This window comes from Paenibacillus alkalitolerans, from assembly GCF_016482785.1.
Classification (GTDB): Bacteria; Bacillota; Bacilli; order Paenibacillales; family YIM-B00363; genus Paenibacillus_AE; species Paenibacillus_AE alkalitolerans.
Map to the genome: position 1 here is coordinate 57,672 of NZ_JAEMXM010000006.1, position 230,686 is coordinate 288,357.

At 49.1% G+C, this 230,686-nt stretch carries 222 protein-coding genes, 8 pseudogenes, 1 riboswitch and 1 other annotated feature (2 of these 232 only partly in view); of the genes and pseudogenes, 46 read left to right on the forward strand and 184 right to left on the reverse strand.

The window, feature by feature from the left end; all coding sequences use genetic code 11:
• The 14 genes from JET16_RS30825 to JET16_RS11840 form a co-directional block, all read right to left on the reverse strand.
• Positions 1-1,269, reverse strand: partial view of a GH32 C-terminal domain-containing protein gene (locus JET16_RS30825; RefSeq protein ID WP_325176677.1) — the start only. It extends 4,698 nt beyond the left edge of the window; the window shows 1,269 of its 5,967 coding nt (coding positions 1-1,269); the start codon lies at positions 1,267-1,269; the stop codon falls past the left edge of the window.
• Between the two features lie 280 nt (positions 1,270-1,549).
• A complete protein-coding gene (locus JET16_RS11780) occupies positions 1,550-2,389 on the reverse strand; it encodes a PRD domain-containing protein (protein WP_199616126.1) in 840 nt (279 codons plus the stop codon).
• Positions 2,390-2,402: 13 nt separating this feature from the next.
• Positions 2,403-2,912: a PTS sugar transporter subunit IIA gene (locus JET16_RS11785; RefSeq protein WP_199616128.1), complete on the reverse strand. Its 510-nt coding sequence runs from the start codon at positions 2,910-2,912 to the stop codon at positions 2,403-2,405.
• The gene (locus JET16_RS11790; protein ID WP_325176686.1) at positions 2,905-4,314 is read right to left on the reverse strand and encodes a PTS transporter subunit EIIC; all 1,410 of its coding nucleotides are present in this window, start codon (positions 4,312-4,314) and stop codon (positions 2,905-2,907) included. Before JET16_RS11790 ends, JET16_RS11785 begins: the two co-directional genes overlap by 8 nt.
• Before the next feature lie 145 nt (positions 4,315-4,459).
• Positions 4,460-5,779, reverse strand: a complete 1,320-nt coding sequence (locus JET16_RS11795) for a glycoside hydrolase family 68 protein (protein ID WP_199616132.1) — start codon at positions 5,777-5,779, stop codon at positions 4,460-4,462.
• A gap of 44 nt (positions 5,780-5,823) precedes the next feature.
• A complete protein-coding gene (locus JET16_RS11800) occupies positions 5,824-7,176 on the reverse strand; it encodes a glycoside hydrolase family 68 protein (protein ID WP_199616134.1) in 1,353 nt (450 codons plus the stop codon).
• A 752-nt stretch (positions 7,177-7,928) separates the two neighbouring features.
• The gene (locus JET16_RS11805; RefSeq protein ID WP_199616136.1) at positions 7,929-8,432 is read right to left on the reverse strand and encodes a GyrI-like domain-containing protein; all 504 of its coding nucleotides are present in this window, start codon (positions 8,430-8,432) and stop codon (positions 7,929-7,931) included.
• Between the two features lie 42 nt (positions 8,433-8,474).
• Positions 8,475-9,254, reverse strand: a complete 780-nt coding sequence (locus JET16_RS11810) for an RNA polymerase sigma factor (RefSeq protein ID WP_199616138.1) — start codon at positions 9,252-9,254, stop codon at positions 8,475-8,477.
• Positions 9,255-9,321: 67 nt separating this feature from the next.
• The gene (locus tag JET16_RS31100; RefSeq protein WP_407673136.1) at positions 9,322-9,636 is read right to left on the reverse strand and encodes a GyrI-like domain-containing protein; all 315 of its coding nucleotides are present in this window, start codon (positions 9,634-9,636) and stop codon (positions 9,322-9,324) included.
• Between the two features lie 425 nt (positions 9,637-10,061).
• Positions 10,062-10,613 (reverse strand): hypothetical protein, encoded by a 552-nt coding sequence (locus JET16_RS11820; protein ID WP_199616140.1) that lies wholly within the window; start codon positions 10,611-10,613, stop codon positions 10,062-10,064.
• 549 nt (positions 10,614-11,162) lie between these two features.
• Positions 11,163-13,568: an excinuclease ABC subunit UvrA gene (locus JET16_RS11825; protein ID WP_199616141.1), complete on the reverse strand. Its 2,406-nt coding sequence runs from the start codon at positions 13,566-13,568 to the stop codon at positions 11,163-11,165.
• 338 nt (positions 13,569-13,906) lie between these two features.
• On the reverse strand, positions 13,907-14,365 hold the full coding sequence (locus tag JET16_RS11830) for a GyrI-like domain-containing protein (protein WP_199616142.1): 459 nt from the start codon (positions 14,363-14,365) through the stop codon (positions 13,907-13,909).
• A 175-nt stretch (positions 14,366-14,540) separates the two neighbouring features.
• Positions 14,541-17,033, reverse strand: coding sequence for a LamG domain-containing protein (locus tag JET16_RS11835; protein WP_199616143.1), 2,493 nt, complete (start codon positions 17,031-17,033; stop codon positions 14,541-14,543).
• Between the two features lie 25 nt (positions 17,034-17,058).
• A complete protein-coding gene (locus JET16_RS11840) occupies positions 17,059-18,807 on the reverse strand; it encodes an RNA polymerase sigma factor (protein WP_199616144.1) in 1,749 nt (582 codons plus the stop codon).
• 877 nt (positions 18,808-19,684) lie between these two features.
• Between JET16_RS11840 and JET16_RS31110 the strand changes: the two genes are divergently transcribed.
• Entirely contained in the window at positions 19,685-20,011 is a 327-nt protein-coding gene (locus JET16_RS31110; RefSeq protein ID WP_407673130.1) for a cyclic-phosphate processing receiver domain-containing protein, read from the forward strand.
• A gap of 388 nt (positions 20,012-20,399) precedes the next feature.
• On the opposite strand, the gene JET16_RS11845 is transcribed toward JET16_RS31110, so the two are convergent.
• Together JET16_RS11845 and JET16_RS11850 are read right to left on the reverse strand one after the other, a co-directional pair.
• On the reverse strand, positions 20,400-21,491 hold the full coding sequence (locus JET16_RS11845) for a threonine aldolase family protein (RefSeq protein ID WP_199616146.1): 1,092 nt from the start codon (positions 21,489-21,491) through the stop codon (positions 20,400-20,402).
• A gap of 343 nt (positions 21,492-21,834) precedes the next feature.
• A complete protein-coding gene (locus JET16_RS11850) occupies positions 21,835-22,329 on the reverse strand; it encodes a MarR family winged helix-turn-helix transcriptional regulator (RefSeq protein ID WP_199616147.1) in 495 nt (164 codons plus the stop codon).
• Positions 22,330-22,561: 232 nt separating this feature from the next.
• Here JET16_RS11850 and JET16_RS11855 point away from each other — a divergent pair, with 232 nt between their 5' ends.
• A complete protein-coding gene (locus JET16_RS11855) occupies positions 22,562-23,761 on the forward strand; it encodes an FAD-dependent oxidoreductase (protein WP_199616149.1) in 1,200 nt (399 codons plus the stop codon).
• 40 nt (positions 23,762-23,801) lie between these two features.
• On the opposite strand, the gene JET16_RS11860 is transcribed toward JET16_RS11855, so the two are convergent.
• From JET16_RS11860 to JET16_RS11975, 24 genes are all read right to left on the reverse strand, one after another.
• The gene (locus JET16_RS11860) at positions 23,802-24,581 is read right to left on the reverse strand and encodes a helix-turn-helix transcriptional regulator (RefSeq protein ID WP_199616458.1); all 780 of its coding nucleotides are present in this window, start codon (positions 24,579-24,581) and stop codon (positions 23,802-23,804) included.
• Positions 24,582-24,586: 5 nt separating this feature from the next.
• A complete protein-coding gene (locus JET16_RS11865) occupies positions 24,587-25,183 on the reverse strand; it encodes a LysE family translocator (RefSeq protein WP_199616151.1) in 597 nt (198 codons plus the stop codon).
• Between the two features lie 270 nt (positions 25,184-25,453).
• Complete coding sequence (locus tag JET16_RS11870) at positions 25,454-25,882, reverse strand: class I SAM-dependent methyltransferase (protein ID WP_199616153.1); 429 nt, start codon at positions 25,880-25,882, stop codon at positions 25,454-25,456.
• A 146-nt stretch (positions 25,883-26,028) separates the two neighbouring features.
• Entirely contained in the window at positions 26,029-26,742 is a 714-nt protein-coding gene (locus tag JET16_RS11875) for an SDR family NAD(P)-dependent oxidoreductase (protein ID WP_199616155.1), read from the reverse strand.
• A gap of 193 nt (positions 26,743-26,935) precedes the next feature.
• On the reverse strand, positions 26,936-27,193 hold the full coding sequence (locus tag JET16_RS11880; protein ID WP_199616157.1) for a hypothetical protein: 258 nt from the start codon (positions 27,191-27,193) through the stop codon (positions 26,936-26,938).
• Positions 27,190-27,783, reverse strand: coding sequence for a DJ-1/PfpI family protein (locus JET16_RS11885; RefSeq protein WP_199616159.1), 594 nt, complete (start codon positions 27,781-27,783; stop codon positions 27,190-27,192). Before JET16_RS11885 ends, JET16_RS11880 begins: the two co-directional genes overlap by 4 nt.
• Before the next feature lie 57 nt (positions 27,784-27,840).
• Positions 27,841-27,919: riboswitch (ZMP/ZTP riboswitch) on the reverse strand.
• 281 nt (positions 27,920-28,200) lie between these two features.
• Positions 28,201-29,205: a LacI family DNA-binding transcriptional regulator gene (locus JET16_RS11890; protein WP_199616161.1), complete on the reverse strand. Its 1,005-nt coding sequence runs from the start codon at positions 29,203-29,205 to the stop codon at positions 28,201-28,203.
• A gap of 93 nt (positions 29,206-29,298) precedes the next feature.
• Positions 29,299-30,108, reverse strand: coding sequence for a 5-deoxy-glucuronate isomerase (gene iolB, locus JET16_RS11895; protein WP_199616163.1), 810 nt, complete (start codon positions 30,106-30,108; stop codon positions 29,299-29,301).
• Between the two features lie 18 nt (positions 30,109-30,126).
• Complete coding sequence (iolG, locus tag JET16_RS11900) at positions 30,127-31,170, reverse strand: inositol 2-dehydrogenase (RefSeq protein WP_199616165.1); 1,044 nt, start codon at positions 31,168-31,170, stop codon at positions 30,127-30,129.
• A gap of 12 nt (positions 31,171-31,182) precedes the next feature.
• Positions 31,183-32,046 carry a class II fructose-1,6-bisphosphate aldolase gene (gene fba, locus JET16_RS11905; protein WP_199616167.1) on the reverse strand — a complete coding sequence of 288 codons (864 nt, stop codon included), beginning with the start codon at positions 32,044-32,046 and terminating at the stop codon, positions 31,183-31,185.
• 40 nt (positions 32,047-32,086) lie between these two features.
• Positions 32,087-33,532 (reverse strand): CoA-acylating methylmalonate-semialdehyde dehydrogenase, encoded by a 1,446-nt coding sequence (locus JET16_RS11910; protein ID WP_199616169.1) that lies wholly within the window; start codon positions 33,530-33,532, stop codon positions 32,087-32,089.
• 36 nt (positions 33,533-33,568) lie between these two features.
• On the reverse strand, positions 33,569-34,582 hold the full coding sequence (iolC, locus tag JET16_RS11915; RefSeq protein ID WP_199616170.1) for a 5-dehydro-2-deoxygluconokinase: 1,014 nt from the start codon (positions 34,580-34,582) through the stop codon (positions 33,569-33,571).
• A 3-nt stretch (positions 34,583-34,585) separates the two neighbouring features.
• The gene (iolE, locus tag JET16_RS11920; protein ID WP_199616172.1) at positions 34,586-35,497 is read right to left on the reverse strand and encodes a myo-inosose-2 dehydratase; all 912 of its coding nucleotides are present in this window, start codon (positions 35,495-35,497) and stop codon (positions 34,586-34,588) included.
• Between the two features lie 29 nt (positions 35,498-35,526).
• Entirely contained in the window at positions 35,527-37,392 is a 1,866-nt protein-coding gene (gene iolD / locus JET16_RS11925; protein WP_199616174.1) for a 3D-(3,5/4)-trihydroxycyclohexane-1,2-dione acylhydrolase (decyclizing), read from the reverse strand.
• Positions 37,393-37,614: 222 nt separating this feature from the next.
• Complete coding sequence (locus JET16_RS11930; RefSeq protein ID WP_199616176.1) at positions 37,615-38,445, reverse strand: sugar phosphate isomerase/epimerase family protein; 831 nt, start codon at positions 38,443-38,445, stop codon at positions 37,615-37,617.
• 60 nt (positions 38,446-38,505) lie between these two features.
• Positions 38,506-39,504, reverse strand: coding sequence for a LacI family DNA-binding transcriptional regulator (locus tag JET16_RS11935; protein WP_199616179.1), 999 nt, complete (start codon positions 39,502-39,504; stop codon positions 38,506-38,508).
• 64 nt (positions 39,505-39,568) lie between these two features.
• Complete coding sequence (gene iolG, locus JET16_RS11940; protein ID WP_199616181.1) at positions 39,569-40,597, reverse strand: inositol 2-dehydrogenase; 1,029 nt, start codon at positions 40,595-40,597, stop codon at positions 39,569-39,571.
• A 29-nt stretch (positions 40,598-40,626) separates the two neighbouring features.
• The gene (locus JET16_RS11945) at positions 40,627-42,117 is read right to left on the reverse strand and encodes a sugar ABC transporter ATP-binding protein (RefSeq protein WP_199616183.1); all 1,491 of its coding nucleotides are present in this window, start codon (positions 42,115-42,117) and stop codon (positions 40,627-40,629) included.
• A 28-nt stretch (positions 42,118-42,145) separates the two neighbouring features.
• A complete protein-coding gene (locus JET16_RS11950) occupies positions 42,146-43,135 on the reverse strand; it encodes an ABC transporter permease subunit (RefSeq protein WP_325176678.1) in 990 nt (329 codons plus the stop codon).
• Between the two features lie 39 nt (positions 43,136-43,174).
• Positions 43,175-44,167: a sugar ABC transporter substrate-binding protein gene (locus JET16_RS11955; RefSeq protein WP_199616185.1), complete on the reverse strand. Its 993-nt coding sequence runs from the start codon at positions 44,165-44,167 to the stop codon at positions 43,175-43,177.
• A gap of 438 nt (positions 44,168-44,605) precedes the next feature.
• Positions 44,606-45,445 (reverse strand): sugar phosphate isomerase/epimerase family protein, encoded by an 840-nt coding sequence (locus JET16_RS11960; protein ID WP_199616187.1) that lies wholly within the window; start codon positions 45,443-45,445, stop codon positions 44,606-44,608.
• Positions 45,446-45,485: 40 nt separating this feature from the next.
• The gene (locus JET16_RS11965; protein WP_199616189.1) at positions 45,486-46,298 is read right to left on the reverse strand and encodes an AraC family transcriptional regulator; all 813 of its coding nucleotides are present in this window, start codon (positions 46,296-46,298) and stop codon (positions 45,486-45,488) included.
• A gap of 48 nt (positions 46,299-46,346) precedes the next feature.
• Positions 46,347-46,667 (reverse strand): MocE family 2Fe-2S type ferredoxin, encoded by a 321-nt coding sequence (locus tag JET16_RS11970; RefSeq protein ID WP_199616191.1) that lies wholly within the window; start codon positions 46,665-46,667, stop codon positions 46,347-46,349.
• Between the two features lie 87 nt (positions 46,668-46,754).
• Entirely contained in the window at positions 46,755-47,858 is a 1,104-nt protein-coding gene (locus JET16_RS11975) for a fatty acid desaturase family protein (RefSeq protein WP_199616193.1), read from the reverse strand.
• Between the two features lie 263 nt (positions 47,859-48,121).
• On the opposite strand from JET16_RS11975, the gene JET16_RS11980 reads away from it, so the two are divergent.
• Genes JET16_RS11980 through JET16_RS11990 form a run of 3 tightly spaced genes read left to right on the forward strand, consistent with a single transcriptional unit; the run spans position 48,122 to position 49,627 of the window.
• Positions 48,122-48,265, forward strand: coding sequence for a helix-turn-helix transcriptional regulator (locus JET16_RS11980; RefSeq protein WP_199616195.1), 144 nt, complete (start codon positions 48,122-48,124; stop codon positions 48,263-48,265).
• 5 nt (positions 48,266-48,270) lie between these two features.
• Positions 48,271-49,257: a VOC family protein gene (locus JET16_RS11985; protein ID WP_199616197.1), complete on the forward strand. Its 987-nt coding sequence runs from the start codon at positions 48,271-48,273 to the stop codon at positions 49,255-49,257.
• A 13-nt stretch (positions 49,258-49,270) separates the two neighbouring features.
• Positions 49,271-49,627 carry a VOC family protein gene (locus JET16_RS11990; protein WP_199616199.1) on the forward strand — a complete coding sequence of 119 codons (357 nt, stop codon included), beginning with the start codon at positions 49,271-49,273 and terminating at the stop codon, positions 49,625-49,627.
• A gap of 409 nt (positions 49,628-50,036) precedes the next feature.
• Here the strand turns inward: JET16_RS11990 and JET16_RS11995 are convergent, their stop codons facing one another.
• Positions 50,037-51,026 (reverse strand): sigma-70 family RNA polymerase sigma factor, encoded by a 990-nt coding sequence (locus JET16_RS11995; RefSeq protein WP_199616201.1) that lies wholly within the window; start codon positions 51,024-51,026, stop codon positions 50,037-50,039.
• A gap of 165 nt (positions 51,027-51,191) precedes the next feature.
• On the opposite strand from JET16_RS11995, the gene JET16_RS12000 reads away from it, so the two are divergent.
• Complete coding sequence (locus JET16_RS12000) at positions 51,192-51,866, forward strand: class I SAM-dependent methyltransferase (RefSeq protein WP_199616203.1); 675 nt, start codon at positions 51,192-51,194, stop codon at positions 51,864-51,866.
• Positions 51,867-51,945: 79 nt separating this feature from the next.
• Positions 51,946-52,704, forward strand: coding sequence for a metallophosphoesterase family protein (locus JET16_RS12005; protein WP_199616205.1), 759 nt, complete (start codon positions 51,946-51,948; stop codon positions 52,702-52,704).
• 65 nt (positions 52,705-52,769) lie between these two features.
• Here JET16_RS12005 and JET16_RS12010 read toward each other — a convergent pair whose 3' ends face one another.
• Complete coding sequence (locus JET16_RS12010) at positions 52,770-53,558, reverse strand: ABC transporter ATP-binding protein (protein WP_199616207.1); 789 nt, start codon at positions 53,556-53,558, stop codon at positions 52,770-52,772.
• 17 nt (positions 53,559-53,575) lie between these two features.
• Positions 53,576-55,111 (reverse strand): 2-isopropylmalate synthase, encoded by a 1,536-nt coding sequence (locus tag JET16_RS12015; protein ID WP_199616209.1) that lies wholly within the window; start codon positions 55,109-55,111, stop codon positions 53,576-53,578.
• 137 nt (positions 55,112-55,248) lie between these two features.
• Here JET16_RS12015 and JET16_RS12020 point away from each other — a divergent pair, with 137 nt between their 5' ends.
• Positions 55,249-56,058, forward strand: a complete 810-nt coding sequence (locus JET16_RS12020) for a helix-turn-helix domain-containing protein (RefSeq protein ID WP_199616211.1) — start codon at positions 55,249-55,251, stop codon at positions 56,056-56,058.
• Positions 56,059-56,240: 182 nt separating this feature from the next.
• Here the strand turns inward: JET16_RS12020 and ant(6) are convergent.
• Both ant(6) and JET16_RS12030 read right to left on the reverse strand, forming a co-directional pair.
• Positions 56,241-57,093, reverse strand: a pseudogene (gene ant(6) / locus JET16_RS12025) (aminoglycoside 6-adenylyltransferase).
• Between the two features lie 38 nt (positions 57,094-57,131).
• Positions 57,132-58,196, reverse strand: a complete 1,065-nt coding sequence (locus JET16_RS12030; RefSeq protein ID WP_199616213.1) for a DUF4037 domain-containing protein — start codon at positions 58,194-58,196, stop codon at positions 57,132-57,134.
• Positions 58,197-58,360: 164 nt separating this feature from the next.
• On the opposite strand from JET16_RS12030, the gene JET16_RS12035 reads away from it, so the two are divergent.
• The gene (locus JET16_RS12035; protein WP_199616215.1) at positions 58,361-58,735 is read left to right on the forward strand and encodes a MerR family transcriptional regulator; all 375 of its coding nucleotides are present in this window, start codon (positions 58,361-58,363) and stop codon (positions 58,733-58,735) included.
• Positions 58,736-58,778: 43 nt separating this feature from the next.
• Here the strand turns inward: JET16_RS12035 and JET16_RS12040 are convergent, their stop codons facing one another.
• From JET16_RS12040 to JET16_RS31115, 4 genes and pseudogenes are all read right to left on the reverse strand, one after another.
• A complete protein-coding gene (locus tag JET16_RS12040) occupies positions 58,779-59,711 on the reverse strand; it encodes an NAD(P)-dependent oxidoreductase (protein WP_325176679.1) in 933 nt (310 codons plus the stop codon).
• A gap of 143 nt (positions 59,712-59,854) precedes the next feature.
• The gene (locus JET16_RS12045; protein WP_199616216.1) at positions 59,855-60,520 is read right to left on the reverse strand and encodes a VOC family protein; all 666 of its coding nucleotides are present in this window, start codon (positions 60,518-60,520) and stop codon (positions 59,855-59,857) included.
• 93 nt (positions 60,521-60,613) lie between these two features.
• Positions 60,614-61,522 (reverse strand): sigma-70 family RNA polymerase sigma factor, encoded by a 909-nt coding sequence (locus JET16_RS12050; protein WP_199616217.1) that lies wholly within the window; start codon positions 61,520-61,522, stop codon positions 60,614-60,616.
• A 151-nt stretch (positions 61,523-61,673) separates the two neighbouring features.
• Positions 61,674-61,889: pseudogene (locus JET16_RS31115) on the reverse strand (class I SAM-dependent methyltransferase); the annotation flags it as partial.
• Positions 61,890-62,105: 216 nt separating this feature from the next.
• On the opposite strand from JET16_RS31115, the gene JET16_RS12060 reads away from it, so the two are divergent.
• On the forward strand, positions 62,106-63,815 hold the full coding sequence (locus JET16_RS12060; RefSeq protein WP_199616219.1) for a cellulase family glycosylhydrolase: 1,710 nt from the start codon (positions 62,106-62,108) through the stop codon (positions 63,813-63,815).
• Positions 63,816-63,859: 44 nt separating this feature from the next.
• Here the strand turns inward: JET16_RS12060 and JET16_RS12065 are convergent, their stop codons facing one another.
• The gene (locus JET16_RS12065; RefSeq protein ID WP_199616220.1) at positions 63,860-65,497 is read right to left on the reverse strand and encodes a glycosyl hydrolase; all 1,638 of its coding nucleotides are present in this window, start codon (positions 65,495-65,497) and stop codon (positions 63,860-63,862) included.
• A 614-nt stretch (positions 65,498-66,111) separates the two neighbouring features.
• On the opposite strand from JET16_RS12065, the gene JET16_RS12070 reads away from it, so the two are divergent.
• Positions 66,112-66,789, forward strand: a complete 678-nt coding sequence (locus tag JET16_RS12070; protein ID WP_199616222.1) for a DUF559 domain-containing protein — start codon at positions 66,112-66,114, stop codon at positions 66,787-66,789.
• 270 nt (positions 66,790-67,059) lie between these two features.
• On the opposite strand, the gene JET16_RS12075 is transcribed toward JET16_RS12070, so the two are convergent.
• The 6 genes from JET16_RS12075 to JET16_RS12100 form a co-directional block, all read right to left on the reverse strand.
• On the reverse strand, positions 67,060-67,257 hold the full coding sequence (locus JET16_RS12075) for a toxin-antitoxin system HicB family antitoxin (RefSeq protein ID WP_199616224.1): 198 nt from the start codon (positions 67,255-67,257) through the stop codon (positions 67,060-67,062).
• A 15-nt stretch (positions 67,258-67,272) separates the two neighbouring features.
• Positions 67,273-68,121, reverse strand: coding sequence for an SPFH domain-containing protein (locus tag JET16_RS12080; protein WP_199616226.1), 849 nt, complete (start codon positions 68,119-68,121; stop codon positions 67,273-67,275).
• Positions 68,122-68,385: 264 nt separating this feature from the next.
• Positions 68,386-70,398, reverse strand: coding sequence for a ribosomal protection-like ABC-F family protein (gene abc-f / locus JET16_RS12085; protein ID WP_199616228.1), 2,013 nt, complete (start codon positions 70,396-70,398; stop codon positions 68,386-68,388).
• 674 nt (positions 70,399-71,072) lie between these two features.
• On the reverse strand, positions 71,073-71,495 hold the full coding sequence (locus JET16_RS12090; protein WP_199616230.1) for a DUF4395 domain-containing protein: 423 nt from the start codon (positions 71,493-71,495) through the stop codon (positions 71,073-71,075).
• Between the two features lie 130 nt (positions 71,496-71,625).
• Positions 71,626-71,937, reverse strand: coding sequence for a (2Fe-2S) ferredoxin domain-containing protein (locus tag JET16_RS12095; RefSeq protein WP_407673132.1), 312 nt, complete (start codon positions 71,935-71,937; stop codon positions 71,626-71,628).
• Positions 71,922-72,908: a CobW family GTP-binding protein gene (locus tag JET16_RS12100; RefSeq protein WP_199616232.1), complete on the reverse strand. Its 987-nt coding sequence runs from the start codon at positions 72,906-72,908 to the stop codon at positions 71,922-71,924. The genes JET16_RS12095 and JET16_RS12100 overlap by 16 nt, the downstream gene beginning before the upstream one ends.
• A gap of 180 nt (positions 72,909-73,088) precedes the next feature.
• Between JET16_RS12100 and JET16_RS12105 the strand changes: the two genes are divergently transcribed.
• Positions 73,089-73,427 (forward strand): L,D-transpeptidase, encoded by a 339-nt coding sequence (locus JET16_RS12105; RefSeq protein WP_199616234.1) that lies wholly within the window; start codon positions 73,089-73,091, stop codon positions 73,425-73,427.
• A gap of 352 nt (positions 73,428-73,779) precedes the next feature.
• Here JET16_RS12105 and JET16_RS12110 read toward each other — a convergent pair whose 3' ends face one another.
• From JET16_RS12110 to JET16_RS12130, 5 genes are all read right to left on the reverse strand, one after another.
• A complete protein-coding gene (locus tag JET16_RS12110; protein WP_199616235.1) occupies positions 73,780-75,249 on the reverse strand; it encodes a S8 family serine peptidase in 1,470 nt (489 codons plus the stop codon).
• A 235-nt stretch (positions 75,250-75,484) separates the two neighbouring features.
• A complete protein-coding gene (locus JET16_RS12115; protein WP_199616236.1) occupies positions 75,485-77,713 on the reverse strand; it encodes a HelD family protein in 2,229 nt (742 codons plus the stop codon).
• A 70-nt stretch (positions 77,714-77,783) separates the two neighbouring features.
• Positions 77,784-78,992, reverse strand: coding sequence for an acyltransferase (locus JET16_RS12120; protein ID WP_199616237.1), 1,209 nt, complete (start codon positions 78,990-78,992; stop codon positions 77,784-77,786).
• A gap of 109 nt (positions 78,993-79,101) precedes the next feature.
• Positions 79,102-80,358, reverse strand: coding sequence for an ATP-binding protein (locus JET16_RS12125; RefSeq protein ID WP_199616238.1), 1,257 nt, complete (start codon positions 80,356-80,358; stop codon positions 79,102-79,104).
• 165 nt (positions 80,359-80,523) lie between these two features.
• Entirely contained in the window at positions 80,524-81,507 is a 984-nt protein-coding gene (locus tag JET16_RS12130) for a Gfo/Idh/MocA family protein (protein WP_199616239.1), read from the reverse strand.
• Between the two features lie 122 nt (positions 81,508-81,629).
• Here JET16_RS12130 and JET16_RS12135 point away from each other — a divergent pair, with 122 nt between their 5' ends.
• The 3 genes from JET16_RS12135 to kamA all read left to right on the forward strand — a co-directional run bounded on the left by JET16_RS12135 (position 81,630) and on the right by kamA (position 84,861).
• Positions 81,630-81,911, forward strand: coding sequence for a hypothetical protein (locus tag JET16_RS12135; RefSeq protein ID WP_199616240.1), 282 nt, complete (start codon positions 81,630-81,632; stop codon positions 81,909-81,911).
• A gap of 29 nt (positions 81,912-81,940) precedes the next feature.
• The gene (locus JET16_RS12140; RefSeq protein ID WP_199616243.1) at positions 81,941-83,389 is read left to right on the forward strand and encodes a sigma-54 interaction domain-containing protein; all 1,449 of its coding nucleotides are present in this window, start codon (positions 81,941-81,943) and stop codon (positions 83,387-83,389) included.
• 77 nt (positions 83,390-83,466) lie between these two features.
• On the forward strand, positions 83,467-84,861 hold the full coding sequence (gene kamA / locus JET16_RS12145) for a lysine 2,3-aminomutase (RefSeq protein ID WP_199616244.1): 1,395 nt from the start codon (positions 83,467-83,469) through the stop codon (positions 84,859-84,861).
• 56 nt (positions 84,862-84,917) lie between these two features.
• Here the strand turns inward: kamA and JET16_RS12150 are convergent, their stop codons facing one another.
• Positions 84,918-85,556, reverse strand: a complete 639-nt coding sequence (locus tag JET16_RS12150; RefSeq protein WP_199616245.1) for a DUF1643 domain-containing protein — start codon at positions 85,554-85,556, stop codon at positions 84,918-84,920.
• A 136-nt stretch (positions 85,557-85,692) separates the two neighbouring features.
• Between JET16_RS12150 and JET16_RS12155 the strand changes: the two genes are divergently transcribed.
• Positions 85,693-85,890 carry a hypothetical protein gene (locus JET16_RS12155; protein WP_199616246.1) on the forward strand — a complete coding sequence of 66 codons (198 nt, stop codon included), beginning with the start codon at positions 85,693-85,695 and terminating at the stop codon, positions 85,888-85,890.
• 39 nt (positions 85,891-85,929) lie between these two features.
• Here the strand turns inward: JET16_RS12155 and JET16_RS12160 are convergent, their stop codons facing one another.
• The 3 genes from JET16_RS12160 to JET16_RS12170 form a co-directional block, all read right to left on the reverse strand.
• Positions 85,930-86,889: a ketopantoate reductase family protein gene (locus tag JET16_RS12160; protein WP_199616247.1), complete on the reverse strand. Its 960-nt coding sequence runs from the start codon at positions 86,887-86,889 to the stop codon at positions 85,930-85,932.
• Positions 86,890-86,982: 93 nt separating this feature from the next.
• The gene (locus JET16_RS12165) at positions 86,983-87,741 is read right to left on the reverse strand and encodes a VOC family protein (RefSeq protein ID WP_199616248.1); all 759 of its coding nucleotides are present in this window, start codon (positions 87,739-87,741) and stop codon (positions 86,983-86,985) included.
• An 86-nt stretch (positions 87,742-87,827) separates the two neighbouring features.
• Entirely contained in the window at positions 87,828-89,366 is a 1,539-nt protein-coding gene (locus JET16_RS12170; protein WP_199616249.1) for an RNA polymerase sigma factor, read from the reverse strand.
• A 253-nt stretch (positions 89,367-89,619) separates the two neighbouring features.
• Here JET16_RS12170 and JET16_RS12175 point away from each other — a divergent pair, with 253 nt between their 5' ends.
• On the forward strand, positions 89,620-89,799 hold the full coding sequence (locus JET16_RS12175; protein WP_199616251.1) for an SGNH/GDSL hydrolase family protein: 180 nt from the start codon (positions 89,620-89,622) through the stop codon (positions 89,797-89,799).
• A 22-nt stretch (positions 89,800-89,821) separates the two neighbouring features.
• A complete protein-coding gene (locus tag JET16_RS12180; RefSeq protein WP_199616253.1) occupies positions 89,822-90,511 on the forward strand; it encodes an SIMPL domain-containing protein in 690 nt (229 codons plus the stop codon).
• Positions 90,512-90,893: 382 nt separating this feature from the next.
• On the opposite strand, the gene JET16_RS12185 is transcribed toward JET16_RS12180, so the two are convergent.
• The 7 genes from JET16_RS12185 to JET16_RS12215 form a co-directional block, all read right to left on the reverse strand.
• Entirely contained in the window at positions 90,894-91,787 is an 894-nt protein-coding gene (locus JET16_RS12185) for a VOC family protein (RefSeq protein WP_199616254.1), read from the reverse strand.
• A gap of 4 nt (positions 91,788-91,791) precedes the next feature.
• On the reverse strand, positions 91,792-92,220 hold the full coding sequence (locus JET16_RS12190; protein WP_199616256.1) for a VOC family protein: 429 nt from the start codon (positions 92,218-92,220) through the stop codon (positions 91,792-91,794).
• A gap of 75 nt (positions 92,221-92,295) precedes the next feature.
• Positions 92,296-93,003 carry an RNA polymerase sigma factor gene (locus tag JET16_RS12195; protein ID WP_199616258.1) on the reverse strand — a complete coding sequence of 236 codons (708 nt, stop codon included), beginning with the start codon at positions 93,001-93,003 and terminating at the stop codon, positions 92,296-92,298.
• A 139-nt stretch (positions 93,004-93,142) separates the two neighbouring features.
• Positions 93,143-94,051 (reverse strand): amidoligase family protein, encoded by a 909-nt coding sequence (locus JET16_RS12200; RefSeq protein ID WP_199616260.1) that lies wholly within the window; start codon positions 94,049-94,051, stop codon positions 93,143-93,145.
• Between the two features lie 266 nt (positions 94,052-94,317).
• Positions 94,318-94,902, reverse strand: a complete 585-nt coding sequence (locus JET16_RS12205) for an RNA polymerase sigma factor (RefSeq protein WP_199616262.1) — start codon at positions 94,900-94,902, stop codon at positions 94,318-94,320.
• A complete protein-coding gene (locus JET16_RS12210; RefSeq protein WP_199616263.1) occupies positions 94,899-95,591 on the reverse strand; it encodes a hypothetical protein in 693 nt (230 codons plus the stop codon). Before JET16_RS12210 ends, JET16_RS12205 begins: the two co-directional genes overlap by 4 nt.
• Positions 95,592-95,993: 402 nt before the next feature.
• Positions 95,994-96,587: a DUF1349 domain-containing protein gene (locus JET16_RS12215; protein WP_199616264.1), complete on the reverse strand. Its 594-nt coding sequence runs from the start codon at positions 96,585-96,587 to the stop codon at positions 95,994-95,996.
• 94 nt (positions 96,588-96,681) lie between these two features.
• Here JET16_RS12215 and JET16_RS12220 point away from each other — a divergent pair, with 94 nt between their 5' ends.
• Positions 96,682-97,308, forward strand: coding sequence for a LysE family translocator (locus JET16_RS12220; protein WP_199616265.1), 627 nt, complete (start codon positions 96,682-96,684; stop codon positions 97,306-97,308).
• Between the two features lie 371 nt (positions 97,309-97,679).
• Here the strand turns inward: JET16_RS12220 and JET16_RS12225 are convergent, their stop codons facing one another.
• The 4 genes from JET16_RS12225 to JET16_RS12240 form a co-directional block, all read right to left on the reverse strand.
• On the reverse strand, positions 97,680-98,147 hold the full coding sequence (locus JET16_RS12225) for a Dabb family protein (RefSeq protein ID WP_199616266.1): 468 nt from the start codon (positions 98,145-98,147) through the stop codon (positions 97,680-97,682).
• Positions 98,148-98,323: 176 nt separating this feature from the next.
• A complete protein-coding gene (asd, locus tag JET16_RS12230) occupies positions 98,324-99,394 on the reverse strand; it encodes an aspartate-semialdehyde dehydrogenase (protein ID WP_199616267.1) in 1,071 nt (356 codons plus the stop codon).
• A 68-nt stretch (positions 99,395-99,462) separates the two neighbouring features.
• Entirely contained in the window at positions 99,463-100,122 is a 660-nt protein-coding gene (locus tag JET16_RS12235) for a SanA/YdcF family protein (protein WP_325176680.1), read from the reverse strand.
• A 26-nt stretch (positions 100,123-100,148) separates the two neighbouring features.
• The gene (locus tag JET16_RS12240; RefSeq protein ID WP_199616268.1) at positions 100,149-100,712 is read right to left on the reverse strand and encodes a GNAT family N-acetyltransferase; all 564 of its coding nucleotides are present in this window, start codon (positions 100,710-100,712) and stop codon (positions 100,149-100,151) included.
• A 123-nt stretch (positions 100,713-100,835) separates the two neighbouring features.
• Between JET16_RS12240 and JET16_RS12245 the strand changes: the two genes are divergently transcribed.
• Positions 100,836-101,300 carry a methyltransferase domain-containing protein gene (locus JET16_RS12245; protein WP_199616270.1) on the forward strand — a complete coding sequence of 155 codons (465 nt, stop codon included), beginning with the start codon at positions 100,836-100,838 and terminating at the stop codon, positions 101,298-101,300.
• Between the two features lie 61 nt (positions 101,301-101,361).
• Here JET16_RS12245 and JET16_RS12250 read toward each other — a convergent pair whose 3' ends face one another.
• The 4 genes from JET16_RS12250 to JET16_RS12265 form a co-directional block, all read right to left on the reverse strand.
• Positions 101,362-101,901, reverse strand: coding sequence for an RsfA family transcriptional regulator (locus JET16_RS12250; protein WP_199616271.1), 540 nt, complete (start codon positions 101,899-101,901; stop codon positions 101,362-101,364).
• Between the two features lie 110 nt (positions 101,902-102,011).
• Positions 102,012-102,938, reverse strand: a complete 927-nt coding sequence (locus JET16_RS12255) for a vanadium-dependent haloperoxidase (protein WP_199616272.1) — start codon at positions 102,936-102,938, stop codon at positions 102,012-102,014.
• A gap of 427 nt (positions 102,939-103,365) precedes the next feature.
• Complete coding sequence (locus tag JET16_RS12260; RefSeq protein ID WP_199616273.1) at positions 103,366-103,566, reverse strand: hypothetical protein; 201 nt, start codon at positions 103,564-103,566, stop codon at positions 103,366-103,368.
• Between the two features lie 156 nt (positions 103,567-103,722).
• Entirely contained in the window at positions 103,723-105,000 is a 1,278-nt protein-coding gene (locus JET16_RS12265) for an adenylosuccinate synthase (RefSeq protein ID WP_199616274.1), read from the reverse strand.
• 112 nt (positions 105,001-105,112) lie between these two features.
• Here JET16_RS12265 and JET16_RS12270 point away from each other — a divergent pair, with 112 nt between their 5' ends.
• Positions 105,113-105,991 carry a LysR family transcriptional regulator gene (locus JET16_RS12270; protein WP_199616275.1) on the forward strand — a complete coding sequence of 293 codons (879 nt, stop codon included), beginning with the start codon at positions 105,113-105,115 and terminating at the stop codon, positions 105,989-105,991.
• A 299-nt stretch (positions 105,992-106,290) separates the two neighbouring features.
• On the opposite strand, the gene JET16_RS12275 is transcribed toward JET16_RS12270, so the two are convergent.
• Positions 106,291-106,521, reverse strand: coding sequence for a hypothetical protein (locus tag JET16_RS12275; RefSeq protein WP_199616276.1), 231 nt, complete (start codon positions 106,519-106,521; stop codon positions 106,291-106,293).
• Positions 106,522-106,679: 158 nt separating this feature from the next.
• Positions 106,680-107,552 carry a LysR family transcriptional regulator gene (locus JET16_RS12280; protein ID WP_199616277.1) on the reverse strand — a complete coding sequence of 291 codons (873 nt, stop codon included), beginning with the start codon at positions 107,550-107,552 and terminating at the stop codon, positions 106,680-106,682.
• 123 nt (positions 107,553-107,675) lie between these two features.
• On the opposite strand from JET16_RS12280, the gene dapA reads away from it, so the two are divergent.
• Positions 107,676-108,560 carry a 4-hydroxy-tetrahydrodipicolinate synthase gene (dapA, locus tag JET16_RS12285; protein ID WP_199616278.1) on the forward strand — a complete coding sequence of 295 codons (885 nt, stop codon included), beginning with the start codon at positions 107,676-107,678 and terminating at the stop codon, positions 108,558-108,560.
• On the opposite strand, the gene JET16_RS12290 is transcribed toward dapA, so the two are convergent.
• The 4 genes from JET16_RS12290 to JET16_RS12305 all read right to left on the reverse strand — a co-directional run bounded on the left by JET16_RS12290 (position 108,537) and on the right by JET16_RS12305 (position 110,493).
• Complete coding sequence (locus JET16_RS12290) at positions 108,537-108,875, reverse strand: DUF1284 domain-containing protein (protein ID WP_199616280.1); 339 nt, start codon at positions 108,873-108,875, stop codon at positions 108,537-108,539. The two genes, dapA and JET16_RS12290, sit on opposite strands and share 24 nt — an antisense overlap.
• A 16-nt stretch (positions 108,876-108,891) precedes the next feature.
• A complete protein-coding gene (locus JET16_RS12295; protein ID WP_199616282.1) occupies positions 108,892-109,314 on the reverse strand; it encodes a DUF1284 domain-containing protein in 423 nt (140 codons plus the stop codon).
• A gap of 187 nt (positions 109,315-109,501) precedes the next feature.
• Positions 109,502-109,963, reverse strand: coding sequence for a RidA family protein (locus JET16_RS12300; protein ID WP_199616284.1), 462 nt, complete (start codon positions 109,961-109,963; stop codon positions 109,502-109,504).
• Positions 109,948-110,493, reverse strand: coding sequence for a DinB family protein (locus JET16_RS12305; protein ID WP_199616286.1), 546 nt, complete (start codon positions 110,491-110,493; stop codon positions 109,948-109,950). Before JET16_RS12305 ends, JET16_RS12300 begins: the two co-directional genes overlap by 16 nt.
• 255 nt (positions 110,494-110,748) lie before the next feature.
• On the opposite strand from JET16_RS12305, the gene JET16_RS12310 reads away from it, so the two are divergent.
• Together JET16_RS12310 and JET16_RS12315 are read left to right on the forward strand one after the other, a co-directional pair.
• A complete protein-coding gene (locus JET16_RS12310; protein ID WP_199616288.1) occupies positions 110,749-112,122 on the forward strand; it encodes a UDP-N-acetylmuramoyl-tripeptide--D-alanyl-D-alanine ligase in 1,374 nt (457 codons plus the stop codon).
• A gap of 119 nt (positions 112,123-112,241) precedes the next feature.
• The gene (locus tag JET16_RS12315) at positions 112,242-113,111 is read left to right on the forward strand and encodes a cupredoxin domain-containing protein (RefSeq protein ID WP_199616290.1); all 870 of its coding nucleotides are present in this window, start codon (positions 112,242-112,244) and stop codon (positions 113,109-113,111) included.
• Between the two features lie 335 nt (positions 113,112-113,446).
• Here the strand turns inward: JET16_RS12315 and gudD are convergent.
• The 12 genes and pseudogenes from gudD to JET16_RS12375 all read right to left on the reverse strand — a co-directional run.
• Positions 113,447-113,800 (reverse strand): annotated as a pseudogene (gene gudD / locus JET16_RS12320) (glucarate dehydratase); the annotation flags it as partial.
• A gap of 91 nt (positions 113,801-113,891) precedes the next feature.
• Positions 113,892-114,143 (reverse strand): FCD domain-containing protein, encoded by a 252-nt coding sequence (locus JET16_RS12325; RefSeq protein WP_325176687.1) that lies wholly within the window; start codon positions 114,141-114,143, stop codon positions 113,892-113,894.
• An 89-nt stretch (positions 114,144-114,232) separates the two neighbouring features.
• The gene (locus JET16_RS12330) at positions 114,233-114,739 is read right to left on the reverse strand and encodes a hypothetical protein (RefSeq protein WP_199616294.1); all 507 of its coding nucleotides are present in this window, start codon (positions 114,737-114,739) and stop codon (positions 114,233-114,235) included.
• A 107-nt stretch (positions 114,740-114,846) separates the two neighbouring features.
• Positions 114,847-116,178, reverse strand: coding sequence for a WD40/YVTN/BNR-like repeat-containing protein (locus JET16_RS12335; protein ID WP_199616295.1), 1,332 nt, complete (start codon positions 116,176-116,178; stop codon positions 114,847-114,849).
• A gap of 60 nt (positions 116,179-116,238) precedes the next feature.
• Positions 116,239-116,517 (reverse strand): RNA polymerase sigma factor, encoded by a 279-nt coding sequence (locus tag JET16_RS12340; RefSeq protein WP_199616296.1) that lies wholly within the window; start codon positions 116,515-116,517, stop codon positions 116,239-116,241.
• Positions 116,517-116,939: a VOC family protein gene (locus JET16_RS12345; protein ID WP_199616297.1), complete on the reverse strand. Its 423-nt coding sequence runs from the start codon at positions 116,937-116,939 to the stop codon at positions 116,517-116,519. Before JET16_RS12345 ends, JET16_RS12340 begins: the two co-directional genes overlap by 1 nt.
• A gap of 175 nt (positions 116,940-117,114) precedes the next feature.
• Entirely contained in the window at positions 117,115-118,533 is a 1,419-nt protein-coding gene (locus tag JET16_RS12350; protein WP_199616298.1) for an aldehyde dehydrogenase family protein, read from the reverse strand.
• On the reverse strand, positions 118,530-119,900 hold the full coding sequence (gene gabT / locus JET16_RS12355; protein WP_199616299.1) for a 4-aminobutyrate--2-oxoglutarate transaminase: 1,371 nt from the start codon (positions 119,898-119,900) through the stop codon (positions 118,530-118,532). Before gabT ends, JET16_RS12350 begins: the two co-directional genes overlap by 4 nt.
• Before the next feature lie 7 nt (positions 119,901-119,907).
• Positions 119,908-121,164 (reverse strand): peptidase, encoded by a 1,257-nt coding sequence (locus JET16_RS12360; protein ID WP_267908685.1) that lies wholly within the window; start codon positions 121,162-121,164, stop codon positions 119,908-119,910.
• A 65-nt stretch (positions 121,165-121,229) separates the two neighbouring features.
• Positions 121,230-121,892 carry a 3-oxoacid CoA-transferase subunit B gene (locus JET16_RS12365; protein ID WP_199616300.1) on the reverse strand — a complete coding sequence of 221 codons (663 nt, stop codon included), beginning with the start codon at positions 121,890-121,892 and terminating at the stop codon, positions 121,230-121,232.
• Positions 121,859-122,554 carry a CoA transferase subunit A gene (locus JET16_RS12370; protein ID WP_199616301.1) on the reverse strand — a complete coding sequence of 232 codons (696 nt, stop codon included), beginning with the start codon at positions 122,552-122,554 and terminating at the stop codon, positions 121,859-121,861. The genes JET16_RS12365 and JET16_RS12370 overlap by 34 nt, the downstream gene beginning before the upstream one ends.
• Positions 122,529-123,898, reverse strand: a pseudogene (locus JET16_RS12375) (aspartate aminotransferase family protein). Before JET16_RS12375 ends, JET16_RS12370 begins: the two are co-directional and overlap by 26 nt.
• 248 nt (positions 123,899-124,146) lie before the next feature.
• Between JET16_RS12375 and ablB the strand changes: the two are divergent.
• Positions 124,147-125,001, forward strand: coding sequence for a putative beta-lysine N-acetyltransferase (gene ablB / locus JET16_RS12380; protein WP_199616303.1), 855 nt, complete (start codon positions 124,147-124,149; stop codon positions 124,999-125,001).
• A gap of 3 nt (positions 125,002-125,004) precedes the next feature.
• Here ablB and rpoN read toward each other — a convergent pair whose 3' ends face one another.
• Positions 125,005-126,312: an RNA polymerase factor sigma-54 gene (rpoN, locus tag JET16_RS12385; protein ID WP_199616304.1), complete on the reverse strand. Its 1,308-nt coding sequence runs from the start codon at positions 126,310-126,312 to the stop codon at positions 125,005-125,007.
• Between the two features lie 555 nt (positions 126,313-126,867).
• Positions 126,868-127,200 carry a hypothetical protein gene (locus JET16_RS12390; RefSeq protein WP_199616305.1) on the reverse strand — a complete coding sequence of 111 codons (333 nt, stop codon included), beginning with the start codon at positions 127,198-127,200 and terminating at the stop codon, positions 126,868-126,870.
• A gap of 581 nt (positions 127,201-127,781) precedes the next feature.
• Here JET16_RS12390 and JET16_RS12395 point away from each other — a divergent pair.
• Positions 127,782-128,387, forward strand: coding sequence for a chlorite dismutase family protein (locus JET16_RS12395; RefSeq protein WP_199616306.1), 606 nt, complete (start codon positions 127,782-127,784; stop codon positions 128,385-128,387).
• 569 nt (positions 128,388-128,956) lie between these two features.
• Here JET16_RS12395 and JET16_RS12400 read toward each other — a convergent pair.
• From JET16_RS12400 to JET16_RS12440, 10 genes and pseudogenes are all read right to left on the reverse strand, one after another.
• Positions 128,957-129,550, reverse strand: a complete 594-nt coding sequence (locus JET16_RS12400; protein WP_199616307.1) for a YdeI/OmpD-associated family protein — start codon at positions 129,548-129,550, stop codon at positions 128,957-128,959.
• A 34-nt stretch (positions 129,551-129,584) separates the two neighbouring features.
• Positions 129,585-129,953 (reverse strand): DoxX family protein, encoded by a 369-nt coding sequence (locus tag JET16_RS12405; protein WP_199616308.1) that lies wholly within the window; start codon positions 129,951-129,953, stop codon positions 129,585-129,587.
• Between the two features lie 25 nt (positions 129,954-129,978).
• Positions 129,979-130,087 (reverse strand): annotated as a pseudogene (locus JET16_RS30105) (transcriptional regulator); the annotation flags it as partial.
• 106 nt (positions 130,088-130,193) lie between these two features.
• Entirely contained in the window at positions 130,194-130,613 is a 420-nt protein-coding gene (locus JET16_RS12410; protein ID WP_199616310.1) for an SRPBCC family protein, read from the reverse strand.
• The gene (locus JET16_RS12415; RefSeq protein WP_199616312.1) at positions 130,610-130,939 is read right to left on the reverse strand and encodes an ArsR/SmtB family transcription factor; all 330 of its coding nucleotides are present in this window, start codon (positions 130,937-130,939) and stop codon (positions 130,610-130,612) included. The genes JET16_RS12410 and JET16_RS12415 overlap by 4 nt, the downstream gene beginning before the upstream one ends.
• A gap of 80 nt (positions 130,940-131,019) precedes the next feature.
• Complete coding sequence (locus tag JET16_RS12420; RefSeq protein ID WP_199616314.1) at positions 131,020-131,244, reverse strand: DoxX family protein; 225 nt, start codon at positions 131,242-131,244, stop codon at positions 131,020-131,022.
• A gap of 1,022 nt (positions 131,245-132,266) precedes the next feature.
• Positions 132,267-133,835: a glycoside hydrolase family 43 protein gene (locus JET16_RS12425; protein WP_199616315.1), complete on the reverse strand. Its 1,569-nt coding sequence runs from the start codon at positions 133,833-133,835 to the stop codon at positions 132,267-132,269.
• 214 nt (positions 133,836-134,049) lie between these two features.
• A complete protein-coding gene (locus JET16_RS12430) occupies positions 134,050-134,673 on the reverse strand; it encodes a GyrI-like domain-containing protein (RefSeq protein WP_233531451.1) in 624 nt (207 codons plus the stop codon).
• 608 nt (positions 134,674-135,281) lie between these two features.
• Positions 135,282-135,536 (reverse strand): hypothetical protein, encoded by a 255-nt coding sequence (locus tag JET16_RS12435; protein ID WP_199616316.1) that lies wholly within the window; start codon positions 135,534-135,536, stop codon positions 135,282-135,284.
• Positions 135,526-136,281: an MBL fold metallo-hydrolase gene (locus JET16_RS12440; RefSeq protein ID WP_199616317.1), complete on the reverse strand. Its 756-nt coding sequence runs from the start codon at positions 136,279-136,281 to the stop codon at positions 135,526-135,528. Before JET16_RS12440 ends, JET16_RS12435 begins: the two co-directional genes overlap by 11 nt.
• A 123-nt stretch (positions 136,282-136,404) precedes the next feature.
• On the opposite strand from JET16_RS12440, the gene JET16_RS12445 reads away from it, so the two are divergent.
• On the forward strand, positions 136,405-136,818 hold the full coding sequence (locus tag JET16_RS12445; RefSeq protein WP_199616318.1) for an Lrp/AsnC family transcriptional regulator: 414 nt from the start codon (positions 136,405-136,407) through the stop codon (positions 136,816-136,818).
• A gap of 88 nt (positions 136,819-136,906) precedes the next feature.
• On the opposite strand, the gene JET16_RS12450 is transcribed toward JET16_RS12445, so the two are convergent.
• The 5 genes from JET16_RS12450 to JET16_RS12470 form a co-directional block, all read right to left on the reverse strand.
• Entirely contained in the window at positions 136,907-137,050 is a 144-nt protein-coding gene (locus JET16_RS12450) for a hypothetical protein (RefSeq protein ID WP_199616319.1), read from the reverse strand.
• A 107-nt stretch (positions 137,051-137,157) separates the two neighbouring features.
• Positions 137,158-137,751: a phosphotransferase gene (locus JET16_RS12455; protein WP_233531456.1), complete on the reverse strand. Its 594-nt coding sequence runs from the start codon at positions 137,749-137,751 to the stop codon at positions 137,158-137,160.
• Positions 137,752-138,155: 404 nt separating this feature from the next.
• On the reverse strand, positions 138,156-138,704 hold the full coding sequence (locus JET16_RS12460) for a GNAT family N-acetyltransferase (protein WP_199616320.1): 549 nt from the start codon (positions 138,702-138,704) through the stop codon (positions 138,156-138,158).
• A 23-nt stretch (positions 138,705-138,727) separates the two neighbouring features.
• On the reverse strand, positions 138,728-139,537 hold the full coding sequence (locus JET16_RS12465; RefSeq protein ID WP_199616322.1) for a GNAT family N-acetyltransferase: 810 nt from the start codon (positions 139,535-139,537) through the stop codon (positions 138,728-138,730).
• 46 nt (positions 139,538-139,583) lie between these two features.
• Positions 139,584-139,821: a binding site (T-box leader), on the reverse strand.
• A 133-nt stretch (positions 139,822-139,954) separates the two neighbouring features.
• Entirely contained in the window at positions 139,955-140,875 is a 921-nt protein-coding gene (locus JET16_RS12470) for an AraC family transcriptional regulator (RefSeq protein WP_199616324.1), read from the reverse strand.
• Between the two features lie 259 nt (positions 140,876-141,134).
• Here JET16_RS12470 and JET16_RS12475 point away from each other — a divergent pair, with 259 nt between their 5' ends.
• Both JET16_RS12475 and JET16_RS12480 read left to right on the forward strand, forming a co-directional pair.
• Positions 141,135-141,389, forward strand: coding sequence for an Atu4866 domain-containing protein (locus tag JET16_RS12475; RefSeq protein ID WP_199616469.1), 255 nt, complete (start codon positions 141,135-141,137; stop codon positions 141,387-141,389).
• Between the two features lie 65 nt (positions 141,390-141,454).
• Positions 141,455-142,192, forward strand: coding sequence for an SDR family oxidoreductase (locus tag JET16_RS12480; RefSeq protein WP_199616325.1), 738 nt, complete (start codon positions 141,455-141,457; stop codon positions 142,190-142,192).
• A gap of 265 nt (positions 142,193-142,457) precedes the next feature.
• On the opposite strand, the gene JET16_RS12485 is transcribed toward JET16_RS12480, so the two are convergent.
• From JET16_RS12485 to JET16_RS12615, 27 genes are all read right to left on the reverse strand, one after another.
• Positions 142,458-142,997 carry a VOC family protein gene (locus JET16_RS12485; RefSeq protein ID WP_199616326.1) on the reverse strand — a complete coding sequence of 180 codons (540 nt, stop codon included), beginning with the start codon at positions 142,995-142,997 and terminating at the stop codon, positions 142,458-142,460.
• A gap of 906 nt (positions 142,998-143,903) precedes the next feature.
• Positions 143,904-144,506, reverse strand: coding sequence for an MFS transporter (locus tag JET16_RS12490; protein ID WP_199616327.1), 603 nt, complete (start codon positions 144,504-144,506; stop codon positions 143,904-143,906).
• A complete protein-coding gene (locus JET16_RS12495; RefSeq protein ID WP_199616328.1) occupies positions 144,458-145,474 on the reverse strand; it encodes a sugar phosphate isomerase/epimerase family protein in 1,017 nt (338 codons plus the stop codon). The genes JET16_RS12490 and JET16_RS12495 overlap by 49 nt, the downstream gene beginning before the upstream one ends.
• Before the next feature lie 16 nt (positions 145,475-145,490).
• Positions 145,491-146,684, reverse strand: coding sequence for an alpha-D-ribose 1-methylphosphonate 5-triphosphate diphosphatase (locus tag JET16_RS12500; RefSeq protein WP_199616329.1), 1,194 nt, complete (start codon positions 146,682-146,684; stop codon positions 145,491-145,493).
• A 23-nt stretch (positions 146,685-146,707) separates the two neighbouring features.
• Complete coding sequence (locus tag JET16_RS12505; protein ID WP_199616330.1) at positions 146,708-147,421, reverse strand: phosphonate C-P lyase system protein PhnL; 714 nt, start codon at positions 147,419-147,421, stop codon at positions 146,708-146,710.
• A gap of 45 nt (positions 147,422-147,466) precedes the next feature.
• Positions 147,467-148,312 (reverse strand): ATP-binding cassette domain-containing protein, encoded by an 846-nt coding sequence (locus JET16_RS12510; RefSeq protein ID WP_199616332.1) that lies wholly within the window; start codon positions 148,310-148,312, stop codon positions 147,467-147,469.
• Positions 148,309-149,181, reverse strand: a complete 873-nt coding sequence (locus tag JET16_RS12515; protein WP_199616334.1) for an alpha-D-ribose 1-methylphosphonate 5-phosphate C-P-lyase PhnJ — start codon at positions 149,179-149,181, stop codon at positions 148,309-148,311. Before JET16_RS12515 ends, JET16_RS12510 begins: the two co-directional genes overlap by 4 nt.
• Positions 149,144-150,331 (reverse strand): carbon-phosphorus lyase complex subunit PhnI, encoded by a 1,188-nt coding sequence (locus tag JET16_RS12520; protein ID WP_199616335.1) that lies wholly within the window; start codon positions 150,329-150,331, stop codon positions 149,144-149,146. The genes JET16_RS12515 and JET16_RS12520 overlap by 38 nt, the downstream gene beginning before the upstream one ends.
• The gene (gene phnH, locus JET16_RS12525) at positions 150,331-150,939 is read right to left on the reverse strand and encodes a phosphonate C-P lyase system protein PhnH (RefSeq protein WP_199616336.1); all 609 of its coding nucleotides are present in this window, start codon (positions 150,937-150,939) and stop codon (positions 150,331-150,333) included. Before phnH ends, JET16_RS12520 begins: the two co-directional genes overlap by 1 nt.
• Positions 150,923-151,363: a phosphonate C-P lyase system protein PhnG gene (gene phnG, locus JET16_RS12530; RefSeq protein WP_199616337.1), complete on the reverse strand. Its 441-nt coding sequence runs from the start codon at positions 151,361-151,363 to the stop codon at positions 150,923-150,925. Before phnG ends, phnH begins: the two co-directional genes overlap by 17 nt.
• A gap of 2 nt (positions 151,364-151,365) precedes the next feature.
• A complete protein-coding gene (gene phnE, locus JET16_RS12535; protein ID WP_199616338.1) occupies positions 151,366-152,220 on the reverse strand; it encodes a phosphonate ABC transporter, permease protein PhnE in 855 nt (284 codons plus the stop codon).
• On the reverse strand, positions 152,217-153,044 hold the full coding sequence (gene phnE, locus JET16_RS12540) for a phosphonate ABC transporter, permease protein PhnE (RefSeq protein WP_233531458.1): 828 nt from the start codon (positions 153,042-153,044) through the stop codon (positions 152,217-152,219). The genes phnE (JET16_RS12535) and phnE (JET16_RS12540) overlap by 4 nt, the downstream gene beginning before the upstream one ends.
• A complete protein-coding gene (phnC, locus tag JET16_RS12545; protein WP_199616339.1) occupies positions 153,041-153,784 on the reverse strand; it encodes a phosphonate ABC transporter ATP-binding protein in 744 nt (247 codons plus the stop codon). The genes phnE (JET16_RS12540) and phnC overlap by 4 nt, the downstream gene beginning before the upstream one ends.
• A gap of 39 nt (positions 153,785-153,823) precedes the next feature.
• The gene (gene phnD, locus JET16_RS12550; RefSeq protein WP_233531460.1) at positions 153,824-154,777 is read right to left on the reverse strand and encodes a phosphonate ABC transporter substrate-binding protein; all 954 of its coding nucleotides are present in this window, start codon (positions 154,775-154,777) and stop codon (positions 153,824-153,826) included.
• A gap of 36 nt (positions 154,778-154,813) precedes the next feature.
• Positions 154,814-155,548, reverse strand: coding sequence for a phosphonate metabolism transcriptional regulator PhnF (gene phnF, locus JET16_RS12555; protein WP_199616341.1), 735 nt, complete (start codon positions 155,546-155,548; stop codon positions 154,814-154,816).
• A 431-nt stretch (positions 155,549-155,979) separates the two neighbouring features.
• The gene (locus JET16_RS12560) at positions 155,980-156,912 is read right to left on the reverse strand and encodes an aromatic acid exporter family protein (protein ID WP_199616343.1); all 933 of its coding nucleotides are present in this window, start codon (positions 156,910-156,912) and stop codon (positions 155,980-155,982) included.
• A 476-nt stretch (positions 156,913-157,388) separates the two neighbouring features.
• On the reverse strand, positions 157,389-158,243 hold the full coding sequence (locus tag JET16_RS12565; protein WP_199616345.1) for a sugar phosphate isomerase/epimerase family protein: 855 nt from the start codon (positions 158,241-158,243) through the stop codon (positions 157,389-157,391).
• Positions 158,243-159,928, reverse strand: a complete 1,686-nt coding sequence (locus JET16_RS12570; RefSeq protein WP_199616348.1) for an extracellular solute-binding protein — start codon at positions 159,926-159,928, stop codon at positions 158,243-158,245. Before JET16_RS12570 ends, JET16_RS12565 begins: the two co-directional genes overlap by 1 nt.
• 16 nt (positions 159,929-159,944) lie before the next feature.
• On the reverse strand, positions 159,945-160,802 hold the full coding sequence (locus tag JET16_RS12575; protein WP_199616475.1) for a carbohydrate ABC transporter permease: 858 nt from the start codon (positions 160,800-160,802) through the stop codon (positions 159,945-159,947).
• 43 nt (positions 160,803-160,845) lie between these two features.
• Positions 160,846-161,730: an ABC transporter permease gene (locus tag JET16_RS12580; protein ID WP_199616350.1), complete on the reverse strand. Its 885-nt coding sequence runs from the start codon at positions 161,728-161,730 to the stop codon at positions 160,846-160,848.
• Positions 161,731-161,944: 214 nt separating this feature from the next.
• Positions 161,945-164,107: a helix-turn-helix domain-containing protein gene (locus JET16_RS12585; RefSeq protein WP_199616352.1), complete on the reverse strand. Its 2,163-nt coding sequence runs from the start codon at positions 164,105-164,107 to the stop codon at positions 161,945-161,947.
• A gap of 149 nt (positions 164,108-164,256) precedes the next feature.
• Positions 164,257-165,654 carry a threonine synthase gene (thrC, locus tag JET16_RS12590; protein ID WP_199616354.1) on the reverse strand — a complete coding sequence of 466 codons (1,398 nt, stop codon included), beginning with the start codon at positions 165,652-165,654 and terminating at the stop codon, positions 164,257-164,259.
• 105 nt (positions 165,655-165,759) lie between these two features.
• The gene (gene htpG / locus JET16_RS12595; RefSeq protein WP_199616356.1) at positions 165,760-167,580 is read right to left on the reverse strand and encodes a molecular chaperone HtpG; all 1,821 of its coding nucleotides are present in this window, start codon (positions 167,578-167,580) and stop codon (positions 165,760-165,762) included.
• A 507-nt stretch (positions 167,581-168,087) separates the two neighbouring features.
• Positions 168,088-168,462 (reverse strand): alginate lyase family protein, encoded by a 375-nt coding sequence (locus tag JET16_RS12600; protein ID WP_199616358.1) that lies wholly within the window; start codon positions 168,460-168,462, stop codon positions 168,088-168,090.
• Positions 168,422-169,012 carry an alginate lyase family protein gene (locus tag JET16_RS12605; protein WP_199616360.1) on the reverse strand — a complete coding sequence of 197 codons (591 nt, stop codon included), beginning with the start codon at positions 169,010-169,012 and terminating at the stop codon, positions 168,422-168,424. The genes JET16_RS12600 and JET16_RS12605 overlap by 41 nt, the downstream gene beginning before the upstream one ends.
• A gap of 138 nt (positions 169,013-169,150) precedes the next feature.
• A complete protein-coding gene (locus JET16_RS12610; protein ID WP_199616362.1) occupies positions 169,151-170,260 on the reverse strand; it encodes a glycoside hydrolase family 95 protein in 1,110 nt (369 codons plus the stop codon).
• Positions 170,261-170,274: 14 nt separating this feature from the next.
• On the reverse strand, positions 170,275-171,384 hold the full coding sequence (locus tag JET16_RS12615) for a glycoside hydrolase family 88 protein (protein WP_233531462.1): 1,110 nt from the start codon (positions 171,382-171,384) through the stop codon (positions 170,275-170,277).
• Between the two features lie 133 nt (positions 171,385-171,517).
• Here JET16_RS12615 and JET16_RS12620 point away from each other — a divergent pair, with 133 nt between their 5' ends.
• The gene (locus JET16_RS12620) at positions 171,518-172,399 is read left to right on the forward strand and encodes an AraC family transcriptional regulator (RefSeq protein ID WP_199616365.1); all 882 of its coding nucleotides are present in this window, start codon (positions 171,518-171,520) and stop codon (positions 172,397-172,399) included.
• Between the two features lie 26 nt (positions 172,400-172,425).
• Here JET16_RS12620 and JET16_RS12625 read toward each other — a convergent pair whose 3' ends face one another.
• Positions 172,426-173,034 carry a biotin transporter BioY gene (locus JET16_RS12625; RefSeq protein ID WP_199616366.1) on the reverse strand — a complete coding sequence of 203 codons (609 nt, stop codon included), beginning with the start codon at positions 173,032-173,034 and terminating at the stop codon, positions 172,426-172,428.
• A 116-nt stretch (positions 173,035-173,150) separates the two neighbouring features.
• Between JET16_RS12625 and JET16_RS12630 the strand changes: the two genes are divergently transcribed.
• Both JET16_RS12630 and JET16_RS12635 read left to right on the forward strand, forming a co-directional pair.
• A complete protein-coding gene (locus JET16_RS12630; protein WP_199616367.1) occupies positions 173,151-173,966 on the forward strand; it encodes an energy-coupling factor ABC transporter ATP-binding protein in 816 nt (271 codons plus the stop codon).
• A complete protein-coding gene (locus JET16_RS12635) occupies positions 173,956-175,635 on the forward strand; it encodes an ATP-binding cassette domain-containing protein (RefSeq protein ID WP_199616368.1) in 1,680 nt (559 codons plus the stop codon). The genes JET16_RS12630 and JET16_RS12635 overlap by 11 nt, the downstream gene beginning before the upstream one ends.
• A 53-nt stretch (positions 175,636-175,688) precedes the next feature.
• On the opposite strand, the gene JET16_RS12640 is transcribed toward JET16_RS12635, so the two are convergent.
• A complete protein-coding gene (locus JET16_RS12640; protein ID WP_199616369.1) occupies positions 175,689-176,213 on the reverse strand; it encodes a GNAT family N-acetyltransferase in 525 nt (174 codons plus the stop codon).
• Positions 176,214-176,305: 92 nt separating this feature from the next.
• Positions 176,306-176,602: a GNAT family N-acetyltransferase gene (locus JET16_RS12645; protein ID WP_199616370.1), complete on the reverse strand. Its 297-nt coding sequence runs from the start codon at positions 176,600-176,602 to the stop codon at positions 176,306-176,308.
• A 431-nt stretch (positions 176,603-177,033) separates the two neighbouring features.
• On the opposite strand from JET16_RS12645, the gene JET16_RS12650 reads away from it, so the two are divergent.
• The 3 genes from JET16_RS12650 to JET16_RS12660 all read left to right on the forward strand — a co-directional run bounded on the left by JET16_RS12650 (position 177,034) and on the right by JET16_RS12660 (position 181,043).
• Complete coding sequence (locus JET16_RS12650) at positions 177,034-177,912, forward strand: ABC transporter ATP-binding protein (protein WP_199616372.1); 879 nt, start codon at positions 177,034-177,036, stop codon at positions 177,910-177,912.
• Between the two features lie 78 nt (positions 177,913-177,990).
• The gene (locus JET16_RS12655) at positions 177,991-179,004 is read left to right on the forward strand and encodes an ABC transporter substrate-binding protein (RefSeq protein WP_199616374.1); all 1,014 of its coding nucleotides are present in this window, start codon (positions 177,991-177,993) and stop codon (positions 179,002-179,004) included.
• The gene (locus tag JET16_RS12660; protein ID WP_199616375.1) at positions 179,001-181,043 is read left to right on the forward strand and encodes an iron ABC transporter permease; all 2,043 of its coding nucleotides are present in this window, start codon (positions 179,001-179,003) and stop codon (positions 181,041-181,043) included. The genes JET16_RS12655 and JET16_RS12660 overlap by 4 nt, the downstream gene beginning before the upstream one ends.
• An 804-nt stretch (positions 181,044-181,847) precedes the next feature.
• On the opposite strand, the gene JET16_RS12665 is transcribed toward JET16_RS12660, so the two are convergent.
• The 10 genes and pseudogenes from JET16_RS12665 to JET16_RS12710 all read right to left on the reverse strand — a co-directional run bounded on the left by JET16_RS12665 (position 181,848) and on the right by JET16_RS12710 (position 189,677).
• The gene (locus JET16_RS12665; protein WP_199616376.1) at positions 181,848-183,170 is read right to left on the reverse strand and encodes an alpha/beta hydrolase family protein; all 1,323 of its coding nucleotides are present in this window, start codon (positions 183,168-183,170) and stop codon (positions 181,848-181,850) included.
• Between the two features lie 10 nt (positions 183,171-183,180).
• The gene (locus tag JET16_RS12670) at positions 183,181-183,843 is read right to left on the reverse strand and encodes a hypothetical protein (RefSeq protein ID WP_199616377.1); all 663 of its coding nucleotides are present in this window, start codon (positions 183,841-183,843) and stop codon (positions 183,181-183,183) included.
• Positions 183,844-183,887: 44 nt separating this feature from the next.
• Positions 183,888-184,475, reverse strand: coding sequence for a TetR/AcrR family transcriptional regulator (locus JET16_RS12675; protein ID WP_199616378.1), 588 nt, complete (start codon positions 184,473-184,475; stop codon positions 183,888-183,890).
• A gap of 22 nt (positions 184,476-184,497) precedes the next feature.
• Positions 184,498-184,707, reverse strand: a complete 210-nt coding sequence (locus tag JET16_RS12680; protein WP_199616379.1) for a hypothetical protein — start codon at positions 184,705-184,707, stop codon at positions 184,498-184,500.
• Positions 184,701-185,060 carry a hypothetical protein gene (locus tag JET16_RS12685; protein ID WP_199616380.1) on the reverse strand — a complete coding sequence of 120 codons (360 nt, stop codon included), beginning with the start codon at positions 185,058-185,060 and terminating at the stop codon, positions 184,701-184,703. Before JET16_RS12685 ends, JET16_RS12680 begins: the two co-directional genes overlap by 7 nt.
• A gap of 119 nt (positions 185,061-185,179) precedes the next feature.
• Entirely contained in the window at positions 185,180-185,416 is a 237-nt protein-coding gene (locus tag JET16_RS12690) for a zinc-binding dehydrogenase (RefSeq protein WP_199616381.1), read from the reverse strand.
• 457 nt (positions 185,417-185,873) lie between these two features.
• Positions 185,874-187,034 (reverse strand): annotated as a pseudogene (locus tag JET16_RS12695) (IS110 family RNA-guided transposase).
• 159 nt (positions 187,035-187,193) lie between these two features.
• Positions 187,194-187,931, reverse strand: a complete 738-nt coding sequence (locus JET16_RS12700) for an ABC transporter ATP-binding protein (protein ID WP_199616479.1) — start codon at positions 187,929-187,931, stop codon at positions 187,194-187,196.
• Positions 187,928-188,947 (reverse strand): ABC transporter transmembrane domain-containing protein, encoded by a 1,020-nt coding sequence (locus tag JET16_RS12705; RefSeq protein ID WP_199616382.1) that lies wholly within the window; start codon positions 188,945-188,947, stop codon positions 187,928-187,930. The genes JET16_RS12700 and JET16_RS12705 overlap by 4 nt, the downstream gene beginning before the upstream one ends.
• Before the next feature lie 142 nt (positions 188,948-189,089).
• On the reverse strand, positions 189,090-189,677 hold the full coding sequence (locus JET16_RS12710; protein ID WP_199616383.1) for a GNAT family N-acetyltransferase: 588 nt from the start codon (positions 189,675-189,677) through the stop codon (positions 189,090-189,092).
• Positions 189,678-189,965: 288 nt separating this feature from the next.
• Here JET16_RS12710 and JET16_RS12715 point away from each other — a divergent pair, with 288 nt between their 5' ends.
• Together JET16_RS12715 and JET16_RS12720 are read left to right on the forward strand one after the other, a co-directional pair.
• Positions 189,966-190,547, forward strand: a complete 582-nt coding sequence (locus tag JET16_RS12715; RefSeq protein WP_325176681.1) for a TetR/AcrR family transcriptional regulator — start codon at positions 189,966-189,968, stop codon at positions 190,545-190,547.
• Positions 190,548-190,662: 115 nt separating this feature from the next.
• A complete protein-coding gene (locus tag JET16_RS12720; RefSeq protein ID WP_199616385.1) occupies positions 190,663-191,907 on the forward strand; it encodes an MFS transporter in 1,245 nt (414 codons plus the stop codon).
• A 410-nt stretch (positions 191,908-192,317) separates the two neighbouring features.
• Here the strand turns inward: JET16_RS12720 and JET16_RS12725 are convergent, their stop codons facing one another.
• Positions 192,318-193,112, reverse strand: a complete 795-nt coding sequence (locus JET16_RS12725; RefSeq protein WP_233531466.1) for an N-acyl homoserine lactonase family protein — start codon at positions 193,110-193,112, stop codon at positions 192,318-192,320.
• Between the two features lie 236 nt (positions 193,113-193,348).
• Between JET16_RS12725 and JET16_RS12730 the strand changes: the two genes are divergently transcribed.
• Entirely contained in the window at positions 193,349-194,566 is a 1,218-nt protein-coding gene (locus JET16_RS12730) for an MFS transporter (RefSeq protein ID WP_199616386.1), read from the forward strand.
• A gap of 122 nt (positions 194,567-194,688) precedes the next feature.
• Here the strand turns inward: JET16_RS12730 and JET16_RS12735 are convergent, their stop codons facing one another.
• The 3 genes from JET16_RS12735 to JET16_RS12745 form a co-directional block, all read right to left on the reverse strand.
• Positions 194,689-195,003 carry a winged helix-turn-helix transcriptional regulator gene (locus tag JET16_RS12735; RefSeq protein ID WP_325176688.1) on the reverse strand — a complete coding sequence of 105 codons (315 nt, stop codon included), beginning with the start codon at positions 195,001-195,003 and terminating at the stop codon, positions 194,689-194,691.
• 224 nt (positions 195,004-195,227) lie between these two features.
• The gene (locus JET16_RS12740; protein WP_199616390.1) at positions 195,228-195,503 is read right to left on the reverse strand and encodes a hypothetical protein; all 276 of its coding nucleotides are present in this window, start codon (positions 195,501-195,503) and stop codon (positions 195,228-195,230) included.
• 66 nt (positions 195,504-195,569) lie between these two features.
• A complete protein-coding gene (locus JET16_RS12745) occupies positions 195,570-195,980 on the reverse strand; it encodes a DUF4830 domain-containing protein (RefSeq protein ID WP_199616392.1) in 411 nt (136 codons plus the stop codon).
• A 721-nt stretch (positions 195,981-196,701) separates the two neighbouring features.
• Here JET16_RS12745 and JET16_RS12750 point away from each other — a divergent pair.
• Positions 196,702-197,691: an LLM class flavin-dependent oxidoreductase gene (locus tag JET16_RS12750; protein WP_233531468.1), complete on the forward strand. Its 990-nt coding sequence runs from the start codon at positions 196,702-196,704 to the stop codon at positions 197,689-197,691.
• A gap of 136 nt (positions 197,692-197,827) precedes the next feature.
• A complete protein-coding gene (gene msrB / locus JET16_RS12755) occupies positions 197,828-198,787 on the forward strand; it encodes a peptide-methionine (R)-S-oxide reductase MsrB (RefSeq protein ID WP_199616396.1) in 960 nt (319 codons plus the stop codon).
• Between the two features lie 230 nt (positions 198,788-199,017).
• On the opposite strand, the gene JET16_RS12760 is transcribed toward msrB, so the two are convergent.
• Together JET16_RS12760 and JET16_RS12765 are read right to left on the reverse strand one after the other, a co-directional pair.
• Positions 199,018-200,646 carry a glycosyltransferase family 4 protein gene (locus tag JET16_RS12760; RefSeq protein WP_199616398.1) on the reverse strand — a complete coding sequence of 543 codons (1,629 nt, stop codon included), beginning with the start codon at positions 200,644-200,646 and terminating at the stop codon, positions 199,018-199,020.
• Positions 200,647-201,087: 441 nt separating this feature from the next.
• Positions 201,088-201,993, reverse strand: a complete 906-nt coding sequence (locus tag JET16_RS12765; RefSeq protein WP_199616400.1) for an AraC family transcriptional regulator — start codon at positions 201,991-201,993, stop codon at positions 201,088-201,090.
• A 187-nt stretch (positions 201,994-202,180) separates the two neighbouring features.
• Between JET16_RS12765 and JET16_RS12770 the strand changes: the two genes are divergently transcribed.
• Positions 202,181-202,978, forward strand: a complete 798-nt coding sequence (locus tag JET16_RS12770) for an SDR family NAD(P)-dependent oxidoreductase (RefSeq protein WP_199616402.1) — start codon at positions 202,181-202,183, stop codon at positions 202,976-202,978.
• A gap of 34 nt (positions 202,979-203,012) precedes the next feature.
• Here the strand turns inward: JET16_RS12770 and JET16_RS12775 are convergent, their stop codons facing one another.
• Positions 203,013-203,288, reverse strand: a complete 276-nt coding sequence (locus JET16_RS12775; RefSeq protein ID WP_199616404.1) for a GNAT family N-acetyltransferase — start codon at positions 203,286-203,288, stop codon at positions 203,013-203,015.
• Positions 203,289-203,685: 397 nt separating this feature from the next.
• Here JET16_RS12775 and JET16_RS12780 point away from each other — a divergent pair, with 397 nt between their 5' ends.
• Complete coding sequence (locus tag JET16_RS12780) at positions 203,686-204,888, forward strand: hypothetical protein (RefSeq protein ID WP_199616405.1); 1,203 nt, start codon at positions 203,686-203,688, stop codon at positions 204,886-204,888.
• Positions 204,889-205,177: 289 nt separating this feature from the next.
• On the opposite strand, the gene JET16_RS12785 is transcribed toward JET16_RS12780, so the two are convergent.
• From JET16_RS12785 to JET16_RS12805, 5 genes and pseudogenes are all read right to left on the reverse strand, one after another.
• Positions 205,178-205,753 (reverse strand): histidine phosphatase family protein, encoded by a 576-nt coding sequence (locus JET16_RS12785; RefSeq protein ID WP_199616407.1) that lies wholly within the window; start codon positions 205,751-205,753, stop codon positions 205,178-205,180.
• 158 nt (positions 205,754-205,911) lie between these two features.
• Positions 205,912-206,112: pseudogene (locus tag JET16_RS12790) on the reverse strand (RDD family protein); the annotation flags it as partial.
• 209 nt (positions 206,113-206,321) lie between these two features.
• Positions 206,322-206,438 carry a GNAT family N-acetyltransferase gene (locus JET16_RS31120; protein ID WP_407673134.1) on the reverse strand — a complete coding sequence of 39 codons (117 nt, stop codon included), beginning with the start codon at positions 206,436-206,438 and terminating at the stop codon, positions 206,322-206,324.
• Between the two features lie 273 nt (positions 206,439-206,711).
• Positions 206,712-207,302 carry a GNAT family N-acetyltransferase gene (locus JET16_RS12800; RefSeq protein ID WP_199616409.1) on the reverse strand — a complete coding sequence of 197 codons (591 nt, stop codon included), beginning with the start codon at positions 207,300-207,302 and terminating at the stop codon, positions 206,712-206,714.
• Positions 207,303-207,726: 424 nt separating this feature from the next.
• The gene (locus JET16_RS12805) at positions 207,727-208,443 is read right to left on the reverse strand and encodes a class I SAM-dependent methyltransferase (protein ID WP_199616411.1); all 717 of its coding nucleotides are present in this window, start codon (positions 208,441-208,443) and stop codon (positions 207,727-207,729) included.
• Between the two features lie 456 nt (positions 208,444-208,899).
• Here JET16_RS12805 and JET16_RS12810 point away from each other — a divergent pair, with 456 nt between their 5' ends.
• Positions 208,900-209,904, forward strand: a complete 1,005-nt coding sequence (locus tag JET16_RS12810; protein ID WP_199616413.1) for an aminoglycoside phosphotransferase family protein — start codon at positions 208,900-208,902, stop codon at positions 209,902-209,904.
• A 103-nt stretch (positions 209,905-210,007) separates the two neighbouring features.
• Here JET16_RS12810 and JET16_RS12815 read toward each other — a convergent pair whose 3' ends face one another.
• Entirely contained in the window at positions 210,008-210,571 is a 564-nt protein-coding gene (locus JET16_RS12815; RefSeq protein ID WP_199616415.1) for a helix-turn-helix transcriptional regulator, read from the reverse strand.
• 253 nt (positions 210,572-210,824) lie between these two features.
• A complete protein-coding gene (locus JET16_RS12820; RefSeq protein WP_199616417.1) occupies positions 210,825-211,715 on the reverse strand; it encodes an ABC transporter substrate-binding protein in 891 nt (296 codons plus the stop codon).
• Between the two features lie 536 nt (positions 211,716-212,251).
• Here JET16_RS12820 and JET16_RS12825 point away from each other — a divergent pair.
• The gene (locus tag JET16_RS12825; protein WP_199616419.1) at positions 212,252-212,665 is read left to right on the forward strand and encodes a VOC family protein; all 414 of its coding nucleotides are present in this window, start codon (positions 212,252-212,254) and stop codon (positions 212,663-212,665) included.
• A gap of 133 nt (positions 212,666-212,798) precedes the next feature.
• Here JET16_RS12825 and JET16_RS12830 read toward each other — a convergent pair whose 3' ends face one another.
• From JET16_RS12830 to JET16_RS12855, 6 genes and pseudogenes are all read right to left on the reverse strand, one after another.
• Positions 212,799-213,422 carry a hypothetical protein gene (locus JET16_RS12830; RefSeq protein ID WP_199616420.1) on the reverse strand — a complete coding sequence of 208 codons (624 nt, stop codon included), beginning with the start codon at positions 213,420-213,422 and terminating at the stop codon, positions 212,799-212,801.
• A 181-nt stretch (positions 213,423-213,603) separates the two neighbouring features.
• Positions 213,604-214,197, reverse strand: coding sequence for a GyrI-like domain-containing protein (locus JET16_RS12835; protein WP_199616421.1), 594 nt, complete (start codon positions 214,195-214,197; stop codon positions 213,604-213,606).
• A gap of 284 nt (positions 214,198-214,481) precedes the next feature.
• Positions 214,482-214,935, reverse strand: a pseudogene (locus JET16_RS12840) (GNAT family N-acetyltransferase).
• Positions 214,936-215,044: 109 nt separating this feature from the next.
• Positions 215,045-215,614, reverse strand: a complete 570-nt coding sequence (locus JET16_RS12845; protein WP_325176682.1) for a nucleotidyltransferase domain-containing protein — start codon at positions 215,612-215,614, stop codon at positions 215,045-215,047.
• 283 nt (positions 215,615-215,897) lie between these two features.
• Positions 215,898-216,728 (reverse strand): phosphotransferase enzyme family protein, encoded by an 831-nt coding sequence (locus JET16_RS12850; RefSeq protein ID WP_199616423.1) that lies wholly within the window; start codon positions 216,726-216,728, stop codon positions 215,898-215,900.
• A 152-nt stretch (positions 216,729-216,880) separates the two neighbouring features.
• The gene (locus JET16_RS12855; protein ID WP_199616424.1) at positions 216,881-218,395 is read right to left on the reverse strand and encodes an amidase; all 1,515 of its coding nucleotides are present in this window, start codon (positions 218,393-218,395) and stop codon (positions 216,881-216,883) included.
• Positions 218,396-218,531: 136 nt separating this feature from the next.
• Here JET16_RS12855 and JET16_RS12860 point away from each other — a divergent pair, with 136 nt between their 5' ends.
• The gene (locus JET16_RS12860; protein WP_199616426.1) at positions 218,532-218,948 is read left to right on the forward strand and encodes a MerR family transcriptional regulator; all 417 of its coding nucleotides are present in this window, start codon (positions 218,532-218,534) and stop codon (positions 218,946-218,948) included.
• Between the two features lie 97 nt (positions 218,949-219,045).
• On the opposite strand, the gene JET16_RS12865 is transcribed toward JET16_RS12860, so the two are convergent.
• Positions 219,046-219,969 carry an NAD(P)-dependent oxidoreductase gene (locus JET16_RS12865; RefSeq protein WP_233531474.1) on the reverse strand — a complete coding sequence of 308 codons (924 nt, stop codon included), beginning with the start codon at positions 219,967-219,969 and terminating at the stop codon, positions 219,046-219,048.
• Between the two features lie 410 nt (positions 219,970-220,379).
• Here JET16_RS12865 and JET16_RS12870 point away from each other — a divergent pair, with 410 nt between their 5' ends.
• Positions 220,380-220,925 carry a Uma2 family endonuclease gene (locus JET16_RS12870; RefSeq protein ID WP_199616428.1) on the forward strand — a complete coding sequence of 182 codons (546 nt, stop codon included), beginning with the start codon at positions 220,380-220,382 and terminating at the stop codon, positions 220,923-220,925.
• 183 nt (positions 220,926-221,108) lie between these two features.
• Here the strand turns inward: JET16_RS12870 and JET16_RS12875 are convergent, their stop codons facing one another.
• From JET16_RS12875 to JET16_RS12910, 8 genes are all read right to left on the reverse strand, one after another.
• Positions 221,109-222,362 carry a SpoVR family protein gene (locus JET16_RS12875; RefSeq protein ID WP_199616429.1) on the reverse strand — a complete coding sequence of 418 codons (1,254 nt, stop codon included), beginning with the start codon at positions 222,360-222,362 and terminating at the stop codon, positions 221,109-221,111.
• A 14-nt stretch (positions 222,363-222,376) separates the two neighbouring features.
• Positions 222,377-223,570, reverse strand: coding sequence for a sporulation protein YhbH (gene yhbH / locus JET16_RS12880; RefSeq protein WP_199616430.1), 1,194 nt, complete (start codon positions 223,568-223,570; stop codon positions 222,377-222,379).
• Between the two features lie 17 nt (positions 223,571-223,587).
• Complete coding sequence (locus tag JET16_RS12885) at positions 223,588-225,486, reverse strand: PrkA family serine protein kinase (protein ID WP_199616431.1); 1,899 nt, start codon at positions 225,484-225,486, stop codon at positions 223,588-223,590.
• A 413-nt stretch (positions 225,487-225,899) separates the two neighbouring features.
• Positions 225,900-226,811, reverse strand: coding sequence for a carbohydrate ABC transporter permease (locus JET16_RS12890; RefSeq protein WP_325176683.1), 912 nt, complete (start codon positions 226,809-226,811; stop codon positions 225,900-225,902).
• Between the two features lie 126 nt (positions 226,812-226,937).
• A complete protein-coding gene (locus JET16_RS12895) occupies positions 226,938-228,626 on the reverse strand; it encodes an extracellular solute-binding protein (protein ID WP_407673137.1) in 1,689 nt (562 codons plus the stop codon).
• Between the two features lie 123 nt (positions 228,627-228,749).
• Positions 228,750-229,694, reverse strand: coding sequence for an ABC transporter permease (locus JET16_RS12900; protein WP_407673135.1), 945 nt, complete (start codon positions 229,692-229,694; stop codon positions 228,750-228,752).
• A 125-nt stretch (positions 229,695-229,819) separates the two neighbouring features.
• A complete protein-coding gene (locus tag JET16_RS12905; protein ID WP_199616436.1) occupies positions 229,820-230,602 on the reverse strand; it encodes a DeoR/GlpR family DNA-binding transcription regulator in 783 nt (260 codons plus the stop codon).
• Positions 230,603-230,607: 5 nt separating this feature from the next.
• Positions 230,608-230,686 carry the end of a 5' nucleotidase, NT5C type gene (locus JET16_RS12910; protein WP_233531478.1) on the reverse strand. Its footprint extends 500 nt past the window's final position, so 79 of the gene's 579 nt are visible here — the last part of the coding sequence; its start codon lies beyond the right edge, outside the window — the gene reads right to left on this strand; its stop codon occupies positions 230,608-230,610.

Sequence of the window (230,686 nt, forward strand, 5' to 3'; positions counted from 1 at the left end):
GGCTGTCCGCGTAATCCAGGTGGAATAACCGTCAAACAGCAGCGCGCCATTCTTGATTCCGTCGCTTTTCCATAACGGATCCCGGGATGGTTGGTATACGCCGGTATTCAGATGATAAGCGATTTGATCCGATGTCCCTGTAACCGATTCAGCCGCCTCCTTGCCGGCCCCCTCGTCCAAATTCCAGTACCCTAGAAGGCCGCCGGCAAATACGGAGTTGAAGACATGGAAGTCGTCTGCGTTAATATGTCCCCACCCGCCGGTTGCATTGTCCACAATCTTGATGTATAGATCTTCTCCCAGATAGGCGGACGCATCCCAGAACACCCGCTGGTACGCTTCGGAATTGCGGCCTGTTTCCTTGAACAGTTCGGCTCCGTCCGACGCCCGGACGAGCGCGACATACAGGTTGTCGATGTCCTTTCCCCCGCCGATGAGGAAATCGATGCCTCCGTTGCCGCCAAGAGTGAACGTCTCCGATTTCAGCTCCCCGATCTGCTCGTCACCGCCTTCCTTGAACCCCCATAGGTGGTAGCTGCCGTGCTGATTGAATTTCCCCCCTTGGCTGTATAGGGTTTCATGCGTAAGGCTGCCCGGGCCGAATGCGTCCCCGCTTATAACGTTCCAACCTCTAATCTCAAAAGGAACAAGTTCGGTATACTCAAAATCGTGGTTGTAAATGGACGGCTCCACATGATCATGAAGCGTGGGTGCGGGCGGCACGTTTAAATCGTCGACGTTCAGGTGACCCGTCGTGGAATTGTCCACAATTTTTATGTAGCAAACGGTACCGGCGAAAGCGCTCGCATCCCAGTGAACTCTGGAATAGGTGTCGCTGTTGCCGCCGATGGCTTTCAGAAGTTCAACTCCGTCGGAAGCTCTCACGAGCGCCACATACAGGTTATTCGGATCGCTGTCGCCGCCGATGAGAAAATCGATCTTTCCGTCGCCGCCAAGCGTGAACGTCTCCGATTCCATGACGCCGACCTTGGCATTGTCTCCTCCGCCGCTCCGAATATGCCAGAAGTTATTCTGGTTAAAAGTCCGCAAATTCCAGAAGTCGCTGTCGGCCGTCACATCACCGGAACTGAACGCATTCCCGCTGACGACCGTCCATCCGGTAAGATCGCCCGACTCGAAATCGGGATTCGCAATCGTGTTGGCTCCCTCAGCCGAAGCTAGGAACAGGCCGGGTTGTATCAAACCGGCCGCCAGAAAGCAGATAAGAACTCTTGCCGTTAAAGAATGGAACCACTTTGCAGCGTTCAACGTTGTACACCTCTTTTCCCGGATTTAAAGTTTTATACGCGTAAACGATTACGTAACCCACATCTTTGAGACAGGCCATTTCTGCGAATCTCCAATCACTATGTACACAAACGAAAACGATTACGTAATCGATTAACTAGATTTTAACCGCTTACATTGGAATCGTCAATATGCAAAATACAAAGAGCTGTCCGCCGTTTTCGCCTCTAAAATGGTCAACGGAGTCAGCCCTTCGCAGTGCAGGAAAAATCAGCACCGTATGGATAGACCTGATTTCCGCCTATACCGTCACTCTCGTTTTAATCCGTTGGATCTGCATGGCGATATAGGCCAGTTCCGAATCGTGGAGCTCAAATTCGTACTCCTTCTTGACAAAATCACCAGCTCTTCGGGCAATGGAGAACGATTCGAGATATTTCTCCTTGATGATCCGGACCATCTCGGGATCCAATCCGTCAAAAGGCTCGCCCGACTCCGACCGCTGAACGGCGAACCGCAAATGCGTCATTAACCGCTCATAGGATACCGTTTCTTCCGCAATCTTGGTACTCAGACAGTCTTCGATTATTTTCACAATGTCCCGGATCATCGCGGTGATGTCGAGCGTTCTCCTCATTTCGCCCGCATTGATTTTTGCCGTATAAATATGCAATGCGATATAACCTACTTCATCCTCCGGAATATCGATACCGAGCGTTTCTTGGATTAACGATTTCGCATAGAGTCCGATTTGAAATTCTTTCGGGTATAACACTTTGATTTCGTTCAGCAGCGTATTTTTAATGATCATTCCTTTGGCCAGGCGATCCAGCGCAAACGATAAGTGGTCCGTCAGCGCGATATGGATATGCTCATTGATTTTAACGCCCAACTGATTTTCGGCGTGGGAGATGATGTTCTCCGATACCTGAATATGCTCCTCCGGCAAGGTGGACAATATTTCTTCGAATTGCTGATGGCTCGTATGGTCTTTCATGACGAAGATTTTTTCAATCCGGGTTTGATCCACGCGATCGTTCTTCTTTTTCTGAAAGGCAATCCCTGATCCGAGAATAATCTTTTCCCCATCCGAATCCTTGACGACGATCGCATTATTGTTCAGTATCTTGTTGATCTTCATAGTCCACTTCCCCTCAGCGGAGTCCCTGAGATTTTATTTTAACTTTCATCAGCGGTGTGAACCCCATTTCAGCGCGGGCAGGCGGGCGGATGTCCGTCTCTTCAATTTGGTCCGGATTGATCAGGATTATGGGAGTGACGGGGCTTGTCGCTTTCTCCCTTACCAATTCGAGCTTGAAGTCGATGAGCGGCTGGCCCGCAGTGACCCGGTCACCTGCCATGACGTAATTTTGAAATCCCAATCCGTTCATGTGAACGGTATCCACACCAATGTGAATCATCAGGTCCAATCCGCTTTTCGCACGAATCCATATCGAATGTTTTGTTCGAAACAGACGAACGATCTCTCCGTCCACAGGAGAGACGACCGTACCTTCCTCGGGATCGATCGCGATCCCCATTCCAGCCATCTTGCGGAAAGTAGGATCCGGAACTTCGTCCATGGCGAGTACTCTCCCGCTTAGAGGAGAGATCACAATCTCTTCCGTTGTCCGTTCCCGCAGGCGAAACCAATTTTTAAACATCGGGCACTCCTTTACTTTCATCAATTCCAAGAATCCAGGTCGCTGCAAATGCACAACCGACTGCAATGACGAATCCAATGAGGTAGTTGACTAAGTTGGACAAACCTAAGGGCGCTGCAAGAATTATCATCGGAACACCCGTTAAACCGTAAGAATTTGCCGCAACGTGAGTAAATACGACGTACGCGCCGCCTGCCGCCCCCCCGATGCAAGCCCCGATAAACGGTGTTTTTAACCGCAGGTTCATGCCGAAAATGACAGGCTCCGTGATGCCGAAAAAGGATGAAAGCGATGCAGGGATTGCGTTTTGTTTCCGCTTTTTGTTTCTTGTCATAAAATAAATCGCCATTCCGGCGCCGCCTTGCGCGACATTGGCCATCGACCATACAGGCAGCAAGAAATTCACCCCCACTTCAGGGTCTGCAATCAAACCGTACTCGACCGCGTGAAAACTATGATGAAGTCCGGATACCACTATGAGCGGATAAATTCCGCCGAACAGGAAGCCGCCTATAAATCCGGTACCGTGCGTATACGCAGCCTGCAAGCCTTGGGACAGAAATCCGCCGATGAATGCTCCGAGCGGTCCGATCACAAGCGCGGCGGCAATCCCGACAGACAGGACGGTTACAAGCGGGATTACGAACAATACCGCTGACGGATGCACGACTTTCCTTAAACCCTTCTCAACCTTAGTCATCAGATAAACGGATATCAATACCGGAATAACCGTGCCCTGGTATCCGGCCGAAACGGCATGAAATCCGGATACGCCGAGACTTTCCGGGGTAAGGGCGCCAAGCGCCCCGGATTTCAATAAATCGGAGTGAGCCAATATACTTCCTATAAAAGCCCCCAAAACCGGCGTGCCGCCGAACTCCTTCGCGGCGCTGAATCCGATGACGACCGGCAAAATCAGGAGTGCGGATGTCGAGAACATGTCCAATATGTTCATCCACGCGCTATCCGGCGCAGCCCAACCTGAAGACTCTATCGTCCCGGTCATACCCATAAGCAATCCGCCGGCTACAATAAAAGGGAGTATCGGAACGAAAATATTGGACAATGTTTTCGTTATCGAAATGAGGGGATTCCGTCTGCCGCTTGCTTCAGTGGCCGCTGTGGGGTTCCCGTCGTCTTCGGACGTATCTGCGATCGCTTCCTCAAGTCTTTTATAGACCTGGTTGACAATGCCAATGCCGAAAATGATCTGGAATTGTCCGGCTCTCGAAAATACCCCTTGTACGTGATCCAGCTTTTCAATGGCGGCATTGTCCGCTATTCTTTCGTCAACCAGATTCAACCGCAGCCGGGTCGTGCAGTGGGTTGCTCCAATAATATTGTTTCTCCCGCCCAATAGCGGCAGCAGTTGTTCGACAATTTTTTCCGCTTCGGCTCGTATCACTGATTCCTCCCTTAACATGTTGAGGTTATTATATCATGTGCTGCGAGAATATTTCCGCCAGTGCGCGGTCAAAAATCGCCAAAGCACGCCCGGCATAAGCCGAGCGCGCTTGGCATTCTTTTACATAGGACGAATCGAATAATTATTTGATCCAACCTTGAGGGAGTTCCTTCTCGATTTTCGTACGATCGCCGTCGATGGAGATCTTCACCGTCGGCGCGAGCGTGCCGCCCCAGTGCTCAAACTGGTATTCAGGAGACTGGTGGCCGATATCGCTGATCGACATGCCGTCCAGATCGCCGAAATGCGCAAATCCGACGACATTCAAGCTCGGCAATACAAGCCAGGAATACGCTTGGTACGGATTTTCCGGAGGATTGGCCAGGACGAGGCCGCTTCCGTTGAGCGGCTTGTATCCGCCGATTAGCGTGTCGGAGACGAAGCCGTACAGACCTTCCGGCCCTGTCAATCCCGGCGAGTATTTATTGATGTGCGTGTCGGTAAACAAGTAATACTTATTATCTTTCACGACAATATGCGGACGCTCCAACTCTTCATTCACGCAATTGGCTTCGACAAGCGGAGGAAGCATCTCGAGCTCTTCCACGTCGCCAATCACTTCGGCGATGCCGATATTGCCGTTCTGGTGAACAGCTTCCGGAGGCGCCTCATACTCGGGACTGCTCGCGTGTTCGGGTTTGCAAGACCGTTCGCTTACAGAGCCGCCGGACATGCCTTCGAACAGCACGTATTCTTTACCCGTCTTCGGATCTTGGAACCACATCGGGTCGCGGAACGCGTAACCTCCGCCTTCGCCCTGGTGGGCTTGCGCCAAGGTTTGGTACCATTTGCCGTCCGGTTCAAGAATGATGCGGTGTTTATCCCAATGTTCAAAGCGGACGCCGTTCTTGTCGGCAACAATGTTGCCGGTAGCGAGGGCGAGACGCTGTTCGAAAGTGACCCGCTCTTCGTTCTCACGGCCGGTAGCCGTGTAGAAAGCGTAAATCCGATCGCCGTCCGTCATCGCCGAGCCGGCCCATTGGCGGGAACCAAGCGCGGTTCCTGCCGGGAACAATTCGCCGCCGAAAGTCCAGTCTTTTCCGTTCTTTGAGTAGAAATAACGGATGGTTGCGATATCATGCACTTTACCCGGCAGAACGTCGCTCGGCGCCGATAGCGCGAAGATCACCTTCCAGCCTTTGATGCTGGCGATCGAGCCGTCGCGGTCGGTCAACGGCCATGTATCCCAGATGTGATAATCGGGCGTCATTTTTTCCAGCTTCTTGATATCGGTATAAGGCAGGGTATTGCTTTCATCCAGCTCGATTTTCGATACCTGTTCGCGGGTCCAGTTGACGGTCGTATCGGCACCCTCCGCCTGGATCGGAACAATGGAAGAACTGATAAGTGTGGCCGCCAAAGAGAAAATCGTCGCTGCTTTTTTATAATTTCGAATGAACATTTCACTACTCCTCTCGTTTATGAATCGACTTACGATTACAATTGCTATTTAAGCTTGCCGTAAGGGCCGAAAGGCTTGATCTCTCCCGCTTCCATCTCTTTCACGATCTTCGTCGTGTCGCCGTTGAAGGACACTTTCAGCGTCGGCGCGAACGTGCCGCCATGTTTCACTTTTCCGGTTTCATCCAACGGTTCGTTGATGAAGCTGATGACCTGACCGTCCGGAAGCGCCATCCAGGAGTATGCCTGATACGGGTTTTCCGCAGGGTTGGCAACGATCAGGCCGGTGCCGTTGACCGGCTTATAGTCGGCGCGCAAGCCTCCCTTGCCCACAAATCCGTACAATCCGTCCGGACCGGTTAAGCCGGGCGCATACGTGAAGGTGTGGCTGATTGTAAGCAGGTAGTAATTGTCGCCGTCCACCACGACATGCGGACGCTCCAGCTGATGGTTCGCCCCAACAGATTCGATAAGCGGCGGGAGCAGTTTCAATTTCGTGACGTCCTTGTCAAGCACTTCCGCAATCCCGATATTGCCGTTGTAATATTTCGCTCTTTCAGGAACTGTATGGGTTTTGCGGTATTCCTCGTCGCCGATGTTTTCCGGTTTCAATTCATAGCCGCTGCCGGCCTGGCCTTCAAAGAGAATGTACTCTTTGCCGGTGTTCGGGTCGCGGAAGAAGAACGGATCGCGGAACGCCGTAATGACATTCCCGTGGCTTTGGAATTGTTCGATCGTTTCGTAATATTTTCCGTCCGGCTCTGCAATAATGAGGTGCTCTCCTTCGTTCGTAAGATGCACGCCGTTTTTGTCCGCACTGATGTCGAACGTCGTCTTCGCGAGGCGCTGCTCGGCTCTTTGCACCCATCCGTCCTGATTCCATTCTTTGCCGCCGTTCGCATTCATATCAGTGGTAGCCGTATAGAAGAAATGCACTTTTCCGTTCTCGTCCAACATCGCGGAACCGGCCCACTGCATGTGTCCGAACGCATTGTCATAGTCGTAAGGAATACCGGCGTACGTCCAATCTTTACCGTTCTTGGAATAGAACATGCCGATTCTCGCTTCCGTATGGCGGTCATTCCAACCGAAATCTCGCGGAGCGACCAATGCGAAGGCGATTCGATGGCCTTTCACGATGGCAAGTGAACCGTCTCTGTTCTGAAGCGGCCACGTGTCCCAAATCCATACATCCGGAGCGGCCAGCTCAAAGTTCGTATCAATAACCGGAGCCGTGGTGTCTGTCGTCCGAGCGACTTGCTCCGCTTGCTGACGGGACCAGATGGCGGTGAAATCGTCCGATACGGACGCGTATGCCGAACCTCCCGCCAAGCTGCCCACAAGAATTGAACTGCACAACATCAACTTGCCAAGTTTCGTCTTAAAACCCATTTTCATTGATTCTCCTCCTGATTAGTAATTGCCATGATCGTTCTGAACACCATTTTTATTCGCCGCCAACAAACCCCCTATATTCGGTATCCCTCCCCCGGCACAACGGGCACAAAAAAAGACCTAAAACGTTCAAGAATAACGCACCGAATGGTGCACTTATCCTTAAAACATTTTAGGTCTTGCCTGCTGAACAGTAACAATCCCGCTGTATGCTGTTTTAATTGCACTCTGATTCTATCCCGCAACCAGGCAAGATATCAATAGGTATTTATAACCATAATTGGAGGCTTGAAAAAAGGGGGTTTTGACCGGGACTAAAGCCCCTCACTTGACGCCTCTCGCCTGAATTTGCCAAGTGTCATAAACACGCTTCCGCTTCTGCTCCCCTCGCCTAAATGTATAAAACTCGAATCGAAGCGTTCGCAAGGAAGAGCGTTACTATTGCATTGATTCATAGACCCGTTTAGGGAGTGAACATAAAGAAGGTTATCGGAATTGATCATAAGTTGGAATCCCCAAATGATAGGCGGTATTGTCGGACGTCAAGAACTTGGGCCGATTAACGACAAGAACTTGGGCCTTTTGTTGGGTAGGATATTGTACCAATCATTTGTATACGTGAATCACCACTTTGACCAAAGGGAAAACCACCATATGATAATGGAAGTTAGGAATGTTTAGCGTAACGAGGCTGCTGATTGATTGATGCGGCAGCCTCGTGGTGCTTTTATTGAGCTATTGTCTCCGTTTACTAATTATCCTTGCTTTGCTTTCACCGGAAACCAAACCTCATAGATGGATTCCGGATTGGCATTCCCGAAGAAACGCTCATCATAGTACTCGAAATTCCAACCGCCAGCGGCCTCATATTCTTTTGATTGAGGAAGCCAATTTTGCCAAAAATGTCCGTAGACCGAGTTAATACCATCAATGGTTCCCTCATATGTAATAACGGCATAGGTGGCGGCCGGTACCTCGATTCCCGTCATCCCTTCGGGTATCTCTCCAATCTCTGTAACCTCTGAACATGCTGTGTACTCAATAGGGTCTCCCTGCTTAAAGCCCGGCTTAAAGCGTTCTAAGCCGTATTTTTTACTAGGTACCGAGTGAGAAATCTCCTCGATTCGAGGGGAAAACTCCCCCCATAACTTGGAAAGTTGATTTCCCGATGGGTTGCCTGCCTCCGGTTTCCATAAGATTTGCATCCCGACTGCTTGGAAAACAGCTTTTTGGACTACTCGTGTTTCAATAATTCCCATGTTGAATTCTCCTTTTCATTCATTATTTAACTTTTCGACATTCTAAAAGTCAAAAGGTCGCTTAAGTATGCGTTTGGTAGTTTTCCCGTCCTGAGCCATTTGCTTAGCCACTCCCCGGAAATACACCTGTATACGCTCCTTCTTCACCTTGCTGCGTGACCGCGATAGCAGCGTATACACGTTCGAAGTAGAGGTGCCGAATAGAACGGCTATTTCGGCAGGCGGGAGTTGCCGGAAGAAGTGCGCTTCAAATACATTCCGCTCATTCTTGCTTAAGCATTGCATTAGAGACCTTATACTCTCCACCAATTCATAACGGACGACCCGCGTTTCCGGGTCTTCATCCGATTGTCGAGTTTTCAATGACTCGCTGAAGTGAAAGAGGATAGAGTCAATATCACTCCAATCCGTATTGTTCCAGGATGAGAAACCGATAGTAGAGGTTTCTTCTTCTATACTCGTAAACGGGCGCTCCCTACCGTACGGACCTCCCCGCCGCAAGCGACGATAAGCTTGATTTTGCACGATGCGATGGAACCAGGAGTGAAACCGGGAGATCTCGGAAAGCTTGCCGATATGCAAAAACGCAGATATTAACGCTTCCTGAACGATATCTTCAGCCATAGCCGTATCTCTGGATATTGCTGACGCCCATCCGAACGCCTTAGCTCTATGACGGCGTACGAGCTCGTTGAAAGCTTCGCGGTCACCGGCTCGAGCTTGCTCAACAAGCTGTTCTTCCTTTGTCCATTCCCAATCAATTCCTGAACCGCTGTCTTCTATTTCTACACTATCGTTTACACTAACATTGTGTCCCGCCAAAGCCTCTGCCACCTCGCCTCGCACTGCCATTGCATAGATTCCGCGGTAGTTTGCTGATCATCAACTTTCAATCGGTTGTAGGAATGTATACCTCGGTGTACCCGTTCGGCTGTAAATCCTGATTAAACACTTCGAACCGCGGGGTAGCATAATTCAAACGATACTTTGCCTTGACTTCGGGGTTGGGGCAGAAAGAACTCCAGAAGTCGCCAATGTATTTTTCTTCAAAATGGAATGCCGCATATTTGCCGGCCCGTACTGTAATGGCAACCAGTCCTTCCGGTATACGTCCCAAAGCCGACACAGCAACCGCGACCGCAAACTTATCATCCGATATTTCATAGGTGACGCCCTCGTTGATCCGATTTTCAATATCGGGCAGCTTCGACTCCTACTGATCCCACAATACTTTAATGGCGGCTACATCATGGCCTGGCGGTGAAACCCTTATGCCTACAAAATGAAGTTCCGGCAAATTTTCAGTTCTTACTTTAATCTCATTCTGCAAGTCAAACGCTTGTTCTCTCGTTTCGTTCCCTCCAAGTTATACTGTTTTTCTAAAACTGCCCAACTTCAATGGCCTTCCTCCATTATGGATAGTCAGATGTCGAGCATTTTTTCAACACTGTGACACCGTTCGTTTCTTCCGACTTTGCTTTAATCAGTAAACGGATTGCAAGTTCGGCCTCCTGCGGATCATTAGGCTCTCCCCCGTGAGGAAACGGAAATCGCGGCAGCAATTGCGCTAATGTGTCGGCCGTTTGCCGGTAGTACAAGGCCGCTTCCGCAGCATACGGCGCAAGAATACTACCAAGCGGCGTCTGTTCGAATATCGAGTCGTAAATGCTGAATCCAAGCATCATATCCCGGAATTCCGTGTCGATAATCCGATGAGAGCGGCCGATCCGTTTCGTCAGAAAATTGAATAGCCCTTTGCAATGAGTCCTGTAAAGTATCCATTGGATCTACGGGGTTTGAGTCCAGAATGGCCGTAGCATGGATGCAGGTAAACCGGCGATTATTGATTTCGGAGTATGGAATGATACCATCCCTCTCCGCGTCGCGCGCGTACAGCTCCTGCTTGTCATGGTCGTATCCGTAAATGATGCCGAACTCCGGGCAAAACAAATCCCAGCCGATCACCGGCAGCCCCTTATCCACACTGTTCTTCATAAAATTAACATAAACCTCAAGTTGTTCTGGCGTTGCGGGAATTTCCGAGAAGCATACGCCGATATCAAATCCCATCGCGAGCAACCCGGATCCCATCAAATGAAAAGGAGAGAAAAGCGTCGGACCGGCACCATAGACGGTTTCAGGATGAATATTAATCATAAACGCGCTGTTTGTAATAAACATGATGTCTGCGAGAGAATATAACTCCTTTTTATCCGTATACTGCAGCAACCCGAAAACCGCCTGAGCGGATGGCGACCAGGTCAAACGGACCGGCTCAATCGTTTTTTTCAAATCTATCACTCAGCAAAATTCCATCCGCCATTACATTGATCCCGTAACTGTTAATTATCTTTCATCATTTATAAAATTTTTTTTTAACGAAGTCTCGGTACCGAGTTGCCCGAGCCGCCGCGAAAGCAGCGGGCCAAGCCGTCGGCGTCGGCAATATGAAAGGCCATACCATGATGGCGCTATTAAGTTGATTAATCTGACTTTAACAATGATCGAGATAAAGTCGCCGAAGAAAGACTATGACAATTGAACGAGCTAATATTACCCGGAAAAAGATTTCCTTCATGTGTATTTTTGCGCTATCCTGCCCGTCCCTCGGAGCAAGGTTGCCATGAAGTACTTTCAATACCCTCGGGATAAAGGTTGGCTTATAACCATCAGAATTTCTTTTACTTACATGACGATCACTCTTAAACATTCTCCTACTTTGGCTCATCATTAATGACTGCTTACCATTGCAGTAAACCCTCCAACCAGGTAAGGTCCAATGATCGAATCGGGGTTTTTAGCCAGATCCTGAGGTGAACCTTCGGCAATAATTCGTCCTCCCTCATTACCTCCACCCGGCCCCATTTCGATCAACCAATCACAATAGGAAAGTAGATGTGGTTCGTGCTCAGTGACGATCACCGTATTTCCCTGCTCAACCAGTTCATCCAAAAGCAGCATCAATCGCTCAATATCCGTCGCTCCTAATCCTGTTGTCGGCTCGTCCAGTACATAGAGGGCGCCCGATTTGCGCTGTTTGCCCAGCGCTTTCGCGAGCTTTAACCGCTGCGCTTCCCCTCCGCTCAATGTAGGGGCCGGTTGTCCGAGTGATAAATACCCAAGTCCGACCCGAAGCATAATGTCGAGTCCAGGAAGGATCGCTTTATGATCAGCAAACAATTGGCACGCATGTTCCACGCTCATAGATAACACGTCATGAATGTTTTGTCCGTTATAGTTGACTTCCAATATTTCCGACTTGTACCTAGTTCCTTTGCACACTGGACATGAACGCTCATACACGCCGATCGGCCCCATGTCAAGTGAGTCGGAACCATCCCCATTGCATTGCGGGCAAGCCCCATAATCCGTATTGAATGAAAAATGTCCCGGCGTATACCCTCTCTCCACTGCAAGCGGCTGATTTGCAAACAATTCCCGAACTTTGTCCCATATTTCAATGTATGTGATCGGCGTCGACATCCGGTTCCGCCCAATCGGAGCTTGAGTTACAACCACACATTCCGCTATCGCTTCGCTCCCTTCGAGCCATCCCAGCGAACCCGTAAGCGCTCCTCCTTCTTCCATCTCTTCAACTTCACTTTCTTTAGCTATGCTTAAGTGATGTTCAAGCAATGGTACGAGAGTCCCCGAGATGAGCGTGCTTTTCCCGCTGCCTGATTTTCCGGCTACACCGACCATAGCGCCGAGCGGTATAGCGACGTCTACTTGTCGCAAATTATGCAGTCCGGCATTCCGAACTACGAGCTTCGGGCCATCTTGTTTGGCGGAACGGTATCCGCTATCGCTTTTGCTAGGGAGACGGCGTTTTCCCCACAAATAAGGAGCAAGTACCGACTTGTTCGCTTTGGGATACTCGGTTACCGGCCCTTGAAACAAAATGTTACCGCCGTGAATTCCCGCTGCCGGTCCAAATTCAACGACGTAATCGCTGCTGCGGATAACATTGGAATCGTGCTCGACAACGATCACTGTGTTGCCGGCTTCCGTCAACGAACGCAGTTTGCCGACAAGTGCTTGTTTCTCCGCCTCGTGCAGCCCGGCGGTCGGTTCGTCGAATATGTACAGAAGCGAATCGAATTCGGATTGGAGATGATGCATTAAGAACAACCGCTGCAGCTCGCCACCGCTCAGGGATGGAATAGTGCGCAGTATGTTCAAGTAAGATAAACCGACCTCTTCCAAAAGCTTAAGCTTCCATAGAATCTGGTCTACGATGTGGCGCCCTTCTTCGGAGAAGCCGCTCATATCCAATGTTTTGAAGAAAGGAGCCAGTTCGGAGAACGGCATTGCATTCAGTTCTCCCAAATGCTTTCCGTCAATAAAGACGTTAAGTGCCGGCGTAGATAACCTGAACCCGCCGCATGTTTCGCACGTTACGCGGCTCGCAAACAAATGCTCGAACTGCACTTTCCGTCTCGGCGTAGTGAGCTTTGAATAGATATACGGTATATAACCGATGAACTTTCCCTCAATGCCGTGAAGGAAGGCGTGCCTCTCTTCTTCTTTCAGTTGATCGAATGTGAGACTCTTCCAATCATAGCCGTAATGCGTGGCAAAATCCGGCAGCCGTTTCACGAGCTGACGGCCGAATTCTCCGCCTTCGATACATATTTGTTCCAACCGTTTTCTTGGGTCCGAAACGACTCGTTTCTCATCCAAAAAGGTAGTAACCCCGCGGCCGTAACAAGCTAAGCACATACCCTCCGGATGATGGAACGAAAACGCTTCGACAAGGAGCGATGTCCGCTTTCCGTCCGGGCCGAGCCCTTCGGTCGAGAAGAGCCATTTAAGTGCGTCAAGCAATTTGGTGCGCGTTCCTACGAAGCTCCTTGGGTTCGTCTGTCGTAAAGTCCGCTGTTCTACGGCAATTGCGGGCGGTAAACCCATAATACTGATGAAGGGTTCTTCACCGCTTCTTACAAACGTATCGCTATGCAGACCAATGGAATGCAAGTATCTTTTTCGCCCTTCCTCGAACAGGATGTCGAAAGCAAGGCTCGATTTTCCTGAGCCGCTGACGCCGGTGAATACGATGAATTTCCCTTTCGGCAGACTGACATCTATTTGTTTCAAATTATGGATCGCTGCGCCGCGCACTTCGATCTGCTTCAACTTCGCACACTCCTCCTCTATGATTCCGAATGTAATACAGGAATCATCCATTGAAATGTTGATAAACTGCTTAAATCGTAACGTTCCATCTGGCTTGCAGGTTCGAACCCGGATGACTACAATAACAGCACTAAGCTGAAACAAGTGAACGCATCGTCCGCCATCAAATCAGGGCGACAAATAAAGTCGGTTTGGGTTGTTGAGTTGTCGCGATAAGTGGTTTTCCCTTGCCTGACTTGATCTATTGGAATGGCGTGACGTAGCCCTTTATTTCGATAGAAATAAAGGGCATCTTTACGTATTATTTGGGTCAAGATGAACTAGCGCCCATCAAGACTTTATTTCTTAGTAATGGGGATATAAACCGAGATCGTTTTCTTTCCATCATCGCCTCGCACGAATCGATTATCATAAAGCTCAAAGTCAGCTGCTTCTGCCCACTTATATTCCGATGTAGCGAACCACTTGTCGGAATATTCATATACCTCGCCAATCCTGTGACCTGTATATACAAAAAGCGCATATTGCTGCATCGGAATCGTTCTTCCGACCATGCCGTCAGGGATATCATCGAGATTTTGTACCGAGAAACCAACGATATGGTTAAAACTTTTTCGGGGGTCAGGACTGTATTCACTCAAACCATACGCGAAATAAGGATCTGTTCGATTTTTTATTTCATGCCTTCTCCGTCCAAATTCATCCCAGAGGCCAGGTATCTTATCCTCACCAATTTTTGTAGTGATCATCGGTCCGACAATGTGGAATTCTTTCAGCGTAACAATGTGAATATCCATGTTTATCATCCTTCGCTTTTTATATGTCATTAGTGATATGACCTGCTGTACAGAATCTGAATCCTTAGCCGCAAAATGGTCGGGAAGTAGTTCTGATTCGCAATGTTATCCGTCGACTCTGTTGGTCCGGCCGTCTAAGTGATTACGTGCGAGGTTGTGACTGAATATTACTCCACTACTCATGGCAGCTTTCCAGCCGCTCAACTAAAGCCTGAAGCGCGGACAAACCGCGAACTTCGGCCATCCGTGCTTTGCGCAGGAGGGCTATTGCCTTCGCACGCTTCTCTGCATCACGTACATAATCGTCCGGCTGGCGCCATGGGAACAAAGCATCCAGCTCCTTGGAAGCTGAGGCAACTTCCTCGTACGGAGCAATTGCCTCGTCGAAGGCTTCCGCAAGCAGACGATTGTCTAAATTGCCGGCGGGTTGTCGCCCCCCCGTAGTATCGGCTGCGTTCGTCGCTGTGCATAGTCGCTCTTTCGCTTCATGCAGGAAAGCCGCCGCATGCTTGCGGCATTCGTAGAAGAGCGAGACGTTATAGCCGATGTAGAAAGCGAACGCCGTCCCGTTCTCGAAGGCGCGTATCCAGGCGTCGTATGCGGCCAGACCGGTATGGAATCCCGGGGCGATACGCCGGTCTCCTGGAGCCGAGATTTCCAGCGCGAAACGGAGACCTTCCCGCACGGCAGTGAAATCGTCCGCAGGCTCGGCAGGCTCGACCCAATGCAAATCGACAAGCCCTTCGCGAACCGGGCCGTCGAGGCCGTTCTTTCGGCGCCAATCCGTGCAGCCGTCGCACGGGCACATCGCCACACCCAATCGGTCCCAGGGAATAACTCCGCCTCCGCGTCCATGCCAACCGTGCGCATAGTACCCTTCGGAGTCGTATCCATAAACGACGGCGGTCTCGCTACCTTCGGTGACCCCCAGTCCGTAACACGGCCAGCCGTTATTAATGGCGCTCCGCGCGGCAGAGAACGCTTCACGATGCGCCTCGCGCAAGTCGTCTCCAGTGACATAGCGGCTGATGCCGCCGATCCGGGCGCCGGCGTGTTCTGCCAATCGGCGTATCTCATCGTTCGGCAAGTTGTGGTTGTATGGTGGAATGCTGATCTTATCGTCCGCGATGAACAGAAACCCATGACCTGTTATTCCATAAAGCCACGGAACGGAGCATCGGATACCCAAAAAGTTGAAGCACGAATGAATGGCGCCGAGCTGCGATACGTTCAGCCCCGTGAACCACAGCTTCGAAAGTTCCTTCCTCGCGTTTAGCCGCTCGATCGCCGCCTGCATGGAGGCGAAAGCCCTCTCCTCCGCATGAGCTGCGGCTTCGAGGTTTTCCGCCTGCAGCCCGGGGTCGGTCGAGGCCGAGACAGACGCTTCAAGCAAACGGCTCTCCTCTCTGAACCAGTTTGCCGCCTCTTCAAGCAGCCCGGAGGCGTCTCCACCGACACGCCTATTGGCGTGGAGCAGGAAGTCCGCGGCGAAGCCGCACAGCCTGACCATCTTGCGCCGCTCATCACCAACGCCGTATGCATCCGACTGGCGGAAGACACTTTCTCCGCTGGCTATGCGCTCCACTGCGAATGCAAGCGCATCGCGCAGCTGCTGCAATTCGCTGGCCTGGCGGCAGCACTTCACACCGTAAAACGGCAGTTCAGCCACTCGCTCCACAGTTGCGATGCCGACAGAGCCAGGAGCGGAGTAAAAGTAACCGCCGGTTTCCGGATCGATTCCGAACAAGACAGCACAACCGTCGACGCCATTTTCCGGCCTAAGCCGAACGATACAGAGCGTGCCCGCCTCCAATATCGCTTGCAAACCCGATTCATGGCGGGTTAGGTGGATCCCGATATTCGCCGCCAAGCGGGCTGCAGTTTCTTCATCAGTCGGCCCCATGTTCACCTTGGAACGAAAAGCCTGTCCTGTCACACCGTACAAAATCGCCTCGCTAAACGGAAGCCATGCATCGGACAACGTCAGGTTTAACGACTCCGCACAGCCCAACAAGCACGCCATGAAAACATCAGCGCCGGGTTTAACCAGAACCTTCGGAATGACCCCGCACGGCAGCAGACTTGTCTCCGGCTTCAGGCGAAAAATCGCCATCTCCCGCAAACCGACGCGTGCTCCGAACGCTCCGCCGAACCCGATCGTGCCGCTCCAGTCCACAAAATATCCCGGGCATTCCGCATAAACTTCCCCGTCGACCTCCAGCCTCATGAACCGCTCCGTAATGGTCAGCGATAACCGGTACCATCTTCCTGGTTCGAGCGGTCCGTGCTGATCGAACGTCATATGAGCCCTCGTCATCGGGTGCTTGATGTAGAAGTTCACTTCGTTTGCTTCCGAATTCAGTACGACCCGGCCTTTATCCCCGAGATAGAGCCTCAGATTGGACGAATCGGTTCGCGCGACGGCTTCTATTCTTAGAGGCACACGGTATTCTCCTGCGGTAACCGCATAATGGCTTGTCGGAAAAGCCAGATGAACGATATTATCGTGCTGATCCGTCATGACGAGGCCCTCGGTCGTCCGTTGCGGACAAGTTTCAGCCGAAGCAATCAACACGTCCTCTCCGGTGCCGTCCAATCCAATGATGCGGATCGGAAACAACACTTGCGATTCGCCTGCCGTAACCTTCATTTGTGTGTTTTCGTTCATGAAAAACCTCCGCTTCTCCTATGTTTCACGGATGAAAAAGGGGCAACAACCGCCTGACTCGCTCAAGCCGTTCAACCGCCGAAGCTTCTGCCTCGTACGCGCTGCCCAGCAACTCGATACCGGCTGCCGCTTCCGCGCGATCGTGTGGCTTGCCGCCGGAAGGAAACGGAAAGAGGCGGCAGTAGTTCATCCACGCTTCGGCCGTATCATTATACAGCAGTGCTGCTTCCTGCAGAAGCCGGCTACATTCCCCAGCTGCAGCCCGTCCAGCTTCGTTCAGGAACTTGGCCGCCCAGCGTCTCGCGTCCGCCGTCAGCATAGCACAATACGCGCTGCCGACCGGATCGATCCGTCCGCTTCGCAGTGCGTCGATCCAGGCGAAATAAGCGGCGAGGCCCGATACGTATCCGGTAAGTCCTCGTTCCCCGTACGCATGGCGGACCGCCATGCCGAGCGCACAGTCAAGCTGCCGGGTTCGATCCGGAATGACCGGCTTATCCGGTTTGCGGAGCGACATCAGGAACAAGCCCCCGGACGAACCTCTGCCCAGTGCTGCGAACGGCAGTGAGCGTCGAGCCCGCGGGTCATGCGCATGGACTTGCCGTTTCCCCTCGTCCATCCCATAAATCAGGCCGAACTCCGGCGTGAACAAGTCCCAGGCGATGACAGGCCTCTTTTCCCGCAGCGCTTCTCTCACAAAAGCGACCCCATCATAAAGCAGCCCGGGCGACGGGAAGACGCCGCCATCTCCAAGCAAGTCGCATTCGGCCCCCAGGTTGCGCGCAGCATCGGTAAAAACGGTCTCCCAGAAAAACGACCACGGACCCGATGCATCGATTCGTTCGACTTCCACCGTATTCCGGAATGCCAGAGCGGAGAGCCCCATCACATCGGCTAACGAGTAAGCTTTTGGCTCTCTCGGATCTTTCTGCTCTTTCCGATCCTTTGGCTTTTGCTTAAAGGCTAATAGGCCTCTTGTGCCGTCCTTTTCTCCTCCACCGGTTTGTACAAGAGCATCCAACGAATGACGCAAGCATACTCCGATGGATAGGGCACATCTTTTCCAATCAGCGTTCAGCCGTTTAGAATGTACAGTAAGAACGATCGTGCCGTTATTTTCGCTTCGCCCTTGCGTACGTTCCCTTTCCCGATCGTGCAAATACTCGTTTAACCGGATACGCTCCTTCTGCTCACGCACTTTTTGCCTTGAGGCGGATAACGTGTTATAGACGTGGTTCGTGCCGACCGATAGAAGCTCTGCAATTTCATGCGGCTCCAGCTCGCGAAACACATACGCTTGGAAAACGTGCTTTTCCCGTTCCGTAAGCGTCTCCATAAGCTGCTCAGCCCAGTCCCAGAACATGCGGCGTGCCAGCCGTTCCTCCGGATTACCGATTGGATTGGCGTGAAATGCGTCTCGGAAATCTCTCCGGCTCTCCATGTGGGCCGTACCTGCTTTCACCGAAGACTCAAGCGAAGTAAATGGACGCTCCTTGGCATACGGACCGCCTCGTCTCAATCGCATATACGCTTCATTGCGTACGATCTGATGCAGCCACGGCACGAATTTGTCCGAATCTTGCAGCGAACCGAGGTGCAGAAAAGCGCGCAGGAACGCCTCCTGCAGCACGTCCTCCGCCAGGTGACGGTCCCGTGTCAAGGATGCGGCGAAGCCAAGCACCTTGGTCCGGTTCCGTCTCACTAGCTCACTGAACGCATCTCGATCTCCCGCGCGCGCCGCTTCGATCAGTCTGCGCTCATCTGGCACTTCCATGTCGCCCCTCCTCTTCTCCGTCCGACGAGTAGATGCCGGCCGACTCGAAATTCTCATGGAGAAATCGGAATGTTTTCAAAAAAATTTTCACTTTGCTTGGGTAAAGATTGTATATTACTCTCTTGCCTTTTACCGGCATTAGATTTCCACTTCATTGTCGTCTGAGTTAGGGTTAAATCGCTTATCGTATTGTTCTACCACATATGATGACTATACATCTTCTTTTAATCTTTAATACTGAATTTCTAATAATCATTTGAAGCGCAAAAACATAGCTTAGACGGGCTATCGGGTCATTTCTACTCGAGTAACCATTTTGTCCCGTTATTAAATACGTCAAAATAATGCGAACACGACTTTCTTCTATTTCAAACAAACAATTTCCTTCTATGTATACACATTCTTACATTATTGCCCGATGGCTTTAATGGAAAAATTGAATTAAAAGAATAAGCAACTCTGTTCCGATGTCATTTGTAACACCAAACGATTATTGCCTGAGATATGATTCTTAATGATGCGAGCCGTTATATTGACAAAAGGCCCATGTTATTGTCGCTCATCGACAAAAGACCCAAGTTCTTGTCGTTCGTCCGCGACAAGAACTAAGGCCTATAAATAAAAAAACCGCGATAATACGCGGTTTGAATCGGCCAATGTTCTTGTCGCCCGACAGGTATGGGCGACGAATCCAATAACTCAATGATCATCCAAAAGAAGCAATATGTGAAGGTTTACTTCTTTTGAACGTACAAGTAAATTGTGTTACCTTTACTGCTGGTTATTATGACGGGTGCAAAAAACCCAAGCGTCGATCCGCATCACTTCATACACTATTTCTACATTCATTGTATACTTGATAAGGACTGGGTTAAGTATGATAAATGTATTTCTAGATGATTTGCGAGCTGAGCCCAAAGGTTTTTACTTAGTAAAAACAGCAGAACAATGTATTAAGGTATTGGAATCAAAAAAAATTAAGGTAATTTCTTTGGACTACAATCTTGGCTTAAAGAACCGTACCGGATATGATGTTGTTAAATATATGGTGAATAAAAGGCTATTCCCTAAAACAATCATTATCCATAGTGCTAATCCGTACGGGCGATTAAAGATGTTTCATTTACTAATCCATAACAAACCCAAAAATGTCCGCGTTTATATAAAGCCATTACCGTTTCCTTTTTTCAAAAAAGCGAAATAATTGCCAATGAGGTACTTCTGCCGAACATTATTTCAATAGAAAACTGGCTGGATTATGACATTATCGGCAAAGTCAGTACGGATAACACCGGATTGACCGGATATGACTATGCTGCCATGACCGATTAGTGCATATTGAACGCTTGTCGTACCGTAAGCTTCCGTTAGAAATGCGGCTTTCCCGCCGCAGCCTTCCACCCTGATAAAATATGTACCCTCACTCTCCCATTCAATCAGAAACCACCGTCATCTCGCCTAAAATAAAAAATAGAATCGGAGCGTTTGCAGGAATGGAGCTTTAAAGTTTCTGATTGATGGGGAGAGTGAGCAAAAGAAATAAGGAGGGCGGCCCTCGATGGGCTCGCCCTCCTTTCATTAATCTATCTTCGTCAAGCATCCCTAATCCTCTTATCAAGCAGTTGAAAAACTTTCTCTATGTCTAGTTTTGGCGTAAGAGCATATTGGTCACCGATAGAAACTTCGAAATAACAGTTCGTCTCGCTCGTTTCACTTATGTAGGAAGTTAAACCGATACCCGTTTCCTCATACAAACGAATCAAAATAGTCTCCAGCGTAGCTTTCGGCAAATCGAAATGTACGTGAAACATATTGGACACAGGCACTAAGGGCTCCGTTGCAACGCCATGGCACCGATTATAGAATCCGGCCAACTCTTTAGCTTCTTCGTAGTACCGGCCCATGTGAGGCAATCTTTGTTTTAAATAATAATCGGCGCTGACGATGTATGGATAGAGGCTGATCAGATCGCCTCCGTGGCGCCTTTTCCATACTTTGGATTCCTTCGCAAATTCTTCGTCGCCGGCAAGAATCGCCCCGGCAATCCCGCCAATCCCTTTGTAAAACGATACATAAACACTGTCAAAAAGCTTGCAAATTTCATCGGCCGACTTTCCATAGTAAGGCAATATTTCAAAAAGTCTCGCGCCATCCAGGTGCAGCTTAATCCCTCTTTCGACGCAATAAGCCGAAATAGCCTCCAGTTCGCTGTATTCCGGCAATTGTCCGCCGATCTCGCGCTGAGGCAATTCCAGTAGTAAACACGCAATATCCTCATTTAAGTTCAGCACATCTTCCAGTTGAATCAGCCTGTTTTTATCTGTCAGTAAAATGGGCTCAATATGATGCAGTTGCTTTAACCCGTCTTCTTCGTGAATCTCTAAGTGGCATAACGGATGGTAGGCGACCTTTTTCAGACCCTTCCTGTCACACCATATTCTTAAAGCGATTTGCTGTGCCATTGTTCCGCTAGGGAAAAATACTGCAGATTGTTTGCCTAAATAATGTGCCATTCGGTCTTGGAAAACTTCAATCAGCCGCCCTGCGCCATACATATCGCTGTCAAGGCTGCCGTCCGTTTCGTCCAATGGTTCTTTCAGAACTTGAATGGTTCTTTTACCATGGCCGACTAATTGGAAGGTAGTTTTATAAAATGCTTCTCTTAATGGATTATTTCCATTCAAATTGAACGCTGCTCCTTTCCCGCCGGGACCCCCGCATTCCGCTCATTCCATTTTCGGAGGATATAGCTTTTGATTTGCTCCGCTACTTCGGATGGCGTCGTGGTCGTAGTGTCAATAATGGGCATCGGCGGATTGTATGCGGTCTCCGCATTATCAATAAGCCACTGTGCAAATTTTTCATGGGATTTAAGCATTTCATCGGTCCACATCGCTTTATCTTCCCGGTTGCGCAGGCGATTGTTTCGAGTCGTGTGCCATCATCATTTCCCCCTTGAATCCATACAACTTATCTTAATACAAAAACATGTGATGGAGAGGGAAGGTTTGGTTATAGTCGTTAATACTATTTCTGTCTTGACCGCTTTCGCCCTTGATTCCTTAACCGCTGAGTCTGGTGTTTCAGGATTTGATTCGCCTTCTCCATATAGTCGAGCAATACCTGCAGCTCGTCCGGGTCATACTGGGAATAAAGCTCGTTCATGGCTTCAGCTAATGGAGCGAATGCGTCGATGAGCATATACAAATTCCCGTAGAGAGGCTCTACAAGGACGATACGGAGGTCTTTCGGATCCTTCGTGCGGCGGACGTATCCGGATTTCTCCAACCGGTTCAACGCACTCGTAATAGCTCCGGTGGTAAGCCCCGTAAGCTCGGCCAGTTGCCCGGCCGTCGCCTTTCCCATGCCGAGCACAATGTCCAATATTTTATGATCCGTTATGTTCAGTCCGAGATAACCGGCCACCGTCTGGTGAAACATAATCGTTTGAGTGGAAAGCCGCTTTGAAGCTTCCTGAAGAGACTGACTGAGATCCGGCCGTATAGATCGATTGTGCTCCATTTGTTCCTTCCCCTCCTCACATCATATGGATAAAATTGAAACTAAGATTGATTATATCCAAAAGAACTAAGCAATTCTTTTAAACCCGACCAAAGTCTAGCCCCAATTCAGTCTCAGGCCGTTTTCCGGATGGTTCGTCTGTGATTTATGATACAGGGAAAGGACGCATCGATGCATATTATCTTAATTTTTAAGATAAATGCATCGCATCCAATTGACAGGAGGATACGAAATGAGAAAGACGAAGAAAGCTTTGATTATCGGTTGCGGAGTTGCCGGACCTGCCGCCGCTCTGTTTTTGAAAAGAGCAGGATTCGAACCGGTCGTGTTCGAAGCGATGAAGGGGCATGACGATTACGAGGGCTTGTTCCTGAATGTAGGCCGCAACGGCATGCGCGTATTGGATGAGCTGGGGGTGGACGGACCGATTCGGCAGGACGGCTTCGAAATGCGAGTTATGAGCTTCCGGAGCGGCACCGGCAAACTGCTGGGGAACATCGGTGAGCAAACCTCTGAGCCTCATGGAGTAACGATCAAAAGAGGCTTCCTTCATCGGATACTGCGTGAAGAAGCGCAGCGGCAGGGCATTCCGATCGAGCTCGGCAAAAAGCTACTCGATTTGCAAATGACTGCCGATCAAGTGACCGCATATTTTCAGGACGGGACATCCGCGACAGGAGATTTTGTGATCGGCTGCGACGGCATTCACTCTAAGACTCGCAGCATAATTCTGCCGAACGCTGCCCAGCCTTCATATACCGGCTTGATCAGTTTCGGCGGTTTTACACACGGCCGGGACATTGTCCGCGAGCCGGGAATTCAGCATATGGTGTTCGGCAAGAAAGCGTTTTTCGGATATTTGGTCAAGGACGATGGGGAAATTTACTGGTTCGGAAACATGAATTATCCGGGAACGCCGACGCGCAAAGATTTGCAGGCGATTCCCGCCTCTCAGTGGCGGCAAACGATTACCGGGCTGTACCGTCACGATCCCCATCCTGTTCCGGACATTGTTCGGCGGACGGAAGGCGAGTTCGGTGTGTACCCGATCTACGACATGCTCACACAACCGGCATGGCACAGCGGCAGAGCCGTACTGATCGGCGATGCGATCCATGCGGTTTCTCCGAATGCCGGGCAAGGCGCATCCCTCGCGTTGGAGGACGCCATGGTCTTGGCAAAATGCTTAAGAGATATAGACGGCGTGGAGCGGGCGTTTGCCCGATTTCAGCAGCTCCGGCAGGAACGGGTGGAACGGATTGTGCGTTACTCTAGAACCATCGGTCAACGCAAGCATGCGACGAACCCGATCCAGGTATTTTTCCGTGACCTGCTGCTCCCTCACTTCTTGAAATCTGCGGGCAAGCACTCGCATGCGTGGATGTACGATTACCATATCGACTGGAACGAGAAGGTCCCGGCTGAAGGATAACTGCCGCATCAATCCGGCAGCCTTAAAAGTTGCGAAGAAGTCAATTTATGTGTGTCAAATATTCAAATGCCGTAGTGCCATATACGCGTTTAAAGTGTCTGTTTAAATGGGTCAAATCGGCAAAACCGCATTCCGTAACCGCCAGATAGATGTCCTTGGTGCTTTCTATTAATTTCTTTGCATACTCAACCTTACAGTTTAAAAAAAATTGATACGGTGATATTCCGGTATTCGCTTTAAATGCTCTGATGAATTGAAATTTTGACATCCCGAACTCTTTGCATATGTCGTCTAGCCGTAAAACATTGTCTATACTGTAATACATCATTTCTTTCGCTTTCTTTGTCAGGTGATGATCTGTTTTGTATGCCTCCGGGCTCATTTTTGCTTCGGAAAAACTTTCTACAAGAGTCAGCAGCAGTTCGCTGCAAAAGGATTCGTCTTTACCATTGGATATTGCATGTGCAAGCCGCAATATCTTTTGCTTTAAATCAGCATTATAGACGATAGGTGAAGTGAATCGCGGCAGATCCCTTTTCTCGAGCACCTCGGTGAAATGATCGGGGTGAATATAGAGCATGACATAATCGATGCCCGTCTTATATTGCGATCTGCCGTCGTGGATTTGCTCGGGATTAAACAGCATAACGCCGCTTGCATGGGATGATTGAAAACTGCCGTCCAAGTTGTATTGCTGAACGCCGCGTAAAGTCACACCTAACGCATATTCCTCATGGGAATGCTTTTTGTAGGTGAAATCGGTAAAACTTGCCGACAATGCGGTAATCCCTGCCGATTTTCGATATACAAATTTGTTCATTTCATTCACCCCGTAATGAAATCAACCAGTCCCGACACCATGATCGCTGAATAAACCAAAAACAATGCCATGATCAGATTGGCAGCCTTCTGAAACCGTTGCGCAACTCCCCTTATTAGCGTACCAAAAAGCGCCCACATCACAAATGCTGAGAAGCCGATCACAGTTACAACTGCGACAAAGACCGATAATATGTGCGGTGACTTATAGTGCGGCATGACGTAGCTTGGAATAACGGTCATTGTAAACAGTATGACTTTAGGATTTATTAGCTGAAGAAGGAAGCCCGATAAGAAGGAAGAGGCTTGGTTTGAGGGTTCCTTTGATACATCCATTTTGGAGATCAAGTAAGCAAGGTAAAGCATATAAAAGGTACCGATGATCTGAACAACCGACAAAATATTTGGAACAACCGCCGCAAGCGCACTGCTCAGCATAACTGAAGCCGCAAGCAACGCGCCAAAAGCGATCGTAGCTCCCGATATAAATTGCATTACTTTTTTTAGTCCGAAATTTTGGACCGAATTTAATATGAGGATGTTTGTAGGTCCAGGTGTGAAAGTTACAATCATGCAGTACATTATGAATGACGTAATATTCATGATTGACCGCCTCCCGGCAAGGTTTCTCATGAATTATAATCTGCAGGTTGGACCGCTCTATAGGATATTATTGCAGACGCAGACGCCCCGGTAGTGCTGGAACGGCGTGTCTTGTTTCGCAGTGGAACAACGTGGTTCACGTATGAACCACGTTGTGCCGGGGTGCGGAGTTGGAACAGCACTACGCTTCCTTACTCATTATATTTCCTCGCATATATCGATAACCATTGAGGCAGAGCTGCCAGAGGGTTCAATTGCCAGTTACACAGGTTATCGATCTTGCAGATCGTTAATCCATACATGAACGCCGTTTGACGTGTATACAAAATCATACTCGCCGCTCTTAATTTTGCTTAAGCTCATTGAATCATCGCAAATGAATTCAATATCCCAACTTTGTTTACGGGCAATTTCTGCACTGTTTTCCAGCTGTCTTTCAGATATATCGCAAGAAGTTACTTTTGCACCCATCAAGTAGAAAGCGAAAACAGCATGGTTGTCACCGCTCGAAGGGACGCAAATTCGTTTGCCTTGCAGGTTTGGCAATGTTTTTTTGATCATTGAATACGTCGTATGATGAAAGGCTGATCCAGGATTCTCTATTATTTTTGATATCGCTTCGTCTGTCCTATATCTTAGATACCACGTATCGGACCATTGATTCCAACTGTTTTTGATTTTGTTACTATGATTATCCATTAATAATTCCCCATTATATATTTACTCAGAAATGCGTTGCGGAACTTCCCCTGAGTGCCGCGAGCCACGAATTCTTGTACTTGTTCCAAGCCTTCGGGAATATGGAGCTCCGAGGCGCTGTACCTGTAGTTGCCTTCCCAGTCCTTTTACCCTTTCCCCGATGATCCTAATAACCTTCTAACAATTTTTTTTGCAGCATTTTCAGCAGATATTAAAGCTCCCGATTCCTTTGCCTCCCTGAAAAATGCCGCAAGCGGCAGACCTTCTTCGTTACGAGCCTCAGTCTGCATATCGGTGTCGACCATTCCCGGATCTACTGTGTAGATCGTCAACGATCTATGATTCTCAATTTGCACACAGGAAGTGAACATATTCAATGCAGCTTTCGAAGCACAGTATAAGCTCATACCGGCTGCCGCATGTTTGGCTGAACCTGAGGAGACGTTCACTATTGTTCTGGAAATATCCCATTGCTCTGTATGCTTTATAAAAGATTGGGTCAATAAGATTGGGGCTAGTAAGTTTGTTTGTACATTCTTGACTGTTTCTGCAGGATCGCAGCAATCTATACGGCCTAACGGAGTTACTTGGGCGGCATTATTAATCAATGCAATTGACTGTATATCCTTCGCAACTTGATTAATAAGCCCATTAATTAAAGCTGGGATACCCTCCGTGTGCTGCAGATCGTATTTTACAAATTGTATGCTGCAGTCTTTCTGAGCGGCTAGTTCTAACAAGAAATCGTTATTGTTCCTCGCAAGAGCAAAGATAGTATGGTTGCGCTTAATAAGCTGTTTGCAGATTTCAAAACCCAAACCGCGAGACGTTCCCGTTATGATAAATGCCCTCTCCACCATACCACTCCTCTGCAAATTATCACCGGAAGGCTATTGTGCGTATGATCACATACTCCACCGCCAAAGCCGATCACCATAACTCCGGAGCTTTTTCAGCAAATATACGACCTATTAATCCTGAGCTATGTACATTGAGTCTTCATCCATTAGTTTACCGGACACCCGTCGCCGCCTATCAAACTTACAACAATTATTAAATATGTTTAACAAGAGTGACTTTATCGTAACCGGGTCTAAAAAAATCTTTCTCGTATTTTACCATTTCAAAACCGATTTTCCGATAAAACAATAATGTCGCTTCGTTACCAACATGGCCTAACGTGTAGAGAATAACTTGCTTACTGCCCAGATCATATTTCTCAATGATAAACTTCGGGAATTGAAGAGGGTACCCGCCCATAATTTCCCTGACATAAACCTGGTCGGTTTGCTCTAATGAACGAATAATCAATTCATATCCCCTCCATGCTTTTGGATGCTGGAATAGTGCGGGTAATCCATCTTCTCTTGCACTTCCCGAACGACATTTTCGTTAGTGAGAGATTCAATAAAATATAGACCCAGATCAATGGATGCCGATACTCCCCCGCCGGTAAAAATGTTTCCATCCCTGACAAAACGCTTCTTTACCACTTCCGAGCAATAAGGGACTAATAGTTCGTATGCGGAGGGATTTGTCGTCGCTTTTTTGTCATGTAAAAAACCGGCCGCACCCAAAATCAATGCTCCTGTACACACAGACACTTTGTATTGGACATCCTTGGCGGTCCGGATCCATGAAATGAACTCGTTGTCGAATCTAAGCTGCCTTGTCGAGAGTCCTCCGGGGATAAATATCACATCGTACACCGACAGATCGGGGGAAATACGATTTATTTTAAAAGACAACCCGCGATCATCGGTTACTTGCTCTTTGTTCGAACAAAAATCCCATGACACATTTTCCTTTACCTTTAAAATTCCCAACCATGTCACCGCTTCGTAAAATCCGATAAAATCCAGCGCCGTCATCCTGTCAAACAAAATGAATCCCATCTTCATCACTAAACACCTGACCTTTCGTCATAAATAAAAAAAGTATTTGATCTCAAGGATCAAATACTTCGCCCAGGCGTACGGCTTTATGAATGTGCGCTCCCTCGTGGTGATCCACGTTACGCCAGTCGCGCACACCAAGATATTTCCACTATTGTATTCCGAATATTCAAATTATTCAACAGATTTTTTCGATCAAGCACTCTAACCCTCATACGCGCGTGACGTCCGTCACTTTATCGGCACTGAGTCAATATCGGACATACCTCGGCCAAAGCCGATCACCTTAACTCCGGAGCATTTTCCGCAACCATCGCACTTTTTTATCCTGAGTTACGCATATTGCCTGTTTTCACATAATATCAAATCCCCCTGAACGACAAATAACCCGCGGTGATCGCGGGTCCCCGGTTCTATATTCAGTTATCTCGCTTGCTGCGTGGACTGGCGGACAACGAGCTCCGGACGGAGAACGATTCTCTGCTTGACGGCATCAGTATTCACCAAGTTATCGATTAGGAGTTCGAATGCCTGCTTCCCCATCCGTTCGATCGGCTGTGCGACCGAAGTGAGCGGCGGATCCGTTACTCCCGCCAATATAGTATCGTCGAAGCCGACAATGGAGAGATCGTCCGGCACTTTGACGCCGGATTTCTTGGCCGCCTGCATGGCGCCTATGGCGAGCAGGTCGTTGCAGCAAAATATCGCCGTAGGTTTGTCCCCTCGACTCAGCAATTCGTCGGCGCCTCGTCTTCCTTCCTCCACCCGGTATTCGCAGATGACGATGCCGGAGTCGTCGAACGGAACATTCAAATCGGATAATCCTTGCTTGAAGCCACGGATCCGTTCGCGGCTGCTGCTCACCTTCAAATTCTCGGACAGAATGGCCAATCGGCGGTGTCCGAGCCCTGCAAGATGCTGTGCTGCCAACATGCCTCCGATATAGTCGTCGGTGACGACCGTATCCGCCGCAATCGCGGCCGTTTCCCTGGAGATCATCACGAAGGGTATGGACCTCGTTTCCAGCCGCTTCAAGATTTCTATGTTATCGATCCCTGTTCCGATTATGATGCCGTCGACGCTTTTTTGCTCAAGCAAAGAGATGTAGCGCTCGACGCGCTCGTCCTTGTTATCCGTGCTGCAAATAATAACGCTGTAACCGGATTGGTGGGCTTGATCCTCAATCGCGCGCGCAATCTCCCCAAAGAACGGGTTGGAAATGTCCGGGATAAGCAGCCCTAACGTGAAGGTCTTCTTCCCCACAAGCGCTGAAGCGATCAAGCTCGGCTGGTAATCGAGTTGTTCCATGATTTTTAAAATTTGCTCGCGCCGCTCTTTGCTGATTTTCCCTTTTCCGTTAATAGCGTTGGAGACGGTAGCGATCGAAACTCCCGCCGCTTTGGCCACATCGTAAATAGTAGCTTTCATTGATGTTACCTCTGAGAAATTAGTTTAGGGGATGCGCAAGACATCCCCTACGGATTCATTATGAGCAATGCCGTTAACGGTTGCAAGTTTCACTTAGTTAGCCGTCATGATCCAATGATGATCCGGATCGTTATGGAATTTCCAGGTGCGGTGAGGTCCGGCCATGACGTTCAAATAGTACACGTCGTACCCCGGAGGCGCGGACACAGGATGATAACCTTTCGGCACGAGCACGGCTTCGCCGTCTTTGACGACAAGCGTCTCGTCGAGCGAACGGTCGTCCGTGTATACTCGTTGGATCGCAAAGCCCTGCTCGGGTTTCACCCGAAAATAATACGTCTCTTCCAGGAACGATTCGTCCGGCAAAGCGTCTCTGTCATGCTTATGCGGCGGGTAGCTCGACCAATGCCCGTTCGGCGTGAACACCTCAACCACCAACAAACTGTCGGCAGGCTCCTGCTCCGGAAGGATGTTATGGATGCGGCGTTCGATATTGCCGTAGCCGCGCATCTCGACGCCGACTTGTTCCGGCGCGATCAGACGCGCGGCATGACTTCCGCGGCCGGGCGCGGAGCAAACGGCAAGCTCGACGGCAGTCCGTGCTTCCACCCGGTAATAATCGCCGTTCGGCACATACACGGAATACGGCGGCGTTTGCTCGAACACGCTCATCCTCCGTCCGATCCCGCTCCATTGCTCGCGGCTTGTCGAGACGTCCGCAACGCCTGAAAGCAAGACGACGCATACTTCCCGGTCCCCCGTCTCTTGTTCCAATGACTGTCCCTCGGACAGCCTAATCACTTCAAATCCGACGTAAGTCCATCCCGCCGACTCGGGAGTAATGGATATCAGCTTGCCGTCAGCGGCGTTATTGGATTCAGGGGATACGATTAGCTTAGACAAGACGAAACACCTCGCTTTCTAAGTTTGGATTGCCATTGAACGGCGCAGCTCTCCGATCTCACTGATCTTGACGGCGCGGTTCAACCGGTAAGACAGCTTCGCGGCAAGCGCAATGCGCTCCGCCTGCAGTCCGTCATTGCCGTCCACAGGAAGCGGCGCGCCGTTAACGAGGCTGTCGATAAATTTCTCTACTTCTTCCGCATACGCTTGCGTGTACCGTTCGAGGAAAAAGTGCAGCGGCTTGTCGGAAGAAATTCCCTCTTCTGTACTCACAACGGCCGTATTCGGGTGATCGTTCGCGACGGAGACGCTGCCCTTCGAGCCAAACACCTCCACGCGCTGATCGTACCCGTATACCGCTTTGCGGCTGTTGTCAATGACGCCAAGAGCCCCGTTGGCAAACTTCAAGGTGATGATCGCGGTATCGACATCTTCGTATTCGGCAAACACCGGATCGACGAGAACGCCGCCTTGGGCGTACACCTCGACGACCTCGCTGCCGGATAAAAACCTCGCCATGTCGAAATCGTGGATCGCCATATCCATAAACAGACCGCCCGACACCTTAATATAGTCTCTTGGAGGCGGGCTCGGGTCGCGGGACGTAATCTTCACGATGTGAGGCGTGCCGATCGTGCCGTCCTCAACATGCTGCCTCACCCGTTTGAAATTATGGTCAAAGCGGCGGTTGAACCCGATTTGGAGCTTGACGCCCGCTTGCCGGACCGCCTCAATCGCTTCTTCCGTCCGCTCGATCTCCATGCTGACCGGCTTCTCGCAAAAAATATGCTTGCCCGCCAGAGCCGCCTGCTTGATAAGCGGGACGTGGGTATCCGTGGAGGAACAAATAAACACTGCGTCGATATCCGGGTGCCGGATAATATCGTCGCTGTCTTTGGTCAGTATTCCGATTCCCCGCGCCGCCGCCCAAGCCTTCAGTTCCTCCCCGGCGAACAGATCGCTGACCGCGACGATCTCAACGTCCGGATGCCGCAGCAAATTATCCGCATGAATTTTCCCGATTCGTCCGGCGCCGATAATGCCGACCTTGATTTTGGTCATCTCCGCTTCCTCCTATGCTTTCCCCGCGCTGCCGAACAACCGGATCTTCGCTTGAACCGACGCTTGAATCGCTTCACGAGCCGGAATCAAATAGTTCCTCGGATCGTACGCATTGGGGTGTTCTTGTAAGTACGTTCGAATCGTTGCCGTACAAGCCATTTGGTTATCGGTGTTGACATTGATTTTAGCTGTGCCCGACGAAATGGCCTGCAGGATCTCTTCGTCCGGCAGGCCGCTGCCGCCGTGCAGAACGAGCGGAAGGCCGGTAAGGCGGCTGATTTCTTCCATCCGTTTGAAGCCGAGCTTCGGCTGTCCGCGGTAAGGGCCGTGAACGGAGCCGAGCGCGGGAGCCAAACAGTCAACCCCCGTCTCGCGCGCCAGTCTGACGCAATCCTCGGATACCGCGTACATCCCTTCCGCCTCGTCGACGACGAGATCGTCCTCCCTGCCGGTGATGCGGCCGAGCTCCGCTTCGACGGAAGCCCCGAGAACATGGGCTGCCTGCGTAACGCGTGACGTTACGCCGATGTTGTGCTCGAGGTCGTGATGCGAAGCGTCGATCATGACCGACGTAAATCCGGCATGAAGCGCGCGGATGCATACGTCGTAGGTGGAGCCGTGGTCGAGATGGAGAGCGACGGGAACAGATATCCGGTAATGCTCCATCAGCGACCGGACCATCCCCGAAATCGTCTTCAGTCCGCCCATATATGGAATGTAAGGCTCACTGACGCCAAGAATGACAGGGGCTTGTTCGGCTTCCGCCGCCAGAAGAATCGCCTGCGTGAATTCCAGGTTGTTCAAATTAAATTGCCCTACCGCATATCGTCCCTCCAAAGCCTTGTTCAGCATGGCCGTCATTGAAACGAGCGTCATTGGATGTTCTACCTCCGAATGTCCGATTTCCACCGCCCGGTTACCAGCGGGTCGTTACCATTTTCTTGCGGGTGTAGAATTCAACGCCGTCCATGCCGTTCGCGTGCAGATCGCCGTAGAACGACTTCTTCCAGCCCGAGAACGGGAAGAACGCCATTGGCGCCGGAACCCCCAAGTTGACGCCCAGCATGCCTGCATCGATCGTTTCGCGGAATTGCCGCATCGAAGCCCCGCTTCTTGTAAAGAGACAAGCCCCGTTGGCGAATTCCGAACGGTTGGCGACCTCAATCGCCTCTTCCAGCGTGTCGGCACGAACGATGGACAGCACCGGAGCGAATATTTCGTCTTCCCAAATCTTCATCCCCGCTTGCACTTGATCGAACACGGTCGGACCGACGAAGTAGCCTTTGCCTTCGCAAGCCGCGTCCTTGCGGCCGTCACGCAGCAGCAGCGCGCCTTCCTTCTCCCCGATCTCGATATATTTCAATGTCCGTTCTTTATGAGGTCCGCGGATGACCGGTCCTAGGAACACACCTTCCTCCAGCCCGTTCCCGATCGTCAATGTATCGGCCGCATCGACCAGCTTGCCGACGAGCTCGTCCCCGATTTCTCCGACCGCCACGACGACGGAGCATGCCATGCACCGTTCGCCCGCCGAGCCGAACGCGGCGTTAATAATTTCTTTGACGGCCAGATTCAGGTCCGCATCAGGCATGACGATCGAGTGGTTTTTCGCTCCGGCGAGCGCTTGTACCCGTTTCCCGTTCGCGGAAGCCGTCTTGTATACGTACTCGGCCACAGGCTGGGAGCCGACGAAGGAAACCGCGATGACGGACGGATGCTCCAAGATGCCGTTTACGACATCATGCGCCCCGTGCACGATATTGAATACGCCGGCAGGCAGCCCCGCCTCGTGGAACAGCTCGGCCAGACGGTTCGCCAGCAGAGGCGTCCGCTCCGACGGCTTCAGCACGAATGTATTGCCGCAGGCGATCGCCAGCGGGAACATCCAGCACGGCACCATCATCGGGAAGTTGAACGGCGTGATGCCGCCGACGACGCCCACGGGATACCGGAACATGCCGGATTCCAGGTTCGTTGCGATATCGGGAAGCTGCTTGCCCATCATCAAATTCGGGGCGCCCGCGGCGAACTCCACGCATTCGATTCCGCGCTGCACCTCGCCGTAGGCTTCGGTGTAGCTTTTGCCGTTCTCGAGCGTGACGAGGCGGGCCAGCTCTTCCCAATGCTCCACCAGCAGCTGTTGGTACTTGAACAGCACTCTTGCCCGGCGGGGAACCGGTGTGCGGCTCCAAGTTTTAAACGCTTCTTTGGCGTTCTGAACGGCTTGATCGACATCTTGCTTCATGGACAGAGGCACATAAGCGAGCGCTTCTTCGGTTGCCGGGTTATATACGGTTTCGGTTTTGTCCGTTTGCGCCTCTACCCATTGTCCTCCGATCCAGTTCCTCAATACTTGCGTCATGGTGCAAGCCCCTTTCTGCTTGGTATGAATATTGTCTTATACAACAATTTCTCCGCGCTCGCAGCGAGCGATATATTCGTGTACTTGCTCCGCGGCCGGCATCGCATCGGAGCAGCTGTGGCTCGAGATGACGATGCAGGCGGCGGCGCTTCCGTACTCCATGCTCTTTTCCAGCGTCCAGCCTTGCGTCAGTCCGTACAAGAAGCCTGCCGCGTAAGAATCGCCTGCGCCGAACGTCTTGACGACCTTCGCCGGAAACGACTTGGCCCGGTGGCTCGCGCCGTCTTTCGTATAAGCGATCGAGCCTTCTTTTCCGTGCTTGATAATGACGATCTTGGCGGAGTGATCGAACCACTTGGCGGCGGTCACTTGATCGCTGCGTTCCGGATTATGCTCGAACCGCTCCATCATATCGAATTCTTCGCGTGTACCCAGGATGATGTCGCATTTTTCCGCTGCCAGGTTGTAGTAAACTGCGGTTTCCTCGGAAGAGGTCCATGTATAAGGGCGGTAATCGAGATCGAAAACGATGACGGCTCCATGTTTCTTCGCATAATGCAGCGACTGGAACACCGCTTCCCGGGACGGGCTTTGCGCCAATGCGGTCCCCGAGATGAGAAGCATCTTCGTTCGAGAGATGAGCTCCTCGCTCACTTCGCCCGGCGTTAATTTAAGGTCGGCGACGTTGTCGCGGTACATTAGAATGCTGCAATCGGTCGGACTCTTGATTTCCGTGAATGCGAGCCCTGTAACCGCCCCGGTGCTGTCCGTCACTACGTTGACGGTGTCGATCCGATTGTCCGTTAAGTAGCTGTGAATGAAGCGTCCCATCTGATCGTCGGCGATCTTTCCGATGAACGCCGTCTTCAGGCCGAAGCGCGACATCCCGATGGTAATGTTGGCCGGAGAGCCTCCCACATACTTCGTGAAAGTTCTGGTCTGTTCCATCGGGCGGTTGATCTCGTTGGCGTTCAGGTCGATGCAAAGCCTGCCGATCGCCGTGAAATCGATGCTTTTGCCGGAAGGAAAACTAATATAAGCCGTTGTCATCGTTCATTCCCCCGCTTTCGCTGAAACTAAGGATTCAAGATAAGCCAGCGCTTTGCTTGCGTATTCATATGGCGGATGCTCCGCCGGATCCTGCTCGCCCTCGAGCATCGCCCAACCTCTGTAGCCCCGGTCAACGAGCTCCGCGACGATCGGCTGGAAATCGAGATCCCCGGTACCCGGCAAAGTAAATACCCCTTTGCGGACGCAGGTGATGAAATCGGACTTTTCCGCTCTCGCTTGCTCCAGCACCGCATTGCGAACGTCCTTCAGATGCACGTAAGCGATGCGGTCGTAATGCTTGCGCAGCACGCTCAGCGGATCCGCCCCTCCGTAATAGGCATGACCGGTGTCATAGAGAAGGAAGACCAACTCCGGATCGGTGAGCTTCATCAGCATGTCGATCTCTTCCGGACGCTCCACGACAGTGCCGCCGTGGTGATGATACGTAAGCTGCAATCCGTACTCCCTCGCGATCGCACCGGCAGCGTTCAGCCCTTCGGCCAAGCTTTCCCAGCCTTCACGGTCCAGCCTCAACACTTGCTTCTCGCGAGGAGTCCTGCGCGGATCGAAATGCAAGGATCCTCCGATCTCGCACGTACTGATGACGGTGCTGCCCATCTCCTTAAGAAATTTGGCGTGTTCCCGGTACGCCTGCAGCTCTTGTTCCCGGTACGCCGGGTCCGAGAACAGCACGGATTTCCATTGGGAAACAAGCTGGATGTTTCTTGCGGCCAGTTCCCGCTTGAGCTCCTGAATGTCGCGCGGATACTTCCTCCCCATCTCGGTCCCCTTCAATCCTAGCCGCTGCATATCGTTAACGATTTGCTCGAACGTCGTGCCGTCTCCGTGCTCCCGAACGTCTTCCCCAACCCAATTGATCGGATGCGCACCTAATTGAAACGGAAAATCGGGCATCGTATCATCCCCTCTCGGACTTTTGGAAATCAATATGATTTAGCCTCTTGAATCTTTGCTTTCATTTCCCGATGCGCCGCGACGACCTTCTCGCTGACGGAAACCTCCGGCACGCCGACGTTCCACCAAGACTCGTAATTGCCCGTATTCGTTCCGGGTACGACGGGAATCTCGATCAAAGTCGTAATCTGCTCGCGCTTCGCTTGCTCCAGTGCCGCCTTCAGTTCATCGGCCGTGGATGCTTTATAAGCTTTGGCGCCGAGGCTTCGGGCGTGAGCGGCGAAATCGATCGGCATGTAACCGCCCGTGAGCCGGCCCGTCTCGCGGTCCCGATAGCGGAACTCGTTGCCGAAGCCGTCGCTTCCGTGCGCCCGCTGAAGATTGTGAATGCACTGGAAGCCGTGATTGTTGAACAGCAGCACCGTAATCTTCGTACTTTCCTGCAGGCTGGTCACGAGCTCCGAGTGGAGCATGAGATAGCTGCCGTCCCCGACGACCGCGTACACTTCGCGTCCGGGCTCCGCCATAGCCGCGCCGAAAGCGCCGCTCACTTCGTAGCCCATACAGGAAAAACCGTATTCCATATGGTACGTCTTCGGCTCCGAGGCTCTCCACAGCCGGTGCAGGTCGCCCGGCAGGCTGCCTGCGGCGCACACAACGACGGCGTTGGGATCGACCGTCTCCTGAATAACTCCGAGCGCTCTCGTCTGGGCGAGCCCTTCCTGATGCTCTAGTGAATAAAGCCGCTCCACCTCAGCATCCCACCGGCGTTTCAAGTCCGAGACTTCATTGTTTTCGTAACCGCTTGAATAACCCCTCTCCGCCAATGCGGAGCTAAGCGCTTTCAACCCAAGCTTCGCATCGCACGTCAGAGCGGCTCCTCCCCACTTGGCCGCATCCGGCGTGTTGACATTGATGTTCACAAATTGGATGCTGGAGTGCATGAATGCCGATTTGGACGAAGTAGTGAAATCGGAATACCGCGTGCCCACACCGATTACCACATCCGCTTCTTTGGCCAGCAGGTTGGCGGCCAGCGCTCCGGTAACCCCGATCGCTCCGACGTTCAGCGGATGATCCCACGCAAGCGCGCTCTTTCCCGCTTGGGTCTCGGCAACCGGTATGCCGAACGCTTCGGCAAACTCGCGAAGCTCCCGCATAGCTTCGGAATAGTGAACGCCGCCTCCCGCAATAAGCAGCGGTCTTTTCTTGCTCATGAGCAGCTCGGCCGCTCTCTTCACCGCGGCTTCCGCCGGAGGTCTCCGGTCAACGTAATGGACACGCTTATCGAAGAACTCTGCGGGATAGTCGTACGCCTCCGCCTGCACGTCCTGCGGGAGCGCCAGCGTAACCGCTCCCGTCTCCGCCGGGTCGGTCAACACCCGCATCGCCTGCAGCGCCGCCGACATCAATTGTTCCGGCCGAACGATGCGGTCCCAATATTTGCTCACCGCTTTGAACGAGTCGTTCGCCGAAACCGTATAATCGCTAGCCACCTCGAGCTGTTGGAGAACGGGGTCCGGTTGGCGCGACGCGAAATTGTCCCCTGGAAGCAGCAGAACGGGAATCCGGTTTACGGTAGCCGTCGCGGCAGCCGTCACCATGTTCAGCGCTCCCGGACCGATGGAGGAAGTGCAGGCGAAAATTTGCTTCCGATTTTTCTGTTTCGCGTAAGCGGCCGCCGCATGAACCATGCCTTGCTCATTTTTGCCCTGAATCAGAATCAGATCGCCCGGGCTCCGTTCCAACGCCTCGCCGATTCCGGTCACATTGCCGTGACCGAAGATGCCCATGACGCCGCGGATGAACTTTGTCTCCTCGCCGTCGACCGAAATGTACTGGGCATCGAGAAACCGCAGCAAAGCTTGAGCCATCGTTAAACGTATCTTTGCCATAGCTATCCTCCGTTTTTGATTAAGCGCTTTACCAAACAAAAACATACCATCATTCCAACTTGAATAAGTTCAGTTACAATACAAGCAGGTTAAGCGCTTTTTCTAATAGGATACACCCTTCCAAGTGTCTCCACAATACTTTTTAGAAGAAAAGTAGAGGTGCAGCGGATATTTTGTTCCGTTAGACCAATAACTGCCGCAAACTCATCACTGCAGCGTTGTTTACGGGAAATATTTGCGCACGATGCTTTCCGTCGTTTCCTTTCCGGTCCGAATCGTTCTTTCGATATCCCAATCCCAGTATTCCGGCCTGAACAACTCAACGGAAACCATATCACTGTAGCCGATCTCCCGAAGCGTGCCCAATATTGCATCCAAATTCACACAGCCGTGCCCCGGCCACACGCGGTGACGATCACGCAGCGCGCCCGCCGGCAAGTCCTCGCAATCGTCTATGTGGAACACGAAAATTTTGGCCGGATCCGCCTGCCGCAAATCGTCAAGCCTCGAGTTCATCGCGTGGAAATGGAAGCAGTCAAGCACGACGCCGATATTGTCGCGATCCGCCGCCTTCACGATGTCGTACGCTTGTCCGAACGTATTGACCGAGCAGTTCGGATAACCGACGAATTCGAAAGCCAAGCTTACGCCGTACGGCTGCGCGCGGTCAGACAAATCATGAAGCACCCGGACCGTCTCGTCTTGAATTTGCATTCTCGTATAATCGCCGACATCGAAGGTAGGAACTACAATAATTTTCTTGCAATCGATAACGTCCCCGATTTCGCACAGGAACTTCAGATCGTCGACGATTTGCCTGTAACCGGCCTCATCCCGAAAGCTGATGAATTCGAGAGCGTTAAACGCGAAAGGTTTGATCCGGCCTCTGTCAAAAAATTGTTTCAGATGTTCCGCCGCATGTTCCTTTAAATAGTCTTTGAGCTTATCCAGGCGTATCTCTATGAGGTCGTATCCATGCTTCTCGCAGTATTCCAGATCCGTCTTAAGCGTGGAATTTTTCATCGTCGTGGCTTGGTTGAATGCAATTTTCATAAAACGCCTCCAATGAAAAAAGGTTAATCGATTACCCAACATGTGCAATAAGACCCATCATCACCCGTACGGGCCGGTAGAACCGCGAACTACAAGCTTCGGAAACATTCGTATGGATTGTCTTGACGTATCCTTCTGTTCAATATGGTTTACGATGACTTCCATCGCCTTCTTACCCAATTCGTGGACCGGCATGGCAATCGAAGAAAGCTCGGGATGCACGATCCGGCACCAAGGCGTATCATCGAAACCGATGACGGAAAGCTCGCCCGGAACGGCGATGCCGCGATTTCTGGCAGCCCGCAGCGCACCGGCGGCCATTACATCGTTGCAGCCGAATATGGCGCTTGGTCTGTTGTCCAAATCCAACAGCCTCCCGCAGGCTTTCTCCCCCTCATCCAATCCGGAACCGGCATATATGACAAGACCGTCTTCTTCGCCAATACCGGCGGACTGCAAAGCCGCGAAATAGCCTCTAACCCGCTCCGCTCCGCTGTAAGAGTGCTCGGCGATGACCCCGATCCGTCTGTGGCCCAGAGAAATAAGGTGTTCCGCGGCCGCAAACCCGCCCATGAAATCGTCCACCGTAACACAGTCGACCGACAATTGCGGCTTCTCGAAAGCGAACAGCACGACCGGCACTTTCTCGTCGATAAGCGCTTGCAGCAGCGGTTCGTTTTGGAATTTGGAAGCGATGATAAACCCGTCGGCGCGCTTTTGCCGCATTAACGCGATATGCCTGGCTTCCTTCCCGGCATCGTTATCCGTGCTGCACATGACGATGCTAAAGCCTGCGTCCTGGCCGCATTCCTCGATGTGCTTCAAATATTGCGCATAAACCGGATTATCGATGTCGGGAATCAACAGCGCGATCTGATAAGTAAACTTTCCCTTCATCGCCGATGCCAGGACGTTGGGATGGTACTGGAGCTCATCGATTATTTTCTGTACTTTCTTCCTTGTTTTATCGCTGATTCTGCCGTTATTGTTAATAACCTTCGATACGGTCGCCGTTGAAACCCCGGCGATCCTGGCGATATCGTATATTGTGGTTTTCATGGTCACTTTTCCCGTCATTTTTTCTTCCATTGTACTTGATCGGCAGGAAAATACCATCCCTTTACTACTTTGTGTCTCGCCGCCTCAATTCACTCAGCTCGACCTTGCTTCCGGTTTCGAACGCCAATTGCGCCGCGGCTGCGATTTCGAGCGCGGCTTTGCCGTCTTCCTCCGTAACCGCCGGCCTTTCTCCCGATCTCAGACAATCGATATAATGCTGCATCTCCAACTGGAAAGCGTCCCTAAATCGTTCCGGAAATGCGGGCACGATATCATGCAGACCGCCTTTAGGAGTCAATATTTTCACGTCGTGATGTCGAAGCGAGCCGACGACGATCGTACCTTCGGTGCCGATGACCTCCGCACGAATATCGTAACCGTACAAAGCGATGCGGCTGCTCTCGATATCTCCCGCCGCGCCGGAGTCGAACGTCAAATACGTCAATGACTGGTCCACGTCTCCGAGCCGTTCCATAAACTCGTTGACCAATACGCTGCCGTGAGCCGCGACGCTGCACGCCTCAGCGCCCATCAGAAAGCGCGCGGCGTCGTAGTCGTGTATCGCCATGTCTAGAAACATGCCGCCGCTGTTCTTGATGAACTGTGCGGGAGGGGAGACAGGATCGCGGGAAACGGCTTTAAAATAAACCGGCTTTCCGATATCTCCAGCCGCAATGCGCCGTTTCGCTTCGGCATATGCCGGGTCGAACCGCCTCATGAAGCCGACCTGGCAAAGCACTCCGTGCTCGCGGATTGCTTCAATCACTGCATCCGCTTCTTCCAGATGGCGGGTTAACGGCTTTTCCACGAAAATGTGTTTGCCGTGCTCCGCCGCTTTAATAGCCATTTCGGCATGAGTACCCGTAGGTGTTGCTATGACGAGGGCATCGATGTCGGGATCCGTAAACAAGCTCTCGGGATCTTTCGTCCATCGGTCCAAACCCAACTCCCGTGCCGTTCTCTCCGCTTGCACCGCAACCGTGTCCGCGACGCATACGAGCTTGGCGCCCTTCACTTTGGATGCCAAATTGTCCGCATGCCAATAGCCTAGCCTGCCCAACCCCATGACCGCGCAGCGTATCGTTTCTCTCATTGTCTCCGCGCACACCTCCTATCGGAACATTAACTGAAAGCCAATTCCATAATTTTCTCCTGGCTTGCCTCGGCGCGGATCAGCTCGCCCTTCTTCGCGCCTTCGTGCATAACGACGATCCGGTCGCTCATTCCCAATATTTCCGGCAGCTCGGAGGAAATCATAATGATTGCTTTGCCGGTTTGGGCCAATCTGGACATCAGCTTGTGAATTTCCGATTTCGCCCCTACATCGATGCCGCGTGTCGGTTCGTCCAAGATCAGAATATCCGGATTGTTGAGCAGCCATTTCGCCAGCAGCACCTTCTGCTGATTGCCGCCGCTAAGGTTGACGATCTTCTGGCTCAGATTCGGCGTCTTGATGCTCAGCCGTTCGACGAAAGCGCTGCACATATCGTTGACCAGCTTGCTCTTCAAGAAACCGAACTTGTTCAAGTAATTGTCGATGCTCGACATGATCATGTTGTCTCTCACGGATAACGGCAGAAAGGCGCCCGTAATCTTGCGGTCCTCCGTCAGCAGTCCGATCTTTTGCTTAATGGCGTCCCGCGTCGTCTTGATATTCACTTTCTTGCCCTTAACGTATATCTCGCCCGAATCGGGCGGGTAAATGCCGAATATGCTCTCGATGACTTCCGTCCGTCCGGCCCCCATCAACCCCGCGATCCCGAGTATTTCCCCACTTCGCACCTCGAAGCTGATATCGCGGAACTTTCCGTTGCGGGTCAATTGTTTCACGGACAGCAGCACTTCGCCGATTTCGACTTCATCCTTGTGAAATACTTGCTTGATTTCCCGCCCGACCATCATCTGAATCAAACTCTCTTGGTTCAGTTCCGCTGCCGGCCTGGTAGCGATAAACCGGCCGTCCCGGAATACGGTAATATCGTCGCAAATACGGAATATTTCATCCATCTTGTGGGAAATGTAGATGATCGTTACTCCCTTTTCCTTCAAAGACGCGATAATGCGGAACAGCTGCTCGACCTCCTTATCCGTAATGGCCGAGGTCGGCTCATCCATGATAATCAGATCGGCGTTGTGGGAAATGGCGGCGGCGATTTCGACCATCTGCATATTCGCTATGCTTAGTTCGAACATTTTGGCGGTAGGATCGATGTCGATTTGCAACGAATCGAACAGCTTCCTTGTCTCGTCGATCATCTTTTTCTTGTTTACCCAACCGTAGCCCAAGGTCATTTCCCGTCCCAGAAAAATGTTTTCAGCAACTGTCATGTAAGGAACGGGAGTCAATTCCTGATGGATCATCGAGATCCCGCGGCTCAGCGCGTCCCTTGACCCGGACAGCTTCAGCTCCTCGCCCTTGAATTTGACCGTTCCCTTGTCGGGGGTGTAAATACCGAAAATAATTTTCATCAAGGTCGATTTGCCGGCTCCGTTCTCGCCCATCAGCGCATGTACGGTCCCTTTGCGGACCTTCAGCCGGATATTGTCCAACGCTTTGACGCCGGGAAACTCCTTCGTTATATCCGTCAATTCCAAAATGTACTCCGAGCTCATCAATGCTCACCTCCGATCGTTAAGAACTTTATTTCCTCTTGTTCTTTCTCGAATCGATAAATACGGCGACTACAATAATCGCGCCCTTCAATATTTGCTGCAAATAAGACGACACACCCAACAAATCCAACCCATTATTCATCACGCCGATAATCAACGCTCCGATGACCGTTCCGCCGATCGTCCCGACGCCGCCTGCCAAGCTCGTTCCGCCGATTACGGCGGCGGCGATCGCATCCAGCTCGTACATCGTGCCGGCCGTCGGCTGCCCGGACGCGATGCGGGAAGTCAGTATGATGCCTGCGACAGACGTCAGCAGCCCCGCAAACCCGTAAAGCATGATTTTGTACTTTTCGACGTTGATACCGGCAATAATGGCGGCTTGCTCGTTACCGCCGATCGCATAAATATATGTTCCGAATTTCGTCTTATTCAAGAGCAGATAAGAGATAAACGCTACAAAAAAGAATATCAAGATCGGAACCGGAATTCCGGCTATGCTTCCTTGACCGATAAACTTGAACGGGTCGGACAAGTTGCCGATCGGTCTGCCTCCGGTATACATCAGCGCGGCGCCTCTTGCGGCCGTCATCATGCCGAGCGTTACGATGAACGGAGCGATTTTGCCTTTCGCTATGATCGTTCCGTTAATGACGCCGGTCAGCATCCCTACGCCCAGTCCGGCCAATATCGTTATGAGCAGCGGATACTCGCCCGGATGGGCCAACGTCGCAACGACAACCGACGTAAGCGCGATCACAGAACCGGAAGACAAATCGATTCCCGTCGTGATGATGATGAAAGTTACGCCGATCGCCACAATCCCGACCACGGACATCTGCCTGACAATGTTGAGCAAGTTATCTGACGTTAAGAAGGTCGGAGACAACAAGGACATGAGGATCATTAAACCGATGAGGATAAACAGCATTCCGAATCGGCTCAATAAGGCCGTAGGCTTGAACCGGCCGCCCTTGGCCTTCGGCTTCTTTTCCGTTAGTACAACTGGTTCGCTCACTCTACCATCTCCTTGAAATGGGCTTCGAAAGAGTTTTTCTTATTGCCACTTCTTGATGTATTCCTCTACGTTGTCCTTTGTCACCAGCTCATAAGGAACGAACACGTTTTTCTCCACAGTTTCCCCTCTGGCCGCTTTGATCGCAGTTTCCAAGCCGGCGCGTCCTTGACCGTCGGCATTCTGGAATACGGTAACCTGAAGCTTGCCGGACTTGACGTATTCCAACGCGTCGGGAGTCGCGTCAACGCCTGCAAAGACAATGTCCTTCTCCTTGCCTGCCGCCTCTGCCGCCATAATGGCTCCGATCGCCATTTCGTCGTTGTTGGACACAACCGCGTCGATCTTCTTGCCTGAGTTCAACCAGTTCTCCATTAACGCCATACCCTTCGCGCGATCCCAGGATGCCGTGCCTTCGAGGACAATTTTCATATCCGGATGTTTTTCAATGATTTGCTTGTTTCCTTCGGTTCTCTTGATTTCCGCTTCGTGGCCCGATTGCCCGCGCATAATGGCGATGCTTCCTTTCCCGCCCAACAGCTTCGCCACTTCCTCCATCTGCATGACGCCTGCTGTGATCGATTCCGAGCCCGCGTATGCGGTCGCTTTCTCCACTCCGTCAAAATAACGGTTCACGACGACGATCGGAATGTTCGCCTGGTTGGCTTTATCCACGATATCCACCGCGGACACCGTGTCCACTGGAACGATAACGATCGCGTTCACCTTTTGCGAAATAAAGGTTTCGATTTGCGACAATTGCTTGCTTGCGTCGTTTTGCGCATCCACATAGTTAACCTGAACGTCCGACTGCGTCGCTTCATATTTCTTCATGCCTTCCTGCAGATAGCTCAACCACTTGTCGCTAAAATCCGGAAGCGCCGCGCCGACCACAAGCTTCTTGCCGCCGTCACCGGAATTGGAACCGCTTGCAGAAGTGCCGCCGGAAGTCGTCGCTGTGCTTGCGCAGCCTGTGAAGATGAGTGCAAGACATAACAAACTCAATAACAGTACCGAAACTTTTGGCTTTTTCATGGAATTGCTTCCCCCTCAAGAAAATTTAGATTTATGCAAAATATGATGCCGACAAATTAACCTTCTGCTTTGCAGGGACAATTTGACGCTCGCCGCCTTTCTCACCTCCGTTGGAAGTCATCCGGCATCCTCGATATGTAACCGCTTGCAATTATGTTGGAAGTGAAGTCGCTTCACTGCGAAGCGATTTGAAAGTACGCCTGCCTTGAGGATTATCGGTGTAGGGAAATCGATATACCCGCATGACTTCAGATTCACTGCTGCGTAACCCTTAATACACTGGGTTTTCCATATGGCATTAATGACTCCCATAAGAAAACAGGACGATTTCAGCAGCATTTTTGATTAAGCGCTTCACCTAAACCGATAATACAAGAATCGGTTCTATAAATCAACAACTTTTTTAAATAATCAAATAATTTCATTTGCCGACCGCGGTTATGAAAATTGTTTCCGGTAGCGGTCCCGGAACCGCCGGGCCATCGCGAGACAGATTTCCCACAGATCTACTACAGGTTGTCTTGTGAACGGATGGGTATGCATATAACCGGGCGGACCGAATTCCGGCGTGCATGTCACGAAGGGACGGCCGGCAGCTTGGTGGATGCCGCAAATCTCATCCCACCACTGTTCATGTCTCAGCAGCGCATACTCGTATTCCGGAGCGCGAAAATCGGGCACCTGCGGTCCTTGCTCATACCCTACCCGCGCATGAATATGAATGGAGTGCCGCATAGCAAGCGACAAATTGTCCTCTTGATCGTGCAGCATCGATTCGCACACATTGCACCAATGGCTGAAATCGGCTGTGATATGCAGCTCCGGCAAATCGCGAAGCAACCGGGCCGTTGCCCATGGAGTGCAGGTGGCCCTGCCCCGATGCGTTTCGTGCGCAAGGGGGATTCCCGCCTGCCTCTCAAGACGGACGGCATGACTGAAGAAGTTCAATTGCTCCTCATATGGCATAGAGTCTTTGGCGCTGTGCGAGTTGATCATCAACGGACGGAAGGACGCCGCTCTTTCCAGTTGAGTTTCAAGCGAAGCGATATGAGCCTCGGCGGAATCCGGGTAAGGCTTCTCATTGTCCTCTTTGCCGGTGTATATATGCAATATAAGCTCCAGACCGTATTGATCCAGCAGCTCTCTGAAGCGATGTTCTTCTTCCTTGGCCGGCATCGGCGTCTCCACTCCGTCATACCCGGCCTCCGCAATCCGTTTCAGTTTCGTATCCCAATCTCCCTCCATCCCCCAAGCAGCTTTGAAAATTTTTATTTCCATGCTGCATATCCCCCTCACCAGGCAAGTGCCCGCCGACGTCCTAACTGTTTCTGCGAATCTCCGTCGGCGTTCTCCCCGAGAAATTTTTAATTAATCTGGATAGATGATAGACGCTTTTAAACCCGGTCCGTTCCGCGATTTCTCCCAGCGAAAGCCCCGTACTTCTCAACAGCTCTTGGGCGTGATCCATCCTGACTTTCCACAAATAGCGCATAGGGGTAACGCCCTCTGCCTGCCGAAACAAACGTATCAGATACTCTGGCGAAACGTTGGATAAAGCGGCTAACCGATCTAAATGCAAAGGTTGATCGTAGTTTTTATGAATTTCGTCCTTGGTCCTGACGATGGACGGATGCTTCCCCTTCTCCAGATAGCCGTGCCGACTTTCCGATTGGTACAGCATGATAGCCGCGACCCCAAGCGTGCATCTCACGTCCTCCTGTATATTTTGGATGGAGCTGTGCGTTAACGATTGCAGCGAATCCGTGAGCCGGTTCATCGTGTCCGACAAAGGTATAAACCTCGGCAGCCGCTCCAGCATCGCCCGTTGTTCGGGAACGTTATCGTTCAATTGGATATGAACCCAGTGATGCCAAGTTTCGGATTTCTCGGAAAAGTAAAAGTCCTCGCGATGTCCGGGGTGCAGCAGCGCCACGTGGCCTGCCGGAACGAAATGCACCTCGTCGTCCACATGAATATGCACATGACCGGTATGAACAAGGACCAATTGCAAATTCTGCTGAATGCGCGGACCCCATCGCCCGCCGGGAGGATATACCGTCGAACCGGCCGTTGCATCATCCACCATAGCCAGAAGATGGCTTTTGTCAATTCCGCGTTTGCTTCCCTGCATGCTGCCACCTCCGGTCTCGCAGGATAGTCATCGTTCAAAGCAAGGACTTTATCCGACGTTGATATATACTTTGCCCGCTTCGATTTTAACGGGATATGTCTTCAGGCTCACGCACACCGGCGCCCGCTTGGCTTCCCCTGTCGTAATGTCGAACCGGCCGTTATGCTTCGGGCATTCGATCAGATTGCCCATCACCAGTCCGTCGGCCAAATGAACCTTCTCATGGGTGCAAAAACCGTCCGTTGCATAATACTCATTCTTCTCGGTGCGATAAATTGCAAATGTTCGACCGCCGTAATCGAAGCGGATTACGTCTTCTTCGTCAATTTCGCCGGCTGCGCACGTTTCAATCCAACCTTCCAATGCCATGGTTCTCACCCCCCACAGTAAGAGTTTTGTACCAAGTTATTTGGGTAATCGATTAATCTAATTGCAAAAATAATACCACAAAAAAAGTTAAGCGGTTACATTTATGCCGTCAACGCTGCGTTCCGGGGCGGCCGGGCCAACCCGGTACGGCCTCGCGGTGCTTGGCAGCGGGCGAACAATCGCATAGGACGGGTCGTCCTTCTGCTTCCGCAGAGCGCCGTACACTTCCTTCAGAGCCGACCAAAGACTCGGATTCGCCGCGGGGCAATCGGACTTCACCTCTTCGTGCAGCTGCGGCAGCGCGTGATACGGCACCATTGGGAACATATGATGTTCTACGTGGTAGTTCATATTCCAATACAGAAATCTAAGAACCGGATTCATGTAAATCGTGCGCGAATTCAAACGGTGATCCAGAACGTCCTCTTTCAGCCCCAAATGCTGCGTCATGCCGAAAAGCAAAACCACAATGAAGCCGTAGAAAGCAGGAAGAATGATAAACATTGCCGGCAAAATGCTTCCCGTATAAACGCAAGCGGCGATGACCGAAACGAAGATCAATAAATAAATTCGCGCTTCGCGAAATGTCTTGGCATGCTCGGACTCCGGAATATATTCCTTCTCCTCGGCATCCAGCTTTCCGGCGCAATGAAGGGCGAAACGTACGATTTCGCGCGGTCCCCCGTACAGATGAAACAGCTCCATGAGGATAATACGCCAAATCGGAGGGCGCTCGGCTACAATCTCGGGGTCCCGTCCGACGATAATCGTATCCGTATGGTGACGGGTATGGCTCCACCGCCATGGGGTCGCCGATCTCAACACCATGAAAGATGAAATTTGATAAATGACCTCATTCATCCACTGTGTCTTGAAAGCGGTCCCATGACCGCACTCATGCCAGCGCGAATCGGCAGGTGTTGCATATAAAATGCCGTACAGCGCAAAAGCCGGAATCGCCCACCATGTTCCCCAACTGTAATACGCGAGAATGCCTGCCGCAATAAGGGATCCGAACCAGATGAATGTATCCCGTATCGCGGGACCGTCTTTGCGCTTCATCAATTGCTTCAAGCGCTGCCTGGGAATCGGGCACGTATACCATTCTGCGGCGACCAGCCCTTTCTCCTGCGCCAGCTTGCCTTCCGGTCCCGTAAGACTGTAATCTCTTCTTCTATTGCTCTCCGCCAATTTGCATCCCCTCCTTTTTGCATTGGAGAATACCCTTCTCGGCCGATTTGGGTTCACATTTATATCGTACCGATTTCCTTCTATATCGGCAATGACGGAGATTGAATGGTTTTTTGTCTGAAATTGATATTTCCGTTATCTTGTTTCCCGATTCGGATAAAATCTTATAACGCCTTAATCCTGCACATGGCACGTCAAAAAAACGCAAAATCGATCAGGTGAAGTCACGTTTTTTTCTTTATAATTAGTGCCAGGGGGTTGAGATGAAACATACCGAGCTCATTCATCAATCAATCTATTATATTGAGCACAATCTGTTCGAAGAGATCCGTTTAACGGATCTTGCAAGCAAGGCTCATCTTTCCATGTATCACTTCCACCGCATTTTCTTGGCAAATGTGGAGTGAATGCAATGGAATATATACGAAAGCGCAAACTTACAAAAGCAAGTTACGATATCCTAACTTCACACAACGCAAAAATATTGGATATCGCACTGAAGTATGGCTTTTCTTCGGAAGAAGCGTTCATACGCGCATTCAAAAAACAATTCGGTGTTACTCCCGGGTCGTACCGTACAAATCGGCAAGTGATTGCACTTCAAGAAAGAGCGAATTTGATGAAACCGCCAACCAGACAGCTTTTCACCCGAATACATAGTAATTTCCTCCCTGTTAGTGATATTAACGCCTCTGTCGAGTGGTATACCGGTCAATTAGGAATGAAGCTGATCAAACACTGGATACAAGGCGCCGACCTTATGTATAATAGCGGCAAAACAATGTTGACGTTAATTGAGAGCGATACATTCCGCCCCCTCCATTTCATTGAATTCCTCTGTTCCAATCCGGAAAGAACAAGGAATGAAATGATACGAAAAGGACTGCCGGTGACTGAGCTAATTAACATTGGGACCACGCAAACTTTTGATTTTTTTGACACGGATGGACATAGGTTCAGTGTTTGGAACAAAAGCGGGGAATCCAGTTCAAATCCATGCAGTGACCGGTTGCTCACTCGGATTGACCGTAACTTATTGCCCGTGACCGATTTGCGGAGATCGATTTCTTGGTATGCGGACATTTTGGAATTCGAATTGCTTCACGATTGGGAGTCCGGCGCCGATCTTCGCCCGCCCGATGGAGAAACACTGCTTACTCTAATTGAGCAGCCGGACATGAAGCCATTGTATTTCAACGGTAGACCGAATCTCATCACCTGTTTCAACTTGCTGGTTCGGGATTTGGACTACTCCTATCAATTACTGCAACGAAAAGAAGTCGAAGTCACTCCTATTATTGACGAAGGGGTAATTCGAACTTTCCATTTTCTCGATCCGTACGGTCATCCTATTGGAGTATGTTACGAAAAAGAAAACTCGATCTACTATAATACTTGAAGGAGCAGCGATAATGCCGACTGTTATTAATGGAAAATTTAGTATTCAATTATATGTGCGAGACCTGGAAAAAGCAGCGGATTGGTATTGCAAACATCTTGGTTTTACAATGGGACCTCATGACTATAACGACTTTGTCGAGCTTCACCTGAACGGACGCCATGTGATGCATCTGTTGAAAGATACGAATGCCTCTCCGCTGCGGAAGCCGAGCTTCCATTTGGACACCGATGATATCCATAATGCCTATTTATCTTTGAAAGAGAAGGGTGTAACCGTGTCGGAGCTCGTTGAAAGATCCGATCATTCCGGGTTTCAATTCACTGATGTTGAAGGTAATATGATCGGCATTTCTCATTTCCCAGGTTGATCCCAATTCGCCATGAAACGCCCCTGCGGCCATCATCGGTTCCAGCACAACCGAAATCTTTCGGTTGCACACCTTTTATGCGCTGTTCAGACTCTCTTGCGTACATTATCCCCGCAACTCATCTAATGTTAAATTACTCCTAGCATGTAAAAGAAAGCGATAACCAGAGCGATAGCTGAACCAGGGGGATAGTGAGCGCAAGAGAGTTAGTACTAGGAGGGAGAGCTGGAGCCAGCTTAATTTGGAGAACATTCGGATATGACCTGCAAAGAGAAGTCAATTTATAGGCGTAGCCCGATGTGGCACGTTACCTGAACAATGGGTATAGTGCTCGCAAGGGGTTTGGAAAATGCTGTCATGGCGGGACGGGCCATCCTTGCGGATGGCCATTCCTCGATTACAAACATCTTCAGTTTTTATACCATTCAGCTATAGTAATTGTATTTCCGTCCGGGTCAACGACGTCAAAGTATTTGGAACACGGATAATTATCGTACCGCTCGCTCACTTGCACTCCTTCTTCAACCAGTTGCGCATAAAAAGCTTCAATATCATCGGTCTTTAACTCAAACAGCGATGCAGGTACTCCATTTCGCGTAAAATGCAATGGAGTTCTCTCCGCCTCTTCATGCAAAAACACATTCGGACCTCCGTCACCTAATTGAATTATGGCATTGGCGCCGTTTGCGGAGCGGATCGGTTCACGAACCAATTTGCACCCTAAATGCTTTACATACCACTGAGCAGAAACATCTACATTCCTAACCGGAAAGTTGATGCATGAAATACCGACGATTCTTTTAACTACTATTTGCTCAAACTCTTCGCCCAACTTCTGTCTGCTCATCGTCTGCTCCGCCAATTCGAACAACTCCTTTTGCAATTTATTTTTGGCCCTTCTGAGCCTGCTTTCCGCCGCACTAACGGTGACGTTCAGGAGCTTTGCTATTTCCTTCACGCTAAAGCCGCTGACGAAGTACATGATTGCGACAATCCGGTATTTTTCATACTGTGCAAGAGCCTCACGTACTTGCCGATCGCGTTCCCTCTGCAGCACTTCTTCCTCTGTTGTTTGTGTTTCATTCGAAAGATTGAGTCCGTATCCATCTTCAAGGTGCCGTGCCGTTTGCCGCCGATACTTCCTCCACCAGTCCTCAGTGGTGTTTCGAGCGATCGTCATGAGCCAACCGCCAAATTTGCCCGGCTCCTCTAACTTGATAAGATTGTACCATGCTTTGATGAATACCTCTTGTGCAACATCTTCAGCATCGCTTCGTTGACCTAGCCTACTAAGTGCAATCGCGTAGACGGCGTTCGAGTATTTACCGATTAAATATCTGAATGCATCCATATCACCTCTCGCGGCTCTAAGAATGAGTTCCTTTTCGTCTGCAGCCATATTTCACCTCGTCGAAGTCATTCATAAAATAGACGTAATGCAACGCGATTTTCGGTCATGTCAATTGCATATGTTTTATAGGAATTAACTATCAAGACAATATGTATTATATATTTCAATAATTAACTCTCCACCTATACAATAGCTTAAAAAAGGAGAAATGTTATGGACGTGTCCGTTAAGAAGCTGTTCGATGCCGTCGCAAGTGATTATGACCGGCAGAGGAAACAACTTATCCCTTGCTTTGAACAATTTTACGGAATGGCCTTATCGTTGGTGGAAAGCGACAGCCCTTGCCCGCAAATTCTTGATTTGGGGGCCGGTACAGGACTGTTTTCCGGCATGGTATTGCAAAAGTACCCAAACGCACATATGACACTGATTGATATTAGCGAAAAAATGTTGGAGGGAGCACGTCACAGATTTCGTGATTTAAACAATATCCAATACATCGTCGGCGACTATTCGGACTACACATATTCCCATCCATTTGACATCGTCATTTCGTCTTTATCCATCCATCATCTCACCCATCCGGCGAAAAAACAATTGTTTGCAAATGTATACCGGTTGCTGCGCGAAGGCGGTATTTTTGTAAATGCGGACCAAGTAGCGGGCAGCACTCCTCAAACCGATCATTATAATAGAAAACGTTGGTTAGAGTACATTAACGACAGCGATCTTCCTAAGGAAGCGATAAATGCATCTATTGAGAGAAGGAAGTTCGATATCAACGCCAAATTAGGAGAGCAAATCAACTGGATGGAGCAAGCTGGGTTTAAAGATGTTGATTGTATGTATAAATATTTGGATTTCGCCGTTTTTTACGGCAGAAAGTGACTCTGAACTCTAAGAAAAATGTAGGATAATAACGCAACATGTCGAATAATCCATAAATCGTTAATTTTGGAGGTAAGACATGAGGCTGGCGGTTATTTCAGATACGCACGGAAATGCAACGGCATTCGAAGCGGTAGTACGCGACATTAAAAATCAAAGCCCGGATGCGATCGTTTTTCTTGGAGATATCGTTATGCGGGGGCCGCAACCCGGCGAATGCATTAAATTAGTGAAGTCATTGCAGCCTCTCTCAGTCATAAGGGGGAACTATGATAACAGATTCACCAGATTCCCCAAACCCGGCTGGACGCCTAGCAATTATAAGCAAGAACTCGTTTTGCGCGCATTTGAGTATGATTGTGAAAGAATATCCAAGGAAGAGCAAGTTTGGCTTGCAAATTTACCGACGGAATTATCTTGTAATTTCGAAGAAGTCCCCACGGAGATGTACCACGCAAGCCCAAACTCACTCGTAGATATTGTATATCCGTGGGCGACGCTTGATGAACTGGATACTTTACATAAGAATGAGCAAACAAAACTTGTTCTCTACGGCCATGTACACCATGCCCATGTGAGGCAAGGAAGAGGCCGGTTAGTCGTTAATTGCGGCAGCATTGGATTGCCGTTCGACGGAGATAACCGGGCCAGTTATGCAATTGTTGACTTCAATAAGAAAGATATAGCTGTTCAGTTAAGAAGAGTTTCTTATGATATTGAAAAAGCTATAATCCGCGCAAAAGAGTGCAATATGCCCGATATTGACGCATTCGAGTATGCGCTTCGGAGGGCACGCTATCCTTATGATTCTGTGAAGCGAAGCCACTCGGCAACGTGATCATCCGCTTCGCTCCCGCGGAGCCCCTCCCGAACTCCAACTTCCAGACAGCACCCATCGTATGATTATTTACAACTTGCTGGAAGTACCCAATAACGTTCATCGCGATGCATTACATCAACCGGCACTTCAAAAAAATCCGTCAACCTGTCTTTCGTTAGCATAGATTGGACCTCGCCCCGCGTGAAGACCTCTCCCCTTCTCAGTAACAGGGTATGACGGAAGATGGGCAGAATCTCCTCTGTGTGATGGGTTACATAGATTAAAGTTGGCGCATTATGACTTTTTGCCAGGGTCTCGACTGACTCTAAAAGCTGCTCACGTGAGAATAGATCAAGTCCGTTGCAAGGCTCATCCAAAATAAGCAGTCTCGGCGAAGCCATTAGTGCCCTTGCAATCAGCAATTTTTGCTTTTCACCTTGGGAACAAGACTGATACGTTCTCCCCATTAGATGCAAGCAGCCTAACTGCTTCATCCAAGACGCAGCTAACATCCAATCCGAATCGCTCGGTTTCTCGTATAATCCGATAGTAGCATATTTGCCGCTTACGACAATTTTTTCAGCATTATCATTCATATATAGCTTCTCCTGCAAGGATAAGCTTACCCAACCGATCATAGTCCGTAACTCTCGCAAGTCCATGGTGCCGAAAGCCTGACCAAATACAGAGACCGAGCCTGAGCTCGGCCATATGTATCCATTGACTATATTTAGCAAGGTCGTTTTGCCTGAGCCATTCAGACCAAGAATAGCCCAATGCTCCCCTTTTCTCACCGTCCAATTAATTTGTTTTAGGAGTTCACTCTCCCCTCTGCGATATGAGACTTGCTCCAGATTTATAACTTCCTCCATTGTTTATTCCCACTTTCTTACCCATTACTAGTGTCCAGCAATATCGCATTGATTCCATTCAAGAACGCCTGCGCACTCGCATTTATGATGTCGGTGTCCATCGCCCGGCCAGAGTAAGTTTTCCCTTGATGGTTTAAGCGAATGTTCACTCGGCCAATCGCTTCCTTTCCTCTGGACAGGCTGTTTATTTTGTACTGGGTCAAGCTTACATCCAGATGAATCAATGATTTGATCGCACTGTATAATGCATCGATCGGTCCATCTCCGGCAGCAAATCCCTTTAGTTTTTCACCATTGTATTCTAACAACACTGTAGCAGTCGGATACAGGTCATTTGTTACCACTTGGAACGATAGTAATTCTAGCATCGGACTAATACTGTCCGCAGATTCTTCTCTTTGCTTTCTTAACAAGTAGAACAGATCATGGTCATATACTTCTTTCTTCAAATCAGCTAAAGCCAGAAATTCTTCAAAACATTGTTCCAGCTTCGTTTCATCAGAAGTATCGAACCCCATTTTTTCTATTGCATGTCTAAATGCATGTCTGCCGGAACGTGCAGTTAAAATCAGTTCCATACTCTCTGCCCCCACTTGCTCGGGTGACATAATCTCATATACGTTCTTATCTTTGAGAAGCCCGTCCTGATGAATACCGGAAGAGTGTGCGAACGCATTTTCACCGGTTATGGCTTTATTGACCTGAACCTCCAATCCTGTTAAATAGGACAATAATCTGGAGGTTCTGAGAAGTTCCTTGGTTTCAATATTTGTAGTGGATTTATAAAGCGACTCCCTGACTTTCAAAGCCATTACCACTTCTTCCAATGAAGCGTTCCCAGCCCTTTCACCCAACCCATTGATTGTGCACTCGATTTTTTCTGCTCCGTTCTTGATTGCGCTTAGTGTATTTGCTGTCGCAAGCCCCAAGTCATTATGACAGTGTACGCTTAGAATCACGTTACCGTTGATGTTTTTCAATCGATCGTTTATTTTATAAATTAATTCACCAAATTCTTCAGGCTCTGCGAAACCGACGGTATCGGGTACATTAATGATGGTCGCGCCCGCCTTCACGACAGCTTCTATTGTCTGCCATAAATACTCGAATTCTGATCGGGAAGCGTCTTCTGTTGAGTATTGAACACGGGGCAGCAGCGTTTTGGCATAGGCTACCGCATCCACTCCCATCTGCAGGATCGACTCTTTGGATCGATTGAACTTTTTTTCCACATGAACGTTGGATGTACCAAGTACAATATGAATGAAAGGATCTTGTGCGGCTCGAATACTATCGTAAACAGCATCAATGTCGCTTCTCACCGCGCGGGCCAGCGCAGTAACGGAGACGCTATCCCCGACGCTCCGCACGATATCCTGCACAGCCTGAAAGTCACCCTCTGAAGAAGCAGGAAAACCGGCCTCTATGATATCCACACGAAGGCGTTTCAGCTGCTCAGCAAATTCGATTTTTTGAGCCCTATTCATTTTCGCACCTGGTACCTGCTCCCCATCACGCAGAGTTGTGTCGAGCACGATGATATTACGGTTCATTCAAGATCTTCCTCCTCACCCTCCGTATTTCAATCATTATAGACAATGGACTCTTCATCATCATTGTGAAAACTGCGGAAGTAGAAAGCAATTTTTGCTATACTTGTTGCTAATCATTATTGGCAGGTGATTTGAGGTTGAAAATCAGAATGGATACGGGACAAACATCATTATGGAAAATCAATGAGGAACTCCAAGCCCCACCTCATATTCATGAAAATGATTTTCAGATTACAGTACCCGTTCATGGCTCCTGCCACATATTCATTGACAACAAGACACATCAACTCTCCGTTGGGGAAGGATTGGTCGTGTATCCTAAGGAAAACCACGAATTGCTCATTTCTCCTGAATCCAGCGTAATCGTCATTCAAGTCAATCATAGTAGGCTGGCACAGTTTATTGGAAATACGACATTGGATCTTTACAAGAAGCAGCGAATTGAACCCGAGGAGATAAAGAAGCATTTTCGAAGATGGGCTTCAGTATTATTGCATCACGACGCAGAGCCGCTGGCGACACAGGAAACAGAGCACCTGGTCCTTTCATTCCTTGTCAGGATGTTCACGGACAGACGGCCCATGGCTAATACGGCTAATCTTTTGAGTTTATCGGATCGGAATATCGCTTCGGTGCTTGAATTCATGCACGAGCACTACAAGGAAAAACTCAATCTGGATACACTTTCTTCAATTGCCTTACAGAGTCGGTACCATTTTATTCGTTCATTTAAGTCCATTGTCGGTATAACTCCATACCAATACCTCCTCCGACTGCGAATTGAAGAAGCTAAGGTTAAACTGCGGGGAACCAACATGAGTATTACCGATATTAGCTTCGAACTAGGTTTTTCAAGTATGAGTCAATTTTATAGGGCTTTTATTAAGGTAACAGGTACATCTCCTGAAAGATATAGAGGCACACCGCGAGGGGGATCGAACCCCTGACCTCATCGCTGCCGGCAATGCGCTCTCACAGAAAGCGAAGCATTGAAAAACAACCAAACCGCCATCGTCGTTCTCAATCATATCCGCAGAGAATCCGAGTATTTCATCGGAATTTCAAATGCACTGTTGCTATCAAACAGGGTTTGACCTCTGTTATTGCCGCGGCGGTCAATTTTCACAGCTCACTTCAATGAGTCAAAAATATTTGCAGTATACTTAATAATAGCTTCATCGTAATCCGGATACTTATATCCGAGGTTTCCTGCCACAGCTTTAGAGTATTTTCTAAATAAATCGTAACAAGTAAATAAAGACTGCCACATTTCCGGATAGCCATTCTGACAATAGGTGGATAGTAATGCTTCCCAAACTTCTTTTGGAAGGTAACGGTCGATAAATTTATAATTCTTGCCTACGCTAAAGGTATATCCTTGCTCCGATCCGATGTGCCAAGCCATCATTCTTAACAAGTTCGGACGCGCTCTCGTGTAAATGGTCAATCGCAAACAGTATTTCTTTTCTCGCTAGTCCTTTTACCACATAAGTCCAAACCATCCAGAACTCATTGCAGCAATCATCAAATTGTCTTGCGGTCGGCTTTTTGATCCAATATTGTCGATCGTTTGCGTGCACTTCATTTTTGATGCGGGCATCTTTATCAAGCAACACCTCGATTAAACCGTCGCTATTAGCGAAATAATCCTCCGTCTCGATAACCGGAATAAGCGTTAAGTCTAATTTATCGCCATCTTCAAATACAATTAAATATGAAAACCAATTGCCTAATTCCGGCGGAAAAAGCTCCATATCCTCGGGTTTTTGCATCATAATGCGTTTCCCGAATACGTTGAGCCATTGATCATTTTCTTTAAAAGATTCAATATCTGTTACAAGGTAAGAAACATCATAATCTTGGAATGTATCAGGAGGAATATTTTTGTTTGTACGTGATCCTTCCAAAGTCGCCAATCGGATTCTACTATCATTCATAGCAAAATCCACAAGCATACTCATCATCTCTTGTTCGCTTCTCATTTCGGCGACCCTCCGTTTGAAGATTTATTTTTGCAGCATTACTCCAATATCTTGCCGTAAAGCATACGGACGATATTACTCTCCGTTGCCGCTTCACTTCCGCACCACTGATTAATAAGTAAAAAATCGGTATTATCCGTAATTTGATCGATCCCGCCGATTAATCGTATCTTGGACAATTTGCGAATCGCCGGGTCGCTAATTGAATTTGCGATGGCCTCGGCGAATTTCCCGCCATAAATGACCTTAAACGGCCGGTCGTAAAAGTAAGAAGTTTGCTCGGGCATATTTTCGGTGATTTCCAGTCCATTATGTTTGTGCGCGATGAACTCATATGCTTTACAGAGCGCTTGTTCCCGTACTCTCCAAGTCGCGGACGTCTGAATCTGCGTCAACAACGGCAGCAATTGATTGGCGCAGCTCAATTCCTTAAATGCCGTTCCGAACCACTTCGGATAAGGCGCATACTTTCGTTCCATCAAAAAACATAGATTCATAATATCTCTTACAAGTCTTGACCCGATAATGGCCGATCCCAGCTCATCGCCCGCGTATCCGGCTCGAAGCGCCAGATGCTCTTCTTGTCCGATTCTGTTCCAGGTTGCCGCCATAAGAAATAACGAAATGTCATGCGGATAGTACTGGAACTGCTTGCGGACAGCCGCAAGTTCCCCCGTATCGTCCCGGAAAACCGCCCCGCCGACAATCTCGGCCAAAACCTGAGACGGGAATGTAAGCCAATCCAATAAATCGAGACCCCGGTGAATATCTATTGCAAGCTTTTGCTCAACAAACTGCGCCACCGTAGTAATCACTGTCCGATTAAGGTCTACAGGGTATCCATGAAATTGTACGGGCTTGTTCGTCAGCAGTATCTTGAAGATCTCATCAGCCAAGTCCATGTCCTGCTTCTGAAGAAACAGAAGCACTCGAGGCCCCCAGTCGTGATCCGTTGACATCTCGGTGTCATAACCGAGCACTTCACTCCCCGGCCCAATGAGCGCCGAAGCGTACCGCAAGTCCGGGAAGCTGCTTGAGATTAGCGGCTCCACAAACTCATGGTAAAATCTTCGGCTCAACTCTATACCCTTTATAAAAGCCAATGCAACCGCCCCCTTCTTTACAAACACGCATGCTAGTAACCCAAATCACTATCCAATCAATTATACAACACGGAAAGGCCGATCAGTCCGACGGCTCATGCTGTTCATGTTAAAATGGAGGTACATAATGGAAATACCTGTACTCGAAAAGGAGGACGTTTTCATTGAAAATAAGCGAGCTATCCAGAAGAACGGGGGCAAGCACCAGATCCATTAGACATTATGAAGAGAAAAAATTAATTACTCCCGTTCGACTTGACAATGATTATCGAGAGTTCGATGAATCTGCCGTCGAACGTATTCGATTGATTCAATTCTATCTTGGGCTGGGATTAACAACCGAGCAAATAGCGGAGGTGCTGAAATGCGAGGATGCCGGTCCCGTAGAATATGAGTTTTGCGATGACGTGCTTAAAACATATCTGGAGAAGGCTGATGAAATCGATAGTCGGATTCGTTCATTGGAAATTGTGAAGCAACGATTGGATGAACACATTGTACAAATGACGAAAATGATGGAGAAACAGCGGGCGAATTAGAGAGAAGAGAGACCCTATCCGTATAGAGAGGGTCTCCTGGAGTTTACGCGGTTGGATTCCTAAGCAACTCGGTTATGCGTGAGACGGCTTCGGTTCCGTAGCCCTTGTCGATTGCGCGTTGGGCAACTGCCTTAATCGTGTTCAATAAACTAACGTCAATACCATGGCGCTCAGCCGTATTGATGATGTGCTCCATGCTTGAGACTGCCGAGAAGATATTGGACATATCACCCGGATATTGGCCTTTGTCCACATGATCAGCAATTTCTGTCATAAGTTCCGGCAGCGTTGCTATCATAGCCTGGGCGTAGGCGGCAAAATCCTTCGCAGCAATATTCTCTGCGCCTGCGACGGCAAGAGCATGCAAATACCCGCCCATGGAAGACCAGAAGAGATCTAGTAAGGCGACGTCATGTGCCGCAGCGCGGCCAGGGTCGTCGCCCAGATAGGCGACAGTACCGTCCAAGCTCGCCAAGGTCGGTTGAACGGACGAATAGACGATTTCGGGTCCGCTGTACAAGATAACAGATGCTGCAGTTCCGATAGTGGTAGTAGGTGTCATGATGACCCCGTCAATATACTCGATACCATGCTCGACAGCCCAATCAGCCATGTGTCGGGATTGTGACGGAGAACCGGTCGTAAGGTTTACCAACATTCGTCCTCTCAAGTTCTCTCCCGCGGGTTTCAGGATCGTGTCAACGACGTTGTAATCTAACACGCAGATGATGACCACCGGGCTCGCCGTGATTGCCTCAGCGACGGTATTGGCTAGGATGGCACCTCTCGCCACAACATCTTCCGCCTTTCTTGCCGAACGGTTCCAAACTGTCGTTGGATGACCCTTCTTCAGAAACGCACCTGCTAACGCCTGTCCCATCGGCCCTAGTCCGATGACAGTCACCGGCGCGCGATCCCGATTCTCCATGACAGCCCCTGCATTAACCGAACTCTCATGTTGATCATTTCTCTCCAAAGTAAATTCCCCCCTTCAAATAGTTACCGGCTCTATTGTAAAGGTTCACACTAATGTGAAAGTCAATAGTTTCTGCAGCATTTGAAGGTTAGTAAAAAAAGCGGGTGCCGAGGCACCCTCTCAATTACATATCATGTTCACGCTCAGTTCCTTACTTCCAGGAGCCATTCATGGGACGGGTATCTCACATTGTGCCGTTGTACGCACTCTTTAAGCATACGCGCCTCTTCCGGGAGTACCGATTTCAAGTAATTCCAACCGTCCAATACGATCTTTCGGCCGCGAATCGTATTGCATAACAGCAGCTCTTCCTCGAATGCCGACCAAGTCCGGCCGTAACTGTTTCTGCAGAAGAGAGCTCTTTTGATCACTTCCTGAAGTTCCTCGGCCGTGTTTACTTGTGCTAACCGGAATATCGCTTCTTCGTCCTGCTGCCACATCGTCATCCGGTTTCCGTCCAAATCGGAGAAGATAAAGTACCTGCAATTCCAGTTAATATCGCCGTGAAGCGTTACACCGTTATCTTTCATAGTCTCATAAGCATGCGCCAGATCCGATGTCTCCCAAATAAATACGGAGTGCTCGGAAGGAACATGGTGTTCAACCTTTGAAAATCCGATGTTCAAATTACCTGCATGAAGCTTGCGCGCGTCGAAATCGATGCCAAGATGCAGAGAGTACCATTCTTTCGCCTTCTCAACGTCCCGAACCGGAATCGTCGCCACAATAATTCGGCTGATGCTTGGAACGCTTTGTTTGTTTCGAATCTCCATGTCGTCATTCAGAATCAATACCGTTTGATCGTTCATTTTTACCTCTCCTCGCACGAAATATATCCGGGTTTGATTTCCCAATCATATAGAGACAGCTTCACCGAAAAACCCGTCGCGTTACGAAAAAATTTATTCCTGCACAAACGCAAGCACGTTTCCGAACGGATCCTCGAACGCAAATGAACGACCGTCGGGTGACATCCGACTGACGCTTACTCCCCTTGATTGCAAAGCAGAATACGCTTCCGTTACCGAAGGAGTGGCAAAAGTAAGCACCGGCGTTTGCGATGGATTTGCCTGGGATGTTTCTCGAAAAGCAATATTGACTCCGCAATTCGGTTCGCGAGCTTTGAAGTCGATCCCAAGTACCGACTCATACCACGCCATGGCGTAATCGATGTCGCGAACATCCACAAAGACGCACGGAATCCGCATAAGTCTCGGGATTTCCCGCATGATGCGGTCATCGAAGGATGGTCCGAGGGCCGGTTTGCGCACCGCAGCTTCATCGAGCGCAGGCAATGAGGCGCGCAGTTGTTTTTTGGCCCGCTGAAGTCTGCTTTCCACGGCTCTGACCGAAACTCCGAGAAAATCGGCGATTTCTTTCATTGATAAATCGCACATATAATATAAAGCGGTTGTTATTCTATTATTTTCATCCAACTCTCCGATCGATTGCAATATCCGGGCATGCGCTTCCCGCCGAAGAACGGCCGTCTCCGCCGATTCCGACACATCTCCGTACATCGACATGTCTTCTTCAAGCACGAGCCGTTTTCGCTTATTCTTCATTCGGATACTGCACCGGTACGAAATCGAGTATAACCAACTGCCTAATTTCTGAGGGTCTCTTATATCGGAAAGCCGCAAAAATGCCTGCAAAAAAGCTTCCTGCGCCGCGTCCTCAGCCAGGTGATAATCGCCGAGCACGCTGTATGCTACGGAATAAACCGCGTTTTTATATCGGGCGACGATACTGCGATACGAATCGTATTCTCCCGCCCGTATGGCTTCCATCCACTTAAGGTTTTCGCTCATTCCTCTTCATCCGCCACTCTCAACCTATATTCTTAACCGCAGCAATCAAGAGGAAAATCGGACGCCGGGTTTCGTCGCGCATCTCGGGAAACAGGGCCAAAATTTCTTGCGTCGGTTGCGGTTCGGAGAGCTTCGAAATCGTGAAGCCGGAATCAATACCTACCACCGATCGTGCCTGCCGTTCGCGCGCATATCGGCAGTGCCAGCCGAAGCCGCAGCCTAGATCAAGCACCTTTTTGTCCCGCAGCACTGGAAACAGGGCCCGGAAGGCGGGCCATTCCCCGGCAGCGCTCAATCCTCCGGTCGAACGGGGCATCCGGCTGTAATTCTCGAAAAATTCGGGGTCATCATATTTATTTTGTTTCATGGTTCCAAACCCTCCCTTGCGCAAGTTTAAAAATTACGAAAATCATAGCAGAAGGCGTTTGCGAAAGTCTATAATTTTCCTTTGAAATCAAATTTTCACATGAAATAATGTCTAATTATTGGGATATTTACCCAGAAGCCCGCTGTGGTACATTTAATCCGGATAGCGCTTTCATTTAAGCTGTTACCAGCGATCAATAGGGAGGTTTACAGTAGTATGGATTATGTTCGCAAGCCGAAAAGCATGTTGCTGCTGGTCGTATCACTGCTTCTCACTCTGATCTCGCCTGCCTTTGCCGCCGCCAAAGACGGCCGCGAAGCGCAAGATGCCCGGAAGAGCATTATTCAAACGTATGTCGACGCCATGCAGCCCGGATGGAACTTGGGCAATACGTTCGACGCGACCGGCAACGACGAAACATCGTGGGGAAACCCGCGCGTAACGGAAGAAATGATTCGCCAAATTGCCTCCCAAGGATACAAAAGCATCCGTATTCCGATTACATGGAATCAGCGGATGGGTGATGGTCCGGATTATAAGATTGATCCGGCATTCATGGACCGCATCGAGGAAGTTGTAAATTGGTCGTTGGATGCGGGGCTGTATGTCATGATCAATCTCCACCACGACTCGTGGTTGTGGGTGCATCAATTGGGAACGGATCATGACGCGGTGCTGGCCCGTTATGAAGCGGCGTGGACCCAGATTGCCGACCGCTTCAAGGATCATTCCGATAAGCTGATGTTTGAAAGTATCAACGAACCGTTCTTTAGCGGGGCGGATACTGCGAAGTCTTTGGAACTGCTGGACGAGCTGAATACGTCCTTCCACAGCATTGTGCGGGGGTCCGGAGGGCAAAACGCCGTTCGACCGCTCGTTCTGCCGACGTTAAGCACGAACGACGCACAAGACAGACTGGACGCCATTGCGGACACGATCGCCAAACTGAACGATCCGAACTTGATCGCTACCATCCATTTTTACGGATTTTGGCCGTTCAGCGTTAACATTGCCGGCTTCACCAAATTTGACGATGTGACGAAGAATCATATTATTGAGGCGTTTGATCGTGTTCACGATACGTTGGTGGCCAACGGCATACCCGTTATTCTGGGCGAATACGGACTGCTCGGCTTCGACAGAAACACGGGTACGATCGAACAGGGCGAGAAGCTGAAGTTTTTCGAGTTCTTGCTCCACTATGTCCAAGAGAAAAACATTACCCACATGCTGTGGGACAACGGCCAGCATTTCAACCGACGCACATTCCAATGGTCGGATCAAGTGCTGTACGAGATGATGAAGGCAAGCTGGAAAGGCCGTTCGGCGATCGGCGAAACCGATATGATCTTCATCAAGAAAGGATCCGCAGCCGAAGACACCGATATCCGCCTGAGCTTGAACGGCAATCGATTCACCGGGCTCCGGGCCGATGGCGGCAATTTGCGTAAGGGTACGGACTACGAGCTGGACGGCGACGTACTGACCGTTAAAGCGAGTCTGCTCGACAAGCTGACCGCATCAGGCGAGTTCGGCGAAAATGCGGTATTAAAGGCTCAATTCAACAAAGGCGTCGACTGGAACTTCGATGTGATTTACTACGACACGCCGGTGCTGCAAGACGCGGAAGGCACAACAGACGCCTTCGCGATTCCGGCCGCGTTCAACGGCGACCGCCTTGCTACGATGGAAGCAGTTTACGCGAGCGGCGGAAATGCCGGACCGCACGGTTGGACTCCGTTCAAGGAATTCGCCGTAGCGTTCTCGCCTTCTTACGACACGAACGAACTCACATTGACTAAAACCTTCTTCAATGAAGTACGCGACGGTGAAGCCGTGAATTTGAAGTTCCACTTCTGGAGCGGCGATATCGTCACGTACACGATTACCAAGAATGGAACGAGCGTCGTCGGTACGGCTAACTAAGAACAAAATCCGGCCGGGATATCCTTCATCCCGGCCGGATATTTTTATTTCACGTTCACTTTCAATTCCTGCTTCGTAACCAGTTTGCCGCCGGGGCCGAAAGCTTTGACGGTAATCGTAACGGTCTTGCCTTTGTGCGAGGAGAAGTCGTGCTCGATCGTCCACGGAGCCGCCTTGCTCGAGCCGATCGGTTTGACGCCGATGTAATACTCCACTTTCTCGAGCATCGGCTCCAGCGTCTTCACATATGCGCTCAATTCGGCCTTGCGGGCGGGAATGCCCTTCTCGCTCGCGTTAATGTACGCCACGGAGCTTTCTTGTCCGATCGTATCGAGGTAGAACGGATGCTTGACCGATTGCCGGTAAGCTTGCAGAAGCGCCGCATTGTCCGAAAGCATGAAGTGCTTCTCGCGCTCTCCGGCTATTTTCTTGCTCGCATCGAACCAGAACACGCCTTTCACCGCAGGGTAAAGCATCGGCAATGTTGCGTAAAACTCGTTGGTGCGGTATGCGGCCCATTTTTCCACGTTGCGGTTAGCCTCGGGATATATGAATGCAATTCCGCCTTCGGAGATGAACAGCGGCTTCTTCTTTGCGTACAGCTCGTAGATGTGCTCGAACTTTTGCAGATGATTCGACCGGTCGATGCCCGCCTTCAGCGGATCGAGCGTCGGGTTATAGATGCTGTACAGACTCACGCCGATCCAATCGACATACTTGTCGCCCGGATAATACTGTTCGATCGTATTCGTCGGAATGTCGTTCGGCGCCCATACCATGACGACGTTGTCGGAAGCTTCCTCATGGAAAATGTCCGCCACGAGACCGAACTTCTCGATATATTTCGCGGGATCGCCGTTCCAAGGAACCCAGTTGCCGTTCATCTCGTTGGCGAAGCGCAGGAAGATGGGGATGCCCGATTCGCCCGCCTGCTTCGCGAATGTGCGTATGTATTCATTGTCGGTTACTTCGTCAAGTCCGCCCATCGGCTGCAGGGCGATTTGAAGCGCCGTCCCGTGATTCTTTGCATGCTTCACGTGGTTTGCGAGCGTGTCGAACGGTTTACCCCACGTCGTGTATAGTAGGTAGGCGGCGTGCTTGCGGCCGGTCAAATCCGGAAACTTCTCGGTGTAGAAGTATTTCCAGTTCTTCGTGTCGTGTACTTTCTGATCCAGCTCCGCGTATGCGCCTATGTACGCTCCCATTTTCGGCTCGAACTTCGCGCCGTGGTAGTATTGGCCGGCGGCGGCTTTCGCGTCTTCTTTGATGAAAAGCTTGACCGTGCTGCGAAGCATGTCCGCTCTCCGCTTGGACGCGGCGGTTTCTTGCGCTTTGCCGGCTTTATTCCAGTTCGCCGACTCCTGGTCCCACGCCGCCACCGCTTGATCGTATTGCTTCAATGCAGCGTGGCAGTCGCCGATCCGCTTTTGGATGTTTGCGACGTTGCCGTAGCTCTTATCCTTCGTCAGCTGCGGCAGCATTCCGGTGTATTTCTTGATGGCGGTTGCGCAGTCGCCTTTCGCTTGGGCGGCTTGACCATCCTTGTACAACGCCCAAATATTCGCGGCTTTCGCCTGTTGCGGCACCCAGCCCGCCATTACGGCGATTGCCATGAGCATGACGGCAATGGCGGCGGCGGTTATCTTGGTTATTCTTGCGGTTCGTGATGTTCCGGTTCCCATACGCTCCTCCAGTACTATGAAATAAGTCCTAGAGCTTATTATATAATGCTATTAATAATTTATGGAAGAGTAAGTTGGTGCAACGTACTCTGACCGTTCTTCGACGCCTCTTGTTTCACTCCGGTACAACGTGGTTCATTCGCGCACCACCTTGTTTCACTATGAAACTAGCGCACACGCTCGACAGTCTCTTGTTCCACCCCGGCACTACGTGGTTCATTCGCGCACCACCTTGTTTCACTTTGAAACTAGCACCCACGATACACCGCCTCCTGTTTCACCCCGGCACTACGTGGTTCATTCGCGCACCACCGTGTTTCACTATGAAACTAGCACCCACGATACACCGCCTCTTGTTTCACCCCGGCACTACGTGGTTCATTCGCGCACCACCTTGTTTCACTATGAAACTAGCGCACACGCTCGACCGCCTCTTGTTTCACCCCGGCACTACGTGGTTCATTCGCGCACCACCTTGTTTCACTATGAAACTAGCGAAAAAATTACTTGCCAACCAATTAGGCCGGAAGCTATACTTATACTCACGAGTGAAGCACACTCCGACATCATAGTCGGGGTGTGCTTTTTTAATTTCTAATGGAGGCGATAAAACAATGGTAGACGTGGCACTGCACCCGGAAGTTAAACGATTTATCGATTATGTCGAGACGAATGCCCGAAAAAATGGTATGCTCCGCTTCACAATCGGGTTTTCGGAAAAGAGATTTTTACAAAACATATGGGGACCGGCGATGAAATACAATTTCGAAGGCCTTTATCCGGAGTATCCTTTCATCGATCACGACGGGGGCCAGCGATTTATTGACTTCCTCTATGTCCGCGGCCCGGTCAAAGTCATTGTTGAAATCGACGGATACACCACACACGCAAAAAGCATATCAAAAGACAAATTTAAAGACCATCTTCGCCGGCAAAACCGGTTAATGTACACCGGTTGGTTCCTGCTGCGATTCACTGCGGATGAAATCGAACAAGAAGCGGATGTTTGCCAGGCTGAGCTGCTAAAAGCAATCGGCTATTGCTGGAGCACGGCAAGTGTCTCTCATCCCTTGAAAGCTTTGGAAACATGGCACTACCGGAAGCAGCTGCTTCAACTATTTGCATCACAAGAAAAAGGAGCAATAACGCCCAACCGATTCGCCCAAGCTCACAATATAAGCAGATCAACAGCTTACCGTTGGATTGTCAAAGCGACGAAAGAAGGATTATTCGAACCGATCAGCAGGAGAAAAAAAGTATACGCATATCGCCTCGTCCAACAAGCAAGTTAGCAATAATGATTGGGGTCGGGGGAGAAGTATTAGATACGAGCAGATGATAAGGGTCCGGGAAGAAGAGCTGGGTACGGAGCAGTTGGGTACGGAGCAGTTGGGATCGGGAGCAGTAGGGTTCCAGGAAGAAGAACTCGGGATAGAAGATCAGGCTCGAGGCCGAAGTCAGTAGTAGATGGGTATAAGGAGAGCATTAGGAAGGGGGAGTAATGGAGAGAGACACAATAAAGGCACCCGGAACGGTGCAACGGTCCCGAATGCCCCACCAAATCATTTGTCTACTTCTGTTCCTTCATGCCGCTGCGACGGCCGAGGGCACCCCGGCAGACGTCCTGCGCGGGCTAGAGCCTCGCGGAGCACGTATTCAATGTGCGCGTTAACGCTGCGAAATTCGTCGGCCGCCCACCGTTCCAACGCATCGTAAACGGCAGCGTCAATGCGCAATGGGTACTGCTTCTTACCCGACATTACCCAGCCAGCTTCCTAATATAAGCTTCCTGTATTTATGACGGGGTGGGCGGAGCGGTCGGACACGATCGCCACCATTAAATTGTTCGCCATCGCCGCTTTCCGCTCATGATCCAGCGTAATGCCGCTCTGCTGTTCCAGCTGATCGATCGCCATCTTCACCATTCCGACCGCGCCTTCGACAATCTTATGCCGTGCGGCGATAATTGCGGAAGCCTGCTGCCGCTGCAGCATAGCGCCGGCAATTTCCGTCGAATACGCCAAATGCGTCAAGCGGGCTTCCAACACGTCCACACCCGCGACGGACAGACGGGATTGCAGCTCTTGCGCAAGCTCCTCCGATACTTCATCCGCGTTGCCTCGCAACGAATAGCCTTTGTCGAGAAAATTGTCGTAAGGATATTTGCTCGCCACATGCCGGAGAGCGGTCTCGCTTTGAATCTCCACGAATTCCTCGTACTTGTCGACGTCGAAAGTCGCTTTCGCGGTTTCCACCACTTTAAAGACGACCACCGCCGCAATTTCGACCGGATTGCCTTCCACGTCGTTCACCTTCAACTGCGAGCTATTGAAATTCCGCACGCGAAGCGATATCTTCTTCCGGACAGAGAACGGCAGCACCATCCAAAATCCAGCTTCCCTAACGGTACCCTTGTACTTGCCGAAGAACGTTACGACCGCGGCCTGATTGGGCTGAATTACGGTAATGGAAATAAGCATAATGAACGCTATGATCAAGAATATAACTCCGACAAATGCTATCCGCGGAAAAGATGCTATGACGAACACTCCCAACAAAACGTACAGCACTGCAATCAACACAGCGAAAAACCCATTCATCTTCCATGCGCCGAATTCTCTCACGTCGATCTCCCCTTGAATTCATTTTTGATATTAATATGATATCAGATTTTACACTAAATGTAAATTTGGCGGTGGAACAGGTGGAGCAGCATCAGAAAAAAAATAGGAACTACTGAGCTTAATCCTGCCGTATGCGACCCCAGTACAAAGCTGGGAAATCAGCAGAATAAACCCGTAGTTCCCATGTCCTCATTACCGGCCAAGGACTCCGCAATAACGGTCGCCAGACAGTACGCTATTTAACCAGGAGTCCTCAACAGAAACTTATAACGAACCTAATCGATGGTACAGCAGTTCCCGCTCCGCCTCAAGCAGCGACTTCTCGCCGTGCATCGCCGTCAGCTTCCCCGCGTCCGACTCCTGCATCATCGCGCTCTCAAGCACCGCAATCTTTCGTTCAATCGACGCAATATCCTCTTCCAGCCGGGCGAGCGATTTCGCGGCATCCTCCGCCGGCCCTTTGCCTCGCATATGTTTCGCAACCCGCCGATCGCCACCTCCGACATGCTCCGTATTCCGCCGCAAGCCGCCGTTCACTCGTTCCGCAACCCGCCGGTCGCCTCCGCTTACGCGCTCCGCAACTCGCCGCTCACCGGCGCCAGTCACCGCCGCCTTCGCAGTAACCGATCCTCCTCGTTCAGCCCGGGCCAACCGTTCTTCGCGCTTCCTTTTCGCCTCGTTGTAGTTCCCTTCGTAACGCGTAAGCGTCCCTTCTTCGAGCCAAAACGTCACCGGAAACAACTTGTTCAAGAAATACCGGTCGTGAGAGACGCAAATAATGGTGCCGGGGAACGACTTCAAAGCATCCTCCAACGCTTCGCGTGCATCGATATCCAAGTGGTTCGTCGGCTCGTCAAGCACAAGCACGTTCAAATCCTGATGCATAAGCTGCGCCAGCCTAAGCCGCATCCGCTCGCCGCCGCTTAAGCTTTTCACTTTCCGGAACACGGAAGCGCCGTAAAATAAAAATTTCGCGAGCAAATGGCGCGCCACTCCCTCTTCCACCATCACCGTATCCCGAAATGCACCGATCACCGTCATCTCTTCGTCCGAAAACAAATCGTGCTGCGCCAAATATCCGATCTTCACGTTGCTGCCGATCTTCACTTTGCCGGCATCCGGCTCCAAACCTTCCGTCACCATGCGCAGCAGAGTCGATTTCCCGCTGCCGTTCTCGCCGACAATCGCCACCGACTCCCGGTAACGCACCAGCATGTTGACGTTCGTGTATAACATTTTGACAGCGCCGCACCCGAAGCAGTCGTCACTTCCGCCGCCGAACGATTTGCCGACGCCTTCCATCACAACGACATCCTTCCCGCTGCGGTCTTCCGGCTCGAACGTCAGACCCATCTTCTTGCGCTCAAGAACCGGCCGGTCCAGCTTCTCCATCCGGTCGATCGCCTTTTGCATCGAGGCCGCTTTTTTGAAAAATTTCGGATTATCCGATTGCGCGCCCCACATCCGAAACCGTTTGATCGCTTCTTCCATCTTCTTGATCTTCTTCTGCTGCTCTTGATAAGCCGCAAACTCAACCAACAACCGGCGTTCCTTCTCTTCGACGAAGTACGAGTAATTGCCGTGATATATGTCGACCGACCCGCCCTCCATATCGAATATTTTATTCGTGACCCGGTCCAGAAAGTAGCGGTCGTGCGAAACGATCAATACGCTGCCCCGGTAATCGAGCAAATACGACTCCAACCACTCCACCGCGAACAAATCCAGATGGTTTGTCGGTTCGTCCAACAGCAGCAAATCAGGCCCGAGCAAAAGAATCCGCCCCAAGCACACCTTCGTCCGCTCGCCGCCGCTCAAGCTGCTGAACGGCTGATGCAGCAAACCGGTTATTCCGAGCCCGTCCGCAACTCGCGACAGGTTCGCGTCCATCTCGTAGCCGCCGTTTGCCGAAAATGCGTCCTGCACCGCCCCATATTCCTTTAGCGCCTTCTCCATGACAGACGGATCCGGGTTGGCCATATCCTCCTCCAGCTGCGCCATCCGCTTGCGCATCCGCAACAGATCCGCGAACGCCTCCAGAAGCACTTCCATCGCCGTAACAGCCGGGCCGAATTCCGGAATTTGCGCCAGCAGGCCGACTTGACTGCCTTTCTTATAGTGTATCGATCCGCCGTCCGGCGGCTCCGCTCCCGACAGTAACTTCAGTACGGTCGTCTTGCCGCAGCCGTTCGGCCCAACCAGACCGACACGGTCCCCCTCATGAATCTCCAACGACAAATCTTGAAAAACGGGCGTCCCACCCCACATCTTGCTCATTTTCTCCGCCGCACACAATAACATATATATCACCTTCGATTAATTGTAAAATTTTGGGTACAACAAGAACGCAAAAAAGCCACAGGCAAAAGGCAACCCTTCACCCGTGGCTTACATAGCCGCATGAACTTAAACCGGACACGGCATCATTACATGCCGTTCCGAGGTTCGCGCTCTACAGGGTCAAAACGTTGCATTCGCCGAAAAAAGACACACTTCTCCCGTTCACGTCCCAACGGAATACAATCGTAGCTTGATGCACCCAAAATTGGGACCACTTGCTACGCTCGGCGACTTGCAACATTTTGACACCTCCTCGATTCGAATAAACAAAGCTAACACTAATGATAACATATGGTAAACCGTACCGCAACAGCTCAACTGCCCGATCTCAACTGCCACATCCCGACTGCCCCAGCCTTCCCCGCAGCGTAAAATAAAGGAAGTCCAGTCCTCTATTTGGCATTCTGGGGATTCAGCCGGCGAAATAAAGGAAGTACAGGGACTTAATATGACGAAACTCCTTGTTTGTAACTGCTTTGCGCCGGAATAGAGCCCTGTAGTTCCTCTTGTGTGCGTAGTCTCCCGAAAAACCGCTCAATAGCGCCCTGTACTTCCTCTATTTTGCCTGACAAGAAAAACGGACCGCCGGTCCCGGCAGTCCGCGATAAACATCATCCCTTCGACATCCGGTGCTTCAATTGCTTGTAATGGAAATATACGAAGCACCCGACACAGAAGCCGCAAACCGCAACGAATGCCGCGGCGCCGTGAATGCCGGCGATGATATAACCGGCGGTATTCCATTGAAATAAGTAAAAGCATACGACAGCCAATGTCGAAAACAACACGGATAACGAATTGTTGAACCGGGCCAATTCTTCAGATTGTGTATGCTTCGGGTTCACCCAGCGCCGGATGAACGGTTTTGCCGCAAGCACAAACACGTTCGCTTTGCCGCCTGTCAGCAAACCGGCCGTTTGAACCGCCCATAATACCAAAACAATTACAGGAAGCTGTAACACCATCGCCAATACGACGGAGAACACGACACCGACCTGATTCGCTCGAATGTATGCTTCGGGTATTTCCCGCACTGCTGTCACTCCTCTTTTTTTTCTAACACCTTAGTAGTATTATACTCCGGCGTGAAGGCGCTGTCTGCATGTTTTCCGTTAGCATGAAGCCGTACAAAAAATCCTTCGACTAACTGTCGAAGGATTTTAATTACATCCTGTGAAACGCCATACTGTCCAAATGCTCCCCGGCCTTCAACCGACGAACCAACGCCCTTCCGTCCTCCGGCGTCATGCGCCCGTACCATACGCCGGCCGGGTACACAATAGCGACGCATCCGTCGGCGCAGTGGCCGTTGCAGCGAGTCCGGGTCGTATGGATGGAACGCTGCGCTCCCGCTAATGCAATCTCGTCTCTTAACGCCTGCGTCAGTTCCTCTCCGCCCCGAATCATGCAGCTATCGCCGTTGCACAACAGAACGTGGTTCTTGACACCCGCAAGATCGATCATACGGCCACGCAATCAGCCAACCCGTTACGGAAATACTCCTCGTCCAAGTTGCGCCCGATGATTACGATCTCGCTTCTTCTCGCCTCACCGTCCCTCCACTGGCGGTCCGCACTCGACTCGAACAGCATGTGAATGCCTTGGAACACGACGCGGTGCGTGCTTCCTCGTATGTTCAATATTCCCTTATAACGGAACGTGTCCGGCCCATGCTCGGAAAGCCATTCCCCGAACCACCGCTCCAGCTTGTTCAGATCAAGCGGCCGCTCCTCCCGCAGCGCGATCGACCCGACTTCATCGTCATGCTCATGATCTTCTTCTTCCAAGAAGCCCGGATCGACCTCAAGCTTGCGTTCCAAATCGAACGCGTGAATCCCGAGAACCTTCTCAAGTTCAATGTTCGACCGCTGCGTCCGGTAAATCTTCGCCGCCGGGTTCATCTTGTGAAGCCGCTGCTCCAATCTCTCAAGCTCGCCGGCATCGGCAAGATCGGTCTTATTCAACAATAAAACGTCGGCAAAAGCCACCTGCTCCTGCGCCTCATGTCCTTCATCAAGATGCCGGTCCGCATGCCTCGCATCCACTACCGTAACGATAGCGTCCAAATCGTAAAACTCCGCCATCTCTTCGTCAACGAAGAACGTCTGTGCGACAGGGGCCGGATCGGCCAATCCCGTCGTCTCGATCACGACCCGGTCGAAATCGACTTTGCGGTCTGACTTCCCTGTCTTCGCATCCATCAAATCTCCCAAAATTCGAATCAAGTCGCCGCGGACCGTACAGCAAATACAGCCGTTGTTCATTTCGAATATTTCTTCGTCGGCTCCTACAACCAGCTGATTGTCTATGCCCACCTCTCCGAATTCGTTCACGATGACCGCAATTTTGAACCCGTGTTCGGCGGTAAGAATATGATTCAGCAGCGTAGTCTTACCAGCTCCCAGGAAACCGGTTAACACGGTTACCGGCACTTTCTTTGTATTCATATGTACGTCACTCCTTCGACCTTAATCGTAATTGTTACGATTTATATACTTAATGTAGAACAATTCCACCCTCCGCGTCAAGTAAATCGTAACTGTTACGATTAAAACGAAGAACCCATGCCTGCCAGGGCCTTTTGACATATATATAACATGAGAAGAGACCGCTAAGGAGACGATCCTATGTCCAGATACCGCATTACCGTCGATTTGTCCGAGCGCAAATTGTATCTATACGACGGGGACGTGTTGAAAAAAACTTACCCCGTAGGAATCGGCACACTCGCGGCGGCCACCCCGACGGGCCGGTTTACGATCGTGAACAAGGCCCCGAATCCGGGCGGCCCATACGGGTCGTACTGGCTCGGCTTGTCCAAACCGCATTACGGCATACACGGAACGAACGACCCGTCTTCGATCGGAAAGAGAGTTTCCAAGGGATGCGTGCGAATGTATAACCGTGAAGTCGAAGAGCTGGCCCGAATCGTGCCGATTGGAACGGTCGTCCAAATTCGGCCTTAAGTAAGGGACTGACTAAAGTAACGATAATCGGATGCCCGCCGGACTCATATCGCATCAGGATTTTTAGCGCTGCTCGTATTTGGATTCCGATCGTCACCCAAACGAACCGCTTTTTGACGACCTCCCCGGCACACCTCCCTCGACACGAACAATCACCATAACTCCGGAACCCGTATTCGCGGATAATATGCTATTTATGCCTGAGAAAGCAGATCGTTTATCCCGGAGTCAAGTACATTGATCATTTCGGAGACAAGTACATGCTCACTCCGGAGACAAGTACATCGTGCCGCGCAAACACAAAGAACACCCCCGACTGAACAAACAATCGGGAATGTCCAACATTAGCAGCTTATTCCGTCAATGCTTTATAAGCGTTCACAATACCGCTGCCGAAGAGAGGATCGTATCCGATCTTGCCTGCATCAACAGCCGTATTCTTCAATTGGGCTTGAACCTGCGACGGCGACGGCTTCTTGCCGGTTGCCGCATACACGCGGGCGATATACGCTGCGGCCGCGCCGCTTACCTGCGGAGCAGCCATCGATGTGCCGCCTTTCCACCCATAGTGACCTTCACCGAATACGGCTTTTGCGGTCGATGAAGGCCGCAAATATGTCGGAATCGTGCTAAGAATCAAATATTTGTAGTAATCGGCCGGCACACTGTTCGGATAATCGGGTCCCAAATCTCCACCCGGTGCCGACAGATCGACCGCGCCTTGCCCATAGTTGGAGTAGAACGCTATGCGGTCCGACGTTCCGAAACCGCCTCCTGTGGCCGACACGGTTATGATACCCGGCGTTTCACCCGGCACTTTGAACGCCGCGCCCTGTACATTATAATCGACGAGGCCGTTCGCCTTCAGATAAGCGTTATACCAATCCGTCAGCTTCGCCGGATTGCTCAAGTCTTGACCGTCGTTGCCTGCGGTTGCGACCACCGTCACGTTGTTCATCACCGCATATTGCACGGCGCGGTGGTACGCGACGAGATCCGCCGCATCGTTCCCGAGCCTGATCGTTTCCCCGGTTTCAGGATCGGTATAATACCACTGACCGGCAATACGGGTACCGCCTAAACTCATATTAATAACGTCCACACCGTCGTTCGCCGCAGCCACGATCGCTTTCGTGATCCAAATTTGCTGCGCTCCGCCCGTTGCTCCGAATACACGATAGGAGCGAACGCCTGCCTCCGGCGCAACGCCTTTCAACCGGCCGTTCGCCGCAATCGTTCCCGCAACGTGCGTTCCGTGGCTGTTGTAATCGAACGCATCTGTTGTCTCAGGAACGAACGTTTGCGACCCCGGAACAATATTGTTTTTCAAGTCCGGATGGTTGAAGTCGATTCCGGAATCGATGATTCCGACGACAACATCCTTGCTTCCGCTTGAGATTTCGTGGCTGGCGCCGTTGTTTGTCACCTGTTCGATGTCCCACTGCCAACCCGTACCCCAAATGCTTTGATCCGCCGGCACCGGGGCAAGCGACGCTGCCGGTTGCTCGGTTTCGGCCGCTGTTTCCGGCAAACTTAGCGGGAGTTCGAAGGATGGCGCCAAGCTTTGAATGGAGTTGTTCTTCAGCAGCGATTTAATAAAAGCCGCCGGATTTGTTGTTGCTGCTTCCAGCACACCGATTTCGGGAACTTCATACGTTACCGTGCCGCCCGCTTCCTTAATCAAATCATACGATTCCTTCGTAAGCGACTCCTTCTTGAATACAACGACAAAGGATTGCGCATCCGATGCGCCTGCGGACATAGCCGGGACAAGCGCCAAAATCATCGCAAACACCATGAGTACCGAGATAAGCTTCTTCAAAGAAATTCCTCCTTGCTTCGTATATTACCTTCGCGGACAACCTTCGGTTGCCTCCTTGTACGATATAATGCAACCGATCTTACCCTGAACCGTCTAACCTCCCGTCAACAAGATGTACAATAATTATTCGCCGGTCAATAAAACATTCCCTATTCGAACATGTTGCGAAAATCTAAAGAAAGTCTTGCCTCTTTCTATGCTGCAAAAAAAGAAGAACGCCTGACCGGCGTCCTTATTAGAGCGAATCAAACAGTCCGCTGAGCTCATCCCAATGGTAAACATACAAGCGGTGCAAAGCGCGCGTCATCGCGACATACAGCAGCTTCACGTCTTCCGGGCGCGAGCTGTCGTAAACCGCCGCGGACGGGTTTAATACGATAACCGCGTCGAATTCCATCCCTTTGCTCAAATAGATCGGAACGACGCTCATACCGCCCTCATACCGAGTGTCTTTGCCGGCGATAAGCCGCGCGTCGGCCCCAAGCCCGGTCAGCTTCTTGTGCACCGATTTGCAGTGAGCCACAGTCTTATCAATGACGGCGATATTCGGCATGCCTCCGTGCGCAAGCCGTTCCGCCAACGCGGCGACCGCCCGCATGGCCTCGTCTTCCGAAGCGAACCGCTCCGTCTTCGGCTCATCGCCGTGCCGAAGCACCGGCTCCGCCGGCGTAATATGCGGATTGTCCCAATGACGCAGCACCCGGTTGGCAGCCGTCATAATTTCCACCGTGGACCGGTAGCTCTTCTTGAGACGCTCAATCGATACGGCCGTTTCGAACACGCCTTCCCGCAGGTCGTCCCAGTTCGTCAAACCGCGGTACGGATATATCGATTGCGCCAAATCGCCGAGAATCGTCATCGACCCGCCGGACGACAACAACCGCAGCGCAAACATCTGAAACGGCGCGAAATCTTGAGCTTCGTCGACAATAATGTGGCTGTACGACTTGGTCTTCCCCAGCCCGTAGAATCGATACGACAAGTAAAACGCCGACGCGATATCTTCCCATTCGAGCTCATAAGGATGCGTCTCTTTGCGGTCCGCGAAGTATGCGGCAATCCGCTCCGCATCGTAATGCGCGAAGTCCGCTCCGGCGTATTGAATCAGTTTGGCGATGTTGGCCGGCTTTGAGACGATATTCCGGTAAAAGGACGCAATCTCCACACCTTTCACCTTCTCGCAATACTCCTCAAACTTACGGCGGTATTGCTCCCTCACCTCCGCCACCCGCCGTTCCGTCGCCGCATACTCGCCTTGCTTGATCCGGGACTCCAACGTTTGCACCGCTTCCTTTAAGCAGTCTTCCTTCCATTGCTTGAGGACGGTGAGCAGCCGTTTGCGCCGCTGCATGTAAGGATAATGTCTGAAATCCGTATGAAACTTGCGCTGGATTTCCCGGTGCTGCATCCGGTGCGCTTTGCTCAGGACGAGATCGAGCTCCGGCACCATCTGACCGACACGCTTGTCTATGAAATCGTCAAGCAGCTTCTTCATTGCCATCGACCCGCGCAGTCTCGATGCTTGCAGGATCGTTTCGGGCTTGTGCGGCAGGCCGGCTTTCCCTGAAGAACCATGCTCCAGAAACAAAGCCGTCTTTGCGGATGTATCGGTGAAACGGTATTTCTTCGGTAAGGGGATGAAGGGTATTAAACAATCTTCCCATGTAGTCTGCACGACGCCCTCAATGCCGAGGTCGGGAAGCACGTCTGAAATATAATCGATGAAAAGCCGGTTAGGCGCGATGATGAGGAAGTTGTCGAAGGTGCCGCGGTCTCTGTAGGAGTAAGCCAAGAATGCAAGCCGGTGAAGAGCGATCGTCGTCTTCCCGCTGCCGGCCGCGCCTTGAACGATCAATGCTTGTCTGGCGTCAGCCCGGAGAACCGCGTTTTGCTCCGCTTGGATCGTCTCCACGATGTCACGCAGCTTCTGTTCTCCCCGCTGCTGCAGCCGCTCAAGTAGAAGGCGGTTCGTGCCGGACGCGGCCGTCATATCGAAGAAACGCTCAATTTCGTTGTTCTCCATCTCAAACTGCCGCTTTCGGTCGACGTCGAATCGAAGGCTTGAACCGCGCTTCACCTCGACGGGCACATCGGTAAAGCTATGCTCGTAATACAGGTTTGCCATCGGAGAGCGCCAATCGAGGACGAGCGGCTCCATGGTGGAACGCTCATACAGCCCGAATCTACCGATGTACGCTTGTTCCGGATACGGCTGATCCTTCTCCAGAAAATCGAGCTTGGCGAAGTAAGGACGAACGCGCGATTTTCGAAGCTGTTCAACCTCCTTCGTGCGAAGAACGTTAAGCGCCAGCTCCGTGAAATCGTCCGTCAGCTTAATATCGGCGCCGCTTGCTTGAATCTGCCGTTCGATATGCTCCCGGATACTTCCTAGATGCTTCCGTTCGCGGTCGAGCTCGGTTTCGTAATCCAACAGATGCGTCCCCCCCGTATTATCATGTTCCAATCCAAAAAACCTCCCTTGAAAATCAAGAGAGGTTACATATTTTACCTGTTTTCAGCAAACATTTCAACTATTATTTCACTATTATTATTTCACTGCAGCGCCGCAGATCGGCTGCTGCGGACGACTGCGGTTTTCCGTGCGGACGATCGTTTATTGGTCCGAGAGAGCCGATGAGCCATTTGCCGAACGGGAGCAGGCTGAGCAGCTTCGCCAATGCGATCGAGGCGGCGGCGACAAACAGGAACGTCAATACGGTCGCATGCAAGTGATAACCGGCCAGCTGCATCGGACGCGTAAATCCTGCCGCGAGTCCGAGGATGAGCGCATGAGCCAGAAATCCGCCGAACGAATACGTGCCGATAAACATTAACGCTCTTCGGACAATGCCTCCGCGTTCCTTCACAATAACTGTGAAGCCGTAAAGCAAAAACAGTTGAACCGCAATCAGTACGAATGTCGAAGGCTTCAAATACGTGGCAACGTTCAAATTCATCCGTTCCATCGAATGAGACAGCACCTCGTACCCAAGCCATACATACATTCCGGCAAACAAAATCGCGGATGCCAACAGCAAGCGTGCCGCATACGAACGCCAAACCGGCAATCCCAACGCGGCGACGGCGCCGATCAGGAAATAAAACAGATGGAACGGCACATACTTGTCGCGGAATTGGAGAATGGATTTCCAGATGCCTTCGGGCATACCCGGTATTACATAGTAGGATAACCATAGCAAGACGCCGAACAAGACGCCGCCGGCCGCAATCGTCCAAATGACGGCCCGCTCCACGTTCTCGTCCCTAAGTTTTGCTAGAATCCGTTCTTGATAACATTTCACACCCCAAACAAAAACAGGAAACAACGCATAAAATTGAAATATCATCGTAATAAACCACAGATGATAGCCGTGCGTGGGCAAAATCAGCTGCTTGCCCAGCTCCGTCAAAGCCTCCGCGGAAAAAATCCGGCCGCTTTTCGCAAAAATCCAATAAATGACGGTCCAAATAACGAACGGCACGACAATGTCCGTGAATCGTTTCTTCATAAAAGAAACATAGTTCAGCTTCTCATAATAGTTGTAGAAAAGAATCAATCCCGATAGAAAGACGAACGTCGGCGTCCCGTACCGCGTGAAATGAAACAGCATCGCCAACATAATAGAGTCTTGCGCCTCAATGTCGGTACGATAAATATATTCGCCGATGCAGTGTTGAAGCGTAATGGCCAGGAATGCCAATCCTCTAAGAAGAGTAACTTCTTCGATCATCTCTTTTCTCACAGCGGCTCCTCCTGTCTATTAGAACGAAGTCGCCCCTTACTATAAACGATTTAGTGTATAAACACAAAGGAAAATCCGCAGTTATTTCTGCCTGCGGATTTCTCATGCCTCACGAAGGAAGCGGCAATGTAATTGTGTAAGTAGTGCCGGTTCCGATCTTGCTCGCCACTTCAATTTTCCCTTTCATATTTCGAATGATATTGTACGACACCATAGTCCCTAACCCGGTACCTTTTTCCTTAGTCGAATAAAACGGAGTGCCGAGCCTGCCGATTTGCTCGGAAGTCATGCCGATGCCGGAGTCGATCAGCAGCAATTGCAGTTCATTGTTGACGATCTGGCTGCGGAATTCCAAAATTCCTCCGTCGGGCATCGCCTCTATCGAATTTTTACCGAAATTGATAATCGCCTGCCTGAATTTCGATTTGCTGCCGATAACGGTAACGCTTTCCGTGACATAATTGTGAATTTCCACGGTCTGATAATTTGCATAAGAGCCAAGTATGCTGGTTATATATTGAAATTCGCCCTTTATGTCAAAATACTCTATATGATCGTGCTCCGGTTTCGCCAAAGAAAGATAATCGGATATGATATGCTGCGCCCGGTCCAGCTCTTCCAAGCATATTCTGGTGTACGATCTTCTCTTTTCCTCGGACAAATCGTTTTCGCTTAATAATTGGATAAAGCCTCTTACCGCCGTAAGCGGATTTCTTACTTCATGAGCGACGGATGCGGCGATATCGCTGACAATCCTAATTTTTTCCGTTCTGATCACTTCCGCTTGCAGCTGCTTGTTCTTTCTCACGGATTCAATGATGTATACGCAAAAACCGGTCAGAAAGCTTTGCGTTATAAAGAGGGGCAGCGAGGAAAGCAAGACTTGGAGCAGCGTTTGGGCGGATTTGCCTCCCAAAGCTTGATAGATGGACAATGCAGTGAGCCGAATAAAAAAACATATGAATATCGAAACGAGGACTTTATTGCGGAAACGAAGAGAGCTATATATTTTGACGGCGAAAAATACGAGAATAAACGAGGGAGAAAGCGCAATAATATAATCGGCTAAATTCAACCCGCCCTGCGAAAAACGATACGCGATCAAACTTATGTACAGCAGCAATGATGTCAGAGCGCCGCCGTAAAGCGATCCGATGGTTAATGGAATGGCGCGCAAATCATATACGGTGTCCATCGTTTTGATCGGCGAAGACATCGTTAAAATCATTGGAATGACAAATAATATGTACAGCGAAAATACACGAAACCATTTGGCGTCTTTCATCGTGTATTGGTAAAATACAAGCGGCAATAATATAATGCCTACGTTTAGGAGTAGATCCTTGTAGCCATTGAAGAAAATCATTGATTCCACCTATAATTCTTCAAAGTTAGTATGTCTACGAGCCTAGATGATTAAATTATACATGAAACGAACACAATGGCTTCAATAAGTTCACACAACAATTATAGTATTGAGCATACACGATGACAATTATAACATTGAAATACTCCGAAAGAGGTTTAATTACTATTTGTCCGCCGGATACACAAGCCCGAGTTGTCTTCTCGCTTCATCCATAATTTTCATCGCTTTCATGGAATTCAAGTGCGAATTGACCGGCGATTCGACGTCTCCGCTTTGAATTAATCCGATAAAATGTTCGATTTCATATGTCATCGAACGCGCTCCCTGAGGTACGCTTATATCCTCAACTCTTCCGTCTCTGTAACGAATTTCAACTTTTTCCGGCTGGTTGATCTTGTCGATGACGATATTTCCGGTTTCGCCCTGGATCTCGGAAGGCAATGCGGAATCGGTTATCTTGGAATACATAACGACCGCATCCATCTCAGGATATTGCAAAACAATGCTTCCCTCTCCGTCGACACCGGAATCGAGCATTACTCCGCTCGCTTTGACTTGTTCCGGGCTTCCGAATAATACGACCATGGGATAAATACAGTAAATGCCCAAGTCCATTAATGAGCCGTTCGAAAATTCCGGATTGAAGGCATTAAGGATTGTGCCGGCCTTATAAGTATCGTAACGAGAGGAATATTGGCAATAGCTCGCAAAATACCGCCGCACTTTCCCCACCTTATGCAAATTTTCCGCAATCGAGTAGAAATTCGGCATCAGGACCGATTTCAGCGCTTCCATTAATAAGACGTTGTTCTTCTTTGCCGCTTCAATCATTTGCCGTACTTCTTCCGTATTCGAGGCGAGCGGTTTTTCGCACAGCACATGCTTCCCATGATTCATGCAGAGTATGGCTTGCTGCGCGTGGTAAGAATTCGGGCTTGCGATGTATACCGCATCCAACGCATCGCTCGCGGCCATTGTGCCGAGATCCGTGAACGTATTGGGGATGTCCCACTTTTCGGCGAATTGTCCCGCTCGTTCTTCGCTGCGGGAATACACCGCGGTTAACGAGAAATCGTTAATTTTCCCAGCCGCCTTAATAAATTCGTCCGTAATCCAGTTCGTTCCGATCACACCGAAGCGAATCATAAACATCCCTCTCTTATCTTTGAAAAAAATATAAAAACCGACAGCGGTTTTTGACAAACTTCGTGATTGTAACCATGTATGATATTTCAAGAGCAAGCATTGAAAGGAGTCTGAAACTGAAAGTGACAATTGTAAAGCAAAAGGACATCATCTGCGGAAAGATTAGGAAACAGGCGCTGCGTTTCATTCATTTGGAAAAGCAGCGGGTGCTGCAAAACTTCGAGAACGGAACGACAGACAAAGACCAGACGATCGGCAGTTTGAACACACTGTACCAAATAGCGTCGCATGTCAATGATATGGAGTGTATGAAAAACATCTGGCAAGCGATCGCGAACGTAAGGAACGCCAAATTCGCTCTGCAGCACCGGTTGCATATAATGGATCGATCCCACATGGGATGACGCTGTGATCCGTAAGGCGGGTGAACAACATGCCCGGTCGGAGCGACTTAGGATCCAATGTTTTCGAATGGATATTAAGCGTCGTCGATGTAGGCGTTCATCTGATCGATAAAGTCGGAAACACCGTATTTTATAATGAGAAAATGGCGGAAATCGACGGTTTTAAGCAAGAAGAAGTAATGGGCAAAAATATTTTCGACCTCTACCCTTCCCTGACCGATGAAACAAGCACGCTTGTCAAGGTGCTGCAAACGGGCAAAGAGATACGCGAAAAAATACAAACATACGTCAACGTAACGGGCAAACGGATCACAACGGTGAACAGCACTTATCCGCTGCTTAAAGACGGTGAAGTCGTCGGCGCCTTGGAAGTGGCGAAGGACATTACAAGCATCGTTCACCTGCATGATCAAATTTTGGACCTTAGACACCAATTATACCAAACGCAGCAAAAAGACAAAAAAGTGACAGGTACTGCCCGTTATCATTTCAGCGATTTAATCGGGAAGAGCGAATCGTTCTCGGCTGCCGTTACGCTCGCCAAGAAGGCGGCCCGCACAAATTCTCCGGTATTTATTTGCGGGCCTACCGGCACCGGCAAAGAATTGTTCGCACAAAGCATACATAACGCGGGAGCCCGCAGAAGCCGTCCGTTTATCGCCCAAAATTGCGCCGCCGTCCCAAGCGAGCTTATGGAGGGCATAATGTTCGGAACGGCCAGAGGGGCTTTCACCGGTGCGATCGATCGCGCCGGTCTATTCGAGCAGGCCGACGGGGGTACGCTTTTTTTGGACGAGTTGAACAGCTTGGATTTGTTCCTTCAGGCGAAATTGCTTCGGGTGCTTCAAGACGGAATGGTGCGCCGGGTTGGAGGGCTATCCGAGAAGCAAGTGAACGTGCGGATTATAGCCGCTATGAACATGGAACCGAAAGAGGCGTTGGAGAAAGGAATACTACGTTACGATCTTTATTTTCGCCTCAATGTCGTGAACGTGTATCTTCCTCCTCTGTGGCAAAGAAAAGAAGACATTCCGCTGCTTGCGCACCATTTTATAGAAAAGTTCAATCCGATGTTCGGCCAGAAAGTGACCGGGATCGCACCGTCAGTCATGGACCGCTTTATGGCATACGCTTGGCCCGGAAATATCCGCGAATTAAGCCATGTCATCGAATCCGCCTACATTATGATGGAGCTCGGATGCGAAACGATCGAAACGCAGCATCTGCCGGGTTATTTGAAAGATGACGGTTCGATACCCGGCGCGTCCTTCTTCGCCCGGCCTCAGCGCGTTCGGCATGCGGCACTGCCGTCATCCGGCAATCTGGCGGATACGGTCAAACGGATGGAACGTGAAGCGATTATGGACGCTCTGGAAAATCATGAATATAACATCACTCTTGCCGCACAGGCTTTAGGCATCAAACGGCAGGCTCTACAATATAAAATGAACCGTTACGGCATCGTGAAAAAAAAGTAGATATTGTGACATTCGGACTTGGCACGCTTCTTGCTTCTTAATGATGTATGAAGGAAGCAATTCAGGAGGTGCCGCCAATGGAAATACGCCACTGGAAACAAGTGGAGCTTTGGAAAGACGTGACGGATGAACAGTGGAACGACTGGCTTTGGCAGTTGACGCATACGATTCGCACCTTGGAGGATTTGAAGAAAGTCGTGAATTTGACGCCGGAGGAAGAAGAGGGCGTGCGCATTTCGACGCAGACGATCCCCTTGAATATCACTCCCTATTATGCGTCTTTAATGAATCCGGACGACCCGCGCTGCCCGATTCGCATGCAGTCCGTTCCGGTGTCCGCGGAATTAATGAAGACGAAATACGACTTGGAAGATCCGCTGTACGAAGACGAAGACTCCCCTGTGCCCGGTTTGACCCACCGCTATCCGGACCGCGTGCTGTTCTTGGTGACTAATCAATGCTCCATGTATTGCAGATACTGTACTCGCCGCCGTTTTTCCGGTCAAGTCGGTATGGGGGTTCCGAAGAAACAGATGGACGATGCGATCGAGTACATTCGAAATACGCCGGAGGTTCGCGACGTTCTGCTTTCCGGCGGCGACGGCTTGTTGATTAACGACACGATTCTGGAGTATATACTGAAAAATTTGCGGGCGATCCCCCATGTCGAAATTATTCGAATCGGCACGCGCGCGCCGGTCGTGTTCCCGCAGCGAATTACCGACAATTTGTGCACGATCATAAGAAAGTATCACCCCGTCTGGCTGAACACCCACTTCAACCACCCGTTGGAAATTACGCCCGAAGCCAAGCGCGCTTGCGAAATGCTGGCCGACGCCGGAGTCCCTCTCGGGAATCAATCGGTCATACTGGCCGGAATTAACGACAGCACTCATATAATGAAGAAGCTCATGCACGAGCTTGTGAAAATACGCGTTCGTCCGTACTACATCTATCAGTGCGACTTATCGGAAGGCATCGGTCACTTTCGCGTTCCGGTTTCCAAAGGGCTCGAAATCATCGAGTCGCTGCGCGGCCACACTTCGGGGTATGCAGTACCGACCTTCGTTGTGGACGCCCCGGGAGGAGGCGGCAAAATCGCGCTGCAGCCGAACTACATGATATCGCAAAGCCAGGATAAGGTCATCCTCCGCAACTACGAAGGCGTCATCGTCGGCTACCCCGAGCCGCAAAATTATGTTCCCGGCCGCGCGGACGACTATTTCAACGAAGTGTACGGCATCGAGAAACAGCCGGAGCACACCGGAATTATCGCGCTTATGAAAGACGAAAAATTTAACTTGGTGCCGGAAAATTTGCACCGGATCGGCAGAAGAAAGCTGTACGAGAAATCGCAGGAGCATGCGTCGCTGAAGGATTTCCGTCAGAAGAGGGACGAGATGAAGCAGCGGTTGATTAAAGCGGGGCAGCAGAAAGACGGCTCGTCGAATGTACCACAGCAAGAGGCTTAGATAGAAAAACTCCTCGCTTTTTTCCACATGCGAGGAGTTTTTTTCTTCCGGCGTGATTAGCGGACCTGTACTGTGTACATGGGCTTAATCTTACACTTTTCAAGTCCTTTTAACGAAATAATGATCGGATGCCGGGGGTTTCTTTTTCTGGTAACGGTTTTTTCCCGAGTCGAATGAAACACAAAAACTTGCTTGTCATCTGATTTATGTAATACTTTCAAAATACCGGAGCACAATTCACGATGATGCCACTCGTCAACATGTTTCGGCGCGTCTCCCCACCCAAGTACGATGTACTGCGATTTCTTAATCGCCTTTCGTATTTTACGCATATTCGCTTTCATTAGATCCTCATATCCGCCGCGCTTCTCGGTAAGCTCTAGCAGAACCTCATATAATTTATTCGATTCCGTCTTATAAAATGGAAACAAGTTAACAATAATAACCGTGCCGACATCCGGAATCACGCTGTCTTTGTCATTCGATTGATCCATTGTGAAATTCAGAAGCTTTTCAACAGTATCGTCGCACTCTTCCTGATCCGCCTTGCTTGGGTTCATTAAAATATATAACACCGTGTTTGAAGCTTCTTTATTAATGCTTACTTCCAACCAATCACGCAGCCATATTCCATCGACAACGTGTTCCTTCACGGCTTTGATGACATTGGCAAAAGGGGGATACGGCATGGGCATCGTCGTTCACCTCATCTTTAAGTTTTATTAGAATTGTATCATGTTCTCAGCAAAATGATGGCCCTAAATATTCTGAATAATTAAATGCCTTATTGTGGAACATTAATTCGTAAAAAAAGCCGAGGTGTATTTCGTCATGGAAAACAACGAAAATAACTTGGAGAACCTGGAAAAATACCGAAAGACGGACTCCATTTACGAAGGGAGAGACCGTAAATTTATGACCCTTGACGCATGGAATCAAGACGGAAATCCCGGCAGCGTTGACGATGCATTCGGACCTGTGATGGAGCAGGAAGATCCTCCGACTTTGAACGGTCAACCGTTGGAATAGATTTATTTCACCGCTTCGATTAAGAAGTTGCACATGTTGTTAATGCTTTGAACGTTTCAGTTGCTCCAAGCCTTTCACCATGTTATAAACGGCTTCGTGAGCAGGTATTTTGATATGCTGCTTTGCCGCCAGACGTATTAAACTCCCGTTAATCCACTCGATTTCCGTTTCCCTGCCCGCAAGCAAATCTTGCAGCATGGATGATGAGTTTGCCGATGTTTTCTTGCAAACCTCAAGCAGTTGCTCCCACAATTCATCTGAAATATGAAGTCCGTACCGCTGCAGCACTTCACATGCCTCAATGTGCAGAGACTCCATCAGCTTCAAACAATGCGGACTTGAAAGCAATTGTCCGTTACGGATGCCCATGATCGAAGTAAGCGGATTAATGACCGAATTGACCAAAAGCTTCTTCCACACAATCGTTTCGATGTTTTCGGCTATATTCGCGTGAAAACCTGCACTTTTTAACACATTTTCCAACATGAACATCGCGTCGCGGGCTTCTCTTTTTTCTACGCAGCCGATTGATGTGATTCCGGCGCCGGTATGCGCCACGGCGTTGTCCACATCTTTCCTCGCCGCTTCCGTTGTGACGGCAACATAAATACGGTTGGCCGGGATGCTCGCTTCTACCAATCTTTCTACATGACCGACCCCGTTTTGGAAGCAAAGAAGCTTGGTGCTGCCCGCCGCGGTCTTCATTACATAATTCAGCAATGCAGCGTTGATGTGCGTCTGTTTCACCATCAGGAAGATCCAGTCGAAGCGGCCATCGGACGGACCATCGGCATGAATCGGTTCCTCGAAAGATGTGCACATAATGTTCGTACGTACCTCCCGGTCATCGCCCTCATGCACAATGATGCCGTTATGGTTAATAAGCTGCGCTTGCTGCCTTGTACGCGTTACTAGTCGAACTTCGGTGCCTGCGACACACAATAGCTTTCCTGCAAAGAGTAATCCGAGCGATCCCGCACCTACGATCAATATCTTCAAACGATAATTCACCGCGCTTCATTTTTGAAATATTAGTCTTAACATCATCCTAGCACAAAAACAACCCGGATCATCACCGGGTTGTTATGAACATTATTTTGTTTGACAAACCATGAGGCCGTTTCCGTCAGGGTCGTTGAAAGTGAAGAAGGAAAGCCCAAGTCTTGCAGCAATATCGCTTACGTTCGCCGCCCCTTTCGCTAATACATGAGACCTGGCGTTTTCGAGATCCGGCGATTCGATAATCGCAATCGGGTTTACCCGAATGTCTATTTGCAGCTTGTCGTAATGCACTGTTGCCGTTTGACAAAGCCGGTTATCGTCTACTAGCAGATGAGCTCCTCGCGTCATCCGAAACGATGTTAATCCGTCCACCCAAGGGTCCGGTTCCGCGGGCTTGTCAAGAAACGTCCCGTACCACCGCTCCGACTCCCCTTGATGCTCCGCATGAACGATCACCCGGCAAATTCGCTTCAGCAGAGGATGAGCGGTGTCCGGTTTATCCATTATGCCAGAATGCTCCGCCTGACATACCATATTTCCTCCGACACTGAAATGAGCCACACCCGGACGACGGAACATCTCTCCTATAAACGCAAACTGCTGATTTTTACAAAAATCGTAAGCAGCGTCGATATCGGGGGTGTCGAACATGATCATTGGCGGATAGCCCCACATGTTGCTGTCAAGGATAATGTCCGTCCCGCCGAGATTAAAGTAGTAGATTCCGCCTCCGTTTTGCTTGGGTTGGACCGGAATTTCCAACAGCTCGCAGTACCAATCGATCGATCGTTTCAAATCGCTCACCGGGATAAAGACAGTGGGCATGTACGGTGCAATAGGGTGAGACATGTGTAAAACCTCCATATTGTTTTATAGTTTCAACTCGTAGACACGGCTCGGGGAAATTTTCTATCACTTCTTTTTAAAAATTTTTTCTAAACCATAGCTTCCTCCAAGCGTACCGCCGCTTCCTTCTCCGCTTCGAACGCCTCTTGCAATCCCGCCGCGATCCGTTCGAAAGATCCTGTAGTGCCGTCGCCGTAACCGAACGGAAAAGAGGGGTATAAAAGCCGAAGCGCATCCTCCGCATGACGGTAGCAGACGGCGGCATCAGCCAAGCTCGACCGCACATGCTTCGATCTTGCCCATACCGCCAGCCGCTCAAGGTATTGAACCGCATGATGGCGGGACTCGGATAAGATGGCTACCTGATACGCATGTCCCAACATATCGAGGTGTCCGCTCCTTGCGGATTCCATCCACAGCCGGTAACCGTTAAGGCCGAAAGCAAATCTTGGAACGAGCGGCTCCTCACCCCTCACATGCCTGACAATGCCGTGAATGACGGATTTATCTGAAGCCGGAGCGTTTACGCGTTTCTCCAGAGCTGCAACAAATATCCCGGGCTGCTCGCAGTTTCTGCCCAGTTGTTCATATTCAAACGGAGCTTCGGCATGGCGGAAACTGCGGCAAAAAATCGTTCGCGATTCATCGTCATAGCCATATATAAGCGAGAATTCGTTAATGGATAAATTCCATACGATAGCCGGTAAGCCCCGGTCGATCGAGTTATGGATTATTCGCAGCAGTTCAACCTGCTGCTCGTGCGAAACGGCGGTGCGGCCCGGCCGGCCGAAACAAGCCGCTCGCCATCCCAACCGCTCCACCGTCTGATACATGGCGTAGCTCCAGTCGAAAGTGGAAATACCACGCCAGTGACAGCCCTCGGCAATATTCAACCGGAAGGCGTCCCCGGAAATCCCCGTAATATCCGTCAACGTCCAGTCGTGTTCTCCGGCGAATCGAAGCGCCTCGTATACGCAAACGGATAACAGGGAGTAGGGTCTGGTAAATCCGGGAGTCGACAGCTTCATCCTCTTCGGCAAAGCAGCGCGTCTTCGGCCCGCTAAATATGCATCCATTTCCATCCGGAACCGTTCGTCGTTTGCTTTGGCGCGGGAACGCGAAATGATGTTGTATACGTTGCTTTTTGCCAGTTGAAGCCGCTCGGCGATTTCTTCCGGAGAGGAATCTTCATCAGCCAAAGCTTGCATGACGGAACGCGCCTTTGCCGGCAAAAGCGGAAATATTTCCGCAGAGGATTGCTCCTTCATTTCTTTGTGAAGAACTTCTTGAAGCGGATCGGCGGCAAACGAGTCCAGCGATACGGCATATTCAGGAAGCTCCGCCTGCAAATCCAACCGGCTGCCGGTTCCTCTAATCATATTGATGGCCGTGCGGCGAACTGTTTGCCGAAACCACGGACGAAAGCTCGCGGGATCATGAAGGCTATGAATCTTATTTTGCAACCGTATGAAAGCTTCCTGAACCGCATCTTCCGCGAGGTGATGATCCCTCACCACTTCCCGAGCCCAGTTCAGTGCAATAGCCTCATATTTGTTCATAAGAGTTGCAAAAGCTTCCCGATCTCCCTGTTTGATACTTTCTAGTAAGTCCGCATCCGTTTGTGACAAAAGTATCCTCCTAATGCTCAAAAGTCTATCTCCATATTCTCCGCGCCTGTGGGAAAACCTGCCTCTTCGAATAAGTTCCCCTTCGAATCCCAAAAAGACCTGTCACACATACAGCCGGCCATACACACATATCCATTAGCGAACCGTATTCTTCTTTTGCCGGAAGCAAGTTGGGAAGGAGAGCTGATGCGCTTGAAGCAACCAGGACAGTTTTCGATTATTCGGCCGGGATTAACCATGGGTGCACGGCAGCTTGCCGTCAACGAGCGGGCAATATATATATATAGATTATCATTCTTACATGACCGAACGTGACGGAAGAACGTTACGCGCGGAATTGGCGGATGACGGACTTCATCCCAACGTGCTCGGCTACAACATCATGTCTTACGTCTTGAGGCAAACGTTGTCGGCGGCAGGAATCGAAATATGAGACGGAAAGGATTGTTGCGTTAATGTATTATTCTCAACCGCTGCCTCCACCCGCCATGATGGCCGCCTCCTTATCTCAGCATAACCGGCCCATGATTGAGGTTTCCGGCGAAGGAACGGTTTCGGCCGCTCCCGACAGAGCCGTTATCGTATTGGGTGTAATAACAGAAAACCCAACCCTCACTACGGCACAAAGCGAAAACTCCACCGCCGTAACAAATGTTATTAACGCTCTGTTAAGACTGGCCATTCGAAGAGAACAAATTCAAACAGCCTCATACAGAATCGAGATACAGTATAACTATGGAGACGGGACTCAAATCTTCCGGGGCTATCGGGTGACGCATCTGCTTCAAGTCAACATAGACCGAATTGAGCAGACGGGTCTTGTTGTCGATACGGCTGTCAATATCGGCGCGAACTTCGTGTCAGACATACAATTCACAATTGCAAACCCGGAAATATTCTATAATCAAGCCCTGTCATTAGCCATAAAAAATGCTGAAAGCAAGGCTATAACCATCGCGAGAACATTAGGTGCGACGCTGGTTAGAACTCCTGTAAAAGTTACGGAACAATCCCGTATGATCGAACCGCCTCCGGTACCTTATCAAGCTGCTCTTCTCACGGAAGGAGCAGCCGCTCCGACTCCGATCCAACCGGGGGAATTGAAGATCATCGCCGTGGTAAAGGTTCAGTATATTTATTATTAATCGTTGCTATTACTACTCGCGATCTTTTGCAAGGGTAGACTAAACTTATGAAGGAGGGGAGATGTTAGCCGCTTTACTCTTTCGCCCGCTCTCCCCTTCGATCAGGAGAATTGTAGAAAGTAGTTCGATCGAGAGATTCCGCTCGAAAGAATCCTTTCGTTGGCCACTGTTATGTGCGGCAATTAGCGCCTGAGTGAACGGGAGAGTGTGCGCACACTCTTTTGAGAAGTAATATGACCTCCATTTCTTGCTAAAAAAATTCCACGCGTACCCAATGTATTTCTTGGAAAAAGTGGCATAAGCAATACGCGCAGCTTATTGGGAAACTCCATCAGTAAAAATCAAACCCGCATTCCCTTAATGGAAAATGCGGGTTTTTTAGCTATTGAACATATTCCTCAGTCAATGCCCCCGGTGAAACATTAATTGTTTCCAACGAAATCACTTTAATATAATTTTCGTCCGGATCGGCTATTGTGAAACTCATTTCTTCTCCGGACTCATTTTTTCTCAAATCTCCCGCCTTGTATCCAATATTCAACATTTTTTCTCGCAAACCCGCGAGGTCGTCAGCCTGCAGAACAAGGCATTCTTGTATCATCCCTTCATCAAGGTAGTGTAATGGTGTCGGAACATCATGTCGAAACAGGAAGAAACCGAATTCCTGAACATCCCTGTATCCGAATCTGGATTCATAGAATGGACCGACTTTCGCAATCGCCAATTGATCGTCGGGTTCGCGAATCAACTGAAATCCAAGAACATTAGCGTAAAAATGTGCGGACTTACGCACATCTCTCACCGGTATTTCCAGATTAAATATAGCCTCGACTCTCGTATGATTCGCCGGCGTTTCCCCGTCGTTTGCTTGAATTTGAATGACATTTCCCGACGGGTCCGTCGCTTCGAAGAAACGGCCGCATCCGTCACCCTCTTCACCGGAATGAGGAAGAACGACCTTCGCACCCGAGCGAACCATCTTCTCAAACAGCCCTTCCATATTAGAAGCGTGCATCATAATCATGCTTCTAACGGCGCCATGTTTGCTATAGTTAAGTCGGTGGCCGGCATCCGTTTGCGATAAAATGAGTGAAGGATATATTTTGACGCCGTTTTCCATTACCGCGAGCTCAGCGTGCTTTACTCCCTCGTTCAATACAACCATTCCAAAATGCTCACAATACCATGCGACTGACGACTGCAGATCACTTACCGGCAAACGAATGGTAAGCAGACGTCTGATCGTCCCGGATTTGTAACGATAGTTAAGATCCATACACTCACCTCGAAATCCCGGCAAGTTGGCCGTTTAACGATTCGAGTCTGCGGGTTAAGCTTATGTTTTCCCATACATCAATCAAGTTGCCGTCAGGGTCATGGAACGAAAAGAACTTCCCCATTTCGCCTTCATCGTTAATGCCACCGATATTCACACCGTTTTGGGACATATGTGCATGGAGCGAATGGATGTCATCCGTACAAAATGTGATGATCCAGTGTTCCTTCCCTTTCAATGTAAACGATGCTCTGGAACGATCGTCCGTCTTCATTAAAACAAGGATCGGCCGGTCGTTTACAAACAAGCTGACGAAGTCATCCGTTCGGTGTACGACTTGAAACCCAAACATGTTCTTATACCATAAAGCGGATGTTTCAGGATTCGTGACCGGTATGATGTTATAAGCAATGCCTTGCACATTCCCTCTCACTGCATCATTACCTCCTTAACTTTTGATATATAATTAACGGTTTCCAGACAACAAACCAAACACACGACAAAAAAATTATGCGGTTACCCTGAACATATTTCCATCAGGGTCCGTGAAGTAGAACGAAAGCTTCCCGTCCACTAGTTTCATAGTGCTAATTACAATGCCTTGCTCTGTCAGTCCGAGGTATGCTCTACAAATAGCTTTCGGGTCTCTTCTTCTAAATGCGTCCACGATGGCGTCAAAATTGATCGGTTCTTCTTCGTCACTTGTTTTGATGCTGGGGCGAGATTCCTCGAAGAACGGATCCGCCAGTTTTTGTTGAGCCAGCTTCTTGAGACGGGAACGTACACGCCCCAACGTGACTTGCACTGCTCCTTCGGTTGAACCTAGCAGCCCAGCCGTTTCTTTCGCAGTAAAATCAAACACGTCCATAAGCAACAAGATGACCATCGCTCGCGGAGACAATCGGTGAGCCAATACCTCTAATAGCTCCCGTGTAGAAAGATTGTCGTCTTCTCTCGCTTGCATGAAAGGATCGTCTCGAACGGTTCGCTTGTTTTGTTTCTCTTTCTTGCATTTGTCGTTCCAAGTATTCACGGCGATTCGGTACAAATATGCATTCGTGATATCTCTTGAGGGTTCGGTTTCCAGCGCTCTCATGACTTTCACGAGCACATCCTGCGCCAGATCCTCCGCATCCCACTTGTCTCCGGCAATTTTCAAACTGTATCTTGTAACGATTTGCTTGATCGCAGTCAGGTCCTTGTTTGATGAATTCATACTTAACTCCCTGTACTTGTAGCGCCTCAATGCGGATTTCCAAACCGTGTTTCATTCCCAAATATAACCTGACGGTGTTACCGCGGTAAAGAAAAAAAATGAAATCCCCCTCCGCTTGTTCAGCGAAAGGGGACGTCATCTACATGAGTGGGCCTCTTACAAGTTCCCAACCTTCGGCAGGCGGCCGAAGGACGTATTCGGTGAGTTTTCCGTCAGCATCTTCTACTGATACCAAAATACCGTCGGGGACGGGCAAAACGTGATGGATTTCTCCATCCTTCACATGGTGTGCTGCAAGCGGCTGCAGCGCCGGAATGAGCGACTCCTCCAGCCATGTCCTTTCCCTGAACCAACGCGGTGTTGGAACCGAAGGAGGGTATCCGTCAAGCGAGGCGCCCAATTGCGCTGCCATTTGCTGAGGATCGCTTGAAAGTTCGCGACCGGCGCCAACTGCCGCAACGAAGCGTAAACAAAACTCGATCGTATTAATCACTTCGTCATAACCGAGCGATCCGTTCGCGTAACGGATTTCAACGGTTCTAATATCGAACCATGCAGCAAGATTAATACCGCACCGATGCGATTGCGGTCGTCCGCGATGATGAAACGCCGTTGGCCCCGGGTCGGCTAGAAACCTTTCCCGCATCTCCGGTGTAACAGGAGGGCAATAAACCAAACGGTGCTCGGCGGTGTTCAGCAGTGCTTGTATCGATTCTTGATACTTCACCGCCGCATCTAGCAGAGGGAGCACAATATCTTGACCCCACGGCTCCAGACCGATGTGAACATGCAGACCGCAGCTCCAATTGCTCGATGCACCTAGTGCTTGAAGTCTGGTCAACATCTCCCGGATTTGTCCCCGGTCTTCCCAGAGCATCGGTGGCGGTTTCAACTCGCTGCCGGAATCCTCTCCGGTTTCGTCTATCTGCAGTTCGTCCAATGACATGATCCAACCGGGCAATAGTTCCACTTGTTCAGGCTTGCCGCCAATAAACTCAATTTCAACGCCAAATCTAAGGTTTTTCCAATCCACTATTTTCGGCCACATCTATTACCGCTCCTCTCTATTCATGGGAAACCGATTCAACATGAACAGAGAAGGCGGAGGACCACGGGATTAACGGGGGATTTTTTTTCTGGGCACAATGATCTCTCCTTAGCCGGTGAGTTGGTTTATGCGAAGAAGAAAGTTCAGGTTCTGATATAAATAAGGCAGCCATTCCAGATTGTCATTTGGTTGCTTGTGCAACACGTTACTTCGTATTTGCTTCCTTTCATCAACGCTCAGACGCGTTTGATCCGCCCATTCTTCGATTAACTGCTCCAATTCGCACTGCCGGAAGTCTGACATCGGGACTCACCCCCCTCTCCAAAGCTCCGCTCCATCATAGTTGTGATCAATTTGCGGGCCTTCATTAATTTATGTCTCACTGTTCCCGACGGCAGCCCCAGCGCCGCACCGATTTCACTACTGTTCATGCACCCGATCGAAGTCATGCAAAAAATCGTCCGAAGATCGGCAGGAAGTGCGTTAACGGCTTTGGAGAGCTCTCGGTAGCTTTCTCTCGCTTCCACGATTTCCGCGGGTCCTTTTTGCCCATGATCAGAAATCATCTTCTCCGGTATGGAGTCCATTGTCTCCTCTGCACGTATACCTTTCTTGCGGTAATAATCCGCCGCCATGTTTTGTGCGACCCTATAAATCCAGTAGCGCTGATTCGCCTCTGCCAACGAATGGAGGTAAGCGATCTGCTTCCAAATTTTCAAGAACAGCTCCTGCAGCAGTTCAATTGCGATTTCCCTATGGCCGGTTTTGCTTACAAAAAAAGCAAATAATCCTTGATAGTGCCGATCATATATGGTTTGAAACGCAGCGTCAAGAGTCCCGTGTTCCGTCATAGCGCCACATTGATTTTGTCATCTTTCAATGGTATGATTTTGCCCGCCTTTTCCGTTGCTTTCACTTGCAGTATCCCGGTAAGGGATTTGGGAGCCTTCAAAGTGCCGGCGAGTACGATCTCGGATACTTTGGACTTCAGCAATTCCGGTGTTACGTCGTCGTCAATCGTGAACATTCCGCACAACACCCAGAAAATCGGTTCGTCCAACAGTTCAAAAAAATCTTTCGTAAAATGATCCGAACCCGTGAAGAAGCGTAGATTCGCTCCATAGTAGACGAGTTGGCCGTCGCAGCGCGTAATGGCGGGCGCAAGAGCAGGCTCGCTTCCTCTCGGCGCAAGAAGTTGGCCTATCACAATAATCCGCTTATAAGTAACTTGCTGCACTGCGGATGTAATCGTCAGCTGTCCAACAATAACCAAAGAATCTTTCCCGCCTGCATTAGCTAATGATTCGCCGCTCATTTTCGTCTCTCCGCAAATAATAACATTTTCGCCTTCGGGAACTGAGACGATGCTTGCTACGTTTTCTATGGAAATTTGCAACAACTTCGAATGAAGCGACTCCGGGACGAGGATGAGGGCGACATTTGATATTTTTCTTAAGGATGTCAATTCTTCGGGAGTTTTTAGACTTGTGAGATCCAACAACGGTAAGTTTTCGATCACGCCAACTCTGTTATCCTGCATGTAACAAACCTCCTGTTTGTGTTGTCACTATGTAAGACGTTTCAGGGCGATAAGTGTTGAGGTCGTGAGAAAAGAGATGACAATAACCGCAAATTGGCGTACCATTTTAATAAAAATGACGCCAACAACAAAATTTTTCGCCGCACAAACACGGGGATTTCAGCTACAGGAATGAGCACGGACAAGAAAGAGGGTATGGTTCTCGAAAGATACTTGTTCTCGAACGACGGTCTGCGCGAAGGCAAACTGATTATGGAAGTATTTGCCCCTTTTCAGTGAAAATTGCGTTCAGCCGCTCTTCCGATATTTATCGAGTGTTGAACCCATGTTCCCGGATTGGATGATGCCGCATCACTAAACAATTGTCCGGCGTATTCCCGAATTTCTACAGACCTCATGCATTCAAAACCTACTTTCAATCTCCGGTTCGGTAATAATTAGATTCATGAAATGAACAGTGCTTCCAATTCCTTGGGGGGATTGAGCTACGATCCCCGCCTTTCCTCCGCTTGGAATAAGCATGCCGAAATAACGAATTAATTTCCAATTATCACCGTCTGCGGAGTAGAAAAAAGAAACACAATCTTCTACTTTTCTTATTTTCAAATAGGGATTGGCTACTTGAACTTCCTCCGAGTTGCAGTCATCCGACAGGCCATCTTTCGTAACGACCGAAACAATGGTTGCAGCCTCTCCATTAAATTCAAAGCATAATTTACACCAATTTTTCTCGTCAGCCATAAGCATCAAGCATCCTGAGTCATATTTCTTTTGCATATCGACTGTCAACTGCGTTGTCATTTCAAAGGATTGCCCTACTGGCATGGAAAGAAAAGGGGCCGAACTACGGATATGCTTTCCAGCAGGATCGCAAAAGAAATCAGCTCCTATAGGAGCTTCAATGATTATGCCCCCTTGATCTGTAAATCTCCATTGTTCAGGCTCATTTATCCACGAAAGTTTGGATTGCATATCATTATTTAATACGTTACTCATTATTATCCTCCCAATGTGCATTTTACATATATAATTCTGCCTACAGAATCTAAACCCTCTTTAATAACATAATTTACCAGTAGGAGGAAACTAAATGTTCGACATTCCAACTTTAGGTACGTTTGCGGCAGTTGTGCTTGGCCTATTTTTAATACCAGGTCCGGCTGTTCTTCTTACGGTAACTCGTGCGCTTCAAAGCGGACATAAAGCGGGCATTATGGCCGGACTTGGCATAGCTACCGGTGATCTCATTCATACGTTATTTGCCGCGGCAGGGCTTTCTGCCATATTGATGACGTCCGCACTCGCATTTAACTTTGTTAAGTTTGCAGGAGTGGCGTACTTGCTGTATTTGGGCATTCGCGCGATAATGGAAAAGCCCGCGGACCCTGAGCTGCCAAAGGTTGCATTGGCGGCGCCATTAAAATCATACGGACTGGCAATTATCGCGGAAATTCTGAACCCGAAAACAGCGCTTTTCTTTCTAGCATTATTACCGCAATTCGTTCATCCGGAACGCGGAGAAGCCATTGCTCAGTTTTTGATGCTCGGATTAATCTTTGTGATTTTAAGCGCAATGTATACAACGATTATTGCGCTAAGTATCCGTACACTTGGGCGGATGGTTAAGCGCGCAACTTGGATCAGTCGATGGAGCGGCAAGATTGTAGGGGCGATTTATATCGGACTAGGCTTAAAAGTCGCGCTTCAGCAACGATAATCAGTAATGACTTGGCTTATTTGCACGGATTTTTTGCTTACCGACCGACTGGAACCAATAATTGCATCAGGTCCGTCATATCGTCATGATATCTCTCGATACCCGGCCCCACCGGTTCTACTCCATACTTCTATCCTCCGACATGGTTAGTAAACACAACATCATACTCGACACCGTATTTATCGAGCAGCCCTATCAACGGTTCCAGTTCATGATCCAACGCCTCCCCCAGGAAAATAAAAAACGCGCCGGACCCGATGGTCCTGCGCGCTTAGGTTGATTTCGCATGCTTGTAAACATGTTTCGATCTCCTTCGTGCCTTGATTGATAAGCAATTATATCGGTTCGAAACGACGTTCGCAAGTGAGCGATCAGCATGTTTTAAAATCGGTAATGAGGAAACGGTCGACCTTTTTATCCCACTCTTCTTCTCTCCATTTTACGTGGGCGGGGTGGTTCCGGTACGCTTCATAGATAGATGGATTGGCGAATTCCGCAGTAAAACCGTACTTATACTCGTTTTGCGGGTTGACTTGACAAAAAACGTTGAAATGCTCGACCCCCGGAATAGAACCAAGTACTTGCCATGCTGAAGAGAAGAAGGTTCCCGCTTCCTCAGCGCTGACCCCCGGCTTCAAAGAAAACAGCACGATGTGCCGGATTCGTTCTCCCGTCGGTGCAGCCATTGGAACAGGATAATACCGATACCAATCCATCCGCTGAGGAAAAGCTTGCGGATGCGGATAGTATGGGTATGGTCCCGGTTGATAATAGTAAGCAGGATGCACTGGGTTCATGTACTGAACCCCATGAAATACTCTCGGATCGTAATAATACATTTCGAATCTCCTCCCGTTGCCCGCACTTTTTCCCTTTTTGCAACCACCGCCTATTTATACTTACGATTTTTTCGATACGCATATGATTTCACCCGAAAAAAAGTAACCCGCCCCCTGCATCCGCAAGAGACGAGTTACTTTTTAGAAGCTCATTGAGTGAAAATTTTATCGAAAACTTACCCCAACAATCCCTGCTCCAACATCGATTCGGCGAGCAGCACGGCTCCTTTGCCCGCACCCATCTTGGTGTTGTGGGACACCAGCACATATTTAACGCCGCCTAACACCGGCTCATCCTCAAGACGACCGATGCTGGTGGTCATTCCGTCGCCCAAATCCCGGTCCAATCGGGGCTGCGGGCGGTACGGATCGTCAAATACATGGATCATCCGGTCGGGCGCGGAATGCAAACGTCTTCCATGAAAGGGGTTGTAATCTTGCAATACCTTCTTGATCTCTGACAGATCCGGTCTTTTTCTTAATCCGACAAATACGGATTCCGTATGTCCGTCCAGCACATTCGCCCGCGTGCAGAGGCAGTTGATATTAATCTCGGCGGGTGATATAGCGTCATTCGAGCATTCTCCGAGTATTTTCAGAAGCTCTTTTCTTACCTTGCCTTCCTCGTTCGGTATATATGGAATAATGTTGTCAAGCACATCCAAGGTTCTTACCCCGGGACTTCTCCCCGCGCCGCTGACGGATTGCATCGAAACCATCAGCACGTTGTTCACCCCGAAGTGTTGATGCAGAGGTTTAAGGGTTATGGCGAGTCCGGTAACGGTACAGTTGGGAACAGGCAGAACAAAGCCCTTCCATCCTCGTTCCCTCTGCTGCCTGATAACCAGCTTCGCATGCTCGTCATTGACGCCGGTAATCAACAGGGGAGTATCGTCATAATACCGGAAAGCGGAAGCTGTGGAGAAGGTGGGAGTCGTCGCGGCGAACCACGGTTCCAATTCTTTGGCTAGATCCGATTCGATAGCCGTAAATATGACATCAACGGATTTGGGATCAAATTCTTTGGAAGAAATGACCGGCACATCCGACATATCCTCGGGAACCGGCGTACTTTGCGTCCATCTTGAAGAGCCGTTTGCCTCCAAAAGCGCCTCTTTGTAGTTCTTGACCGTTCTGGAAGTAACCATAGTTACGACTTCAAAATCCGGATGCCGCGTTAACGCTTGAACAAATTGCTGACCGGCCATCCCGGTCGCTCCGACAATCGCCGCCCTTAGTCTGCCCACACAAACCACTCCCTAAGTAATTTATACCATTTTATGGAGTGCCATATGTTTGCGTCAATCGTTTTTTTCTAATCATGCGTTGCCCTGCCGTCCCCTGTAATCGGGAACTGCTGGCCAAGATATGTAGGCTTCGGTTTTGTGACGTGTACGAACAGGAAATCTTTGACTCTTGCGAGTTTTTCCCTTGCTTCGTATTTCTCCGCACCGTAATAGCTCCTTGGATCGCTGGCAACGCCGTACGCATCGATTCCTAGTACTCGAGCCACGTACACCGCTCTTTTCAAGTGATAGCCTTGAGTCACTATGATTATTTTTTTCGCGCCGAAAATATCCCTCGCCCGGTACACGCTCTCATATGTGCTGAATCCGGCATGATCCATAAAGATATCCTCAGGCGGTACGCCTCTTTCTTCCAAAAAACCTTTCATCGCATTCACTTCATCGTACTCCACGGTGCCGTGATCGCCGCTTACAATGATCTTCGGCGCTTTTCCGGCTTGATATAACTCTAAACCTCCTTCAAGACGGTCATTCAGCATCGGTGATACATGTGATTCGGAGTATACGCGAGCGCCGAGAATTAGAATCGCTTCAGCTTCCGGAGTGCGGCCGGGTTCCTTGATGTGTTCGGCGGTTGCGCTACCGATCCACATGTTCACGCCTATAAGGCAGGCAGCTCCTATTGCAACGATTGACGCGGCGGCAGCCAGGTATGTTTTTATTTTCACGTATGTTTGACTCCTCTCCGGTAACACTATTCCTTTGACTCAGACAGCTTAAATAATGTTTCATACCGTTCGTAAAATTCATCCTTCAATATTCCAAAGAAATGCACATCATGACGATCGCCGTTATGCACTTCATGTTTTCTAAGCAGCCCTTCTTTTATGAACCCGACAGATTCGAGGCACTTTTGCGAGCGGACATTGAAACCGTACGTTTCGGCGTATACTTTTTCTAAGTTTTCCACTTTGAAAGCATAATCCAACATGATTCTTACCGTAGATTTTCCGAAACCTTGATTTCTGGCATTGGGATTGCCTATGTTCACACCCAAAGAGGCGCGCCGATTCAGTCTGTCTATGGATTCCAGCTTGACTCTTCCTATCAACCCTTTGTCAATTTCAATGCCGAATTCAATTGCGTCATCGGGCGGGTTCATAAGAGCTTTTTGCAACCTTTCCTTAAAATGTTCCCGCGAGCGCTTTTTGCCCCAAGAAGAGTACATATCTATATCGAAATCGAGATGCCAATCATACATCGTGTCGATTTCGTCAGATTCAATCGGTCTTAAAGTTACGCCATCTATAGTGAACATACCGCATCCCTCCATTTCACACGTTCAATTCTAAAGAGAAAATGCAAACTGAGCAATCAAAAAGAAATCGCCGCGCTAGTTGTACGTTAGAATAGGATATATTTGCAAAAGGGGGTACTTGTCATGGCAAAGACGATAGCGGATAGGTTCATATGGGTAGTGGACAGGCTTGCGGCGGCTTCTTCCGATCGCCTGCTTGAAATAGGGTGCGGGAATGGAACGGCGGTGGAGAAAATGATACATCTCGCCAAAAGGAACAATGCCGATCATATTTCGGCCGGGAAGGTGAGTTTCGTTCACGCTGCGCTGCACGAGGCCGATTTGGGGCAAAGCCGGTTTAGCAAAATATTTGCGGTAAACGTTAATTTGTTCTGGATGAATGCTGCAAGAGAGCTTGAAATCATTAAAGAGCGATTGCTGCCGGAAGGCGCCGTTTACTTGTTCAATTATCCGCCTGCCGCAGCAAAGCTCCGGTATATCACCGAACGCATGAGCCTAAATTTGCTGAATGCAGGATTAGAGATTAAACATATATTCATTCATGACAAAAATCCGGGGGTCTGCATAGTTTCTGCGATCAAAGAATGATCTTACAATAAGAAAGCAACCCTGCGCGGGTTGCTTCTTTTTAAATTCCATCGCTATTTTCCTAAAGAGCCTTCAACTTCCTTGCATTCTCCAATATTTTCAGGAATGTCTGATAATCCTCGGAAATTACCTCAGCCGGGCGATCATTCACAAGCAAGTCGTTCAGACGATTGATCTCCACGTCTTTTCTCTCCAACTCTTGACGGAGCCGTGTAATTTCACTCGCCATGTTCATAATTGTGATCTTATACCGATTCGCAATCTCGATGATCATATCGAGCTGTTCGACTGCGGAATCCGTTAGAATAACCTCGACAGCCGGCTGTTGTTCTTGAATTTGATGAACCTGATGTGCGTGAAGTCTCGGTCCCTGCGTTGTCCGCTGCCGTTTCGCCTCTTGTATTTTCACTTCGTACTGCTTGCGTACCGTTGCGTTCCACCGGAAGCCGCAGGCGCTCGCCGTCCGGTTTAAACGCTCGCCTACTTCATCAAACGCCTTCAACTGCGTGCTGCCTTCCCTTATATGTCTTATTACCGTCTCGGCCAGTATGTTATCATCATCCGGCGTCCACGAATCCTTGCGGATTGCTTGTTCTGACATCCTTTTCACCTCATGGGACAAGTTGGTATTATTCTCATCTTATCCACGAAATGCTCTTTATATGCTTTATAGCCGAGATAAAAGGTAGATTTGTTCGGTGGCCGCTTCAATCATATTCGCTTTTTATCTAAAATCACGCGACTCACCGTATGTCTTCTTAACGTTTTCTTACGGCAAGCGCAAATGCGTTTTGACATCGGACTGACTTTGGACCGGCAGCTGCATACGTAATGGTCAAAATTATAAGGAATTACTTGCCTGTATGATTTCGCCGGCGGCAGAATCACTTTGCGTTTTCGGTTGAACGGCATGTCAATAGGTTGATAATCACTGTTATCTTGATTCTGTAGTGTGTTAACGACAATATTACCGATCTGTCTGCCCAGAACCAAACCTTGTTCATTGTCGGCAGGGAAGTGTACACCGGCATATAAACGCGAAATCGCGCATTCTTCAGCCAATTTCCTCAAGTCTGCCGATTTGGCGGGAAAGAAATAACTTAAAACCGTTTCGGCGCAACCTGACATGGCGGAATGGCCTGACGGATAAGCGGGAAACCGCGGTGTGCATAAAATCGGGGCCAAATTCCGATCCAATTGATTCGGCCGGGCAATGTTATATAGATACTTTAGATGCCAAGTAACGACAAACGCATCGTTGATAGCCGCATACATGGCCGCCAATATGCGCGAAGCTCTGGCGGGGCTCACATCATATGCGTCAACCAAGCGGTCGGCGACCGGGGTCCATTGTTTCGTTGCCACACCCGAGCCCCAATATTTTGCAATTTTTATTTTTGTTCTGGTCAAAGACTTTAAAGTTTTCCGGACCGTTCTTAGCTGCTCCGAGAAATCGATCGACGACGGATCCGCAATTTCCCAATTGATCGGCATTCCCTCTAATGTTGTGAAATTTCCATTTCCTTTGTTCTGTAAGTAATAGGTCTGCCAAGAACCGGCAAGAGGGTCAACCGGATCGGAAGGAGGCTCCCTCTCTCCTGCGTAGATCAGTTCCGACCAAAGCAATTTAACACTCATCGTCCGACACTCACCCCAAAGGTTTCATATCCCCATCATACTCAAGAACTATGAACTGGGTGAACGCCTTACATGGATTTTTTTAACAACGACCTCCGATTGTGTCAATAAAAAAACCGCAGCAACCAGCTACGGGGATCGTCATTATCGCGCGTGTTTCATCCAGATGGAAATGAATATAGCGCCGGTTTTCGCCAAAATTCTTTTGCCTGTACTCCGAAGTGAAATCATAAAACCTGAGCGAATGGAAGAGTGGCTCTACACTTTTGGAGGATATGTTACAATTCATGATTCAAGGAGTTCGAACAAATCCAGAGTCATCCTGCAAACTTCCGCCTTATTGTTCAACGATTTCAACCGTGCATTCACCGTAGCGCGTCCGCAAAGACCGCATGCCTTTGATTTTCACTTTTGCAATTAATGATGTTTACCGCTTTGTCCAGCTGACGGCTCCAATATTTGTCCACGCACCAGCAGCTGTCCGCACACATCGGCGTCTTATTGCCCCACGAGAAGGCCGGCGGCAAATTCGTGTCGGCCTGAGATGCATTTCGTTGGACACGTTCAGCGTCTCGGCAATTTCTTTCAACGCGTTCAGTTCTTCCTCGCGCGCTCGTTTCCGGGTCATGGCAGCCCCCTCGACATCTCTGCTTTGGTAAGGAAATTATAACATTGAAATTCATGAAGTTTCTTGAAGACCGAATATTTCAATGTTGCAACCAAACCTTCCTTTATTCGCGGTCTTGCTTCTTTGAATATACTTCGATGAAGGTTTGGTTATATCTTATCTCTCGATAATCTGCTCGCGTTTCGGGCCGACGGATACCCAACGGATCGGCACATCGATCAATTTTTCAATACGGAGCACATAGTGTTGAGCGTTTACCGGCAATTCGTCAAATTTCCGGATGCCCGATATATCGCTCCTCCAACCGGGCAGCTTCTCCAACACAGGCATCGCATGCTCGAGCCGTGCGGTTACAGGAAAATGCGTCGTTGTCTCCCCATCTGTCCGGTAAGCCGTGCAGACCGGAATTTCGTCCAAATAACCGAGAACGTCCAAGTTCGTCAACGCGGCTTCCGTCGCGCCTTGCACGATGCACCCGTATCTTGTAGCCACCGCATCAAACCATCCCATCCGCCGCGACCGGCCCGTCGTCGCGCCGTATTCGCCGGCGTCCCCTCCCCGGCGCCGCAGTTCGTCAGCCTCTTCACCAGAGATTTCCGTCACAAAAGGTCCAGCCCCGACACAACTCGAATACGCCTTTACTACAGCAACGACTTTCTTGATCGCATAGGGAGGCACCCCTGCTCCGACCGGCGCAAATCCGGAAAGCGTCGATGACGAAGTCGAATACGGATAGATTCCATGATCGGGATCCCTCAGCGCTCCCAATTGCCCTTCCATTAATATGCGCTCGCCCCTTGCCAACGCCTCTTGAAAGAGTACGGACGTATCGCAGACGAACGGTTTCAACCGTTCCGCATCTTCCAACAGACCGTCTATTAACTCGTCGGCCTGAATGGCAGGTTTACCGTATAGATGCTGCAGCAGGACGCTTTTTGCTTCAAGAGACGATTCCAATCGAGCCTTAAGTCTCGGCACATTATATAAATCAGCCACCTGAACGCCCAGTTTTACATATTTATCGGCATAGAACGGTGCGATCCCGGATTTTGTCGAACCGAATTTCCGCTCCCCCAGCCGCTCCTCTTCCAACTCGTCAAACCATTTATGATAAGGGAGCACGATTTGCGCCCGGTTTGACACGCGCAATATCGGCTCAGGCACACCTCTTGACACCAGCTCTTCCCGCTCACGCAAGAAATCTTGAACGTTTAAAGCGACACCCGGACCGATTACATTGACGACTTCAGGATAAAAAACGCCCGACGGAAGCAAATGCAGCGCAAACTTGCCAAATTGATTAATAATCGTATGACCCGCATTGCTTCCGCCTTGATACCTGACGACATACCGGGACTGCGCCGCCAGTACGTCTGTAATTTTCCCTTTCCCTTCATCGCCCCAGTTCGCTCCCACAACAGCCGTAATACTCATGCAAATCGGGTCTCCTCTCGCTTGAAATCACTTCCTGATTCTAATTATAATTTGATCAATGCCATAAATAAAATTAATATTAATAATACAAAATATAAAGGCGGTTGATATCGTGGTGGAGAACATGGAGTGGTACCGCGTGTTTTACTTCGCGGCAAAGAGCGGCAGCTTATCGAGAGCAGCCGAAGAGCTTTATATTACCCAACCGGCCGTCACGCATTCCATTAAACAATTGGAGGCGAAACTCGGAGGGCAGCTGTTTTTCCGTACTTCGAGAGGGGTTAAATTAACCGCGGAGGGAGCCGTTCTCTTCAAGTACATCGAACAAGCGTACAATTTCATCGGCACCGGCGAGAGGAAAATCGCCGAAATGCATCAGCTGATGGACGGCGAGATCAAGATCGGGGCGGGGGATACGTTGTGCAAGCACTACCTTTTGCCGTATCTTGCAGCTTTCCATGAGGCTTTTCCCGGAGTGAAAATCCAAGTAACGAACCGGACGACGCCGGAGACGATCAATCTCTTGAAACAAGGAAATATCGATTTCGGCATAGTCAACCTGCCGGTGGCGGACGCGAAATTAAACGTACGGGAAAGCTTGCGGATTGAGGATTGCTTTATTGCCGGGCACAAATATAAGCAGCTTTCGGAGGGAACCGTTTCATTGGAAACTCTGGCTGCTTACCCCATTATTTTGTTGGAAAAAGGAAGCAGCACCCGAGCTTACATCGATTCGTTCGCCGGCCGGCACGGTGTTGCGATCAAGCCGGAGATCGAGCTCGGCAGCATCGACCTGTTAGTGGAATTCGCCCGGACAGGGTTTGGGATTGCGTGCGTCATCAAAAACTTTATCGCGGGTGAGCTGGAGCAGCTCGGATTATTCGAAATCAAGCTCGACAAGCCCATTCCTCCACGCAACATCGGTGTCATTACCCTGAAGGATGTGCCGATGTCGTCCGCCGCCACCCGGTTCATTGAAATGCTGCCTTAAAGTTACAAATAGGGTCAAATATTGAGCTTATTTATGTTTGTAAGGTCAAATTTTGACCCTATCACGAGATCGGTGGGCTCGGTGGAAGGGAATAAGGTCAACTTTTGAGCCTAATTCAGCGTCTTATCCAAAAAATTAAGATCCCTGGGATGATATAGGGTTAAAAATTGACCCTATTTCTTAAAATAAGGTCAACTTTTGACCCTATGCTTTCCCCGCGCCTTACTTTCAAGAATGAGCGAGCACAAAGGGTACAGATTATTGAGAATTGGCCTTTACTTTTTGTTGCATTAATACGGTCAACGTTGGCAAGCGCTGAATCCTTGATGCACTCCCGGCTTATGGCCTCCGTCCCCCAGCGTCTGGTTTTGGGCCATCGGCACAATGTGATGCTGCGCATAGTCATAGCCTGAAGGGCTTCCGTCTCCATCCGAGTCGTTGCAAGGAGGAGCCTGATGCGCCGTGGCGACGCCTGACATCATTACCGCAATTGCAATTAAACCTGTGAACGCGAGCAGCCGTTTTTTCATTTTCAATCTCCCCTCATTTATTAGTTACAATGAACTAATTCTTCTCCCTCTTTGTCGATTCCTTTGGTGAAAAAACACTATTATTGTCGAAGAAATCACGTAAACTTTTTCTCATAGACACGCCGGGAAGCGGTCTAAAGTTCCCTTAGCGGATTCAGCTATCCGTTCTTCACCATTTCCATAAGCGTAAGAAGCGGCTGCGACATCCATTTCTTGGGGTGGACGACCAATTGCAAATTCAGCCGGATACCGGGATGTGCGAAAGCGAGAGCCGCCAACTTGCCGCTTCGAACCTCCTCTTCGGCTACGATACGCGGGAGAAGCGCGACGCCGAGTCCAGCCATTACGCATCTTTTGACAGCCTCCGGATTGCCAAGCTCGAATCCGATTCGAAACGGGATATGTTCCGCTTTTAACACACTCTCCAGCATAATCCGGTAATTGCAGCTTTCCTCCGGCATGATCCACTCCATCCCGGCGAGATCGTCCAGCCGAACCTTCGAAAGCTTGGTTAAAGGGTGATCCGGCCGGGCTACAAGGATAAGCGGTTCCTCCTTAATCGGAACACAGCGCTGTGATTGGTCCGCCGGATTATCGTCCAGGAGAAAGCCGATATCGAAATCTCCCTCCTTGACCTTCTCGATCACCAGCGATTCGCTTTCCGCCTGAAGCCTGATAGCAAGCTCGGGAAATTGTTCCCGCAGCCGAAGCAGTATGGGCGGAAGGTAATATGACGCCAGCGAGTCGATCGTTCCGATCGTGAGAGTACCCCCTGATTGTTGCGCAACCTTTTCCATAGATTCCTCATACAGATCGAGCATCCGGTTGACGAGCTTCAACAATGCTTCGCCGGATGATGTAAGCCTGAGCCGCCTCCCGTACCGCTCGAATAATTGTACTCCGTACGCCTTCTCCAGCTTTTGAATCTGCGTCGTGACGCTTGATTGCGCGTAACCGAGCTCCTCTGCGGCCCGGGTGATGCTTTGCCGCCGCGCAACCTCCCGAAACGTCTGAAAATACGTCAGTTCCATTCCTTCACCATCCATTATCAATAATATTGATATTATGTATCACTTATTATAGATAACACCGATGAAATAAACCATGTTAAAGTGATCTCATCAAATCAATGAAGATTGCGAGGGGATTGTTACATGATGAATGAACGGGATGTCAGAGGTGTGTTCGTACCGGTCGTCACCCCCTTCTTGCCGAACGGGGAGCTCGATTTGGATTCGTACGGCAGTTATGCCGGGAAGCTTATGGAGCAGGGAATCCAGGGTACGGTTATTAACGGCACAACCGGGGAATCTCCTACGGTATCTTGGGAGGAAGTAGAGCTGCTCGTGGAGGTAACGAAAGAGCGAATGGCGGGAAATCGCATTCCGGTCATCGTCGGCACGGGAAGCAACGATACCGCCGCCAGCGTGAAGCTGACAGAGTTGGCCGGCAATCTGGAAGCCGATGCCGCCCTTGTCGTCGTGCCGTATTACAACCGTCCGTCGCAAGAGGGGATAATCGAGCATTTCCGGGCAGTCGCACGAGTTGGAGTTCCCGTCATTGTGTATGAGATTCCTTCCCGTACCGGTGTCACGTTAACAGTAGACACGGCAAGGAGGATTATGGAGCTCGACGGGGTAATCGGTTTAAAGGATTGTTCCGGAGGAATCGGGCTCGTCTCCGAGCTGACCCGGCTCGGCTCCAAGCCGGTTTTGTGCGGGGAGGATGAGTATTTCCACGCTATGTTATGCGCAGGTGCGTCCGGCGGTATTTTGGCATCGGCAAATGTCAACACGGGCACATTTATCGAAGTATTTCGTCACGCCGAAGCGGGCAAGTATATGAAGGCAAAAAGAACGTTCGATTCGCTTCTTCCGCTGATTCGGCTGCTGTTCCGCGAATCCAACCCGGCGCCGCTGAAATGGCTGCTTACTTACCGAGGCTTGATTGCTTCCGAAACGGTGCGCCTTCCTATGAGTCCGATAACCGAAGGGCTGAAGCTGGAACTGGAATGTTTACTTGCTCGAAATTTTCGGTAACGGTTCATTTTGCGTAATGAGTCGCACTCCGTCTCTACACAGGCCGAGCGGCTCCCATTGACAGTCATGACAAATATGCCGGATATCTTCCGGAACGACTCTCTTTGCCACTTTTTCGCAAATTTCCGACCAAGCCAGCGCGCTTTCGGCAACGCCGATGCGATCCAATATAGTTCTATCTTTCCGATAAACGCTTTCGTTCTCGCAGTGGGCGTGCTGGTCTTGGGGGAACGCCTTGCAAATATCGTCGGGTCCTTCAACGATTTCAACGAGCGTTTCCGGATGCAGACGGAGCGTTTCGTAAATGCCGGTCATGTTTTNGCTGGAACGTTTACTTGCTCAAAATTTTCGGTAAGGGTTCATTTTGCGTAATGAGACGTACCCCGTCTCTGCACAGACCTAACGGCTCCCATTGGCAGTCGTGACAAATACGCCGGATGTCTTCCGGTACGACTCTCTGCGCCACTCTTTCGCAAATTTCCGACCAAGCCAGCGCGCTTTCGGCAACGCCGATGCGATCCAATATAGTTCTATCTTTCCGATAAACGCTTTCGTTCTCGCAGTGGGCGTGCTGGTCTTGGGGGAACGCCTTGCAAATATCGTCGGGTCCTTCAACGATTTCAACGAGCGTTTCCGGATGCAGACGGAGCGTTTCGTAAATGCCGGTCATGTTTTCGCAAAAGCGTTCCGAATACCCCTTCCCCCGATAGCCGAGCAGGCAAAACAAGTGGTGTCCTCTAAGTTTAATGGTCAATGTTTGACTCTCCCATTCATCGCGTGTAATGCAAACCACATTATATCATACGCGGGCAATTGCGGACCTTGTCCACGATTGAGAAATAAAAGTCCGTTATTAACGTCCTGAGCCTGGTTTCGCGAGGGCTGAGGCCGAGGCCGTTAATAACGGACAAATGATCCTTTATCGCATTGTAAGCGGTTGTTCATTCTTCAACTTGAAAAATAGAATCGACAACAACCGGAAGGTTGTCCCTTAATGAGCTGGCGCCCAACACGGAGCGTGCATGAAAGCCCTTGTCATCGCCGAACACTTCCAGCATCAAATCCGAAAATCCGTTCAGCACTTTGTGAGGTTCCTCGAATGCAGGGTTTGCATTGACAAAACCTTGGACTTTAACGACCCTTCTCACCTTATCCAGAGTCCCTAATGCCGACTGAAGCACTGCCAGTACCTCGATTCCGGCTTGCCGGGCAAATTGATATCCCTCTTCGGTTGTAAAATCTTTGCCGAGCTTGCCCTTCGGTTTCCCCGCAGGTCCTTTGCCGGAAACAAACAGCAATCCGTTGACGATCACAAAATTCGCGTACTTCGCCGCCGGCTCGCTCGCCTCCGGCAGCACGATTCCCAATTGTTTCAATCTGTTCTCAATTACTCCTTCGGACATGCGGGTTCCTCCTTGTAGTGAAGATATTTAGTCTTAATAACGTTCATATGATGAGTTTCATGACCGGCTATAATAAAAGCGGCAGCGCGTGCGGACAGCGGGTGGCCGTTAAACTCTCCGCGCCGAAGAAAAGCTTCCTCGCGCAAATTGGCAATAAGAGTAATCGTGGATTTTCGGACCGCCGAAAAATCCTCAATCACCGCATCGAATGCCGTGTCGTCACAACACGCTGATTTTGCGAAGACGTCACGGTCATAGCCGGGCAATTCCCGCGCGTCGCCGCGTGCGATACGAAGAATTCGGTAACTCCATAACCGTTCGACATCGGCAATATGTCCTACTACGGTTTTAAGGGACCATTTTCCCTCGGCATACCGGTATACCGCCTGTTCTTCCGATAAGTCTTTCAACAACGACAGTGACCGGTCATGCTGATCCCGCAAAATATCCGCCAGTTTACCATCCGGTACCAAGCGGATATATTGCTCGGCTAATGGTACATATTCGTCCGGCTTTGGCTTTGTGCTCATAGAAACCTCCCAATTGCAAATATGGATTGATCGAAGCTTGTTGCCAGTCTATACTATTTTTGGCCATATAAACAGGTTCAGCGTTATAAAAATTTTTAGGGGCAGATGAGGGAACGACAGTGTTTGAGGTTATGCCAAAATATAGCTGGGCTTTGGCGGACCAAGCATTGGTGACATGGAGCGCGGTATACGATTGCTGAAAAAAGCGTGGTCGGAGGTTGTGAAACAAGATTAAGTTAGCGAAGAGGTGTTTCGGTGATTGTCCATAAGCTAAAAGTTATTGAACAAATGGCAAAAGGCAACGGGCTGGCGGCACATTTTGAGGATATTACGATTCAAGGCGTGTCCATCGATTCCAGGACAATAAAGGAAGGCAATCTCTTTGTCCCGATCATACGCCAATTGGATGGACATAACTATGTGGAAGAGGCAATAACAAAGGGGGCGGCAGCATCATTATGGCAAATGGATCACCCGAACGCGCCCGACAATGTTCCGTTAATCTACGTGGATGATTGCCTCGAAGCGCTCCAAAATATTGCCGCGTCTTATCGGAGGGAGTTATCTCTCAAAGTGATCGGCGTTACTGGCAGCAACGGCAAAACAACAACGAAGGATATGATAAACTCGGTGCTCTCAACAACGTACCGGGTTCATAAGACTGCCGGAAATTTAAACAGCCAAATCGGTGTCCCCTTGACAATCTTGGATATGGATAAGAGCACGGAAGCTGCGGTAATTGAGATGGGAATGAGTGAACGCGGCCAGATCGCCCGACTTTCACACATAGCCCGGCCGGACATAGCTGTTATTACAATGATAGGCGTCTCTCACTTGTCGACCCTCGGATCCCGTGAACAAATTGCGGCTGCTAAACTTGAGATTGTAACCGGCATGCAGGATAACGGGGTATTAATTTACAACGGAGATGAACCGCTTCTAACCCGTGGGCTGCAGGAAATGAATATCGAGAAATCAATTTCTTTAGTTAGTTTCGGGGAAGACGAGACAAATGCCTATCGTGCAGGAGCGGTCGAAACGAGTTCCGAAGGTTCCAATTTTACAGTCGGTGACGATAAATTCTATATCCCTCTACTTGGCGCACACAACATTTCAAATGCGCTAGCCGCTATAGCAGTCGCAGCAATCATGGGTATACCGCCGGCGAAAGCGGATGAGGGTCTTAGAGCATTGAAGATAACCGGCATGAGAATGGAGAAAATCATCACCACTTCCGGTTTTACAATAATCAATGACGCGTGGAATGCGAGTCCGGTATCTTTGGCCGCGGCAATAAAAACTTTCGAACAATTACCCGGTTACTCAAGAAAATATGCAGTCTTGGGAGACATGCTCGAGCTCGGCGAACAAGAGGAGGAGTTTCACCGGGAAACCGGCCGGAATATTGACCCCGACCTAATCGACTATGTTTATACCGTAGGTACTCTTGGCAAATATATTGCGTTAGAAGCGGAAAAGAAGTTCCCGAGCGGCAGAGTCAGGGCGTTTTCCAGCAAAGATGAGTTGATTGAGCATGTAAAGACGGAGTTAAAAGACAACGATGCCATCCTGCTCAAAGGGTCACGAGGGATGCAGTTGGAGACGGTTGTGCAGGCTTTATTGCAATAAGATGGAGCATCAGTGGCCTTGGTTATAGAATAGGGGCTTACCCTATTTTTGAATACATGTTCGTCCTTTTCCTCTCATATCATGTACTCAAGGTGCAGGGAAAGGAGAACGAACGATACATGCCAAGTTGGTTGGTTTCCGTGATCTTTTACGGCTTTATTCTCATCTGGACTTTCATCTTTATTTTTCGCTTTCGTGAACACATAACCCCTATGACCGGTATGATGTGCGCCATGACAACAGGGATGATTGCGGGCTTTGGCGGGGGAACCGTTATTGCGGCGCTGCTTCCGCTGCATTTTCTGTTATCTGCGGTGGCCAGCGCTCTTCTCGGATTGATCGCAGGAGCGGCCGTTGGAGCATATTTCGGGTTGGTTGCATTTTTGGACGGTGCGTTATCGGGAATGATGGCGGGAATGATGGGGGCGATGCTTGTTGCGATGCTGCCTTCCACGCAATGGGAGCAGACGATTTTCTTCGGGATGGTTGCCGGAGGTCTGTTTCATTTTGTTCAGTCGTTAATGCTGCAAGGCCAAATCCGCGAGGAACGCTTGAGCAACGCCGGGTGGGCGGCAAAAAGCCCCGCTTTCATGTTGTTCGCTACAGCTTCCCTCATTTTTGCATACACATCGGCCGAAAATGTATATGCCATTCATCAACCGAATCACGACCATCATCACGACGGATATGAAGCATCTCCGCCACATAACGGCATTGAGCTTAACATCACCGCTTCGGATTTCGCTTTTTCTCCGAACACGCTGAAGTTGAAGGCGGGCACTCCATATTTGATAACATTCTATAACAACGGAAGCGTCGAACACGATTTTGCGGTATCTGCATTAGACATACATATTCATGCAATGCCGGGCGAGAGCGTTCAGTCGTCGGTTACGATTGCAGAACCTGGTGTCTACAGGGTCAAATGTACTTTACCCGGACACGAGGAGGCGGGAATGTTCGGCACGATTACGGTGACGGATGAATGATCGAGACAGACAGAACAAGAGCAGCCCTCTTCAAATGCCGAAGGGGCTGCTCTTGATTGCTTCTTACCTATAACCGTTGAGCAAGTACGTACGGCTGAAGCTTCCAATGTTGCTAAAATACGTGGCGACCAACTTCGCGGGGTCCGTCGCCATCTCCCCGCGGAGCACATTGCCGTCGTCGCCGTCGTCCCAGCCCCAAGCCGCATTGGCAGAGTTATCTTTGCCGTTATCGCCCCGAAACGTTCCCCAGCTTGCGAACGTGAGACTGTCGTACCGATGCGCCCACAGGCCGCCGATCGCGAACGTGTCAACCAGTTGATACTGTACGGAGCGGTCGCATGAATCGTGATTCGCAGATCGAATGTTTGCAGTCCTCTTCCTGCGGAATCGCGTTCGGCGAACCGGTGTCGAACGCTATTCAAAATCCGATGATAAAAACCGATCGATTGGCCGACGACAAGCGGTTTAGAATCTTCCAACGTTTGCCGGATACTTTCTCCGCCGGGCACCTCGCCCACCCCCGTGTTTCCGCTGGAATCCTCCAAGATAACTATATTCCGGGTAAAATATGGGCTGTGCGCTCCGCTCAGATTCAAGAGCATGCTGTCATGTCCAGCCACGGGAACAACCTTCATTCCGGTAATCACCGGTGTGCTTTCATGCGGCGCCGATTGGCGTTTGCTTTCCATGATGATGTCCCACCTGCCCAAAAAGAGTTTTCTTTTACAGGACCGACAACTTCGGTGTTAGCGCTTACATTTTTTTATATTGAGATCACTTCTACGTTTCCGTGCCCGAGTCTTCCAATTTCTTCAAAATCTTGGCTCTTGTATTGCTAAGGTGACGGTACATGCTCGCGAAAGCGTCCACGGGGCTGCGCTTTTCCAATGCTTCGTAAATTGCTTTATGCTCTTCCAAAGTCACGGCATGGTTTCGGTGGATCATCGGGATTTGTTTAAGAGTCGCGTCGAATAGATTCATTAAGGATTGCGTGAATCCGTCCAAGATCGGGTTGTTCGCACTGTCGGCGATGAGCCGTCGTAATGACTTAACTTTTCTCTACGGTCAATGAATTGCTTTCTTAAGCTCCGTTTAAAATGAGATCCCCCTGATTGAGCTGCCTAAGGCAATTCAGTATAAAGCCTTATTAAGGCTATTTTTTCGTCCTTAAATTCAAATACCGCGTTATAAATTGCATGGTTATGGTACAAGTATGATCCGTCAGTTTCCTTCTTTATATTCGGATATATTTCTATTAGTCTATTAATATCATCCCCCACTTTAACACCATGAAATGTGGGATATTCGTCACTCTTCACTTCAATATCAATTACTGTGAATCTATCATTCTTTTCTAAATCAATCATAAGTAATTTAATTCCATTATATATCATTTCTCTGTGGGGCATCCCGCTATAACTATCTGCTCCTTTACCAGTTTTCCATTCTCTTTCTTGATTTGGCTCCCCAAGCAAATTGTATAGTTTTGTAAGAATAACTTCTCCTTCGAGCCCAAGCTTTTCATCTTTAACATTTACAAAGTAGTATTCCATTTCATTATATAAACCATTCCCCTCTACCGAAATTTGGCTTATCTTTTCATTTTTTGTTTCTTCAGCTAAGTCCATATAAAAAGATATCTTAGTCCACGAATTCCCGCCATTACTCGTTTTAAATAATTCATTTGCTGATGTCAGAATATAACCAATTTGATTATTTATTAAATCAAGATCCTTTACTTGATTATCTGTAAGTTTTTTTTAAACTCTTCATTCGGTTCAATGGTTTTCCAACTTTCTCCGCCATTATCCGTGACATATAATTTTCCACCTGTTATCACCAAACCTTGCTTTACACTTATAAAATCATGGATCGCTCCTCCCTCACTTTTCAAAGGGGTAGAGCTGGTCCAGGTTTTTCCTCCATCCATTGTCGAATAAAATATTTTATGAAACCGATTCTCAGAAATATTAAGTTGATTCGTCCAGACAGGAAGAATGCCTTCTTTTTCATCAAAAAACATAGGTAGTTCTGTAGCAATAAGGCTATCTTTAAAATTTGGCAGCGGCGGTAATTGAATCTGTTTCCAGTTGTGACCGCCATCATCCGTTTGATACAGCCATGTAACGCCTTCGGCATTGGTTAATGCTCCCGCAGCCCATCCCTTGGTTGCATTCAAAAAGGTTAAACCGGATTTCACTCCTTCTAAGGGAAAATTATTCAATTCGTTGTTAGGAAAAGTTGAAGCAATTTTCACCCAATTACTTCCACCATCCCGGGTTTGATATATATCAACTAATTCCTTTCCTCCGGTCTCGGCGTCAATAAAAGACATTAACCATCCTTCATTAGGATTCAAGAATGTTAAGTATTTGGTCATACTCTGCTCTTTTATCTCTGATTTTTCCCACGTTTCCCCACCATCTGATGTACGGAAAATAGTTATCGGTCCACCATCTAGTGCCACCCAAGCGTGCAACGAGTCCATGAAAAAGTAAGGTTTAAACCTGGGGTTATCGTAACCTGCCTTACCCAAATCCAAGGGAAAAACATTTTCCCATTGTTCCCCTCCATTGATGGTACGAAGCACACCACGATTAGTCATGGCCCAACCGGTTGTCTCATTAATCATATGGATAGAGTTCAATATGATCTTTGACTGCGTATCCTGCAATACGTGGGCCGAGACCTGACTGGCACTTTCAGAACAATTGGGATCTGTATACCGAAAAACGACTCCTACATCTTTCTCTTTTGTTTCATCATACCAATAGACCGTAAGCATTTCCTTTTCTTTATCAAGGTGTGTATCTCTCTCCTTATTCGTAGGAATGACAACTTTGGAGCAATCAGCGGTTAAATCTTGGACTTTCGTGATATTAGGTTCGTCTGGGGAGTTAGTCTCGTTGTCTTGACTGGGTTTTGTTTGTTTTGGTTTATTATTATCCGCTGTAAGTGATTCGTTTTGGTTAACGGGGGCTTCTGATGTCATATCATCCGTTTTACTGCAACCACTTAGGATTACTAACAAGCATAAAAACATGATCATGATATATTTGCATTTCATCTGAAAGCCTCCTTTTTTGTTACAATCCAAAGCGATCGACTTCAATAAATTGGTTCATATTCAAATCAAAAATCCATTGGGTTCCATCTTTAGCCATAAGCTTCTATTCAAACCATCAATCCATGCATTCGCCGCAATCCGGAACAGAAAGGTGCGGGTTATCTCCCTGTCCGGATGCCGCTCATGCCAGCGAAATGCTTTGATTAACGTTTCCTGCAGCAAGTCCTCAGCGTCCCATTGGGAGCAGGTCTTGATATAGCAGTATCGTTTTAATGCCGCTTGATTAGACATGAAGGTTTCTAGAAAGGCCCCTCGCACGCCACTATTTGCTGCTGCCATTAGGGTTTGTTTCGAAATCTTTGCTTGTGCTCATAGTATGGCGACGAAGGAAGCTCCTCTACGATGCTGAGCCCGTTGCCATCCGGATCATAACAATCGAAGAACTTGATTGAATTTTCCTCATGAAGCTCGCCAACCTCTACGCCCTTTTCCTGCAACACTCTACGTGAAGCAAGAATATCAAATGATTCAAAGTTAAAATAGCATATCCGGTAGGAACCTGCATCGAAGTCAACTGGCTGTTTCCTTTCTACCTTCCATAGGTTTACAATGGTTTCAGCTCCAGGGAACTTCAGGCCTGTACACCAATTATCCTGTGCAATGACCTCCAACCCGAATACGTTCAAATACCATTCCGTCGAACGCTTCATGTCTGTTACGGGAATAAATATACCGCTAACTTTTGCTACGATTTTTTCCAAGTTGCTTCCTCCTAGTCTCTTTTTTAACTTCTCCCCTAATCTGAACCTCCCTGTTATATAAAACGACCATTTTCAATTCGAAGATATGGCCTCTAATTTTTTTCGTGTTTATTTCTGCGTTATTCTGCCCGTCCCTCGCAACAACGACCGCCGATCCATGAGTCTGATGGGTAAATCACTTCTTAAAACAAACCAGCTTCATCTCCGTCATGTGCTCTACCGCATATTTCACGCCTTCTCGCCCGACGCCGCTTTCCTTCACGCCTCCATACGGCATGTGGTCGACGCGAAACGTAGGAATATCGTTAATCATCACGCCGCCGACCTCCAGAGCTTCCGCAGCAGCAAGCGCGGTACGGATATTTTCCGTGTATATGCCCGCCTGAAGTCCGTACCTGGAGCGGTTGACCTCACGAACCCCTTCTTCCATCGAACCGACCCTATTAATCATAACAACCGGGGCAAAGGCTTCCCTGCACGAAACACTGCACAAAGGATCAACATTGAGCAGCACCGTCGGATACACGATATTGCCTTCCCTCCGGTTACCGGCAGCCACCGAAGCGCCACGCTTTACCGCCTCCCCGATCCATTGCATCGTCCGATCCGCATCGCCGGAACTGATCAATGCCGACACGTCGGTTTCGGCACTCAGCGGATCGCCAATTTTCAACGTTTCCGCATGCGCGGCGAACTTCATCACAAACTCATCGTAGAGCCGTTCATGCACATAAATACGCTGTATTGAAATACAAACCTGCCCCGAATACGAAAATGCCCCCGTCACCGCCCTGCTTGCCATCGAATCGACATCGACGCCTTGATCGATGATGAGCGCCGAATTCGAACCCAATTCCAACGTGACCTTCTTCAAACCTGCCTTATTGCGGATCGCCGCTCCAATTTCCGGACTCCCTGTGAACGTTACCGCTTTCACGCGATCATCCGTCACCAGCCGGTCCCCGATCACGCTTCCGCTGCCCGTGACCACGTTCAGCGCACCGTCGGGAAGACCCGCCTGCTTCAGAAGCTCCGCCAAGAACAATGCGGATAACGGCGTTTGCCCGGCCGGCTTCAACACGACCGTATTTCCCGCGGCGATAGCGGGACCGACCTTGTGCGCGACCAAATTCATCGGAAAGTTGAACGGCGTAATGGCGGCAACGACTCCAAGAGGCTGACGCAACGTATACGCTACCCGGTCCTCTCCTCCGGGAGCGGCATCCATCGGAATCGTTTCGCCATGAATCCGCCTCGCCTCCTCCGCGGAAAATTTATAAGTCATGACCGTTCTTTCGACTTCAAGCCTTGCCGTCTTTAACGGTTTGGCCGCTTCGAGCGCAATCAGACGCGCGGCCTCGTCCGACTTCTCCCGGATCAAAGCCGACAGCCGCTCCAATATCGTAGCCCGTTCATGCGCCGGCAAACGCGCCATGACCGGCCTTGCCTGGTCCGCCGCCTGAATTGCGCGGTCGACTTCGGCGGCACCCGCAACCGCGATTTCGGCGATTTGTTCGCCGCTGTACGGCGAAAATAAAGGGCGATAGCCGTCCGCAGCGACCCATCCCCCATCAATAAACAACTGCTTCTTCATGTCGCCAAACTCCCTCCGGTGCAAGTTCTGACCGCTTGTTCGAGCACGTCCAAGCCTTCGGCCAGCTGATCGTCAGTAATGACAAGCGGGCTCAGGATGCGGATAACGTTGCCGTACAAACCCGCCCCCATCACGATTACACCACGCCGATGCGCTTCCTGCAATACACGGGCGGTCAATTCTTTATCCGGTTCTTTCGACTCCGGGTACTTAACGAGCTCGATCGCGCTCATCGCGCCCAACGTGCGCACGTCGCCGATCCGGCCGATGTCCTGGCGCAGCAGGACAAACCGTTCGCTCACCGCAGCCCCGATCGATGCCGCACGCTCCGCTAGCCGTTCCTCCTCTATCATCTCTATCACTTGCAATGCGGCGACGCAGCCGAGCGGACTTCCCCCGTAGGTGCCCCCGATTTCGCCGACACCGGGCGCTTCCATCATTTCAGCGTGTCCGGTTACGGCGCTGATCGGAAGTCCCGCGGCGATCGATTTGGACATCGTCATGAGATCCGGTATAACTCCAAAGTGCTCCATTGCGAACATTTTGCCCGTCCGGCCGAATCCCGTCTGCACTTCGTCCGCTATAAACACGATACCGTATTTCTCGCACAACGCCTTCACCCCTTGCACAAACCCGACCGACGGTATGACGAAGCCGCCTTCCCCTTGCACCGGTTCCATAATGACGGCGGCCACTTCCTCGCCCGGTACCTCGGCCAGAAAGAAATCCTCGAACCTGGACAACATTTGATCGTCAACATCATCCGGCGTCATCCCCGACTGCGCCCGGTAGTAGTAAGGATACGGGAGCCTGTAAGTTTCCGGGGCAAACGGTCCGAACCCGTGCTTATACGGCTTCACTTTGCTGGTCAACGACATCGCCATGTAGGTTCTGCCGTGAAACCCGCGTTCGAACGAGATCACGGCTCTGCGTCCCGTATATTTTCTCGCGATTTTTACCGCATTCTCTACAGCCTCCGCGCCGCTGTTAAGGAAGAACGTCTTTTTCTTATGACTGCCCGGTGTGATCCGATTCAACTTTTCCGCCAACGCAACATAAGGCTCGTACATGACGACGTGAAAGCACGGATGCAGATATAGATCCAGCTGCTGTTTCAGCGCCTCCACCACTTTCGGCGGACAATGGCCGGCATTCAACGAACCGATCGCTCCGGCTAAATCAATGAACGTGTTCCCGTCGACATCGGTAAGTAATGCCCCCTCCCCTTTGGCCGCGAATGTAGGAACCGTATTGAACGGACCTCTAGGGATATGCTCCATGCGCCGCTCAAGCAGCTGCCGCGCCAGCGGCCCCGGCAATTCTGTCTTCATATCGATATATTTCTTCCGGTTACGGTTATGCCCCATGGCACGTTCACTCCATTCCGCACCAATGAATCAAGGTCAATGCGATAATTTCCGCAGCCTCAAACATACGGTCCAACTCAATGTATTCATTAGGATAGTGCGCCACTTGCGTCACGCCCGGACCGAAAACAACGCACGGTGTGCCTCCCGCCTCCGATAGCAGCCCTCCGTCCGTCCCCCATGGCGACGCTTCAATGACCGGCTCGCATGACAGCGCCTCCCTGTATTGATCCGCCAAAATCCGCAAGAGCTCGTGCTCCGGATCCATGCTGCCCGGGATCCACCTCGCGCCGAACCATTCAACCGCAACCGGATGCGCTTCGAACCATGGATCCTTATCCTTCAACCGCTCCATCCACCCGATCATTTCCACCTTGGCATGCTCAAGCTTTTCCTCGGGAGCGACGCCCATTCTTCCCTCGAGCTTCACGGTGTCCGGAACGGACGAAGGCCAATTCCCTCCTTCAATGACGCCGATATTGATCGGAATCGGGATCGGGTTGCGCGCGTACAGAGGATCGGTGATCCCGGCGTTCCTCCGATCCTCAAGCTCTCGTATATGCTGTATTACGAGCATACTCTTCTCGATGGCGCTCACCCCCTCGTACCGGGTCCCGCCGTGGGCGGACCGCCCCTTGACCTCAATGCGGAACCACATGGAGCCTTGCTGCTTCGGAAATATCCGCATGTTGGTAGGCTCCGGAATAAGCGCGGCGTCTGCTTTGAAGCCCCGCAAAACAGCCGCAAGCGTTCCGGCACCGCCGCTTTCTTCTTCGATGACGCTTTGGAAGATGACATCGCCCCTAAGCCGGATTCCAAGCTCCCGAATCGCCTGCACCGCAAGCAGCATCGACACGATGCCGCCCTTCATATCCGTCGCGCCGCGTCCGAACAGCTTCCCGTCCTCCACCTTGCCGCTGAACGGATCGACGCTCCATTGCTCGCGTTCGCCTTCCGGCACGACATCGATATGCCCGTTTAAGATGATCGAGCGCCCCCGTCCCGATCCTCTCATTACTCCGACGACATTGGGGCTGCCTGAAAAACTGCTTCTCGGCGAATAAAAATACGGGTGATCCTTCAATTCGCCGCCATCCGGCTCCCACAGCTCCACATCCAGCTTCAGCTCGCGCAGCTTGCCGGCAATAACGGCCTGCGCCCCTTTTTCATAGCCCTGAATGGTCGGGATGCGCACAAGACGCTGCAGCATTAACGTTCCTTCCTCGCGATGCTGCCGCATCCACTCCCGGATTTCATGCTTCAATGGAGAAACCCCCTTTTGCTCGTACTAAGCATCAATTCGCGGACAACCTTCGGTTGCCTCGTTTTTCAAGGAATGAACTCAATGTTTTCCGGTATGTTCAAAGAAGCTTCCGTATGCCGCACTACATCCTCAACGGTATAAGGAGACATGATTTCTTTCAAAATGAGCCCGTCATCCGTCACCTCCAGCACAGCCATGTCCGTAATGATGATGTCGACGCACTCCAGAGCCGTCAGCGGCAGCTCGCACTGACGCTTGATCTTCGGTTTGCCCTGCGGGCTGACATGGTTCATGAGCACGATCACTTTCTTCGCCTTCTGCGCGAGCTCCATCGCGCCCCCGATTCCGGAGACTCGCCTGCCCGGGACGATCCAGTTGGCCAAATCGCCTCGCTCGCTCACCTCCAGCGCCCCAAGTATCGTCATATCAATATACCCGCGGCGGATCATAGCGAAGGCGACCGAGCTGTCGCAATAGGAGGCTCCGTCGATCACGGTTATGGGGAATCCGCCCGCATTGCACAAAAACGGATCCTCTTCCCCCGGCACCGGACTCGGCCCCGCGCCCAATATTCCGTTCTCGGCGTGAAATACGACATGAATGCCCTCGGGGATAAAGTCCGCGACCTTTGTCGGCATACCGATTCCAAGATTGACGACCATGCCGTCCTTCAATTCCCGGGCGGCCCGCTTCGCTATTCGGCCGCGGCTTTCTTCTCCCACGCCCATACCCAATTCACCCCTTTGCCCGGTACGACCATATCCACGAATACCCCCGGCGTTATAATGCATTCAGGGTCCAGTTCGCCCAACGGAACGATCTCATCCGCTTCCGCGATTGTAATTTCGCCAGCCATGGCGACCAACGGATTGAAATTTCTGCCGCTCTTGTCGTAAACGAGATTTCCGAACGGATCGGCCCGCTTCGCGTGAACAACGGCGACGTCGGCCGTCAGCGCCGGCTCGATCAAATACGTCGTACCGCCGACGACCGCCGTCGCTCTCCCCTCTTCCATAATGGTTCCGACACCGACATCGACCAATATCCCTCCAAGTCCGACGCCGCCCGCGCGGATTTTTTCCGCCAACGTTCCTTGAGGATAAAACACGACCTCCATCGTTCCATTCTCCATGCGCCGCCCGGCGTTCGGGTTGGAGCCGATGTGCGAGACGATCATCTTCTTAACCCTCCCCGCGGTGACCAACCTACCGATTCCGATGTCGGGAAATCCCGCATCGTTGCCGATCGCTATTAGATCTTTAACCCCTTTCTCCAAAATGCCCTGCACAATCGCAGGAGGCGTCCCCACCCCGCCGAATCCGCCGTACATGAGAGAGCAGCCGTCCGTAATAACCGCGAGCGCTTCATCCAAGGTTCTGATCTTGTTCATCCGCGTTCCTCCGTTCCGTCTGCCGAATCTCAAGCGCCGCTTCCCGAATCGTTTCTTCCAAAATGCGCGCCAGCACGTCGATTTCTTCCACGGTTATAACTAATGGAGGCGCTACGATAACGGCATCTCCGGCTCCGTCCACCCCGCCTGCGGCCGGATAAAGCAGAAGGCCTTTGCCAAACGCCTTATCAACGATCAGCGACGTAACTCCACGCCCGGCCGGGAACGGGAGCTTGCTGTCCCGGTCCGAAACAAACTCTATCGCCAACAGCATCCCTTTCCCGCGCACATCTCCGATAATGCCGTACCGGTCCGGCGCAAACGTTCCAGCAAATACTTTCCTCTCTCCTCGGCCGCCTCCGCCAAACGATGCTTCTCCATATACTCCAACACGGCCAGGGCGATGGCCGCCGATTGAGGGTTCGCGCTGTACGTATGCCCGGACATGACGATTTTCGAGCCGTGCAAGATCGGTTCCATTACATGATCTTTCACGAGCGCCGCCGCGATCGGCGTATAGCCGGCGCTCATCCCTTTCCCGAGAACGGTAATATCCGGTTCGACGCCCCAATGCTCCATCGCGAGCATCGCTCCGGTACGTGCAATGCCGGTCATCACTTCATCGGCAATAAGCAATATTTCATGGCGTTCGCAGATGTCCTTAATCCTCCGGAAATAACCGTCGGGCGGCACTACGGCTCCGCCGGCGGCGCCGACGACCGGTTCCGCGATAAACGCGGCGATATGCTCCGCTCCGATCCGCTTGACGGCCGTCTCCAAATCATCTGCGCAAAGCATGCCGCATTCGGGGTATATTTTGCCGAATGGACATCTGTAGCAGTAACAAGGCGCCACCACAGGAAATTCTTCCAACAGCGGGATGAAGCGCCTTCTTCTGGCAACGTGGCCAGACATGGACAAGGCGCCCAAAGTAATCCCATGGTAGCTCATCCGCCGGGAAAGCACTTTCACTTTGCCGGGACGGCCCTTCTCCTGCCAATGCTGTATCGCCACCTTCATCGCGGTCTCGGCCGCCTCTGACCCGCTGTTCACGAAGAACGCCCAGCCGTCGTTTCCCGGCGACAGATCGCTTAGCTTCTTCGCCAACCGCTCTGCCGGTTCACTCGTGAATTGGGAGCGGTACACGAAGGAAACCTTGTTCGCTTGCTCGAGCATCGCATCGATGATTTCCCGAACCCCGTGCCCGATACTCGCCGTCACCGCTCCCGAGCAAGCGTCGATATACGATTTTCCTTGATCATCGTACAAGTAAATGCCTTTCCCGTACTTGACGGAAGGATAATGGCGGCCCAATTCCGGCTTGATCAGATGCTCCCGACTCATGGCACACACCCCGCTTATCTATATGTGTACGATGTATAACAAGCAAACTTGATGCCAAAATTGCCCTGGCGGTTCCGACATTCGAACCAACCGTTGGCTCGGCACTAAATTGGTGCAAACTTTTTGGCGGTTTTATCAATATTTTGCGGCGTGCATGCCGGTTCTGCCTTCAAATGAATACACTTTGGGAGATGGCACCGATTTTGCAGGTAAGTTTATTGAGTTACATGGGAAAAGGAGGAATCGGGATGCCGAAAGATGATCCGTACTACATCCATCGGGTTGAGAGCGGAAACGACTGCACAGTGCAATACTGTCTTGATTTCTTTAACAAAAGATTGCGCGTGGACGATTACCGGGGAGACGCCCGTTCCGTCTTGAAGCGGGCTTCCGAAATCGCCATCGACAATGCACTGACCAAAGTGTTTATAAAATCCCGCGAACAAGATTGGCAATCGTTCCTGTCGTCAGGCTGCATGCTGGAAGGGATATATAAAGGATATTTTAACGGACACGATGCGTACTGTATGGCGATTTATTTTTCTTTGGAACGCCGGACCAGCGATTATTGGATGGAGGAGGATCAAATACTCGGGCAAGTGCTCGCCCTTCCGCCGAAACCGGATCGTCCGCGGCTGCCCGAAGGGTGCTCGCTCCGCATCGCTGCGGAGAACGATGCCCGGCCGCTTGCCGCCTTATACGCGCAAACCTTCCGGACATATCCGACCCCAATGGATGATTCCCGCTATATTGAACAAGCGGTACGGGAAGGAACGATTTTTTATGTCATCGAGGCGGACGGTCGGCCGGTCAGCGCGGCTTCCGCGGAAATCAACGCGATGTACCGTAATGCAGAAATAACCGATTGTGCGACCGTCCCCGCTTACCGAAACAAAGGACTAATGAGATTGCTCGTTCATGCGTTGGAAAATGAATTGAACCGGAGGGGTATCCTCTGCGCATACTCATTGACCAGAGCGCTCTCTTTCGGAATGAACGCCGTGTTTTTCCGGATGGGGTACCGGTATTGCGGCCGGCTCACGAAAAATTGCGATATTTACGATAAATTCGAGGATATGAATTTGTGGGTCAAACAATTTTAGGAACTACAATTGTTTTCTTTGCGCGGAGGAACCGATGCCGAGTTGTTCGCGATATTTCGCAACGGTACGACGCGAGATCCGAATGCCGTCCTTCGCCAGCAAATCGGCCAACTGTTGATCCGAGTAAGGCTTCCGGCAATCTTCTTGATGAATCCGTTCCTTGAGTCTCTCCTTTACGCTGATGGAGGACGCCGTTTCTCCCGCGTCTGTATCCAAACCCGATGGAAAGAAGAACGCTAGCTCGAACAGTCCCCACGGCGTTTGCGCATATTTGCCGGCAGTTGCGCGGCTTACCGTGGATTCATGCAGGCCGACTTTCTCCGCGATCCGCCTTAAGGTTAAAGGTTTGAGACGGGAAACGCCATGTTCAAGAAATTCGATCTGCTCCACCGCAATCGCCTCGATTACGCGAAACAGCGTGGGCCTTCGTTGCTCGACACACCTCTTGAAGAACGCCGCAGCATTAATTTTTTCTTGAAGAAACCTGCGCGCCTCTTGATTTCTCCCGCTTTCCCTCAGCATTTGCTGGTAGGCCGCATTCACCGAGAGTCGGGGAGCCGCAGCGTCCGCAATACGAACCTCTAATCGTTCCCCCGTTAACTCTATCGACACATCCGGAACGATATATTTGATTTCCCCCGGATGAAACGACGCGCCTGGCCGGGGGTTCAACCGCTTGATCACATTAACGGCGTCCCGAATTTGTTCGGGAAGCACCTTCAGTTGCGCCGCCAACTTATGGATACGGTTATTGGCGATATCCTCCAAGTGACTATCGATTAATACGGGTACAAGAGGAGGGCAGTCCGGTATCCGTCCGGCCTGAATAGACAAGCATTCCTTCAAATTTCTCGCCGCAACGCCCGCAGGGTCAAATCCTTGCAGAACCGATAACGCCTGTTCCGCGAGCGCGGGATCGGCACGAAGCGTATTGGCGATTTCGTCCAAGCTCGGTTCCAAATACCCGTTGCGGTCCAAATTGCCGATCATGTATCGAATCAGCTTACGGATCGGAAGCGAAATTTCTTTAATGAAATGCAGTTGTTCCGTCAAATGCCGTTCAAGCGAGACTTCGTTCGATACTGCAAGGGTAAGAGGATCATAGTCATTATCGCGAGCCTCACCGGTCCCGGTCCAGGACCACCGGTCGTCGCCGTCATATTCCAGCGCAGGATTGTCGTCAAGCTCCTGCTTGATATATTCCCATAACTCGGGAGTGGACAATTGGAGAATTTTGACCGCCTGACGCAGCTGCGGCGTGAGATGCATTCGCGCGGATTGCTCTTGAAGCATTCCATACCCGAGGCTCATGGCGGATCACCCTTTGCAGCGTTATGTAATCATTATACGCGGTAAATTCGGCACGTTTCCGGTTTTCGGGATTTAACCTGCCAACCAAAATCATATTACCCGTCAACTTCTTTCGCTCACTCTCCCCGTTGCTCAGAAATTTATCACGCTGCCCCGGCACATTAACCGAAACTTCGTTCTTCCTCTCTCCCTGTCACTCAGGTAACCCCAGTCTCTCAACGTTCTTGCCCAACAATCGGTCCAACACTCAACTCAACACTATCGTTTGAAGGTTTCCGGATATTTTCTTGTTCAAAACTTATGGATCTTGTTCCGGTGAAAAAGTTTTCTGAGCAAAAGGAAGAGTGACAGAACGAATATTTCAAGCATAGCGACGGGAGAACGGGGAAAGATGTAACTTAACCCATAAGTTTGCCGCATTGGCAAGCTTATGCTTCCAATTCACCATGGCAAACTTAAGCTTCTAAAACAAAAAAAGCACTTTAATATCAAGGACTTCGACAAAATTCCATAACCATTTTCTTACCATGCTTATTGAACAAAGTCTCCGTTAGCTTAATTTCCATACTTATCAGTTCTTACAGGAATACCATGTTCTTTAGGATGATTAAAATAATCTTCATAAGTCAACGAACTGACTACTTCAAATGTTTTAGTATCTGGATTATATTCAAAAACGACAAGTTGTTCCCAACCACTCCCATGTCCTGTATCAATAACTCCAACTCTATTAGGTGCAATTTGCACTACCCTCCCACCTTGGTTATTAACATGTACATTTGGTGTTGGTGATTGAACATATTCCTTATTATTCAATTTAAATGCTATTACAATCAAACAAGCTAAAATTCCAATTAATATAGCTTTCGTGAAATTATCTTTTGTCATTTTTACCAACCTCTTTTCCTTTACCTGCTCGATAGCTGAGCGAAATCCTTCGGCAACCTTGTGGTTTGGTTATTTAGTTCTTGTTCTCCGTTAGTGGAACAAAAAATGAAAACGGAAGCAAACGCCCGCTATTCCATTATCAATACTACGCCTAACGTTATAAGGACAACACCAATTACAATAAATAATGCCTTTATAGTCCACCAGGGTAGCCTTCGTATAATCTTTCCGATAATTGGAAATATTATTGACTCCATTAGTCCTAAATTACCTTCTCTAAATCCTTTTTCATAGTCCTGTTTTTCGTGTTCCTTTTTATTGTATAAAAACAAACAACACGATGTCATCAGTCACTCGCTTATGCAAAACCGATTGAATTCTATCGCCATACCGTCGATACCGCTGGTGTCTTGACAATGGATAAATCCTTGATATAGTTTCTACTATTTGTTAAGATTTTATTATCGAATTCTGCATACAAGTAAAAATGACTGTATTACATTTAACGGTTATTATGACGGGTGCTGTAACTCTTACCAAAATACCAATGTTAATTTTAATATTGGAAAGGAAGAATTATCATGTCAAATGAAATGTATTCATTTATTGGGGGATCTACAGGTCCGTGGAAGATTGTGTCCATCAACAGCGTGACAGGAAAAGCTATGGAACCCATCGACCGATTGGAAATAGTCAATGAATTTATTACTTCATCGAAGGCGGAAACCAAGTGGGTACTGCACGGTACAACAAGTAATTTGCGGTATACCACACGTCAGGAGAAAGAACAATTGGATGCGAAATCACCTCCGTTGGGTAGGAAGGGCGATACATGCGCCGCCTTGATTCCGATCAAAAAGTCTAAAGCTTGGTGGGAGCTTGCACAAGACGAAAGACGTACAATATTTGAAGCACAATCTGAACATATCAAGATAGGATTAAAATACTTACCGGCCATTGCGCGCAGACTGCACCACTCCCATGATCTTGTTGGAGAACCATTTGATTTTCTTACCTGGTTTGAATATTCGCCCGCCCATTCGGATGAGTTTGAAGAGTTAGTATCTATTCTTCGAAAATCTCCGGAATGGAAGTACGTAGATAGAGAAGTGGATATTAGGCTAGTCCTAGATAAACCTTCCATCGACCCAAATCAGCCGATTAAAGTAAACATCAAAAGTCTTTGATTCATAGGCCCGTGACAACGGGGTCCACTACGATAGCCCAATCAATTCTATGCCCACAACGTCGAGAAAATCGCGTCCTAAGTTACCAGATTACGAGAATGGAGGACATAACTTATTCCTCAAAAAATCGTGTCTTGACAATGGGGAGCATTACAAAGTTCTAGCCACGGGTTAAAAGAAAAGGATTACGTGCTTTTGATTATCAAGGGGATGAAACAAATATATCGAAATTAATCGAGTTTGTATCCGCAGAATGGCTGCCGGCAGTTATACTCGCCCGCTGGTTCACATAATCACTTCATCTTACCATAAGAGGTTTCTCCTTCAGTATTTTGCTTATTGTACTATCCTGCCATTTAGCTTAATGAAATAAGGAGCAGTTGCCGCGGCAAACTACTCCTTTAATTTGTTGGAACTATCGTTCTCCGTCGTTTAGCAAATTGGTTTTTTTGTTTTTCCATTTTTAAATTATTTGTTAGAGTGTTACGTGCGATCCAAAAAAGAGTTCGAATGACGCAAAGTAAGGTAATATCTTAAAGTTTGATTAATTTATTTTCTCATCGAATATCCTAATCATCTAGTCCCTTTCCGTTGAGAATATGCGGAAAATATTTTTCAACCCTTGACTCTCGAGTTTTGGATTGTTTGGGTGCAGAAAAATGAAGAATGTACGCTCTTTGCCGTCCCGGCGTCAATGCTTCAAAAGCAGTTTTTAAGTCAGGGATTTCAACGAATTTATTTTGTAATTCTTCAGGAATTATGTATTCCGTATTCTTTTTATAGTTCACTTGCAAACCGGCTTTTTCAACTTCAATGGCTTCATCGATATAAGTTTTCAAGATAAGCTGCATCTCATCTATCTCTTGAACATTGGTGAACCGAATCTGGCGCGCCGCCTGCACATTCTCCGTTTGTTGGACGAGGATCCCATGGGGATCTTTTAACAAGGCACCTTTGTGAAACAGAAGCGCGCAGTATTCTTTAAAACCATGTATTAAAACGATGTTTTTATTGTCAAACGTGTAACAAGGATGCATCCACTTAAACTCTTCGGTCAACTCGCAGTCAAGAACGATATTTCTCAACAGCTCGAATTCTTCCTTCCACTTTTTAGCCTTGCTAAAAAATGGATCAATCTTAGGATTCCTTTCACCTTTTGTCATCAAGGTACACCCCTTCTCTAATCGTTGGTGCAAGTTAGGTCATAGGATTCGGCATTTCGTCAACAAACAGGATTAGAACCGCAACGGCGAGCATAAGAGTGATGAAGGCCGGCAGCGATTTGACAGCGGGTTCTTTAACCCGAAAATGCGAAAGGCACGCCAGCACCATCGTAATACCGATCCAAACACCTGCCCATGCGGCCATCCTCGGGTACCAGTACCCAATGACCAGCCCAGCGCAGCCGATCAATTGGACGATGCCGGTGACGACGCGGAACCACTGAGGCAGTTGGATCGTTTGAAACAGTTCGACCTGATGTTTTTGTCCTACGATTTTGCTTACGCCCATATAGGACATCCAGACGAGCAGCCAACTTTGAATCACAATCGAAACGATTTGCATGGGATTCACCGCCAGTTTGAAGTTATCATTCTTCTTCCTCTAATAGTTTGTTCAAGCGCAACATATTCGTACTCCAGAAATTGCTGTAGAAAGCCACCCAATCTTGAATTTTCTCTGAGTGGGGAAGCGTTTAGATCGCGTTTCTCTGCCGCCAGCATCGTGATGCCAATCCAAACGCCTGCCCATGCCGCTGCTGCCGGATACCAGTATCCGATGACAAGACCGGCTGCCCCGGCTAGTTTAGACCAACACCTTTTCAAGCTCGCCGCACCATTTACTCCAGCCATACTTAGCGCCTTCGAGTGCTTGAGCGTTTGAGATTCCGGTTTGTTCGAGATGAAGGTTAACCTTTCCGTTCCCTAACTCCTGTAGCGTCCAGGTGACCATGTGCTTCTCCCCTCCGCTGGCCCAGGTATAGGACACCCGGTTTGGTGCGTCCACGATAAGCACTTCGCCGTCAATAATTCCATCCCACCATTCGGTCGGCTGAGTGCGAAACTGAAAACGATGTCCTACGACGGGCTTAAAATCATTATCCATCGCCTGACCGGTGTGGATGTTGGCCACCCACTTGGCAAGCTTGCTTGAATCGGTTAAGGTGGACCAAAGCTTCTCGATCGATGTCGTGAATTGAAAATCCATAGATAACGTTAAACTCATTCTTCTTCCTCCTCTAATAGTTGTTTCAAGCGCAACATATTCGTACTCCAGAATTTGCTGTAGAAAGCCACCCAATCTTGAATTTCTCTGAGTGGAGAGGCGTTTAACCTAAATCGCGTTTCTCTGCCGACTTTTCGGTCAAGTACCAGTCCGGCCTGTTTAAGGATTGTCAAATGCTTGGATACCGCTGTACGGCCCATTGGGAATTGTGCCGTTAATTCATGAAGCGGCAGCTCCTCTGCCTCCGCTAACAGACGAATCAGTCGGCGCCTAGTCGGATCTGCAATCGCGTCAAACACATCACGCAACGGGTTGTTTCCGTTCACAACACCCTCTCCTAAATATCTTTTTCAGTAGCAGACATCTACTTGTGTACGAAGGGACCGCCGTTAATTTCACCACCTCCTTAAAGCTTGCGGCTCTTCGGGCGCAATGCCCACGAGGCGATATTTAGTGCAGCATGAGCGATGGCTCCAAGCACTTTCCAAATCCCGAGAATGGTCAAAACGTATAATGGGAAACCAAGATTCGTCACTAACTCGAGGTTTCCCCCATATTGCATCAGTTGCCCGATACCACTCATCATAACAGCTGCAGCGAGTAGTAATGTGACTGACCAATAAGCAATCATTTTTCCTCGGGGCTGGATTTGTACTATCGCGGTTGTTTCCGTACCAAAGATCGTACTCGTTTTGTTTCCTCCTCATAATTGTTGATTCAAATGAACTATTTACTTGCTCAAAACTTTCCAAATGACTAGTTCCCAATTGGACACCATATGGTGACAATTTGATTATAGGTCACCATTTGGTGTCCTGTCAACAACATTTTTAAACTCCGCATGAAAACGTCAGTTAGCAATGTGTGACAACATTTTATGCCATTTGGCTCTTTGACTAAATGTTAAAAAGCCTCGGCGCGATAATGCCGAAGCTTCTTGATCATGACTCAGTTTTGGTGGGCGACAGGACTGCTTGATTAATCTCGTTCGGTTCTAGATAACTGCCCGCTTAATGAGGATTGTATTTTATAAGTTTCAGTTCTCTGAAACTTCATTTTTTTGAAGTGAAATGTAATGCTCCCCCACCTTTATCATTTGCTCCAGAATGGGTTCCAGGCTTAGCATGTTGCAGGATTCCTAACTCTCCTGGGAGCTTCAAGAATATATACTGTATCCCTTTTGAAAATATCGCTTTACTCCGTGCACATTTTATCCTTCAAACAGAAGGTACGGATGGAAATCCAATGCAAATCCCAGGCCACACTTAAACGAAGTAGCGATTAACCATGCCGTATTTTGGATATTCCCGATAACCGATGAAATTACGGATTAGGTCGATCATTCGTTTTGTTTCTTTGGCTTTTTGTTCACCATCCGGTAATTGCTTCAATCGATCAACAGGGTGAGTTTCCGTCAGAAAGAGGGCTTTACAAGAATCCTCTCTTTATGAAAGGAACAATTGGATTGTTATGTAAAACTGCCAAATCGTATCGTTGAGCGAAAGGCCGCCACGCAACAGCCCATACGTTACTTAACTAATGTCACCCGTTAGAGCTCAATGATCTAGTCTTGATATATGGTACGTTTCTCCGCCTGTCTGATCTTGTGATGTACTCCCGAACTAGAGCAAATGAACCGCTTATTTACTTTCGTTACCGCGTCTTTACTGCTTCAGCAACCTCATAACAAAACCAGTCTGCATCGATATAACCCTGTTCACTCTCACGGTTATAGCAGTATAACCCGATCCGATCTCCCCTGTAATTCCCCCATCCCAGCTGATAGACTCCTCCAAAGCTTGTGAAATGCGCCCCATCGACGCTATATTCGAATCGGTTAATTCCGTCTATGTTCCACACAGATCTTAACCAAAGGGTGGAAACCGATAATTGCGGGCCCAATTCAATCATACCCATATTGTTATACTTCAGAACCCTTGTCCCCTTCTGCTGTTGAACGCCAATCGTGCAATAGGTTTGTGCAAAATGGCAAAGACCCGCTTCTTGATCGTCAACCATGCCGCTTAAATCTATTTTTACGGTTGCAGTATTGTGAACGGTTCTAAACGCTCTTTGTGAAATTGTGTTGCATACGGTAAAAAAATTGTCCTTCTCGATGGGTCGGCATGCGTACAGACGCAAATAGCCGGGCCGTTCCGTTAACGACCATTTGCCGGCTTTCGGCTGATGATTCCATTCCCACTGCGGCTCAAGTACCGATCTCTCAAAATCGTCGTTTGTTGAAAGAACCGTCGCGGGATACCCGTTTATCGGCTTCCTGCCTCCCCATACCATCTCCCCAATTCCGTCGCCGTCCGTATCGTTTCCGATTATCGGCCATCCGTCAACCCACGTTACGGGCAGCAAGTGAAGCGTTCTCCCTTCGTAATACCCGCCTGTTCCTTGATGAGTAATAAAATACCACTCCCCGGAGGCCGTCTGAACAAGTCCGCCTTGATTAGGCTCTCGGTCTACTTCCATGCCGTGGGTATGGATAAGCTCCTTTTCCTCATAGGGCCCATAGATATGCTTCGACCTTAACATCATGACGACTCTAACGTCCTTGCCTTCCTCACAGCGAACCTCACTGTGAAAAAAATAGTAATATCCGTCGATTTTGTAGAGCTTATTTGCTTCGCTCCCTTTGTACTGATGGATAATCTTATCGCTGTCATGCAGCAGCTCTTTGCCATCTTCACTTAGTTTAAACAGATGGATATTATAGTTATCGGCAAAATTAGTGGCAACCAAGTAGCCTTGTCCGTCATCGTCCCAAAACGAACAACAGTCGTCCCAGCCGCTAACCTCCCAAACTTGATGAAGTGGCTCCCAAGGCCCCGCCGGCTCAACAGACGTACTCATAAACAGTCCTTCGTCGGGTGTAAAAAAATAAACCCAGTATTTTCCCTTGTGGAATCGGATCGAGCCTGCCCAGACTCCTCTGCCATAACGGTTCATTCGATCATAATTATACTCCGAGCCGATGCTTGTCAAATCTTTAACAACGTGCCCTATCATTCTCCAACTAACAAGATCTTTGGAATGCAACACCGCCATCCCTGGGGAGCAATGCAAAGTAGAAGAGATACAGTAGTAATCCTCACCGACTCTAATAACATCCGGATCGCTATAATCCCCCGGCAAAACAGGATTGACATAGGTGCCGTCTCTTTGGTCTCCCCAAAATCCCCGCTTCGATAATACCTCGTAGCCATCCTTCATTTCGGCGTTATCCTCTCGTTCTGTAAGTTAAGTTCCAACAACATTATTTTAAGCTACCGATCGCCTCCTAGAAAAGCAAAGAATCTTGTGAAGCTAATATACTATCGAACTAGGTGAACAAAGGCAGCCAAACGAGCTGTCTGGCTGCCGTCATAACATTATTCAGCTATCGTATCCGTTAGCGGAGCGTTAGTCGAATTCAAATATCCGAAAATCAGGGTTTGTTTACAGGGAATCTTAACACCGTTTTCAACTTTGACGGTTCAGTCTTACGGGGATCCGACAAATAAATTTCCCGATGAATTTTGCTTGAACGGATAAATCCATGTTCAGTACAAAATGCTTCCATTCGTGCAAAACTTTCCGGCTCATTGTCAAAGCTTCCAATATGCATCATTTGACAGCTCAATCCATCTTCCACATGCTCGAACCGAACTTTCTCAAGGAACGGATTTTGTTTTTTCTTTTTCGTCTGTTCCAAAAATCGCTCGAACCTTTCTTCAGTCAAAAAATCGGGTTGGCGTATCATTATCGTATACTTAAAATTGTTTTTGTCTGTCGCGGGTTTTGACCGATCAAGCAAGTCCCATTCGCCCTCAAGTGGAAAAACCGTATATTCATAATATCCAACGGGTACATCTTCACTTTTGTAGGACATTCGCACCGCATAACTCATGCTGTACAAAGCTTCTGTTGCCTTGGCGAATTCCTCGCCATTAGGGTCCCCAGATCCACTGACCATAAAAAATGGCATCCTCGGCACCACCACAATTTCCGGCACCGTTTTTGGCATATAGAGTTGCTTATAATCTTTTTTATAATCTACCTTTTTGCTCAAAGCAGGTATCTCCTTGATTGAATATATATATAAGCCGATATTTCCTCTGCGTCAACTTCATGATGTCATTTAGTGTCATCATTCACCTATGATCATTTTATAATATACGCCAACCAGAATAGATTTTCCTTTATTTAGTATGTAAAAAGCAGTTTCTTGCCCAAGAATTGCCCCCTTGAATTACTTGGGAATTGCGATAAACTGCCCGATAGTTCAGCAGGCTGCCGTTGATGTTGGCAGCCTGCTCATGAAGCTCTTGTTTCCGTTAGTGTATTATTAAGGTTAGCGCAATCCTACCGCCTGCCTTGATTATTATAGGATATTGCTCCACCTTCAATGAGTGCTTTAAATCCGCCATTATAGTAGGGCATTAATTGGTCTGCCTCATCAATATCCACCCACTCAGAAGCAAGTACGATGAACCCGACAAAGCTTAATGACTCTTGTCCCGAGGGGATACTAGCAGGACAAGACCGCCTAATCCGGGGAGCAGACCGTGCCTGCTCGGACGGTTGCGGAACAATCTCCAATCGAAAGTGCTGTCCATATTGGTATGGTGGATACTAGCAAGCCGGTAATGGCCGAGGATAAATATTGGGCGCCGCCAATCACCATCCCTTGACCTCCGGCGATAAGCAGAACTCCGACGAGCGCTGCGTTCGCTCTTTGCTTGTCCGTTCGACGGACTTGAGTCGATGCTCGCGACAAGCGTGCCACAGCAGTAATGTCGCACCGCAGATGACGAAGCGGAAACCGGTCAAGTACGGAGGAATTACAGTGATGACTTTTAAGGCAAGAAAGACCGAGCCCCAAAGCAGCCATAACGAGACGAGCGCCGCAGCAAAGCGCCTTTTAGCATTCAATCGTGTCGCCATCGTCAGGTACGATGATTCGAGCAGCAAGCCCTTTCGCTTCAACGAAATTTTTGAGCTCGCGTCTGGATAAGAAGCAATGATTGACAGCCTCCATATGGGACACAATAATCGTAGCTTGCGGCGCCGCCAATTGCGTCCGCACAATGTCTTCCTTGCCCATCGTGATAGGGTCGCCTTGCAGGAATTGCGCGGCGCCGCCGTTTACGACGATGATATCGGGACGATTCTCGCGGATCGCTTCATCGACCTCGTCGCACCATATCGTATCGCCGGCGATATATAATGTCTTCTCGTCGGGATGACGGAAGACAATGCCTGATACCTGGCCCATCAATCGTCCGATCTCGTCTGTGCCGTGTCGGCCTCTTGTCCGGGTCAATTGAACATCGCCCACATGGGGTACCCGCTCTATCGGTTGTACGTTGCGAAAACCGTCCGTCCGGACCGTCTCGGCATCCTCGTCCGACTGCACAATGATACTTGCATCCTTGGGCAGCGCGCTGATCGCAGCAGTGTCGAAGTGGTCGGGGTGCAGATGAGTGACGATGACCGCATCGGCCCGAATTAACTCCTCCACCGCAACCGGCAATTCGACTGTCGGATTGTTAACTTGATTGGCCGTATTAGGCACGGGTGGATAGTCTCCCTTCGCTCCTAAATACGGATCGATCAAAAAATGTACGCCACCGTACTCCAGTGCTATGGTGGCATTTCGTATTTGTGATATCTTCATGATGTCGCATCCCTCCCTTTCATTATCCTCACAGTTAGGATAATATTTTAGCCAAGGGCGCGTACATAACAATTTTCAAGAATTTCGGCCCTATGACTTGAATGTTGAAAGAGGTTGTTATGGGTGCTGGACGATACTGATAAACGAATAATAGAAGAGCTTTCCAAGGACGGTCGGATAACGATGAAGAAGCTGGGAGAGAAGGTGCATCTGAGCGGACAAGCGACAGCCAACCGGGTATTGAAGTTGGAGGAAGACGGTGTCATTGAAGGCTACACCGTTCAGGTGAATCATTCCAAAGCGGGCTACACCGTCCATGCGTTTATTACCATTTTTACGAAGAGCTACGATCATCAGCCGTTCTTGTCGTTTGTAGAACGTCAGCGCCCGTTGGTGGCGAACAATTACAAAATTAGCGGAGAGGGCTGCTACCTGATGGAGTGCAGATTCCCGTCTAATAAGGAACTGGATCGCTTCCTCGTCGAGTTAAATCACTACACCAACTACAAGTTGTCCGTTGTCATTAGCAAAAGCTGAAAGCTTGTGAAAATCGGGAACGTCACACAGGTGGAGTGCTTCATTGTCGCTGCGGTCAGACGCGGTACTAGCGACAAGTTAACTAAAACTACCGGGTGACCGTGTCGATCGTCACCGACTCCGACGGCAGGCTTGTCCGCACCCGGGTCGACTCCTGCCGAATGACGCTCATGATAAGGCTGGCTCTCGGTTCCATCCTCATAAGAAACGGTGAGATATAACCCGTTGTCATAACAAAACTCGATTTCCTTGATTTGTCGCTTATGACAAACCGCTTGAATGGATTGACTGTGCAGATGGAATCGGCCCTTGGTTCGCTTTTGTATCTTAAAATGCTTTTCATTCCCAAAATGGTGTACCTGTAAATAAAAAGTCTTCCCCATTTGCATACCTGCCAAATTCACGAGACGCAGACTTTTGCACATCCGTCGGTAGCCAGTTGTTCGCGTCAAGCAGACCGAGAGCGTTCATCATCACTATTAGCCGTAAAGCAATAAATAATCCTTCTAATTGTGCCACATAATCATTCGGTAGCGGAAAGTGCTTTCCATACCAATCAATGTATTGCTGTCTGGCATTGGGGTGAATAAAAAAAAATGTGATGGCCAAGTCAGTGAGAAAAAAACCGAATCCACATGCGCCAAAGTCAATGGGATTTGCAACCCCATCTACAAACACGATATTGGGAGGAACGATATCACCGTGCAATACGCCCCAAGTCATCTTATTTTTAGGGAGTGTGTCGAACAGGGCTATCGCTCTCTCCCCAGCGACACTTAATATATGAACATCATGTTCATCTAAAACTCCTTCCCATACCCGCTGTTTGAGCATGTCCAGAGCGAGCCGTATGCGTGCACTATTAATCGTTGGACGGACAAAAGATGAAGGGGGCTGCCACTTACTGGCATGATGGTGCAAAGCTGCGGTCATTTCAGCGGATCGTGGCGGTCGGCCGCCTCAAAGATGTTTATTCCGCTCTCGTATCCGTCAAACGTATCGGAGAACCCACTCTTTTATTTGAGATGCAACAATGGTTACATCAGTATCCGTTGTATCAATAGTAGGCATAGGTGGGTTATAGTCCTTATCGGCAATTTCAAGCAATCTCTTTGCAAAGTTTTTGTGGTCTTGAATCATTTCATCTGACCAATTTCTTCCACGTAAGCGTTTCTCACGAGTTTCTTCATCACAGTGTAGGTTTAGGTAATACACATGCTTATCTGCGTAGTTCCTTGACGACAATTTTAACTATTCTCCCGTTAGCGGAGAAGGCCACCGATCCATGCACTCGACAACCTTGCCTTTGTGTTTATTGAGCTCTTGTACCCGTTTGCTTAATAAGCTTCTTTTAAATAATCTGATTTTACCATTCCGTAAAACACTAAATCTTCGTAGATCCCCCACTTCAATACATGCTGAGGCAAAGTGCCTTCTTCTTTCATACCGATTTTTCTCATTACTTTATATGACCCAGGATTTTTTGTCATTGAAGCGGCAAAAAAGCGATTTAAGTCTAAATTTTCAAATCCAAATTGAACGATCCTGCGAGCAGCCTCTGTTGCAAATCCTTGTCCCCAAAACGGTTGACCTACCCAGTAAGCAAGTTCAGCACGTTTATGCTTTTGAGATACTCCCATGCTCATATTGCCAATCAATGATCCATCTTCTTTTTTTATCATGGCAAAGGCATAATTGTCCCCTTTTTCTGAGGATTGACGAACTTTTTCAATCCATTGTTCCGCTGCCCCATCTGGGTAAGGATGAGGAATTGCTAAAGTTGTACGTGCTACTTCTTCATTACCAGCTAGTTGTTGAACCATTTTTGCGTCAGATAGCTCAAAAAACCGAAGCAATAAACGAGTTGTTTCAAATTGAAGCGCCATGTTTTGACCTCCATTTAAAGTCATCATGAAAATCTGATGTCAGCGATTTTACCGGCTTCCACAAAACCTATGTTTTTGTAGATCTTATTTGAATTCGGATTTTTTAAATCTGCATACAACATTGGAACCAAGCCATTTTGGCCTAATATCAAACATAATTCAACTACTAATGCACTTGCATACCCCTTCTTACGTAAAAATAGTGGGGTAAATACAGCATTTATTCGTCCGTGTCTTGGAGATCGATGCGCAATATTAGCCATCGAGACAGGAACCCCATCTACTAACCACAGATATAAATTACCTGTTTCAACAGCATTCTCTGCAGCTGATCTTTTACTTGTCCGATCAACTGAGACTCCATATGCTCCTTCAGAAAATCCAGCCATAAACTGAGCGACTGTCTCAACGTCCTGTTTCATGGCTTGATGTACCTCTCCTCTAACATTCAATGGCTTATTGACTTTAGGACAAAAATAAGATTCCATTGTCATGTAAGTCTGATACTTAAGATGTTTTACCTTTGAGTATTCCTCTGCAAAGTTTTCTACCGTATGAGGCTCCCCGGATACTCCAGGTAAAGTATGGTCTTTTAAATGTTCGACTAACTGCAGAATCATGAATTTCTTTTGATCACTGGTTACATCCCTTGAAATCCATAACCAGCCATTGTGTCCTTGTGATTGAGCAAAGATCATTCTCCCATCAGGTGTTTTGAGACATGTTGAACTTTCTGATTCTGTAATACGATGTACCAAATTGTACTGAACTTCATCACTCATGAACTGACGCTGTCCTAAAGCAATATCGTTCTGAACAAGGTTTTCAAACATACTTTCCCTCCTCAAATAAGTGTCTGAACGCAAAAAACTCCGTCCCACTTGGGACGGAGTTGCTCCGCGTTACCACCCTGGTTGGTGTAGAAAAAATACACCCTCCTTTGCCATCATCCATCAATGATGCTCCTTTGTAACGGTAGGATTCCGGGTCCGCTTACTTTAGTTTCGGAGACCTGCTCTGAGGTGATTTTTCGAATCCCGTTACTGACTGCTTCGCACCGATCAGCAGCTCTCTGTACAGTACACTGAGATCTAATTGTCCTCTTCGTAGCATTTTCACATAAATTTTCCTCCAGTCTATAATTTTTAGAATTTTCCGTCAAGAGTTAACTGTGAATAATTGTCACTAAAGTACCCGTTAGTTCAATCCGTCCTGGTAACCGATATTGAGTTACTCCTTGTTCCTTGCACCTATGAAACGGACTCCCCGGTAAGCAGCGCATCACGAAAACGCCGGATGTCTCGGACCGGGGGCAGACCAAACATACGGGCATATTCGCGACTAAAATGTGAGGGACTTTCGTAGCCGACTTGAAACGCAGCCTCGGCCGCTTCTATCGTTTCGGTGAGGAGCAGCCGGCGCGCCTCTTGCAGCCTGATCTGTTTTTGGTATTGTATCGGGCTCAATCCCGTTACTTCCTTGAAGTAATTATACAAGGACGAGGCACTCATGCGAGCCTCCTTTGCTAATTCATCAACATGCAGAGGCAATGCGAAGTCGCGGTTAAGCCGCTCAATCACCTTTGCGATCCGCTGTGCATGGCTGCCGATTAATCCAAACTGCTTAAGGGCAGCATTTTGTTCATCCTGAAGAACCCGGTAAATGATCTCGCGGATTGCATAAGGCGCAAGCACCGGAATGTCTTGCGGCGCCTCCAGCAACTTGACAAGTCGCAGCACGGCATCGTGAAGCGTGCCGTTCATTCGGCTTATCACCAGGCCGCGTCCGGATTCGCGTTTGGTTCTTACGGCGTGTTCGGATGCTTGAATGACATCGAGAATCTGGTTCATATCAAATTTTAATTGAAGGCTTAAATACGGCGCCTCCTGCGAAGCCTCCACGACTTGCCCTGTAATCGGCAAATGCACGGATGCTGTTAGATAGCTGTCTGGATCGTACTGGTAACTCTCTTGCCCCATCATGACAACCTTTGAGCCCTGCGAGACGATACAAAGAGAGGGCTCATAGACGGAATAGACCGGTTCGGATATCCGGGACGCGCGAATAAAGCGCAAGGCGGGAATCGCCGTCTCATGTATACCGTCCTGTTTCGCGAATCGCTCAATCACCTGCACCAATTCTCCCCTCCGCTTTACGGACCTTTCATCCATTCTTCTCGCCTCCCAGTTTTTCGATCTCATTACCTTAACAATATGATCTTTTGGAGGATTAGGCAATAGCAGCGTATCATCCGGCTACCGTCTTGCCTTCGAGCGGCGCCATAATTGATTTGTATCTAGCGGTCAGTCTGGAGGTGACGACATGCCAATCAAAATCCTGCTTCTTGTCATACTGCTTAGCACCATGACACTGCAGTCCTGTCAAGATGAGCCGTTAATCCGAGATTCGAACGCGAAAGGAGAAGGTAAGATGAACAACAGAAACGAAGATCCGCATCCCTATGTCGGCATGTGGGTGACGAAAGATGGTTATATCCGGCATGAGCTGCTGCCGAACGGTCGATACGACGAAGCACGCGGCAATCGCAAGAGCGCCTATCAGGGCTATTATACTATCGAAGGCGATCATATCGAATATGTGGATGACACGGGGTTCACGGCCGACGGCGATTTTCGGGACGGGGTACTCTACCATGCGGGCATGGTGCTCTATCGGGAAGAGTAGCGGCGCGGCAACTTTTTACTGTGTATCAATGGAGTCTGTTATGTGAAAAAAAAAGGAGATGTACAATGTCTGCTATTAACGGAAAAGTTGTTGTCATTACGGGAGCAAGCAGCGGGATAGGTGAAGCGACGGCGCGGTTACTCGCAAGCCAAGGCGCTCATGTCGTCATTGGCGCCAGACGCTTGGAGAGACTGGAAGCTCTGGCATCCGCCATTCGTGCAGAAGGCGGTTCGGCGGAGTATCAACAGTTGGACGTGACGGTACTTGATCAGATGGAGGCGATCATCCGCTTGGCGCAGGGCAGGTTTGGACGTCTCGATGTAGTACTAAGCAATGCTGGCGTGATGCCGCTCTCGCCCTTGGAAGCCTTGAAGATCGATGAATGGAACCGCATGATCGACGTCAATATCCGCGGTGTTCTACATGGCATTGCCGCTGGGCTTCCCCTCATGAAAGAACAAGGATTCGGCCACTTTATCAACGTGGCTTCCATCGGTGCCTATGCGGTGTCTCCGACAGCGGCGGTATACTGCGCTACCAAATACGCCGTTCGAGCGATCACCGAAGGTTTGCGGCAAGAGGCTGGGCGCGATATCCGCGTGACGCTCGTTTCGCCGGGCGTGACAGAGTCCGAGCTCGCTGAAAGCATCACTGACGACAAGGCTAGGCAACTGATGAAAGAGTATCGGCGTGATGCTATTCCGGCGTCCGCCATAGCCCGTGCGATAGCTTATGCCATTGAGCAGCCGGCCGACGTCGATGTGAATGAACTCGTTGTCAGACCTACGGCTCAGCTGGCTTGAGGCGTACGAACGTTAGGAATATATTTCATATTCATTGAGTTACTTTTATTGATACCATCTAGTGAAAATGATCAATGAACAAAGGCAGCCGGCCAGATTGAGGAATGACCGGCTGCCTTTGTGTCAGCTTACATCGATTGAAACCAAGGAAAACTTAGTAATAAAATACCCGTGGAGACTACGTTATCCTGCGGCCGCCCGATTAATTTTCGCGGCGACCTCATGTGTGTTTTCTGCGCTATTGTACCCGATAGCGTAACGAAACTCACTGTGCATCGTTTTCCTTTTCATGTACAAACCCATGAATGCGAATTTGATTGCCTTCCAAATCCCATAAATAAAATTCATGATATATCCATGCTGGATTTTCTATTTCCCCGACTTTAACTCCTTTTTCAATCAAGTAACGGTGCGTCTGAAAGATGTCGTCACTCTGAAAGTCGAGCATAACACTTCTCGGCAGTTCATTTTTCTCATCCCCCATAAACAAGTCGCTTAGTGCCAGCCTCGTATTTTCATTAATTGGAAAGAAGTAGGCGAGTCCAATATTGTCTGAGGACTCAATTCCGAATATGTCCGAATACCATTCCACTGCTTTCGGTAAGTCTTTAACATACTGCCAAAGTGTTACTTTTCCGTTAATTGGTGAATTGGCGGTCAAAATATCGGTTTGAGTCACGTTTGTCTCCTCCTGATTTATAGAGTTTAGCTCACTATGTATTACCTTTAACGCATTAGGGACATTTTTCGGCCTGTACCCATCAAAATTCTTTCCATCATTTATTTTTTTTGCACTTTGATTCAAGAACTCACCTCCTATACAGGAAAGTATACCATCCATTAAAACGCCCCATATATGTCTTTTTTTATCAAATTCTACTGCCCGTTAGCAGAGCGAGACGACCGGAGCTTCAATAACCTGTTCGTATTCATATATGGGGTTTATTGCTTTACCAGCTTCTACATCTTCCTCAATATAATGATTGACAACTCTCGTGGTATGATGACGAATTTCTGCTGTAAAGCCATTTCCGCGCCAATACTAAAAATAGTCCTCTTCAATCAATGCTCTTTCAATGTACTCAAGAAATAGTATGACATCAATCTCAAAAGGCATCTCTATTTCTAAAAACGAATCAACGACTCCTAGGTACTGTATAAACAAGATTGTAGTCGCCGGAATAGTTTGCTGATCCCTTGTATTACAAAAAAACAAAGCTTGCCGACTAATGGCAAGCTTTTGATTCTAAATAAAGCTTATGGCAAACATATGTGTCAGTCCAAGTCATTGGCGATGATAATTTTGCCTAAATACCTGTTATTTCGGGCAATCTTATGACTCAAGAGCTGGCAACATTATGGAAAAAGTCACAAAAGAAGTAACCTGAGTGACGGACAGAGCGGGAGAACGAAAGCTTAGAAGAGAACTGGTTGAAAGAGTTGAGTGCCTATGAAAATCGCCCTTGACCGGCTAATCCGGAAGCACCAAAACCCCGTTACGGATTCGTTTGACGAAACGGTTCACCGATGTTCACATCCTTGTTCCAATTGAACGGGGGCCGGACCGATCACAGAACCGAACAGCACAAGGTCCTTCTGCATACGGGATTCTACCAGCAGACTTAATGTTGATGTAAACACGCCTTGATGTACGGCCGCAAAGAAAATACCGCTTATACAAATTGCCAACAGTCCCCGGTTCCATTTCCTTCTAAGACTTTGTTTTACGCCGTGCGGAAAATCGGAGACTGAGGCGGAAACGGCAATATGAGGCAAGCTTCGGAAATGAAACGGAAGAACAACCAGCATGACGAGACCAAGTGTAACCGATATCGTTCGAAATCCGAACGCTTCCGCCAAAATGCTGCCGCCCAACATTCCGAACATGCTGCCGAGCCGGAACCAGCCGTTGTATCCCGATCCACTTTCCGCGGTTTGACGATTCGGTCAACTCCGAAATTGCAAGCATCCCGCCAAGCCGGAACAAAGCCCAAGCGATACCCCACAAGCCTCGAAGCACAAGCCAAACGGCGAATCCGTTTACGAATCCGTACCCGATCGTGGCTCCGACAGCCAATATACAAGCAATAAGCAGCGACGCTCTGATTTGCAGCTTCCGAATTAATAAGGCTGTCAAAGGCCCGAGCGGCAGACGAACCAGCCGATTGAACGCCAACACCGCACCGACCTGCCATAAGGAATCCAATCCGGCCTCCCGGTAATGAAGCGGCAACACGATATACAGCATTGAATCGCCGATTAAACTTACTGCCGTCGCCAAGGAGATGACTCGAACCGAGCGGCCGGTCTGCATAGGTTACTTCCTGTCAACGAAACCGACGGCGTTCCGAAGCTTCCGCCTGAGTGCCTCTGCGTGCGATTAAGCAGCGTATGCCATTGAGGCTCGTACATTTCCCGGATTTCATGCACCATATACCCGTCAACCGCGCCGCCAAGCCACCGGGCGATTTCCGTCATCGGGACCGCCCCGTCTCCGATCGGCATATGCATGTCGCCGCGGCCCAGCGTATATAACTCATATTGATTTTTTTCGGTGGAAAAACACGGTCTTCCAAAATTATCGTGAACGTGCAAATGAACGACATACGGACGTATCGCATCGACTTCCGCCTGCAGATCGAGTTGATACATGTTCGACGCCAAGAAGGCATGCCCCGTGTCGAGCGTAATCCCGACGTTCGGATGGTTGATATGTCGCACTTGCTCCGCTAACACGCTGGGAATAACGGAATAGCAATAATCCGGACAATCCAGGTACGGCCGCATATTCTCCATTCCGATCCGTACGTTTAACCCGGTTGCCATTTCCCCTGCGTACTGCAGAAAAGAACGCTCTTCCGATAACAGCAGCTGCTTCTCTCTATCGTTATATAACGGCCACTGATCTTTATATAAAAAATGCTCCTCGCCTATGTACCGTCCTACATGATAAACCATCGTCGCCGCTTCCAACGCGCCGGATATCTCCAACGACGCAATGAAGCATTTGCGGTCGATTTCACGATCTGCGGAACGGAACAAGTTAATGTCGAACGGAGCGTGGGTCGTATACCGCAGCGAATATTGTTTCAAAACCTCGGCGTATGCGTTCAGGCGATGCCCGTCGATCTCGCCGTTGCGGATGATTTTCATACCTTGGATCGGCAGCTCGACGCTATCGAAACCGATTTCCTCGGCTTTCTCCAGTTTTTTCTTAAGAAGCTCGATATTGCCCACCGATTCGTTGGAGACGAGACTGATTCCTATCCCTCTGGATTGCATGCATACCACTCCTTCGTTAGTAAGCGGAAACAGCGTCAAATTGTTGGTACAGCATTTGGCAGACCGTTCTCCCACCGACCCAAACCCGGTCGATGACCGGTTGATCCCCATGGAGACCGACCATTAGCAAATCCGCCGATTTACCCGGTTCGACGGAACCGGTATGGCTGTCGATGCCGAGCGCCTTTGCAGGATTCAAAGTCACCATATTCACAGCCCAGTTCAGGTCATATCCGAGGCGGTGAAGCAGAAACACGGACTGAAGCATGGAAGGGGGGTAATAATCGGAGCAAAAAATATCGACGACGCCTTCCCTTACCGCTTCAAGAGCGGAAAGATTGTTGCTGTGGGATTTCCCCATCATTACGTTGGGAGCCCCCATAACAACGTGCATTCCGCGCCGTTTCGCTTCGACCGCCACGATCAAATCGACGGGAAATTCACTAATGGAAGCATTCCATTCACTCACGACATCCAGCTTCTCAATCGAATCGTCATCATGCGACGCAAGCGGAATGCCGTACCGGGCGGCAAGCTCGGACAGCATTAGAAGCTCGTCGAAGCTCGTCTTCGGTCTGCTCTTGCGTTCTTCAAAGATTTGCAGCACTTCATCCTCCGTCTTGTTTTGCCGCTCCATCACGAACCGTTTATGCACTTCAATATCGCGGTATTGCCCTTGTCCGGGCGTATGGTCCATGAAGGAGAGTTGATTGATCGCCTTGTCCCGCAGCAGCTGCTCGATGAACGGAACCGCGTTCCGGTTCGTAATTTCGAACCGGATGTGGATCCGGTTCCGGATGAGCCGCGGCTGCGTATTCATCCGGTGAATATCTTTAACGAATTGCATCACGCTCGAATTGCGGCGGGCGGCGTTCGACGCTCCGTCATCCCACATGCTCAATGAATGGTAGATCGTTGTTATTCCTTGCGCCGCAAGCTTTCGCTCCAATTCCACGAACGACCACTCAATAGGGAAGCGGCTTGCCGGTCGAGGCTGCATCTCATGTTCTATGGCATCGCTGTGCGTATCTATGATCCCGGGTATGATCCAGTAACCGGATGCATCCACATCGTTCGCTCCCCGCTGGACGTTTCCCGCTCGCGACACTTCCGTAATAACGCCATTATCAATGACAACCGTTCCGTTCTCGATTACGCCGCCAGGGGTCACAATTTTCCCGCCGTATATTTTCCATGTACCGTCCGGCATTCGCATTTCCCCCTCTCTCGATCTTAAAAGTTTGCGCTTGCGACGGTCTCCCGCTTCCATTCGCTCATGTCGAAAATATGATCCGCGATTTTGCCCATGACATCCCAATCGTGGAACACGCCGATCATCGTCGTTCCGTCTTCTTTCATCTCGCGCAATACCGTTAGGACGATCTCCTTCGACCTATCGTCGAGAGAGGCGGTGGGCTCATCCAATATGAGCAGTCTCGGCCGCGAGACGAACGCCCTTGCAAGATTCACGCGCTGCTGTTCGCCTCCGGAGAACGTGGCGGGGAACGCATCCCAAAGCTCTTTCGGAATCCGCAGCCTTGAGAGCATCTCCCTTGCTTTCGCGCGCGCTTCATCCATGCCGCAGCCTGTCGGTAGAAGCCGTTCGGCGATCACGTCTTGAGCGGACACTCTTGGAATTACTTTCAAGAACTGCGTCACATAACTAATCTCGTTTCGGCGAAGATGGATCAACCGGCGATCGTCCGTTTGCGCCAAATCTATGCGTCCGTAGAGCTCGGAGTCGTACAAGATGCTTCCGCTTGTCGGGAGATAACTGCGGTAGACGCATTTCAGAATGGAGGATTTGCCGATACCGCTCGGACCGGCGATGCCCATGAAGCAGCCTTTCGGGACATGGAAGGAGATATTATAGAAGGGATTCACTATCATCCGTTCGGTTAACGACAGCTCAAACGTTTTTGCTAAATTTTTGACGGTCAGCACCATCCTCGCCTCTTTCCCGTTTCATTATTTCCGTATCCTGAAGCGCCGTCACAGCAAGGAGTGCACCAGCAATTGAGAATAAGCGTTCTGCGGATCCTCGAGAATTTGATCTGTCAGCCCTTGCTCCACGATGGTGCCGTGCCGCATGACGATCGTCCGGTCCGCAAGCATGCGGATCACGCCTAAATCGTGAGACACGACGATCATTGCCACTTGCAATTCCCTTTGGATGCCGCGAATGAGGTCCAGCACTTTCGCTTGGACGGACAGGTCGAGACCGGTGGTCACTTCATCCAGTAACAGAATCGGCGGATTGTTCGCCAGCGCTTTCGAAATTTGCACCCGCTGCTGCATGCCTCCGCTGAACTGTTTCGGCGGCTCGTCCATCCTTGGAACCGGAATTTCTACTCGGCTCAACAGGTCGGAAGCGCGTTCGCGTATGCGTCCGACGTGGAAATGCCCGGCTGCAAACAGCTTTTCCGCTATATTTCCGCTTGAAGAGTACGACATTCTTAATCCCAGGTACGGATTTTGATACACCATGCCCATCAGATGATTGCGTATGTACCGTTTCTGCTGCGAAGATTCTTCGAAGACGTTCGTTTGGCCGTCCTTGTAAGTGGAAATAGTCATAGAACCGGAGGTAACTTCTTGGTCAAAGTAGAGGCACTTCACCAACGTGCTTTTGCCGGAACCGCTCTCTCCGACAACTCCCAAAATTTCGCCTGGATAAAGGTGGAAATCCAACGACCGGCAAGCCCATATCGTTTCGCAATACGTACAGCGCGAAGATGCGTCGCCGCTTTCCGGATGTTCGCATTGCCGGCAGCCGGGTCCGAACCGCTTGGTTAACCCGCTCACTTCAAGCAATTTCTGTTCCGAGTGCAACGTCATGCGGGTTCCCCCTTTTCCGATCCGGCCATCTTCTTGCAGTACCCCGTATCCGAGCATTGATACAACTGCCGGCCGGTCGCCTCGTCCGTCACTTCATCCAGGAACGTATGCGTGCTTCCGCAGCGGCGGCATGACTTGCCTGCAAACGATTCCCTCTTGAAGCGGTAATCTTCGAACTGCAGCGGGAGAACGTTCGTGTAAGGCGGAACGGCGTATATTTTCTTCTCCCTCCCGGCTCCGAATAAAGTCAAATGCTCCGCCCGGTGCAGCTTCTCGTTGTCCCAACGCGGAATCGGGCTCGGCGCCATGATGTACCGGTTGTGCACCGTCACGGGATAATCCGCGCCTAACGTTATGTCCCCCCACTTGACGATCCCTTCGTATAACGTCAGCCACATGGCGCTGTAATCCATCTCGGCATGTTGGCGTCTTGTCGCCTGCTCTCTTCGCTCGACCTTGCGCAGCGGCTCCGGTTGGGGAACCTGCAGCACGAGAATTTGTCCCTGCGCAAGCCGTTCCTCCGGAACCCTGTGACGGGATTGAATGACGCTCGCTTCCGCCGTATCTTCGGTTGTGGATATACCGCTTGTCTCTTCTATCAGACGGCGTATGCTGACGGCATTGACGCTGTCGTCATTGCCTTGGTCGATCACTTTCACCACATCGCTCTTGCCGATTAACGAAAGTGTCAGCTGCAGTCCGCCTGTGCCCCATCCCCGGCCGATGGGCAGCTCGCGCGATGCGAACGGCACTTGATACCCGGGAATCGCGACCGCTTTGAGAGACTTTCTGCGAATTTCCCGCTTCGAGCCTTCATCGAGAAACGCGAAATTATATGCCGCTGGTTTGAAGCTCGGACGCGTTCGCATTATATTGCCCCTCCTTCTTCTTCATCTCGAATCTTGATTGCGTGTCGCGTATTCGGTCCAATGCGGACTGGAACGTAATATAGTGCGGCAGCTTCAAGTGGGAGACGAAGCCGGCAGATTCGACGCTGTCGATATGAATAAGCACGAATTCTTCATCTTGAGCGGGCGCCAGGCCGCTTGTTTCAAGGCTGCGTTCAAGAATAGCCATGGCAATGGCCTTCAGCTCGTTCTGCCCGAAACAAAGACCGTAGCCGAGAAGAAATTGAACTTCTCCCGACTCTTTGTCCTGGGTGAACGAGTTAATCGATTCCACTTCCGTCAACAGAACCTCGCCGATGTAAATTCCTTCTGCGTCATCCGCTCCTTCTTCCAAGGGATACGGAATATGCACCGGAGCATACCCTACCCGAAGCTCTCCGATCGTCGGATGCACTGCGCCGTAACCGCGCATGCTGCTGTAGGCGAGCGCGGTCATCGCTCCGGTTTCCCCGCGGGAAAGCGTCTGCAGCCGTGCCGAACGGGGGGCGGGAAAGTTTAGCTTTTGCCGGGTAATATCGAACGGTTCGGCTTCGCCGGCGAATTCCGGCTTCCTCATCAATCCTTGTTCCCGCAGCAAATCCGCCACTTTGGCAAAGGTTAGCGAAACATGTTCTTCTACGCCGGAATGAGCCGTGTCCGTCGGCGCTTTCGCAGCAGCTTCCCCCAGAAAACGCTCCATAAAGCCGCGAATTTCATCCTCATTCTCCTCCTTGAGCGAAAATTTTAACAGCCGGTGCGTATAATCGACGGTCGGCCCGAGAAGCTGACCGCCGGGAATGTCCCTGAACGACGATGAAATGCGTCGAATAATCCGCATGTCCGAAGGTTCGACCGTTAAAGAGTAATGATTGCGCGGAAGCGTCGACCGGTATGCGCGAATAAGAAACGCCGCTTCCGATGGATCGCCTTCGGCCTGCTTTAATGCAAGCGCCGCGTATGCCGGAGCGTACATGCCCCCTTCGCTTAATATCCGGTCGACCAACAGCCGCATCTGCTTTTCAATCGCTTCCACCGGCAGTTCGACATTCGCGCCCTTCAACCGGTAATATTGCGTCAGTTGTTCGGCTTGGGCGATCGCCTCTTGCCCGCCCGTAACTGCTACGTATGCCATTACCGGTCAACCTCCTTGATTTTCGCGGTACGCGGAAGTGCGATGATGTCACCCTTCCCGGTAAACAGGAAAAGATCGATCCCGACCGGGTACTCCGCGTTCATTTTCTCCCGCTCCGCCAACCATTCCGGCGAAAGTCCGGAAATAATACAGTCCTTCTCCGTTTCGATTCCCGGTCCGCTCAATGTCAGCCTTCTTCCTCTTGCCGTTTCATCGCCCAGCGTCTCTACTTTGATAAAGAGCGTCGCGCCTAAATCGGGGGCTTCATGAGTTCCGCACTTTACATCCGCCGACAGCGCAATTATTTCTTCGGCGGACATATCGCCGTCCGCAAATACATAATCCGCTTTATTCAACGGTACCGCCGGGCTGAACGTCATGCGCCGGACATAATCAGACAACTCGGAGCTATCCTTCATCCGAACCGCATGACCGACTTCCCCGTCAAGCAAAGTAAGCGCAATTCCGGCAGCGGCTGGGCAAAAGCCGGCCGCAGACGCCGGATTCAAATTCAGGATGGCGGTCCGGATGTCCCGAACCGTTCCGGGATAAGCGATCGAATCCAAGAGCGCACGGTAGATGAACTGCGTTTCATGAACGCTTTCCATAAGATTCCTCCATCGTGTCGAAATTCACCTTCGTTCTCATAACCATGCTTTGCTTTTTCCGAAGCCTTGCGGCAATACGCTCTTCTTCTTGAAGCAATTCGGAAATCCACCCTTCGGTTGCCGGCAGCTTTGCATTCATTGCGGCGTCAACGACAGCCAGTTCATACGCTTTCTCCGCATCCTCGCCGATCAATGCGCCGAAACCGTGCGTTCCCTCTACGGCCACCGTGCACTCCGTAATAAGGACCTCCCCGATAAAGAACGGCTGCTGCGACACGGAATCTCTAGCTTTGCTCATCACAAGCGATTTCTCGGGAGCCCTTACAATGGAAACCGGATAACGGCTCTCGATTTCTCCGCATAGCTTTCGCAGCAGCTCCCGGTCACCTTCAATCAACACACGCGTGATTTGCGATCTGTTCAAATTCAAACCTTCCTTCGAATATGGATTTTCAAGCGATTGCTGAAAAACTCCACCGTGAACACCATAGCGAAGATGACCAATGCCACAAAGAATGCGGTATCGAATTCGTAAGCGCGCATCGCATTCGCAATTTCCCATCCGATGCCTCCCGCTCCGACGACCCCGAGGATGGACGACTCGCCGATGTCCACCTCCAGACGAAACACGCTCCATGCGAGAAACGAAGTGACCACACACGGCAGCACGCCTTGAAGCATGATTTGCAGCCACCCGGCTCCGGTGGCGCGCATCGCCTCAAGCACCCCTTCGTCGATCTCTTCGATCGATTGGGAAAACACTTTGATCAACATGCCCGCGGCATGCGTAAAGATGGCCAGAACGCCCGGCAGAGGCCCCATCCCGACGGCAACGATAAATATTAACGCCCATACCAAAGTGGGAATCGTTCGCAGAAACGACGCAAGGCCTTTAAACAACCATGCCGTACGAGGCGAGACGTTCTCCGCGGCAAGAAATGACAATATAAAAGCGAAAATAACGGCAAGCACGGTACCGACGATCGCAATTTGCAGCGATTCCAATGCGGCGGCCAGCACATGCTTCCATTCCGACGCGTTCGGAGGGAACATGTAGGAGAAAGACTGTATGAATTTCAACGTCCCGGCGAACAACAAGCTGTAATCGAAATTCAACTGGTAAAGACTGAATGCGAAGAAGAGGGCGCCGATCACGGCGGCCGCAACCAATACGGGATCCCGCTTCGGTTTGTCGGGCCATTGTCCGGCTTCGGCGTCCCTTGCGTTCAGATTGACGCCGCCGGCGCTATTCCGGCCGGCCTGAACCCATTCCGGACTCATATGATCCTCTCCCTTAATTTGCTTGTAATAAACTCGGTCATCAGGACCAGAACCATTACCATGATGATGGCCAAGCTCACCTCTTTGAATTGAAACAGCTTCAACCCTTTCTGAATGGCGAATCCGAGACCGCCGCCGCCGACCATTCCGATTAACGTCGAAGCCCGCACGTTTAATTCGAGCTTATACAACGACCATCCGATAAACCCGGGCATAAATTGCGGAAACACCGCTTGGCCGAGAATCTGAGTGTAAGACGCTCCCGTAGCCTTAAGCGCTTCCACTTGACCGATATCGATCTCTTCGAGAATTTCGGCGTATGCTCTTGTAAGCGTCCCGATGGCGGTAATAATGAGCGCCAGCGTGCCTACTAAAGTACCCAGCCCATACGCGGCAACAAGCAAAATGCCCCAAATTAAAGTCGGGATATTGCGAAGCACCGAGCACAATGCGCGAACCGCCACTTGCACCGAACGGAACGGACTCGTTGTCGCCGCGGCAAAGAAGGCAAGCACCATCGACAAAAGCGCTCCGACCACCATCGCCACAAAGCTGATATAGATCGTATCCAGAGCGGGACCGATCAATTGATTGAACCGGGAAAAATCAGGAGGCAGAAAATCGATGAATATAAACCGGAAAATTTCTTCGACCCCTGTAAACACGTCAACAAAGGAAAAATCGGTTTCCCACGCGGACCATGCCGTAATCGCAACGATTGCGATCACGATCATCCACGTCTGCCGTTTCTTCTGCCGAAGCAGCTCTTCGAGACGGTCTTCCGAACGGGTGCGCATGTCTTGAACGTTCCGCATTGCTCTCATCGTTGATACACCATCTCGATCACTTCATCGGTCAATTGCTCCGGAGGGCCGTCAAATACGACGGTTCCTTTGTGAATGCCTACAATTCGGGTGGCATATTTTTTGGCGACTTCGACTTGATGGAGATTCACAAGACAAGTAATGCCGTCTTCCGTGCAAATCGTGTACAAATGCTGCATGATCGATTCCGACGTGACCGGATCCAGGCTGGCGATCGGTTCGTCGGCCAATATAAGAGACGGTTTCTGGGAAAGCGCGCGGGCGATGCCGACTCTTTGCTGCTGGCCGCCGCTTAATTCATCGGCACGCTTGTAGGTTTGCTGCTGCAAGCCGAGACGCGCCAAAATTTGCTTCGCTTCCTCCATGTCCTTCTTCGAATACATCCCCAATGCCCCGATGACAGGGTTCATGTAGCCGAGACGACCGTGAAGCACATTCCGAAGAACGGTAACTCTTTGAATAAGATTAAAGCTTTGGAAAATCATGCCCACTTCGCGTCTTAATCTGCGAATATTTCCGCTTCCGGCTTTCGTGGCGTCGATACCGTTGAACACTACTACACCTTCAGTCGGCTCGACCAGCCGGTTGATGCAGCGAAGCAGGGTGCTTTTCCCTGCTCCGCTCGGTCCGATCACCGCGATGAATTCTCCGCGGTTCACGCTAAAATCAATCCCTTTCAACGCCGCGGTGCCGTCCGAATACACCTTCTTAAGATTGCGTATTTCGAGTATGGTTGACATAATAGACTTCACAACTTCCTTTCGTAATTTGTAACGTCCTTATTTCAACAACTCTTCGGGGCTCATATTCAACGCCTTGGCCGTATCCCGCACAACTTGATAGTCGTTATCCTCTACCGGAAAATACTGCTGCGTCCCTTCTTTGAAAAATTCAGAGTTTTGCTTGTGATATTCGAAGATAAACGCTTTGATCTCTTCCACCAAATCCGCCGGCAGATCGCTGCGGTAAGTGAGCGGGCTGCTCGGAATCGGGTCGGACTTGGCGATCACTTTGAAATCATCCTGTTTGATCAGCCCGGCGTCCACGACGCGCTGCACGCAACTGTCGCAAACGCCCGCACCGTCCGCAGTACCTTTGGCGATGGCCAATATCGATTTGTCATGACCGCCCGAGAAGGATACGTTGGAGAAATAGGTTTCCACTTCATCATTCGTAATTCCAAGCGTTTCGATAATTTTCGCCCGGGGGAACAAGTGTCCGGATGTGGACGCCGGATCCGCGAACAGGAACGTCTTGCCCTTCAAATCCTCGATCTTTTCCGCAGATGAATCCTTCGGCACAACGACCAAACTGTGATAATACGCGGCTTCCTTGCTTGTGGCCTTTACGGCGAGCGGCAACGCCCCGCTTCGTTCGTTGGCGATAATGTAAGAGAACGGCCCGAACGAAGCGATGTCGATTTTCTTCGTGCGCATTGCTTCAATGACCGCGGTATAGTCGTCGCCGACGAACAATTCGGTTTTAATGCCGAGGGCCGCCCCCAAATCGTCGACAAACTTTTGGTTGCCGCGCGACATCTTCCCTTCTTCCTCGCCCGGCAGGACGCCTAGACGAAGCACTTCGGGCCAGTCCGCTTTCGGATCTTCGGCCGCTTGCGCCGCGCTGGTTGTCGCCTCTTTCGTGCTGTTTGCAGTCATCTGAGTACCGCCGCCGCATGCCGTTATTACGACTAAACTCAAAACCATGAACAATCCCAAAACATGTTTCATCATGAAAAAACATCCCCCTATAAGGTTTATTGGAACTGATTAAAAATGAATGGACACCCGGCACAAATCTCCGCGATATTTAGCGGACGTGTACTCTACGAGCCGATTCCGTTTGTCTCTCATCAAGCTTTCAATATGCAGCAAATTTTGGTTCGGCGGGATTTGCAAATAACTCGCTTCAATCGCGTTAGGATACGTCGCTTGAAAAGTGGACCACATTCTTTCCAATCGCACGCCGTATTCGTGTTCCAAGACCGCATATAACGAATGCATCGGTTCGAGATATTGCAGCAGACCGGGGAAAATATCGACGGGCAGCCAAGTTACGTTCCAAGTGAGCGGAATCCGGTTGGCGTACCGAAGAATTTCCAATCGATAGACGAACGCGGTTTCCTGCAGCTGCAATGATTGCTTAATGTTATCCGGCGGGAGCATGACCTCCTTTCGCAGCAATTTCGCTTCAGGATTACAGCCTAACTGCTTCATAACCTCCGAAAACCGCATGGAAGCTGTGATCGTATATTGGATGTCGAGCGGTTTTTCACAAACGTAATGTCCTTTGCCTTGATGGGAGCGGATCACGCCGGTATTGACCAGCAAATCAATAGCTTGTCTTATGGTATAGCGGTTTTCGTGGAATCTTCTGCACAATTGGGCTTCCGAAGGAATTTTGTCCCCGACACGATATTTTCCGCTTTCAATTTCCCCCTGCAAGATGTCGGCAATTTCGATGAATTTCGGTATCGGATCGGCATTTTCCAATCTCTGGTACACAACTTTTCAACCTCCCGCTTGTACCGGCTTCTAAACAGAACGTAACTTGTCGACATCAGAGGATTGTCAACGCGAAGTGAACTTTCTATTAAAATTGTTAATATTTCAAAAAAAGAAGTCTCCCGACGGGGTCGAGAGACTGGAAAGGTTATTTATTCGGTTCGTATGCAAGAACGAAGTTAAGGAGTCTTTAAGCATTTGTGAAGAAGTCCGTTTCGGCTCCCCCATACCCCTTCCAAACTTCGTTCGCTCGCTCTCCCGCTCACTCAGGAATCCTTTTTCGAGCGACCGGTTGCATGTCTTAGTATCCCTGGACCTTCATATCTACCACCTGAATGAATGGGAGAGTGAGCGAACACTTTGGAAAGATTAGAGTGACCCCGCCGCTTTGACCATAAAAAGAATCTAGTGCCCCCGGCCGTCAGCCAACCTTAATACTTCTGGATAAAGCTTTCCAGCTCGTTGGCAAGGTTGAACAAATTCGCTCTATTTTCGAACTCGGCCCGATTTTCCGGCATCGGCAGCTGTTTGTGATATTCTCTTATTCTCTTAAGCTTCTCAATATAAGCGCCGGTGCCGGTGTCGGACAGCCGATGAATATTCCCGCTTATATCTTCCATAAACTCACCGATCCTCACGCCCTGCTCCAGCTTCGCATCGATCCGGGACACGATGGGGAGCATCCGTTCCAATACTTGAAATTGCTGCTGCTTCAGTTCGAAATAATAAAAAAACGGATTATCTTTCCGCGTCAAATTGTTCTCCACTTCCAGAATGGCCAAATTTCTCGCTTTTTTCAACAAATCCGATAGAGTCAGCATCTCCTTCCCGTCCCAAAGACCGTACCCTTCTTTCAAATACTTCGCGAGCTCATTCAAAACAACGGCCATATTACTGTCGATTTCTTGTTTGTACCGATTGATCTGCTTGTCTATTCCCGGCATATATAAATTGACGAGCAGCGCAATGCCTAGACCTATAAAGATAATCGCCGATTCGTTAATAAAAAATTGTATATTCACCGCTTCGTGCATATACGTATGCGTCATAATAACGGAGCTGCTCGCAATACCGCCTTGGATTTTATACTTCACGCAAATCGGAATGAATATCAAATACATAAGCAAAAATACCATCGCATGATAGCCGATGAAGCTGAATAACACGCTGGATAGCGCGAGGCCGATCAAACAAGCGTACAACCGGTCCAAGATGGCCGCGATCGATTCCTTACGAGTTTTCTGTATACACAGCAAAGTTAATATCCCAGCCGACGGGAAATATGATAATCCAAGCGATTGCGCTATCAAAATGGATACACTCACCCCGAAAGCCGTCTTGATCGTCCGAAATCCAATTTTCATAGCCAATCCCCCGATGTATTTTTATCACCCATTATATATGTCATGTTACTTTACGTAAATTGAGTGTATACTAATATGTTTGATTGTTTTGTGTCATTTTTTTTAACATTTAAATAACAACATTATGGATCAGCAAAAGAAGAACGGGAACCCTGATAAAGGAATCCCGTTCTTGAGAAGCTGAGCCGTATACAATCTATCATTTATGGCAATGTTTTGTTCATATCTCGTTGCCCCGTTGCCTATTTTCCCAGCATTTAAACTATCGATCGACGGTTATGGAGAATCTATGTTCATAACCTGCAGTCGGGAGAACACGATTTCAACATAGTTTTGCCATAAACTAAATTCCACAGCTGATTACCGCGAAAAAAGAGCAGCGAAGCAACAACTTATGAACAACATATTGCCATATTCAAGCAATAAGAAGCCCGGAAGTTCGCATCACCGCGAACACCGGGCTTCGTGCTTGACCGCTAGATCTGTTTGTATCGTTCCACCAGCTCGCGGAACCTCTCGGCTCGCAGGAAACATTCCGCCAGATACGCGGTTTCGTCCTCCAACCCGCTGCGGCGCAGCACGGATTCAAGCGTAATGCCGCCTTCATATCCGGATTTCGCGATCAAGCGGGCGATGCCGTCCCAGTCCACCGTTCCGGTAAACGGCACCCAGTGCAAGTCTCCGGTTCCGTCGTTATCCGTTAAGTGCACACTCAGCAGACGGTCGAGAAACATGTCCAAAAATCCGATGCTTTCCTCATGCCCTTGAAAGGCGCAGTTAGCATGCCCGGAATCGTAGCACAGCCCGAGGAAGTCCTTGTCATAGCGCTCAAACAACATGGTGAACTGTCGGACCTCAAGATCAAAATTCGTCTGCACCAAATTTTCGACGGCGATCTTGACGCCCTTCTTATGACAGTAAGGCTGAAGCTCGTCAAACGATGCAAACACTTGAGCAAACAGGCGATCCCAGCTTGGAGAATTCCGGAAAGCGACAGGAACCGGCATGTGCAGTACGATGACGCCGGCGCCGCAGTGCGCGGCCAGATCGATCCGGTTTTTGATCAAGTCGACCCCGGCTCTTCGCCTGTACTCGTCAAACGACATGTAATCTTTTCGGTCGCCTTTGCTGGCATGAACATCGTGCATGATCAAACCGTAGCGGGCAAGCCACCCGGCTATCTGTTCCATCTCCGATTCCGAATACATGTAGTCGCTATTCCAATCGTGGATCCACTGTATGCCGGAAAACCCCGCTTCCTTAATGCGCTTCAGAACGGAATCGGCATTGCCCGTATCGCTAATATAACTGGTGTTAAGAGCTATTTTCATTACTCGCCCGCCTTGAAGCGATCATACGCCGCTTGGTAAATTTTCATCATATTTTCCAAGCCCATTCGGTTCATCGTATTCACATATTCATCCCACTCGTTCTCGACGTTGCCCTGCATAATCCAAGATGCATGCTTCTTCTTGACATAAGCGTCGATGTCGGTGAAATACTTCATTCTCTCTTCATTTTCTTCTTCGGTAAAAAATAACGAAGGATAAATGTTCTCCACCAAATACGGTTGATACAGCTCATCGATATCTTTCTTCGTCAATGCGCCCGGTCCGCCCTCCACGCGAATTCTTTTCGCTTGTATTTCCTTTGTTCGTATAAAGACGGATTTCGAAGCCGGAGCCGTGGAATGTCTGAATTCGTTGGAGGTCATGCCTTCCGGAGCGGGAGTATTCTCAATGGTTCCGTCCGGATTCACCTTCAAATTGATCCCAACCGGACCTTCCACGGCCTGCAAACCGATCATCGGATCATAACTGTAATCGATCCAGCGCATCGTAATTTCCGGATACTTGTTGGCGGAAGTGATCGCGAATGCGCCTTTGCTCAACACTCCCGACGGGTATCGGTTCCAAAGCCGATGCCCTTCCGGCCCCTTTAACGGATGGAGCAGAACAAAATCATGCGGGTCCGATCCGAATACGTCAAGCGTATCCCATCCGCTGAACGCCCCGACGATGTTATCCTTGCTTTTAATCTTCGAGAAATACACGTTCTTGTCATGGGTAAGACTCTCCACGTCGATTAATCCTTCTTTGAAAAGCCGGTGAAAATATTGCAAGGCTTCCTTATACTCCGGCTGCACGGCGGAAAATACGGCCTTGTCTCCCCGCATGACGATATGATCCGGCGTATCCGTCAATCCGAACGACCCGAAGAAGGAGTAAATCCCGTAATTTTGATGGTGATGGAACGTGAACGGAATTTCGTCGGGCTTGCCGTTTCCGTTCATATCGTTTTCTTTGAACGCTTTCAACGTCTCGTAGAATTGTTCCGTCGTCTCCGGAATCGGCAGCTTCAATTGATCCAGCCACTTCTTGTTGATAAACAAAGCGTCGCGGGAATCAGGGTATTCCTCGTCGATCGTGGGCAGGGCGTAAATATGTCCGTCCGGGGCCGTGATCTCCTTCTTGAACTGCGGATTTTTCTCGAATATAGCCGTTAAGTTCGGCGCATATTGTTCGATCAATTGCTCCAGCGGAACGAACATTCCCTGCGTTCCGTATCTTAAAACCTCGTCGGTGCTCAGGATGTGATGCCCGTAAAATGCATCCGGCAATTCTCCACTGGCGAACAACAGATTTTTCTTCTCATTCCAGCTCGAATCCGGGTTCATGCTCCATTCGATATGTACATTCGTCTCTTTCTCAACCATTTCGAAGAACGGCAATCCGTCAAAATCTTTCGAAACCGATCCTTTGGCCGCGGCAAAGCGCAGGGTGATTTTCTCGTCAACGATCGGGTACCCCGTCGGATGAAATCCGCTTTCCTCCGCCGGCTTCGCTTCTTTATCCGGTTCGGTATTCTCATTATTGCTCGTTTCTCCGGCGGTCCCGTTCGGCGCTTCACCGGAGGTGCCGCACGCAGATAACATCAAAGTAAGCAATAGAATCAGTACAAGTACAACGTTCCGTCGGTTTCCCATCGACATATCCGTCACCTTCACCTCTATCATTTGTTTTTCTATCCCGTTACCCTTTTAAAGAGCCGATCATTACGCCTTTCACGAAATACTTCTGCACAAACGGGTACAATACGAGAACAGGCAGGCTCGCCACCACGATGACCCCGTATTTCATCACTTCCGCCACCCGCTGCTGCTGAGACGAAGAAACTAAATCATCGACCATATTTTCGGACATTTGACTGGATATCAAAATGTTCCGAAGCACAATTTGAAGCGGATGCAGCGCATCGTCGTTTAAATAAATCAAAGCCTGGAAGTATGAATTCCAGTGGCCCACCGCGCTGAACAACGTAATGACCGCCACGATCGGCAGCGATAGAGGGAGCACGATGCGAAGAAAAAATCTCGTATTCGAACATCCGTCGACTACAGCCGCTTCCAATAGCTCCTTCGGAATAGTGCTTTGAAAAAACGTCCTCGTGATGATGAGATGAAAGGCCGAGACGGCATTGGGCACGACCATTGCCCAAATCGTGTCGACCATCCCCAAGCTTTTGACCAGCAAGTAGGTCGGGATAATCCCTCCGCTGAAAAACATCGTAAACACAATCAAGAACGTGAAGAAGTTTCTTCCGAACAAATCCGCTCTTGACAGCGCATACCCGCCGGTAAGGGTTAACACGACATTGATGGCCGTACCGAGAACGGTGTAAAAAATCGTATTGCGGTACCCGAGCCAAATCGTATCGTCATTAAATATTCGTCTGTAGCCTTCCAATGTCGTCTCTTTCGGATAAAACCAGAGCTGTCCGGCGTTGACCAGATCCGGATTGCTGACGGACGAGATGATGACGAAGTATAGCGGATACAGCACGGCGATCAACAATACGGTCAGCAGCGAGTAATTGAACACATCGAACATGTTGTCCGCACGGCTTCGGCCTCCAACCAACGCCTCTCCTCCTCTACCATAAGCTTGTATGCTTCGTTTTCTTGGCTAACAGGTTTACCAGAACGAGCAGCACGAAGTTTACCACCGCATTGAACAGCCCGATTGCGGAGGAATAGCTGTATTGCGCGCCGAGCAGTCCCGCCTTGTACACATAGGTTTGAATAACCTCCGATGAATCGATGTTCAAGGAATTTTGCATGAGATACACCTTCTCGAACCCGACGACCATAAAACTGCCGATATTGAGAATCAGCAAAATGACGACGGTCGGCATAATGCTTGGAAAGTCGATATGCCGGATCCGGTCCCATTTGTTAGCCCCGTCCACTACGGCAGCCTCATGCAAATCCGGAGAAACGGCCGATAAAGCGGCCAAATATATAATTGCCGACCAGCCGATATTTTGCCAGACTCCGGAAAACACGAATATCGTTTTAAACCACTCGGGACTGGCCATGAAGAAGATTGGCTCGCCCCCAAACAATGAGATCGCCTGGTTGATCAATCCGCTGCGCGGCGACAAAAATAGATTGAGCATTCCAACAACGACGACGATCGAGATGAAGTGCGGCGCATATGTGACGGTTTGCACCAATTTCTTGAAGCGTTGAACGGTCACTTGATTCAACGACAGCGCTAGAATAATAGGAGCGGGAAAGGCGATAAGCAGTTCGTATAAACTCAATTCCAATGTGTTCCGCAAAATGACCCAAAATTGAAACGAGTTGAAAAACCGCTCGAAATGTTCGAATCCGACCCACGGACTTCCGGTAATGCCTTTCACCGCGATAAAGTCTTTAAACGCGATTTGGATCCCGTAGATAGGCACATAGTGAAATACAATAAAGTATAAGACAGTCGGCAGCAGCAAAAGATACAGCTCATAGTTGTGCAGCATTTTCTTTGCGTAACGGTTATTTGCTATTTCAACACCCCTCCCGCCGGTTTGATTTTGTGCCGCCCATCGCAGCTCGATGACGCTCTGATTGTATTAGAATCCGTCGGGACGTGTATATATGCTCTTGTTTGGGTACTATGCGAGAATTGACCTTCCGGCTTCATGAGGGAATCGGCCGTTGTTGAACCGGTATGCGAAAATTTCGGACATACGGCTAACCTGCGTTCTTGTACAGCCTTCTGTACTCGCCCGGCGTAACCCCGACCGTCTTTTTGAACTTGCGGATAAAGCTGGAGACGTCGTAATACCCGATCCGCTCAACGATTTCCTTCAAGGAGCAATCTTCGGATTTGAGCAGCCGTCTTGCATAGTCGATCCTCATTTGGTTGACGTAATCGGAGATGTTGCGGCCTGTCTGCTCCTTAACATACCGGCTCGCATAAGAGATCGAAATTGAGAAATGGTCCGCCATATTCTGAATAGAAAAATCGGGGTTTGTATAGTTCTCCCTCATGTACGCAATTATTGCAGTGATTAACGGCTCGCTTGAGTTTGCGTTATTTTCCCGCATCACGCGGCATAAATCCGCGCAAGCGGCAGTTATAGCCTCCGTAAGCTCTTCTACCGTATCGAACTGCATGAGAGACAACACGTCAGGAAACTGTTTCTTGGTTTCCGGAACAACCGCATATATCTCAACCATCGCTTTCATAACCGTATTCACGATATCGAAGCATAAGCAGCGGGCCGCGAAGAGCGTCGTGGCGTTTGCCCTTATCTTATCCGATATATCGGCAAGCGCTTCCGTTATCTTGTCGGCATTTCCCTGCTTGATCAAGATTTCCAATTGTTCAAGCGACTGTGTCGGATAAGCGATACTGCGGCTGTCGACGGCCGCCGCTTCATTGAAAAATATTATTTTGTTATTTCCTTTAATCAGCTTATAGTCAACCGCGGTAGATGCTTCTATGTACGATTTGCCGACTTGACCGGCGTCCCGGTACAAACTCCCGACTCCCATCGTAACCGGAATACTTACAGTCTCGATAAGCGATCGATGCAATTCCTTCAACCATTGCTCCAACCGGTCACCATCCAGACTTGTCGACAATATAAATATGACTCTGTCCTCTTCCACGCTGTCTTTACTGTATGCTTCGATGCGTTCCGTCAACCGTTCCGCAACCACCCCGATCAGTTTTTCCTTTATAGTAGCCGCCTGATTCTTCGGAAACTCAAAAAGAACGACAAAGAAATGCGAGTTTGTAAAAGCCAGACCCGCAACCCTGCCGCGTTCGTTAAATTCTTCGATGCTTTCAAACTCTCCCTTCAGCAGGCTTAACAGCAGGTGATCTTTGATAGCCGGTTGACTGTTCAACAGCTGCATTTCGGCCCACTGCATCAATTGCTTGACAGGATGGTAATTCACACGGATCAGTCCGTAAATGATCACGCTGCCGATCAGGAGGATGACAACCAGGCTGTGCAGCCATCGGTTTCTTACTTCATCAACCGGCTTCAACACCTCGGCAACCGGAAGAAGCGTAATATACGTCCATCCGGTTGCCTTTGACTTCTCGTGCGAAACAAAATAATCGGTTTCATTGAATGTCCTGACTTCGGAGCCTTGGCCGCCGCTTGACTTCATGACTGACGAATAAAAGCCGGGGTCAAGCAAATAGCTTTCATCCTTCAGAGAAGCGATCACACGATTTCGTTCATCCAGAATGACCGTATTTCCGCTCCGGCCGGTATACTCATCGTGGAGCAGAGCGCTCTCCGGAATCAAGTACAGCACCGTGCCGTACGGATTTTTGCTTTTCGCCGGTATGGGAACGATGTACGTAACCATCCTGACATCGTCATTGTTCCACATTCTCACTTCTTCGGCGGGGCGGAATTGTGAAATCGTCATAGAATTTATATCTTTATAAAATGCGTCTTCATTCCAATTGCGAAATCGATATATATCGTTAATAAAGAGCGGGACTTTATAAGTGCTGACGGAGGAATACATAAACTCTCCCCCTCGTATGTACAATAGCACTTCCTTCAAAAATTCGTTCGCCATTTTATAATTAAGCAAGCTTTTCGCCTCATACACCCGGTAAAAGCTTTTTGTCAGCGCATAAGGGGTCAGATCGGGATTCACGGCGATTTCCGCTGCAATCTTATTCATTTGAATCACCTTCGCATCCACGCTGTCTTTCAATTGAGCCAGTTTATCCCGGTTGTTCATTGTCACTTCATTATGAATGACTTTCACGATCTGCTCGTATCCGGATACGCCCAGAAACAACAGCGGAATCAGCAAGACGACAATATAAGAAGCGAGATACTTGTAAAATACGGGCGAGCGATTCAATTTCCCGATCATAGTAACCCCCCGTTGCGAGCCGAGCCGCCGCGATTTGGCAACCATACTATCAAATGAAGGTAATAGAGTCGTTAACTCCACATTAACCTTATGTAAATTCAAAACAAAAAAGACTCAAGCAGGTTTCTGCTCGAGTCCTAGCCATTATATTATTTAGATCCGAAAAATCGTTCCAGCCGGTCCGCGATTTCCCGATTCGAATTTTCCACAATACTCTGGTGCTGAGGCTTGTCGAACAGCGCGCGGATTTCGGCGGGGAATTCCTGCGGGATCCCGTTCTGCCGGATCGCCTCGTCAAACTTGGCCGGATGAGCCGTAGCCAGCACGACGTAAACCTCGTCCCCGCTGCCGCAAGCCTCATAAGCCGCAACGCCGCAAGCAGTATGGGGATCAAGCAAATAGCCGGCTTCGCGGGAATATTTGTCAATTGTTCTCAGACATTCATCGTTCTTGACCCCGTGCGCCGCGAAGTCATTCTGAACCTTCTGCAGCAGCTGCGGTTCAATAACGATCTTCCCTTCGGACTGAAATTGCTTCATCATCGCGGATACGGTTGACGCATCTTCATTCAGCAAATAGTACAGGTACCGCTCGAAGTTGCTGGCCACCTGAATATCCATCGAAGGGCTGTACGTGCTGCGGAAATCTTCCGGCATGTAAACCCCTTCTTCAACAAACCGCTCCAATATATTGTTCTCGTTGGTAGCCAATATGAGCCGGTGAATCGGAAGTCCCATCCGCTTCGACAAGTACGCGGAAAGAATATTCCCGAAATTACCGGTCGGGACGCTGAAGCTGACTTTCGCATCCGGCGATTTGCCGGCGATCCGGAAATAGGCGTAAAAGTAATACACGGTTTGGGCCAAAATGCGGACAAAGTTGATCGAGTTGATCGCCCGCAAATGATACTTGTTCTTAAACTCGATATCGGCGAACAAGTCCTTGATGATACGCTGGCAATCGTCGAAGTTGCCTTTCACCGATAAATTGAGCACATTTTCGTCATCGACTGTGGTCATCTGCAGCTCCTGCACTTTGCTCACTTTCTCATGAGGATGCAAAATGCAGATTTTTATCCCCTCTTTGCCTCTTACGCCTTCAATGGCTGCGGCGCCCGTATCGCCGGAGGTCGCTCCGAGAATGTTAATGATTTCACCTTGCTTCTTGGAGACATAGGAGTAGAAATTTCCGATAAACTGCAAGGCCACATCTTTAAAAGCGAACGTAGGACCGTGAAACAGCTCCAAAATATGCAGATTGCCGTTGATTTCCTTTAAAGGCGTAACCTCCGGGTGGCGGAATCCCGAATAGCTGCTGTCGATCAGCTGCTTCAAATCTTGGCGCGATATTTCATCGTTCGTAAAATGCAGGAATATTTCCAGCATCAAATCTTGAAAGCTTAATTGCTCCCATTCCTTCAGCCGATGCGCCGGGATGACCGGCAATGACGACGGAACCATCAGCCCGCCGTCATTCGCAAGTCCCATCAAGAATGTGTCGATAAAGCCGATCTTTGCAACGTTGCCGCGAGTGCTGATAAAATCCATCCGTATCCCCTTACTTCGAATTTTTCTTCATTATATATCATGTTATCCTGTTTTGGCGAAAAAAAAAGACCGCCTCAACGTCGAGGCAGCCCCATGATTACGCTATCAAACCATTATTTTGCAAATATCGTTCGTGAATTCAACCGGGTCCTGCACCGGCAACCCTTCGATTAGCAACGCTTGATTGTACAGCAAATTCGTATAAAGCTGCAGTTTATCTTTATCGTGTTCATAAGCATGCTTCAACGACTGAAACACCTCATGGTTCACATTGATTTCCAGGATTTTGTCGGCTTTTATATTTTGGCTGTTCGGCAGCGCGTTCAATATTTTTTCCATTTCGATCGAAACTTCGCCGTCCGTCGAGAGACATACCGGGTGCGTTTTTAATCTTTTCGACGCCCGTACGCTCTTCACTTTATCCGACAAAATGTTTTTCATATGCTCAAACAGCGCCTTATCCTTCTCTTCCGCATCGGTTCCGCTGTCGCTTCCATCCGCTTCAAATCCCAAATCGCCGCTCGACACGGATTTGAACTCTTTGTCCTTGTACTTCATCAGCACTTTTACCGCGAACTCGTCGATGTCATCGGTAAAGTACAGTATTTCATACCCTTTTTCCAATACAACTTCCGTCTGCGGGAGCTTCTCGATCCGTTCGATCGATTCTCCGGCAGCATAGTAGATGTACTTCTGGTCTTCTCGCATTCCCGATACGTATTCGTCCAACGTGACGAGCTTCTTCTCTTTGGAAGAGACGAACATCAACAAGTCCTGAAGCACGTCTTTATTTGCTCCGAAGTCGCTGTACACGCCGTATTTCAACTGTCTGCCGAACGATTTATAGAACGTCTCGTACTTCTCTCTTTCATCGTTCAGCATGCTTTGCAGCTGGCTCTTGATTTTATTCTTGATATTCTTGGCGATCAGACTTAATTGCCTGTCGTGCTGCAGCATCTCTCTTGAGATGTTGAGCGATAAGTCTTCCGAATCGACCATTCCCTTGACGAAGCTGAAATAATCGGGCAGCAAATCAGGGCACTTATTCATGATCAATACGCCGTTGGAGTATAACTCGAGACCCTTCTCATATTCCTTCGTGTAATAGTCGAACGGCGTATGTTCCGGGATGAACAATATAGCGTTGTATACAACCGCGCCGTCGGCGCTTATATGAACATGCTTGAGCGGCTTGTCGAAGCCGTAATGCTTCTCGGCGTAAAAATTGTCGTAATCTTCTTGCGTAAGCTCGTTCTTGTTTTTGCGCCAAATCGGAACCATGCTGTTGACGGTCTGATCGTCCATCTTGATCGGGTATCTGATAAAGTCGGAGTACTTCTTGATAATCGCCCTTAGACGAAATTCTTCAAGATATTCGTCGTATTTGTCTTCTTCCGTATTTTCTTTAATTTTCAAAATGATCTCTGTACCAGGGGCATCTTTCTCGCATGGCACAATTGTGTATCCGTCGGCGCCCGACGACTCCCACTTGAACGCCTCTTCGCCGCCGAAAGCTTTGGTGATTACCGTAACCTTGTCCGCAACCATGAATGCGGAATAGAAGCCCACCCCGAATTGGCCGATGATGTTGTGCCCGTCTTTCAATTCGTTTTCTTGTTTAAACGCAAGCGAGCCGCTCTTGGCTATAATGCCGAGATTGTTTTCCAGCTCGTCTTTCGTCATGCCGATGCCGGTGTCGGAGACGGTCAATGTTCTATTTTCCTTGTCGGGCTTCACTTTGATGTAATAATCGTCTTTGTTGAACACCAGCTTATCGTCGGTTAGCGCTTTGTAATACAGCTTGTCGATCGCGTCGCTTGCATTCGAAATCAGCTCTCTAAGAAATATTTCCCGCTGCGTGTAAATCGAGTTGATCATCAATTCCAGCAATCTCTTGGACTCTGCTTTGAACTGTTTTTTCGCCATAATTTATATCCTTTCATTATGAAAAATGTCGCGATATTAGCACTCAGACAACGGGAGTGCTAACTACTATTTTATATACGTTCGGGCCGGTGTCAATACATTCGTACTGCATTTGACGGAATCACCCCCGTCGATCCGTTCGTTATCTTATCCCGCCAACTCCTTTCGCTCGCTCTCCCGGTGACTCAGAATGCCTTAAATGAAACTTCAATCGAAGCACACAAGCGGGTACGTTCTTTAGCGGAACAATCCTGAGCGAATGGAAGAGTGAGCCTACACTTTCGCGGAATACATACCGCGATTAGCGAGCCCCCGTTTGCATGAAAAAAAGGTTATCCTTAAGCCGTTAACCGCTTGAAAGATAACCTTAATCTTTGCCGCTAATGACTGTCAAATCAGTCCTCCTTTATAAATCCTGCCGTAACAACCAAAGCACCGGCTGCCGGATCGCCGTATTGCGGCGGATTTCCTCGTCGGCGGAATCGGGCGGAAGCTCGGCCCAGAGCTTTAAATACCGCTCGTCATTGAAAGCCAATCCGGCGTACAGCATGAACGACATCCGGACCGGCCAGCCTTCGAAATGCTCCAGTCCGGCGGATAGGGCCACGACGACCTGTCAGCCAAGAACGGATACAGGAAATCGAGGCCGAGGCTAATGCCCCGTCCGTCCAGCAGTCGGAACGACCATAAATCGTCGGAAGGCGCGGACAGCAGCTGACAAAGGGTCACCATGTTATCCAGCACAAATATCGAATACGCGTAAGGCTTCGTACGGGCAAGCTCCCGCGGGAAGCTGCCGTCCGACGCCATTTGCTGCGGCAGCAGCACCGTCTTGTACCGTTCACGGCACATCGCAAGCACATCGTCGTTGTCGGTAAACAACGCGAACGCAGCAGCCTAAACATGCCAGCATACCGCGTGATTGTTGTCCGTGTCCCGCTCCTCCAAACCGTACGGATGCGGGCACATCGATCAAGTGAAGTGTGTCGATGATGCCGATACCCCGTCCCATGCAAACGCCGGGAATCGCTTGGGCGTAAAGCAAGTGCGGGTTCATCCGGGTCGATTCGTCCAGGAAAAATGTTCGCAGCAAAGCAGCCGCTTTTTCCGCATATGTCCGTTGTCCCGTCAGCGCGTATCCCGCCGTCAAATTTGCAACATGGCTGCGCATGGAGCGCAGCGCTTTCCGGTGAGCGGAAAATGCGCCGGGGTACGACTCGCCGTCCCTTCTGACGAAAGGCAGGTCGTCCGGCGTATCCGGATTCGGCCACCAATAATCGCCATTGGAGTAATAATCGTGTTTGCCGCCAGCACTCCGTTTGGCCGGGTGATCCGTTATGCTCATCAATGGCGCATTCAGTGAGCGGTTCGCCTTCACAATGATTTCCAGCGGATCGATTCGCCAAACACTTAACATTTCGGTTGTCGGCATAAGATTACGAGCCTCCTTCAATCAAATCGTATCGGCATTGCCGGGCTGCCATACGGGCAAACCGTACAGCCTCCACATGTCCGGCCGTCGTCCTAATGTCCGCCCGAAGCTCCGCGTTCCACAAATCCAAACGCATGCTTAAATGCTGGTACAACCAACCCGCCAGTTCGAGGTGAAGCTCGCCGACCGGCACCCGCGGCGAATACCCCCCGCCCGGCCGCTTCGCAGGTTGGCCGCCATGCTCCCCGGCCGCGAACAGCTCAGCAGCAGATAACGTCCGAAGTGAAAATATAAGGCGATCAAGCCCCGGTCCTCTTCTCCCGACTGGAGCCGCTTCAGTCTTTCATCCGTCGGCAATAAACGGACTTCGGATTCATCCGCACCGGATAAGTGCAGCTTGACCCGGCCTAACAACTCCCGGTAATCGGCGATATGGGCCTGCTTCAACCGTTCGTACGTCTTCGCTCCCGCTTGGGCGGCGATCCGTTCGCAAGCCTCCCGCGGATTCCCGTATCGGAACGTGGTGCCGGCAGCCAAGATGAACGTGACGGAGGTAGCCTGTTCCACGGAAACGAAATCGCCGACCGTCTTCACGCCCCCGTCCTCCGCAACCGCCTCCAGCATCACGCAATATTTCACGCCGTCTGGACCGCAGACCCCGCTCATCGCGATCCGGCTTCCGCTTCCGCCGATCGCCGCCGAGCCTCCGTCAAACGGACGGCGCATCAGATGCGCGTTCACCGTAATGCTCTTCGGGCGGTCGCAGGTTAACCGGATGGCCATAACTTGATCCGGCTCGCTGCAGAACAACTCCCGCTTGTGCGGCACGCCGTCCATCGTATAGCTCACCGTCACGACCCCGGTATCCAAATCGAGCTCCCGCCGGTAATCGCGAACATCGCCATCATGACCGGCAAACGTAAAATGCAGGTCCCCCAGCGGCTGATACGGTCCGAAATATTTCGGGATCGACGTCAGCGCCATCTTCGCCAAATATTGGGCTTCGCTTACCTGGCCTTCGAAGAGCAGCCGACGGATCTCGACCATATGCTCCGCCGCATCCGGATTATTCCGCTCTTGCGGACCGCCGTACCAGACCGTATCCTCGTTTAGGGAAACTAGCTCTTCCTTCACCTTCCCGAACACCATGCCGCCCAACCGGCCGTTGCCGATCGGGAGCGCCTCCGTCCAACCGGCCGCCGGCTGCCGGTACCAGAGCTTCAATTCATCTCGTTCGTCGCGCTTCACCACAATGTCCTCCCTTAAAAGATGCGATGCTTCCACCCATTCAGCTTCGCGATCGCCTCAATATAGAAATAATCCCCGTAGATCAGGGAGACATTGACGTTAGAGCCTGCAGGCTTATTGCCGGTCCCGGATAGCAGTATCGCCTCGTGCTTCGGACGATCCAACGTGCCGTAGTTCTCCGTAAGCGATTGCAAGATTCTCCCGGTGGCTTCGCGATACGCGCGGCCCTGCGCCGCAGGCAGCGCCGCCGACAGCTCGAGCAGTCCCGAAGCCGCGCATGCGGCCGCCGACGTATCGCGCGGCTCGCCTTCCAACGTTTCCGCAGCCCGAAAATCCCAATGCGCGACATAATCTTCAGGCAGCATGGCCAAGAAATAATGAGCGACTCGTTGCGAAGCCTCCAAATAAGACTGATCTCCGGTATACCGATACGTGTTCGCCAAACCGTGGAGCGCCCATGCGGTTCCGCGGCTCCAGGCCGAATCCGGCCCCGCTCCTTGCCCTCCGCGCGTCTCAACGACCTCTCCGGTCCCGAGGTCGAAACAGACGATGTGGCGGACCGAGCCGTCTCCGCGAATGAAATGCTTCACTATCGTATCCGCATGGGCTTTGCCGATGTGGGCGAACCGCGGATCGCCGCTCTCCCCCGCCGCCCAAAACAGGATCGACAGGTTCATTGCCGTATCGATGATGGACCAGCCGGTCTTCTCCTGATTCCATGCGCGCAGGAAGCCGCCGGCCAAGTTGAACCGTCCCGCCAAGAAATTCGCGGCCGACAGCCCGCGGCGCCTGCCGTCCTGATCCCCCGTGAGCTTGTATTTGATCACAGCGGTGGGCAAATATTGAAAGCCGACATCGTGGTGGAAATTGTTGTCCTCCAACGATTTCCGCTCGATCTTGATATCCCATTCCCATGCGGCTTCCTTGTAGCGCTTCTTGCCCGTCATGTCGTACATGATCCACAAAATGCCGGGCCAAAACCCCGCCGTCCACCAATCGAGACGCATATCGTCATAGACGCCTGTATCCGGCGGCGCGAAGTGCGGCGATTTGTCCCCGATTTGTTCGATCATCCGGTCCACCTTGTTTTGAAGAGACTCCCAAATCGATGCAACATTTTTCATTCGAGCTACGTTCTCCTCTCTTTGATATCGCATACGTTTGTTCCATTTGATCGTAGTAAAAAGGGAGAACCCCAAGTTTGGCGCTCTTATGTTAAAATGTCGCTAGAATACGATCGGAACGAAGGGGATATAGATGAAAATCTTAAACTACTTGAATTTATACCGTCATCCCGTCTATCTCTCGTTTATGAGAGACCGTACGCGGGATTTCGTCGATATCTATCATGCTCATCAAGGGATGGAGCTGCTTTACGTTCACGAGGGTCAAGGTCAAGTCATTGTCAATCAACAAATATTCGAGCTTACGCCAGGTTCCCTGTTTTATTTCCGTCCGTTTCAGCTGCATCGCATCAATATGAAGCTCGTGCCCGATTCACGATATATCCGTACTCTGTTCGTGTTTGAGCCGTCCGTTCTCGAACGGTATGTCGCTCCTTTCGCTTCTTTGCGGACATTTTTCCACCGAATATGCCAGGAACCGCTGGATCAGCCGCAAGTGCTGTTCGGATTGCCGCAACAGAAGATTCACCGGCTGTTAGAAGATTATCAAGAACGGATGGAGGAAACCTCGGAGGAGCATCGGCTTGAAGAGCAGATGTTGTTTCTGATTGCTTTCCTTCATTTATTGAAGGCACACGAAGGTCCGAGGCAACGGAAACACCCGCCGCAGGTACGGAAATCATCCGTAGCAGAGCGGGTGATGAAATGGGTGGAGAACCACTACATGGAGGAGTTTGCGCTCAAACAAATCGCCGACGAGGTTCATTTGACGCCGAATTATGTGTCTGCCGTCTTCCGCCAGGAAGTAGGAACCAGCATTACCGAGTATTTGACCGCCCGCCGTATTCGCCAAGCGTGCTGGCTGCTCAAAACAAGCGATTTGCCGGTCCAGGAAATCGGGCGAATGGTCGGGTTGACGAACAACTCCTACTTTTGCAATTTGTTCAAGAAACAGGTCGGATTGAGCCCGTACCGTTACAGACGATCGAATGACAAAAAGCTGCAAGGATCATGATCTTTTCAGCTTTAAACGGATAACAATTACTTATAATTCGACTGCTGCTGTTGCTGTACGTTGTAATGATTGCGCCCCGTCAACCGCTCCTGCGGGAATACTTGCCGGAGTGAAATCGTAATGAATGTCGCTGCGACAGCCTTGATCGCGTCGCCTAGAAGGTATGGATAAAATCCTGCGGCGAGCGCCTTCTGCATGGTAAAACCAAGCGTTTGCGCCAACCAAGGCACGCCGGTCACGTATAAGAGCAGCGAACCAAAGCATTCCATTGCGAGGAAAATGACCGTCGTCGCCAACCAACCGCCATTTCGTACTTTGCTTACGGCGTAACCAATGAGCGTAGCGGCGAACGGCCACATGACGACATATCCCCCTGTTGGACCAAGAAGCACTGCTAAACCGCCCTTACCCTGCAGCAATGGCAACCCGAGCGCCGTCAACACGACGATAATCATCATGCTGAAGAACCCGTAACGCGCTCCGAGCAAGCCCCCGGCTAACATAACCGCGAGCGTCTGAAGCGTGATCGGAACCGGAGTAAACCCGAGCGGGATGCTAACATAACCGAACACCACGACCAGAGCAGCAAACAAGGCGCTGAACGCAATGCCGCGCAGTGAGAATAAGTTACTCAATTGAATTTCTCTCCTTTGGCATGATACATTGGTTTCACTATCATTGTTAACCTTTTATCACCTCTTAAGGTAAACAGTCAGCATTATAGCACGCATAATGAGGAATGAACAGGCGTATGGGGCAAGAAATTCGACAAGTAATCTCGCTGGAGAAAGCGACCGTTCGATACCTCCACGGCTCCCCCGAGCGTTCGGCCGCGGTTGAGGGTATTTCATTGCATATTCATGAAGGAACCTGGACGGCTATTGTCGGGGACAACGGTAGCGGCAAGAGTACTCTGACTAGGATTCTCTCCGGCATGAGCCCGCTATCCGAAGGCCGTCGGATCGTTGCGGACGGCCAAACCGTCCATATGGTAATGCAAAATCCTGAGACGCAAATTCTTGGCGAAACCGTCTATGAGGAAATGCAGTTATGCACGTCCGGCTTGAGCGTTGCCGACATAACCGGGACGCTGAATCAGGTTGGGCTGGCTGTGCCGTATGACACGCCCATTAAGCAGCTGTCCGGCGGACAGAAGCAGCTGTTGAATATCGCATGCTGCCTAGCTGCGGGAGCGTCCTGCATTCTATTCGACGAAGCGACCTCCATGCTGGATCCAGCCTCCCGCCAGACGGTGCTTACGGCAACGGCGAAGCTTCACCGCTTGGGCAGGACGATTCTCTGGGTCACGCATCGGATGGAGGAGCTATGCTGCGCGGACCGTATCTTGGCATTAAGCGAGGGGCGCATCATCTTTGACGGAACGTGTAAAGCGTTCTTCTACGGGGAGGAAGACAGAGATCAAACGGGGGCGTGCGACCGGTTAGGCTTCGAACCGCCTTACGTCGTACGCGCGACGCGGGCTCTGCAAGCGCGGGGAATTCGTTTGCCGTTCCTTCCGCTGTCACCTTCGCAGCTCAGTGAGGCGGTGATTCGGCTTGTCCCTTGAAGCGAGAGGAATCTCCGTCTCCACCGCCGGCCTGCAGCCTAAAACGCTACTGAAGGATATTTCATTTACTCTGAATGATCGAACGATCACGCTCGTGATCGGCAAGACGGGTGCCGGCAAGTCCACCCTTCTTCGTGTGTTGGCCGGCCTTACCGAGAGATCCGCCGGTAACGTCTATTATGGAGGACGCCTGCTTTGGAAAGGTGGAAGGATTGATCGGGCATCACTACTTGAGAACGCTATAGCGTTTCAATTTCCCGAGCATCAATTGTTCGCTCGAACGGTGCAAGGGGAATTTGACTACTCCCTACGAGCGTACCGGCTTCCGAAGGCGGACAGAGTTCGGCGCATCACAGATGCTTTAGCGGGGCAGCGCCTCCCGGCTGCATGTTTGGAACGATCCCCTTTCCTTCTCAGCGGCGGACAGAAGAGGCGGGTTGCGCTCGCAACGATCATGGCCGCCGAGACGCCATGGCTTTTCCTTGATGAGCCGTCCGCCGGGCTTGATGCCGCTTCACTGTCGCGGTTGAAGGAAGAACTGCTTCGCTGGAAGGAGCGGTGCGGCATCGTGTTAGCGACGCATGATCTGGACGCGTTCCTGCCAATTGCCGACCGGGTGCTCCTGCTGTATCGCGGGCAGATCGCGGCAGACGTCACCCCCGAAGAACTGATGGCGAACCCTAACCTGCTCCGGCAGTACGACATCGGCTTGACCGACGCGATGGAAGTGGCCGCAGCCTTGAAGCAAGCGGGTTTCCGGCTCTCTTCGATCGCTTTTTCCCCTGAGCGGCTGGCAGAAGCGATCGACAACGAGCTGCGTAGGGGGCCGAAGCAAGAGGCGCATACGCAAGTGCAATCGGTCGTGCAAGATACCCTGAAGGCGCCTGCTTTGGAATCACCCGCGCAGACCGCTCGAAGCTTCGTTTATGCGCTGGACGCGAAGCTAAAGTGGCTTGTCTATACGCTTCTTTCCATCGGGATCGTGCTGCAAACCGGATGGGAAGGGCTTGGAATTGCGCTCCTGTTTGTTGCGGGGAGCGTATCGACGTTAACGGCCGAGGACCGCTCCAAGCTGCTTCGCATGTGCGAGCCCCTCCTCTGGCTGGTAACGATTGCGGTCGCCTTCTCCGGCATACAATGGACGGGGTCGGAGGGGTTCTCCTTTTCTTTCAGTCATGCAGCCGATACGTTTCGGAGGTGGTTCGCCTTCTTCGAAATTACCGTCATCGGGCTCGTATTTACGTTGTCGACAAGCTCCGCGGCTATGAAATCCGGACTTGAAACGATGTTGATGCCCCTTAGGCGGATTCGTGTTCCCATTGAAATATTGGCGCTTACCGCTTCGCTAGTGCTGCGTTTCATTCCTCTTATTATTGAAGAGACAGAGCGGTTCATCATGATCGCGAAAGCGCGCGGCAAACGAGCATCGAAGCGGGGACAAATTCACGTCTTGGATCTACCCGTGTTCGTCATCCCGCTCTTGATCGCGCTGTTCCAAGCAGTGGAAGAACTGATTATCGCGATGGAATGGAAGGGATACATGCAGCATCGTGTCGCGGCGGTACAGTCGATTCGCCAAGCAAACCCGCTTAAGGAAAGACAGTCGCTGTGGATCGGTCTCATTTTCTTTATGATTTTAGTATGTACGCGGATATACGGAGAGAGTTAACATATATGCAAACTAAGCAGACCGACATGCTAACACAGTTCCCAATAGATCGTTTAGCTCTTGTCTCCGTCCCTCGATGACATACCCTCGTGTGGCGGTCTGCTCAATCGGCTGTCGGGCTTATAATATTTTGTTACCCAATGGTTTAATGACTTGTCTTTGAAACCAAGACTCTCATACAATTTTTTTGCAGGATTGCCTTTGACAACCCCGAGCTTCACGATTTCTTCGCCGCGACGGATTATTTCATTTACAAGAAATGAAACAAAAGCTCTGCCGTATCCACGCGATTGAAGATCTGGGCGAACGGATACATGACTTAGTTCACAACCGTCAATAATTCCGACTGCCACTATTTCACCGTCGATAAGCATCACGAATCTATTGTTTCTGTCTTCCACAAATCTTTTCCGCTCCCTTTCGTTAGGAGGAAAATAGTATGACGGAAGAATACCCACGCGTTCATGCATTTGGTAAAAAGCTATTTCGCAAATGTTATGACATATCAGATAATCATCATCTTCGTATTGCCTGACAGAAATATTACTTTCAGGAAGAGGTACACCTTCACGCTCCATGATGTAAGATGAATAACTTATATAATAACCGTTCTTATATAAAAATTGCAGAGAAGAACGATCCCCCTCTATACATAAACCAATCGAACGTTCTACTGCCTCGTTTTGGGGGAAAGCAATTTATCCGCTTTTGCCATAAGTTCTGTACCGATACCCAATCTTCTGTACTCCTTGCTGACAAATATCGTCGTCACAGTTTGTCTCTTAAAAGCACTAAATGAAAGAAAACCTACCGTAACGCCGTTGTAACGAGCAACAAATATACCGCCATGAAAATTTTCTTCGCTCTCTTGAAACATTTCGTCAAAATGTCCATTTCCACGTAACATGGCTCTGATCGCAATTTTATCCCTTTCGGGTTTGTAGGGTTCAATTATTAGATTTTCCATTCACACACTCCCTTTCAACAGTTTTACTGGTGATATTTTACCGCAGGTATATGAATATGTATTGCGTTATTCTGCTCCGTTAGTTGAGCGCACTAGGAAACATGAAAAAGCGATGGATCGGATCCATCGCCGCGTTCTCATTTCCCGTTGTCCGCCTCCCCATTGGGCACCATCAATGACGAGTTCGCTTAAATTAGCATTGGAGATATTAATTCCTGTCAAATTTACATCATTCATTTTCATTCCACTAACATTGCAACATTGAATTTTTTTATCAACATGAAAAATAATGGTTGACAACTTTTATTGAATAAAATTATAGTAGTAATTGCGAATGAGAATCGTTATCATTGTCTATCACGCACATTTGCATTATTGGTTATCAAACGTGGGAAGTAATGAGAATCATTTTCAGCGAAGGGTGGATGTCGATGTCACGGTTAAGTACAAATCAGTTATCCCTAGCCTATGGCAGCCGGCAAATAGTGCAGGATCTGAATTTACATGTTCCGGACGGCTTGATTACGGCGCTTGTCGGCGCTAATGGGTCAGGCAAATCGACAATTCTGAAATCAATGGCTCGTATTCTCAGCCCGGTGCAAGGCGGCGTGTATTTGGACGGTAAGCTTATTCACCGCCAGCCGACGAAAGAAGTGGCTAAGCAACTGGCTATCCTTCCGCAAAACCCGACTTCTCCAGAAGGATTGACGGTGCGCGAGCTTGTATCGTTCGGCCGTTACCCCCATCAGAAAGGCTTTGGGAATTTATCTGCGGAAGACAACCTGATGATCGAATGGGCCTTGCAAGCGACCGGAATGTCGGCGTTTAGCGGCAGGCCCGTCGATCATCTCTCCGGCGGGCAGCGTCAACGGGCTTGGATCGCGATGGCGATGGCACAAGGCACGAAAGTGCTACTGCTCGATGAGCCAACGACTTTCTTGGATATGGCGCACCAGATAGAAGTCATGATCTTGCTCGAGAAGCTGAATCGCGAGCAGAAACGGACGATCATCATGGTTGTTCATGATTTGAACCATGCCTCCAGGTATGCCCAGAATCTTGTCGCGCTGAAAGACGGGAACGTGCTGTACGAAGGCAAGCCGGAAGAAGTTATGACGTCGCAGATGCTGCGCGAGGTGTTCAATATCGACGCGGATGTCATCCCCGATCCTCGTACGGGCGCTCCGCTCTGCCTGCCTTACAGCTTGGCGGAAGCTCCTTCACCTTCAAGCGTTCAAATGGGTGCAGACGAACCGACGGCAAATTCCGCAGCTCAAGCGAGCAAGCCGAAGGTCGAAGCGACAGCCTAGATTTAAGCTATGTCTATGGCCAGGCCGAAGCCCCTGCCAAAGCCTAATAAAACATTTATCTGGAGGCAACTACATATCATGAAAAAATTGCTAAGCATTATGGCGGTATCTATAGTTATGGCCATTATCGTCGCAGGATGCGGCGCCAGTAATAATAACGAAGCCGGGACATCGAACAGCGCGAGTCCTTCGGTCAGTCCTTCCGCTAGCCCATCTACAGAAGCCAGCCCGATCGTCATCAAGCATGCCAGAGGCGAAACGACATTAGACAAGCCGGCGCAGCGCGTCGTCGTGCTCGAATGGATTTTCACCGAGGACCTGCTCGCTCTGGGTTTGCAGCCGATCGGGAACGCAGACAACAAGGAGTTCGCCAATTGGGTGACTCCCGAAGTTCCGCTTGCTAGCGACGTAACCGACGTAGGAATGCGTTGGGAGCCGAGCATGGAGACGATTGCTTCTTTGAAACCGGACCTCATCATTTCCAACACCGACAACAACGCAGCTATCTACGACCAACTGAATGCCATTGCACCGACCATCGAATTCGATCCGTATCCGGATGGCGTTGACCAATATACGAGGACCATCGAAATCTTTAAGACCATTGCGACCGCAGTAGGTAAGGAAGCCGAAGCCGACCAATACCTGATCGACCTGGACCAATACTTTGCAGATGCCAAAGCAAAGCTGGCCGCAGCGGGCAAAGAAAATTTCAAGTACGTCTTAACCCAGGCGTTTACCTCGCAGAACAATGCGGCATTGAGATTGTTCACGGATTCGTCCGTCGTCTCCCAGACGCTGGCCCGTATCGGTCTTGTAAACGAATGGAAATCAGACAAGTTCATGAAATACGGCTTCACAGACTCGACCGTCGAGGCTCTTCCCGCGGTAACGGACACCAACTTCCTCTATATCGTGCAAAAGGAAGACGACGTCTTCGCCAACGCGCTGAAGGACAATTCGGTATGGAAAGGTCTTAACTTCGTCAAAGAAAATCGTACTTATGCTCTGGACGGAAGCACCTGGACGTTCGGTGGCCCGACCTCTTCGAAGGTTCTCGTGGATCGCGTCGTTGAAGTTTTGACCAAATGAAGATTTCAAGTACGACCGGCAGCAAACGTATCATTGCGATATTCGGGGGCGGCGTCGCCGCCCTCGTTGTTCTCATGTTCGCGAGTTTATGCTTCGGAGAGGCGAAGGTTTCCGTAACCACGGTCATCGCTGCCTTGCAGAACCGTCAGGACTTGATGGATCACAATCTAATATGGGATATCCGGATGCCCCGCATGATGCTGGGCCTTCTCACCGGTGCCGGGCTGGCCATTGCCGGAGCTCTGCTCCAGACGATCACCAAGAACCCGCTGGCCGCCACCGATACGCTCGGCATTAACGGCGGCGCGTATTTCATTGTGGTGCTGGGCACGATTTTCTTTCCTGCCACGCTTCATCAGTCGCCATTCCTCATCGCTGTTCTGGGAGGAGCGGCTTCCGCTATGGCAGCCTATATTCTGGCAGGCGGCAAAGCGTCAAGTCCCATCCGGCTGGCGTTGTCGGGAATGATCGTATCGCTCGTACTCGCGTCTTTCACGAACGCGCTGCATATTTTCTACGCTTATGAATCTCAATCTTTATTCTTATGGGGTGCAGGCTCGCTTAACCAGATGGACTGGAGTGGGGTGCGGTATGCCTGGCCTTGGATTATGGGAGCGATCGTTCTGGCTTTCCTGTTCGGCAAGCAGTTCGACGTGCTGGATCTTGACGAAGCGACGGCCAGGTCGCTCGGGCAGAAGGTCGACCTGACCCGGTTTCTCGGTTTGGCGCTTTCTGTGCTTATGGCGGCCGTCGTCGTCAGCGTCGCCGGTCCGATCGGATTTGTGGGTCTGGTCGCTCCCCACCTTGTCCGCCTAAGCGGGTTGCGCTCGCATCGCTGGCTTATTCCGGCCACCGCGCTGTGGGGTGCCGTCCTCATTACCGGCGCAGATGTTCTTGCCCGCATGGTGCGGAGCGGAATGGGGGAGGTACCCGTCGGAGCGGTCATGGCGGTCATCGGAGCACCGTGGTTAATCTGGCTGGTCCTGCGGAAAATGAAGGCAATATCCGGCTCGGCGGGCAGCGTCTCCATGAGCGTCGTGGGCCGACCGATGATGATCCGTTATTCACGGCTGGTCGTCATTCTATTCGTACTTGTTATTGCGCTTATTTTGGTAAGCATGACGATGGGAGCAACGCAAGTGCCGATCAGGCAGCTATGGGCAAGTCTTATCGGCTCTGACAGCGCTGCGGGCTATTCGGTAATTCTTAACTTACGGCTGCCGCGGACGTTGGTATCGGCCGGAGCGGGTATTGCCCTGGCGGTCAGCGGAGTGCTCATCCAAAGTGCGGTCCGCAATCCGCTCGCCGACGCCTCGATTATCGGCATCACCTCGGGTGCGGGGTTCGGAGCGCTTGCGGTGCTCATCGCCTGGCCGCAGCTGCCGATCTCGCTGCTGCCCATCGCCGCAATCATCGGCGCCGTGGGGTCCGCCGCGATCGTCTTCGCTTTCGCTTGGCGCAAGGCGCTTAATCCATCCGTTCTGATCCTGCTCGGCATCGCGGTATCGGCAATCGGTGCGGCTGGCATCCAGGTGCTGATCGTGCGCGGCTCGCTCTGGGGAAGCACGGGCTTCATCTGGCTGACCGGCACGACTTACGGGCGCAACTGGGATCAGGTGAATACCATCGCGATATTTTTGCTCGTGCTGCTTCCGCTCGCCTGGTATCTGGGGCGGCGGTTCGACCTGCTCGCCTTCGGAGACGACAGCTCCATCGGCTTCGGCTTGCAGGTTCGCGGCACGAGATTGGCCGCCATGGCGGTCGGTGTGCTCCTGGCGGCGGGCGCCGTCGCTTGCGTCGGAACGATCGGCTTCCTAGGCTTAATCGCGCCGCACGCTGTCCGTGTCCTGATCGGGCATAACACGAGGCATTCGATCGTGCTTTCCAGCTTGCTTGGAGCGCTGCTCCTCGTGCTCGCGGACACTGTTGGCCGGACCGTGATAGCTCCCGTGGAAATCCCGTCCGGAATTTTGATCACGCTGCTTGGAGCGCCTTATTTCCTGTTTCTCATGTTCCGAACTTTTGCGCGAAGGGCGTGACAGCTGTCTGTGACTTACGGCAATGATAAAAAGAAGCTCATTATTTAGATGTGTGAACCTCCCCCACTTACTTGCTATCGCAAGTTGAAGTCGGGGCTTCTTACCATCAACATCTTCCATGCACCAACCTAGATGCGGGTTTGTCGCGTCTACTCCATACACGATATATGGGGTGTCATTGAAGTTCCTACAGTAAGCAACATGTGTTCTCTAACACATGGGGCGGTCCGGCCCATCTACTACTTCATGCCTCCCCCTTCCCCTTTTTTGATTTCCAGGACGCGATCGGATGTATACTTCACGATTACTTGGTCACCGGTCGAGAGATTGCCCCATTGGCCGTTTCAGAAGGAGTTGCAATAGGAAACCCTCCCGCCTTTTCGACTAAAGCAATTTATTGTTTGTCAGGCAGTATGAATTCTAAATCAAGATCCGAGGACTCGTTAAACATTCCAAATGAATAACTACCTGTTACTTTGATGTTTTAGCGGACCATTAAAATAATCAGAGACCAGCTTTTGGACAAGTAAACTCATATCGACACCACCTTCATAAATCAACTTTTAGGATTGTTCTTCATTCCGTTATGAAGGACCGACAGTTGAACATTATTGAAATATTCACTAACCACCTACATTTTCCTTTTTCAGTATTAAGCAATTCTGCCAAATAGCTCAATGAGGCCGCCCAAGCGATCCCGCGGCAGCCTCATAAAGTTTAAATGGTGATCGTATCCGTTAGCTTAAGTGACGTAGGGGAAATAGATAAATCCCCCAGTCACGAAAACTCATTTTTTAAATTATTTCATTTCTCGATATCATATGAGTAACTTGCCTCGAACCATTTAGGTAATGGTTTCCCCTTTAGGCAATAATCAAACCACGCGAGTATCCGAAAAAGATACTCTTCCTGATACTTCACATTCCATCCGCCACCATGGAATGCTTTTGTGTAACAAACTAAATACGTTTCAACCCCAAGACCTTCTAACGCTATAAATAGGGTTTTTGCAGCGCTTTCCCAAAGTGCACCATCCCAGTGTCGTTCTGCTCCTGTTTCAATCAACAGGATAGGAGTTTGGATTGAGCCAACATTCTCAAGTGTTGATAGTTCTTTATAGACTTCAGATTTTAGCCACATATCCTTTGGATTTGCTTCCCCTAATCGGTTAGGACGAAAAGCATGGAATGGAACCCCATAATTCCGATCATCATGTAGAAAATCATGAATTCCGCATATCCCAATAGCTCCTTTAAAACGATCGGTTTGTGAAACAATCCATGTCGAAAGTCCGCCGCCATAACTGAACCCGTAAACTCCAACTGTGTCGGGGTCTGTAATCCCATTTTCTATTAAATAATCGACACCTGCCATTACATCCTTATAAGGATTTCGCATAATTTTCAGGTTTCCGAGTTCCTTTTCAAATTCCGCGCCATACCCGCTGCTTCCTCTAAAATTCGGCATGAGTACGGCGTATCCTTGATTAGCAAGGAAGAATGCCGCGCTTTGCCCTCCTGCACAGTTCAATTCTTTAAAGTCCGCAATAATTTTTCCTTCGGGTCCACCGTGCAAATAAACAAGTGTGGGGATAGGTTTTCCTGACTCGTATTTTACGGGCAGCACAAGTATTGACTCAATGTTCCAGCCGTCACTCTTATAGTTTATCACCTTCACTTCAGGGATTGGAAAATGAACGATAGCATCGCTAAATCGGCTCACCTTCTTCATATCCCCCGTTGCATTTATTTTCCAAATTTCCATCGGCTCGGTTGGACCGCCATACGGAAAGATCACGGAGTTTGACCGATGGAAACTTCTTGTCCCAGCAGTGTGCCATTTTGTATTCACGACTCTTGCATCGTCCGTCAGTTGTTTCAGAATTCCTGTGGAAGCTTCGATAGATAATAAATAATTGGATATACCTCTTTGCGCCGTTAGAAATACATATGTCGCATCGTAACTGAAATCATGAAGCCTTATTTCGAATCCTGAGATGTCCACTTTGCACAGCTGTTGAATCATCTCGTTTTCTAATGTATTGATCTCGACAGACCCATTTATAACAGAAGCAAGGTATATCGATTTATCTTTCTTTTTTATTAAATCTATATTTCCCGAGTGCAAAAGCTTCTGTTCATTTCGAGAAATAGGTGACCAATAGTAAAGACCATAAATTCTTTTGCTTTTTGGTCAAAGGCTGATAATCTTCAATTTTTTGCTCTTCTTCTTTAGGTTTAATGAGCTTCAAGATACCAGATACACTGATATAGAATAGCAACATCGCCAAAATGAGACCCAAATAGTAAACATGATTATAGGATGAATAATTTCCTAACTCTACCTGTAATTGTATGAGAGATTCAATTGTGAAATAAATAAACCCCCACCAAGCGAAGAAGTAACCGACGGTTTGACGTTTGCTCAGGTAATATCCACCAAAAAGTAAAAGGGAGACTGGCAGACATACCATCCATACAAACCATTGCGTGTGATTAAGTGTGAAAGATTCTGTGAACCACTGATTGTAATTCAAATAAATAAATTGTGAGAAGTCAGCTGTATATCGAACTGTGTTTAAAGCAACAATCAATATAATGCCTAATATATATTTTGGTATGGTATTAGTTTGACTAGGTGTTGACTTATATGAAAATTTTAACCAACCAATTAATGCAAGTAAGCTGATCAGACCGTACTCGATGGCAATACCAGATCCTATAGTAATGAACAGTATGACGGATAAAGTAATAGTGGATGACACTACTGTTAAGAGACTTGTTAATCTAGCGTTTTCCATATTTGAGATCCCTCTCTTTCGCTCATAAATGGTACGGTGACCCCTTATTGTTCAGACGCATATATCGGCTCCAGGATTCCGTCAATAAAGACACGAAAAAAGGTATCCATAAGTTCATTCATAGCAATACCATGGCGAGCTGATACATCCGGCCTGATGCAAGCTTGCAATGATTCCAGAAAGAGAACTGTCGCCCATTGCGGATGTACGGACTCTTTTACCAACCCTTTTTCCTTGCCTGCCGCAATTAATTGCCCTACAAATTTCGCCTTTTCCATGCGGAAATGGACGATTTGATTCCATAACTCCGGAACTGATTTCTGAACATCGCTTAGGAATAATGGACCAAGGTGAACTACCTCATCTTTGATTTGCTCCAATGTTTGCCGTAGAATCATAATGGGATCACCTGACGTTGCGGCATTTGAATCAATATGACCGGATATTTGCTGCAAGGTCTTCTTGATAACCGCCTCGGCAATCTCTTCCTTCGAAGCAAAGTATAGATAGATCGTTTTCTTGCTCATTCCGAGCTCAGAGGCTATATCTTGGATGGTAACGTTGCGGTATCCTCTACTCGTGAATAATTGATGGGCGGTTTGAACGATTCTCAAGCTGATGGTCTCTTCCATTTATACAACCTCCAAGTTTGGATTATACGAGTTTATACAAGATTGGCATCGCCGCAATACCGTTGGATTCGAAATTGTCCAACACATATTTGCGGAACGATCTGCGAAACAGGAGATCCGGGACGATATCGGACAAGCGGTCCCATCTGCAGTGGTTGATAACCCCATATTGTGAAGATTCCCCCTCGGCGGGCAAAAGCAGAGTTGAATTGTCGAGGCCGGTCTTTACCATAAACCATCCAGCAGTATACTCCCAAACGGGCAATAGTTCTCGGACATCGTCAGCGTAAAAATAGTTGAATATTTAGCGAGATGAACTTGCCCTTTACGCTTGTTGAGCAGTTTACCGCGACCGGGGGCGATTAGCACGGCTTCGAAAACATGAACGTTACGAACGTGAGGCAGCGTTTGAAGGCGGTCTGCAATTGCTTTACATTGCCGAATGACGCTGCGCTTCAGATCAGTGCTGCGTGGAAACGGGCCGGCCGGTCTTTCCAGCTCTGCTGCTACATGAATATAACCGTAGCCGTTTGGTGCAGCGAGTTTTGCTTTCGGAAAATGCAAATGACTATTCACGATATTCATGGAAGCTCCTCCTCGATACGATGGAACTGTAGAAACTATTTTGTTCTCCTTGGTTTCCAAATTATCACACCCTCCTTATTCTGTCAATAGGCACCATCTTATTTTTTTTGGTTTTGACCTTAATTTCTTAGGGTATGGGTGCGGAGGTCGGAAATATGGAGCACGATACGGCCACGTCCGTGTCCTCGCTGGCTCAATTCGTGGGCAAACCCGGCTTCATGCAAAGGAAACGTTCTCGCAATAAAGGTCTTTACGATTTCCTCTTCGAACAAGTGGGCAATGGTTTCCAAGTCTTCTTTTGTAGAAAGTTGGCTCGGCTTTAATGCCTTGATGCCAAGCCCCTTCGCTTTTTCCAAAGACGGTTAAATAAACTTTCATAAGTTGTCACTTTATTGAACTCTCGTTCACCTTATCATTTAACTATCCTCCCGTTACTTCCCTCGGTATTAAGGGATTTTCTCACGCATGCTCGCTCATTCGCAGGATTACGCCCTCTTGAAAACCGGAATACGAAGGTGTATTAGAGTTGGCGGGAACCTTTGACAGCCATGAAGGCATGCGGAAATAGAGGATGAGATATAAACTCCCTCATAATTCCATTTACTGCACGCATTCTCCACAACGCCCTCAGAGGTTTACCCTCCCAAGTCTCAATGGGTCTAAGCCCTTACCTTCCTTCGTAACACCTTGCCAAGGGGTGGAGGCCGATCAAGTTCAATGTACGGGTCAGTGCCCTTAAGTAACGGGAAATCGGTACTCCGTGCTTTCTTTGTAATCCTGCGAATGAGCCAATCTACGTAATACGTATCTTTCTTAAGCTGCTTTGTCGTTAAATACGGCTTTTTCTGGAGAAAAAGATTCTCCCCGTTGAACTATACCAACTATAATCCGTGCTAACTTCCCAATTAACTTAAACACTGAGCGGTGCTTCTTCATGTGTCTTACTTGTACGTTATACTCATGCCATTTCCGAAACACGGGATTGCTACCAATCTTCCTCAGTAGCTGCGGCCATGCGAATACAAAGTTAAATCACCTGCACCGGATAGAATTGCCGCGACAAATATAGGCCCAAGACCATAGATAGAACGAAGTTGTTGCGCAGCGGGGATCTGCTGTAGCAGCTCTAGGACATCTAGTTCGATCTTCTCTAGAATCTCAACGATTCGACAATACTCATCTAACAACCTGCGGAGGTCCTGTTTAGCTTCGTGAATAGCGGATGTTTCTCCAATACTTCTCGCTCCGTAAGAGATAAGTTGCGCAGCCTTCTCTAACCCTGAAGTTCCTCTTGCCCGCTTCATGTGTTTTCTCCAACCGTTAATGACTTCTGCTGCTGTCATGCCTTGTAGGTCTACAGGAAAGGGGAATTCGTACAGCGACGCCATGGATCGCTTACAGGTCCAATCCGAAAATACCGAAGAATACTCCGGAAAACGGATATCTAACCAGCGAGCGATTCTATTCTTAAGCCGGGTACAATTTGACACCCAAAACTCTCGATCACTCATTATGGTCCTTAATCTCTGGAAGAAATGCGGTGTACTCCGAGTAGTATCCTCGACTGACAACATCTGCAATCACAAGAGCATCTTTCGGATCACTTTTAGATGGGCTATTATCTCGGTTTTCCTTATTACGTTTAGTCGTGATAGGGTTTACTAGAACAACACTAAATCTTTGTTCAAGCAGCCAGTTAGCTAGATTAAACCAATAGTGTCCGGTCGGTTCCATACCGATTATGATGTTGCTCAAATGATGTTTCTGTTGCAGCTCGTTTACCCATCTTCTTAATTTTTCGAACCCATCCTTGCTGTTAGAAAACGCCAGATGTCGTGCTGAAAGAACAATACCTCGGAAATTCGTAGCTTGGGCAACATGAGTTTCCTTGGCCATATCAATGCCTATTACCAAATGTGTTGTAGTAATTCTTTCTATCCGTTGATTTAGTCCGTCTGATTGTTTAAACTTCATACAAGCGCCTCCTTGATGGTGTTGGGTTTCGAACCCGTGGACAAACCCATCATACCGAGGCGCTCCTTTTTTGACAAAGGCTATTTCTTAGCCCTAACAGGAAGGTTTAGCTCAGTGAAAACGCGAATGCCTCTCCTTGGATGCCTTCTTCTTACCTCTTTACGCCGTGAATTGGAATTGACCTTGTCTTTGCCAGTATTCCTCGAACCGACCGCCAGCGGCAAGCAGCTGAGATGGCGGTCCGAACTCGACGACACTTCCTTCGTCCAGGAATACGACGTAATCGACCTCGCGAATCGTAGTCAGACGGTGGGCAATGATGAGCTTCGTGCAATGCTCGGCCCATTCGCCCAAGTCCTTCTGGAAGGACGCCTCCGTCTCTACATCGAGCGCAGATGTCGGCTCATCGAGGATGAGCAGCTTCGCGTCGCGCAGAATCGCCCTCGCGATCGAGATCCTCTGCTTCTGCCCATGCGATAGCTTCACCCCTCGCTCTCCGACATGCGTATCGAAACCCTCCGGCAGCGCTTGGATGAAGTCGAGCGCCTGCGCGAGCGCTGCCGCCCGCGTAACATCTTCAAGCGTCGCGTCCATTCGTCCGACCCGAATATTGTCCAACACCGTTCCATCGAACATATGAATATCTTGAGAGACAAGCGCCATATTAGAGCGCAGCGAATCAATTGAATATTGGGTAATCGGCAGTCCGTTGATGTAGAGATTTCCACGTTCGGGTTCATAGAACCGAAGCAGTAGCTTCACAAGCGTGCTCTTCCCAGCCCCACTCGGTCCGACCAACGCTACGGAGGATCCGCTCGGAATTTGAAAGCTAACATCCTTCAGAATCGGGTTATCCGCATAATACGCGAAACCGACACGATCGATCTGGATTTCTATGAAGCCAACGGCATCCCGGTCTTAAAGTCTTCCCCTCTCATCTCCATCACTTCGAAGAATCGCCGGCCGCCCGAGATGGAGCGTTGCAGGTTCGTAATGACATTCACTAGATTCGTGAATGGCTCGACTACCCGCTCCAGAAGTGTAATGAACGCAACTAACCCCCCGACGCTGATCGTTCCTCTAGACATTAAGTAGGCACCGATGACGATCCCAGTGATATACCCTACCTGACCCGGCAGCTCCCGGAAGATATTGCGAATGCTGGATACCTTCGTCAAGATGACGTTATACTCGACGCCTTTCTTCTGTATTTCACCCATCAACCCGTCGGTAAACGACTCCATCCGGTTCGCCTTCACTTCACGTATGCCGTGAAGAGTTTCATATATCCGATGGAAGACGTCCCTCGTCACTTCCTGCTGAAGCTCCGAAATCTTCATAAATTTTTTGCGAAGCACGACGTTGCTTAATAGCTGCATCGGACCGATACAGATTGCCACGATGCCAAGCAGCGGATGAACCGTGAGCAAATAGACTCCCGCCATGAGGAACGAAATCGGCAGGAACAAAAGCTTTTGCATATCGAAGACGACAAAATCTTTCGTGATCTCCAATTGATTCAACACGACGTGGGCAGAGTTCGAGCTATGCTCCTTCTCATGGAAGCCCAGCGGCAGATCCCTCAGATGATTCAACAGATCGCGGCGCATAGCGTATACCACGGATTCATTCAAGAAAGAAGTCGACCAGTTTTGGAAAAAGGTAATCGCCGTACGCACCACTACAAGTGTCACATATACCCCGAGCAGTACCGTCAGAACCTTCATCGGAATATTGGGCGCAAGGTCGAACAGACGCCGATTCGTCTCCGCAAAAACAAGAGTAATGCCGGTCAGCGCGACCTGGGAGCCAATGAGCCAAACGTAAATCCATTTATATTTCCGAATGATCTGAAACAGCTTGCGAAACGTCTGATCTCTCAGCAGACCCGATAAGGTGTATTTAGCTTGCATGACTCAACTCCTGCTCTCTGTATGCTAAAAGAAATATTTCAAATAGCTTTATTAACTTTACTCTCAAGGAATCCATTTGCATCACCTAAAAGGATTAGTAACACCTTTATTCAACTAAGCTGCCAGTTAGCGTGATTCCATATTAATTGAACAAACCATCTTCTTTTTGTTTTTCAATAAATTCATCTTTAGTTAGCCCAAATAAAATAAAATCTAAATATTGTCCGTTAATATATACTACCTGGCGACGAACACCTTCTTGAACGCACCCGAGTTTCTTCATCATCTTCGCAGAAGCTTCATTTCCTTCAAGAACATAGTCATTGAATTTGTTAAGTCTTCGTTCAAGAAAAGCATACTTTAAGAGAATTTTCATAGCACTTGTACCATACCCCTTACCACGGTACTGTTTATCAATTACTATACCAATACTAAAGGTGCCGTTTCTCTCGTCAATACTGTTTAAATTAATACCACCTATACTTTCTGTGTTCAAATTTTCAATAGTAAACATAATCCGTCTATTAGTTGAAGAAAAATCAGCATTTTCTTCTGTAAATTTCTTTGCCCCTGTAATTGTAGGCGGCAGTTCAATTGCACATTCTAAAAGACGACGTGCAGGAGTGTCAAATCCGTTTATGTAACAACTTTCCCAATCTTCAACCTGTATTGCACGCAATCTAACTTTATCATCTTGCCAAAAATAATCGCTGTAATCAATTTCTCTCATATGAATCCTCCTGTATCTCCCAAGTATATTCACACACTATTTTATATAATAAACGCCATCTTTTGTTGGTAAATATTTGCTAAAACTAAAACCGTATCATAAATTGAGAGTCCGTGATTGCGTTATTCTGCCCGTTACTTCAACATATCGACAATCAATTATTGACAGGTCGTTACAAAATATATACAATTAACAAAGTCCAAAATGCAACGAGCAAATGTTGTATGCTTTTTTTTAGGATATTATGTACTGGTCTGTACAATATACAATTTGAAAGGAGTGGCAAACGTGAGCGGAAGACCTCGAGAATTCAACGATTTATCGGTGATTAACAGTGCAATGGAAGCTTTCTGGGTAAAAGGTTTCGAAGAATGCTCAACAGAGGATTTATGCAAAAGTACCGGTCTTGGCAGAGGGAGCTTATACAACGCTTTCGGCAGCAAGCAAAATCTGTATAAACAAGCTTTGTTGCGGTATTTCGAATTGGGGCACCAGGCAAATATGGAAATATTAGATCGTCCCGGACCGATTAAGGATCGGCTTCGCGCGTTAATGGAGGCGGTCATTGATATCGATTTGAACGATCCCGTTCGCCGAGGATGCCTGGCTATTAATGCTGCGATTGAACGCGGAGGGAAAGATCCCGAGATTGCACGCGCGGTTGCCCATCATTTTTCAAGTCTCGAACAAGCTTTGTGTCATATTATGGAGCTTGGTCAGCGGTCGGGTGAAATCTCCTCAAATCGGCCTGCCATGCAATTGGCCAGATTTTTTAGATGCAGCTTCTACGGTTTGCGTGTTTTAAGCAAGGTTGAGCAGGACCGTGGGGCACTGATGGATGTTGTGGAGACTACACTGTCGGCACTATGAGCACTCGTGTTCATGTGCCTCCGTGTTTTACCAAAGGTTTTTAAGCACACCATATTGTTTGGCTGCTTGCGCCTAATTTTGTACAGATCATTACAGAAACAAGGAGATGTTTATTATGCCATTTGCTATTTATGTACTAGGTCTGATGATATTTTCCATGACCACCTCGGAATTTATGGTGGCCGGAATGATATCCTCACTTTCGGAGGAGTTCGGAGTATCCGTCGGGGCTATTGGATTCCTTATTTCCGCATATGCTGCGGGAATGATTATAGGCGGTCCGATGCTGACGGTCGGACTTTTGAAGGTGCCGCGCAAACAAGCTTTTCTGACAATGGCATTCATTTTTATTATCGGCCAAACCCTTGGGGCGCTGGCATACAGCTATGAAGTAATGCTGATTGCGCGGATCATAACAGGTATTTCTTCATCGGCATGTTTCGGTGTTTCTCTTGCGATCTGCTTTAACCTTGTCGGTCCTCAATCGCGCGGCCGTGCAGCCTCCATCGTCCTTGGCGGTCTAATGGTCGCTACCGCTATCGGTCTGCCGGCGGCGATAATATTTGATCAGTACTTCGGATGGCGCTCCAGTTTCTGGGCAGTTGTTGTCCTTGTTCTTTTATCCGGATTGTTGGGGCAGCTGACTATTCCAACGACTCCAAGACCGGAATCGGTCAGTATTCGCAACGAACTTGGAGCGTTCAGGAACCGCAACCTTTGGGTGGCTTATGCAACCAGCATGCTGATAATCGGTGCGACCTTCGCTGCATTCAGCTACTTTTCACCGATTCTTACCGATCTTACAGGCTACGCTGCCGGGACGGTTCCGCTACTCCTTGCGATCTACGGTGCGGCCACCGTTATTGGAAATATTGTCACCGGCAGACTCGCCGATCGATACATGATGTTTATATTAACCATTGGACTTGTGACTCTTACTGTAGCACTGGTTGCCTTCGGCCTCTTTGCCCACAACCCGATTGTGGCTATGATTGCCGTTATGGTAGTTGGTCTGGCGGGAGTACCGATGAATCCTGCTATGGCAACCCGCATTACGAGGGTAGCCGGCACTGGATCGCTCGTAACCACCGTTCATGGCTCTGTTATCAGTTTAGGTATCGTCATCGGTTCCTCGATCGGAGGACTAACCATCGATGCTGGTTTCGGTCTCGCGTCCCCGCTATGGGTTGGTGCGCTATTGGCTATTCTCGGTCTATTTTCCTTGATACCCTATTTGCTGAACAAAGGCAGCGAATCGAAGCTGTCCTCTCATTCTGCAGCCACAGGTCCATCGCCGAATTTGCGTCGCCCGACTTTCCATCGCGAATTGGACGTATACAAAAGCAAAGAGTGTCAATGAGTTGAAAGTTAAATTCAACCTCCTGAACAACCTGACCACGCATTGAACGAGGTTGAACCAAGAACGGCAGTCTTGGACTATGAAAATAATTGCCCATGACTGCCGTTGTCTCCTCAACTATCGTCTCCGTTTAGTTTAGCAATTGGATGATTATTGAAATTGTATCTTATGTTGCTCCTAACAACTTTCCAAGTCCAACATAAACGGGTTTCCGAGAAAAGCAACCGATCATATTTACATTGCATGTGGCAACAGAGCCATGGTATGAATCCCGCCATGGCTCTGTTTCGATTGCGGTTAGTGTTCCAACACCTTTTCAAGCTCGCCGGCCATTTTAGCCCAACCATGCTTGGCGCCTTCAAACGCAGGGGATGCTTTCTTTCTTTGGCTTATAATGTAATGACAATACCTTAATAGATTCCTGGACGAACAGACGGATCGTGGTTCGCGATCGCGGCTACGCAGTCTTCTCTTTGCGAAAATTCCCGCACCCACTTCAAAGAATCCAGTGCCTGCCGCTCGTCAAACGTAAAGCCGGGCAAAATAAGCTCTTGCCACGATTTCTCCGCATAGCCTGCGTCGGATACGAGCAGCAGCCATCCTGCCTCTACACGTGCAAGAACCGAAACATGACCCGCCGTGTGTCCGGGCGTAAGGACAAGATAGACGAGCCCGTCGCCGAACAAATCTTTGCCCAGCCGGTACGGTCCGTACGGAATGGATTCCGGTTCGAAGGTTTCGAACGATACGCCTTTGAACCATTTTTCCTTATAGCTCGCCACGTTCTTCCATTCCGGTTCGCTGACAAGGAATTTCTTCGCTCCAATCAACAGCTCTAATCCGCTGATATGGTCTTCATCCAAATGCGACATGACGACGGCGTCTATGTCACGTGGCGCAAAGCCTTTGGCGGCAAGCTGCTCCCGCAGCGAGCTCCCTTCCGGCAGTCTGTACTCGATAAATTGATACAAATCTTCGCCGAAATGCTCTTTCGGCTTCGTGCGAATGTCTTCGTGCCACCCTGCATCGACGATGACCCGACCTTTCGGGTGCTCGATCAAGTAAGCGGAAACGGGGACCAGCTCCTGGCAGGCTTCCCCTCTTTGGTTCACCGGTGGTATGACTTCAAGCTCCTTAAAGGCTAACGACCGGTCATACTTCAAATCCCCCGTGTGCATAACATGTACTTTAACGAACATATCCATCAATCTTACCTCCGATTCTATTATTGGCGTCGAAGTGTTGACAATGTCGATTATGGAGGAGCTTGGTTCCTGCTGAAAAGAAGGCACTTTCTTGTTCTTTAAGCACCAAACGGTACTATAGGCACCAAAAAGTGCTTCAACCACTAAAAAGTGCCTTCTTCGCAAGTTAGCGAAATTCATCCATAATGCTCTTGGGTCGGTAATTTCCCGCAAGTACATCAATCGGAGAGATCGAGATGAAAAAGCGCAGCGAGCGTAACGAATTTCTTAGGGTTATCTTGACGTTAGGGACGGGAGCGATTTTAGTCGTTTCATTGATGTATGTCTCCATCCCGTTATTTGCGGTATGGGGGCGCGAATTCCAGACCGTTACCGAGCATACGGTATGGGCGGGAAGCGCTTTTGGGTTCGCGTATGCGGTCGGGAACGCCGTCTTTGGACTCGTTTCGGACCGGTTTCATAGAAAATCGATATTGGGTATCGGTCTTGCCTTCTTGGCGCTTAGCACCCTGGCGGTCGGATGGAGTCCGTCTTTGACGTGGTTGATTGGATGGAGAGCCGTACAAGGACTCGCGGCGGCTTCCTTTCCGACCGTCGCCCTAGCCTATATCGGGGATGTGCTTTCGCCGAGGTATCGTCCAATCGCCATTTCGGTTTTAAGCAGTAGCTTTCTTATGTCCGGAATCTTGGGCCAGCTTTATGCGCAGGCCGTCGTAGGGTGGCTCGGGTGGAGAGGTGTTTTCGAGATTTTGACGGTAAGCTACCTGGCACTCTTTTACTTCGTCTACAGGCTTCCTGCGGGTTTGCGTCCTCAGGCCGATAACTCTCTAGCTCAAGTGTTCGGACGAACGGTCAAGCTAGCGGCCTCTCCTTCCCTCTTGCTGACGTTTTCCGTCTCGGCAACGTTATTATTTAGCTTTGTTTCGATGTATTCGGGTTTGGGGCCGTACGTGTCGGATCGGTTCCATCTTCCGGAACAAGGGTTGATGTGGTTGCGGATCGCCGGGATACTCGGCATATTGATGTCGCTTGCGGCAGGTCCTCTCATCGGGCGTTTCGGGGCAAAGCGAGTTTTTATCGCCGGGTTAGCTGCGGCAGTAATCGGTCTAGGGGGTGAGGCTTTGTCGGAATCGCTTGTATTCCTGGTTGCGGCCAGTGTAGTTTTTGTATCGGGAATAGCAATCGCGAACCCGAGCATCATCGTCATCATCGGTCAATTGGGGGGTGAGTCTCGCGGAAGCGCGTTTGCTTTGAATGCATGTTTCGTGTTCGTCGGCGCAAGCTTCGGCCCGGTACTGGCCGAGCATGTCGAATCATTCGCATTTTTGTGCGGCGTGTTGATGACGATCTTGTTCATCGCGACCGTCATCGCGGGGCTACGAATTTCGAGCGGCCATCTGTCTTCATCGAAGGGCAATCCAATAATCTTCAAGCGTGAACAATGCCCAGACTAATCCAAGAACGAAAAAAGGCCCCTCCGTCACTCGGCTTTCCATCCTATACGAATTCATGCCAAGGACGGCAAGCCTCCGAAATAACTCTTAAACCTGACTAGGCTCCGTTACCTGTTGATCTTTCATGTATTGAGGTATTGATCCCCCCATTCGCACAGCAGGGTTAGTACTGGTTTCAGAGTCCAGCCTAAGTCCGAAAGTTCATAGACGACTTTCGGCGGTACTTGATTGTATACGGTTCGAATGACCAAACCGTCCTCTTCCAGTTCTCTGAGCTGCTGGGTCATCATTTTCTGGGTGATTGAGGGCATCACTTTTCTCAGCTCGCTTGTTCGTTTGGCTCCTTTGGTCAAGTGGCATAATATGAGCATTTTCCATTTTCCGCCAATGACCTCCAATGTCGCTTCGGCGGGGATATGATATGTTTTGGTCAGTATTCGTGCCACATGGTTCACCCTCGCTTTCTACTCTTGAATGTATCTCGGCCTATGCTCGAACCGTTAATTTCACTTTTATCAGTTGAATTCGGTATCGAAGCCATAATGTTATTAATTATAAAACAATGAGAACGTTCAAGGGGCATAAAATATGAAAAAGTCTGCGCAATGTCTGTTTATTTTTTATTAGCACATCTAACTGCCCATAAGAAACAGCGGCAATCTCATCTCTTTGAGTTTTCAAATGGACTATGAAGTCTTACCTCATGTTGATTACTATCCCAATTAAATATAAGCCGTCCTTTTTGAGAAAAATATAACCGAGTTGAGTTAGTCTTTATAACCGTCTCTATTTTTAAAGGAACTACATACTGAACTACTGAAAGCATTCTTTGTTTATCTGTTTTACCTGAGTATAATACTAATCCTTCTTCCGACTTTTTGGATAGCCCAACATGCGGTTCTATCAATTCACTCAGAATTTCAGTTTGAATTGTCATGATAATTATCACCTTTTCGTAAGTTATCCGTTAGTTAAGTTCTTTGGAACAATTGGAATCTCATCATCATTGAGTCATAATCCCATCATTTATCAATCTTTGTTTATCCGTCAAAGCAAACGCGCCTGGAGACCAATCTTCTAATCCTCCGTGACCCCCAATAATTTTCCCTTCTATTTCATAAATAGAGACGTACATTTTTTTGCCTGTTTTTTGTTTTTCTTTTAATACATAGGTTGTAATAACGAGTTCTTTATTTTTATAAGGCTCTAAATCCAACCCCGCAATGCGTAAGGTTTGTATGAGTTCAGGGAGGTAATTCATTACTTCCAATTTTTCGCTTATTTTGTCCTTAACATGCCAGCCAAACGAATCAAAATATTGAATATGCTTTTCCGATATTTCTTCGGTCGTTCCTTTCCCGCACCCAATCAGCAAAGCAAAAGTACATAATGTAATAAAAAATATCTTATGCATGTCTGAATTAATCCCCCTTTGGCAGAATTAGCTTTTGTTAATAAACTAAGACGATAATTATTTTGTAAGAGTTGCGACAGTTTTTGAACTATGCTGCCCATTGGCGGAACAGAAAACTACGGTTGCACAGCAACCGCTATTCCACTATCGTATCCGTCCCTCGGTTTAGCCTGAATAACAAATATTTATGCAGAGTCATATTGCTTCGCAAAGAGACCTCATTTCATCGACAACCAACTCGATTCGCTTGTCCTCAGGGAAACCTTTAGGGACATAAAACAACAATAAATTAGCCACATTTTCTGGATGCAATCCCGTGGGTTCGGATAACTGGATCCCATTTTTCTCGAATAAGTCTTTAATTTGAGCTGAAGTAATTTTTTCTCGTGAGATGAAGTATTTGTTTGACATCCCATAATGAAGCACAGTGCCAATAGTGTTACTATTATTTTTTCATTATAGAGTCCCCAATTTTTTTCTCCAAATTATAGAACGTTTTAAAAATGAAAATGTCACATTAAACTGCTCGATAGCTTAATTCCTTTAGTTATTGACCATAACAATAACCGCTACCATCAACATGGTAAGGTGTAACAAAAGGTTTTAATTCTTCGGTGCATCGTTTTTTCTTCGCGGCCCGCGTTTGCGAACTGTGACCATATCTGTTACAGTATAATCAACAGTTTATGAAGTCAACTTTATGCTTGCGGAGGGATCCCCCATGACTGTATTATCCGTGTTGGATTTAGCGCCCGTGGTACATGGCGGTACGGCGGCCGACACGTTTCGCAATACCCTCGACCTCGCGCGTCACGTGGAGCGCTGGGGCTATCGCCGGTATTGGCTTGCGGAGCACCATAACATACCCGGCATCGCCAGTTCCGCGACGTCCGTCGTCATCGGCTACGTCGCGGCAGGTACTTCGAAGATTCGTGTCGGTTCCGGCGGCATTATGCTGCCGAACCACGCTCCGCTCGTAATCGCCGAGCAGTTCGGCACGCTCGAGTCGATGTACCCCGGACGCATAGATCTCGGACTCGGGCGCGCGCCCGGCTCCGATCAACTGACGGCACGAGCGTTGCGTCGCGGACTTAACCATGACGGCCAGGATTTCCCGCAACTGCTCGAAGAGCTACGCGGATACTTCTCGCCCGCTCCAGGTGCAAAGAGCGTGCGCGCGCACCCAGGCGAAGGACTGGACATTCCGATCTGGCTGCTCGGGTCTAGCGGCTTCAGCGCCCGGCTCGCCGGCGAGCTGGGTCTGCCTTTCGCGTTCGCCAGCCATTTCGCGCCGGATTACCTGTTGCCCGCTCTGGAGCTTTACCGCAGCAGCTTCCGCCCATCGGGAACACTCGACAAACCATACGCTATGGTCGCGATCAACGTCGTCGCAGCCGATACAAACGAGGAAGCGAAGCGGCTCTCGACGTCACACCAGCTTGCGTTCCTGAACATCATTCGCGGTCGCAGCGGCTTGCTCTCCCCGCCGGTGGACTCGATGGATCAGTTCTGGAGTGAATACGAGAAAGAGATGGTCAAGAGCCAGCTGAAGTACACGGTGGCGGGTGATCCTGACGCGGTGCGCGAGGGCGTTGCCACCATCGTAGAAATGACGCGAGCTGACGAAATCATCGCCTCTGGGCAAATTTACGATCATTCGGCCAGGCTGCGTTCGTTCGAAATCTTGGCGGACGTTTGCGGCGACCGCTGAGCCTCAGGCCGTCGAGCCCTCTCGACGGCCTAATTCCTTTCTTGCCTTATCGTGCGAAGCGAGCAATTTGCATATGTCGCGTTATCTGATAAAATTTCGGTGACAGTTAGTCAAAATATAACGAGGTGTCAAATCGATGAGCGATACGCTTAAACTGGCTACATTCGCCGGTGGCTGCTTCTGGTGCATGGTGAAGCCGTTCGACGAAGAGCCCGGCATTCACTCCGTCGTCTCCGGTTATACCGGCGGCCATGTCGAAAACCCTACGTACGAGCAGGTGTGCTCCGATACGACGGGCCATTACGAAGCGGTGCAGATCACGTACGATCCCCACATATTTCCTTATGGACGGCTGCTCGAGCTTTTCTGGCGGCAAATCGATCCGACCGACCCCGGCGGCCAATTCGGCGACCGCGGCCACTCCTACCGCACGGCCATCTTCGTGCACGACGAAGAGCAGCGAGCGGTCGCGGATGAGTCGAAACGCCGCCTGACCGAGAGCGGTCGATTCGCAAAGCCGATCGTCACGCCGATTCTTCCGGCGGCTACGTTTTACCCGGCCGAGGCATATCATCAACATTATTACAAAACCAATCCGGTACGGTATAAAGCGTATTTCGCGGGCTCAGGCCGGGAACGGTTCATCAAGGAAGCATGGAAGGACCGGGCGAAGGACGAAGAACTGAAACGCCGTCTCTCTCCAATGCAATACGAAGTTACTCAAAACAACGCGACCGAGCCTCCGTTTCGCAACGAATACTGGGATCATAAAGAGGAAGGCATCTACGTCGATATTGTCTCCGGCGAGCCGCTATTCAGCTCCCGCGACAAGTTCGATGCGCACTGCGGCTGGCCGTCTTTCACGAAGCCGATCGAAGAGGCGGGCGTTACGGAGCATATTGACGTCAGCCATAATATGATTCGGACCGAGGTCCGCAGCAAGGCAGCCGATTCTCACCTTGGTCATCTGTTTGAAGATGGACCGCAACCAACCGGCCTCCGGTATTGCATCAACTCCGCCGCGCTTCGATTCGTGCCAAAAGACAAGCTCGAAGCCGAAGGATACGGGGAATACGCTAAGATTTTCGAATCATAAGCAACATTCTGAAACGGCAGACCGGGACGCAGATGCGTCCTTCGCTGCTGTGCTCCCCTTCATTCAAGCAACAAATAATTAACTCCGCACTATTGGGCATTGAGAAATGGGAAAACATATCCCTTTTCTCTCGAATCAACATGTATATTTTCTTGCAAACAACCCGGCCTCGTCGCGAAACCGTTGCCGCAACTATCGTAACCGTCCCTCGGCGAAACAATATATCCGACTTATATAGCTTTTGTAAAAAGGATAAATCCCTCAACATATGTAACCCACAAAATTGTGATGCACACTGAAAGATCATTTCCCGACAATTCAGCAATCTCTTTCAACGTACGACTACCATCAACATATTTTAAAACTTCCCACTCCTCCCGTAATAGAAAGCGTCGATGTGCCCAAATCGGATCTTCATTCGAAATCAATAAGCGAGTTGAGTCGAGTACTACTGGTGATGGAAAGTATGGCACTTGCTCTGGATGAATGAAATCCATTTCCCATTTTTCTGCAAGATACGTTGAGTACGGTTCCATTAGTATTTCATATAATTCGTATTCTCTTCCCTGGAACATGGGTGGATACCATTGAGGGGGTTTAATGCTTGGTGCATTCCATCCAGATGATCGTTTGTGGACTTCATACCTTTCGGCAAATTCACTAGGCTTATATGCCAGAGATGACATTCTATTTGTATTATCTTTACGGAGTAGTACCTCATTCACCATCTTTGTTAGATTTCTTGTGAGCGCAGCTATACTAAAGTGCTGTAAAGAATAGGCGGTTGCCTTTCTTCCCATTTCCTCTCGAAGACTACGCTGTTGCAATAATTTTATTACCTGATTGGCACCGTGAGCCCAATCCACCCGAATCCCATTTTTCGTCAATACTGCATCGACGAAATACCCTGTTTGACCATCTTGTACTACATCCTTGAATCCACCCCATGAAGTGCATACTACAGGGACACCACACGCAGCTGCTTCCGCTTGTGACAGACCGAAGTTTTCACGATGATAAAAACCAAAATTAACCACAACATTTGCGGCTGAATACATTCGAGCTAGATCTTCGCCAAAAAGAGGACCAACAAATTTTACTTTTTCCGTAATTCCCAAGTTGTTTGCGATTGAACATAGCCATTCTAGATACCCAGTATTACGAACACGAAACTCTCCTAAAGAAATATCATCTTCCTCACCAACAATACAAAGGTAAGAGTTTGATATTTGATCATTCACTGCTTTAAACATATAAAGTAATGTATGGATATTCTTTTGAATATTTAGCCGTCCGACGTAAAGTAAAATCAGTGCATCGGACGGTACTGAATATTTTTTTCGCGTTTCTTCCCGTTCATCCATACAACGAGGATAAAATACCGTCTCGTCGACACTGAGGGGAATTACCCATTGCTTTAAATTACTCCACGCAACGAGACGACTCCAAATGTCTTGATCTGCTTGACAGGTGAAAAGAAGCGCATCATCCGAGCGAAGTATATGTTGCCAGGGAAAAAGCATTGCTTCTGCCCCCTTTGGTAATGCACCTCCTGCAAACAAGATAGCTGGGATGTCAACACCTAATTCATCACGAAGATTGAGTGCAAAGGCACTGTGTGGGTATATATCTGCCCAAAGAATATCAATTTTTTTAAGAAATGATGCCATTGCTTCACGTTCATCATTATTATTTTCTGGTGGCTGATAAGGTACTATTTCCATGTTGCTGCTGATTGCCCGAGTTACATCACGCGCCACTCTTCCCATACTCCAAAGTTTCCCTAATTTTTTGGGGGCTGAAGTCCAAGGAAAATCGCCCCAAAGCATTCCAATACGTGGTTGTCTATTGTTCTCCATTTTGGACACCTCCTTATTATCGAACAATGAACCTCTTTGATCGCTTTAAATCTATACGAAAATTGCAATTACATCATTCACATGACCGCACTATCCTCCGTTTGTTGAGTAAATTGTCTGATCATGCAAAAAAAGCGATGGATCGGTTCCATCGCTGCGCTCTCGTCTCCGTCCCTCGGTTTAGTGAAGTCCTTATTTCTATATCCCTCCGTAACCTGTCAAGGCACTCCCCTGCTCAAAAGATGGGCGATTAACCNCCTCGGTTTAGTGAAGTCCTTATTTCTATATCCCTCCGTAACCTGTCAAGGCACTCCCCTGCTCAAAAGATGGGCGATTAACCATTCGCGAACAGAGGGCAGCCGGTACAGGATGGCCGCCTTTTTTATATTCAATAACCCCATATCAACTGATGTCATTTACAGTTTGACCATAAGATATACATTAGTGAATAAAGATTGCCCTCAGGTGCTTTATATCTTGTATAGGTGAAAAACCAAACATTCGGGAATATTCACGGCTGAATTGCGACGGACTTTCATAACCTACCCGGAATGCGACATCCGCGGCATCCGTTGACTCGGATAATAACAGACGCCGTGCTTCCTGCAGTCTCAGTTGTTTTTGGAACTGAATAGGGCTCATAGCGGTTACCTCTTTAAAGTGCCTATGAAGCGAAGAAACACTAATATTCGCTATTTCCGCAAGCTCCTCAATCCGAAAAGACCTATCATAGTTATTCATGATATGTTCGATAACGTCTCTAATTCGTTTGGTACTGCTTCCTTCTATTGCAATTTGTTCCAGCACAACACCATGCTGCCCTTGCAGAACCCTATAGAGAATTTCCTTCGTGAAGAGAGGAGCAAGTACCGGGATATCCTTAGGATTGTCTAGCAAACGAGCTAACCTGTTTACCGCATCCAACAAAGATAATTCCATCCGGCTGACAAACATTCCTCGCTTAGCGTTTTCTTTCGGGCCAACTCGAATTTCAGAATCGCTTAAAATCTCTAAGATTTGACTCGTGGTAAATTCAAGTTTGAGAGACAAATACGGAACTTGGGAAGAGGCTTCCATGACTTGGCCGGTAACCGGCAAGTCAACGGATGCGACAAGGTAATCGGCAGGACCGTATCTAAAGCGCTCCTGTGCCAGCAATACCTCCTTCACACCCTGAACGACAATGCAAAAGGAAGGATTGTAAACTCCAAAATTTGATCCAGTAACATTAGATCGACGAGTGAAAAATAAAGACGGAATAGCAGTCGCGTGAACACCGTCCCGGCCTGAATAACGCTCAATGAGTTTGGCAAGCTCCTCCTGCTGTTTATATATTCGTTCAGACATAAGATCCTCCTTGTTCCTCCATCCTTGACAGTTCCATCATATTTCATATTCGAACGTAACGTAAATGGCTGTGAGAGGATTAGGCAATCATTTGAGAAGAATGAGATAACGGTCGCCTTTTCATTTGTTGCATAATAAGGATGCCGAATTAAGGGGTCAGTATGCCAAGTTAAAGGGGAAGATTAATATGGATACACAGGGGAAATATACAGTTATTACCGGAGCAAGCTCTGGTATAGGTTACGCGACAGCCAAGGCTTTCGCAAAACGTAAGAAAAATATCATACTTGTTGCTCGCCGTGAAAACAATCTGAACGAACTGAAAAGAGAAATCTTGCAGGAAATTCCTGAGCTGGATATTGTGATAAAAGCAGTCGATGTATCCGTCAGTCAAAACGCCCATCAACTCTATCGAGAGTTAAATCCGTATCAAATCGAAACATGGATTAATAATGCAGGTGTCGGTAGCTATGACAGTGTGTCCGGTCAAGACTTGGAAAAGATTGAAACAATGCTGCGCCTAAACGTGGAAGCCCTAACTATCTTTTCGTCCTTGTATGTACGTGATTATAGAGACGTGGATGGTGCACAATTAATCAATATTTCTTCAGCCGGTGGATACACAATCGTGCCAACGGCCGTTACCTACTGTGCTTCCAAGTTTTTTGTCAGTGCATTTACCGAGGGATTGGCCCATGAACTGAAAGCCGCCAATGCAAAATTGCAAGCTAAAGTTTTGGCACCAGCGGCAACCAAAAGCGAATTTGGAAAAGTGGCAAACAATACGAGCGAGTATGACTATGACAAAATTTTTAGTACTTACCACACAAGCGATGAAATGGCCAATTTTCTCTTGCAGCTTTATGATAGCAACATGACTGTTGGTAGAGTTGACAGAGAAGCCTTTGAATTCAAACTTAGTGAACCACTTTTTGCTTATGCAGGCAATTCTAAGAATAACCAAAAAGTCCAACTGAAAGATTAACACAGCACAATTTTAAAGTGGTGGAGCAGCTGAATCACAACAGATGTACGTTGGGTAACAAACGCTGCCCCATCTGGGTTGAAGCGCCATGTTTTGACCTCCATTTATAGTAATCATGAAATCTGATGTCAGCGATTTTACCGGCCTCCACAAAACCTATGTTTTTGTAGATCTTATTTGAATCCGGATTTTTTAAATCTGCATATAACTTTGGAACCAAGCCATTTTGGCCTAATATCAAACATAATTCAGCTACTAATGCACTTGCATACCCCTTCTTACGTAAAAATGGTGAGGTAAATGTTAGCAAGAGCTATTTGGATTACACCCTCGTCGCTAAAACTTTTTCGGTGTTCGTACTCAACCTCAAATACATTAAACAAAGTAATTCCTCCTTCGCTTAAAACAATCCTTTTAGCGAACACAAAAAAGCCACCTTCCGACATTACGGGATAGGAGGCAGGCATGCACGAACAAAGAGCTACATTACTTTATCAAAAAGCAACGCTCCCCTTGCCAATATTAAAAAAGCCCACACTAATCCTATCCAGAAAAATCGGCTAAACGAATTTTCATTAAAGATAGGATTAGTTTATCATTGGCTCTGGTCGCACAATATAGGTCATTTAATATGGATCGTTGGAGTAATTTCATCTTTTCCGAATTATGGTAGATTTAAAGAAAATCGTCCACTGGAGGGAAATGAGATGAGACGACGGTTTATGCTTTTGGTTTGTGGATTTTTGCTGCTGACGGTGCTTCTGCCCTTTCAAGCAGCCGCCGCCGAGTCCGGTTCCGAAACGCTGCTTTACCGGTTTAACGGAACCATTCTCGACTTTGACCAAAATCGTATTTTGTGGAAACAAACCGGCGATAAGGTGCTCTGGCTGTACAATCGAAAGGATGGAAGCCAAGCGAAGGTTCACGATGCCACCGGGTCCGATTATATTATAGGTTGGTCGACAGCGCTTGAAAGTTATTATGGACGGCAGACGCTACCAGCGAAGTTATCCGCTGAAGGCGTTGTTTATACCTTATGGTCGACAAACGGATCCGGAGATTTCATTACGTACTATTGGAAGGACGGTGCGGTTCGACAGATTGGGGAGAAGCAGCAGTTTCTGAACGAAGTAAAAGGGAATTTTGCGGTATTAAGGAGCAACGTTGTGGATTTAACTACGGGAGAGTACCGTTCATTGCCGAATTCTAATTTTGAAAATGGCAGGAACCGCTTTGATCTGTCAGCCGACGGAATGGTGGTTTATACGTCCCAAACTAATCAATCGAACCTCTACAAGTCGCTTCCGGACGGTACGTTAACGACGTATGTGCCGCCTTCACCCAACTACTACACATACTCCGGGGCTTTGACGGACGGAAAAAACATCATCTATAAGGTACTCATGTTGTATAACGGAGGTTACAAGTGGTCGCTCCGTGTTCGCAGCGCCGATGACAAGGTTACCACATTAGCGATAAATCCTTTTTATTCTGACTTTTTTTCCGACCCAAGAGCAACCTATCAGATCAACAACGGATGGATTGCTTATCAGGAGTATAATTTAGAAAAAGATAATTGGACCTTGTATCTCCGATCGCCGAAAGGCGAAACCAAACCAATTTTCGAAACCCCAGAGAATACGTGGAAACAGTCGTGGTATAACAGAGATGGTCTCGCTATCAACCAGTTGGGCGCGGACGGCTCTTTGGTATACACGGTGTCCTCGGGAAGCTACACTAACACCAAGACGTATCTTTATTCCGCTCAAGTGAATAAACATGTGCCTGTATCCGGTTCGGGGAAGTTTGAATACCGGGAGCATGTCTTCAGCGGTCCGGAAGGCGGAGAATATCAGTATGGCGCCTGGTTCCGGATTGAAGGCGGTTCATTGTACGCGATTCGAATCTAAGCTGAAGAGTATCTTAACAGAAGAACGCAGAAAAGACGAAATATCCCGTGTACTCCTCTCACGGGATATTTCTTTTTGTCATTGAAGGTTTAATAGGGTATGTTCCATTTGAGTAAGGCAGGACGATTCGTAGCCCTCGTCTATAGCCGAATGATCTATAGATTTCTTTTCTGTTTGACTCATCTCAAGTACAGTTGAGCACTTCCACCGAATTCTGTTGAATAGCCGTATTAGTACATAAAGCTGGGAGACTATGATTAAGCTAATCTGCCCGTTCAATCTACACTTGTTAAAGATGTTTGGTGCAGTTATACAACTGACATTCCCACTTATTATTGTTGTGAGTAAGAATTGTTATAGAGGTGTTATCAATATACGTTTTTTTGAAGCTCTGCGGTAATAGATGTTGTAATGACAAACCAATCAATGCTCCATGACTTACAATTAAAATTCTTCTATCAGTATGTTCTACGACCAGTTCTTCGAGAAAATTTAGTCCACGCTTAGCGACCATTTGAAAATCTTCCATACCAAGGTTTTGTTCACGCCATTTTACTCCCCAACGAGCGATGCGTTCTTCCTCGGTTGTGCCCTCAGTCAGTCCGCAGTTGATTTCTCTAATTCGTTCATCAGTGATTACTGAGGCTGCTCCTAGAGAGTTCCGAATTAATTCAGCCGTTTGCTTTGCTCTTGTTAAATTACTGGAGAAAATAATGTCCCATTCTTCTCCAGAAAGTCTATAAGCCAATGCCGTGGCTTGCTTTATACCTTCTTCGTTTAGAGGTATGTCGGATATACCTTGAGCTTTACCAAGATTATTCCAATCGGTGACCCCATGCCTGATAAGCCCTATTGTGGTTGCCATTCCTGCCTCCTCAACAAATTCGTTGTCTTGCCTATTTCATACTTGTTCTAATAATACCAAAAATATCGGCTAAACCGCCCGTTACTTCAATAAAACAAAGGAACTGCGGTAAAGCAGCTCCTGTACAAACGTCTCCCGTTAGTTTAACCTACAATGTGTTAGAGCCTTTCATGCACGACTTCGGTCCCGGCGATAAAATCATGAAGTGACCGTTTGTCCTCGCGGGCTCCCACCATCGTCGCGCTTACAATAACGGCAATGCCGAGTGTAATCCCATATATTAGGCCGGTCACCACATTTCGCAGCAGCATCGTTCCCAGACTCGGCGGTCGTCCATCGCTAACTTTCACGATCCGAATTACAATGGGTGGAACACCGCATTTAATTGGTTGCGTATTTTTTTTATTAATCCGCTTGAAGTCTTGCCGTTATTTAGTATCCTTTTAATAATTAACGCTTTACTAGTAAGTGTTTGTTACTATTTAGGCGATGGGGGATTGGATTAACATCAAATTACTTATCGAGTTAATCTGCCCAATAGCTTAATGTGCAATTTTTTCATCGCAGATTAGGTCCACCATGCAAATATCCGACAATTCCTAAGCATGTGTTTTACTAAAATACTTCCTATACCTTGTTTTTGATGGGTGGGTAAAACCTCTAACAGGAGAATATAAGCTGACAAAACTCCGTCGCTAATTGCTGTAATAAATGTATGGGAAAAATAAAGTACTAGACTGGAATGCTTGATATGGCGTAAGTTTTATGAGGAAAAATCGTCTGTCCGTGCAAAATAAGTATTAGACTGGCCCCAAAGTTCAAACAGCCGCTGACCAAGACTTGAAAAATAAAGTCTTAGACTGCGGCTGCTTTATTGAGCTAACGTACCCGTCCCAATGATGTAAATGTTCATCAACCTTAAAAGGAGACTTGGAAAGCTTTTATCTTAGTTTCATGATTAGGAGATGTACTTATTCACCAGCTTAAAACCTAGACTCTCCGCAATGGCTTTGGAACCGGAATTGGATGAGACGCACAGCCATTCAATTTGGTTATAACCTTTTTCAAAGCAGCGCTGGACTACTGCTGAAACGACCTTCTTAGCAAATCCCATTTTCCTGTATTTAGGATCAGTATGGATTCCTATAGCAATCCTGTCCTCTGCGCAACAGTCACTTAATGACCAACTGACAATGCAATCATCATTACGAATATAGCAACCGCAACCTGATGAATCAAATCTCTCTTCGCTTCCCCATGCCTCTGCCCAATCTTGAATCCTGTTCGCATTGCTGTAGTTTCTGTGCTTCAGCTCCTTTAGATTGACAGATTCCAAAATATATCCCTCAGGAAGAGAGGATTCCGCTTTAACGAAATCCCCGTTGGTAAGGGTATACTTATATCTTGTATACTCTCTGATGAACCGGTTAGGATGAATATCCGCTATCTTCTCTCTCCACTCATCTGTATCGGGGGTTACACTATCCCAAAAATCCAACATCCTCGAAATTTTCTTGTTAAAATCCTCATCGGCGGTACTGCCTGCCATAGTTTTGTTTCACTGGTTTCAATAAGTACAGCATCCGGGTGTTTCTCTGAATTGACCATTACCTTTCCCAACATTTCCCCGTCTAGAACCGAAAACACTGAGAGCTCGTTCTGACTTTTAACAAGATGTCTTACCTTCCCATATTCATCTTTTTTTAGAACAATCAGACTTCATTCCTCCTGTTTATTCTCATATTCAGATAAATCAAAAATCAACCTTACTTTATTATGACATTACCAATATATTACTCGATTATGTAGTTAGATAGCTGGTTATAAATAACTATTATTAAACTATCCTGCCAGTTAGCTGAGCAGGCGTGCCGATCATCCGGCAGCCTGTCGTGATGGAATTATCGTTCTCCGTTAGTTACATGTCATTGCGTGAAAAAAAGACCACCCTTTAACGAGTGGTCTCTATGCAGTTATACTCGTTTTTCCCCGACGAGCAGACCCAAAGAGATCCATCGTCCATTATCAAGCGTAATCAATTCTTGCTCAGCTTCAGAAATACGCCTTAGGTCGCGGTAATTCAACCACCACTGATAGGCTTCGTCGAAATAATAACTCTCCGTAACGAGTAAGCCTTGACTGGCGAACAAATTGCAGTTCCAATCCAAGGTTTTAAAGCACGCCTGAAATCCCATACTGAATTCGGTGTCAAGCTTGACCAACTCATCAGGCATTGGGACTGGCTGGCACATCGGTTCAGCAATTCCGATTCTGGAGCCTGGTTTAGCTACCCGAATCATTTCAGATAACGCTAACGGGCGTTGATCCCCGATCATCTCAAACGATCCAATACTGATGACGGCATCAAATGTATTATCAGCAAAAGGCATTGACTGCGCCTCTATTTTAAGCTGCAACACTTGGTTTTCCACGTCTTGCTCCGCTGCATACGCTTGGATTTCGTTGTTCCCGTTTTCGGCCCACGGTTCAAGAGTAACTACCGACACATTCCAATGCTTGGAAATTGTTGTAGCAATATGGCCTAAACCACCGCCAACCTCAAGGACTCGCATACCGGGTCTAATATTTACAGCTTTGACCAATGGGAAAGCCATGTCGAATGAAGCAGGTCCCCAAGCTTTTAGAGGATCCAATTTCAAGAATGGATTTTCTTGCAATACTTGATTCAATGTATTTTGCCCCTTTTCTTATGTGAGGGGCTTCGCGTGTTTATCGGGCCAGTAACGCCATCCCCTCAAAATTGTGCCCGAACATATTTACCTCAATCATTCTTTTCATTGACACCGCCCCTTTCATCCTACACGAAAAGCTATTCGACATATTGTCATTAACTTCCTTCAGCTGTGTATGTCAAATACTAACCTGGAAGTGGTGGTTAACTGCCCGTTAGGTGAGCAAAGGCTGCCGGTCGCGGCAGCCTCATGGTGTAGTTTATTGAGCTCTTGTAATCCGTTAGTTCAATCAACTAAATAACCATATATCCCATTAACATGAGATCCCCTTTGTATAACTAATAAATATATATTTCAATTCGATTTATAACCTTCCTTTACCTGCATCAATGCTCAATTCCATGTTAAAATATCCGGTATAGACCGGAATATGGCGAGGAGGCAAGGTGTAGATTGGAGGTACGACTAGCAGAACGAATGATTGAGGAGTGGGCATCGGCGAACGCCGATGCGATTCGCATAGGCCCGAATAAAATCCGGGCGTCATATATATATAACCCCGGAGGCTTCGGCAACTTGTCTATTCGTTTGACGGACAGACGGACGCGGCTTCACGTCAAGCTAGCTCCACCTAGCAAAGCCGCGCGGTTACGGCAGTGGGCGGGCGTCAGCGATTATCTTGCCGAGCACTACGCCGCGCCCAGGCTGGTCCATGCGATTGACCGCGAGATCGTGCCAGGGTATCCGTACGGCCTTGTTTTCGAATATATCGAGGATGCAACCCCGCTTGCGGAAACGCGGAATCCCGAGGCCGCGCTGACGGGTGTCATGGAGACCGCCGCGAAGCTCCATTGCGACGATCGTCTTCGCGGAATGCTACCTAAGGCGGAGACGCGCACTTATGCAGAGGCATTCGAGGACGAGTACATTTCCCGGTTTACGGATGATCTCGACGGAATCCGCGGGTCGCGCGAGCTGCTCAGGGATTTCGTGTCGGACGAGACGATTTCTTGGTTCGGGGAAGAGATCGGGAGGCTGAGGGAAACAGTCAGGCAGACACCTGAGTTTCTACTCCCTGCGGGCGATGTTGTTCATAATGACCTGAACGGCAACAACGTACTAACTTGCGGCAAGGACGGCTTCCGGATCATCGACTGGGACGACCTGTCCGGCCAGGGCGATGCGGCGATGGACTACTCGGTACTGCTTTGGCCACTAACGCATGATCCGTCATGGCCGATATGGAGGGAGAAGGCGCTGGCAGGAGCAGGCGCTTCGGCCGTCGAGCGGTTGGAGCTCTATTTTCGGGCGAAGCTGCTCGACGACGTCATCGACGTGCTGGCCGATTATGTCGAGGCGGAGCAGGTACCGGAGCATCGGGAGGAGGCCCAGCGCAAGGCTAGGGCCGTTCATCTTCACTCGTATCCGCAGTATCTCGCCAAATATGGCGTCGGATAAAGCGGCCGCACCGCGCTGTCACATGCCAGCTACTTCAATAAAGGCTGCCGTTGTGCCGGCAGTCTTGGCATGGTGCTATCGTCTCCGTTAATTTAATGACTCTTTAACCCTCAGTTGCCTTAAGGTTTAATTTTGCTCTATCTGGAATCATATCAGAGTTGTTGATTGATTGAGTCCAGGTTCGAAATTCTATTTTAAACTTTGAATCACCTGTGAGTTCCTCAAGTGTATTTATGATAAGTGAAGAATATCTGCTGTATAACCATTGAGTTGAAAAGTCATTAGGGCTATAAATGATATAGGTCTTATCTTCATATTTCGCGGACGTATTTTTAAACCATGTATTAAAACTGGGAAAGGATATTTGTTTTCTTATTTCTTGTAGTACACTACCCCATTTAACATCATTTGTTTCATGTGGATGGTTTATTTCCTCGGTAACAACATCATTTAAAAGCTGTTTACTCAACAAAAGCTCTTCAACTGATGTATTGGAAATCTTTGCAAGTCTCAACAATACTTCGATATCGGGTAGACACTCACCATTTTCCCATTTAGATACTGCTTGATGACTAACACCTAATAAATTGGAAAGCTCCACCTGTGTCAAGTCTAATTTTTTTCGCAGGTTTAAGATGTTATTCCCAATCCTCTTATTGTCCAGCAAAGAATTCAAACCTCCTCGTTAAAGTTCAAGCTAATAATATCACACTGAGAAAAGAACCATAATCGAGTGAAAGTTGAATGCGATATCGTAATTATTGCAACTCTGGGTTGCATTATATCCAGTTAGGTATCCTCCGCTAGTCTGCCCGATAGTTCAACAGGCTGCCGTTGATGTTGGCAGCCTGTTGTTATGAAGCTCTCGTTACCAACGAGCATGTTGCCCATTTTGTTTTAGGTGCCGTATGTGTTAATCTCTATTTTTCTATAAGACTCGAGCGAATAATGTTATAGCCGTTCCAGTCACGCTCAAACTTATTTTTATGCGGAGGTGCAGGGGAATGTATCGAGAATGAAGCAATATTTTTTCCGTAATAAAGTGGATTGTTCATACCGAATTCCGCATGAATCCGCGGATCAATTATCGAAGGACGGATTCCGTTGCGTGCATTTCTCCTCTGATGATCATCGGAAATCAGATAAGAGACAACTTCAATGGTTGCGTCGGGATCCGAACAATTCGTACTGATGGCAAGTCCAAGTCCCGGTATATTAGCATTCCAAGCAGGTCCATCCTCATAAATTGGATACGATACGATATCCCATTCAAAACTAAGATCTTTGGGGTCAAAACAACTTGCGCAAATCATTCCCATTGCCACGGTCTGATGACGGACAAAGTATCCATTAAACCGAAGCAAGCGTTTTTTGTCCGGAAGGATATTTTCCTTAAGAGCATAGATTTTCTTGACAGTTCGTGTTATTTTCATCCAATCCTGGTGAAGTAAATTGGGTTGACCGGTTTTCGAGTCAAGATATAGTACAGCCAACTGCATCCGCATGAGGGCTAAATCAGCCGGGTCAAACCCGTGAATTCTTTTTCCATCAATATTCGCAGTAACTTTCTCGGCAAGTCCGATAACATCCTCCCAAGTCATTTTGTCAGAAGGATATGGAACGCCAAGCTTATCAAAGATACTCTTGTTGTAAAAAAGAGGGAATTCATTGGCATTATTGTATGGTAATGCGTACACTGCTCCGTTTTCATCTTTTCCCCAGGCAAATAAATTGGGTTCGAATCGTTCAGGAATAACTTCATTCGAATTTGTTAACAAACGAAAGTCCGATAATTCACCTTGTTCAAACAATTGCTCAAGTTAATTCTGACTCAATAGATATACATCAGCTTTCTCTTCTGAAGATCTATGCGCTAGTTTAATGTGCTTAATTGACTTTTCTAACGGTCCTTTAATTTCCTTCTCAAAACGCTCTTCAGATAACGTAGTCTTTATTGAAAGGACAACCATTAATAGCCCACCTCCAAGCACATGTTCTTGTTACGTATGTATAATGTTCTCATTGAAGAACACTCATATTGTATCGTACATACGTTCTATAGTAAACGTTTTAAGTGACTTTATTGTGCATAACTGCCCTTCCCTCGGAATGACCTATTCTCAACTATGGTATGGTTCACCGTATTTTATCCTACAACTTAGAAGGTCAGTTGGCTGATTCTAGAAGGCTGTTTTAGGCGTTCTGACGATGGGACTAGAGTGGTGGGATAGTTTAGACCTTTTGAGTGTTTGTTAAACCGACTTATGTTAGATAGAAAGGTTTACAAGAATATGACCAAGATTTAAAATATCCTTAAGTAATAATTTCCATATTGGGAGTGTTCATTATGTCAGTAATTAATATTGGTGGTTCATCTTTCGTTTTGTTAGTAAAGGACTTGAAGCAAACCATTCAATTTTATTCCGAATTAGGCTTTAAACATGAAGTGATTGGTACGAAAGTACTGCACCACCATGTTTCGAGAGATAAACTGACTCTCATTCTTTTTGAAGCTAAACAAGAAGATGAGGTGAAACCAATCAGCTCCAGTTATGAGGAACAATATTTTGATGTGTATTGTTATACTAATGCCGTAGATTTGCTAGCTCAAGAATTTATGGAAAAAAACGTAACCATCGTCAGAGAACCGAAATACACTGAACATTGGAGTGAGTTTACAATTCGGGATATAAACGGCTATCAAATCACTATCGGTGGAGGTATTGTAAATAAAGAACTTATATCGGGGGTATGGGAATAGCTACCAATGGCATAAAAGGTTGTGGTGGTTGTCCCGGCTCGTAAATTACAAGCCATGATTGCGTTAAACTGCCAGTTAGGTGAGCAAAGGCTTCCGATCACGCGGCAGCCAGTTTTTTGAACTCTTGTATCCGTTAGTTTATTTCCATGAGTATTCGTTTTGCATAAGAATCCCAGTCTGCTTCGTCTGTGTTTATCTCTAAAGTAGGAATTAGCGATTGTTTCGCACACATGCGAAGTTTTTCCTGATCATCTAAGAACTTTTGACATGCCTCCGTTACCGTGGAGTGGTTTTCCATCACATATGATTTCCAAGCTTCGCTACGACTTTCAATAAATCTGGGCTCAACTGCATCTTGGGACAAAGTTAAGAGTACACAATGTGCATTCAACTTTGATAGACGTTTTTCCAGCATCTCAATTTCTGTAGAATCTTTAAATGCCGCCCGATGATTTACATGGAACCTCTCTAAAAGATAAAATAAACCGTTTGATGATTTCGTATGACCAAGGGAATCAATCCAATTGTATTGTTGCTCAAGATAATCAACATGACGATTTAAAAGCTGAATATGCTCATCCTTGTCCATCGGTCTTAAGACGCCGTGGTATGAATGCAAAACTTGCGAATAGTGTTCACTTATTGCAATTATCGTTCTTTCAACATTGTGTGTTTGACTATGTATTCTCTTAATTGCCGAAAATACTGATGTTTTTCCTGCGGTAGACAACCCTTCGATAATTACTCCCCGAATCATATTTCACCTCTTCAGCTTGTCTTTGTTACCCTGCCCAATAGCTTAATGGAGCTGCCGGCATCGTTCCGCAGCAGCTTCATGGTGTTATATTGTATTCAGCTCTTGTCATCCGTTAGCTCAGCGAGGCGGCCAGGTAGGCAGGCTGGTACAAATGTGTTATATAGCCATCAATCCGTTAAGCTTAAATCTCAAGAGGTACTCTAATAATAGTCCGCCATTTTTCCATTGGATTCATATGCCGTACGCTCATATATATTTCTCTGTGCAATCCCTTGGGCTTGTAACCGTAATCTTTTACATAGGTTTCAATTTGTTTAATCGTTGTTTCGGCTTCCCTCCAGTGACCAACATGTAATTTTTGAGCGCACAAACCTTGGGATTGTCTTAATAAGTTAGGAATTGAATATTCCTTATCCCTATTTTTTTCCCTCACGTTATCTAGTGCTTCTTCATACAAAGCTGCATCGACTAGATCAGGCACCTGGACCATGGCGGTCCATGAGCGTTCTTCATTTCGATTCTCGTGATTCCATTCGATTTCAATGGGCATCTGTCTGAAATTGTATGTCAGTCTTTTAGAGGTTAACGATCTAAGTTGATTCTGGATTTTAATAAATACCCCAAACTTTCGTTCTTTCTCTAAGATATCTAAAGGGCCTACGCCCTCTATTGCAAGGAACGTCAGATCGGGTATTTCCACTATTCCAATTGTGTTTGTTTTTAGCTGGTATACCGTCTTGAATACTTTGCGATTATCCGTTAGTTTAATAGCCATAGTCCATTCAACCCTCATCCCTTGTTCTCGCATTATTCTACTGTATTACTGCTAACTCATTAATTGAAAGTGCTCATTTTGTTTATTTAGCTACTCTCCGTACAGAACAGCTGCCGATCGAGCTAGCGGCATTGTCATGGCTGAACTATCGTTACCCGTTACTTTAATTCCAAACTTGTTAATCCCATCCCTGATACCTTTATCATATGACCATCTGGGTCGTACACATCAATGAAGCGGGCTTTGATTGGGAGGGATAAATCTTTCCTTGTCTAAATAATGCACTAGCGTCTCCGTGAGTTTAATGAGCTCCGTTTTTCAATAGAAAATATTCCTTGTTCCGCTCCAAACCTCTGGACTTTCCTTTCTAACTTCATTCCTACCCGCTCTAAGAGTTTACATGAACTAACATTGGCAGTCTGAGTTTCAGCCAATAGCTTAACAATTCCCAACTCCTCGAAGGCGTTCTTAATAACTCGGCTTATTACTTCAGTTGCATCCTTGACCCCACCAGTTAGGAAGAAACTCATATGACACTTCTGTGCCACCATCAACATGCTTGTCTAAGGATACCAACCCGATAAATTGATTGTTTGCTTTTAACCGAACAACCCAAAAGCACGAATCCGTAATGTAGGTACGATTTAATGTATCATTAAACTTTGCTCGTGTATGTTCTTCAGGAATGACGCCGCCTAAGTATTTTCTAACCTGATCGTTAACGTATATTTTCTTCACATCTTCAAAATCGTCATGGGTAATTTCGGTCAAGTAACATCTTAAGGTTTCCAGTGTTATTCCTCCGTCAAAGTCTTTTGTTCAGTGGCTTCCTTTGTTGCTAGCGAAGTTATGTTACGAATTTGACCCAGGCATGACCTTCTGGAAATTGCCGATTTAAAGAAGATTTCAGCCATGCTTTTTCTTGTGGCAGAAGTGACGGAAGCATTGTTTGGAAATCATTATAATCCTTTTCTCGTACCTGCGAACCACCTGCTTTATGAAGAAGTTGGATTTCAGGTCTCAAATAAGGTATGCCTTCAACAGTTTTCAAAAAAATTTCATCAATTGGCCTTCTAACTGATTTATCTCTCTTATAAATCCAATAATTTTCTTCGGTATCAATTATCATAATTTGAAAAGCCCAAGGCGTCTCGCTGCTCTTACTAACCCATATGTCGTTTGTCGAATTCAAATACTCTCCATCTTCCCAAAGATCAAGCTTACCATCCTCAGCCTTGTATAACATCCAATCTCGCTTTAAATACTGATAAGCGATTAATTGTTCATCACGAGTGATAATAACATCTATATCACTATGTTCCCTTGTCTGCTTACATAGATGCAAATCTAAGGCCCAACCGCCAGCGATACACCACCAAAGCGGAATGTCAGAAAACACTTCATTTATTTCCGACACAGTTAGTGGCATCCAATTACTTATATCAGTCCTCAAATCCATCACTCCCATTTTATTTTTTCTAGTTTTAGGTTTCTTAATCCTGCGCTGCCCGTTAACGGAGCGAGGCAACCGGATTTTGCTGCCGGTCGCCTCGCTTCTGTTCGATTCAGCGCAAGCTGGTGACAGTGTAGCGCTCCGTTTTACCGATTGTGCCCCAACCCACCTCTGTCAGCAAGCTATTGGTCGTTGTTGTATTATCGTTATCCGTCCAATACGGTTGGGTTGTTATCTAGGGATACAACTATTCATATGATTTTATTTCTGAATCTACCCATTTTCTCAAGTTGATAATTTGGTTATCCAATCGCTCCCCGCTAATCCGCCACAATCCACTTGTATTGGCCCAAATCGTTGCATCGCACCCTAATGACCATATACTGTTCATCACATGAAAATAAGGAAGGGCTTCAATATCATTGTCGTTCAATTTCATAACTTCTTGATACCCTCTAATGTGAGAATCCCATCGAGATTGTCCGTTATCGAACTTCGTATACATGTATACTCCAAGAAGATCATATGCACACCAACCAGGACCACCTGCATCAAAATCATAAAAAGTTATACGATCCTGATCCGCTATATGAAGGTTGTCCAAGCGCTTATGCTGAGTATGAAAATGGGTAGATGCTTTGTGGAGTTTGGCTAACTCCCGTCCCAATCGAAAATAAAGATCATCGGAAAAAGGTGGACTGGGTTTTTCACCTTCTGCAAAATGGTATAAAACGATATATCTGAGTCCCTCTGGCGCAAATATTTGGTGGAGGAGATTCCCATCCTTTCTAGGGATCGGCAAAGATACTCCAACACCGCATTGATTAAGGTGGAGTAGAAAATCAAGTTCGTATCTGAGTTCCGATTCTGTGCGCCAGTTTGCCCGGTATACTTTAACGATATATTTTCCTGACTGTGTTTTTACAGCATAAATATCATTTACATAAGCGCGTATTAAAGTGCATTCTGAGATAACTCCAATTGAATATGCATGACTTATTTCCGCTGCCAAAGCATTGGGCGATAGAACGGAAGCAAGAACAGGTAAAGGCTTCTCTGTTTCTAACCGAGATTTCATATAACTCCCCCCGACCCCGACGTTAATGACTATATAGTCCGGTTTTCCGCATTTGTTGAAATTCCTTTCGAAGTTTTCGGTTGTTAATCCCAATTGCTGTTGAAAGTATCCTTGAGTTGGGCAAATCTGCCCGTTTGTTGAACAAGCCTCTGTCAGTCCAAAACCGGAGGCTTCCTGCGTTTCGATACTTGTTCGTAAGCGTAAGCAAGGCGAAGCAATGCAGGTTCGCTGTAGGCCGTACCTACAAAAGCGATTCCGAACGGCATGCCGTCATCCCGGAAGCCGGCAGGAACGATGATCGAGGGGTAGCCGGAAACAGCTGCCGCATCCGTCACACCCGGACATAGCAGCGCGTCCAACTGATGTTCCCGAAGCAATCGGTCGATGCCTTCCTCCCGCGAGCGTCGCCAATCTCGCAGTCGGTCGTGGATATAAGCGGGCTCCGTCATGGTGCCTGACGTTTCGTATTGTGCCCGGAGGAGCAGCGTTTGCCCGTATTTCAAGGTTTGCTCGTAATGCCGATTGTTGAAATCGATGATGTCCTTCAGTGTCCGAATCGGATAATTCGGCGCTAATCCGGCCAAATACCGGTTGAGCGCCGATTTGAATTCATATAGCAGAACGGTTGAGTTGGAGGCGATGTGCGTCAGGTTCGTCTGTTCAACGATGACTGCGCCGGCTTCTCGCATACTCACTATCGCTTCCGACAGCAACCGTTTCTCGTCTTCCGTGAAGTTAGCCTCGTATCCTCGATTGATGCCGACCCTGGCCCCACGCAACCCATCCTTATCGAGAAAGTCTGTATAGTTCAGGCACACCCGCTCGCCGCTCCCCAGGGTCGCCTCATCCGCGGGATCTTCTCCGGCCATCGCACTCAGCAGAATGGCGGCATCCTGGACAGTACGGGCCATCGGCCCGGCAGTATCTTGCGTGTATGTGATTGGGATAATGCCCCTGCGGCTAACCAACCCAAGCGTCGGCTTGATCCCTACGACTCCGTTGCGGCAGGCCGGGTTGAGAATGGAGCCGGATGTTTCCGTTCCAACCGCACCGGCACACAGGTTTGCTGCAACTGCCGCGCCTGAACCGGAGCTTGAACCGCCGGGCTGCAGCTTGCCCGGTCCGTAGGGATTGAGCACTTGCCCACCCCTCGAGCTGTAACCGTTGGGCATACCGGTTGTCATGAAGTTGGCCAGTTCCGTCATATTGGTCTTGCCCAAAAGAACGACGCCTGCAGCTCTTAACCTTTTTACCAAAAAAGCATCTTCCATAGCGAACGAATCTGCAAGGGCAAGGGTACCGGCACTGGTATGCATGTTGTCCGCGGTATCGATGTTGTCCTTTAACAGGATAGGAATGCCGTGTAGAGGTCCTCGAAGTTTGCCCTGACGGCGCTCAGCATCAAGCCGTTCCGCAATATAAATAGCATCCGGGTTGATCTCCAGCACCGAGTTCAAGGTTGGCCCGGACTTGTCGATTTGTGCGATCCGCTCCAAGTACATCGCCGTCAAATCTCGTGAAGTTATCTCGCCGGAGTTCATCGCGTCTTGCATTGTTTTTATCGTTGCTTCTTCCAGTTGAAAAGTTGGCATAGATGTCTCCTTTTCGGAAAGTTCTACCGACCATTCAATGTTCGCCGTTACAGGGCGGCTTCTACCACAGATCATAGCATAAAATGGAAATGTGTAACCTGCAATTTTGAAGGGTACCAGCAAGATTACGAAATGTATAAAAATGTCTTGCCAGCATTTAAGTTGGGGGATGATACTATATATTAGGAATTGTGACACTTCATTCGATCCCGTGAAAATAAGCCAGCTTTCCAAAAAGACCGGTGTCAGCGCCCGATCGATCAGATATTACGAAAAGAAAAAGCTGCTCACTGCAAAGCGTTTAGATAATGATTATCGGGAATTCGACGAGGCTGACGTCAAGCGGATCAAAACGATCCAGATTTATTTGGAGCTTGGGATGTCTACGAAGGAAATTCTTGAAATTTTGAAGTGCCATGATGATTATTACGCTTATTCAGACAGCGATGGGTTCTGTGAGGAAATGCTCGAGGCCTACGAGGAAAAACGAGTAGAAATCGTCCAACAAATTCAGTCGCTGACTGCGGTACAGCAGAAGCTGGACCAACGTATTGAACAAATGAGAGTCCGACGGGCGCTGATGAGTAAGGTGAGCGGCTCCGCCGAACAAACAAGCAAAACTTCATGAGCGGCAAAAGGTTTACGGAAAGGCACGGTCCATGTTATGGACCGGCCTTTTTCTTAAAAGTTCAGACAGATGCCGATGCCGCCTATTAGACTAAATCTTACTTCTTTCGAATCACTTCAGTGAGACGGGCAAACCCGTCCGTACCGTGGCCGGCGTCGATCGCACGCTTGGCAATATCGTTAGCTGCAATCAGTACGCTGGTATCGATGCCATGAGAATTCGCGGTATCAATAATATGCTCCATACCCGCAGCTGCCGAACGGAGGTTGGAGCCGTGTCCCGGGTATTGTCCTCTATCTACTTGCTCAGCCAGTCCGGCCATGATGTCCGGCAGAATGCTGCTAATGCCCTGAGCGAATGGAAGAAGTTCATTCGCGCTTATGTTCTCTGCCTTCGCCAGGGTGAGGGCATGAATATATCCGCTCATAGACGTCCAGAAAATATCCAGAAGCGACACATCATATGCGGCAGCCCGGCCAGGGTCTTCCCCGAGGTGCACGGAAGTACCGCCGATGCTTGCTAAAGTCTGGAGATGTGCTTGATAGGCGGCTTCCGTTCCGCTGTATAAGACGACGGCCGAGCTTTGGCCGATCGTAGTCGTCGGAGTCATGATCGCTCCGTCGAGGTATTCGATCCCGTGGACTGCGGCCCATTCGGCCGTTTGGCGTGCGCGAATCGGCGAGTCTGCTGTCAGATTCACCAAGGTGCGTCCCCTCAGAGCTTCTCCAAGCGGTCCGACGATCGCATGTACGACGTCATAATCGAGTACGCATACGATCGTCAGCGGGCTTGCCGCAACAGCTTCGGCGGCGGTCTCCGCGAGGACCGCTCCTTGAGCGGTAAGCGCATCGGCTTTGCCGGCCGTCCGATTCCAGACGGTTGTAGGATGTCCGGCCTTAAGGAAAGCTCCGGCCAGCGCACGTCCCATCGGACCAAGGCCGATTACTGTCACCGGTGCACGGTTCAGGGTATGAGTTTCGCTGTTATGGTTGAATTGTTGAATTTGTCCGGTTGTTGTCATCAGAACCGCCTCCATATCTAAATACAAATTCTGATCTTGATTTGCAATCCGTTAAACCGAGACCGGCTTCCGGAGCAGTTCAACTAACCTTGAAAGGCCATCAGCACCGTAGCCTCCCGCTACCCCGCGATTGATCAGAAATGCTTGGGCCAGACCCCATCATACCTAAACCGATGACGGTCACCGGTGGGCGATAAACGCCGGTAGTGTTCCATTCATGGCTTACTACGGTATTCTCGATTTGTGTACTTTCCTTCATTCGGTGTATCTCCTCCTTTGCCCTAATCTTAAAAGGTTGACACTGTGTCAAAGTCAACTAGTATTTTTCATGTTGCAACAAAGGCCACCGAGCGTTTCCGGATTCTAAGCATGGATGCGTGTATGTTAAAATGGAACGAAGGAGGGTGCCGATGGTGAAAAACAGATCGTATAAACCACCGCTCATTGAGGAACGGTTTGAAATTATCGACGGCGTCCGTTACGAGTGTCAGCCTTCGCCTACGCTCAAACACCAACTGCTAGTCACCCAACTCTCAAATGCCCTGCATAGCGCCTGCCAATTGGACGGTATGATCGTCGTTGCTCCGATGGACGTCCATTTGGACGAGCAAAACATCGTCCAACCGGACGTTATCTATGTATCGAACGAAAACTCGCACATTTTGAAAACGCGCATCGAAGGCGCTCCGGATTTGCTCGTCGAAATCTTGTCGCCTAGTACGGGCGAGCATGACAAGGTGCGTAAAAAAGCGTTATACGAACGTTTTAGCATCAAAGAATACTGGATCGTTGATCCGCACCACAAGACGATTGACCAGTTCGTTCTTCAAGAAGGAAAATACGTTCTGGAGCAGACGTTCGGCTCCTCGGGAACGCTTATCTCGTCGAGATTCCCATGCGTATCGATTGAATTGCGCAAACTATTTGCAATTCTGGACCGTTTCCAGGAAGAATAAGGCCATAAAATCTCATAGAGCATAACATCGGACTTTTTCATTGCGGTCAATAATTCTTTTTCCTCTTCATTTGCTGCCGGATATATATCCATAAACCTGCGCAGCGGCAATTTTTTGCCGCTGCAACAGCCAAAGTAATTTTTACTCCTCCATAGCGGCGACTTTTACAGCACGAGCACCGGGTCACGACACCATCTGAATATTGTAACCGTCGTAGCAGTACCTCAACTCAGTATTGTCCTTGCCGCGCGTTTTCAGGTGCACCGGCCGTCCCCACAACCGGTGCACGAGCGGCAAAGTGCGGTCCACATATTTGCGGTCAAGCTCCAGCCCTTCGTACCGGTGCAGAAGCAGGAGCTCGCCGCGGTCTCCGTAGTCATCGTCCATCGCCGTGATGTAAGGATAGCCGCCATTGGTGCGCTGGCGGATCAGCGTGTCCCGGACGGAGGCAACGTCCTTATCGGTCACTCTGTAGACGTCGCCGTCGCGTCCGTACAGGAACAGATCCATCTCTTCCACAAGCTCTTTGCTCAAGTAATTGCGAAGAAACGACACGTCCGATTCCATTTCGCGTATATCGAACAGAGCCTCTAGACCTTCCCGCCGCTCGATGTATTCCAGCATTCGCAGTCCAAGGTAATACGGGTTCAGACTTCCTCGGCCCGGCTGCACTACGCTCGAGTTCATCTTCGCGAACTCGACGATTTCCGCATCTTCGAGCTCCAACTGCCTCACAAGCCGCAGATGCCAGAACGTCGCCCATCCTTCGTTCAAGATTTTCGTCTCCATCTGCGGCCAGAAGTACAGCATCTCTTCGCGCAGCATGTACAGGATTTCCCGCTGCCACTCCTGGAGCGTCCTGCTGTTGCCTGCGATAAACCCGACGACATCCTTCGTGCCGCCCTCCGTCTCGCTGAAGCCGCCCTTCCGCCCGAAGCGGATCTGCGGATCGATGTGCTCCTGGATCGCCAAGCCGGCGTCCAGCACACGCTCGACCTCATCGGGGCCATATTCCTGCTCGAACGCGCGCATTCGCGAAGCGAACACCGCCATTCGCTCAACCATCGTTCGGTCGGTGACCGCGAACATTGCGTTATTCTTGAAAAAATCGCTGTGTCCCAGCACATGGGCGACGATCAGCTTATTCTGCAGAAGTGTGTTCCTATCAAGCAAGAACGCATAACAAGGATTCGAATTGATCACGAGCTCATAGATCCGGCTCAACCCGTAATCGTACTCCGACTTCATCCGTTGGTAGGCTTTGCCGAAGCTCCAGTGCGCGAAGCGGGTCGGCATTCCGTAAGCGCCGATCGAGTACAGCACCTCGGAAGGACACACCTCGTAACGCATCGGGAAAAAGTCCAGCCCTTCCCCGGCTGCCATATTCGTCAGGAGGCCGATCGACTGCTCCAGCCGTTCATAATCCGCTTTGTTCATGGCCCATCTCCTCCTCACCCTACTGCGGCTTCGCCGAAAAAGCTTTTCAGCGTGCGATACACATCCCCCTTCTCACGCAAAACCGCGCGGCTGAACGCCTCATTGTCAATGCTTGACATCGCATCCCACAGCCGTCCCCCCGTTCCGTGCCGGCGGATCTCGCCGTAGCCTAGCATGTTGACCCGGACCAGCATTTCTCGTACCAGGGCGGCTGTCGCGGCATTGTCCGAATCGAGGTTATCGCCGTCGGAAAAGTGGAACCCGTACGCATTGTATCGGGAATGCGGAAAATCGCTGTCCAACAGCTCCAAGGCAAGCTTATAGACGGAGGAACACTTCGTTCCTCCGCTTTCCCCTTTGGTGAAAAAGTCTTCCTCCCCGACCCGTTTCGCTTCCATGTCATGGGCCAGGAAACAGATCTCAACCTCTTCATATTTTGTACGCAGAAATCTGACCATCCAGAAGTAGAAGCTGCGGGCGATATATTTTTCAAATGTTCCCATGGAGCCCGACGTATCCATCATCGCGATTACGACGGCGGCGCTCTGAGGCTTGCGGATGTCCTCCCATGTTTTGAACCGCATATCCTCATTCCGGATCAGCCCATGGCCGTCATCCTGTCCCGCTGCGGCTTCATGGCCGTAAGTTCCGGCAAAACCGCTCAACGCCCTGCGCTTCATGGATTCGATCAACGTTCTCCGCTTGTCGATATTGCCCATCATGCCTTTGCGGCGGACGTCATTGAACCGGATGTCCTCGACCGTTAGATCCGCTTCGCTTTTCGGCTTCAGCCGGGGGAGCTGCAAATCCTCGAAGATGAGCTCCGCCAGCTCGTCCACCGTAATGTCGGCCTCGTAATAATCGATGCCGGGCTGATCGCCGGCGCCTTCCCGTCCCTGCGCCTTCTGTCCGCTTCGTCCGGGTTGGACTTGTCCGATAACGTCCCCTACTTCGGTCCCTCCGTTCCCCTGACCGACCTGATCCTTGTCCGTGTAATCGTAACGAAACTTCGGCTCGTCCATACTGCGTATCGGTACCTTTACGATCCGGTCTCCCTGCGACGTAATGATCGTCTCCTCGCTGACCAAATCGGGCAAATTGCGCTTGATCGCTTCCTTAACCTTCCTCGTATGGCGCTGTTGGTCAAGCTCTCCTTTGCGGTGGAGCGACCAATCGTTCTGAGATAATACGAACAGCGGCTCATTCATTCGGCTCCCCCCTTCCTCTAGCGGTTTAGCAGGCTCCCTACGTATTTCAACAGTTCGTTGGCGCATGTCGCGCAATAGCCGTGATGCTCGATCAGACGCGCCGAAACCTCATTAATCCGCTTCAGCTGCGTTTCGTCGGGATTCTTCACCGACGTCGTAATTTTCACCACGTCCTTCAAATCGTTGAACAGCTTCTTTTCGATCGCTTCCTTCAGCATCTCGTGGGAGGTGTAATCGAATTTGCGGCCGCGGCGGGCGAGTGTGGAAATCTTAATCAGAATCTCTTCCCGGAACGATTTCTTCTGATTGTCCGAGATGCCGATCTGCTCCTCGATGGAACGCATCAGCTTCTCGTCGGGATCCTGCTCCTCTTCGGTAATCGGATCCTTCAACTTGACCCCGTTGCAGTACGCCTCCACGTTATCCAAGTAATTGTTCATCATCGTGTGCGCAGAATCTTCGAAGGAATAGACGAACGCCCGCTGCACTTCCGTCCGCGCTTTGTGATCGTATTCTTGGCGCGCCAGCGTAATGAAGCTCAAGAGACGCTCCCGTTCCTCCCGGCTGATGGAAGCGTGCTGATCAAGACCTTCCTTCAGCGACTTCAGAACGTCCAACGCATTGAGACATGATTTGTCGCCTTTGATCAACGCGCTGGAGATACGGTTGATTACATAACGGGGATCGACGCCCGACATGCCTTCGTCGTTATATTCCTTCCGCAGTTCCTGGGCATCGCCGCTCTTCGCATTATCCACTTCGATTCCGTCGTACAGGTACATTTTCTTAATCTGGTCGACGCCCGGTTTCTTCGACTCTTTAAGCCGCGACAATACGCTGAACACGGCAGCGGTCCATAGGGCCGCCGGTGCGATATGCACGCCTCGGATATCGGATTGGCCGATGAGCTTGGCATAGATCCGCTCTTCTTCGCTGACCTTCAGATTATACGGTATGCGCATGACGATCATCCGGGAATGCAGCGCCTCGTTCTTCTTGTTGGCGATGAACGAACGGTATTCCGTTTCATTGGTATGCGCTACGATAAGCTCATCCGCGGAAATCAGCGCGAAACGCCCGGCTTTGAAGTTGCCCTCCTGCGTCAAGGACAGCAAGTTCCACAGAAACTTCTCATCGCATTTGAGCATCTCCTGAAATTCCATCAGCCCCCGATTCGCTTTGTTCAATTCTCCGTCAAATCGATAAGCCCGCGGATCCGATTCGGAGCCGTACTGCGAGATTGTGGAAAAGTCGATGCTTCCCGTCAGATCGGCGATATCCTGAGATTTCGGATCGGACGGTGCGAACGTGCCGATTCCTGTCCGTTTCGCCTCGGAGAACAGCACGCGTGTGACCGGCATCGCCTCGATCCGCCCGCCATATTCGGTTTCCAGGCGAAGCCTGCAAACCGGGCACAAGTCTCCTTCGATGCGGACGCCGTACTCCTTCGCAAATTCCTCGCGCAGCTCGGACGGAATGAGATGAAGCGGCTCCTCCTGCATGGGGCAGCCTTTGATGGCGTACACAGCTCCGGCATCGGTTCGCGTGAACTTCTCCAGTCCTTCTTTCAGAAGGGAAACCAGTGTCGACTTGCCTCCGCTGACGGGACCCATCAGAAGCAGCAGCCGTTTCCGGACATCAAGCCGCTGCGCCGCCGGGCGGAAATATTCTTCGACCAACGTCTGCAGATCGTCCTCCAGTCCGAACAGCGCCGAACTAAAAAACTTGTATTCCCGTTTGCCCTCACCCTTGTCTTCGATCCCCATCAATTCGATCATGCGGTAAATGCGGTCATGCGCGAGCGCGGCAATTTCCGGCCGTTGCCTTACGAGCGCCAAGTACTCCACAAACGTGCCTTCCCAGTGCAGGCCATGCTCCATCTCCCGATAGTCGGCCAGCTTGTCCAAAAATGCCATAAGACTCCCTCCTTATATGATCGTTGCCGAAGATGCAAAATACACCGTTTCGTATTTCCATTACTGCTGCCAGTGAGATAATATGAAATCGTGACGGTGTGTGGTTCCGGAGAAAAGACTCTTTCTACCGACTATTCAGTTGTATATTAATTATAGCAATAATTAATAGTCGGATAAATAAGAATTTTCTGATAATTTACATTATCGCCATAGAAAGTCTTTGTTATAACATATGAGTTTATAAATCATGTTCTTCGAAGAAATTTTTTCTTAATGTGCTTCGATAGCAGCTTTTCTTATACTACAGCCTGATTTCGATGTCAAAAGAAATAGACCGTCCTTTTTGGAGGGGAATACGGTCTATTTCATCGTATGGATTCCATATTTTCATCGCAAAACTCGTTCCTCTCCCCCTATTCTTTCAGTGAACCGATCATGACACCTTTGGCAAAATATTTTTGGACAAAAGGATAGACGCATATAATCGGAGTTACCACAATGACAATCGTCGCCATTTTCAATGAATTGCCGGTTACTTGAATTTGTTCAAGCAGCTCGTACTGCCTCGTTCCCCCCGACTGTGTCAACGTATCCCTCAACGCTTCCGCCCTTGTCAGCATTTCCTGAAGCAGCGTGGAAAGCGGCCTCAGCTCGCTGTCCCTCACAAAGAACGATCCCGTAAACCAATCGTTCCAATGGCCGACGGCGTTAAATAACGCAATGATGGCGATGACCGGTTTACTCAGCGGCATAATGATGCGCATAAATATCGAAAAATCGTTATACCCGTCGATGCGGGCCGACTCTTCGAGACTTATGCTGATTTGCTGGAAAAACGTCCGCATAATGATAATATTCCAGGCGCTGTACAGCCCGGGTATCACATAAACCCAGATCGTATTGATCAAATGGAGATCTTTTAACAGCATGTAATAGGGAATCATTCCGCCGCTGAACAGCATGGTGAAAAATATAAGCAGCGTGAAAAATCTTACGCCGGGCAACGTTTTGCTTTTTAATGCGTATGCCGCCATTGCCGTCAAAAACACGCTGGCGATCGTTCCGGTAACCGTTCTGAACAATGAAATACCGAATGCATTAACAATATTGGATGAGGAGAACACTTCTTTATAATTTTCCAGCGACCATACTCTGGGCCAAAAATATACGCCCCCTCTTTCCGCATCTTTGCCGGCATTGAAGGACAGGGCCAATATGTTAAAGAAAGGCAAAATAATCGACAAGCATAAAAGAATGATCAGCAAGTAATTGATGAACTTGAATATTTTTTCTCCTGCGGAAAGTTTGTAAAATTCGTTCCCCACTCCTTCTCCTCCTTCATAAAGCATGCAGCGCCAACCGGCTCGAAAGAGATGCCAAACGGGAGGACGGCTTCATCCCCGTCTTAGGAAAAGATGGAGCCGTCCGTCGCCGAATGGAAAGACATTGCACTATATATTTAATTTTGTCTTCGGATCCCCGTCTTTCCGCTCAAGAAGTTCGATGTACTGGTCCAAACCTGCGGCCTTCAATTGGGCCGAGGCGGATTCGACAATTTTCTTCGCTTCAGCGAGGTTTTTCGCATAGTAAGCGCGAACGATGCTGTCGTCGTAATTGTCGAGAGCGGCCTTCAATTCCGTTGATTTTTCAAACTCGCCGAGGAAAGCGAGCGGCTCATATCCGTCTCTAACGAGCGCATTTTTCCGTTTCTCGTCCCAACCCCAATATTCGGCGATTTTCAATGGGCCCGCATTCGTTTCCGGATTCGCCGAATCGCCGTATTCCATTTCTCCGAAATCGGCTTTCCGGTCAAGATCGGTGCCGCCGAGCAATTCTCCCCAATAGTTTCCGACGCCTGCAAATCCGAGCGCCTTCGCCGCATTCGGGTCTGTTTCTTTGAGCTCAAGCACTTCTTTTTTCACGACCGGGTTGCCTTTCTCATCGAGCGTATAATCTCTTCCTTCAATGCCGTATTGCCACAACAGCTTCCCTTCGCGGCTCGCCAAGAAATCGGCCAGCTTGACGATGTCTTCCGGATTTTTCGTCGTTGCCGGAATCGCCCAACCGGAGTACCCGGTCTTGAAAGAGACCTCCATCCGGTACGGGCCGTCTACATTGTTAATCGGACCGATCGGCAAGTAATGCATGTCCTTGTTGAAATCTTGATAGTTGTGCATATCGGCCACGATTGCGAACGAGCCGCTCAGAATGCCTTCAGTCGCCCTGTTCTCTTCTATCGTGTAATATTCGGAATGCATCAGCTTTTCCTTCAACAACTTCTGAACGAACTCGATTCGTTTCAGAGGGTATTCCGTCTCGCTCTCGTGAACGATTTTTCCCTCGGCGTTTCGTTTAAAGCCGTAACTGCCCCATACCATATCGCTGTACAACCGCGGGACTTCGGTACCGCCCCAATATCTCGGGCCGATTACGGACACTTCTTTGCCGTTGTAGTCTTTGAAGTTGCCTTCATTGATTTTCTTGGCCAGTTCATAAAGCTGCTCGGACGTCGTAATCGTTCTCGGATCAACGTTCAGCGCTTCCGCGATATCTTTGCGGATGTGGGGTCCGCCCACCCATTTTCTCGTATCGTAGCCGCCTTCTCTGGCAATGTTCATATGGACCAAATAAACCGAGCCGTTAAATTCCGGACGGAACATGACGCCGTATTGCGTATCCAAAGGAAGATAACCGTCCTGCAAATATTTGCTGTATACTTTCGTATCTTTGATTAGAGGAGCGAGATCCGTAAACATTCCTTCACGCGCAGCCTTCAAGAGAACCGGCATTTCCGGGCGGCCGCTGTGGTTCAGGTAGAAGGTGATAAAATCCGGCAAATCGCCTGATGCCAGGCCGGCGATCAATCCTTCAATCGACCGTTCCGCAGGCATGATTTTCAAATTTAACGTGATTCCCGTAAGCTCTTTAAGCTTCTGCAAAATCTCGGGGTTCATATCTTCGGTGTAGTCGTCGGCGCCCATAAATATGAGTCCTTCAATTGTCCGATCAGCAATCCAGGTTGCCGGCTTGGCGGTTTCCGTACTCGTCTGTTCCGCATTTTCTTCCGACTGTGTTTCAGTTGTTTGTTTTGATGTTTCTTCCGTGATGTTACATCCTGCCAAAAGCAAAGAGACGATCAGTGGAACAGCCAACAATTTAAACCATTTTGTACTCACGGCTTCTCCCTCTTTCTTGTTCATATTTTATGAAAACCGCCTTATGGCGCCTTACTGCCGATTGACGAGCTTTTATGTATGGAATTGTTACCATACCGAAGTTTCGCCGATGCGGCGGGAAACGCGATTGGCAACGATAACGAGGAGGAAGCCGATAAGCCCCTGCATTAACCCGACAGCCGTGGCGTATCCGTACTGTCCGCCCTGCAGCCCTACCCGGATAATATAGGTGTCCAATATATCCGAGAGATGCATATTGCCCGGCATCCTTAGCAAGTAAAGCTGATCGAATCCCGCAGATAAAATATTTCCCAACGACAGAATGAATAGAATGATAACGGTCGGACGAATGCCCGGCAGCGTAATGTGCCATATCTGGCGCCATTTGGATGCCCCGTCAATGCTCGCCGCCTCGTACAATTCGGGATTGATGCCGGCGATCGCAGCCAAATAAATGATCGAATCCCAGCCGATCCCTTTCCAAATATGGCTCCAAAACATAACCGAATAAAAGTATTCGGGTTCATTCATATAGAACGTATCCCCGGCGCCCCCTAACAATTGGACCGCCTGATTCAGCAACCCGGTATCCGGCGCCAAAACTCTCTGGACCAGCCCGATAACGATGACCCACGACAAGAAGTGCGGCAAATAGGAAATGCTTTGGGTTATCCCCTTGAACCGCTTGTTTCTTACTTCGTTAAACATCAGCGCAAGAATGATCGGAAACGGCAGTCCGAGAAACAGTTTCATACTGCTGATGATCAGCGTGTTTTTAATAAGCGTCCAACTTTGGTAGTCGTTAAAAAACGTTTCGAAATACTTAAATCCTACCCACGGACTTCCAAGTATTCCCGCGTTGAATTTGTATTCCTTAAAAGCGAGAAGCAACCCTCCCATCGGAATGTAAGAAAAGACGACAAAGAAGAGAAGGCAGGGCAGAAGCATAAAGTACAAATATCGGTGCAAAACGATTTTTCTCCATAATCTCCTTCTTCTCGCAATGTGGCTCAATGCAACTCCCTCCCGCATCCGAACCTGACTCTGGAATCGATACCAGAATCGTTTGTTTTGTTGACCGTTTATGTGACATGTCCAATATAAAGAGCGAGTGTTTTCGTGATGTTAACGTCGTATTAATGTTTTTTTAAGCCCGGTTAATCCGCTGTAATCCACACGATCCCCTTCAACTCAAGCTCCTGCGACCATGCGCGCGGATGGTCCAGGTCGCATACAATGACGTCGACCGCTTCCAATGGAGCGATATGACAGAAAGCCTGAATGCCTATCTTGCTGTGATCCGCCAAAACAATCACTTCCTTCGCGTTGGAAATCGCCATTCGGGAAATGACGGAATCGTTCATGTCATAGTCGCTTATTCCCGAGACGGTGATGCCGCCAATCGAGACGAACGCCTTGTCCACATAAAAGTTTTTCAACATTTCCTGGCACAGATGCCCGTTGACGGACTGCTGATCCGGCGATATTTCCCCGCCCAGGATGACGACCTTGCCGTGAAACAACCCTTGCGACAACGAATCTCTCAGCACGTTAGCAGCCGTCAAGGAATTAGTTATGACGGTAATCCGCTTCTTTCCTTTCAAGGAACGAGCCAGTTCATGTATCGTAGTTCCCGTATCCATATAAATCGTATTGCCGTCGTCAACCAAGTCGGCCGCGCGGCGTCCGATCGCCTGCTTCGCCTCAAAATTCAATATTTGTCGCTGCTGATACGGAGGCTCGCCGTTATCGTACTGCACTTTTACCGCTCCGCCGTATACCCTTCTGAGCTTGCCCTCGTTCTCCAGCAAATCGAGATCGCGGCGTATCGTCTCGTTGGATACGCCGAACCGCTCCGCCAGCGGGATGACATGCACCTTACCGATCGTGTCGAGAAGCTCCAAAATATGCCGTTTCCGTTCCTCCGACAAGAGAGACATCGCCGTCACTCCCCTTCCTTCGCGCTGCGGTTTGCCGCCGCCAACGGCGCCAGCCGGTCCTTATCCAAAAACAGTTCCCTTACC

Coding starts and splice junctions, on each gene's coding strand:
- JET16_RS12670 (WP_199616377.1), bottom strand. CDS start 183,843: ATGGAAAACGCTAGATTAACAAGTCTCTTAACAGTAGTGTCATCCACT.
- JET16_RS12370 (WP_199616301.1), bottom strand. CDS start 122,554: ATGAACAAGATCAGAACCTTGGATGAAGCGCTCGCGGTTATTACGGAC.
- JET16_RS12015 (WP_199616209.1), bottom strand. CDS start 55,111: ATGAACCGTAATATCATCGTGCTCGACACAACTCTGCGTGATGGGGAG.
- JET16_RS12265 (WP_199616274.1), bottom strand. CDS start 105,000: ATGAGTATTACGGCTGTTGTGGGAGCGAACTGGGGCGATGAAGGGAAA.
- JET16_RS11970 (WP_199616191.1), bottom strand. CDS start 46,667: ATGGCATTGGAAGGTTGGATTGAAACGTGCGCAGCCGGCGAAATTGAC.
- fba (WP_199616167.1), bottom strand. CDS start 32,046: ATGACGCTCGTTTCAATGACGGCCATGCTGAACAAGGCTTTGGAGGGA.
- JET16_RS11960 (WP_199616187.1), bottom strand. CDS start 45,445: ATGGAAATAAAAATTTTCAAAGCTGCTTGGGGGATGGAGGGAGATTGG.
- JET16_RS12215 (WP_199616264.1), bottom strand. CDS start 96,587: ATGAGTAACGTATTAAATAATGATATGCAATCCAAACTTTCGTGGATA.
- JET16_RS11910 (WP_199616169.1), bottom strand. CDS start 33,532: ATGACGCAAGTATTGAGGAACTGGATCGGAGGACAATGGGTAGAGGCG.
- JET16_RS12405 (WP_199616308.1), bottom strand. CDS start 129,953: ATGCAAATCGTTTCGATTGTGATTCAAAGTTGGCTGCTCGTCTGGATG.
- phnE (WP_199616338.1), bottom strand. CDS start 152,220: ATGAGTCCGGAATGGGTTCAGGCCGGCCGGAATAGCGCCGGCGGCGTC.
- JET16_RS12865 (WP_233531474.1), bottom strand. CDS start 219,969: ATGACAACAACCGGACAAATTCAACAATTCAACCATAACAGCGAAACT.
- JET16_RS12705 (WP_199616382.1), bottom strand. CDS start 188,947: ATGCAAGCTAAATACACCTTATCGGGTCTGCTGAGAGATCAGACGTTT.
- JET16_RS12305 (WP_199616286.1), bottom strand. CDS start 110,493: ATGAGCACAAAGCCAAAGCCGGACGAATATGTACCATTAGCCGAGCAA.
- JET16_RS12395 (WP_199616306.1), top strand. CDS start 127,782: ATGTCAAATGAAATGTATTCATTTATTGGGGGATCTACAGGTCCGTGG.
- JET16_RS12050 (WP_199616217.1), bottom strand. CDS start 61,522: ATGAGCGAAAACCTTAAGTGGATGGAAGCCATACGGGCGGGAGAATAC.
- JET16_RS12855 (WP_199616424.1), bottom strand. CDS start 218,395: ATGATCTGTGGTAGAAGCCGCCCTGTAACGGCGAACATTGAATGGTCG.
- JET16_RS12575 (WP_199616475.1), bottom strand. CDS start 160,802: ATGTTCGATGTGTTCAATTACTCGCTGCTGACCGTATTGTTGATCGCC.
- JET16_RS12745 (WP_199616392.1), bottom strand. CDS start 195,980: ATGCATAAGATATTTTTTATTACATTATGTACTTTTGCTTTGCTGATT.
- JET16_RS12510 (WP_199616332.1), bottom strand. CDS start 148,312: ATGACGTTGCACTCGGAACAGAAATTGCTTGAAGTGAGCGGGTTAACC.
- JET16_RS12830 (WP_199616420.1), bottom strand. CDS start 213,422: ATGATTCGGGGAGTAATTATCGAAGGGTTGTCTACCGCAGGAAAAACA.
- JET16_RS11995 (WP_199616201.1), bottom strand. CDS start 51,026: ATGGCTGCAGACGAAAAGGAACTCATTCTTAGAGCCGCGAGAGGTGAT.
- JET16_RS12490 (WP_199616327.1), bottom strand. CDS start 144,506: ATGCAGACCGGCCGCTCGGTTCGAGTCATCTCCTTGGCGACGGCAGTA.
- JET16_RS12300 (WP_199616284.1), bottom strand. CDS start 109,963: ATGTCCGAAGGAGTAATTGAGAACAGATTGAAACAATTGGGAATCGTG.
- JET16_RS12290 (WP_199616280.1), bottom strand. CDS start 108,875: ATGACCGGCATTTACGAAACGCTCCGTCTGCATCCGGAAACGCTCGTT.
- JET16_RS11935 (WP_199616179.1), bottom strand. CDS start 39,504: ATGAAAACCACAATATACGATATCGCCAGGATCGCCGGGGTTTCAACG.
- iolG (WP_199616181.1), bottom strand. CDS start 40,597: ATGAGAGAAACGATACGCTGCGCGGTCATGGGGTTGGGCAGGCTAGGC.
- iolC (WP_199616170.1), bottom strand. CDS start 34,582: ATGACAACGGCTTATATTAGTTTTCCTTCCGGCAAAAGCATCGATTTC.
- JET16_RS12560 (WP_199616343.1), bottom strand. CDS start 156,912: ATGAAAATTGGATTTCGGACGATCAAGACGGCTTTCGGGGTGAGTGTA.
- JET16_RS12335 (WP_199616295.1), bottom strand. CDS start 116,178: ATGAAATGCAAATATATCATGATCATGTTTTTATGCTTGTTAGTAATC.
- JET16_RS12620 (WP_199616365.1), top strand. CDS start 171,518: ATGAAAATCTTAAACTACTTGAATTTATACCGTCATCCCGTCTATCTC.
- JET16_RS12655 (WP_199616374.1), top strand. CDS start 177,991: ATGAAAAAATTGCTAAGCATTATGGCGGTATCTATAGTTATGGCCATT.
- JET16_RS12710 (WP_199616383.1), bottom strand. CDS start 189,677: ATGAGAGAAATTGATTACAGCGATTATTTTTGGCAAGATGATAAAGTT.
- JET16_RS12280 (WP_199616277.1), bottom strand. CDS start 107,552: ATGGAACTGACGTATTTTCAGACGTTTCGGGAGGTTGCGCGGCGGCAA.
- JET16_RS12130 (WP_199616239.1), bottom strand. CDS start 81,507: ATGATTCGCTTCGGTGTGATCGGAACGAACTGGATTACGGACGAATTT.
- yhbH (WP_199616430.1), bottom strand. CDS start 223,570: ATGAATGAGCCGCTGTTCGTATTATCTCAGAACGATTGGTCGCTCCAC.
- JET16_RS12440 (WP_199616317.1), bottom strand. CDS start 136,281: ATGAAGATATCACAAATACGAAATGCCACCATAGCACTGGAGTACGGT.
- JET16_RS11860 (WP_199616458.1), bottom strand. CDS start 24,581: ATGAACAAATTTGTATATCGAAAATCGGCAGGGATTACCGCATTGTCG.
- JET16_RS11850 (WP_199616147.1), bottom strand. CDS start 22,329: ATGGAGCACAATCGATCTATACGGCCGGATCTCAGTCAGTCTCTTCAG.
- JET16_RS12785 (WP_199616407.1), bottom strand. CDS start 205,753: ATGGCAACCACAATAGGGCTTATCAGGCATGGGGTCACCGATTGGAAT.
- JET16_RS12455 (WP_233531456.1), bottom strand. CDS start 137,751: ATGACCGCAGCTTTGCACCATCATGCCAGTAAGTGGCAGCCCCCTTCA.
- JET16_RS12740 (WP_199616390.1), bottom strand. CDS start 195,503: ATGACAATTCAAACTGAAATTCTGAGTGAATTGATAGAACCGCATGTT.
- JET16_RS11795 (WP_199616132.1), bottom strand. CDS start 5,779: ATGTTCATTCGAAATTATAAAAAAGCAGCGACGATTTTCTCTTTGGCG.
- JET16_RS12125 (WP_199616238.1), bottom strand. CDS start 80,358: ATGATTTTCTTCAATGGCTACAAGGATCTACTCCTAAACGTAGGCATT.
- JET16_RS12765 (WP_199616400.1), bottom strand. CDS start 201,993: ATGTCTGAACGAATATATAAACAGCAGGAGGAGCTTGCCAAACTCATT.
- JET16_RS12675 (WP_199616378.1), bottom strand. CDS start 184,475: ATGGAAGAGACCATCAGCTTGAGAATCGTTCAAACCGCCCATCAATTA.
- JET16_RS12825 (WP_199616419.1), top strand. CDS start 212,252: ATGTCAGTAATTAATATTGGTGGTTCATCTTTCGTTTTGTTAGTAAAG.
- JET16_RS12220 (WP_199616265.1), top strand. CDS start 96,682: ATGTTCGACATTCCAACTTTAGGTACGTTTGCGGCAGTTGTGCTTGGC.
- JET16_RS12105 (WP_199616234.1), top strand. CDS start 73,089: ATGTCCAGATACCGCATTACCGTCGATTTGTCCGAGCGCAAATTGTAT.
- JET16_RS12185 (WP_199616254.1), bottom strand. CDS start 91,787: ATGGATCTTAACTATCGTTACAAATCCGGGACGATCAGACGTCTGCTT.
- JET16_RS12750 (WP_233531468.1), top strand. CDS start 196,702: ATGACTGTATTATCCGTGTTGGATTTAGCGCCCGTGGTACATGGCGGT.
- JET16_RS12475 (WP_199616469.1), top strand. CDS start 141,135: ATGAACAACAGAAACGAAGATCCGCATCCCTATGTCGGCATGTGGGTG.
- JET16_RS12585 (WP_199616352.1), bottom strand. CDS start 164,107: ATGATCGGGAAATTGAATCGCTCGCCCGTATTTTACAAGTATCTCGCT.
- abc-f (WP_199616228.1), bottom strand. CDS start 70,398: ATGAGCAAGATGTGGGGTGGGACGCCCGTTTTTCAAGATTTGTCGTTG.
- JET16_RS12570 (WP_199616348.1), bottom strand. CDS start 159,928: ATGATAGAGGTGAAGGTGACGGATATGTCGATGGGAAACCGACGGAAC.
- JET16_RS12660 (WP_199616375.1), top strand. CDS start 179,001: ATGAAGATTTCAAGTACGACCGGCAGCAAACGTATCATTGCGATATTC.
- JET16_RS11865 (WP_199616151.1), bottom strand. CDS start 25,183: ATGAATATTACGTCATTCATAATGTACTGCATGATTGTAACTTTCACA.
- JET16_RS12870 (WP_199616428.1), top strand. CDS start 220,380: ATGGTGAAAAACAGATCGTATAAACCACCGCTCATTGAGGAACGGTTT.
- msrB (WP_199616396.1), top strand. CDS start 197,828: ATGAGCGATACGCTTAAACTGGCTACATTCGCCGGTGGCTGCTTCTGG.
- JET16_RS12390 (WP_199616305.1), bottom strand. CDS start 127,200: ATGACAAAAGATAATTTCACGAAAGCTATATTAATTGGAATTTTAGCT.
- JET16_RS12835 (WP_199616421.1), bottom strand. CDS start 214,197: ATGGCTATTAAACTAACGGATAATCGCAAAGTATTCAAGACGGTATAC.
- JET16_RS12770 (WP_199616402.1), top strand. CDS start 202,181: ATGGATACACAGGGGAAATATACAGTTATTACCGGAGCAAGCTCTGGT.
- JET16_RS11890 (WP_199616161.1), bottom strand. CDS start 29,205: ATGAAAGCTACTATTTACGATGTGGCCAAAGCGGCGGGAGTTTCGATC.
- JET16_RS11785 (WP_199616128.1), bottom strand. CDS start 2,912: ATGTTTAAAAATTGGTTTCGCCTGCGGGAACGGACAACGGAAGAGATT.
- JET16_RS12645 (WP_199616370.1), bottom strand. CDS start 176,602: ATGGAAAATCTAATAATTGAACCCTACAAACCCGAAAGGGATAAAATT.
- JET16_RS11820 (WP_199616140.1), bottom strand. CDS start 10,613: ATGTTTATTACAAACAGCGCGTTTATGATTAATATTCATCCTGAAACC.
- JET16_RS12100 (WP_199616232.1), bottom strand. CDS start 72,908: ATGAATACAAAGAAAGTGCCGGTAACCGTGTTAACCGGTTTCCTGGGA.
- JET16_RS12350 (WP_199616298.1), bottom strand. CDS start 118,533: ATGAAGAAGCAGTTGTTTATTGATGGGGGATGGGTCGCTGCGGACGGC.
- JET16_RS11955 (WP_199616185.1), bottom strand. CDS start 44,167: ATGAAAAAGCCAAAAGTTTCGGTACTGTTATTGAGTTTGTTATGTCTT.
- JET16_RS12495 (WP_199616328.1), bottom strand. CDS start 145,474: ATGCAATCCAGAGGGATAGGAATCAGTCTCGTCTCCAACGAATCGGTG.
- JET16_RS12630 (WP_199616367.1), top strand. CDS start 173,151: ATGGGGCAAGAAATTCGACAAGTAATCTCGCTGGAGAAAGCGACCGTT.
- JET16_RS12045 (WP_199616216.1), bottom strand. CDS start 60,520: ATGAACGATCAAACGGTATTGATTCTGAATGACGACATGGAGATTCGA.
- phnE (WP_233531458.1), bottom strand. CDS start 153,044: ATGAGAGCAATGCGGAACGTTCAAGACATGCGCACCCGTTCGGAAGAC.
- JET16_RS12205 (WP_199616262.1), bottom strand. CDS start 94,902: ATGACGGAACACGGGACTCTTGACGCTGCGTTTCAAACCATATATGAT.
- JET16_RS12905 (WP_199616436.1), bottom strand. CDS start 230,602: ATGTCTCTCTTGTCGGAGGAACGGAAACGGCATATTTTGGAGCTTCTC.
- JET16_RS12850 (WP_199616423.1), bottom strand. CDS start 216,728: ATGAAATCTCGGTTAGAAACAGAGAAGCCTTTACCTGTTCTTGCTTCC.
- thrC (WP_199616354.1), bottom strand. CDS start 165,654: ATGGATTTTATCAGCACTCGCGGCAACGTTGCAAAGATCGGCTTTATC.
- JET16_RS12515 (WP_199616334.1), bottom strand. CDS start 149,181: ATGCGAACGCGTCCGAGCTTCAAACCAGCGGCATATAATTTCGCGTTT.
- JET16_RS12520 (WP_199616335.1), bottom strand. CDS start 150,331: ATGGCATACGTAGCAGTTACGGGCGGGCAAGAGGCGATCGCCCAAGCC.
- JET16_RS12315 (WP_199616290.1), top strand. CDS start 112,242: ATGCCAAGTTGGTTGGTTTCCGTGATCTTTTACGGCTTTATTCTCATC.
- JET16_RS12065 (WP_199616220.1), bottom strand. CDS start 65,497: ATGGGAACCGGAACATCACGAACCGCAAGAATAACCAAGATAACCGCC.
- JET16_RS12730 (WP_199616386.1), top strand. CDS start 193,349: ATGAAAAAGCGCAGCGAGCGTAACGAATTTCTTAGGGTTATCTTGACG.
- JET16_RS11855 (WP_199616149.1), top strand. CDS start 22,562: ATGAGAAAGACGAAGAAAGCTTTGATTATCGGTTGCGGAGTTGCCGGA.
- JET16_RS12450 (WP_199616319.1), bottom strand. CDS start 137,050: ATGACAACGGGTTATATCTCACCGTTTCTTATGAGGATGGAACCGAGA.
- iolD (WP_199616174.1), bottom strand. CDS start 37,392: ATGGCAAAGATACGTTTAACGATGGCTCAAGCTTTGCTGCGGTTTCTC.
- JET16_RS12640 (WP_199616369.1), bottom strand. CDS start 176,213: ATGGAGCGTGAAGGTGTACCTCTTCCTGAAAGTAATATTTCTGTCAGG.
- phnD (WP_233531460.1), bottom strand. CDS start 154,777: ATGATGAAACATGTTTTGGGATTGTTCATGGTTTTGAGTTTAGTCGTA.
- JET16_RS12470 (WP_199616324.1), bottom strand. CDS start 140,875: ATGGATGAAAGGTCCGTAAAGCGGAGGGGAGAATTGGTGCAGGTGATT.
- JET16_RS12465 (WP_199616322.1), bottom strand. CDS start 139,537: ATGTTTGAAAACCTTGTTCAGAACGATATTGCTTTAGGACAGCGTCAG.
- JET16_RS12720 (WP_199616385.1), top strand. CDS start 190,663: ATGCCATTTGCTATTTATGTACTAGGTCTGATGATATTTTCCATGACC.
- JET16_RS12885 (WP_199616431.1), bottom strand. CDS start 225,486: ATGGCATTTTTGGACAAGCTGGCCGACTATCGGGAGATGGAGCATGGC.
- JET16_RS12250 (WP_199616271.1), bottom strand. CDS start 101,901: ATGTCAGAACAAGCAATCCGCAAGGATTCGTGGACGCCGGATGATGAT.
- JET16_RS12460 (WP_199616320.1), bottom strand. CDS start 138,704: ATGGCGCTTCAATTTGAAACAACTCGTTTATTGCTTCGGTTTTTTGAG.
- JET16_RS12680 (WP_199616379.1), bottom strand. CDS start 184,707: ATGGTAAAGACCGGCCTCGACAATTCAACTCTGCTTTTGCCCGCCGAG.
- JET16_RS12330 (WP_199616294.1), bottom strand. CDS start 114,739: ATGGACTTAGCTGAAGAAACAAAAAATGAAAAGATAAGCCAAATTTCG.
- JET16_RS12725 (WP_233531466.1), bottom strand. CDS start 193,112: ATGGATATGTTCGTTAAAGTACATGTTATGCACACGGGGGATTTGAAG.
- rpoN (WP_199616304.1), bottom strand. CDS start 126,312: ATGAGCCTCGGGTATGGAATGCTTCAAGAGCAATCCGCGCGAATGCAT.
- JET16_RS12200 (WP_199616260.1), bottom strand. CDS start 94,051: ATGTGGCCGAAAATAGTGGATTGGAAAAACCTTAGATTTGGCGTTGAA.
- JET16_RS12900 (WP_407673135.1), bottom strand. CDS start 229,694: ATGCGGGAGGGAGTTGCATTGAGCCACATTGCGAGAAGAAGGAGATTA.
- JET16_RS12210 (WP_199616263.1), bottom strand. CDS start 95,591: ATGCAGGATAACAGAGTTGGCGTGATCGAAAACTTACCGTTGTTGGAT.
- JET16_RS12760 (WP_199616398.1), bottom strand. CDS start 200,646: ATGGAGAACAATAGACAACCACGTATTGGAATGCTTTGGGGCGATTTT.
- JET16_RS12225 (WP_199616266.1), bottom strand. CDS start 98,147: ATGTATTATTACGATCCGAGAGTATTTCATGGGGTTCAGTACATGAAC.
- JET16_RS11830 (WP_199616142.1), bottom strand. CDS start 14,365: ATGGATATTCACATTGTTACGCTGAAAGAATTCCACATTGTCGGACCG.
- JET16_RS12060 (WP_199616219.1), top strand. CDS start 62,106: ATGGATTATGTTCGCAAGCCGAAAAGCATGTTGCTGCTGGTCGTATCA.
- iolE (WP_199616172.1), bottom strand. CDS start 35,497: ATGCCCGATTTTCCGTTTCAATTAGGTGCGCATCCGATCAATTGGGTT.
- JET16_RS11965 (WP_199616189.1), bottom strand. CDS start 46,298: ATGCAGGGAAGCAAACGCGGAATTGACAAAAGCCATCTTCTGGCTATG.
- ablB (WP_199616303.1), top strand. CDS start 124,147: ATGCCGAAAGATGATCCGTACTACATCCATCGGGTTGAGAGCGGAAAC.
- JET16_RS12425 (WP_199616315.1), bottom strand. CDS start 133,835: ATGAAGGATGGCTACGAGGTATTATCGAAGCGGGGATTTTGGGGAGAC.
- JET16_RS11985 (WP_199616197.1), top strand. CDS start 48,271: ATGGAATATATACGAAAGCGCAAACTTACAAAAGCAAGTTACGATATC.
- JET16_RS12245 (WP_199616270.1), top strand. CDS start 100,836: ATGGCAAAGACGATAGCGGATAGGTTCATATGGGTAGTGGACAGGCTT.
- phnC (WP_199616339.1), bottom strand. CDS start 153,784: ATGTCAACCATACTCGAAATACGCAATCTTAAGAAGGTGTATTCGGAC.
- JET16_RS12875 (WP_199616429.1), bottom strand. CDS start 222,362: ATGAACAAAGCGGATTATGAACGGCTGGAGCAGTCGATCGGCCTCCTG.
- JET16_RS12800 (WP_199616409.1), bottom strand. CDS start 207,302: ATGGCAGGCAGTACCGCCGATGAGGATTTTAACAAGAAAATTTCGAGG.
- JET16_RS11990 (WP_199616199.1), top strand. CDS start 49,271: ATGCCGACTGTTATTAATGGAAAATTTAGTATTCAATTATATGTGCGA.
- JET16_RS12275 (WP_199616276.1), bottom strand. CDS start 106,521: ATGAAAAAACGGCTGCTCGCGTTCACAGGTTTAATTGCAATTGCGGTA.
- JET16_RS12260 (WP_199616273.1), bottom strand. CDS start 103,566: ATGACCCGGAAACGAGCGCGCGAGGAAGAACTGAACGCGTTGAAAGAA.
- JET16_RS11780 (WP_199616126.1), bottom strand. CDS start 2,389: ATGAAGATCAACAAGATACTGAACAATAATGCGATCGTCGTCAAGGAT.
- JET16_RS11800 (WP_199616134.1), bottom strand. CDS start 7,176: ATGAAAATGGGTTTTAAGACGAAACTTGGCAAGTTGATGTTGTGCAGT.
- JET16_RS11840 (WP_199616144.1), bottom strand. CDS start 18,807: ATGGAAGTGCCAGATGAGCGCAGACTGATCGAAGCGGCGCGCGCGGGA.
- JET16_RS11945 (WP_199616183.1), bottom strand. CDS start 42,117: ATGAGCTCGGAGTACATTTTGGAATTGACGGATATAACGAAGGAGTTT.
- JET16_RS11885 (WP_199616159.1), bottom strand. CDS start 27,783: ATGAAGATGGGATTCATTTTGTTTGACAGGATGACGGCGCTGGATTTT.
- htpG (WP_199616356.1), bottom strand. CDS start 167,580: ATGGCGAAAAAACAGTTCAAAGCAGAGTCCAAGAGATTGCTGGAATTG.
- JET16_RS11870 (WP_199616153.1), bottom strand. CDS start 25,882: ATGGATAATCATAGTAACAAAATCAAAAACAGTTGGAATCAATGGTCC.
- dapA (WP_199616278.1), top strand. CDS start 107,676: ATGATGAATGAACGGGATGTCAGAGGTGTGTTCGTACCGGTCGTCACC.
- JET16_RS12140 (WP_199616243.1), top strand. CDS start 81,941: ATGCCCGGTCGGAGCGACTTAGGATCCAATGTTTTCGAATGGATATTA.
- JET16_RS12580 (WP_199616350.1), bottom strand. CDS start 161,730: ATGCTGCACAACTATGAGCTGTATCTTTTGCTGCTGCCGACTGTCTTA.
- JET16_RS12180 (WP_199616253.1), top strand. CDS start 89,822: ATGTATTATTCTCAACCGCTGCCTCCACCCGCCATGATGGCCGCCTCC.
- JET16_RS12165 (WP_199616248.1), bottom strand. CDS start 87,741: ATGTCTCACCCTATTGCACCGTACATGCCCACTGTCTTTATCCCGGTG.
- JET16_RS12650 (WP_199616372.1), top strand. CDS start 177,034: ATGTCACGGTTAAGTACAAATCAGTTATCCCTAGCCTATGGCAGCCGG.
- JET16_RS11835 (WP_199616143.1), bottom strand. CDS start 17,033: ATGAACGAAAACACACAAATGAAGGTTACGGCAGGCGAATCGCAAGTG.
- JET16_RS12565 (WP_199616345.1), bottom strand. CDS start 158,243: ATGAAAATAGCTCTTAACACCAGTTATATTAGCGATACGGGCAATGCC.
- JET16_RS12155 (WP_199616246.1), top strand. CDS start 85,693: ATGGAAAACAACGAAAATAACTTGGAGAACCTGGAAAAATACCGAAAG.
- JET16_RS12500 (WP_199616329.1), bottom strand. CDS start 146,684: ATGCCGGACGGTACATGGAAAATATACGGCGGGAAAATTGTGACCCCT.
- gabT (WP_199616299.1), bottom strand. CDS start 119,900: ATGGGGCATAACCGTAACCGGAAGAAATATATCGATATGAAGACAGAA.
- JET16_RS12400 (WP_199616307.1), bottom strand. CDS start 129,550: ATGACAAAAGGTGAAAGGAATCCTAAGATTGATCCATTTTTTAGCAAG.
- iolG (WP_199616165.1), bottom strand. CDS start 31,170: ATGACCAAAATCAAGGTCGGCATTATCGGCGCCGGACGAATCGGGAAA.
- JET16_RS12410 (WP_199616310.1), bottom strand. CDS start 130,613: ATGAGTTTAACGTTATCTATGGATTTTCAATTCACGACATCGATCGAG.
- JET16_RS11805 (WP_199616136.1), bottom strand. CDS start 8,432: ATGGGAATTATTGAAACACGAGTAGTCCAAAAAGCTGTTTTCCAAGCA.
- JET16_RS12000 (WP_199616203.1), top strand. CDS start 51,192: ATGGACGTGTCCGTTAAGAAGCTGTTCGATGCCGTCGCAAGTGATTAT.
- JET16_RS11875 (WP_199616155.1), bottom strand. CDS start 26,742: ATGGTGGAGAGGGCATTTATCATAACGGGAACGTCTCGCGGTTTGGGT.
- JET16_RS31110 (WP_407673130.1), top strand. CDS start 19,685: ATGATAAATGTATTTCTAGATGATTTGCGAGCTGAGCCCAAAGGTTTT.
- JET16_RS12255 (WP_199616272.1), bottom strand. CDS start 102,938: ATGAGTGTTAAATTGCTTTGGTCGGAACTGATCTACGCAGGAGAGAGG.
- JET16_RS12685 (WP_199616380.1), bottom strand. CDS start 185,060: ATGAATATCGTGAATAGTCATTTGCATTTTCCGAAAGCAAAACTCGCT.
- phnH (WP_199616336.1), bottom strand. CDS start 150,939: ATGGAAAGCGTTCATGAAACGCAGTTCATCTACCGTGCGCTCTTGGAT.
- JET16_RS12195 (WP_199616258.1), bottom strand. CDS start 93,003: ATGAATTCATCAAACAAGGACCTGACTGCGATCAAGCAAATCGTTACA.
- JET16_RS12070 (WP_199616222.1), top strand. CDS start 66,112: ATGGTAGACGTGGCACTGCACCCGGAAGTTAAACGATTTATCGATTAT.
- JET16_RS12010 (WP_199616207.1), bottom strand. CDS start 53,558: ATGGAGGAAGTTATAAATCTGGAGCAAGTCTCATATCGCAGAGGGGAG.
- JET16_RS12615 (WP_233531462.1), bottom strand. CDS start 171,384: ATGAAAAATGTTGCATCGATTTGGGAGTCTCTTCAAAACAAGGTGGAC.
- JET16_RS12480 (WP_199616325.1), top strand. CDS start 141,455: ATGTCTGCTATTAACGGAAAAGTTGTTGTCATTACGGGAGCAAGCAGC.
- JET16_RS11930 (WP_199616176.1), bottom strand. CDS start 38,445: ATGAAAATTGCATTCAACCAAGCCACGACGATGAAAAATTCCACGCTT.
- JET16_RS12780 (WP_199616405.1), top strand. CDS start 203,686: ATGAGACGACGGTTTATGCTTTTGGTTTGTGGATTTTTGCTGCTGACG.
- JET16_RS11980 (WP_199616195.1), top strand. CDS start 48,122: ATGAAACATACCGAGCTCATTCATCAATCAATCTATTATATTGAGCAC.
- JET16_RS12420 (WP_199616314.1), bottom strand. CDS start 131,244: ATGATTGCTTATTGGTCAGTCACATTACTACTCGCTGCAGCTGTTATG.
- JET16_RS12240 (WP_199616268.1), bottom strand. CDS start 100,712: ATGTTCACTATAGATGGCGTAACTTTAAGACCGATTGAATCTGACGAA.
- JET16_RS12005 (WP_199616205.1), top strand. CDS start 51,946: ATGAGGCTGGCGGTTATTTCAGATACGCACGGAAATGCAACGGCATTC.
- JET16_RS12150 (WP_199616245.1), bottom strand. CDS start 85,556: ATGCCCATGCCGTATCCCCCTTTTGCCAATGTCATCAAAGCCGTGAAG.
- kamA (WP_199616244.1), top strand. CDS start 83,467: ATGGAAATACGCCACTGGAAACAAGTGGAGCTTTGGAAAGACGTGACG.
- JET16_RS12365 (WP_199616300.1), bottom strand. CDS start 121,892: ATGGGCGTGGGAGAAGAAAGCCGCGGCCGAATAGCGAAGCGGGCCGCC.
- JET16_RS12075 (WP_199616224.1), bottom strand. CDS start 67,257: ATGTCGGGTAAGAAGCAGTACCCATTGCGCATTGACGCTGCCGTTTAC.
- JET16_RS12340 (WP_199616296.1), bottom strand. CDS start 116,517: ATGGCAGCAGCAAATAGTGGCGTGCGAGGGGCCTTTCTAGAAACCTTC.
- JET16_RS12605 (WP_199616360.1), bottom strand. CDS start 169,012: ATGCCGACAACCGAAATGTTAAGTGTTTGGCGAATCGATCCGCTGGAA.
- JET16_RS12505 (WP_199616330.1), bottom strand. CDS start 147,421: ATGGTGCTGACCGTCAAAAATTTAGCAAAAACGTTTGAGCTGTCGTTA.